The 181,064-nt window shown below is 61.7% G+C and carries 155 protein-coding genes and 1 tRNA gene (1 of these 156 only partly in view); 54 read left to right on the forward strand and 102 right to left on the reverse strand.

The window, feature by feature from the left end; genetic code table 11:
- A protein-coding gene (dxs, locus tag EEQ99_RS12480; protein WP_097542842.1) for a 1-deoxy-D-xylulose-5-phosphate synthase crosses the window boundary here: on the forward strand, positions 1-200 show its end. Its footprint begins 1,717 nt before the window's first position; only the last 200 of its 1,917 coding nucleotides appear in the window; its start codon lies beyond the left edge, outside the window; it ends in the stop codon at positions 198-200.
- A 232-nt stretch (positions 201-432) separates the two neighbouring features.
- Here dxs and EEQ99_RS12485 read toward each other — a convergent pair whose 3' ends face one another.
- Together EEQ99_RS12485 and EEQ99_RS12490 are read right to left on the reverse strand one after the other, a co-directional pair.
- Complete coding sequence (locus EEQ99_RS12485) at positions 433-2,370, reverse strand: methyl-accepting chemotaxis protein (protein WP_127430528.1); 1,938 nt, start codon at positions 2,368-2,370, stop codon at positions 433-435.
- Positions 2,371-2,588: 218 nt separating this feature from the next.
- Complete coding sequence (locus tag EEQ99_RS12490) at positions 2,589-3,626, reverse strand: DUF4424 domain-containing protein (protein ID WP_244604796.1); 1,038 nt, start codon at positions 3,624-3,626, stop codon at positions 2,589-2,591.
- Between the two features lie 93 nt (positions 3,627-3,719).
- Here EEQ99_RS12490 and EEQ99_RS12495 point away from each other — a divergent pair, with 93 nt between their 5' ends.
- The 3 genes from EEQ99_RS12495 to EEQ99_RS12505 are packed head-to-tail and all read left to right on the forward strand — an operon-like array spanning position 3,720 to position 6,765.
- Positions 3,720-4,505 carry a TlyA family RNA methyltransferase gene (locus tag EEQ99_RS12495; protein WP_244604797.1) on the forward strand — a complete coding sequence of 262 codons (786 nt, stop codon included), beginning with the start codon at positions 3,720-3,722 and terminating at the stop codon, positions 4,503-4,505.
- Entirely contained in the window at positions 4,502-5,752 is a 1,251-nt protein-coding gene (locus EEQ99_RS12500; protein ID WP_127430529.1) for a class I SAM-dependent RNA methyltransferase, read from the forward strand. Before EEQ99_RS12495 ends, EEQ99_RS12500 begins: the two co-directional genes overlap by 4 nt.
- Before the next feature lie 2 nt (positions 5,753-5,754).
- The gene (locus EEQ99_RS12505; protein ID WP_127430530.1) at positions 5,755-6,765 is read left to right on the forward strand and encodes an MBL fold metallo-hydrolase; all 1,011 of its coding nucleotides are present in this window, start codon (positions 5,755-5,757) and stop codon (positions 6,763-6,765) included.
- 20 nt (positions 6,766-6,785) lie between these two features.
- Here the strand turns inward: EEQ99_RS12505 and EEQ99_RS12510 are convergent, their stop codons facing one another.
- Positions 6,786-7,541: a crotonase/enoyl-CoA hydratase family protein gene (locus EEQ99_RS12510; RefSeq protein WP_063476442.1), complete on the reverse strand. Its 756-nt coding sequence runs from the start codon at positions 7,539-7,541 to the stop codon at positions 6,786-6,788.
- Positions 7,542-7,550: 9 nt separating this feature from the next.
- Entirely contained in the window at positions 7,551-9,329 is a 1,779-nt protein-coding gene (locus EEQ99_RS12515; protein WP_127430531.1) for an acyl-CoA dehydrogenase family protein, read from the reverse strand.
- A 211-nt stretch (positions 9,330-9,540) separates the two neighbouring features.
- On the opposite strand from EEQ99_RS12515, the gene EEQ99_RS12520 reads away from it, so the two are divergent.
- On the forward strand, positions 9,541-10,536 hold the full coding sequence (locus EEQ99_RS12520) for a transporter (RefSeq protein WP_127430532.1): 996 nt from the start codon (positions 9,541-9,543) through the stop codon (positions 10,534-10,536).
- 298 nt (positions 10,537-10,834) lie between these two features.
- On the opposite strand, the gene EEQ99_RS12525 is transcribed toward EEQ99_RS12520, so the two are convergent.
- Positions 10,835-11,305, reverse strand: coding sequence for a BA14K family protein (locus EEQ99_RS12525; protein ID WP_127430533.1), 471 nt, complete (start codon positions 11,303-11,305; stop codon positions 10,835-10,837).
- A gap of 147 nt (positions 11,306-11,452) precedes the next feature.
- Positions 11,453-12,697 carry an aromatic ring-hydroxylating oxygenase subunit alpha gene (locus tag EEQ99_RS12530; protein WP_028756678.1) on the reverse strand — a complete coding sequence of 415 codons (1,245 nt, stop codon included), beginning with the start codon at positions 12,695-12,697 and terminating at the stop codon, positions 11,453-11,455.
- A 430-nt stretch (positions 12,698-13,127) separates the two neighbouring features.
- On the opposite strand from EEQ99_RS12530, the gene EEQ99_RS12540 reads away from it, so the two are divergent.
- The 3 genes from EEQ99_RS12540 to EEQ99_RS12550 all read left to right on the forward strand — a co-directional run bounded on the left by EEQ99_RS12540 (position 13,128) and on the right by EEQ99_RS12550 (position 16,272).
- Complete coding sequence (locus EEQ99_RS12540) at positions 13,128-13,736, forward strand: DUF6656 family protein (RefSeq protein ID WP_028756679.1); 609 nt, start codon at positions 13,128-13,130, stop codon at positions 13,734-13,736.
- A gap of 62 nt (positions 13,737-13,798) precedes the next feature.
- Entirely contained in the window at positions 13,799-14,773 is a 975-nt protein-coding gene (locus EEQ99_RS12545) for an L-threonylcarbamoyladenylate synthase (RefSeq protein ID WP_127430534.1), read from the forward strand.
- Between the two features lie 62 nt (positions 14,774-14,835).
- Positions 14,836-16,272 carry an FAD-binding oxidoreductase gene (locus tag EEQ99_RS12550; protein ID WP_127430535.1) on the forward strand — a complete coding sequence of 479 codons (1,437 nt, stop codon included), beginning with the start codon at positions 14,836-14,838 and terminating at the stop codon, positions 16,270-16,272.
- Between the two features lie 117 nt (positions 16,273-16,389).
- Here the strand turns inward: EEQ99_RS12550 and EEQ99_RS12555 are convergent, their stop codons facing one another.
- Positions 16,390-19,719: a DUF1217 domain-containing protein gene (locus EEQ99_RS12555; protein WP_127430536.1), complete on the reverse strand. Its 3,330-nt coding sequence runs from the start codon at positions 19,717-19,719 to the stop codon at positions 16,390-16,392.
- A 301-nt stretch (positions 19,720-20,020) separates the two neighbouring features.
- Here EEQ99_RS12555 and EEQ99_RS12560 point away from each other — a divergent pair, with 301 nt between their 5' ends.
- Entirely contained in the window at positions 20,021-20,587 is a 567-nt protein-coding gene (locus EEQ99_RS12560) for a DUF6101 family protein (protein WP_028756683.1), read from the forward strand.
- Between the two features lie 95 nt (positions 20,588-20,682).
- Here the strand turns inward: EEQ99_RS12560 and ubiA are convergent, their stop codons facing one another.
- The 5 genes from ubiA to EEQ99_RS12585 form a co-directional block, all read right to left on the reverse strand.
- Complete coding sequence (gene ubiA, locus EEQ99_RS12565) at positions 20,683-21,642, reverse strand: 4-hydroxybenzoate octaprenyltransferase (RefSeq protein ID WP_028756697.1); 960 nt, start codon at positions 21,640-21,642, stop codon at positions 20,683-20,685.
- Between the two features lie 159 nt (positions 21,643-21,801).
- Positions 21,802-22,614, reverse strand: a complete 813-nt coding sequence (locus EEQ99_RS12570; protein WP_028756696.1) for a MipA/OmpV family protein — start codon at positions 22,612-22,614, stop codon at positions 21,802-21,804.
- 111 nt (positions 22,615-22,725) lie between these two features.
- The gene (locus EEQ99_RS12575; RefSeq protein ID WP_028756695.1) at positions 22,726-23,307 is read right to left on the reverse strand and encodes a histidine phosphatase family protein; all 582 of its coding nucleotides are present in this window, start codon (positions 23,305-23,307) and stop codon (positions 22,726-22,728) included.
- Positions 23,308-23,371: 64 nt separating this feature from the next.
- The gene (locus tag EEQ99_RS12580; RefSeq protein ID WP_028756694.1) at positions 23,372-24,631 is read right to left on the reverse strand and encodes a cyclopropane fatty acid synthase; all 1,260 of its coding nucleotides are present in this window, start codon (positions 24,629-24,631) and stop codon (positions 23,372-23,374) included.
- Positions 24,632-24,764: 133 nt separating this feature from the next.
- A complete protein-coding gene (locus tag EEQ99_RS12585; protein WP_097622959.1) occupies positions 24,765-27,074 on the reverse strand; it encodes a Tex family protein in 2,310 nt (769 codons plus the stop codon).
- Positions 27,075-27,303: 229 nt separating this feature from the next.
- Between EEQ99_RS12585 and glyS the strand changes: the two genes are divergently transcribed.
- Positions 27,304-29,418, forward strand: coding sequence for a glycine--tRNA ligase subunit beta (gene glyS, locus EEQ99_RS12590; RefSeq protein WP_127430537.1), 2,115 nt, complete (start codon positions 27,304-27,306; stop codon positions 29,416-29,418).
- 54 nt (positions 29,419-29,472) lie between these two features.
- Entirely contained in the window at positions 29,473-29,961 is a 489-nt protein-coding gene (locus EEQ99_RS12595) for a 2-thiouracil desulfurase family protein (protein ID WP_047613861.1), read from the forward strand.
- Between the two features lie 79 nt (positions 29,962-30,040).
- Here EEQ99_RS12595 and EEQ99_RS12600 read toward each other — a convergent pair whose 3' ends face one another.
- The 10 genes from EEQ99_RS12600 to EEQ99_RS12645 form a co-directional block, all read right to left on the reverse strand.
- Positions 30,041-31,864: a methyl-accepting chemotaxis protein gene (locus EEQ99_RS12600; protein WP_063476435.1), complete on the reverse strand. Its 1,824-nt coding sequence runs from the start codon at positions 31,862-31,864 to the stop codon at positions 30,041-30,043.
- A gap of 432 nt (positions 31,865-32,296) precedes the next feature.
- Entirely contained in the window at positions 32,297-32,758 is a 462-nt protein-coding gene (locus tag EEQ99_RS12605; protein WP_028756689.1) for a plant virulence effector HPE1-like domain-containing protein, read from the reverse strand.
- A gap of 105 nt (positions 32,759-32,863) precedes the next feature.
- Complete coding sequence (gene purD, locus EEQ99_RS12610; RefSeq protein WP_127430538.1) at positions 32,864-34,135, reverse strand: phosphoribosylamine--glycine ligase; 1,272 nt, start codon at positions 34,133-34,135, stop codon at positions 32,864-32,866.
- Positions 34,136-34,199: 64 nt separating this feature from the next.
- Positions 34,200-36,134 (reverse strand): DUF2207 domain-containing protein, encoded by a 1,935-nt coding sequence (locus EEQ99_RS12615; protein ID WP_097622961.1) that lies wholly within the window; start codon positions 36,132-36,134, stop codon positions 34,200-34,202.
- A gap of 37 nt (positions 36,135-36,171) precedes the next feature.
- Positions 36,172-37,434 carry a 3-phosphoshikimate 1-carboxyvinyltransferase gene (locus tag EEQ99_RS12620; protein ID WP_127430539.1) on the reverse strand — a complete coding sequence of 421 codons (1,263 nt, stop codon included), beginning with the start codon at positions 37,432-37,434 and terminating at the stop codon, positions 36,172-36,174.
- Between the two features lie 90 nt (positions 37,435-37,524).
- Complete coding sequence (locus EEQ99_RS12625) at positions 37,525-38,076, reverse strand: LemA family protein (RefSeq protein WP_047613851.1); 552 nt, start codon at positions 38,074-38,076, stop codon at positions 37,525-37,527.
- Positions 38,077-38,138: 62 nt separating this feature from the next.
- Positions 38,139-38,690 (reverse strand): adenylate kinase family protein, encoded by a 552-nt coding sequence (locus tag EEQ99_RS12630; protein ID WP_097622963.1) that lies wholly within the window; start codon positions 38,688-38,690, stop codon positions 38,139-38,141.
- Positions 38,687-39,643, reverse strand: coding sequence for a glycine--tRNA ligase subunit alpha (locus EEQ99_RS12635; RefSeq protein ID WP_028756701.1), 957 nt, complete (start codon positions 39,641-39,643; stop codon positions 38,687-38,689). The genes EEQ99_RS12630 and EEQ99_RS12635 overlap by 4 nt, the downstream gene beginning before the upstream one ends.
- Positions 39,644-39,935: 292 nt before the next feature.
- Positions 39,936-40,127 carry a membrane protein gene (locus EEQ99_RS12640; protein ID WP_047613848.1) on the reverse strand — a complete coding sequence of 64 codons (192 nt, stop codon included), beginning with the start codon at positions 40,125-40,127 and terminating at the stop codon, positions 39,936-39,938.
- An 18-nt stretch (positions 40,128-40,145) separates the two neighbouring features.
- Positions 40,146-41,006, reverse strand: coding sequence for a S49 family peptidase (locus EEQ99_RS12645; RefSeq protein ID WP_047615364.1), 861 nt, complete (start codon positions 41,004-41,006; stop codon positions 40,146-40,148).
- Positions 41,007-41,202: 196 nt separating this feature from the next.
- Between EEQ99_RS12645 and EEQ99_RS12650 the strand changes: the two genes are divergently transcribed.
- The gene (locus tag EEQ99_RS12650; protein ID WP_047613846.1) at positions 41,203-42,543 is read left to right on the forward strand and encodes an Nramp family divalent metal transporter; all 1,341 of its coding nucleotides are present in this window, start codon (positions 41,203-41,205) and stop codon (positions 42,541-42,543) included.
- On the opposite strand, the gene EEQ99_RS12655 is transcribed toward EEQ99_RS12650, so the two are convergent.
- A complete protein-coding gene (locus tag EEQ99_RS12655; protein WP_127430540.1) occupies positions 42,540-43,316 on the reverse strand; it encodes a tRNA1(Val) (adenine(37)-N6)-methyltransferase in 777 nt (258 codons plus the stop codon). The genes EEQ99_RS12650 and EEQ99_RS12655 overlap by 4 nt on opposite strands.
- A 6-nt stretch (positions 43,317-43,322) precedes the next feature.
- Positions 43,323-43,550 (reverse strand): putative signal transducing protein, encoded by a 228-nt coding sequence (locus EEQ99_RS12660; protein WP_024321294.1) that lies wholly within the window; start codon positions 43,548-43,550, stop codon positions 43,323-43,325.
- A 108-nt stretch (positions 43,551-43,658) separates the two neighbouring features.
- Between EEQ99_RS12660 and EEQ99_RS12665 the strand changes: the two genes are divergently transcribed.
- From EEQ99_RS12665 to moaB, 4 genes are all read left to right on the forward strand, one after another.
- The gene (locus EEQ99_RS12665) at positions 43,659-44,675 is read left to right on the forward strand and encodes a polyprenyl synthetase family protein (protein WP_028756705.1); all 1,017 of its coding nucleotides are present in this window, start codon (positions 43,659-43,661) and stop codon (positions 44,673-44,675) included.
- A 133-nt stretch (positions 44,676-44,808) separates the two neighbouring features.
- Entirely contained in the window at positions 44,809-46,644 is a 1,836-nt protein-coding gene (locus EEQ99_RS12670; RefSeq protein WP_063476431.1) for a tetratricopeptide repeat protein, read from the forward strand.
- Positions 46,645-46,656: 12 nt separating this feature from the next.
- A complete protein-coding gene (locus tag EEQ99_RS12675; protein WP_127430541.1) occupies positions 46,657-47,553 on the forward strand; it encodes a 4-(cytidine 5'-diphospho)-2-C-methyl-D-erythritol kinase in 897 nt (298 codons plus the stop codon).
- Entirely contained in the window at positions 47,553-48,104 is a 552-nt protein-coding gene (gene moaB / locus EEQ99_RS12680; protein WP_028756708.1) for a molybdenum cofactor biosynthesis protein B, read from the forward strand. Before EEQ99_RS12675 ends, moaB begins: the two co-directional genes overlap by 1 nt.
- A 22-nt stretch (positions 48,105-48,126) precedes the next feature.
- On the opposite strand, the gene EEQ99_RS12685 is transcribed toward moaB, so the two are convergent.
- Together EEQ99_RS12685 and EEQ99_RS12690 are read right to left on the reverse strand one after the other, a co-directional pair.
- The gene (locus EEQ99_RS12685; RefSeq protein ID WP_028756709.1) at positions 48,127-48,441 is read right to left on the reverse strand and encodes a hypothetical protein; all 315 of its coding nucleotides are present in this window, start codon (positions 48,439-48,441) and stop codon (positions 48,127-48,129) included.
- A gap of 188 nt (positions 48,442-48,629) precedes the next feature.
- On the reverse strand, positions 48,630-49,148 hold the full coding sequence (locus tag EEQ99_RS12690; RefSeq protein ID WP_047613840.1) for a glycosyltransferase family 2 protein: 519 nt from the start codon (positions 49,146-49,148) through the stop codon (positions 48,630-48,632).
- 139 nt (positions 49,149-49,287) lie between these two features.
- Between EEQ99_RS12690 and EEQ99_RS12695 the strand changes: the two genes are divergently transcribed.
- Both EEQ99_RS12695 and EEQ99_RS12700 read left to right on the forward strand, forming a co-directional pair.
- Complete coding sequence (locus EEQ99_RS12695) at positions 49,288-50,445, forward strand: PA0069 family radical SAM protein (RefSeq protein WP_028756711.1); 1,158 nt, start codon at positions 49,288-49,290, stop codon at positions 50,443-50,445.
- A gap of 276 nt (positions 50,446-50,721) precedes the next feature.
- Positions 50,722-51,411, forward strand: coding sequence for a ribonuclease HII (locus EEQ99_RS12700; RefSeq protein ID WP_063476428.1), 690 nt, complete (start codon positions 50,722-50,724; stop codon positions 51,409-51,411).
- Between the two features lie 154 nt (positions 51,412-51,565).
- Here the strand turns inward: EEQ99_RS12700 and EEQ99_RS12705 are convergent, their stop codons facing one another.
- The 11 genes from EEQ99_RS12705 to EEQ99_RS12760 all read right to left on the reverse strand — a co-directional run bounded on the left by EEQ99_RS12705 (position 51,566) and on the right by EEQ99_RS12760 (position 62,875).
- A complete protein-coding gene (locus EEQ99_RS12705; protein WP_028756713.1) occupies positions 51,566-52,057 on the reverse strand; it encodes a F0F1 ATP synthase subunit B in 492 nt (163 codons plus the stop codon).
- Positions 52,058-52,060: 3 nt separating this feature from the next.
- On the reverse strand, positions 52,061-52,684 hold the full coding sequence (locus tag EEQ99_RS12710) for a F0F1 ATP synthase subunit B (protein ID WP_028756714.1): 624 nt from the start codon (positions 52,682-52,684) through the stop codon (positions 52,061-52,063).
- A 77-nt stretch (positions 52,685-52,761) separates the two neighbouring features.
- Positions 52,762-52,989 carry a F0F1 ATP synthase subunit C gene (locus EEQ99_RS12715; RefSeq protein ID WP_003545854.1) on the reverse strand — a complete coding sequence of 76 codons (228 nt, stop codon included), beginning with the start codon at positions 52,987-52,989 and terminating at the stop codon, positions 52,762-52,764.
- Positions 52,990-53,056: 67 nt separating this feature from the next.
- Entirely contained in the window at positions 53,057-53,809 is a 753-nt protein-coding gene (locus tag EEQ99_RS12720) for a F0F1 ATP synthase subunit A (protein ID WP_018245007.1), read from the reverse strand.
- Positions 53,810-53,871: 62 nt separating this feature from the next.
- A complete protein-coding gene (locus tag EEQ99_RS12725) occupies positions 53,872-54,210 on the reverse strand; it encodes an AtpZ/AtpI family protein (RefSeq protein ID WP_028756715.1) in 339 nt (112 codons plus the stop codon).
- A 271-nt stretch (positions 54,211-54,481) separates the two neighbouring features.
- Entirely contained in the window at positions 54,482-55,693 is a 1,212-nt protein-coding gene (locus EEQ99_RS12730; RefSeq protein ID WP_127430542.1) for a cell wall hydrolase, read from the reverse strand.
- A gap of 239 nt (positions 55,694-55,932) precedes the next feature.
- The gene (locus EEQ99_RS12735; protein ID WP_047613836.1) at positions 55,933-57,831 is read right to left on the reverse strand and encodes a potassium transporter Kup; all 1,899 of its coding nucleotides are present in this window, start codon (positions 57,829-57,831) and stop codon (positions 55,933-55,935) included.
- A gap of 18 nt (positions 57,832-57,849) precedes the next feature.
- Positions 57,850-58,827, reverse strand: coding sequence for a magnesium transporter CorA family protein (locus EEQ99_RS12740; protein WP_028756718.1), 978 nt, complete (start codon positions 58,825-58,827; stop codon positions 57,850-57,852).
- A 454-nt stretch (positions 58,828-59,281) separates the two neighbouring features.
- Positions 59,282-60,442 carry an Mrp/NBP35 family ATP-binding protein gene (locus EEQ99_RS12750; protein ID WP_127430543.1) on the reverse strand — a complete coding sequence of 387 codons (1,161 nt, stop codon included), beginning with the start codon at positions 60,440-60,442 and terminating at the stop codon, positions 59,282-59,284.
- Positions 60,443-61,081: 639 nt separating this feature from the next.
- On the reverse strand, positions 61,082-61,816 hold the full coding sequence (locus EEQ99_RS12755) for a LuxR family transcriptional regulator (RefSeq protein WP_047613834.1): 735 nt from the start codon (positions 61,814-61,816) through the stop codon (positions 61,082-61,084).
- A gap of 261 nt (positions 61,817-62,077) precedes the next feature.
- Complete coding sequence (locus EEQ99_RS12760) at positions 62,078-62,875, reverse strand: IclR family transcriptional regulator (protein ID WP_127430544.1); 798 nt, start codon at positions 62,873-62,875, stop codon at positions 62,078-62,080.
- Positions 62,876-62,995: 120 nt separating this feature from the next.
- On the opposite strand from EEQ99_RS12760, the gene EEQ99_RS12765 reads away from it, so the two are divergent.
- The 5 genes from EEQ99_RS12765 (at position 62,996) to EEQ99_RS12785 (ending at position 67,055) form a co-directional block, all read left to right on the forward strand.
- Positions 62,996-63,763: an SDR family NAD(P)-dependent oxidoreductase gene (locus EEQ99_RS12765; RefSeq protein ID WP_174824453.1), complete on the forward strand. Its 768-nt coding sequence runs from the start codon at positions 62,996-62,998 to the stop codon at positions 63,761-63,763.
- On the forward strand, positions 63,763-64,677 hold the full coding sequence (locus EEQ99_RS12770) for a 2-dehydro-3-deoxygalactonokinase (protein ID WP_127430545.1): 915 nt from the start codon (positions 63,763-63,765) through the stop codon (positions 64,675-64,677). Before EEQ99_RS12765 ends, EEQ99_RS12770 begins: the two co-directional genes overlap by 1 nt.
- 12 nt (positions 64,678-64,689) lie before the next feature.
- Positions 64,690-65,331: a 2-dehydro-3-deoxy-6-phosphogalactonate aldolase gene (locus EEQ99_RS12775; protein WP_047613830.1), complete on the forward strand. Its 642-nt coding sequence runs from the start codon at positions 64,690-64,692 to the stop codon at positions 65,329-65,331.
- Positions 65,328-66,215, forward strand: coding sequence for an SMP-30/gluconolactonase/LRE family protein (locus EEQ99_RS12780; RefSeq protein ID WP_097542864.1), 888 nt, complete (start codon positions 65,328-65,330; stop codon positions 66,213-66,215). Before EEQ99_RS12775 ends, EEQ99_RS12780 begins: the two co-directional genes overlap by 4 nt.
- 222 nt (positions 66,216-66,437) lie before the next feature.
- Positions 66,438-67,055, forward strand: coding sequence for a PRC-barrel domain-containing protein (locus EEQ99_RS12785; RefSeq protein ID WP_127430546.1), 618 nt, complete (start codon positions 66,438-66,440; stop codon positions 67,053-67,055).
- Positions 67,056-67,123: 68 nt separating this feature from the next.
- Here EEQ99_RS12785 and EEQ99_RS12790 read toward each other — a convergent pair whose 3' ends face one another.
- Both EEQ99_RS12790 and EEQ99_RS12795 read right to left on the reverse strand, forming a co-directional pair.
- Entirely contained in the window at positions 67,124-68,488 is a 1,365-nt protein-coding gene (locus EEQ99_RS12790; protein ID WP_063476422.1) for a putative bifunctional diguanylate cyclase/phosphodiesterase, read from the reverse strand.
- A gap of 127 nt (positions 68,489-68,615) precedes the next feature.
- Positions 68,616-70,337, reverse strand: coding sequence for a response regulator (locus EEQ99_RS12795; protein WP_063476421.1), 1,722 nt, complete (start codon positions 70,335-70,337; stop codon positions 68,616-68,618).
- A gap of 290 nt (positions 70,338-70,627) precedes the next feature.
- Between EEQ99_RS12795 and mutL the strand changes: the two genes are divergently transcribed.
- Positions 70,628-72,430 carry a DNA mismatch repair endonuclease MutL gene (gene mutL / locus EEQ99_RS12800; protein WP_127430547.1) on the forward strand — a complete coding sequence of 601 codons (1,803 nt, stop codon included), beginning with the start codon at positions 70,628-70,630 and terminating at the stop codon, positions 72,428-72,430.
- Positions 72,431-72,602: 172 nt separating this feature from the next.
- A complete protein-coding gene (locus tag EEQ99_RS12805) occupies positions 72,603-72,833 on the forward strand; it encodes a DUF2093 domain-containing protein (RefSeq protein WP_003545832.1) in 231 nt (76 codons plus the stop codon).
- A 13-nt stretch (positions 72,834-72,846) separates the two neighbouring features.
- Here EEQ99_RS12805 and lpxK read toward each other — a convergent pair whose 3' ends face one another.
- The 6 genes from lpxK to EEQ99_RS12835 all read right to left on the reverse strand — a co-directional run bounded on the left by lpxK (position 72,847) and on the right by EEQ99_RS12835 (position 78,937).
- Positions 72,847-73,923 (reverse strand): tetraacyldisaccharide 4'-kinase, encoded by a 1,077-nt coding sequence (gene lpxK / locus EEQ99_RS12810; protein WP_127430548.1) that lies wholly within the window; start codon positions 73,921-73,923, stop codon positions 72,847-72,849.
- 182 nt (positions 73,924-74,105) lie between these two features.
- Complete coding sequence (locus tag EEQ99_RS12815; RefSeq protein WP_047613816.1) at positions 74,106-74,828, reverse strand: HAD family hydrolase; 723 nt, start codon at positions 74,826-74,828, stop codon at positions 74,106-74,108.
- Positions 74,829-74,837: 9 nt separating this feature from the next.
- Entirely contained in the window at positions 74,838-76,157 is a 1,320-nt protein-coding gene (gene waaA, locus EEQ99_RS12820; RefSeq protein WP_047613814.1) for a lipid IV(A) 3-deoxy-D-manno-octulosonic acid transferase, read from the reverse strand.
- A gap of 236 nt (positions 76,158-76,393) precedes the next feature.
- On the reverse strand, positions 76,394-76,642 hold the full coding sequence (locus tag EEQ99_RS12825; protein WP_047613812.1) for a DUF4170 domain-containing protein: 249 nt from the start codon (positions 76,640-76,642) through the stop codon (positions 76,394-76,396).
- Between the two features lie 62 nt (positions 76,643-76,704).
- Entirely contained in the window at positions 76,705-77,514 is an 810-nt protein-coding gene (locus EEQ99_RS12830) for a 3'(2'),5'-bisphosphate nucleotidase CysQ (protein ID WP_127430549.1), read from the reverse strand.
- A gap of 76 nt (positions 77,515-77,590) precedes the next feature.
- Entirely contained in the window at positions 77,591-78,937 is a 1,347-nt protein-coding gene (locus EEQ99_RS12835; RefSeq protein ID WP_127430550.1) for a TldD/PmbA family protein, read from the reverse strand.
- Positions 78,938-79,056: 119 nt separating this feature from the next.
- On the opposite strand from EEQ99_RS12835, the gene EEQ99_RS12840 reads away from it, so the two are divergent.
- The 3 genes from EEQ99_RS12840 to EEQ99_RS12850 all read left to right on the forward strand — a co-directional run bounded on the left by EEQ99_RS12840 (position 79,057) and on the right by EEQ99_RS12850 (position 81,847).
- Entirely contained in the window at positions 79,057-80,871 is a 1,815-nt protein-coding gene (locus EEQ99_RS12840) for a monovalent cation:proton antiporter-2 (CPA2) family protein (protein WP_127430551.1), read from the forward strand.
- Positions 80,872-80,992: 121 nt separating this feature from the next.
- Entirely contained in the window at positions 80,993-81,364 is a 372-nt protein-coding gene (locus EEQ99_RS12845) for a VOC family protein (RefSeq protein ID WP_127430552.1), read from the forward strand.
- Between the two features lie 3 nt (positions 81,365-81,367).
- Entirely contained in the window at positions 81,368-81,847 is a 480-nt protein-coding gene (locus EEQ99_RS12850; protein ID WP_127430553.1) for an EVE domain-containing protein, read from the forward strand.
- Here EEQ99_RS12850 and EEQ99_RS12855 read toward each other — a convergent pair.
- Genes EEQ99_RS12855 through EEQ99_RS12865 form a run of 3 tightly spaced genes read right to left on the reverse strand, consistent with a single transcriptional unit; the run spans position 81,836 to position 85,296 of the window.
- On the reverse strand, positions 81,836-82,717 hold the full coding sequence (locus EEQ99_RS12855) for a patatin-like phospholipase family protein (RefSeq protein ID WP_047613802.1): 882 nt from the start codon (positions 82,715-82,717) through the stop codon (positions 81,836-81,838). The genes EEQ99_RS12850 and EEQ99_RS12855 overlap by 12 nt on opposite strands.
- Before the next feature lie 13 nt (positions 82,718-82,730).
- Complete coding sequence (gene rsmD / locus EEQ99_RS12860; protein WP_127430554.1) at positions 82,731-83,291, reverse strand: 16S rRNA (guanine(966)-N(2))-methyltransferase RsmD; 561 nt, start codon at positions 83,289-83,291, stop codon at positions 82,731-82,733.
- Positions 83,272-85,296: a pseudouridine synthase gene (locus EEQ99_RS12865; protein ID WP_127430555.1), complete on the reverse strand. Its 2,025-nt coding sequence runs from the start codon at positions 85,294-85,296 to the stop codon at positions 83,272-83,274. Before EEQ99_RS12865 ends, rsmD begins: the two co-directional genes overlap by 20 nt.
- 90 nt (positions 85,297-85,386) lie before the next feature.
- Between EEQ99_RS12865 and EEQ99_RS12870 the strand changes: the two genes are divergently transcribed.
- A complete protein-coding gene (locus EEQ99_RS12870) occupies positions 85,387-85,824 on the forward strand; it encodes a nucleoside deaminase (RefSeq protein ID WP_063476412.1) in 438 nt (145 codons plus the stop codon).
- Positions 85,825-85,873: 49 nt separating this feature from the next.
- Here EEQ99_RS12870 and EEQ99_RS12875 read toward each other — a convergent pair whose 3' ends face one another.
- From EEQ99_RS12875 to EEQ99_RS12890, 4 genes are all read right to left on the reverse strand, one after another.
- On the reverse strand, positions 85,874-86,503 hold the full coding sequence (locus tag EEQ99_RS12875; protein WP_063476411.1) for a hypothetical protein: 630 nt from the start codon (positions 86,501-86,503) through the stop codon (positions 85,874-85,876).
- Between the two features lie 129 nt (positions 86,504-86,632).
- Positions 86,633-89,524, reverse strand: a complete 2,892-nt coding sequence (ileS, locus tag EEQ99_RS12880; RefSeq protein ID WP_127430556.1) for an isoleucine--tRNA ligase — start codon at positions 89,522-89,524, stop codon at positions 86,633-86,635.
- 286 nt (positions 89,525-89,810) lie between these two features.
- The gene (locus EEQ99_RS12885) at positions 89,811-90,794 is read right to left on the reverse strand and encodes a bifunctional riboflavin kinase/FAD synthetase (protein WP_127430610.1); all 984 of its coding nucleotides are present in this window, start codon (positions 90,792-90,794) and stop codon (positions 89,811-89,813) included.
- Between the two features lie 14 nt (positions 90,795-90,808).
- The gene (locus tag EEQ99_RS12890; RefSeq protein WP_047613793.1) at positions 90,809-91,657 is read right to left on the reverse strand and encodes a TIGR01459 family HAD-type hydrolase; all 849 of its coding nucleotides are present in this window, start codon (positions 91,655-91,657) and stop codon (positions 90,809-90,811) included.
- Positions 91,658-92,053: 396 nt separating this feature from the next.
- Between EEQ99_RS12890 and groES the strand changes: the two genes are divergently transcribed.
- The 3 genes from groES to EEQ99_RS12910 all read left to right on the forward strand — a co-directional run bounded on the left by groES (position 92,054) and on the right by EEQ99_RS12910 (position 95,287).
- Positions 92,054-92,350, forward strand: a complete 297-nt coding sequence (gene groES, locus EEQ99_RS12900; RefSeq protein WP_004675403.1) for a co-chaperone GroES — start codon at positions 92,054-92,056, stop codon at positions 92,348-92,350.
- Positions 92,351-92,422: 72 nt separating this feature from the next.
- Positions 92,423-94,060 (forward strand): chaperonin GroEL, encoded by a 1,638-nt coding sequence (groL, locus tag EEQ99_RS12905; RefSeq protein WP_008529514.1) that lies wholly within the window; start codon positions 92,423-92,425, stop codon positions 94,058-94,060.
- Positions 94,061-94,840: 780 nt separating this feature from the next.
- The gene (locus tag EEQ99_RS12910) at positions 94,841-95,287 is read left to right on the forward strand and encodes a hypothetical protein (protein ID WP_127430558.1); all 447 of its coding nucleotides are present in this window, start codon (positions 94,841-94,843) and stop codon (positions 95,285-95,287) included.
- 67 nt (positions 95,288-95,354) lie between these two features.
- On the opposite strand, the gene EEQ99_RS12915 is transcribed toward EEQ99_RS12910, so the two are convergent.
- Positions 95,355-96,065, reverse strand: coding sequence for a glutathione S-transferase family protein (locus tag EEQ99_RS12915; RefSeq protein ID WP_047614411.1), 711 nt, complete (start codon positions 96,063-96,065; stop codon positions 95,355-95,357).
- 211 nt (positions 96,066-96,276) lie between these two features.
- Here EEQ99_RS12915 and EEQ99_RS12920 point away from each other — a divergent pair, with 211 nt between their 5' ends.
- The gene (locus tag EEQ99_RS12920; RefSeq protein WP_047613788.1) at positions 96,277-96,714 is read left to right on the forward strand and encodes a DoxX family protein; all 438 of its coding nucleotides are present in this window, start codon (positions 96,277-96,279) and stop codon (positions 96,712-96,714) included.
- Positions 96,715-96,795: 81 nt separating this feature from the next.
- Here the strand turns inward: EEQ99_RS12920 and hisG are convergent, their stop codons facing one another.
- The 3 genes from hisG to hisS are packed head-to-tail and all read right to left on the reverse strand — an operon-like array spanning position 96,796 to position 100,178.
- A complete protein-coding gene (hisG, locus tag EEQ99_RS12925) occupies positions 96,796-97,491 on the reverse strand; it encodes an ATP phosphoribosyltransferase (protein WP_047613787.1) in 696 nt (231 codons plus the stop codon).
- Complete coding sequence (locus EEQ99_RS12930) at positions 97,488-98,609, reverse strand: ATP phosphoribosyltransferase regulatory subunit (protein ID WP_097595307.1); 1,122 nt, start codon at positions 98,607-98,609, stop codon at positions 97,488-97,490. Before EEQ99_RS12930 ends, hisG begins: the two co-directional genes overlap by 4 nt.
- Before the next feature lie 45 nt (positions 98,610-98,654).
- Entirely contained in the window at positions 98,655-100,178 is a 1,524-nt protein-coding gene (hisS, locus tag EEQ99_RS12935) for a histidine--tRNA ligase (protein WP_097630512.1), read from the reverse strand.
- A 129-nt stretch (positions 100,179-100,307) separates the two neighbouring features.
- On the opposite strand from hisS, the gene EEQ99_RS12940 reads away from it, so the two are divergent.
- The 3 genes from EEQ99_RS12940 to copM all read left to right on the forward strand — a co-directional run bounded on the left by EEQ99_RS12940 (position 100,308) and on the right by copM (position 101,927).
- Positions 100,308-101,069: a hypothetical protein gene (locus EEQ99_RS12940; protein WP_174824452.1), complete on the forward strand. Its 762-nt coding sequence runs from the start codon at positions 100,308-100,310 to the stop codon at positions 101,067-101,069.
- Between the two features lie 57 nt (positions 101,070-101,126).
- Entirely contained in the window at positions 101,127-101,492 is a 366-nt protein-coding gene (locus EEQ99_RS12945; protein ID WP_063476403.1) for a hypothetical protein, read from the forward strand.
- Between the two features lie 75 nt (positions 101,493-101,567).
- Positions 101,568-101,927, forward strand: coding sequence for a CopM family metallochaperone (copM, locus tag EEQ99_RS12950; RefSeq protein WP_097622970.1), 360 nt, complete (start codon positions 101,568-101,570; stop codon positions 101,925-101,927).
- 65 nt (positions 101,928-101,992) lie between these two features.
- On the opposite strand, the gene EEQ99_RS12955 is transcribed toward copM, so the two are convergent.
- The gene (locus EEQ99_RS12955) at positions 101,993-103,042 is read right to left on the reverse strand and encodes an aldo/keto reductase (protein WP_127430559.1); all 1,050 of its coding nucleotides are present in this window, start codon (positions 103,040-103,042) and stop codon (positions 101,993-101,995) included.
- 236 nt (positions 103,043-103,278) lie between these two features.
- Between EEQ99_RS12955 and EEQ99_RS12960 the strand changes: the two genes are divergently transcribed.
- Positions 103,279-103,983, forward strand: a complete 705-nt coding sequence (locus EEQ99_RS12960) for an HAD family hydrolase (RefSeq protein WP_047613781.1) — start codon at positions 103,279-103,281, stop codon at positions 103,981-103,983.
- A gap of 16 nt (positions 103,984-103,999) precedes the next feature.
- Here the strand turns inward: EEQ99_RS12960 and EEQ99_RS12965 are convergent, their stop codons facing one another.
- Together EEQ99_RS12965 and EEQ99_RS12970 are read right to left on the reverse strand one after the other, a co-directional pair.
- On the reverse strand, positions 104,000-104,503 hold the full coding sequence (locus tag EEQ99_RS12965; RefSeq protein WP_047615319.1) for a hypothetical protein: 504 nt from the start codon (positions 104,501-104,503) through the stop codon (positions 104,000-104,002).
- The gene (locus EEQ99_RS12970; protein ID WP_047615316.1) at positions 104,500-105,129 is read right to left on the reverse strand and encodes a DNA-3-methyladenine glycosylase I; all 630 of its coding nucleotides are present in this window, start codon (positions 105,127-105,129) and stop codon (positions 104,500-104,502) included. Before EEQ99_RS12970 ends, EEQ99_RS12965 begins: the two co-directional genes overlap by 4 nt.
- A gap of 249 nt (positions 105,130-105,378) precedes the next feature.
- On the opposite strand from EEQ99_RS12970, the gene EEQ99_RS12975 reads away from it, so the two are divergent.
- From EEQ99_RS12975 to EEQ99_RS12985, 3 genes are all read left to right on the forward strand, one after another.
- Positions 105,379-106,128, forward strand: a complete 750-nt coding sequence (locus tag EEQ99_RS12975) for a L,D-transpeptidase (RefSeq protein WP_127430560.1) — start codon at positions 105,379-105,381, stop codon at positions 106,126-106,128.
- Between the two features lie 136 nt (positions 106,129-106,264).
- Positions 106,265-106,957 carry a L,D-transpeptidase gene (locus EEQ99_RS12980; protein ID WP_047613777.1) on the forward strand — a complete coding sequence of 231 codons (693 nt, stop codon included), beginning with the start codon at positions 106,265-106,267 and terminating at the stop codon, positions 106,955-106,957.
- Between the two features lie 123 nt (positions 106,958-107,080).
- Positions 107,081-107,755, forward strand: a complete 675-nt coding sequence (locus EEQ99_RS12985; protein ID WP_047613776.1) for an outer membrane protein — start codon at positions 107,081-107,083, stop codon at positions 107,753-107,755.
- Between the two features lie 142 nt (positions 107,756-107,897).
- On the opposite strand, the gene EEQ99_RS12990 is transcribed toward EEQ99_RS12985, so the two are convergent.
- The 4 genes from EEQ99_RS12990 to EEQ99_RS13005 all read right to left on the reverse strand — a co-directional run bounded on the left by EEQ99_RS12990 (position 107,898) and on the right by EEQ99_RS13005 (position 112,445).
- Positions 107,898-108,338 carry a hypothetical protein gene (locus tag EEQ99_RS12990; protein ID WP_127430561.1) on the reverse strand — a complete coding sequence of 147 codons (441 nt, stop codon included), beginning with the start codon at positions 108,336-108,338 and terminating at the stop codon, positions 107,898-107,900.
- Between the two features lie 107 nt (positions 108,339-108,445).
- A complete protein-coding gene (glcF, locus tag EEQ99_RS12995; RefSeq protein WP_127430562.1) occupies positions 108,446-109,756 on the reverse strand; it encodes a glycolate oxidase subunit GlcF in 1,311 nt (436 codons plus the stop codon).
- Between the two features lie 53 nt (positions 109,757-109,809).
- Positions 109,810-111,009: a glycolate oxidase subunit GlcE gene (gene glcE / locus EEQ99_RS13000; protein WP_127430563.1), complete on the reverse strand. Its 1,200-nt coding sequence runs from the start codon at positions 111,007-111,009 to the stop codon at positions 109,810-109,812.
- A complete protein-coding gene (locus EEQ99_RS13005) occupies positions 111,006-112,445 on the reverse strand; it encodes an FAD-linked oxidase C-terminal domain-containing protein (protein WP_127430564.1) in 1,440 nt (479 codons plus the stop codon). The genes glcE and EEQ99_RS13005 overlap by 4 nt, the downstream gene beginning before the upstream one ends.
- A 147-nt stretch (positions 112,446-112,592) precedes the next feature.
- Here EEQ99_RS13005 and EEQ99_RS13010 point away from each other — a divergent pair, with 147 nt between their 5' ends.
- Positions 112,593-113,489 (forward strand): LysR family transcriptional regulator, encoded by an 897-nt coding sequence (locus EEQ99_RS13010; protein WP_127430565.1) that lies wholly within the window; start codon positions 112,593-112,595, stop codon positions 113,487-113,489.
- Positions 113,490-113,502: 13 nt separating this feature from the next.
- Here EEQ99_RS13010 and EEQ99_RS13015 read toward each other — a convergent pair whose 3' ends face one another.
- Positions 113,503-114,354, reverse strand: coding sequence for a LysR family transcriptional regulator (locus tag EEQ99_RS13015; protein WP_047613770.1), 852 nt, complete (start codon positions 114,352-114,354; stop codon positions 113,503-113,505).
- Positions 114,355-114,497: 143 nt separating this feature from the next.
- On the opposite strand from EEQ99_RS13015, the gene EEQ99_RS13020 reads away from it, so the two are divergent.
- Positions 114,498-115,493: a zinc-dependent alcohol dehydrogenase family protein gene (locus EEQ99_RS13020; RefSeq protein ID WP_127430566.1), complete on the forward strand. Its 996-nt coding sequence runs from the start codon at positions 114,498-114,500 to the stop codon at positions 115,491-115,493.
- Positions 115,494-115,507: 14 nt separating this feature from the next.
- Here EEQ99_RS13020 and EEQ99_RS13025 read toward each other — a convergent pair whose 3' ends face one another.
- Positions 115,508-116,665, reverse strand: coding sequence for an adenosylhomocysteinase (locus EEQ99_RS13025; RefSeq protein ID WP_127430567.1), 1,158 nt, complete (start codon positions 116,663-116,665; stop codon positions 115,508-115,510).
- Positions 116,666-116,763: 98 nt separating this feature from the next.
- Positions 116,764-117,642 carry a LysR substrate-binding domain-containing protein gene (locus tag EEQ99_RS13030; protein ID WP_127430568.1) on the reverse strand — a complete coding sequence of 293 codons (879 nt, stop codon included), beginning with the start codon at positions 117,640-117,642 and terminating at the stop codon, positions 116,764-116,766.
- Between the two features lie 264 nt (positions 117,643-117,906).
- Between EEQ99_RS13030 and EEQ99_RS13035 the strand changes: the two genes are divergently transcribed.
- The 4 genes from EEQ99_RS13035 to EEQ99_RS13050 all read left to right on the forward strand — a co-directional run bounded on the left by EEQ99_RS13035 (position 117,907) and on the right by EEQ99_RS13050 (position 122,288).
- Entirely contained in the window at positions 117,907-118,455 is a 549-nt protein-coding gene (locus tag EEQ99_RS13035) for an NUDIX hydrolase (RefSeq protein WP_127430569.1), read from the forward strand.
- Positions 118,456-118,517: 62 nt separating this feature from the next.
- Positions 118,518-120,014, forward strand: a complete 1,497-nt coding sequence (locus EEQ99_RS13040) for an inorganic phosphate transporter (RefSeq protein WP_127430570.1) — start codon at positions 118,518-118,520, stop codon at positions 120,012-120,014.
- Positions 120,015-120,030: 16 nt separating this feature from the next.
- Positions 120,031-120,768 (forward strand): 16S rRNA (uracil(1498)-N(3))-methyltransferase, encoded by a 738-nt coding sequence (locus EEQ99_RS13045; protein ID WP_127430571.1) that lies wholly within the window; start codon positions 120,031-120,033, stop codon positions 120,766-120,768.
- Between the two features lie 146 nt (positions 120,769-120,914).
- Positions 120,915-122,288 (forward strand): glutamate--cysteine ligase, encoded by a 1,374-nt coding sequence (locus EEQ99_RS13050; RefSeq protein WP_028757086.1) that lies wholly within the window; start codon positions 120,915-120,917, stop codon positions 122,286-122,288.
- 31 nt (positions 122,289-122,319) lie between these two features.
- Here EEQ99_RS13050 and EEQ99_RS13055 read toward each other — a convergent pair whose 3' ends face one another.
- Entirely contained in the window at positions 122,320-123,204 is an 885-nt protein-coding gene (locus EEQ99_RS13055) for a hypothetical protein (protein WP_047615307.1), read from the reverse strand.
- A 230-nt stretch (positions 123,205-123,434) separates the two neighbouring features.
- On the opposite strand from EEQ99_RS13055, the gene EEQ99_RS13060 reads away from it, so the two are divergent.
- A complete protein-coding gene (locus tag EEQ99_RS13060) occupies positions 123,435-124,298 on the forward strand; it encodes a DUF937 domain-containing protein (RefSeq protein ID WP_127430572.1) in 864 nt (287 codons plus the stop codon).
- Between the two features lie 90 nt (positions 124,299-124,388).
- Here EEQ99_RS13060 and EEQ99_RS13065 read toward each other — a convergent pair whose 3' ends face one another.
- The gene (locus tag EEQ99_RS13065) at positions 124,389-124,688 is read right to left on the reverse strand and encodes a YjiS-like domain-containing protein (protein WP_028757089.1); all 300 of its coding nucleotides are present in this window, start codon (positions 124,686-124,688) and stop codon (positions 124,389-124,391) included.
- 256 nt (positions 124,689-124,944) lie between these two features.
- On the opposite strand from EEQ99_RS13065, the gene EEQ99_RS13070 reads away from it, so the two are divergent.
- Complete coding sequence (locus tag EEQ99_RS13070) at positions 124,945-125,901, forward strand: LysR substrate-binding domain-containing protein (RefSeq protein ID WP_003588350.1); 957 nt, start codon at positions 124,945-124,947, stop codon at positions 125,899-125,901.
- A 6-nt stretch (positions 125,902-125,907) separates the two neighbouring features.
- Here the strand turns inward: EEQ99_RS13070 and EEQ99_RS13075 are convergent, their stop codons facing one another.
- From EEQ99_RS13075 to EEQ99_RS13085, 3 genes are all read right to left on the reverse strand, one after another.
- Positions 125,908-126,549, reverse strand: a complete 642-nt coding sequence (locus tag EEQ99_RS13075; RefSeq protein WP_047614404.1) for a TetR/AcrR family transcriptional regulator — start codon at positions 126,547-126,549, stop codon at positions 125,908-125,910.
- A gap of 202 nt (positions 126,550-126,751) precedes the next feature.
- The gene (locus EEQ99_RS13080) at positions 126,752-127,168 is read right to left on the reverse strand and encodes an MAPEG family protein (RefSeq protein ID WP_047614402.1); all 417 of its coding nucleotides are present in this window, start codon (positions 127,166-127,168) and stop codon (positions 126,752-126,754) included.
- A 117-nt stretch (positions 127,169-127,285) separates the two neighbouring features.
- Complete coding sequence (locus EEQ99_RS13085; RefSeq protein WP_127430573.1) at positions 127,286-128,041, reverse strand: SDR family oxidoreductase; 756 nt, start codon at positions 128,039-128,041, stop codon at positions 127,286-127,288.
- Positions 128,042-128,133: 92 nt separating this feature from the next.
- On the opposite strand from EEQ99_RS13085, the gene EEQ99_RS13090 reads away from it, so the two are divergent.
- Positions 128,134-129,051 carry a LysR family transcriptional regulator gene (locus EEQ99_RS13090; RefSeq protein WP_028757095.1) on the forward strand — a complete coding sequence of 306 codons (918 nt, stop codon included), beginning with the start codon at positions 128,134-128,136 and terminating at the stop codon, positions 129,049-129,051.
- Positions 129,052-129,059: 8 nt separating this feature from the next.
- Here the strand turns inward: EEQ99_RS13090 and EEQ99_RS13095 are convergent, their stop codons facing one another.
- The 3 genes from EEQ99_RS13095 to EEQ99_RS13105 all read right to left on the reverse strand — a co-directional run bounded on the left by EEQ99_RS13095 (position 129,060) and on the right by EEQ99_RS13105 (position 132,396).
- Positions 129,060-129,614, reverse strand: a complete 555-nt coding sequence (locus EEQ99_RS13095; protein WP_127430574.1) for a hypothetical protein — start codon at positions 129,612-129,614, stop codon at positions 129,060-129,062.
- A gap of 2 nt (positions 129,615-129,616) precedes the next feature.
- Entirely contained in the window at positions 129,617-131,101 is a 1,485-nt protein-coding gene (guaB, locus tag EEQ99_RS13100) for an IMP dehydrogenase (protein WP_047613763.1), read from the reverse strand.
- A 302-nt stretch (positions 131,102-131,403) separates the two neighbouring features.
- Positions 131,404-132,396 (reverse strand): MBL fold metallo-hydrolase, encoded by a 993-nt coding sequence (locus EEQ99_RS13105; protein WP_028757700.1) that lies wholly within the window; start codon positions 132,394-132,396, stop codon positions 131,404-131,406.
- A gap of 251 nt (positions 132,397-132,647) precedes the next feature.
- Between EEQ99_RS13105 and EEQ99_RS13110 the strand changes: the two genes are divergently transcribed.
- On the forward strand, positions 132,648-134,072 hold the full coding sequence (locus EEQ99_RS13110; protein WP_063476385.1) for a DHA2 family efflux MFS transporter permease subunit: 1,425 nt from the start codon (positions 132,648-132,650) through the stop codon (positions 134,070-134,072).
- Between the two features lie 110 nt (positions 134,073-134,182).
- Here EEQ99_RS13110 and EEQ99_RS13115 read toward each other — a convergent pair whose 3' ends face one another.
- The 3 genes from EEQ99_RS13115 to EEQ99_RS13125 are packed head-to-tail and all read right to left on the reverse strand — an operon-like array spanning position 134,183 to position 136,916.
- Entirely contained in the window at positions 134,183-134,566 is a 384-nt protein-coding gene (locus tag EEQ99_RS13115; protein WP_063476384.1) for a VOC family protein, read from the reverse strand.
- A gap of 56 nt (positions 134,567-134,622) precedes the next feature.
- Positions 134,623-135,342, reverse strand: a complete 720-nt coding sequence (locus tag EEQ99_RS13120; RefSeq protein ID WP_047613760.1) for an RlmE family RNA methyltransferase — start codon at positions 135,340-135,342, stop codon at positions 134,623-134,625.
- Positions 135,343-135,350: 8 nt separating this feature from the next.
- Positions 135,351-136,916, reverse strand: a complete 1,566-nt coding sequence (locus tag EEQ99_RS13125; protein ID WP_047614400.1) for a Ppx/GppA phosphatase family protein — start codon at positions 136,914-136,916, stop codon at positions 135,351-135,353.
- A 244-nt stretch (positions 136,917-137,160) separates the two neighbouring features.
- Here EEQ99_RS13125 and EEQ99_RS13130 point away from each other — a divergent pair.
- Both EEQ99_RS13130 and EEQ99_RS13135 read left to right on the forward strand, forming a co-directional pair.
- Positions 137,161-137,234, forward strand: a tRNA-Gln gene (locus tag EEQ99_RS13130).
- Between the two features lie 134 nt (positions 137,235-137,368).
- Positions 137,369-139,489, forward strand: a complete 2,121-nt coding sequence (locus tag EEQ99_RS13135) for a site-specific integrase (RefSeq protein ID WP_244604798.1) — start codon at positions 137,369-137,371, stop codon at positions 139,487-139,489.
- A gap of 21 nt (positions 139,490-139,510) precedes the next feature.
- Here the strand turns inward: EEQ99_RS13135 and EEQ99_RS13140 are convergent, their stop codons facing one another.
- Both EEQ99_RS13140 and EEQ99_RS13145 read right to left on the reverse strand, forming a co-directional pair.
- Positions 139,511-141,835 (reverse strand): hypothetical protein, encoded by a 2,325-nt coding sequence (locus EEQ99_RS13140; RefSeq protein ID WP_127430575.1) that lies wholly within the window; start codon positions 141,833-141,835, stop codon positions 139,511-139,513.
- Between the two features lie 225 nt (positions 141,836-142,060).
- Positions 142,061-142,372 carry a hypothetical protein gene (locus EEQ99_RS13145; protein ID WP_105381569.1) on the reverse strand — a complete coding sequence of 104 codons (312 nt, stop codon included), beginning with the start codon at positions 142,370-142,372 and terminating at the stop codon, positions 142,061-142,063.
- A gap of 36 nt (positions 142,373-142,408) precedes the next feature.
- Here EEQ99_RS13145 and EEQ99_RS13150 point away from each other — a divergent pair, with 36 nt between their 5' ends.
- Entirely contained in the window at positions 142,409-142,777 is a 369-nt protein-coding gene (locus tag EEQ99_RS13150; RefSeq protein ID WP_127430576.1) for a hypothetical protein, read from the forward strand.
- On the opposite strand, the gene EEQ99_RS13155 is transcribed toward EEQ99_RS13150, so the two are convergent.
- From EEQ99_RS13155 to EEQ99_RS13175, 5 genes are all read right to left on the reverse strand, one after another.
- Complete coding sequence (locus EEQ99_RS13155) at positions 142,774-143,697, reverse strand: DUF429 domain-containing protein (protein ID WP_127430577.1); 924 nt, start codon at positions 143,695-143,697, stop codon at positions 142,774-142,776. The genes EEQ99_RS13150 and EEQ99_RS13155 overlap by 4 nt on opposite strands.
- Positions 143,698-143,723: 26 nt before the next feature.
- Positions 143,724-144,539, reverse strand: coding sequence for an ATP-dependent metallopeptidase FtsH/Yme1/Tma family protein (locus EEQ99_RS13160; RefSeq protein ID WP_127430578.1), 816 nt, complete (start codon positions 144,537-144,539; stop codon positions 143,724-143,726).
- Entirely contained in the window at positions 144,536-146,401 is a 1,866-nt protein-coding gene (locus EEQ99_RS13165) for an AAA family ATPase (protein WP_127430579.1), read from the reverse strand. Before EEQ99_RS13165 ends, EEQ99_RS13160 begins: the two co-directional genes overlap by 4 nt.
- 482 nt (positions 146,402-146,883) lie before the next feature.
- Entirely contained in the window at positions 146,884-148,041 is a 1,158-nt protein-coding gene (locus EEQ99_RS13170; protein ID WP_244604799.1) for a hypothetical protein, read from the reverse strand.
- Between the two features lie 302 nt (positions 148,042-148,343).
- Positions 148,344-149,522, reverse strand: coding sequence for a hypothetical protein (locus EEQ99_RS13175; protein ID WP_127430581.1), 1,179 nt, complete (start codon positions 149,520-149,522; stop codon positions 148,344-148,346).
- Between the two features lie 310 nt (positions 149,523-149,832).
- On the opposite strand from EEQ99_RS13175, the gene EEQ99_RS13180 reads away from it, so the two are divergent.
- On the forward strand, positions 149,833-150,768 hold the full coding sequence (locus EEQ99_RS13180; RefSeq protein ID WP_127430582.1) for an HNH endonuclease: 936 nt from the start codon (positions 149,833-149,835) through the stop codon (positions 150,766-150,768).
- A 34-nt stretch (positions 150,769-150,802) separates the two neighbouring features.
- On the opposite strand, the gene EEQ99_RS13185 is transcribed toward EEQ99_RS13180, so the two are convergent.
- From EEQ99_RS13185 to EEQ99_RS13270, 18 genes are all read right to left on the reverse strand, one after another.
- Complete coding sequence (locus EEQ99_RS13185) at positions 150,803-151,729, reverse strand: restriction endonuclease (protein ID WP_127430583.1); 927 nt, start codon at positions 151,727-151,729, stop codon at positions 150,803-150,805.
- A complete protein-coding gene (locus EEQ99_RS13190; protein ID WP_127430584.1) occupies positions 151,716-154,778 on the reverse strand; it encodes a type I restriction endonuclease subunit R in 3,063 nt (1,020 codons plus the stop codon). Before EEQ99_RS13190 ends, EEQ99_RS13185 begins: the two co-directional genes overlap by 14 nt.
- Before the next feature lie 11 nt (positions 154,779-154,789).
- Positions 154,790-155,398: a retron system putative HNH endonuclease gene (locus tag EEQ99_RS13195; RefSeq protein ID WP_127430585.1), complete on the reverse strand. Its 609-nt coding sequence runs from the start codon at positions 155,396-155,398 to the stop codon at positions 154,790-154,792.
- 2 nt (positions 155,399-155,400) lie between these two features.
- Entirely contained in the window at positions 155,401-156,648 is a 1,248-nt protein-coding gene (locus EEQ99_RS13200; RefSeq protein ID WP_127430586.1) for an AAA family ATPase, read from the reverse strand.
- Positions 156,645-157,880 carry a restriction endonuclease subunit S domain-containing protein gene (locus tag EEQ99_RS13205; protein ID WP_127430587.1) on the reverse strand — a complete coding sequence of 412 codons (1,236 nt, stop codon included), beginning with the start codon at positions 157,878-157,880 and terminating at the stop codon, positions 156,645-156,647. Before EEQ99_RS13205 ends, EEQ99_RS13200 begins: the two co-directional genes overlap by 4 nt.
- Positions 157,877-159,880, reverse strand: coding sequence for a type I restriction-modification system subunit M (locus EEQ99_RS13210; protein ID WP_127430588.1), 2,004 nt, complete (start codon positions 159,878-159,880; stop codon positions 157,877-157,879). Before EEQ99_RS13210 ends, EEQ99_RS13205 begins: the two co-directional genes overlap by 4 nt.
- A gap of 617 nt (positions 159,881-160,497) precedes the next feature.
- Positions 160,498-165,789 carry a sacsin N-terminal ATP-binding-like domain-containing protein gene (locus EEQ99_RS13215; protein WP_127430589.1) on the reverse strand — a complete coding sequence of 1,764 codons (5,292 nt, stop codon included), beginning with the start codon at positions 165,787-165,789 and terminating at the stop codon, positions 160,498-160,500.
- Positions 165,790-166,047: 258 nt separating this feature from the next.
- Positions 166,048-167,898: an ATP-dependent nuclease gene (locus tag EEQ99_RS13220; RefSeq protein WP_164735931.1), complete on the reverse strand. Its 1,851-nt coding sequence runs from the start codon at positions 167,896-167,898 to the stop codon at positions 166,048-166,050.
- A gap of 645 nt (positions 167,899-168,543) precedes the next feature.
- Positions 168,544-169,182 (reverse strand): hypothetical protein, encoded by a 639-nt coding sequence (locus EEQ99_RS13225; RefSeq protein WP_127430591.1) that lies wholly within the window; start codon positions 169,180-169,182, stop codon positions 168,544-168,546.
- A gap of 53 nt (positions 169,183-169,235) precedes the next feature.
- Positions 169,236-170,174, reverse strand: coding sequence for a hypothetical protein (locus tag EEQ99_RS13230; RefSeq protein WP_127430592.1), 939 nt, complete (start codon positions 170,172-170,174; stop codon positions 169,236-169,238).
- Between the two features lie 463 nt (positions 170,175-170,637).
- Complete coding sequence (locus EEQ99_RS13235; protein ID WP_127430593.1) at positions 170,638-172,434, reverse strand: AAA family ATPase; 1,797 nt, start codon at positions 172,432-172,434, stop codon at positions 170,638-170,640.
- A gap of 149 nt (positions 172,435-172,583) precedes the next feature.
- Positions 172,584-173,114: a hypothetical protein gene (locus tag EEQ99_RS13240; RefSeq protein WP_127430594.1), complete on the reverse strand. Its 531-nt coding sequence runs from the start codon at positions 173,112-173,114 to the stop codon at positions 172,584-172,586.
- 325 nt (positions 173,115-173,439) lie between these two features.
- Positions 173,440-174,027, reverse strand: coding sequence for a tyrosine-type recombinase/integrase (locus EEQ99_RS13245; protein ID WP_127430595.1), 588 nt, complete (start codon positions 174,025-174,027; stop codon positions 173,440-173,442).
- 199 nt (positions 174,028-174,226) lie between these two features.
- Positions 174,227-175,357 carry an SAVED domain-containing protein gene (locus EEQ99_RS13250; protein ID WP_127430596.1) on the reverse strand — a complete coding sequence of 377 codons (1,131 nt, stop codon included), beginning with the start codon at positions 175,355-175,357 and terminating at the stop codon, positions 174,227-174,229.
- 36 nt (positions 175,358-175,393) lie between these two features.
- The gene (locus EEQ99_RS13255; protein WP_127430597.1) at positions 175,394-175,885 is read right to left on the reverse strand and encodes a M67 family metallopeptidase; all 492 of its coding nucleotides are present in this window, start codon (positions 175,883-175,885) and stop codon (positions 175,394-175,396) included.
- Entirely contained in the window at positions 175,866-177,584 is a 1,719-nt protein-coding gene (locus EEQ99_RS13260) for a ThiF family adenylyltransferase (protein WP_127430598.1), read from the reverse strand. Before EEQ99_RS13260 ends, EEQ99_RS13255 begins: the two co-directional genes overlap by 20 nt.
- The gene (locus EEQ99_RS13265; RefSeq protein WP_127430599.1) at positions 177,581-178,795 is read right to left on the reverse strand and encodes a nucleotidyltransferase domain-containing protein; all 1,215 of its coding nucleotides are present in this window, start codon (positions 178,793-178,795) and stop codon (positions 177,581-177,583) included. The genes EEQ99_RS13260 and EEQ99_RS13265 overlap by 4 nt, the downstream gene beginning before the upstream one ends.
- A 600-nt stretch (positions 178,796-179,395) precedes the next feature.
- Positions 179,396-180,793 carry a hypothetical protein gene (locus EEQ99_RS13270; RefSeq protein ID WP_127430600.1) on the reverse strand — a complete coding sequence of 466 codons (1,398 nt, stop codon included), beginning with the start codon at positions 180,791-180,793 and terminating at the stop codon, positions 179,396-179,398.
- Between the last annotated feature and the right edge of the window lie 271 nt (positions 180,794-181,064).

Raw genomic sequence — 181,064 nt, forward strand, 5'->3', positions numbered from 1 at the left:
GCCATGTGATGCACTTCCTCGCCAACGAAGGCCTGCTCGACAACGGCCTGAAACTGCGCTCGCTCGTCATGCCCGACATCTGGATGGAACAGGCCAAGCCCGAAGCGATGAACGCCCATGCGGGCCTCGACCGCGCCGGCATCGTCTCGACGGTGTTCAAGGCGCTGGGGCGCGGTGTTGCGGTTGGGGTTGCTGGGTAGCCGAGGCTATGTGAGGGCGTGCCGTGTGGCCCCCTCAAACGCCCTACGGGCACCTTCTCCCCGAGGGGAGAAGAGGGAATCGAAACGTCGCCGCAAAACTCTTCTCCCCTCGGGGAGAAGGTGCCGGCAGGCGGATGAGGGGGCCGCCAAGCAGGTCATCTCAATAGAAAAAGGCGGCGCATCACTGCACCGCCCCCCTTTGTTCAACGTGCCTTTCCGAAGAAAGCGCTTCTCAGAACTCCGTCCACTCTTCCTGAACGGTAGCCGCGGCACTCGCCTGCCTGCCGCCGAAGGCCTTGGCGACGGTGCGGGTGAGAGCGTGGGCCGGAGAGGCGACCGGGCGGGCGTTTGCGCCGGCAACGGTTGCCCGCGGCGCCGGGGCTGCCTCGCCGAGCTTGAACTGGCGCAGCAGCTCGTCGAGGGCGTTTGCCTCCTGGGCGAGCGCATGGCTTGCCGCGGTCTGCTCCTCGACCATGGCGGCATTCTGCTGCGTGCCCTGGTCCATGTTGTTGACGGCGGTGTTGATCTCCTGCAGGCCGATCGACTGTTCGCGGGTGGCGGTGACGATGGCGTTGACGTGGTGGTTGATCTCCTGCACCTCGGAAACGATCGCTTCCAGCGCCTTGCCGGTCTCGCCGACGAGCGAGACGCCGGCGACGACCTGTTCGCCCGAGGTGGTGATCAAAGCCTTGATCTCCTTGGCGGCCTTGGCCGAACGCTGGGCGAGTTCGCGCACTTCCTGGGCGACGACGGCAAAGCCCTTGCCGGCATCGCCGGCGCGCGCTGCCTCGACGCCTGCGTTCAGAGCCAAGAGGTTGGTCTGGAAGGCGATGTCGTCGATGACGCCGATGATATTGGAGATTTCGCCCGAGGACTTCTCGATCTGCTGCATGGCGGAGACCGCCTTGCGGACGACTTCACCGGATTTTTCGGCGCCGAGGCGGGTGCGCTCGACGAGATTGCCGACATCCTCGGCGCGCTTGGCGCTGTCGCGCACGGTCGTCGTCACTTCCTCGAGCGCTGCGGCGGTCTCTTCGACGGCGGCAGCCTGCTGCTCGGTGCGGTGGGCGAGATCGTCGGCAGCCGAGCGGATTTCGCCGGCGCCGGCATTGATCGCCGAGGCGTTGCGGCCGACCGACTGCAGAGCGGCCTGCAGCTTCTCGACGGCCTGGTTGAAGTCATTGCGCAGGCTGTCATATTGCGCGGCGAACGGCGTCTGGATACGACCGGCCATATCACCATTGGCAAGCTCGGCAAGGCCGCCCGCCAGAGCGTCGATGGCATGGCGGAGCTCGCCTTCCTCGCGCGCCTTCTGCTCGTCGTTTGCCCGGCGCTGGCGCTCGGCGTCATCGCGCATCCGGTCGGTCTCGCCGGCAAGGCGCAGCTTCTCGATGGCAGCCTGCTTGAAGACCAGCACCGACTGGGCCATGCGGCCGATTTCGTCGCCGCGCTCGACCGCCGGAACCTCGATGTCGTTCTGACCGCCGGCAAGGCGATCCATGGCCGCGGTCATGCCGACGACCGGGCGGACGATGGTGCGCGACATCAGCCAGGCGAGCACGGCAGCGGCCAGCGAGGCGAGGATGCCGCCGGCAAGCAGCGTCGTCTTCAGATCGCGGTTGGCATCAGCGCGGACCGCGGCGAGCGCATTCGACTTTTCACGGGCGCTGGCCTTAATCTTGGCGGAGGCCTGGCGGAAGCCGTCGAGCTGGCCCTTGGTGGCGTTGACGCCGATCTTGACGACCTCTTCGATCGGCATGTCGGTTTCCTTGCGCGCCTTGGTCTGCGGCTCGGCGAGTTCATGGAAATAGAGGTCGGCGGCCTTCTGCATGCCGTCGATCATCTCGACCAGCTGCGGCTCATCAGCCGCCGTCTGCTTGGCAGCGGCAATCGCCTTCAGCATGCGCTCGCGATTGGCGAAGACATCGCCATAGGTGCTGTCACTGCGGAAAAGGATGAAGCCGCGCAGATTGACGGCCTGTTCGAGCATCGCCTGCAGCGCATCGTCGATCTGGTTGACGAGCAGCTCGGACTTTTCCTGCTCGGCGGAAGCGGCCGCCGACGCCATCGCCTTGGAATAAACGAAAGCGGAAACGGCGACGAAGATGAGAATGAGGGCTGCGAACGTGGCCGCAAGCTTACCGTTCAAGGATATGTTTTTGGCGGACATCGGTGATTTCTCCTGACGACAGTCGACGCGGCGAAAGGCGGGTGGCGCGAAAAGCGCAACCGCAGGGACTTCTGAACCTGAGAACATGATTGGCGATAGGACGCCGGCGCCGTCATGGCACGAAACAGTTCGGACGAACCGCTGCAATCAAGCCAAACCTATGCGGACGGGCTTTAAATTTGTTTAAATTTGTGCGCTGCGGCGGTCGGGGCCGATGATTATTGTGCCGCCTCCGGCGGATTGAGGATCAGGATGTCGAAATCCTTCGCGGGATCGAAATCCTCAGCCGTCATCCGGAAGGTCGTCGGACCGATCTTCTGCACGTTGCTGCCGCAGAAGCTGATGAGGCTGGCGGGCTTGCCCTTGTCGATCGTCAGCTGGAAGCGCCGGATCGGCCCCGCCCAGTTGGCGCCGGTCGACAGCACATAGGAGATCCAGCTTTCGGTATAGTTCGCCCCTCCGGCCTCGGCTTCCCTGGCCCGCTGCTGGGCAACCCTGACGAAATCTCCGTCCAGACAGTATTTGCGGGAATATTCCTCGAAGCGTTCGCCCTTCGGTTCGCCATTTTCAAAAAAGCTGATGGCGACGGTGCCGCCGACGGCCGGCTTGTAACGATGCTCGACGCTGACCTTCTTCTTCGCCGGAAAGGTAGTGCGCCACCAATAGGTCGAGCGCAGCGTCCAGAGCGGCACGAGATCGCCCCCGGCATCGCCCGCACCCATGGAATAGATCAGGCCGCGGGCGATCCAGTCCTTGCGGACCGCTTCGGGAAGCTTGGCGAGCGCCTCGGCGGTCTTCTGGCTGTAGGGCAGGACAGGAATGCCGTGTTTGGCGAACTCGTCGGTGACGTCGATGCCGAGCGAGACGACGCGCTGCTGCAGTTTGGCGCTGATCGGCCTGCCATCCTGCACGGTGGAAAAATGCAGGAAATTGTCGCTGTCATAATCTGATATGGCGGAGATGTTGTCGATCTGGCCCGTGATGTCAGGCATCGGGAAGGCGACCAGGCTTTCGACATCCTTGTCGGAGCTGTTCTCGAAGACATAGTCGACCCGCACTTCCGAAGCGGAGATGAAAAGATCCTCTTGCGCCATGCTGACATCGTCGGATTGGGCGAAGATCAGCCCGCCGGTCTTGACCTCGGCCATCGTATCGTTCGCAAATGCGGGCGATGCTATCCCCGCCGCGACAAGCCCCGCAGCGATAGGCCCCACCGCGACGGGCCCCACGACAGGCAGAGTGAAGAGCTTCAGCATAAAACACCCCCGTGTCTGCGGCCCGCCCCGCGATCGCCGCGGCAGGATTATCGCCGAAAGCTTTTGAGGGTCAATGACGCTCTTGGGAACAAAATGCTTGCAACCGGCGGCTTTGCCGGTCATTCACAGCCGATGTCCGATCAAAACAGTCAACGTCTCGACCAGCTTCTCGTCTCCCGCGGCCTTTTCGCCAGCCGCTCGCGCGCCCGCGACGCCGTCCAGCGCGGCACCGTCAGGATCGGCGGCCAGGTGGTAACCAAAGCCGGCGCGCTGTTCGGCGAGCATGCCGTCATCGAGATCGACGATCCGGCGCAGGACTATGTCTCGCGCGCCGCGCTGAAGCTTGCCGCCGCGCTCGAGCATTTCCGGCTCGATCCCGCTGGTCATCACTGTCTCGATATCGGCGCTTCCACCGGCGGCTTCACCGAAGTGCTGCTGCAAAGGGGCGCCGTCCATGTCACCGCGATCGATGTCGGCCATGGGCAGATGCATCCGCGCATATCAGGCGACCCGCGCGTGACCAGCAAGGAAGGCCTCAACGCCCGCAACCTGACGGCAGATGATATCGGCCATCCCGCCACCTTCATCGTTTCCGACGTCTCCTTCATCTCGCTGAAGCTGGCGCTGGCGCCGGCGCTGGAGATCGCCGAGCCGGGTGCTATCGCCGTGCTGCTGGTCAAGCCGCAGTTCGAGGCCGGGCGCGAGGCGATCGGCAAGGGCGGACTGCTGAAGGATCCCGCCTCGGCGCCCGCCGTCGCTGCCGAACTGCAGCGCTGGTTCATCGAGGACATGGGCTGGAACAGCCTCGGCCTCATCCCCTCCCCGATTTCCGGCGGCGACGGCAATCAGGAATTCCTTCTGGCAGGATTGAAACCGTGAGCACCGAAACCGTCACGATCGAAAAACTCGGCGCCCAGGGCGACGGCATCGCCAGCAATGCCGGCGGACCTGTCTATGTACCCTTCTCCCTGCCCGGGGAAACGGTGGCGATCGCCCGCGTCAAGAGCCAGGGCACGATCATGTCGATCACCACGCCCTCGCCCGACCGGCAGGAGCCGCCCTGCCGGCATTTCGGCCCGGATGGCCTCAACGGCACCTGCGGCGGCTGCACGCTGCAGCACCTGGCAGATGCCCCCTACCGCGCCTTCAAGCGCCAGCTGGTCATCGACGCGCTGAAATCGAAAGGGCTGACACCCGAGGTCGGCGAGATCGTTCCGGCCCGCCCTGGCGAACGGCGGCGCGTGGTGTTTGCGGCACGCAAGACCGAGAAGGACATGCTGATCGGCTTCAACCAGGCCGAAAGCCATCATATCGTCGCGATCGAGGAGTGTCCGATCTCGTCGGCAGGGATCATCGCCCGGCTGCCGGCGATCAGGGCGATTGCCGCATCGCTGGCGACCAATGCCGAGCCCTTCCGGATCTCCGTGCTCGAAACGCTTTCCGGCCTCGATATCTCGGTCGACGAGGTGAAGAAACTCTCCGACCCGCAGCGGCGCAAGGCGGTGGAGACGGTGCTCAGCCTGCGCGGCATCGCCCGCGTTTCGCTGAACGGCGAAATCCTCATCGAGCCGTCGAAGCCGCTGGTCGATTTCGGCGGCATCCAGGTTGCGCCGCCGCCGGGCGGTTTCACCCAGGCAACGAAGCCGGCGGAACAGGCGATGGCGCAGCTGGTGCTCGCTCATGTCGGCAAGGCGAAACGGATCGCCGATCTGTTTGCCGGCGCCGGCACGTTTTCGCTGCAGCTGGCGCGGATCGGCCGCGTGCATGCCGTCGAAGCCGAGGCAAAGGCGCTCGCAGCCCTTGATCACGCCGCCCGCAATACGCAGGGGCTGAAGCCGGTCAGCGTCGAAAAGCGCGATCTCTTCCGCCGTCCCCTGATGACGCAGGAGTTCAAGCCCTTTGACGCCGTCGTCTTCGATCCGCCGCGCGCCGGCGCCGAGTTCCAGTGCAAGGAGCTTGCCCGCTCAGGCGTGAAGAAGATCGCGGCCGTCAGCTGCAATCCGCTGACGCTGGCGCGCGACCTCGCGATCCTCGTCGAGGGCGGCTACCGGATCACTGGCGTAACGCCGATCGACCAGTTCCTCTGGACCTCGCATGTCGAGGTGGTGGCGACACTGGAGAAATAGGCGTGCCTGTCGGAAAGACCAAAAGGCGCAACCCCTACTATAACGGCCCGGTGTCCGATCATTTCGACGGCGCGCATTTCTTCAATCCCGACGGCATCGAGCCCCTTGGTTTCCGCGATCTGCTGCGCTGGCAATTCGGCGGTGGCCGTCAGCGTTGGCCGCAATCGGTCCCAAGTCCGTACCCGGCGGCCAAGCCGGTTCCATGCGTGGACGGCGAGGATCTAAGGGTGACCATGGTTGGTCATGCAACACTGCTCGTGCAGGTCGCCGGGCTCAATATCCTCACCGACCCGGTGTGGTCGGAACGCGCAAGTCCCTTCGCTTTTGCTGGGCCCAAGCGCGTCGTCCCACCAGGCATCGCGTTCGATGATTTGCCGCCAATCGATCTCGTGCTGGTATCGCACAATCACTATGATCATCTCGATATCGCAACGCTCAGGCGGTTGGCTGCGAAGCATCGGCCGCGTGTCGTGACGCCACTCGGCAATGACACGATCATTCGCCGTGCCGTGCCCGATATACAGACGACATCGATGGACTGGGGCGAGCGCATTTCCCACGCCGGAATAAGCATTGATGCAGAGCCGGCACACCATTGGTCCGCGCGCGGAACCGCCGATCGCCGGATGGCACTCTGGGCGTCGTTCGTTTTGTCGACTCCAGCCGGAAAAATTTATCACGTCGGAGATACGGGCTTTCACCACGGCATCAATTACAAAGCGGCACAGCGGAAACATGGCGGCTTTCGCTTGGCCATTTTACCCTTCGGCGCATATGAGCCGCGCTGGTTCATGAAAGGGCAGCACCAGAATCCGCAGGAGGCGGTGATCGGGATGAAGTTGGCAAATGCGGCCTATGTGGCCGGGCATCACTTCGCCACGTTCCAACTGACAAATGAATCGGTCGACGCGCCGGCAAGAGCGTTGCAAGACGCAATGAGCGAGCATGATATTCCCCCGGAACGGTTTCGGCCGCTCAGGGCCGGCGAAGTATTCAACGTGCCGGCTGCCTGAGAAACGATGTCAGGCGACGCTTAGCGGCGCATGAAGGCTTCGAAGGCCGCCCGGGCCTCGGCGCTTTTCAGCCGCGCGGAGAAATAGCGGGCCTCTTCGTCAATCCGGGCGATGATCTCGCCACGATCGCCGCGAATAAGATCGCGGGCGATGCGCAACGCCTCCGGCGGCTTGGCCGCGAGTTTGGCAGCCAGGCCAAGCGTCAGTGAATCGACCTCGCCTGGCTCGACAACCTTCCAGACCAGACCGGCTTGCCTTGCCTCCTCGGCCGAAAATGCTTCCCCGGCGGCCAGCATGGCGAAGGCGCGCTGATGTCCCATCAGCCGCGGCGCGACGAGGCTGGAACCGGCCTCCGGCACCAGCGCCAGATCGACGAAGGGCGTGCGGAACTGGCTGCGGCTGGAGGCGACGGTCAGGTCGCAATGGAGATGGATCGTCGTGCCGATGCCTACCGCCAGACCATCGACGCCGGAAACGACGGGTTTTTCGGCATTCACCAGCGCATAGAGGAAATCGAGGATCTCCTGCTCCAGGCCGCGGCCGCCCATTGCGGCAGCGAGAAAATCGTTCAGGTCGTTGCCGGCCGAGAAGCAGCCTTCGGTGCCGAGCAAGGCGGTGGCGCGGATGCCGGGATCGGCATTGGCCGCATTCAACGCATCGGCCATGATGCGGTACATGGGGCGGGTGATGGCGTTCTTCTTTTCCGGCCGGTTGAAGCGGATGGACTGGACGCCGGGATAGGCGGAAGGCTGCTCGACGATGATGTGGTCGGTCATGAGGTCTCCTCAGGCAAGCAGGATGCGGGCGGCGGCAAGGCTTGCCGCGCCATTGACGACCCGGTCGCGAAGGGCTGCGGTCTCGGCGAGCAGGTTTTCGGCAGAGAAGCGGCAGAGCGCGATGCGGCCCTCGCCTGCACCATCGGCGGCCTCGGCGAGAGCGCCCTTGGCGAGGTAACCGCCGGTCAGCACGAGGCCGAAGAGGCGCTGATAGGGCGTCGCGCCCGAGAGCGCCTCGGCGGCTCTCTCCTCGGCAAGCGCCTTCATCAGCCAGGCGGTCGTCTGTTCGAGATCGACGATCGCGGCATCGAGCCTTACGGCAGTCTCGCCGAAACCATCGAGATTGGAGCCGCGGACGCTATCGGCGATCTGCTGAAGTTCGGCGACGAAGCCCTTCACCTGCTCGCCGCCGGAGAGCGGCAGCTTGCGGGTGACGAGGTCGATCGCCTGGATGCCGTTGGTGCCCTCATAGATCGGGGCGATGCGGGCATCGCGGAGATACCGCGCCGCGCCTGTCTCCTCGATGAAGCCCATGCCGCCATGCACCTGAATGCCGAGTGAGGCGACGTCGACGCCGGCATCGGTCGAAAAGGATTTGGCGATCGGCGTCAGCAAAGCGGCGCGCTCCTGCCAGTGGCGACGATCGTCACTGGCGCGATGGGACATGTCGATCGCGTGAGCGCAGGCATAGGAGATGGCGCGTGCCCCTTGGGTCAGCGCCTTCATGGTCAGAAGCATGCGGGCGACATCGGGATGGTCGACGATCGGGCTCATGCCGGCGCTGGTTGAACCCGGCGCCCTGCCCTGGGTGCGTTCCCTGGCATAGGCGACAGCCTTCTGGGTGGCGGCCTCCGAGATCGCCACGCCCTGCATGCCGACGGCAAGGCGGGCATTGTTCATCATCGTGAACATGCAGGCCAGTCCCTTGTTCTCCTCGCCGACCAACCATCCGACAGCGCCTTTTTCACTGCCGAATTTTCCGTCGCCGTAGATCATCGTGCAGGTCGGCGAACCATGGATGCCGAGCTTGTGCTCAAGCGAATGGCAGAAGAGATCGTTGCGGGGCCCAAGCGATCCGTCGTCGTTGACCAGGAATTTCGGCACCAGGAAGAGCGAGATGCCGCGCGTGCCGGCCGGCGCGTCCGGCAACCGGGCCAGCACCAGATGGATGATGTTGTCGGCTGCGTCATGTTCGCCCCAGGTGATGAAGATCTTCTGGCCGAACAGACGGTAGCTGCCGTCATCGCGGCGTTCGGCGCGGGCTTTCAGCACGCCGAGATCGGAGCCGGCATGCGGCTCGGTCAGGTTCATGGTGCCGGTCCATTCGCCTGACACCATCTTCTCCAGATATTTGTCTTTCAGCGCAGCGCTGCCATGGGTGCTGACCGCCTCGATGGCGCCCATCGTCAGCGTCGGGGCGAGCGCAAAGGCCATGGAGCCGGAGTTCCACATTTCCAGCGCCGCGACATTCAGCATATGCGGCAGCGCCTGGCCGCCAAACGCCTCGGGGGCGGTCAGTCCGTTCCAGCCGCCGGCGATCCAATTGCGATAGAGATCGCGCCAGCCATCCGGCAGCCGGACTTCGCCGCCCTCCAGACGGGCGCCCTGGCGGTCTCCGATGTCGGCGAGAGGCGCCACTTCCTCTGTGGCAAAACGTCCCGCCTCGGCCAGGATGGCGTCGACGAGATCCTCGCCGAGATCACCGAGCAGCCCTTGTGACATCGCCTCGCCCATGCCCGCTACGTGCTTCAACGTGAACGCGATTTCCTCGACGGGCGCCTTGTACATGCTCTTTTCCTCCGCAGACGGCCTCGCACCCCAGCAAAGCCCCTCCGAGGCAAGGGCTAATTGATTTTTACGTAAACGTCAATTTCGATTTCTTTGGCTGCCATGTGATAGTTTGCCTGAACATGGCGCTTGGCTCTTGCACCCTTGCGCAAATGAACGTCATGAAGACACTTTAAAGAACGATATCGCCTTCGCAAAGGATCGGCGACCAATGGATACATTGCCCGTCACCATACCCGGTTTCGTCTGGGCCTATCGTTTCTCGCCCGACCAAAAGACCGCGGTGCGACTGAACAATAGTGCGACGGTGGCGGAACTGACCGCCGACAACTGTTTCTACTGGCTGCACCTCAACCTTGTCGACGCCCGGGTGCCGGCCTTGCTCGAAACCCTGGACGGGCTGACGGAGGATGCGAAATCGGCGCTGACGACGCGGGATACGCATGCGGCCATCACCGTCGACGAGCAGATGCTCTATGGCACGCTCGTCGATTGCCAGCGCGATTTCGCCCAGGACACCAACAATCTCGGCTGGCTGCATTTCGCCATGTCCGATCGCTTCATCATCACCACGCGGCTGCAGCCGCTGCGCAGCGTCGAACGGGCGCGGGCGCTGATCGAGAAGAACCCGGGCAAATTTTCGCGGCCGGTCGATCTGTTCGAACTGCTGGTGATCGAATTCCAGCGCACGCTGATTACGATCGTCATCGAACTCACCGAAGAGCTGAACCAGATCGAGGATATCGTCTACGACAACGCGCCGCGCGACGAACGCCGGCGCTTAGCGCCGGTGCGGCGAACCGTGGTCAGGCTGCATCGGCATCTGCGCACAGTGCTGGCGCTGATGCGCCGTGCGGCGGCGGCCGACGACGACGAGATGCCCTTCGGCTTCGACGATGTGGCGCGGCGCCTGACCAGCCGGCTGGAAACGGTCGACCACGATATCTATGCGCTGCAGGACCGGGCGCGCCTGCTGCACGAAGAAATCGATTCGAAGCAATCCTCCGAAACCAATCGCCACCTCTATCTGCTGTCGATCATGACGGCCTTCCTGCTGCCGCCGACCCTGGTGACCGGTTTCTTCGGCATGAACACCGCCAACCTGCCCTTCGCCGTCGGCGACTACGGCACCGAATACGCCGTCGCCCTCATTGTCGCGTCTATTGCTTTTGCCTGGTGGCTGCTGCGGCGGGTGGATATTCTTTGAGGCGGAAGCGTTTGGCGTAACTGGCGGGGGCAGCTTCGGTTCGCTCCTATCCATCACACGTCGCGGAACTTGCCACAGAGTTCGCCCCACCCTCCGTCATCCTCGGGCCTCACCCGAGGATCCATGTGGGCCTCCATCAGCAGCGGGCATGGATCCTCGGCTCAAGGCCGAGGATGACGGAGGATGGGGGAACGCTCCAGCCAAACTCGCCGCCGATGCAGCGAATGGCGCGGTGGTACGACTACCACATCACACCGCATTGACACGGAGCGATCGAAAGCGCGGCGCGCTTCCTGCCTCAATACGGCGAATAGCACTGCTGGCGCGGGCCGTTATAGGGCTGGAACGTATTGTCGTAGGCGCGATAGGACCGGTAGCGGTTGGCGCACCAGGCGACATGGCTTGAACCCATGCGGGGCGCGGGCTCGACGTAACGCGGCTGGGCGACGATGGCGCCGCCGATGACTGCGCCGGCGCCGAAGGCGGCGAGCGGATACCAGTAGCCGTTATAATGGCGATAGCCCGGGCGATAATAGGAATATCCGCGATAGCCGCCGTAGTAGCCGGGCCGGTAATAGGCGCCGGGGCGATAGCCGGGCCGGTAATAATCGCGGCGATAATAACGGCGGTACTGGACGTCCTCGACCGCCGAGGATTTCTCCACCTGCGGAGCGGTCGGCATCTGGATGGCCTGCGACGGCGCAAAGCCCGTCAGAACGACGGCGGCGGCCAGAACTGCGGTTGCGATGTTGTTTCTTAGCCCGATCATTGTTTTCTCCCATTCAACAGCGAGCACCGCCTGCCCAGCAACGCTTTCGCGCCTGAATGGTTCCAAAAGCCGCCGGGACCGGCAGCTTTCCTTTTAGAGAATCCGAACTGAACCGGAGATTAACCGCCCGGCTCAGCCAGTGTGCGTTCAGGCAACGGCCGAGATTTTCGCCTGGTCGCCCTGCAGACGGTTCACCATGAAGTTCGAATACCATTCGAGGAACTGCATGACGCCGCCTTCATGCAGGGACGAATAGGGGCCGGGCTCATAGGCGGGCGAGTGAATGCCGAAGGCGTTTTCCTCGACGATCCGGCGATCCTGGTCGTTGGTCTCGGTCCAGACGTGGGTCAGTTCCTCGAGATTGTAATCCACGCCTTCGACGGCGTCCTTGTGGACGAGCCACTTGGTCGTCACCGCTGTCTCGTTGGCGCTGAGCGGCAGCACGCGGAAGGAGATGGCGTGGTCACCGAGCAGGTGGTTCCAGGTCGTCGGGTAGTGGAAGAGCAGCATGGTGCCGATATGGCTGATCGAGATATCGTCGGCGAGCGGGCGCTTGACGGCGCGCTTGCCCGACATGGTGTAGCTTTCGGCATCTTCGATCAGCGGCATGCGGGCGGTGCGGAACTGGCCGTCCGGCGAAATCTGGAACTTGCTCGGCAGGCCGGCAGCCTCGCAGCGCGCCCAATGGCCGGCGATCTCCGGATCGTCGGCGCCGCCATCCGTGCCGGTGACACTCGGGGCTTCGGGATAGGTGCGGCAGAGTTCGGGATGATTGGCGGCGCAGTGATAGCACTCGCGGTTGTTTTCCCAGACGAGCTTCCAGTTGCCCTTCTCGATGATCGTGCTCTGGAAGGCGACCTTGCTCTCGCTGATCCGGTGCGGCGCGACATAGGGTTCGATCTTGTCGCGCACCGGCTGGAAATCAGGGGCGGTGTTGGCAAGGCAGATGAAGACATAGCCTGCGACGACCTCGCAATGGACGGGTTTCAGATTGAAGCCGGTCTTGTCGAAATCATCGCCCATGTGGCGGGCGAAGGCGAGCTTGCCTTCGAGATCATAGGTCCACTGATGGTAGGGGCAGACGAGCCGCACGGAGGAGCCGTGCTCCTTGGTGCAGACGCGCGAGCCACGATGGCGACAGCTGTTGTGGAAGGCGCGGATGACATTGTCTTTGCCGCGGACGATGACGACGGGATAGCTGCCGATCTGGACGGTGAAATAGGCGCCCGGCTTCGGCAGTTCGCAATCATGGCCGATGAACAGCCAGTCGCGATAATAGATCATCTCCATGTCGAGCTGGAAATAATCCTCGTCTATGTAGAACGGCTGTTCGAGGCTGAAGCCCTCACGGCGGCTCTTGAGCTGACGCAAAACGTTGCTGCGAATATCCATCTTCATGTCCTCGTGCACCCGGTTGCCACCCTCGAACAGAGGGCTGGCGGAAGCGCGCCCGCTTCCTTCTCCTTCGGGAGAATTGTTCATGGCGCCATTTAATCACCGAGCATGGTTGCCGCTTGGTTGTAATGCGACATCGGCTTCGAAATTGACGACAGGATGCGGCAAGGCTTGAAGCGGCTCATCCCGGTCGATCACATCGTCCGACTCTCATTGTCCGACTCTCCGGGCAATTATCCTCAATTGCGACATGGCGTAAAGAGCCGTCACGCAAGAGGTCGGCTGCCTGACATCGATCGCCGTCGCGTTTGCGACATCTGCCGGCGCCTGCCGGTCAGCCGGCCGGCCACCGGGTCATTTTTAACATCGCCTTAAGCATACCGTCCTATCCTTCTAACGATTACCGACCGACCGAAGAACGCGAACCATGGCCAAACTCCGTTATTTCGACGCGAAAGATGCGAGCAGATCGCAGGAGCCGCAGCTGATTGCCGCGCATTCCGAATTCCTGCGCACCGGCCGCATCCCCCGCGACCGGCGCCACTGGCTGGCAGAGGAAAAGCGCTATCTCACCCATGATGAGGTCGCCGCAAAGACCGCGCGCAAGCTGCAGGTGGCCGGCGAGAAGACGCATCAGCACATCAACGGCTTTCACCACTCGATCCAGTTTCCGAAGATGATCTTCCACCGGACGCTGGAGGACAGCCCGCATCTCGGCTATTGCCACGTCACCGCCTCGCGGACGAAATTCGCCCATTACGAGGACGTGAGCTGGGCTTTCTACATCGCCAATTTCTATTCCGACATCGGCGAGAACGACAATTTCTTCGAGCGCATCGATGTCGGCTATTCCCGCATGTATTTCGCCGTCGCCATCAAACCGGGCGAGAACTCCACGGAAAAGATGACCATCGACCGGTCGGTGCGCGGCAACGGCTTGCTCTTCCGCACCCATGATCCGCAGGCAGCGATCCGCAACATCCTCCTGCTCGGCGCCCGCAACGAACAGCTGCGCGAAATCATCCGGCAGCTATAAGGCGATTGATCGCCGCCGACGGAAAGCCTAATGACTGCCGGGGCTAATTTATCGGGCAGGACATGGCGCGCATAATCGACATAAAGGCAGACAGGCAGGCAGCGATCGAAGCGGCCTCAGCCGCTCTTGCCGACGGCTTTGCCATCGCCATCCCGACCGAGACCGTCTACGGCCTTGCAGCCGACGCCACCAATCCTGTCGCCATCACCCGCATCTACGAGACAAAGGGACGGCCGCGTTTCAACCCGCTGATCTGCCATATGGCCGATCTGGCGATGGCCGAAAAACATGCCGAATTCGACCCGCTCTCGCGGGCGCTCGCTGCGGCCTTCTGGCCCGGGCCGCTGACGCTGGTGCTGCCCCTGAAGCCTGATAGTCCGATCCATTCGCTGGCGACCGCCGGGCTCGACAGCGTCGGCGTCCGTGTGCCGGAAGGGTTTGCCGGCGCGTTGATCGCCGCCTTCGGACGGCCGCTCGCAGCGCCCAGCGCCAATACGTCGGGCGGGATCAGCGCCACGAGTGCCGCCCATGTCGACGCCGATCTCGGCTCGCGGATCCCGTTGATCCTCGATGCGGGCCCAAGTGCCGTCGGCGTCGAATCGACGATCGTCAAGGCAGAGGGCGGCTGGCTGCGGCTGCTTCGACCGGGTGGACTGGCGGCGCGCGAGATCGAGCGCGTCGCGGGCCAACCGCTGCTGCGTGCGAAAACGGCCTCGGCGGCAATCGAGGCGCCAGGCATGCTCGCCTCGCACTACGCGCCGGGCGCTTCCGTGCGCCTCAATGCGACGGCGGTGGAACCCGGTGAAGCGCTGATCGCCTTCGGCAGCGCGGCGGTCTCCGGCGCCAACGGCGCGCGGATCGTGCTTGACCTCAGCCCGCGCGGCGATCTCGCCGAGGCGGCGGCCAATCTTTTCGACTACATGAAGCGGGCCGATGCCACCGGAGCATCGAGCATCGCCTTTTCGCCGATTCCCGAAGAGGGGCTCGGCGAAGCGATCAACGACCGCCTGCAGCGGGCAGCCGCACCCCGCGACTGAAAGACTTGGATTGGCCCGGACGATCGCTTTGCGGTCGCCTTGAGAATGGAGGATCGAGCCCGATGAGCAGCCCCAGCATTTCCACCGAACTGCTCGACCGCTTCGTCGCCATCGTCGGCGAAAAATACGCGCTTCGCGGCGAGGCCGACCTGGCGCCGCATCTGATCGAAAACCGCGGGCTCTATCGCGGCTCCTCCCCTCTCCTCCTGAAGCCCGGCTCGGTGGAGGAAGTCTCTGATATCATGAAGCTTGCGACCGCGACCGGAACGGCGATCGTGCCGCAGACCGGCAATACCGGCCTCGTCGGCGGCCAGACGCCGCGTGCCGGCAAGTGCGATATCATCCTGTCGCTCGATCGCATGAACAGGATCCGCGATGTCGATCCGGTGGCGAATGTGCTGGTCGCCGATGGCGGCGCCATCCTGGCCGAGGTGCAGAAGGCAGCCGAGGCGCATGGGCGGCTGTTTCCGCTGTCGCTCGGCTCCGAGGGCTCCTGCCGCATCGGCGGCAATCTATCCACCAATGCCGGCGGCACGGCCGTGCTTGCCTATGGCAATATGCGCCAGCTCTGCCTCGGCCTCGAAGTGGTGCTGCCAACCGGCGAAATCTGGGACGGCTTGCGCCGCCTGAAGAAGGACAATACCGGCTACGATCTGCGCGATCTCTTCATCGGCGCCGAAGGCACGCTCGGCATCATCACCGGCGCCGTGCTGAAGCTCTTCCCGCAGCCGCTCGGCCATCAGGTGGCATTTGCCGGCCTGAATTCGGTCGAGGATGCGCTTGCCCTCTTCAACCTGGCCTCCAGCCTCTGTGGCACCTCGCTCACCGGTTTCGAGCTGATGCCGCGTTTCGGCGTCGAGATCACCACGCGCCATATCGACGGCGTGCGCGATCCGCTGGATGCCGCCTATCCCTGGTACGTGCTGATCGACATTTCGACCTCGGACTCGGCCGAGACGGCGGAGCGGATGATGAACGGCGTGCTGGAACAGGGGTTTGGGGCCGGGCTGGTGCTGGATGCCGCAATCGCCGCCTCCGTGGCGCAGCAGAAGGCGATCTGGCACATGCGCGAGAGCATGTCGGATGCCCAGAAGCCGGAAGGCGGGTCGATCAAGCACGATGTCTCCGTGCCGGTGTCGAGGATCCCGCATTTCATGGCCGAGGCCGCAGAAGCGGTGATGGCGGCGATGCCGGGCGCCCGCATCTGCGCCTTCGGCCATATGGGCGACGGCAATATCCATTACAATATTTCCCAGCCGGTCGGCGCCGACAAGGCCGCCTTCATCGCCCGCTGGCGCGAAATGAACCATATCGTGCATGGGCTGGTGCTCGCTCATGGCGGCTCGATCTCGGCCGAGCACGGCATCGGTCAGCTGAAGCGCGACGAACTGGCGGCAATCCGCCCAGTGATCGAAATCGAGCTGATGCGCCGCATCAAGCGCGCCTTCGACCCGGCCAATATCATGAACCCGGACAAGGTCGTCAGCCTCGAGCCGTGAGGTCGGCGAGACCGGCCCTCATCCGGTTGCCGCCATCGACCGGGGTCGACCCCGGTAAGGTTAGGGTGAGGGGCAGCCATTTGCGCCACTGCCCGCTTTCCTGAAATTACCTTAGATTTACTGCGTGCCGCCGCCGGTCAGGATCTGCAGTGCCGGCGACTGCTGGGTGGCGTTCTGGACGTCGTACATCGCGGTGAACCGCCGCAGCAGCTTGTCGACCTTCTTCGGATCCTGGAGATCCTCGAGCTTGACGAAGCGGTTGATGAGATCGGCCTGCTTGGTGACGTCCATGCCCGAGATCTGCGACGGCAGGCTGTAGGCCGTGGTGATGACCTGATAGAGCGCCTTGTCGCCGAGGATCGAATAGATCGAGGTGATGCTCGGGGCCTTGCGGCTGAAATAGAGCGCCAGGCGAACGCCGTCGTTGGATTCGCCCTCCTGGGTTTCCATCGTCTGCTGGACATAGAGCTCCTGGGTGTGCTCCTCGGCCGCCTTGTTCTGGATGGTGCCCATCTTGGCACGGGTCAGATTGCCGTCCTTGTCGAAGTTGAAGGCGGCGACGATGTCCTTGAAACGGGCATCGGCGGTGGCGTTGAGATAGCTCTTCTTGTCGTCGGGATCGGAGGTGAAGATCTTCTTCAGCGTCGCCTTGTCGTAGTCCTTCGGGTCAAGATTGTTCGCTTTCAGCACCAGGTCGGTCAGGCGGCTGTCGTCGAGGAAATCGTCGAGCGACTTCACCTTCGCCATGCCCTTGGCGAAATAGTCGACCTCAGCCGTCGCGTCCTTCGCCGCCTTGTCCTTCACCGGACCGTCCTTCATCAGCATGGTGATATGCGATCTGTAGTCGGTGGCGTATTTGGCCATGGTCGCGTCGGGCAGTGCCTGGAAGGGTGATGCCGCCTTGCCGTCGGGGCCAAAATTGAAGGCGCGGGCAAGGTTGGTGATGCGTTCATCCTTGAGCGAGGCGACATAGCCATTCGGGTCGTAGGCATCGCTCGTCAGGATCTTGCGCATCATCGAGCGCGAGACCTCCTGGTCGGTCAGACCGAAGGCCTGCAGCGCCACATGGAAGAGATCCGGCAGGTTGTCGTTGCCCTTGCTGAAATCAGCCGACGAATTGCTGCGCAGGAAATCATTGACGCTGGTGACGTCGGAGAAATTCAGCAGGCTGCTGCTGTCGGCCATAAGCTTCTGGTAGTTGGATAGGACCTCGTCGATCGCCTCGTCGCGTTCGTCGTCGTAGCGCGCCGCATAATTGTCGTTGGTGGTCTGCGCCTGATCGGCCGTCTGGGCCGAGGTGGCGACGGGAAGCGAGCCGTCGGCAGCGAAATTGAAGTCGGCATTGAGATCGGCATGGCCGGCTGCGGCAGCGGCCGTCGCATCGGTCAGGATGCTCTTCAGATCGGCGTCCGAAATATTGAACGGCAGATTGTAGGTGCTCTTCAGGAAATTGGTGATGGCGCTGTCGGCAAGCAGCTCATCGACATTGCTGATCGTCGACATCCTGGCGGAATAATCATCCGTGCGCGCCGAGGCGGCAAATTTCGTGCTGCTGATCTGGGACGCCGTCTGCGCAGCCATGCCGTCCTCGAGCGTGCCGTCCGCCTTGAAATTGAAGGCGGCGGCAACGTCGGCATAGGTGCCGGTGCCGCTCTGATCGGTCAGGATAGCGCGAAGAGCGACATCGTTGACCGTCGACGGGATGCCGTAGGCGTTGCGCACGAAATTGTTCAGCTTCTGGTCGGTCAGCAACTGGTCGACGTTCGAGATGCCGGCGATGGTCGACTGGTAGTAGACTGCCGCATTGTCGGCCTTGCTGGTGGTGCTGGCGCTTTGCGTCGCCGTCTGCGAGGCGTAAAGGGTCGCGATCGAACCGTCCGATTTGAAATTGAAGAGGTCGTGAACGTCGCTGTAGCCCTGGGCGCTAGCAGCCGTGCGGTCGACCAGGAAAGTCCTCAACGTCGCGTCGGAGACGCTGTCTGCGATCTGCATGCTGTTTCTGAGATAGCTGACCGAAACCGCATCCGACATGATGTCGTCGACATTGGTGACGCTGCCGATCATGCTGTTGAAGTGCGCTGCATTCGCCGCCGACTTGTCGGTGGTCGATTTCCGCTGCGCCGCAGTCTGGATCACGGAACCGTTGATCGAGCCGTCCGCCTGGAAGTTGAAGTCGGCATTGAGATCGGCATGGCCCTGGGCCGCGGCATAGGTGGAATCGGTCAGGATGTTCTTCAGGTCGGCATTGCTGAAACTCGTGCCGAGACCGTAGGCATCCTTGATGTAGCGCGCCAGCACACTATCGGCCAGCAGGGCGTCGACATTGGTGATGCTGCTCGACTGCGATGTGACGGAATAATAGTTGGTCGTGCTCGATGCGGCCGCCTTCAGACTGTTTGACTGATCGACCGACTGGACGCGCGCCGTGCTCGAGGCCGACCCGTCAGCCTTGAAGTTGAAAGCATTGTAGACATTGGTAAAGCCCATCAGCTGTGCATAACTGGGATCGGTCAGCACCGTGCGCAGCGCGGCCGCGGTGAAGTCGGCGCCCATGCTGTAGGCCGTCGTGATGTAGGAAGTCAGGCGCTTGTCGGCGACCAGATCGTCGACATTGGTGATCGTGCCGATCTTCGCCGTGTAATAGGCCTTGTTGTAGTCCGCCGCCGTCTGACCGACGTAATAGACATCCGAGCCGACCGAATTGTCGATGATGACGGATTGGGAATTCAGGGTGTAGGACTCGATGACCGAGGCCTTTTGCGCGGCGGTCTGCGCCGTGCCGTTGACGGTGCCGTCGGCATTGAAGCTGAACTGGGCGGCAAGCGCCTTGTACTTGTCGCCGCCTTGGGTGTTGACGACGCTCGTGGGGTCGCTGAGATCGCTCGTCAGCACCTGCCGCAGAAAAGTCGTCGACGCGTAGGTCGGATCGATGTTGAAGGTCTTCAGCACATAGGTGCGCAGCCGGGTGTTGTTAACAAGGTCGTCGACGCTCTGCACGCTATCGATATTGTTGCTGTAATAGGTGCTCTCGGCGGCCGCGGCCTTGTCGGCATCGATGAAGGACTGCTTGTAGAGGCCGATCAGGTCGTCTTCCTGTGCGTCCGTCTGCACATCCTTGGCCGGCGCGTTGAAATTGAAGGCGGCGGCGAACTCGCGGTAACGCGTATCGGAAAGCTTGTTGGCGTAGCTGTCGGGGTCGGTGAGATCGCTTTCGAGCACCTTCTTCATGAAGGCCTTGGCATAGGTCATGTCCTCGAGACCATAGGCCTTCATCGCATAGCTGTAGAGCTTGTAGTCGCCGAGGAAGTCGTCGACGTTTTCGACCTTGTTGATATTGTCGGCGTAGTACTGAGCATCCTTCTTGACCGTCGCCTGCGACGCAACCTTGTTGAGGCTGGACGTCATATCCCGCGACAGGATCGTATATGCGAGGGAAGCCGAGATCATGAAAAGCGCCCTTTTCACCCAAAATTTCTAAAAGAACGACGAACTGCTGGTGAGCACATTTTGCCATGGAAAGCTTACCTGAGGCTTACTTCTGGATGCATCGTTTCAGGACATCGCACCGTTCACCTTCCGGAAACCTTGCCGGATTCGGTTTTGATAACCATCAGAGGAGGCAAAGTTTTCTTAACCGCAATTTTTAAGCTGTACGGAAGGGCGGGTGCCTATTGTCGGCCATAGAGGACGAAAAGTCCCAAGGAGAAGACCGGAAATCGGCTCTCAGGTAAGACAAGGGTAGAATGAAATGAACAATCCCGTTATGAAGCCCGCTTGGGCTGGCACGACGTTACGCCTCGATCCGTCCCGCTTTCCCCAGCAGGTCAGCTATGCCATCCATGATTGTTCGGATGACGTCAGTATCACGATAGACGAACGCGGCGCGGTCCTGCGCAAGGTCCTGCCCTCCAGCGGCCTGCCGCTCTCGATTGCGCTGCCGAAGCGCGTCTTCCAGGGTGTCGCCGCCCGCGCCATCGACCATGGCGACGGCGAAGTCACCGTAACGCTCGAGCTCCACCACGCCGATCCGGAGCTCTGCATTCCGCTGCTCGTCGCCCATGATCTCAGCGACATCGCCGCCGACTGGCGCAACTGGTCCGAAGCCTTCCGCATCCCGATGCTGATGGTCGAAGCCGACGGCGTCGCGCGTCCGCTCGAAGAGCATATCGGCGCCTTGCGCACCAGCGACATCAAGCCCCGCCGCCGTCATTCCTACTTCGCCAATCGCCGCCCGCGCTTCCTCGTGCGCCGCACCACCGGCCGGCTGGGTGTCGCGATGAAGATCGAAGGTAAGGAAATCATCGCCCGCAACTGAACAAAAACGCGACAATTCCATTCGGGAACGTCGCTTCGGAACCATTTTGAAACCCGGCGCCCGCGCCGGGTTTATCGTTTCATGCATCGTCCCATTCAGGGAATGGCGAAGAGCAGCGAGACGAAGAGGCCGAAGAAGATGATCAGGCCGACGCGGTTGTTCGATTTGAAGAGCGCCAGGCATTGCGCGGCATCGTCGATATCGAGCCGGACGATCTGCCAGGCGAACATGCCGGCGGCGCCGAGCAAAGCCAGAAACGCGATGAGATTGGCGTCGGCGAGCAGAAAAGCGATGAACATCAGCACCAGCGTCAGCCCATAAAGGCCGATCAGCCATTGCCGCGTCCTGTCGCCGAACAGCCGCGCGGTGGAGCGGACGCCGATCAGCTCGTCATCCTCCTTATCTTGATGCGCATAGATCGTGTCGTAACCGATCGTCCAGGCGACGGAGGCGGCATAAAGCAGGACGGCAGCGAAGGAGAGACCGCCGAAAATGCCGGCCCAGCCCATCAATGCGCCCCAGGAAAAGGCAAGTCCCAGGTAGAATTGCGGCCAGTCGGTGAAACGTTTGGCGAAGGGATAAAGCGCCACGATGCCAAGCGAGAGCACGCCGAGAAAGACGGTAAACCAGTTGAACTGCAAGAGCACGAAGAGGCCGACCAGCGCCTGCAGGCCGATGAAGATCTTCGCCCGGCGGCGGGTGACGCGGCCGGAGGGGAGCGGACGCGACCGCGTGCGCGCCACTTCCATGTCGATCTCGTGGTCGACGAGATCATTATAGGTGCAGCCGGCGCCGCGCATGGCGACCGCGCCGATGAAATAGAGAAACAGGTGAGACACCAGCACGCTGCCGGAATAGATCCCCTCGCCGATCGCCGCATTGGCGGCAAGGGTCGCCGACCAGAAGCACGGCCACATCAAGAGCTGCCAGCCGATCGGGCGATCCCAGCGCGCAAGCTGCGCATAGGGCCAGAGCCATGCCGGCAGGATCCGGTAGACCCAGTTATCGGAAGGTGCGTCGGAAACGCGGTCGTGGAAGTCGCCAGTATCGTGCATGCCGCTCATCTAGCGGCGGGCCGCCGATCCGGTCAAGAAGCGATCATTGCGCTGCTGCTCGCCATTCCCTCGACCGGAATCGATCCGGGGGTGAAATCATGCGGCGATTCAAAGCGTTACGGCGTCGTTGCGCGCCTGAACGACGCGCAGTGCCGTCCCTCACTGCAGAGAGAAATTGAACTTGTAGGTCGCTGAAACGCCGATCAGCAGCTGGTTCTTCGAGCCGCGTTCGCGCACGAGGCTGCTGTCGGCGGCGGGACCGGCCAGCCGCTTATATTCGAGGAAGGAACTTGCCTGGAGGTTTTCCGTCGCCTTCCAGGTGAGCGCCGTGCCGGCGCCATAGGACTGGATGCCCGACGAGGGCTTATAGGGATCAAGCCCGCTTGCCGCCGCCTGCCTGGCGTTGACGCCGTAATAGGCGTCGTAATAGCCGCTGGTGGCGAAGGTCGCGCGCGGGCCGCCTGATAGCTGCAGGTCGGGCGCGATATCGGTGAAGGCGTCGACGGCGAGATCGGCGACGACGCCGTCATGCGCGCGGATGCCCTGGCGGACTTCGGCACGGGCGCGCAGGAAATCGGTCGGGTAGACTTCGACAAAACCACCGGCTTCGGCGCCCCATTTGACCTTCTTCATGCCCTTCAGCTCGTTGCCGTCGCCGTCATCGCGCGACGGGACGAACCTGCCGACGATACCGGCGCGGAAGGCGCCCTTGTCGATGAGGGCGAAGGAAGGATTGTCGTTGCGCGAGGAAAAGCGCGGCCCGGCGCCCTGGCGGCCGACCGAGATCAGCGGGCTGAATTTGAATTCATTATGCGACGAGCCTTCGAATTTCGGCGCGGAGAAGCCGGCAACGCCGACGCTCAGATACCAGTCGCCGGACCAGAAGTGCTGGCCGCTTTCCTGCGCGGCTGCCGAACCAAAAGAAAAAAGGGCAATGGCCAAAGAGATCGATACGACTGATCGATGAAACACGTCCGCACTCCAGAAAACGCAAAACAAAAGCCGCGGAGGCGGCGCTCACTTCATTTATCCGGATCTCGTTACCCCAATGTTAACCACGGCAACGAGGGAGGCGATCGTACACTAGCGCTGGTTCCAGCGGCGGATGACCGGTTCCGTCAGGTCGTGCTCATAGCCGAGCACGCTGATGCTGGTCGTATCGAGAGAGAAATACGCCCCACCTTCCGGCGGCAGGCCGAGCCAGCGGGCGGCGAGCACGCGCAGGAAATGCGAGCTCGAGAAGATCAGGATGGTGCTTGCCGCTTCGCGAAGCGCATGGATGACGGCGTCTGCGCGGGCGCCGACATCGGCGGCGAATTCGCCATTCGGGCAACCGTCGCGAAACAGTTGCCAGCCGGGGCGGTCGGCAAGGATCGCCTTGGTCGTGATGCCTTCATAGGCGCCGTAGTCCCATTCGGCGAGTTCCTCCTTGATCACCGCGCCCGAGCCGAATCCGGCGAGCATGCAGGTCTTGCGGGCCCGCGCGGACGGGCTCGACCAGACTGCGGAGAAGGAGAGGCCCGCCAGCCGGCCGGCGAGTTTGCGGGCAGCCTCCTCGCCATTCGCCGTCAGGGGAATATCGCTGCGTCCGGTATGGCGCCCGGACAGGCTCCATTCGGTTTCACCGTGGCGGACCAGGTAGATCTCGGGAAACGCACTGCTCATCCGCACGTCCTTTCATGATAGCCGGTCCCTCGACGAAGGTCCTGCGGGCCTCGGCACTTCGGGATCAGAACGCCACCTTCTCAAGCGGCGCACGCCTCGCCTCGAATTCCTTCAGCTTGGCCTCGTTGCGCGCGATGTAACTGCGGTTGTCGGGAACGGCGAACTGGTTCTTGGCGAGCTGGATCTGCAGAATGAAGAGCTCGTCCCAGCGGAAACCCATTTCGGAACCCGCCAGGTAGAATTCCCACATGCGGAAGAACTGCTCGTCGTAAAGCGCCACCGCTTCGGCCTTGCGCGCCACGAAACGCTCGCGCCAATGGCGCAGCGTATAGGCATAATGCATCGGCAGGATTTCGATATCCTTGACCAGCAGCCCGGCCTTTTCGAGCGGCGGCACCACCTCGCCGACCGAAGGGATGTAGCCGCCCGGGAAGATATATTTCTCGATGAAGGCATTGGTGCCGAAGCTCGGCTTCGGGCGGGCGATCGAATGCAGCACCATGACGCCGTTATCGTCGAGGAGATCTGATACCTTGCGGAAGAAATTGCCGTAATTGCCGATGCCGACATGTTCGAACATGCCGACCGAGACGATGCGGTCGAACTTCCTGCCCGTCATGGTGCGGTAGTCCTGCAGCTCGAAACGCACGCGATCGGAAAGACCGCGCTTTTCGGCGCGGGCGCGCGAGACCTTGAGCTGTTCTTCGCTCAGCGTAATGCCGGTGAAATCGGCGCCTTCGGTCGCCTCGGTCAGATACATGCCCATGCCGCCCCAGCCGGAGCCGATCTCCAGGATGCGCTGGTTCGGTTCAAGCAGAAGCTTGGCGGCGATATGGCGTTTCTTGGCGAGTTGCGCCTCGTCGAGACCGATGCCCGGCGGCTCGAAATAAGCGCAGGAATATTGCCAGTCCTCGTCGAGGAAAAGATCGAAGAGCTTGGCCGACAGGTCGTAGTGATGGGCGACGTTGTGCTTGTTGCGATTGACCGGCACGCGGCTCTTCAGCTGCTGCCAGGCGATGCGGCCGAGGAGCAGTGCCGCCATCTTGAAATCGAAGATTTCGTTGGTGGTGTTCTGTTTCACCAGCGACAGGAAATCGTAGATGTTGCCCTGTTCGAGAATGAACCGGCCTTGCATGTACATTTCGCCGAGCTTCATGGTCGGGTCGCGCCGGATGGCGTCCTCGGCCTCCTGATCGGCAAGGCGGGCGACAACGGTTTCACCCGTGCCGTCGCCGATAGTGTGGGTCTCGCCATTGGCAAGGGTAAGCTTCAATGAACCCTTGCGGATGATTTGCTGGACGATCGAAAGGAAAGCCGACGCCATGGACGCCTCGCAAATGTGACAGGATGGTCACATCAACTTAGTAGCTCTCATTCGCCTTACAAGCGCCGGATTTAGCACTCCCTTCAGAACGCTGCCAAACTGTTGCATTTTTGCCGAAACACCGGCTAAACCCTTATTTTCTCTTCATGGCTTCGGCAAGCGCCGCGCCGAAGGCGCCCTGGCTCTCCGGCTTGGCAGGCGCCGGCCGGCGCTCGTTCTGCGGCCGGGAGCCCTGGTTGCCGCGAGAATCACCACGCGGCGGCGGTGCGGCAGAACCGTCATCGCGTTTCATCGACAGAGCGATGCGCTTGCGCTTCGGGTCGACTTCGACGACCCGCACCTTGACGACATCGCCCGCCTTGACGACCTCGTGGGGATCCTTGACGAAGCGATCGGCAAGCTGGGACACATGCACCAGACCATCCTGGTGCACGCCGATATCGACGAAGGCGCCGAAGGCGGCGACATTGGTCACCGTGCCTTCCAGCACCATGCCGGGCTTCAGGTCGGAAATTTCGTTGACGCCCTCGGCAAAGGTCGCGGTCTTGAAGCTCGGACGAGGGTCTCGGCCGGGTTTTTCCAGCTCGGCGATGATGTCTTTGACCGTCGGCAGACCGAATTTCTCATCGATGAACTGGCGCGGATCGACCGATTTCAACACGGCGCTGTCGCCCATCAGCGCACGCAGGTCGCGGCCACAGGCGGCGACGATCTTCTTGGCGACGCCATAGGCCTCCGGGTGCACCGAGGAGGAATCAAGCGGCTCCTTGCCGTTGGGAATGCGCAGGAAACCGGCGCATTGCTCGAAGGTGCGGCCGCCGAGGCGGGCGACCTTCAGGAGATCCTTTCGCGTCTCGAAACGGCCTTCGCTGTCGCGGTGGCGAACGATGGCATCGGCGATCGACGGGCCGAGGCCGGAAACGCGCGACAGCAGCGGTGCAGACGCGGTGTTGAGATCGACACCGACGGCGTTCACCGCATCTTCCACCACGGCATCGAGCGAACGTGACAGCTTCTGCTGGTCGACGTCGTGCTGATACTGGCCGACGCCGATCGACTTCGGCTCGATCTTGACGAGTTCGGCCAGCGGATCCTGCAGGCGCCGCGCGATGGAGACGGCGCCGCGCAGCGACACGTCGAGATCGGGAAACTCGGCCGCCGCGGTCGCCGAGGCGGAATAGACCGAGGCGCCGGCTTCCGAGACGATGACCTTGGTCGGCTTCGGCGCCGGCAACTCGGCCAGCATATCGGCCACCAGCTTTTCCGTTTCGCGGCTGCCGGTGCCGTTGCCGATCGAGATCAGTTCGACATTGTGCTTGCGGATCAGCGATGCGAGCTCGATCTGGGCGCCGCGCACGTCGTTCCTCGGCTGGAAGGGATAGACGGTCGATGTCGCCACCACCTTGCCGGTGCCGTCGACGACGGCGACCTTGACGCCAGTGCGGATGCCGGGATCGAGGCCCATCGTCGCGCGCGAGCCGGCAGGTGCGGCCAAAAGCAGATCCTTGAGATTGCGGGCGAAGACATGGATCGCCTCCTCTTCGGCCCTTTCGCGCAGTTCGCGCATCAGGTCGAGGGACAGCGACATGGAGAGCTTGACGCGCCAGGTCCAGCTTGCGACCTCCATCAGCCAGCGATCGCCGGGGCGGGTCGCACCGATCTCGTAGGCGGCCGCGATCATGCGTTCGACCGGCTTGTTCGGAGAAGCGGTCTCGGCGTCGGCCTCGATCGTCAGCGTCAGCACCTCCTCGTTCCAGCCGCGCAGCATGGCAAGCGCGCGGTGTCCCGGCGCGGTCGCCCAGCGTTCGGAATGGTCGAAATAATCGGAAAACTTCTCGCCCGACGCCTGCTTGCCGTCGACCACCCTGGCCTTCAGCAGCGAGGCCTGGCGCATATGAGCGCGCAATCTGCCGAGCAGGTCGGCATTTTCGGCAATGCCTTCGGCGATGATGTCGCGCGCGCCTTCGAGCGCCGTCTTCACATCCGCCACGTCGGCGGTGACGAAGCCTTCGGCCAGGACCGCCGGCTCGCTGGTGCGCTCAGTGAGGATTGCCTCGGCAAGCGGGCCGAGGCCGCGTTCGCGGGCGATTTCGGCGCGAGTTCGGCGCTTTGGCTTATAGGGCAGATAGAGATCCTCGAGCTCGGCCTTGGTTTCGGCGCCTGAGACCTTGGCCATCAGCTCGTCGGTCATCTTGCCCTGGCCGGTGATCGATTCGACGATCGCGTCGCGCCGGGCTTCGAGTTCGCGCAGATAGACCAGCCGCTCGGCGAGATTGCGCAGCTGCGTATCGTCGAGCCCGCCCGTCACTTCCTTGCGGTAGCGGGCGATGAAGGGCACGGTGGCGCCTTCGTCGAGCAGCTCGATGGCGGCTTTGGCCTGGTCGGGCCGGGCGTTGATTTCGGCGGAGATGCGGGCTGCGAGGAAACGGAGGTCTGCGGCCATGGGGTTCCTGGGGATTTCCTGTTTCGACTGAGGTGGCGGGACCATAGCGGCGAAAAGCGGCAAGGCAATGTTGGAGTTATCAGGCAGACGCCGATCCACAGGATAAGCATGCCGGAAAGACGGCGATTTTGCGGTTGTGCAGATGCGCCATTCTTTGCTAGCAGAAGCAACGTTTTGACCCGGCGCCCACGCCATCCCTCCCCGGTCGTGGGAGGCAAGGAAATTCGACATGCCAAACCTTCTTCTCGAACTCCGCTCCGAAGAGATTCCGGCCCGCATGCAGCGCAAGGCTGCTGGCGACCTGAAGAAGCTCGTCACCGATGCGCTTGTCGAAGCGGGCCTGTCCTACGAGGGCGCGCGCGAATACTGGACGCCGCGGCGACTGGCGCTCGACATTCACGGCCTGACGGCACGCTCGGCCGATGTGCGCGAGGAGCGCAAGGGACCGCGCACCGACGCCAACGAGAAGGCGATCGAAGGTTTTCTGCGCGGCGCCGGCCTTTCCTCGGTCTCCGAGGCGCAGGTGGTAAGCGATCCGAAGAAGGGCGATTTCTACGTCGCGGTCATTTCCAAGCCCGGCCGCGCGACCGAAGAGATCGTCACCGATATCATGCCTGGCATCATCCGCGATTTTCCCTGGCCGAAATCGATGCGCTGGGGCAAGGCTTCCTCCAAGCCCGGCGCGCTGCGCTGGGTGCGGCCGCTGCAATCGATCGTCTGCACCTTCGGCCCGGAGCATGAAGAAACCACCGTCATCCCCCTCGAGATCGACGGCATCACCGCTTCCAACATCACCTATGGCCATCGTTTCCATGCGCCCGAGGCGATCACCGTCCGGCGCTTCGACGATTATGCGGCGCACCTGGAAAAGGCCAAGGTCATCCTCGATGCCGAACGCCGCAAGGACATTATCCTGCACGACGCCCGCGACATCGCCTTTGCCAACGGGCTGGAGCTGGTGGAAGACGAAGGCCTGCTGGAGGAAGTCTCCGGCCTCGTCGAATGGCCGCAGGTGCTGATGGGCAGCTTCGAGGAGGATTATCTCTCGATCCCCTCGGAAATCATCCGGCTGACGATCAAGACCAACCAGAAGTGTTTTGTCACCCGCAAACAGGGTGAAGAGACGCTTTCTAACAAGTTCATCCTCGTCTCCAATATCCAGGCAAGCGACGGCGGCAAGGAAATCGTTCACGGCAACGGCAAGGTCGTGCGGGCCCGGCTTTCGGATGCGCTGCATTTCTGGAAACGCGATCAGGGCAATTTGCCGGATCTCGAAACGCTCTCAGCTTCGGCGGCAAAGTTCGGCCTCGACATCAAGAAGCCGCTCGACCAGCGCATGGCCAAGCTCGATGCGCTTGACGTGACCTTCCATGCCAAGCTCGGCACACAGGGCGCGCGTGTCGCCCGCATCCGCGCGCTCGCCAAGCAATTGGCCGACATCACCGGCGCCGACCCGGCTCTCGTCGATCGCGCCGCCGTGCTGGCCAAGGCCGATCTGCGCACCGAAGCCGTCGGCGAATTCCCGGAACTGCAGGGCTTGATGGGCCGCAAATATGCGGCGCTGCAGGGCGAGGATGCCTCCGTTGCCGCCGCGATCGAGGACCATTACAAGCCGCAGGGCCCGTCGGACCGCGTGCCGGAGGACAGAGTGGCGATCACGGTCGCGCTTGCCGACAAGCTCGATACGCTGATCGGCTTCTGGGCGATCGATGAAAAGCCGACCGGTTCGAAGGACCCGTTCGCGCTGCGGCGGGCGGCCCTCGGCGTCGTCAGGATCCTCTTGGAGCGAAGGATCCGCCTGCCGCTGCTGGCGACGACGAAGGATATCGATCTCCTCTCCTTCTTCCACGACCGTCTCAAGGTCTATCTGCGCGATCAGGGCGCCCGTCACGATCTCATCGATGCCGTGCTGACTTCAGATGCCGACGACCTGTTGATGGTGGCGCGCCGCGTCGAAGCGCTGACGGCCTTCATCACCTCGGAAGACGGCAAGAACCTGCTTGCCGGCACCAAGCGCGCGACGCAACTGCTCGCCGCCGAGGAAAAGAAGGGCACTGTGATTGCCGATGGCGTGTCGCCGGCGCTTCTGACGCTCGATGCCGAGAAAGAGCTGTTCGCCGCAATATCAGGCGCCTCGAAGGATGCCTCGGACGCGGTCGCCCGGGAAGATTTCCGCTCGGCGATGGAAGCGCTTTCCAAGCTGCGTGGTCCGGTCGACCGCTTCTTCGAAGACGTGCTCGTCAACGACGAGGACGCCGCCATCCGCGCCAACCGTCTCGCCCTGCTGCGGCTAATCCGCGAGGCGACCGGAACGGTTGCGGATTTCTCGAAGATTTCGGGGTGATGTTCTGCTTCGGCCGGATGGCGTTGCCGCCATTACGGCGCTATTCAAGCAGACATGCAAAGCAAGATTCTCGTCAGCGCCTGTCTCATGGGGCACGCCGTCCGCTATGACGGGCGGGCGAAGCCGTTGCTTCATCCGGTGATCGAGACATGGCGGGCCGAGGGCCGGCTGGTGACGATCTGTCCGGAGATGTCGGCGGGCATGACGGTGCCGCGGTCGCCGGCGGAGATCGCAGAGGCCGCAACCGGCGAAGAGGTGCTGGCCGGCAAGGCGCGGGTTGTCGAACTGACGGGCGCCGATGTGACGGAAGAGTTCCTGCTGGCGGCAGAAAATGCCGTGGCGCTCGCCAGGCAGGCCGGCTGCCGTTATGCGCTGCTCATCGACGGCAGTCCGTCCTGCGGATCCGGTTTCATCTATGACGGCACCTTTTCCGGCCGCAAGCAGGCCGGCAACGGCGTGACGGCGGCAGCGCTGAAAGCTGAGGGGATCGAGGTGTTTTCCGATCGAGAGATCGAACGGCTGATCGAACGTATCGCGCAATGAGCTTCAAACGGCACGGCCGCCGGAGAACCGACGGCCGCTAAGAATTTGGTGATGAAAAGGCTTGTTGCCTCCGCGCCGTTTAAGCGGCGCGGCGACCTTGATGCATGGCCGGGGCAGCGCTTTCGCCACTGACGCGGAAGCCGCGGATGAGGTCGATCAGCTCGTCGGTGTCGCTGGCGAGCGTCTCGGCCGATGCCGTGGTCTCTTCGGCCATGGCGGCATTCTGCTGGGTGGCGGCATCGAGCTGGTTCATCGACGACGAGATCGAACGCAGCGTCGTGTCCTGTTCGGAAGCGCTGTGGGCGATCTTGGCGACGATCTCGTTGGCGGCCTTGATCTGGTCGGAGATGCGCTTCAGCGCCTCGCCGGCCTCGCCGACCAGACGGACGCCATGGTCGACCTGGCTGGAGGAGCGGGCGATCTGGTCCTTGATCTCTTTGGCGGCCGCGGCGGAACGCTGGGCAAGTTCGCGCACTTCCTGGGCGACGACCGCAAAACCCTTGCCGGATTCACCGGCACGCGCGGCCTCGACGCCGGCATTCAGCGCCAAGAGGTTGGTCTGGAAGGCGATCTCGTCGATGACGCCGATGATCTTGGTAATCTCCGACGACGACTTCTCGATGCCGCTCATCGCTTCGATCGCCTGGGTGACGATCGCGTCGCTATGGTTGGCTTCGGTGCTGACCGAGTGGACCCGCTTGCTCGCCTCATGGGCGCCATCGGCCGTCTGACGGACGGCAACGGTAAGTTCGTCGAGGGCAGCGGAGGTTTCTTCCAGGCTGGCCGCCTGGCGCTCGGTGCGCTGCGACAGCTCGTTGGAGGCGCGGCGGATCTCTTCCTTGCTGGTGCCGATATCGGTGCCCTTGGCGCTGACCTTGGCCATGGCAGCTTCGAGATGCGACAGCGCATCATTGAAGTTGTCGCGCAGGGCGGCGTATTTCTGGCCGAGATCGGCGCAGCGCACGGTGAGGTCGCCACGGGCGATCATCTCCAGCGCCTGGCCGATGGTCGCCACCACACGCGCCTGGAGCGCTGCCTCATCCTGCTGCTGGCGCTGATTGTTCTCGCGCTCGCTTTCCAGCGCCAGCTGCTGGGCCGCCTCGCGATCCGACATCGCATGGCGCTCCCTGATCTTTTCCTGCAGCGACTGCGTCGCCTTGGCCATCATGCCGACTTCATTGTTCATGCCGATATGCGGGATGGCGATGGAAACGTCCTCTTCGGCGACGGCCTTCAGGGCGGCATGGACGTTGTTGAGAGGTCCCGATATGCCGCGGATGACGAGGTAGGCGGCCGCCATGGCGAGGAAGAACAGAACGATGCTGCCGGAGAGCGCGGTCAGGATCGTGCTGTTTATCTGCGCATCGAGATCGTCCATGTAGACGCCGGTGACGACGACGATTTTCCAGGGTTCGAAGGCCTGTCCATAGGCGGTCTTGCGATAATCGCCGACGGGTTGGCCCGGTTTGACCGTGGAATAATATTCGACGAGACCGCCGCCCTGCTGCCCGAGCTTGACCAGCTCATCGCGATAGAGCTTGCCCTTGCTGTCCGGCTGGCCCTTGTTGATCTGCCCGACTTTCGACGCATCGTAGTGGAACACCATCTGGACGTCGTAGCTATAACCGAAGAAATAGCCGTCCGGATCGTATTTCATCCCGTTGACGGTGGCATAGGCCTGCTTCTGGGCCTCCTCCAGCGTCATTTCGCCCGCGGTTACCTTGGCCTGGTAAAGCTTGAGAACGGAGACCGCCGACTGAACCTCGGCGCGGAGCATGTCATAGCGCTCCTTGTAGATCGCATCGACCGAAGAGCGGATCTGCAGGGAGGTGGCGATCGCAAAGGCGATCATCAGGCCGACGACCAGCAATATGAGCTGCTTCGATATCTTCAAATTTTTCATGACGCCTCGCAACGGGAATGAATGGCTGCATTCCGGTGCGGTTTTCTACCGCCTGTGCGAGCGCGCCGAAAAAGAGAGCGCGTCTACCGCTGCTAAAACAAACATGCTGCGACCGGGTAAGTAACAATTGATGCTTACCCTATAAAAAAGCTTTAATTTTATTGGACGCGGCGCGAACTTCCCTCAAAATCAGGGGGTAGAGTTACAAGGCAGACGCCGGATTTTCATCCGCCGGCCCAATATCATGTCGAACTCTCAGCTTGCCCGGCGCATCAAAACAGGAATGCACCCCCGCTGCTCATCGAGGGTGCATTCGGTCCACCAGTGGTGGACCCCCAAACGATCGAAACCTTGATCAGGTGGGGCAGGGAAGTTTTTGCCTTTACGCAATTCCGGACGGAAAACCGCTTCGCACTTTTCCTGGAAGTTGCTCTAAAAGCGCAGTTCGAATTCGGAAACGTTGAGGGCTGCCGGTTGTTCCGCCATGCCGGCGGCAACAGGCTTGGCGTCGCCGCCGATGACGGCGGCGGTCGTTGCGCTCATGTCGATGCCGTCGGCCGGCGGGGCGGAGGGTGCTGCGGCAAGCATCGCTTCCGGGGTCGCCTTGCTGACGAAGACGACGGGCGAGCCGCCCATCCAGCCTTCGGTGCGATAGATCTTTTTTTCGCCGCCGACGTCGCGGATTTCACTCGCCTGGAGGACGCCGGGCTTCAGCTCCGGCACCGTGTAGTCCTTCTTGCTCACTTCGGCCTGGAGCGGCGGACAATTGGCACAGCTTTCGGTGACGATGCTGCCGTCAGCGCGCGGCGCGGTCTTGCCGACCACCTCTATCGAGGACGCCATCGCAGAACCTGCCATCAGCAGGATTGCCGCACCGAGGAAAATCTGACGCATCAACGCACCTCCGTCTCACTATGGGAGCGGTATAGCGCAGCTTTGTTTCCATCCCGTCAGGGGAAAGGGTAAAAATTTAAAGAATGCGGTCGTTTACACCGTATCTCAGGCTTTTTCGCGCTCGATCGCCCGCCAGCCGATGTCGCGCCGGCAGAAGCCGTTTTCCCAGGTCACCCTGTCGAGCAGCGCATAGGCGCGGTCCTTGGCCTCGGCAACCGTGCCGCCGGTGGCGGTGACGTTCAGCACGCGGCCGCCGGTCGCAACCAGCGCGCCGTCCTTCAGAGCCGTGCCGGCATGAAACACCTTCTCGCCCTTACCTGCATCCGGCAGGGAGAGGATCGGCGTGTTCTTCTCGTAAGCGGCCGGATAACCCTTGGAGGCCATGACCACCGTCAGCGCCGGATCGTCGCTCCATTCGGCCTTGACCTGGTCGAGCGTGCCGTTGGCGGTGGCAAGCAGCAGCGGCAGCAGATCGCTCTTCAGCCGCATCATCATCACCTGGCATTCGGGATCGCCGAAGCGGACATTGTATTCGATCAGCTCCGGTCCCTTCCGGGTGATCATTAGCCCGGCGAAAAACACGCCCGAGAAGGGATGACCGCTCTCGGCCATGCCGCGCATCGTCGGCTCGATGATCTCCTTCATGGTGCGCTCGACCATCTCCGCGGTCATCACAGGCGCCGGCGAATAGGCGCCCATGCCGCCGGTATTGACGCCGATATCGCCCTCGCCCACCCGTTTGTGATCTTGGGCGGTTGCAAGTGGCAGCGCATGTTTGCCATCGCAGAGGCAGAAGAAGCTCGCCTCCTCGCCGTCGAGATAGGCTTCGACGACCACTTCGGCGCCGGCAGCGCCGAAGGCGCCTTCGAAACAGTCGTCGACCGCGGCCAGGGCTTCATCCAGCGTCATCGCGACCGTCACGCCCTTGCCGGCGGCAAGGCCATCGGCCTTGACGACGATCGGCGCGCCCTGGGCGCGGATATAGGCTTTGGCCTTCGGCGCATTGTTGAAACGCTGATAGGCGCCTGTGGGAATGCCGTAGCGGGCACAGATATCCTTGGTGAAGCCCTTGGAGCCCTCGAGCTGGGCCGCAGCGGCGGACGGACCGAAAACCACAAGGCCATCGGCACGCAAGCGGTCGGCGAGGCCGGCAACCAGCGGCGCCTCCGGGCCGACGACGACGAAATCGATCGCCTTGTCCTTGCAGAAGGCCGCGACCGCTTCATGATCCGCGATGTCGATGGGCACGAGGACGGCGTGTTCGCCGATGCCGGGATTGCCGGGTGCGGCGTAGAATTCGGTCATCAACGGCGATTGCGCCAGCTTCCAGGCGAGCGCATGCTCGCGTCCGCCCGATCCGATCAACAGAACCTTCATGCGCGACCCTTTCCTTTTGCCCCTGGCGGTTAAGGGCCAAGGGCCCAAAGGTCAAGCGGGAAAGCTACCAGCCCCCGCCTCCACCGCCTCCTCCACCGCCGCCCGACGAACCGCCGCCGGAAAAACCGGAGGATGAGCTGGATGGCGGCGGTGCCGGAATCGTCGAAGCGATGGTCGAGGCCATCGACGAGGAAAAGCCGCCGATACGATCGGAAAAGCTGCCGCTGTTGAAATTGCCGGAATACCAGGCGGGCGCATAGGTGGCAGCCGCACCGGCAGCGGCTGCCGCAAGCCAGGTTTCGAAGGTGCGCGACCAGGGCTTTTCGACGCCGAGCGCCACCGCATAGGGCAGCAGCGTCTCGAAATGCTGCGGCGACATTTCCGGCGCGCCTGCCGTGTTCATCCGGTCTTTCTCGGCCAGCGTCAGATATTGGCGCAAGCCGTCTATGCCATCCATCATCTTGGCGCCGAGCGGGGTCGGCGCGCCCATGATGAAGAAATAGAGGATGTTGAGCAGTACTATGCCGCCGACGGCAAACAGCATCGGCGTTTCATGCAGTTCCACCAGCGACGAGGCAAGCGCCAGGACCACGGTCGCCAGGATGCTGATGCCGACGAAAACGCCGATCGCCGTGGCAATGATGGCGATGATCTTGCCGAACAGCGACCTGCCGCGATGCAGCGACCGCATGAAGCCGGCGACGAACACCGCGACAAAGACCGAGATGGCGATCGGGATCAGCATCAGCGCGATGGTGTCGGGCTGCAGCGACCCAAAGACGAACAGCGCCACCAGGGCGGCGGCGCTGAGCGCAATGCCGCCCGTGGTATAACCGAGGTTGGAATTGTAATATTTGCCGCGGTGCTCTTTCTCGATCGCCGAGCGGAAAGCCTGGCCGACGGACTTCACCCGCTCGCCATTGGCCTTGTCGATCGTCAGCGTCTTGCCGGCGCCGCCAGCGGCCTTCAGCAGTTCGATCTCGCCGGCCTGGAATTTCTCTTTGCCGAGCGCCTTGCCGGTGCCGCGGATGACAATCGAATTCTTCAGATCTTCGAGCTTGACGTAACCGCGAACCGCAAGATTGAGGGCGGTGGCGGAAAGGGCGGTCCAGCCCTCGCCGGAAAAGCCCTTATTGTCGATGTAGTTGACCAGTGCCGGCGAGATACCATCAGGCGCGTCCCAGCGGGGCACGACGACACCGCGGGCAGGATCGCGACCGACCTTCAGCCATGATCTGAGATAATAGGCGAAAACCAGGATCAGCCCACCGAAGCCGATGAAATAATCACGGTTGTCCTTTAGCCACCATGTGCTTTCCATATCCGTGCTCGGCGGATCGATCGAGCCCTTCGGCATCTTGATCGCGAAGGTCAGGCCTTCGTTAGGACCGAGAGGCGCGGTGGTGGAAAAAACGATGCCGGCGCCGGTTTCGCTGGCGCGGGCGTTCTTTCCAGTTGCGCCCTGCCGGCCGGTGAAGAAGGTCGTCTCGGTGGCAGTGACACCCGGTGGCAGCGTCACCGTCGCCGTCGCCGAGCGGATCGGGAAGATCCAGCCATTGCCGGTGACGTTCCAATAGAGTTCGTCATGATCGTCGAAATAACGGATCTGCCGGTTGGTCCTGTAGGTAAAGGCATATCGATGACGGCCCGGTGTCACCGTCACATCGGCAGAACCGGCATAGATGCGGATGCCGCCCGATATCGATTCAGTGTGCCAGGGCTCATCCGCGCCATCGCGCTGGACCGACACCATATCGAAATCGACGCTGCGGCGACGGCCCGAGGCATCGGTGAAATAGAGCGGAAAATCGCGGAAGATGCCGTGATTGATCCGGTCGCCCTCGGCGTTGACGGTGACCGTTTCCGTCACCGTCATCGCGCCGCTCTTTTCCAGCACGATGTCGGAGGCAAAATTGTCGATCACCTCGGCGGCAAAGGCCGCCGGGGCGGCGAGCATCAACAGCAGTGCAAAGCAAAATCCGAAAAACCGACGCCCCATCCCTGTCTCTCCGTCGGCAGCCTCGGCTGCGTTTTCGTCAATCCTTGTCCCGATATGTCACGCCGAGTGCCGCCAGTGTCCGCCAATAGGCAGGGAAAGTCTTGCCGACGCAATCGGGATCGAGAATGGTGATGCCGTCGATCTTCAGCCCGGCGAGCGCGAAACTCATGGCGATACGGTGATCGGCAAAGGTATCGATCTCGGCCGGCAGCGTTTGACCGGCGAGAGCAGGATCGGAATGAACGATCAGATCGTCGCCCTCCTCGACAGCCAGACCTTCGCGGATATTGTTGAGCCCCGTGGACAGGGCCCGAATGCGGTCGCATTCCTTGACGCGCAGATTGGCGATGCCGACGAAGCGAACCGGCGTCTCGTTGAAGGCGGCAAGCACGGCAAGCGTCGGAACGGCATCCTGCATCTGCGAGCCGTCGATCTCTGCCGGCAGGTGCGGGAATGTGGCGATGACGTCATAGGCGCGGGCATCCGGCTGCGAGAAGGTATCGGAGGGAACACCGAGATCGATCGCGCCGTCGGTCAGAACCTCGGCGGCCCAGAGATAGGTCGCAGCCGAGGCATCGGGCTCGACGATGAAGTCGGCGGCGCAGTAGCCGGTCGGCTCGACGCGCCAGGTCACCGGACTGGTCTTGTCGACCTTGGCGCCGAAGGCCTTCATCGCCGCGGTGGTCAGATCGATATAGCCGAGCGCGCCGATATCCTCGCCGACGAGTTCGATGTCGACGGGCCGGTCACCACCGGCCGCCATCATCAGCAGCGCCGAGACATACTGGCTGGACAGGCCGCCATCGATACGGATGCGGTCGGCCTGGAAGCGGCCGGTGCCCTTGACCGTGACCGGCGGGCAGCCGGTTTCGGCGCTCACGTCGATGCCGAGCGTGCGCATCGCCTCGACCAGCGGGCCGATCGGGCGCTTGCGCATATGTTCGTCGCCGTCGACGATGACGGTGCCGTCGACCAGAGCCGCCGCCGCCGTCAGGAAGCGTGTCGCGGTGCCGGCATTGCCGAGGAAGAGCGGCGCCTTCGGCGGCTGCAGCCTGCCGCTGCCGGTGACGACGAAGGTGGTATCATCGGGCTCGTCGATCGAAACCCCCATCCCACGCAGCGCTTCGGCCATATACCGCGTATCGTCGCTCTTCAGCGCGCCCGTCAGCCGGCTGGTGCCCTTGGCAAGGCCGGCGAGCAGAAGCGCGCGATTGGTGATCGACTTGGAGCCCGGTGGCATGGCGCGGCCCGAAAGCGGCTTGCCCGGCGGGATGATCGTGAGTTTGGCTGTGCGTGTCATGCTGTTCTTCCGTCCATAAGGCGACCATTACCGGCCGCAAATCTGCCCTTGCTCTTAATCGCTTTCTTGCAAAGGCAAAATGCCGGATCGTCAGAATTTCACGCTGGGGACGGCGCGATCGGCCTCATTGGTGATTTCGAAATAGTCCCGCTTGGCAAAACCGAACTGGCCGGCGACCAGATTGGACGGGAAGCTTTCGACCTTGACGTTCAGGTCGCGGGCCGCGCCATTGTAATAACGGCGCGCCATCTGCAACTCGCCTTCCATGGTTTCCAGCGAAGCCTGCAGCTCGGCAAAGTTCTGGTTGGCCTTGAGATCGGGATAGGCTTCGGCGAGCGCGATGAGCCGACCGAGCGCCTGGCCGAGCAGCCCTTCCGCCTGGGCCCTGCCCGCGACATCGCCCGATGGCACGGCCTGCGCCTTGTTGCGGAGCTCAACCACCTCTTCGAGTGTCGACTTTTCATGGGCGGCATAACCCTTGACCGTCTCGATCAGGTTCGGGATCAGGTCGGCGCGACGCTTGAGCTGGACGTCGATGCCCGACCAGGCCTCTTCCGCCATCTGCCGCGCACGAACCAGGCCGTTGTAGATGAAGACGAGATAGAGCGCGACCAGAACGATGACGCCAAGCGCAATATACATCGCGAATCCCCCCGCAGCGAAGTAATGTCGGGGCGGAGACTACGCGGGTTTGCCGGCTGCCGTCAAACGCCGATATCGGCGAGGATCCGGGCCGTCGTCTGCTCCGGTGAAAAGCCCGTCGTGTCGATTTCGACGGTGCGTTCAGCCAGCCCACGCAGCAGTTTATGGTTTGCCCGCAGCCGTTGTAACGTCGCCGTATCCGTCAGCTTGAGCGCCTCAGCCCGGCCGGGAGCAACAAGACGCCTGGCATTCTCCTCCGGGGCGCAATCGAACAGGATCGCCACGAGATCGGCGCCTCTCGCGGCGGCCGGATCGCTGTACCAGGAGAAGGTCGCAGCGTCATCTGCGTCGTCCGATAGAGCATCGGTAAAGACGAAGCTTTCGGCAGGGTCCGCGCGCGCGGCATGGTCGAAAAACGCGTGGCGAATCTGCCCTCTCAGCGAGGCGTGCAGCGGATCGCTGCGGGAGAACAGAGCCTCGGCAGGATTGAGCAGTGTATGGTTGTCGATGAGCCGCGCGCCGAGCCTTTTTGCCAGCAAGCGACCGACAGTCAGCTTTCCAGTGCCCGGCCAGCCGTTGATATGGATGATACGGCCGACAGGGTTTTGCGTCACGCCGCCTCTTTGGCCAGATTGACGCCGCCGGCGTCGGTCAGCAGGAAGGCTTCGCCGCAGGCCTTGGCAAGGGTGCGCACCCGCAGGATGTAGCTCTGACGCTCGGTGACCGAGATGACGCCGCGGGCGTCGAGCAGGTTGAAGACGTGGCTGGCCTTGATGCACTGGTCATAGGCCGGGAAGACGCATTTGTGCAGGCGCTGGTTGGCGTTATCCCCCGGCGCGCCGGCATCGAGCAGCGCCCGGCATTCCTTCTCGGCGTCGACGAAGTGGCGATGCAGCATCTCGGTATTGGCGAATTCGAAATTATGGCGCGAATATTCCTGCTCGGCCTGCAGGAAGACATCGCCATAGCTGATCTTTTCGTCGCCTTCGCGGCCGTTGAAGTTCAGGTCGTAGACATTGTCGACGCCCTGGACATACATGGCGAGGCGTTCGAGACCATAGGTCAGTTCGCCTGCGACCGGCGAGCATTCGATGCCGCAGACCTGCTGGAAATAGGTAAACTGCGAGACTTCCATGCCATCGCACCAGCATTCCCAGCCGAGGCCCCAGGCGCCGAGCGTCGGGCTTTCCCAGTCGTCCTCGACAAAACGGATGTCATGCAGCAGCGGATCGAGGCCGATCGCCGCCAGCGAGCCGAGATAGAGTTCCTGCAGATTGGGCGGGTTCGGCTTCAGGATGACCTGGTACTGATAATAATGCTGCAGCCGGTTCGGGTTCTCGCCATAGCGCCCGTCGGACGGGCGCCGCGACGGCTGCACGTAAGCCGCCTTCCACGGCTTGGGGCCGAGGGCGCGCAACGTTGTGGCAGGGTGGAAGGTGCCGGCGCCGACTTCCATGTCGTAGGGCTGCAGCACCGCGCAACCCTTGTCCGCCCAGTAGCTATGCAGGGTCAGGATCAGCGCCTGGAAGGAGCGCTTCGGGTTCATATGGTCTGGGATAGCTGACATCGAACGGCACCGATTGCTTGGGAATTATCGGCGCGACAGGTGCCATGGAGGGCGACGGGGGTCAAGACTTTTACAGCGGTGGAGAGACGGCTGCGGCGATATGGAAGAGGAATTCGGTTACCGCTCACCCTAACCCTCTCCCCGCTCGCGGATCGAGGGGACGTGCCAAACGCTGCGGCGAGATTGAGGCTGCCGGTGCGGCATATTTCCCTTCTCCTCGCGAGCGGGGCGAAGGTGCCGACAGGCGGATGAGGGGCAAGCGCCGGGTGAGAGGCCGGTACAGTCGGGCCCCTTATTCTCCCTCGCGCTTCAGCCGGTATTCGCCCGTCGCCGGGTCCTTGACCAGCGTGCCGATCGCGCCGGTCTGACGCTCCTTTTCAGCTTGGCGCGATTTTTCGGCGAGCTTGCGGGCATCGGAGACGAAGCGGCGGTAGAGCCACCAGGCTGAGAAAACCAGGATGAGGATGGTAATTAACTGCGGCATGCCCCTCTCTTGCTCCCTTCAAAGCCCGAAACGGCTCCACAATGCTCTCTCTTCCGCCGCTTCGACAAGCCCTGTTGCGAGACCGGATGCAGCCCCTTCGAGCGAGACGGGCGATACGCCGGGAATCCGGCGGCCGAACAGGCCGCGGCCGGCGGTGACGAGCTCCAGCTTGGTCTTCTGGCCGTAGCGCCGCTTCAATTCCTGGCGCATGTCGCCGAGGCCATCGATGAGGCCGAGTTCGAGGCCGCGCGTGCCGCTCCAGAACAGGCCCGAGAAGACCGCCGCATCGTCCTGCAGCTTGCCGGCGCGACGCTCGCGCACCATCGAGATGAAGACCTGGTGGATTTCGAGCTGCAGGCTCTTCAGATACTCGATATCCTTTTCCTTTTCCGGCTGGAACGGATCGAGGATCACCTTGTTTTCGCCCGCCGTATAGACGCGGCGCTCGACGCCGATCTTCTTCAACAGTTCGGGAAAGCCGAACCCGCCGGAGACGACGCCGATCGAGCCGACGATGGAGGTGGCATCGGCAATGATCTCGTCGCCGGCCAGTGCGATCATGTAACCGCCGGAGGCGGCGACATCCTCGACGAAGACCAGAACCTTCTTCTGCTTCTCGCGGGCGAGCTCGCGAATGCGGGTGAAGATCAGCCGCGACTGCACGGGCGAGCCGCCCGGCGAATTGATGGAGATGGCGACTGCCGGCGCGTCCTTCATGGCGAAGGCCTTTTCCAGGACCGGGGAGACATTGGCGAGATTGAGGGTTGGCCGGAACTGGCCGCCGCCGCTGATGATCGCCCCCTGCAGCCGGACGACCGGGATGGTGATGCCGTCCTTGCGGAACCGTTTCGGCAGCAGCTTTCTCAAGAATCCGGCCATTTCCCATCCTTTGCTTCAGGTCGCACGCTCGCAATTTACGATCGGCATCCATGTATGCGCTGGAACGCCAAACGCAATGGCCGCGTTCCTGAAAACATCGGCCCGAGGCATCGGGATTGATTTTCTTGTTGCGAATGAATTGCATTATCATTCTAATCCGTCATAGTGCACCGACGCTAAAACAGGTGGAAATCGCATGGACGTCCTCAATCCGAATGCAAAGAGCGGCTGGCGGCACGAACGCGGCGAGGCGTCGCTGTCCGATGTCTACCGCACCGTCGGAACCGGGCGTCACAGCTCGATGTGGCGAAGGGCGGCAGCCTTTGCCGGGCCCGGCTATATGGTCGCCGTCGGCTACATGGACCCCGGCAACTGGGCGACCTCGCTCGCCGGCGGCTCGAAATTCGGCTATGCGCTGCTCACCGTCGCGCTGCTTTCCAACCTGATGGCGATCGTGCTGCAATCGCTCTGCGCCCGCCTGGCGATCGCCTCCGGCCGCGATCTTGCGCAGGCTTGCCGCGACGCTTTTCCGAAATATGTCTCGGTGCCGCTCTGGGCCTTTGCCGAAATCGCCATCATCGCCACCGATATCGCCGAGGTGATCGGCACGGCGATCGGCCTCAACCTGTTGATGGGCATCCCGCTCGAACTCGGCGTGCTGATCACCGCGCTCGACGTCTTCGTGATCCTCTTCCTGCAGAAGCTCGGCTTCCGCTGGGTGGAAGCCTTCATCATCGCGCTGCTCGGCGTCATCGCGATCTGCTTCGGCGTGCAGATATTGCTTGCCGACCCGCAATGGGGCGCCGTCCTCACCGGCTTCTTCCCGACAACGGAGATCGTCACCAATCCCGAGATGCTCTACCTGGCGCTCGGCATTCTCGGCGCCACCGTCATGCCGCACAATCTCTACCTCCACTCCGGCATCGTGCAGACGCGGGCCTATGGCCATACTATCCCTGAGAAGAAGGAGGCGCTGACCTTTGCGACGATCGACTCGACGGTCGCATTGTGCTTCGCGTTGCTGATCAACGCCTCGATCCTGATCCTGGCGGCTGCCGCCTTCAACGCGCATGGGAAGACCGACGTCGTCGAACTCGGCGAGGCGCATTCGCTGTTGTCGCCGCTGCTCGGCCTCGCCATCGCGCCGACGCTGTTCGGCATCGCGCTTCTCTGCTGCGGCCTCAATTCGACGGTGACGGCAACGCTTGCCGGTCAGATCGTCATGGAAGGCTTCCTGAAGATCCGGCTGAAGCCATGGGTGCGCCGGCTGATCACCCGGGCCATCGCCATCGTGCCGGCGGCAATCGTCACCATCTGGTATGGCGATCAAGGCACGGCCGAGCTTTTGATCCTGACGCAGGTGGTGCTCAGCCTGCAGCTTTCCTTCGCCGTCTTCCCGCTTGTGATGTTCACCGCCAGCAAGGCCAAGATGGGCGAGTTGGTGGCGCCGCGCTGGCTGAGCGGCATCGCCTATGTGATCGCGGTCGTCATCGCCGGATTGAACGTCAAGCTGCTCTTCGACTTCGTCACCGGCTAAATTCTGGTGTAAGCCGCCCGGCCATTGTTGAAATCATCGACGAGAGGGGAGAACTTGTGGCTCCCCTCTTCGTGCATGATCAGAGGCGCGCGCAGCGACAGCCGCGCCCGCGATCCCTTGATTGCGGTCACCAGGATACGGACCGCATTTTCACCCGGACGCGGGTGGATGGCTGTCAATTCGAGGCCGCCGAAGCGACGGCCGCAGGCGAGGATGATTTCGGCGATCGACTGGGGCCTGGCGATCAGCGACAATTGGCCGCCGGGGATCATGATGGCGCCGGCCGTGCGGATCCAGCTTTCGAACAGGCCGTCGGTCATCGCATGGGCTTCGGCCTTCAGCGCATCCGGCGTGCGTCGGTCGCCGGCATCATTGAAGGGGGGGTTCATGATGACGTGGTGGAAGCTCTCATCGGTAAGGCCGGCATCGTTGCGCGCCTTGGCGGTCAGGGTCACATCGGCCTCGACGACGCTGACGCGGCCTGCGACATGGGCATTGCCGGGCAAGAGGATGCTGCGGCGGGCATAATCGGCCATCTCGGCCGAGCGCTCGAAGAGCACCACCTCTGCATCGGCAAGCCGCGAAGCGACGGCAAGGCCGGCGGCACCGGCGCCGGCGCCGAGATCGGCAACCCTGACCGGGCGATCGTCGGCGACGAGAGCCGCAAGCAGCATCGCATCCATGCCGGCGCGATGGCCCCTGCCCTTTGGCTGCACCACATGGAAGGCGCCGCGGTGGAAGGCATCGATGGTGTCAGTGGTTTCGCCTGCCATCGGAGCTCACTTCCGCTCGCGCAGCTCGCCGCCGAGACCGGCATCGATGAGGATGCGGCGCGCCTGATCGGCCATCTCCTCGTCCACCAGCAGGCGGCGCGACAGCATGCCGAGCGAGCCCTCCAGCACGCTCATGCCCTGATCGGCGATGAAGCAGTGAATTCCGGCATCCTTCATCAAACTCTCGGCATAGGAGAGAAGAACGGGGTCGTTGGCGCGGATAAGCTCATGCATTTGCCGTCGTTTTCCTTCCAATTTCGCTCAGCGCGACAATTCACCCCTTGCCGCGTCCATCGCCCCTTTCTATTGTCAGGTGCAATTAATGAATAGGAGTCCGGGTCGTTGGGCGTGGTCATACCGCTTGAAGAAAGCAAAAACAAACTGGCATCCATAAAGCCGCTGGTCGATCTCACCAGGGCGGATATGGAGCGAGTAAACCAGCTCATTCTGTCCAAGGCCGGCTCCGACGTGCAGATGATCCCCGAAGTGGCGAACCATCTGATCTCATCCGGCGGCAAGCGGCTGCGGCCGATGCTGACGCTGGCTTCCGCCTCGCTGTTCGACTACAGGGGCGAAAACCACGTCAAGCTCGCCACATCGGTCGAGTTCATGCACACGGCGACGCTGCTGCATGACGACGTCGTCGACGAGAGCGATCTGCGCCGCGGCAAATCGACGGCACGGATGATCTGGGGCAACCAGGCAAGCGTGCTGGTCGGCGACTTCCTGCTCGGCCAAGCCTTCCGCATGATGGTCGATGTCGGCTCGCTCGATGCGCTCGACGTCCTGTCCTCGGCCGCCTGCGTGATCGCCGAAGGTGAAGTGCTGCAGCTTTCCGTCGCCAAGAACATGGAGACGACGGAAGACGATTATCTCTCCGTCATCCGCGCCAAGACGGCCGCTCTCTTTGCTGCCGCCGCCGAAGTCGGGCCGATCGTCGCCGAGGCCGGCCGGTCCGGCCGCAACGCCCTGAAATCCTATGGCATGAATCTCGGGCTCGCCTTCCAGCTCGTCGACGACGCGCTCGACTATGGCGGCAAGGCTGCCGATCTCGGCAAGAATGTCGGCGACGATTTCCGCGAGGGCAAGATCACTCTGCCGGTCATTCTCGCCTATCGCCGCGGCACCGAGGACGAGCGCGCCTTCTGGCGCGATGCGATCGAAGCCGGCAACAGCACCGACGCCAACCTCGAAAAAGCGCTGGGGCTGATCACCAAATATGGCACGCTGAGCGACACGATCGGCCGCGCGATCCATTACGGCACGATCGCACGGGATGCGCTTGCGCCGCTTCCCGATACCGTCTGGAAATCCTCCCTGATGGAAGTGATCGACTTCTGCATCGAGCGCGTCAATTGATCAATCGTCCTTGATCGCAGGCTGATTTTCTTGCAGCGCCGCTTCAAAAAAGCCATCCTGTTATGAATCAGTGATCGCAACTTGTTTTGCGGCCGGCCCCATTGCCGGGACGCTGTCGAAGAAAGGTTTCCTAATGCGGCAGAGATTTGCCATCCGTCTTCTTACGAGCGCAGCGCTGGCCGCTGTCCTTTCGCTGGGCGGCGTCGGCGGCGTCAACGCCGAGGATGCGGCCAAGACGGGCGATGCCGCAAAGACCGACAGTTTCTTCGATGCCGATAGCGTCACCAGTTTCTCCGGCGCCTTCCTCGCCGCCCGCACGGCCGATGTCGATCATGACTACGAAACCGCGATCGAACTCTACAAGAAGGCGCTGCAGATCGAACCCGGCAATCCCGAGATTCGCCAGCGGCTGATGATCTCGCTGCTGCTCAATGGCGACATCAAGGAGGGCGTCAAATATGCCAACGACCTGAAGGGCGATCCTTCCGTCGAGCGCATCACCACGATCGTGCGCGGCATGGATGCCGTGCGCCGCGACGACTACAAGACCGCCGAGGCCATCCTGAAGTATAAGGGGCCGAACGATCTCGACCGGATGATGAACGACCTGCTGCTTGCCTGGGCCCGCGTCGGCGCCGGCCGCGGCAAGGAAGCGCTCACCATGGTCGAGAAGATGAAGGGACCGGACTGGTTCCGCATCTTCCAGAATTACAATGCCGGGGCGATCGCCATCGCCACCGGCGATGTGAAGTCCGCCCGCAAGCATCTGAACGATGCCGTGCTCGACAAGGAAGGCGGTGCGACGGCGCCCGACACCTTCATGCGCGCGGTGATGGCGCTTGCCCGCCTCGAAGCAACGCAGGGCAATAAGCAGAAGGCGCTCGACGCCGTTTCCGTCGGTGACAACCTGCTGCCGAATTATGCGCCGCTGAACGCGCTGCGCGACAGCATCGAAAAGGACGAGAAGCAGGAACAGCAGGTCAAGACAGCCGAAGAAGGGGCTGCCGGCGTGCTGTTTTCGGTCGGCGGCGCACTGAACCGCGACGGCGCCGAGGACATCGTTTCGCTTTACCTGCAGACGGCCAATGCGCTCGATCCGAACAGCGCCGATACGCTGGTGCTGCTCGGCGGCATCGCCGAGAAGCAGAACCAGATGGACCGCGCCATCGCGCTCTACAAGAAAGTGCCGGAGAATTCGCCGATGCGGCGCATCTCCGAGCTGCAGCTCGGCCTTGCCCTTGCCCAGGGCGGCAAGGTGGAGGAGGCGCGCAAGCACCTGCAGGCGCTGATCACCTCCGACCCGAAGGACATCCGCAGCTACCTCGCCTATGGCAGCGTGCTCTCCGATGCCAAGGACTACGAGGCGATGGCCGCCAATTACGACAAGGCCGTCGAAGCGATCGGCCCCATTCCCGGCCGCGCCAACTGGAGCGTCTTCTTCCAGCGCGGCATTGCCTATGAACGGCTGAAGAAGTGGGACCAGGCGGAGCCGAATTTCCGCAAGGCGTTGGAGCTCAACCCCGACCAGCCGCAGGTGCTGAACTATCTCGGCTATTCCTGGATCGACATGAACCGTAACCTCGACGAAGGTCTCGGGATGATCAAGAAGGCCGTCGATCTTCGCCCTGACGACGGTTACATCATCGATTCGCTCGGCTGGGCCTATTTCCGCCTCAACCGCTTCGACGATGCCGTCGACGAGCTGGAGCGGGCTGCCCAGATCAAGGCCGGCGACGCGACGATCAACGACCATCTCGGCGATGCCTATTGGCGCGTCGGGCGCAAGCTCGAAGCCGTCTACCAGTGGAACCGGGCGCTCAGCTCCGAGCCTGAGGCTGCCGAGATCCCGAAGATCAAGGACAAGGTCGCCAACGGCCTGCCTCCCGTCAGCGACGATGCCAAGGCGGCCGACAAGAAGCAGCCGGATCCGGCCCCCGTCACGCCGCCGCCGGTCGACAAGAAATCCTGACGGGCGGGACGCATGCCTGAAGAGGGCCTGGCCGACGCTTTCGGCGTCACCGAAGAGGCGCGCGCGAAGATCAACCTGGCCCTGCATGTGACGGGCCAGCGGCCGGACGGTTATCATCTGCTCGATATGCTGGTGACCTTCGCAGAGCATGGCGACCGGCTGGGTTTCCTGCCCGCACAGGCCGACGCCTTCACCCTGTCAGGCCGTTTCGGCGGCGCGCTTGCCGAAGATGGCGGCACCAACCTCGTGCTGAGGGCGCGTGATCTCCTGCGCGAGACGGTCGGAGCCCTCGCCTTCCCTGTGCATATCCATCTCCAGAAGAATTTGCCGATCGCCTCCGGCATCGGCGGCGGCTCGGCCGACGCAGCTGCGACCTTGCGGGGGCTGATGCGCCTCTGGGGCACGAGGTTGCCCGAGGACGCGCTTGCTATGCTGGCGCTGAAGCTCGGCGCCGACGTGCCGATGTGCATGGAAAGCCGGCCGCTGATTGCCCGCGGCATTGGCGAAAAGATCGAACCGGTGCCCGATCTGCCGGCCTTTGCCATGGTGCTTGCCAATCCGCTGAAGGGCGTGTCGACGCCCGAAGTTTTCCGCCGGTTGGCGACAAAGGACAATCCGGCCTTGAGCCTGGCTCCGCGCGTGCCCAACACTGCCGACTGGCTCGCGGCGATCGGTGCCGCCCGCAACGATCTGGAACCGCCGGCGCGTGAGCTTGTGGCGGAGATATCGGCGATCTCGGCGATGCTGCAGGCCAGCGGCGCGCTGTTGACCCGCATGTCCGGTTCCGGCGCCACCTGCTTCGGCATCTTTGCCACTATGACCGCCGCCGAAGATGCGGCGGCGGCTCTTCACGACGCGCGGCCCGACTGGTATTTCCAGGCGACGGAAACGGTTTCGGGAGGCATGTGATGGCAGCTCTGGACGAAAAGCGGCCCTTCATCGCGGTCGGTATTGCGGTTCTCACGATCTCGGACACGCGCACGCCGGAGACGGACAAGTCAGGCGACACGCTGGCGGCGCGGATCACCGAAGCGGGCCACCGGCTGGTCGACCGTGGCATCGTGCCCGATGATCGGACGGAGATTGCCTCCCGGGTAAAGGCCTGGATTGACAGCAAAGACATAGACGTCGTCATCACCACGGGTGGTACCGGCTTTACCGGCCGCGACGTGACGCCCGAGGCGCTGGAGCCTTTGTTCGAAAAGCGGATGGACGGCTTTTCCGCCATCTTCCACCGGATCTCCTACGAGAAGATCGGCACGGCGACGATCCAATCGCGCGCCACGGCAGGCGTTGCCAATGCCACCTTCATCTTCGCGCTGCCGGGTTCGCCCGGCGCCTGCCGGGATGCCTGGGACGGCATTCTGAAAGGCCAACTCGACTACCGCAGCGTGCCGTGCAATTTCGTCGAGATCATGCCGCGGCTGGACGAGCACCTGAAACGCGGCGCGACGAAGTAGACTGCCTGCAAGAGCGGCATTCCTATGTGGCCAGGCCCGGCAGGACGGGCATGGTATCCCAGCTATCACCCGACAGCAGAATGCAGCTTACGCCGTGAACATCCGTGACGATGAGGGTCCAGGTGCCGCTTTCGGCGGCATAGACCTCAAGAATGGCGTTCTGGTTGATCAGTCCGACTGCCGTGAGCTTTTCGGCGAAGTTCTTGTCCAGGAAATTGACGATTTCGGGTCGGCCTGCGCAACTGCGCATCATCTGCGATGCTGCCGAATGCGGATGCGCGATCACCAATATCGGCAATATGACGGCCAGCAGGCCGTAGATCATACCGCGTGTCATGACGCACCTCCTTTCGCCGGGAACCCGGCAGAAGAGGAGATTGTCGCTGACCTGTTCTGCCGTTCACCGGCATTCCATGGCCATTCCGTTGCGAAGCGCGGCGCTTCGACGGCGCCATGTTTGAATTATAGCGCGAAATCCTATTGGGCGCCATCTTTTGCCCGAGCCGTGGGAGGGAATCGCGGCAGCTACCGTGCGGCGCGGGCGACCCAGGACGGAATGAGCTCGCTCGCCAGCCGCCGCGGTTTCTGGCCCTTGACGAATTCGGCAAGCCGCATGCCGCTTTTGGCGGTGGCGAGTGCCAGCTTTTTCGGCACCAGGAAACCGAGTTCCAGCGGCGGTACGGCCCGGCCGACACGCTGGAAGAACGGGCGACGATAGCCCCTCGACGCAGTGAAGCGCGCCGGCAGCTTGTTCAGCGCCACATATTCGGCGATCTCATCGATCCAGCCCGCCTGCGGTCTGGCGCCCGGCTCGACGAAGAGCAGCCATTCGCCGCGCGCCGAGCGGACGATGTCCTTGATATCCCATTGCGAATGGAAGCGGCAGCCGGCAGCGTCGGCCACCCGTGAGGTGCCGTCGCGAGAGCCGTGATCGAGCACGATCACATCGCTCACCAGCCCCTCCACTGCGCCTGCCACCAAGACCGATAAAGTCTGCGCCAGTTCAGATTCCTGATCCTGACATTCGAGAACAACCGTCAACATTGACTGTTTATAATGCGCCGCACAAATTTTTGCCAGCGCCGTTTTCCTCATTTTGTTCTTGCATTGTTCTCATTTTGCCGATAGGAATTTAATCAGCAAAACGGGCGGAGGCGATGGCTTTCCGCCACGGGAGAATCCGATGAGAGAGCAGTCCCTGGCAGGGCAGGCCGCATTCGCGCCTGCCAATACGGCAGATATTGCCGATGCGATGATCGTTTCCTCGGGTCTAAGGGTCGAGGTCGATCGGCGGCGCGGGCGTGGGGCGGGATTGAACCCGACGGGGCGGTTCGAAGCGCTGCAGCGGGAGACCTTCGACGATGGCTGGCAGACATGGGAAGAACTGCCGCCGTTCAAGACGGAAGTGCAGGTCGAGAAGCCGCGCACGGCCATCACCCGCAACGAATCGCCGGATATTTCCTTCGACCGTTCGATCAATCCCTATCGCGGCTGCGAACATGGCTGCATCTATTGTTTCGCCCGGCCGACGCACGCCTATATGGGGCTTTCCGCAGGGCTCGATTTCGAGACGAAGCTGTTTGCCAAGCCCGATGCGGCAAAGTTGCTGGAGCGGGAGCTCGCCAAACCCGGCTACAAGGTGCGGGTGATCGCCATCGGCACCAATACCGACCCCTATCAGCCGATCGAAAAGGAATGGCGCATCATGCGCGGCATCCTCGAGGTCTTGAACAAGGCAAACCATCCAGTCTCGATCGTCACCAAATCGGCGATGATCCTGCGTGATCTCGACATTCTGCGGGAGATGGCAAGCAAGAACCTGGTGCGCGTCGGCATCTCCGTGACCACGCTGGATCGCAAGCTTGCCCGGACGATGGAGCCGCGGGCCGCAACACCGCCGCGGCGGCTGGAGACGATCCACACCCTTGCCGAAGCTGGCATCCAGACGGCTGTGATGGCCGCCCCGCTGATCCCGGCGCTGAACGATCACGAGTTGGAGCGCATTCTCGAATCGGCCAAGGCTGCCGGCGCCGCCGAGGCGAGCTATGTCATCCTCAGGCTGCCGCTCGAGGTCAGCCCGCTGTTTCGTGATTGGCTGCTGCAACATTACCCCGATCGTTACCGGCATGTGATGTCGCTGGTGCGCTCGATGCGCGGCGGCAAGGATTACGATGCCGAATTCGGCAAGCGCATGAAGGGCGCCGGTCCCTATGCCTGGCAGATCGCCAGGCGATTTGAGATGGCAGCCCGGCGTTTCGGCCTGACGCGACGCAGCGTGCCGCTGCGCGACGACCTGTTCGTGCCGCCCGACGGCAGCGGCGTCCAGCTGTCGCTTCTTTGACCTTTTGTTTTACGCAGTTCAGGCAAACCGCTTCGCGCTTTGCCGGGAACTGCTCTCTGGCCTTTACGCAATTCCGAACGGAAAACCGCTTCGCACTTTTCCTGGAATTGCTTGTAGCTTGCGCATCGGCTTCTCGATAGAACCGCCCTGTCTTCGAGCCCCGAGCGCAATTCCCGCGGATGGCCTTGACCGCCACCATCCGCCGGACCGGTCCCCGGCCGCCGCCCTGATCCGGGGACTTGCGGGAAATCGGGTTGGCGTGCGAGGTTCAGCCGCATGAAACCTCGCACGCCACCCGATTCTCCCCTGCTTTTCGACACGGCTCCGCTCGTGCCGGATTTCAAACTCGAGCTCAAAGCCCGCAGGGCCGGCCACTGGCCGGTTGCCGGCGCCGACGAGGCAGGCCGCGGGCCGCTGGCCGGGCCTGTGGTCGCCGCTGCCGTCATCCTCGATCCCAAACGCATCCCCGAGGGTCTGAACGATTCCAAGCAGCTTTCGGCGCAACGGCGCGAGGAACTGTTCGCGCAGATTCTGGCGACCGCGACCGTCTCCATCGCCTCCTCCAGCTCGACGCGCATCGACGAGACCGATATCCGCAAGGCTAGCCTCGACGCCATGCGCCGCGCCATCTGCAGCCTCGCCATTCCGGCAAGCTACGTGCTGACCGACGGGCTCGACGTGCCGCCCGGCCTCGATTGCCCCGGACAGGCGGTGGTCAAGGGCGATGCCCGCTCGGTCTCGATCGCCGCGGCCTCGATCGTCGCCAAGGTGACGCGCGACCGGATGATGGCACGCGCGCATCATGTGTTTCCGGATTACGGCTTTGCCGCGCATGTGGGCTACGGCACCGCACAGCACCGCGCCGGCATCGAAAAACACGGCCCCTGCTCCCTGCACCGGATGAGCTTCCGGCCGTTGCGCAAGGTCGAGGATGGTCCCGAGATGGATCAGCTTATTTCCGAGTAGGAACGGAGAGGTCGCGGCATGGTCCCTTCGCCCCGTTTACGGCGGTCCGAAGGATGGGACGAGACCAGCGGCTCGCCCCAGCACAAGGCCGAGTCATCAACAAAGAAAAGGCCGGGACATGCCCGGCCTTCGCTCTCAATCTTTTCGATACAGCTCAGTTGAGCCGCGTCTTGACCTGGCTGACGGCATTGCCGAAGAGCTCGGACTGAACCTTGGCATCGGCCTGCTTGGCAAGCACGGTTTCGGCGGCCGCGATTGCGAGATCGACGGCAGCGGAACGCACCGCCTTCATCGCCTCGGCCTCGGCCTGCTTGATCTTCTGCTCGGAAAGCGCCGTGCGGTTGGCGACGAATTCTTCCGTCTTCTTCTTCGCCTCAGTGGTCAGCATTTCGGCTTCGCGCTCAGCGGCGGCAACGATGTGGGCCGCTTCGGCTTCCGCTTCCTTGCGCTTGCGCTGGTATTCGGCGAGCAGGTGCTGGGCCTCTTCGCGCAGACGCTTGGCTTCGGCCAATTCGTTGCGGATCTGGTCGGCGCGGTCGTCGAGCGACCGTGCCATCATGCCCGGAACCTTCAGGTAAACGACCAGCGCCAGGAAGAGGACGAGGCCGACAAAGGCGAAGAAAGTTGCGTCAAAGGCAAATTCCATCGATCAAGCCTCCTTCTTGGCAGCTGCGACGGCAGCAGCGACATCGGCCTTGGCGACGGTGCCGCCGATCAACTGATCGACCACGGCAGCCGCGGTTTCCTCGGCAATGGTGCCGACGTCGGCGAAGGCCTTGGCCTTGATCTCGCCAATACGAACTTCGGCAGCCTTGATCTTTTCCGACAGGCTCGCCTCGACAGCGCGGCGATCCTCTTCGGCTTTGGCCTTGGCGGCGTCGCGTGCGGCAGAGCCGATCGCGTTGGACTTGGCGCGCGCAGCGGCCAGTTCACCTTCATAGGTCCGGACGGCGGCGTCGGCTTCCGCCTTCAGGCGGCCTGCTTCTTCCAGATCCTGGGAAATGCGCGTGTGACGCTGATCGAGGATGGCCCCGATGCGCGGCGCGATGACCTTTTGCATGAGCAAATAGAAGACGCCGAACGTGATCACCAGCCAGAGCAGCTGGGATGCGAAGGTCGTCGAATCGAAAGGCGGGAAAGGGCCGCGGGCGTGTTCGCCTTCGGCAACACCAGTCTCGGTATGGACCTCGCCTGCGGCCGGAGCGGCATGCGCATCCGTACCCGTCGCTGCCGCCGGTGCTTCCTCAGCGTAAGCCGGGGTCACAAAAAACATGCTCACCTCCAGGTGGACTGCAAATGCAAAGGATCACGGCTTGCGGTCGCAGGCCGTGATCCATCTATTCGCCGATATCAGACGGCGAAGAGGAGGAGGAGAGCGACGAGCAGCGAGAAGATGCCCAGAGCTTCCGTAACGGCGAAGCCGAATACCAGACGGCCGAACTGGCTGTCAGCGGCAGACGGATTGCGCAGTGCGCCGGAGAGGTAGCTGCCGAAGATATTGCCGAGGCCGAGAGCCGTACCGGCCATACCAAAGCAAGCCAGGCCTGCACCGATGTACTTTGCTGCTTCCGCTTCCATGTTGAACTCCTTTGAAATGGTTGTTGCGGCGAATGACTGACGCCCTTTGACGTCGATGTCGTTATCCTTAGTGCCCGCCCGGATGGATTGCGTCGTTGAGGTACATGCAAGTCAGCACCGCAAAGACGTAAGCCTGGAGGAAGGCGACGAGGAACTCGAGACCGGTCAGGGCGACGGTCATGATGAGGGGAAGAACGGCTCCGCCGACACCGACAGCACCGAGGGCTCCAAGCGAGGCGACGAAGCCTGCGAACACCTTCAGCGTGATGTGACCGGCGAGCATGTTCGCAAAAAGACGAACAGAGAGTGAAATCGGACGGGACAGGAACGAAATGATTTCGATCGTGACAACAAGCGGCAGCAGAACGCCCGGTACGCCCGACGGCACGAAGACATTCAGGAAGTGGAAGCCGTGCTTATAGAAGCCGTAGACGAGAACCGTGCCGATAACCAGGAGCGCGAGCGCGAAGGTGACGATGATCTGGCTGGTGACCGTGAAGAAATACGGGAACATGCCGAGCAGGTTCGCCGTCAGGACGAAGGTGAAGAGCGAAAAGACCAGCGGGAAGAACTTCATTCCCTGCTTGCCCGCGCCTTCCTTCAGCATGTTGGCGATGAACTCATAGGACATTTCCGCGACCGACTGCGAACGACCCGGCACGATGGCGCGGTTCGAGGTCGCGAAATAGAGGAAGCCTACGGCAACGGCAGCAGAAGCGGCCATGAAGAGCGATGCATTGGTGAACGAAAAATCAATTCCGCCGATTTCGATCGGCACAATCTTCTGGATCAGGAACTGATGAGTCGGATCGTTAGACACCGCTTGTTCTCTCTCTTTGGCCCGCAGAACGCGGGGTCATTGCACTGGACCGGAACCGGTCCTTATTTCTTGTCGCCCTTGTCGTCCAGGGGATGGGCCACCACCCCCGCAGAACGCAGCACGTTCAGAACGCCGGCACAAAATCCGAGAAGCAGAAGAACAATCAAACCCCAAGGCGCCGTGCCAACAAAACGGTCGAGGAGATAGCCAAGCAGAGCACCGACGACGATTGCGGAAATGAACTCGCTGGAAAGCTTCATCGCCTGGGCATAACCTTTGCGGCTTACCTCGGCGCGGGCTTCCCTAGCCTCGTCTTCTCCCGTCTCGACGCCCTTGGTCGCGAGTTTCGCTCCCAATTGCGCACGGCGCTTTTCAAGACTTTCCTCGCGGTCGTCCGCCATGGATCTCTCCTCGTCTGCCCGTCGCCCGCACTCCCGCTACCCCGGTCATTCGGACCCCGGACACGAAGGTTGAGACCCTTCCGGCCCGTTCTGAAGTCGCGCGCAACATAGTTTTAGGGATTGGTATAGTCAAGGCGTAGACAGCTTCTGTCCAGCGAGAAAATAAATTTGTCAAATCAAAGAGATAGGCCAATTTAAGGCCGATCGCTTAAATTCGATGGAAAGAATCCGCTTTAAAGCCCGGCAAATCGCCTTGCCCAGGCGATTTATCTCAGCTCCAGCCGCCGCCATAGGTGCGATAGAAGACGTGAAGACCGATGCGACCGACCTTTTCCATGGTCCTTGCCCATTTCGGCCTGACATAGACGGCATGGTAGTGCGTCGCCGAGCCCACTTGCGGCAGCCAGATCTTGCCTGCCGTCACCGCCATCGCCACATCGCGGGCGACTCGCCAATGATATTCCGAGTTCACCCTGTCCTTGATGGCGTCGCAGGCGAAGGAAAACTGGCAGCGGTTGCGCCAATCCTCGTTCTGATAGACGACGCCGCAGATGGTCTTGGGATAGGAAGGATTGCGGACGCGATTGAGGATGACCTGGGCGACGGCCGCCTGGCCCTTCACCGATTCCCCCCGCGCCTCGAAATAGATGCCGGAGGCAAGGCATTGCTGTTCGCGGGCGGAAAAGACGCTCGGCGCCAGCACGCTTGCGGCCCAGGCATGATCGCGCGGGCCAATCTCCGGAACGAAGCGGCCGCTATCCTGCTCGGTCAGGATGGAATCGAACGGCGACTGGCGGGAATAGTCGGGTGCCGGCGGTGCATAGGCGGTGGCGAGCACATCGGCCTTGTTGCTGGTGACGAGGCTTGCGAGCATTGCCGGCACGCCATTGTCGGTCACGACAGGCTGCTTCTTATAGAAAGAAGTGGCGATCTCGATTTCCTTGCCCTGGATTTTCGGCTTGACGAAGGCCGACCTGTCCTTGAGGTCGAAGCTCGGGGTGAAGAGCATCTTGGTGCGCTCGAGAATGGAGCCGGCGGAAAAGTCCTTCGGCGGCTGCATCTTCTCGACGGCAACGACACGGCCCTTCTTGGTGGAGCGGTTGACGCGATCTTCGTCCGGCGTGTCCTCGTGACCCTTGTCTTTGGCGGTAAAGGCGACCTTGCGACCATCGGGCAGCACCATGCCGGCGCCGGCGGAAATCGAACCGGTCACCATCGGCTCGGCGAAAGCGAGTTCGGCCTGGTGGATCGAGCCGGCCGGCGAATTGGTCAGCACCATGCGCCAGTTCTCGCCTTGATGATCGAGGCCGGCCAGCATGGCGGCGAGATCGGCATGGGATGCGACGCTCGGGAAAATCAGCCAGCCGGCAAGACCGAAGATGACCGGAGACACCCAGTTCTCGGGAAAAAGACGCAGCTTGCTACGGGAAGGGCTCTTTCGACGCAACACGAACTCCGGGCATGGAACGCGGGAACATTCCATTAAAAATCCCGCATTAACCTTGACGTCCGGTTAACGGACCGTGCCGGAATGTGACTGTGAGCACGTTTGGATGTTCTAATGCGTTGGAAAAGTCCCCTCCCCGCAGGGGCGGGGGACTAGCCGACCACGATCGCTTTGCCCGCGATCATCTCGTCGTTTGCCGAGCTGGAGTTTTGGGAGATGCGGAGCAACAGGTTAAGCCCCTCCCCCCTCGTGGGGCGGGGTCTTTGCCCCCCGTGTCAAATAATGACGTGCGAGCCCAGTTCCACCACGCGGTTGGCCGGCAGGCGGAAGTAGTCCGAGGGGTTGGCGGCGGCATTGGCGAGCGCGATGTAGAGCCGGTCCTGCCAGTAGGGCATGCCCGACTTGGCGTCCGGCACCAGCTTGCGGCGGCCGAGATAGAAGGAGGTCGACATGATGTCGAACTTCAGCCCGGTCTTGCGCAGCGTCGCCAAGGCCTGCGAGACGTTCTGCGATTCCATGAAGCCGAAGAGCAGTTCGACGCGGGAGAAGCGCGGAGAAATCTGCTCGACCTTATAGCGGTCCTGGCTCGGCACACGCGGCTTGTTGACCGTGCGGATCGTCAGGATGACGTTGCGGTCGTGAAGCACATGATTGTGCTTGAGATTGTGCAGCAGGGCGGCGGGGGCTGATTCCGGATCGCTGGTCAGGAAGATCGCGGTGCCCGGCACCTGGGCCGGCGAATGTTCGCTCTTGCGCTCGATCGAGCTGACGAAGGAGGCAAGCGGGATATCGGTGTGGCGGGTCTTTTCCATCAGGATCGCGGTGCCGCGGCGCCAGGTCCACATGACGACGGTAAAGGCGGTGGCGATCATGATCGGGATGTAGCCGCCGTCATGGATCTTCAAGAGGTTGGCGCCGAGGAAGATCAATTCGAGCACGACCAGCGGCGCGAGCGCGATCACCGCAACCGGCAGCGACCAGTTCCAGCGGGCGCGGACGAATTCGAAGGCCATGATCGAGGTCACGACCATGGCGCCGGTAACGGAGATGCCGTAGGCGGTCGCCAGCGCGTCCGACGTCTTGAAACTCAGGACCAGGAAGATGACGCCGATGAACAGCACGGCATTGACCGAAGGCACGAAGATCTGCCCGGTATTGGTTTCCGAGGTGAAGAGAATTTCCATGCGCGGCAGAAAGCCGAGGTTGATGCCCTGGCGCACCATCGAGAAAGCGCCTGTGATGACCGCCTGGCTGGCGATGATCGTCGCGGCGGTCGCCAGGATGACGACCGGCAACAGCGCCCATTTCGGGTACATCAGGTAGAAGGGATCGGACATCGTCGCCGGATTGCCGAGGACGAGCGCGCCCTGCCCGAGATAATTCAGCGTCAGCGCCGGGAAGACCAGCAGGAACCAGGCCCACTGGATCGGGCGGCGGCCGAAATGGCCGAGATCGGCATAGAGCGCCTCGGCGCCCGTCACCGTCAGGAAGACGGCGCCGAGCACGACGACGCCGTAGAAGCCTTCATGCAGCAGGAAGCTGACCGCATAATAAGGATTGAAGGCGGCAAGAATGCCGTAATCATCCGAGATATGGGAAATGCCGGCGGCAGCCATGACGAGGAACCAGACGGCGGTAATCGGCCCGAAGAACCTCGCAACGGCGCCGGTGCCGCGCGATTGCACGACGAAGAGCAGCGCCAGGATCACCACCGAGATCGGCACGATATATTCCGCAAGGCTGGGGGTGACGAGCTTCAGACCCTCGACGGCCGACAGCACGGATAGAGCCGGCGTGATCATCGCATCGCCGAGGAAGAGGGCAGCCCCCATCAGGCCGAGCAGCATCAGGATGGCGGTATGGCCGTTGGCGGTCTTCATCAGAAGGGCGAGCAGCGACAGCGTGCCGCCCTCGCCGTCATTGTCGGCGCGCAGCAGGAAGAGCACATATTTGATGGTGACGATGATCGTCAGCGCCCAGATCATCAGCGAAATCAGGCTGATGACCTCGAAACGGGTGACGCCGTCATGGGCCACCGGCTTCAGCGCCTCACGAAAGGCATAGAGCGGACTGGTGCCGATATCGCCGTAGACGACGCCGACGGAACCCAGCGCCAGATAGAACAGCTTTCGCGGCGTCATATGGGATTCGTTCGGATGGCTCTCTTCGGACATGAAGTTGCAACAGGCTCCTCAGAGCCAGCCTTTCCAGCGGAAAAAGAAAAAGGGGATGACGGCTGAGATCACCATCAGGGCCAGCGAATAGGGATAACCCGCGACCCAGGTCAGCTCCGGCATGACCTGAAAATTCATGCCATAGATGGAGGCGACCAATGTCGGCGGCAAGAACACCACCGAGGCAATCGAGAAAATCTTGATGATCGAGTTCTGCTCGATGTTGATCAGCCCGAGCGAGGCGTCGAGCAGGAAAGTGATGTTGGCGGCGACGAAGGAAGCATGCTCCGACAGCGACTGGATATCGCGCGAAACGGTGCGGCAGAGCTCCTTTGTCTCGCGATCCTGCTGGATTGCCGGGATCGTGTGAAAGAAGGTCAGCAGGCGGGACAGCGAACCGAGGCTGTCGCGCACCTTGCTGATCATCCGGTGATGGCCGGCGATATCCCTGAGCTTCTCCTCGAGATAGTTCGAAGGTTTGCGCACCTTCCTTGCCCGATCACCGAAGACATGCATCGACAGGATGTCGATGCGCGAGACGGAGATCTCGAGGATCTCGGCGGTGCGGTCGACGATCGTCTCCAGCAGCTTGGCGAGAAGGGCAGCGCCACTGCGCCAGTTTTCCGGCAGCCGGTGAAGGGCGGCAATGAACAGCGCAAAGGATTTGGGATGGGCATAACGGATGGTGACCAGGCGGTTTCCGGCCAGGATGAAGGCGACATCGGTCAGCGTCGGCGCGTCGGTATCAGCCTTCCAGAGCAGCGAAGCGGTCATGAAGACGGCGTCGTTTTCGACATAGAGCCGGGCGGAAGGCTCGATATCCTTGAGATCATCGCGGGTCGGGACCTCGATGCCGAGAATCTTCTCGACATAGAGCTCCTCGTCGCGGGTCGGCTCGATCATGTCGATCCACACGACATCCTCGGGAAAGGATGCGGCATGCGACAGATCGCGGATCTCGACCGACCTGCAATTGGAACAGTAAGCGGTGATCACCGGCAGCCTCTCCGATGCTCACGGCGCTTCGCGGCCAATGCACTTTTCATCGAAAGCCTTTCCATGCGATCGCCAGCGCGGCAGCGCGACGGTCGCTTGTCCTCGGTCGAAGCGGAAGCGGATCAAGAAAGTTCATACGACTCCGGCTGCATCCGACCTCAAAGGCCGGCATGCGCATTGTGCTCCACCGCATCGCAGTTACCAATCCTTCGATCGACAAGACAACTCCGAACTCGCAGGCGGGCCACATCCTTCGGAATGAAGACGGCCGTCATTGAGCATCTGCAGCAAACGCCATCATGGCGCCGCGGCATATGAAGCAAAGCCATGAAATAATCAAGACATCTTCCGTGAAGCGCGGCTTTTCACCACGTTTCACCCACAATTTGGGGTATTCGCGACGGTGATTCGGCACCCGAAAGCGCATCGCATCGAATTTAAATCATGCAATGCATTATTCGAAGACGATCGCCGGCGCCGGGCGCTGCGGCTGGCCGCCGAGCTGCTCCCAGACCTTGGCGGCGATGCCGCGATAGATGCCGGCGACGACGCCGTTCGGCTCGGAGGCGACGAGCGGCGTGCCGGCGTCGGAGGTCTCGCGGATGTTCATCGTCAACGGCACTTCACCGAGGAAGGGCACGCCGATACGTTCGGCCTCCTTGCGGGCGCCGCCATGGCCGAAGATGTCGTAGCGGGTGCCGGTGTCCGGGGCGATAAAATAGCTCATATTCTCGACGATGCCGAGCACCGGCACTTCGACCTTGCGGAACATGTTGAGGCCCTTGCGGGCATCGATCAGCGCGAGATCCTGCGGCGTCGAGACGATGACGGCGCCGGCAAGCGGCACCTGCTGGGCCATGGTCAGCTGCGCGTCGCCGGTGCCGGGCGGCATGTCGACGACGAGCACGTCGAGCTCACCCCAGGCGACTTCACGCAGCATCTGCAGCAGCGCCGACTGGACCATCGGCCCGCGCCAGATCATCGCCGTCTCCTCGTCGACGAGGAAGCCCATCGACATGACCTTGAGGCCATAATTCTCCATGGGATTGATGATGCGGCCGTCGATCTGTGTCGGGCGGCCGGATATCTTCAAGAGCCGCGGCATCGAGGGACCATAGATGTCGGCATCGAGAATGCCGACGCGAAGACCGTTGGCCAGCAGCCCGAGCGCCAGGTTGACGGCGGTGGTCGACTTGCCGACCCCACCCTTGCCCGAGGCGACGGCGATGATGGCGCCGATGCCCGGCACACCGATCTTGCCGGCGCGCGGCAGCTGTTGCGGCGCATGCGCATGGTGATCGTGGCCGGCATGACCGTGCGGCGGGTTGGGCGCAGGGCGGGCAGCGGGAGCAGCAGTGGCGGCCTTCTTGTCCGCGGTCAGGGCGACGAGGGCGCCCTTGACGCCGGGCATTTCCTTGATGACGCGCTCGGCGGCGAGCCGCATCGGCTCCAGCTCCTGGGCGCGATCGGCCGGAACGGTGATGGAGAAATAAACCTTGCCGTCGGAGATGAAGACGTCGGAGACCATGCCGAGCTCGACAATATCGTGCTCGAGATCCGGTCCGCGCACGGTCTTCAGCGTTTCGAGAACCTGTTCCTTGGTGACGTCGGTCATTCCACCCTCATTGCTGCTTCTTGCAGACGGCAGCGCCGCGCGTCTTTCAAGACGCGCAAGGAACGCTGTCGCACTTTGAATTGCATGACGTCAGCCTAAATCCATGCCGATTTAAGGCTGACATCATGCAGTAGAGATAGTGGAGACGGAGGCCTTCGCCAAACAAAATCATCGGCAGGACAATCGATGGCCGACGCGCCCAAAGGGGCGGGAGAATTGTCAATCCGTTGCGGCCATCAAGTCCGCCGGGCTTTCGCCCTGATGGCCGCAACGGTCTCCCCGAGAACCGGCGCAATGCGGGGCGAACTAGAGCAAGCCGGAAAAAAGGCCAGCAAAAAATGCCGAAGACAGGCCAGGTCACCAGCAGCTGCGAAAGAAGCGGTGCCAAAACGCAACAACCGCCGCCGACACCGAAGGGCCGGGAGAAAGCGGCATCGGCGTCGGGCAGCGGTGTGTCGGCCGCGCCATTTCCTGGCGCTGGCTCAGTCCCCTCTGGACCTTTGACAAAAGAGAAGCAGAAAGCGTGCCAGATGAAAAATCGGCGAAAAACAGCGCCAAAGCGCCTGCGGCAGGCACTCAGCGGGATAGATATGCCTAAGCGCTGGGCGGCTGCGAAAGCACGCGGTTGTTTTTTGCAACTTATTTGATCAGGCCGATGCGCAGCGCCTTGGCGACCGCCTGGGTGCGATTAACTGTGTCGAGCTTCTTGGTGGCGCGGTTGAGGTAGTGATTGACCGTGTGCTCGGACAGCGTGAGGATTTCGGCGATTTCGGCGCTGGTCTTGCCGGCCGCCGTCCAGTTGAGGCAATCGATCTCGCGGTCGGTCAGCGTGTCGGTGATGCGCGTATCGAGGTTGCGGATCTCGGCGAGCCTGTCGAAGACATGGATGGCGATATAGCAGAGTTCGCGCATCTCGGCCGGGCTGAAGGGTTCGCGGTCGCCGGCGAAAGAGACGGCGCCGCGCAGGCCGGAGGGCTCATGCGTCGGAAAATAGGCGCCGCGCATCATCTTGAAACGCTCGAACAGGGAGACGACGAGGATGGACTTGCCGTCGTCCCGCGACCAGTTCTGGCGCGACATGTCGTAGAAGAAGGGTCGCGCCGATGTTCTCAAGCGCCTCAGAACCGGGCTGTTCACCATCAGGCCTTCCTGGTCGTAAAGCGCCAGAAGCTCGGCCGGCCAACTGGTGATGACCGTGCTGCCCTGAAGATCGAAGGAAGTGACGGGCGGCAGGTTGAGAACCATGAAGGCCCGGCTGCGATAGGCTTCGGTCACACGCTTCATGAAACGGAAAATATCGAACTGGGTCTTCAGTCCGGCTATTTCCTGAACATGATCGTCTTCTTCCGGGGATGCTTGCGACAAGGGTGCCATCACATTTCTTCATCTTCGGCACAGCGGCCGGCAAACCGTTTGCGAAACCTGCCCGCCATGGGTGTTTCGATTGCATAGGGAATGATGATCGCCTGGGATCACATGGGATCGGCTTTGGCGTTTAGCGTTCGGCCGTTGAATGGTTGTAGATTTCGCTGACCGTTCTAGTTGTGGTGATTCGCCAGCAAATCTCAATATCGCGCTCACCATAAGCATGCTCTGCGATCGCGTCCAGCGGCGGGCGGACTGCGATTTTTTCCGTCAGCGGCGCGGCCCCAGACGGACGCGCATGCCTTCCATGATCCTCCCAGCTGCCAGCTGAACCGGAACGGCCCATTGGCGCAGAAGTTCCATCGACAGGCGATAGGCCGGGCCGGTGATCGAAACGCCCCCAATAAAAGTCCGATCCTCCGACCAGACGGGTGCGGCAACGCAACGGATGCCGGCCTCGTGCTCCTCACGGTCGAAGGCAAAGCCCTGATCGGCAATTTCGCGGATTTCTTCCAGCAGCGTTTCGGCCGAGACATGGGTCGATGCGGTAAAGCTGGTGAAGCTCAGGCCGGCGATGAGATCGCCGAGGCTCTCGGCCGGCAGCAGCGACAGGGCCGCCTTGCCGACGCCGGTGCAGTAACAGGGCGAGGCATTGCCGATCTGCGAATACATGCGCACCGGCTGCCTGCCTTCGACCTTGTCGAGATAGATGATCGACTGGCCTCTCAGAACACCGAGATGCACCGTCTCGCCGGTCGCCTGCTGCAGATCGGCGAGGTGCGGCTCGGCAATCAGGCGAAATTCGTTGCGCGCCCAGCTGCGCGCGGCGAAATCGAGCAGGCGCAGGCCCGGCGCATAACGGCCGTCGCCATCGAGTTCGAGCAGGCCTTCCTCCACCAGGTGACTCAGCTGGCGATGCAGCGTGCCACGCGGCTGGCCGGCAAGAGCCAGGATATCGGTGAAACGCAGCGGCGCATCGGCATGGGTGACGAGATCGAGCAGAACCATCAGTTTGCCGAGCGTGCCGGTTTCGCGTGACTGTGCTGGCCCGTCGCCGTTTGAATTCATCGCCTCACTCACCCTTGACAGAAAGGCCAGTGTAATTCGATAATTCCATATAGTCAAATTAAGTTCCAAATAATGGAATAGCGATAAGATCGGGAGGCGCCGCTGACGATGACAGTGACCATGATGCCAACAGCACAATTTCCCGAGTTCAAGGACCGAGCCGTGCTCGTGACCGGCGGCGGATCGGGCATCGGCGCTGCGATCGTCGAAGGTTTCGCGCGCCAGGGCGCCAAGGTGTCGTTCATCGATATCGCCGAGACCGCAGGCCGCGAGCTCGCCGAAAGGCTGTCGCGCGAGACGGCGCATCCGGTTTCCTTTCACCATGCCGACCTGCGCGACATCGAGGCGATCCGACGCACGGTCGATACCGTCGTTGCGCGGTCCGGACCGATCCGCGTGCTGGTCAACAATGCCGCCTGGGACGACCGCCATGAATTCGACGCGGTGACCGAAGCCTATTGGGACAACAACCAGGCGGTCAACCTCAGGCATGTGTTCTTTACCTCGCAGGCAGTCGTGCCGTCGATGCGGACGGCCGGCGGCGGGGCGATCATCAATATGTCGTCGATCGCCTTCAAGCTGAACATGGGCGGCTTTCCCGCCTATGCGGCGGCGAAGGCTGCGGTCGTCGGGCTGACGAAGAGCATGGCGGGCAGGCTCGGGCCGGAGAATATCCGCGTCAACTGCATCCTGCCCGGCATGGTCGTCACCGAGCGGCAGATGCAGCTCTGGCTGACCGAGGAGAGCATTGCGAGTTCGGTCGAGGACCAGTGCCTGAAAGTCGCCCTCAAGCCCGATGCGATCGTCGGTCCCTGCCTGTTTCTTGCATCCGACTGCGCGGCGGCGATGACCGCCCAGTCCCTGATTGTCGATGGAGGCGTTCTGTAATGGCAAATCCCGCTTATGTCGCGGTGGACTGGGGCACCAGCAGCTTCCGGCTCTGGCTGATCGACCGGGACGGCACCGTCCGTGCCGAACGCCGCAGCGGCGAAGGTATGACGAGCGCCGCAAAGACCGGCTTTTCCACCGTGCTTGCCAGCCATCTCGCTGCCATCGAAGCGCCGGAAAACCTGCCGGTGATCGTCTGCGGCATGGCCGGCGCCAGGCAAGGCTGGGTCGAGGCCGGTTATATCGACGTGCCGGCGCCGCTCGCCGCGATCCTCACCGGGGCGGTCTCCGTGCCCGGCGAAAGCCGCGACATCCGCATCCTGCCGGGCCTTGCCCAGCGGGATATCGCCACACCCGACGTCATGCGCGGCGAGGAAACCCAGCTGCTCGGCGCGCTCGGCCGCGCAAGCTCCGGAGCGCAGGCGGTCTGCATGCCCGGCACGCATTCGAAATGGGTGCATGTGACGGACGGCAAAGTTACCGGCTTTTCGACCTTCATGACCGGCGAGCTTTTCGACGTCATCAGCAAACACACGATCCTGTCGCATGCGGTTGCGGGGGCGGAAGAGCAGCCGGCGGATGCGGCGGCCTTCGAGGCGGCGGTCTCGGCGGCTTTCGCGCGCCCGGCCCTTGCCTCCAACCTGCTGTTCACGGCCCGCTCGGGCCAGCTCCTGCACGGCATTTCAGCCGCTGCCGCGCAAGCCCGGCTTTCCGGCACGCTGATCGGCCTCGAAATCGCCGGGGCACTGCAGGATGCGGCCAACTCAGACATCACCCTCGTTGCCTCCGGGCGCCTGCAGGCGCTCTATGAACAGGCTTTCAAAACCCTCTCCCTTGCCTTCACCGCCATCGACGCCGACGCCGCCGTGCGCCGCGGGCTTTCGGCTGCCGCCGAAGCCATCTGGCCGAATTAGAAAGCTGACACAATGACCCGTATCCCCTTCCCCGACATGAAGCGTCCGCTGATCGCCATCCTTCGCGGCATCAGGCCTGAAGAGACCGAAAGCGTCGTCGGCGCCTTGATCGAAAACGGCCTGACGGCGATCGAGATCCCACTCAACTCGCCCGAACCGTTCAAATCCATCGAGATCGCCGCGAAGATGGCGCCGGCACACGTGCTGATCGGCGCCGGCACTGTGCTGACGGTCGAGGCGGTCGACAGCCTGCATGCTGCCGGCGGCAAGCTGCTTGTCACGCCGAATGTCGAGCCTGAGGTAATCATCCGGGCGCGCGGATACGGCATGGTGACGATGCCGGGTGTCTTTACCCCGACCGAGGCGCTGGCGGCAGCACGCGCCGGCGCCACCGGTCTCAAATTCTTTCCGGCAAGCGTGCTTGGTCCTTCCGGCATCACGGCGATCCGGGCCATCCTGCCGCCGGAACTCACGATTGCCGCCGTCGGCGGCGTATCGGACAAGAACTTCGGCGATTATACCAAGGCCGGCATCTTCGCCTTCGGCCTCGGCACCAGCATCTACAAACCCGGAATGACCGCGTCAGAGGTTGCCGAGCGCGCCAAGGCGACCATTTACGCCTATGATGCAGCCATTGGGAGCGTGAGCGTATGACCGATATTTATGAGTTCGAGGGCAAAACCCTTTGCAACACCAATTCCGTCCTCGGCGAAGGCCCGACCTATGATCCGGACAGCAATACCGTCTGGTGGTTCAACATCCTGGGCAAGGAACTGCATGAGCTCAATCTTTCGACAGGCGCGAAAAAGGTGCATCCGCTGCCTGTGATGGCGAGCGTACTTGCCCGCATCGACGCCGGACGGCAGCTGATCGCGACGGAGGAAGGGCTTTTCGTGCGCGACGTGGCCAGCGGCAACCTCACCTTCTACGCCGCGCTCGAAAACGACAGGCCGGAAAACCGTTCGAACGACGGCCGCACCCATCCTTCCGGTGCACTCTGGATCGGCACGATGAGCAAGCGGGCGGAAAACCAGGCCGGCGCCATCTATCATGTCGCCAGCGGCAAGGTGACGAAGATCTTCAACGGCATCAGCATCCCGAATTCAATCTGCTTCTCGCCGGACGGCACGGTCGGCTATTATACGGATTCCCGCATCAACCGGCTGATGCGGGTCATGGTCGATCCGCAGACCGGCCTGCCCTCGGGCGAACCGATCGTGCTCGTCGACAGCATGAACGAGCCCGGCGACATCGACGGCTCGGTGGTCGATGCCGATGGTTATATCTGGAATGCACGCTGGGGTGCGGGGGTCGTCGACCGCTACAATCCCGATGGCCTGCGCATCTCCCGCTACAAGGTTCCTGCCGTCCAGCCCTCCTGCCCCGCCTTCATCGGCGTCAATGCCGACCGGCTGGCGGTCACCACCGCCTGGGAAGGGCTGGATGAAAATGCCCGTTCGGCCCAGCCGAGCGCCGGCGCGCTTCTGGAACTCGGCATCGAGGTCAAAGGCGCGTTCGATCCGGTCTATGTGATCTGAATCCGGCTTTGCCAACGACCTCCAGAGGCGCTCCCGACCGGGGCGCCTTTTCTCGTTTTTGCAGCAGTTCTTCGATAAATGTTCCGTGAGAATCGAGAAATTTTCCGTGTTTTCAACCGGAACCAATCGGCCCACCAGTCATTTTCCCTTCGAACCGGCGCGGCAATCACACAGATATTGCCGGGTCAGCGATCACTCTAGGGAACTGAAGGTAGGTTCGAAATGACACGCAAACTCTTGACGACCGTTGCCGCTGGCGCGCTGTTTGCCACGGCTTTCGCACCGGCGGCATTCTCACAGACGGCCGCGCAGCCGGCGGATCCCGCCGCTCCGACCCAAGCGGCGCCTGCCGATCCGGCAGCCCCGAAGCCGCCGATCACTCCTGACGTCACCAAGCCCGCAGGCGATGCCGCACAGGCTCCCGCCCCGGCCGCGACGACAGACACGGCTCAGGCCGGCTATATCACCGAACAGGCTCCTGATCAGATCAGCGCCAATACTTATATCGGCCAGTCGGTCTATAACGGCAACAATGAAAGTATCGGCAGCGTCAACGACCTGATCATGAAGAAGGATGGCGGCTTGGTTGCCGCGATCGTTGGCGTCGGCGGCTTCCTCGGTATCGGCGAAAAGAACGTCGCCGTGCCGATGGACAAGATCACCGTCGCCCAGAACACCCAGGACGGCAGCGTCAAACTGACGACAAGCGAAACGGCTGAATCGCTGAAGGCCGCACCTGAGTTCAAGACGCTGGCCATGCAGTCGGCTGAAAAGGCACCGGCCACCGGTACCGCCCTGCCGACCGACGCCACGTCAACAGGCTCGACCACGGCCAAGTAGACCGGGGTCAAGTAAACCACGCGCGGTAGTATAGCGTAGGCGATGGCGCTCCTAGGGGCGCCATCGCTTTATGCGCTGACCCGCTCCACCATGGTCGGATCGTAATAGTTCTCGTGCAGGAAGCGCAGCGTGGCGATACCGTCGGCCGGACGGCCGAAGTGATAGCCCTGGCCCATGCCGCAGCCGAGCGTGCGCAGCTTAACCGCCTCGGCATAATCCTCGATCCCTTCCGCCACGACCTCCAGCTCCAGACCCTCGCACATGGTCAGGATCGCCTTGATGATATGTTCGGAGGCGCGGTCGGAATTGATGCGTGAGACGAAGGCCCGGTCGATCTTGATCTTGTCGAAGATGAAGTCGCGCAGGCGCCCGAGGCTCGACTGGCCGGTGCCGAAATCGTCGAGAGAGATGCGCACGCCGGCGGCGCGCAGATCGGCGATGATGCGATGGGCGGTATCGGCCGAGCTCATCACCGCGGTCTCGGTGATCTCCAGCTCCAGGCGATGGGGATCGAAGCCGACGCGGCCGAGGATCGACAGGATGCTGCCGCTGGTGCCCGGATCCATCAGCTGAGCCGAGGAGAGATTGAACGACAGGAAGAGGTCGCGTGGCCAGGAAAGGGCGGCTTCGGCGGCTTTGCGCAGCAGTGCTTCCGACAGCGCGTCGATGAAGCCGCGCTCTTCGGCGAGCGGCACGAAGACGCCGGGCGGGACGAAGCCGAGATCGGGATCGTTCCAGCGGGCGAGCGCCTCGAAACCGACGACCTGGTTGTTGGACAGCGAGACGATCGGCTGGAAATGCACATCGATCGCATCGGAGATGATGGCGTTTCTGAGCGCCTGCTCCAGCTGCGTCGCGCGCTTCATCTCCTGGGCGATCTCGCGCGAGTAGACGGTGATCTGGCCGCGACCGCGGCGCTTGGAACGGTAGAGGGCGGTTTCGGCGCTCTTCAGCAGTTCATCGCAATCCTCTCCGGCGAAGGGATAGATGGAGAAGCCGAGGGAAGCGGAGAGACGGACGTTGCGGTCACCGAGGTCATAGGGAGCCGACAGAACCTCGCGGATCATCTGACCGAATTTCTCGGCACTCGCCCGCTCGAAAATCAGCGGCAGCACGAAAGCGAATTCGTCACCATCATGACGGGTGACCAATGCACCATCGGGAATACAAGCCTTGAGGCGGTGGGCGACCTGGCAAAGGATTTCATCGCCGGCTGCCGAGCCGAAGAGATCGTTGATCGGTTTGAAACTGTCGAGATTGGCGATGCCGATGGTGAAGGGGGCCGGGTCGCTGGCACGCTCGGAAGAGATCTGCAAGACCTTGTCGCGCATGCGATTGCGGTTTCCCAATCCGGTCAGCGGATCGGTATAGGCCATCGCCTGAAGCTCGTTCTGACCGACGGTCAAGAAGGCTATGTCCGCCGATTTTATCATCCAAACCCGAGCTTTCCTCCGGAGCCATGCAAAGAATGACCGGCATGTCTTAACAATTCGATAGTAAATCATCGGCTTCTGCCGCCTGAACCGCCCCAAAATTTAGGGAATTGACGGGGCTCTCCGCCTAGCCTCGCGCCCGCACGGCCTCATCCATCAGGTACTTCTGAAATACGGTCTCCAGCATGTCGGGGCTGACGGGTTTCATGATGACGTCGTCCATGCCTGATTTGACGCATTCGGCGCGGTCGCGCTCGAAGGCCTGGGTGAGCACGCCGATGATCGGGGTGCGGGCTCCGCCACCGGTTTCCTCCATCTGCCGGATGAGACGCGCTGCCTCGAAGCCGTTGAAGCCCGGCAGGGAAATATCCATCAGTACGATCTGCGGCCGGTGTTCGGCCCACATCCGCACGACCTCGTCGCCGGTCGCCGCGATCATATGGCTGTAGCCCAGGCCTTCGAGGATCTGCGAAAAAACGATCTGGTTGATATCATTGTCCTCGGCCACGAGAACCTGCAGGCCGACCACGTCGTCGGAGATGCTGATTTCCCAATCCGTATCCGAACCGGCAGCACTGCGGCTGTTGCGATTGAAATGGCGGGCGATCTGGAAGGTGAGCTCGTTGGCGATCTGGAAACCGTCCATGACCAGCGCCGGGATGCCGTATTGCTCGGCGAGTTCGAGGCAGCGCATGCCCATCTGATTGTCGATGATCAGGAGATCGAGCGAGATGCCGGAGGAGGTGGCGATTTCCAGGAAGCGCTCCTCTTCGTCCTCGCCGCGGACCGAGCAGGATTCGAAGCCGTATTTCGACAGGGTCCGCAGCGCGGCGGTCTCGGCGGCGAGGTCGGCCGTGACGACGAGGACCTTGCGGCCCGAGAAATTCTCCGGAACGATCGCTTCCATTGCCGCCGGTTCGCGGCGCTCGACGGCGCTCGGCACCGGCACATAGGCCCGGCGATAGCTTTGATTGCTTGACGTGGTGATCGCCGAGGCCCGGCCGAACTCGTCGAGATCGGCGCCGTCGCGCGGCAGGTCCTGCGTGGTCGACACCAGGAAATAGCGGCCGGGCTTGCCGATACGGTGCTTGCGGCTGACGATGTCGCGCTCGATGCCGTCGCGGGAGATCTGTCGTTGGCGCGAGACCGACATTTCGCCGGTCTCCAGCACATGACGATCGCTTTCCTCAAAGCGCTTGGCGATCTCCGGTGAGAAGAGATCGCCACTCTTGCGCCCGAGCACCTCGTCGGCGGTCGTCTGATATTTTTCGCAGAAGGCGAGATTGACGGCCACATAGGTGAGATTGCGGTCCTTGACGAAGAGCGGGAACGGCAGATTGTCGAGAATGTCCTCGGTCAGCTGTACGCGCTCCAGATCCGAACGCCATTGCTCCTCGCGCTTCTTGTCCTCGGAAATGTCGGAGATGATGGTAACGCCGTAACCGCCCGGCAGCCTGCGCTTGACGAAGCGGACCCAGCTGTCGGCGCCATGGCGCTCGACGGATTCGAAGCGCTCGCGCCAATGCGAGGCGATTTTCTGCGACAGCCAGTCCTCGCGGCTGAGCGAGCCGCCCTGCTTCGCAGCATATTGCTGACGAATGCCGGTGTCATACATCGCCCCGAGGAAATCGCGAAGCCGGGTGCCCGGCTTCAGCATCTCCGGCGGTAGCGGGAAGAACTCCAGCGTCTGGCGGCTTGCAAAGATCAGATGGTCGTTTTTGTCGTAGATGATGAAAGCTGCGGAAAGGCTGTCGCACACCACATCGAATAGCGCCGTCTGCAGATCGGCCTCGACGGAGGTCCCATCGATTTCTGATGATGTGTCCGCCTTTTCGAAGCCGGCACTCATGCTATTGCGTCCCACATCTGTTCGATTTCGCAGCTTCCGGAGGTATATGAATAGAAATGCCATTTTTATGTTAAAACCGGCTTAACAATACAGCGCCGCGCGTCTTTTCCAGCCGCGCAGAGGACGCTGTAACACTTTGAACTGCTGCATAATTTCATCCTTAGATCGGTTCCGATTTGAGGATGAAATCATGCAGCGGCGCCCCCGATCTTGAGGGAGGCCCCGATCAAGCCTAGGGAAAGCTTGCGCCAACCCCTTCCCTCCAGCCCGCGAATCCCCGAAAATAGCCCATGGCCATCAGACAGCTCTCCGAAACGCTCATCAACCAGATTGCCGCCGGCGAAGTCATCGAACGGCCGGCGAGCGCTGCCAAGGAACTGATCGAAAACGCGCTCGACGCGGGCGCGACCCGCATCGAGATCGCCACATCAGGCGGCGGCAAGGCGCTGCTGCGCGTCAGCGACAACGGCTCGGGCATGGACGCGGCCGATCTGGAACTGGCGGTCAGGCGCCACTGCACCTCGAAGATATCGGAGACGCTCGAGGACATCCGCACACTCGGCTTCCGCGGCGAGGCGCTGCCCTCGATCGGCTCTGTCGCCAAGCTTAGCATCGCCAGCCGCAGGCGCGACAGCGCCGGCGGCCACGAGATCGCTGTCGCCGGCGGCAAAATCGCGCATATCAGGCCGGCCGCCGCCAATCCCGGCACGATCGTCGAAGTGCGCGACCTGTTCTTCGCCACACCGGCCCGGCTCAAATTCCTGAAGACGGAGAAGGCCGAGGCCGGCGCCATCACCGAGATCGTCAAGCGCATGGCGATCGCCTTTCCCGCCGTACGCTTCGTGCTGTCGGGCTCGGACCGCACGACGCTGGAATTTCCGGCGACCGGCGACGATCACCTGGCGCGCATGGCGCAGGTGCTCGGCAAGGAATTCCGCGACAACGCCATTGCGCTCGACGCCGTGCGCGAGGAGATTTCGCTCACCGGTTTTGCCGGCGTGCCGACCTTCAATCGCGGCAATTCCGCCCATCAGTACGCCTTCGTCAATGGTCGACCGGTGCAGGATAAGCTGATCCTCTCGGCGATCCGCGGCGCCTATGCAGAGACGATCCCTTCCGGACGCCATCCGGTGGCGGTGCTGTCGATCACACTCGATCCCGCTCTTGTCGACGTCAACGTGCATCCGGCAAAATCCGACGTGCGGTTCCGCGACCCGGGTCTGGTGCGCGGCCTGATCGTCGGCGCCATCCGTGAGGCCTTGGCCCGCGACGGCAGTCGGGCGGCAACGACCGGGGCGAGCGACATGCTGCGCTCCTTCCGCCCCGGCTTCCAGCCGCAGGCGCAGCGGCCGCAGGCGCCATGGTCGGCCGAGACCTCGCCCTTCCGGCCTTATCAGCCGGCAACGGGTCTCAGCGAACGGCCGCAGGCGTCCTTCGACGGGCTGTCGATGCCGACGGCGCGGGCCGAGCCGCAGTTTTCGCCGCAGCCGGCTGCCCCCGAAGCAACCGCGCGCTATCCGCTCGGCGCGGCGCGGGCGCAGATCCACGCAAATTACATCGTCGCCCAGACCGAGGACGGGCTGGTGATCGTCGACCAGCATGCCGCGCACGAGCGGCTGGTCTTCGAGGCGATGCGCAAGGCGCTGCATTCGAAGCGGCTCGCTTCGCAGGTGCTGCTCATCCCCGAGATCATCGACATTCCGGAAGAGGATTGCGACCGGCTGATGCAGCATGCGGCGGAGCTTTCCGAACTCGGCCTGGCGATCGAGCGTTTCGGCCCCGGGGCGATCGCCGTGCGCGAGACGCCGGCGATGCTCGGCGAGGTCGATGCGCATGGCCTGATCCGCCAGCTTGCCGATGAGATCGCCGAATGGGATACGGCGTCGGGCCTGTCGGCCAAGCTCGAATATGTGGCGGCGACCATGGCCTGCCACGGATCGGTGCGCTCCGGACGGCGGCTGCGGCCGGAGGAAATGAACGCGCTGCTGCGGGAAATGGAAGTGACGCCCGGCTCCGGCCAGTGCAATCACGGCCGGCCGACCTATATCGAATTGAAGCTCAGCGATATCGAGCGGCTTTTCGGCAGAAGCTAAAAAAGCTGGAAAAGCAGCCCTTTCGAGAGTATGGCAGACTAAAGCGTGTCGCGAATCTTTCAGATTCGCTTGCCTCGCTTTAGATCTTTGGTGTTCCGCATGTCGTGATCGCAAAACCGCGGCACACTTTTGCGCGACATGCTCTAATGACAGACTGCAGGGAACGGAGCGCATGAATTTGTTCGAAGGGCACGGAAACCGCGAGGCGAAGATCCGGTATCTCGATGGCGATTTCCAGATTCTCTCGCCCGGCTCCTATGTCGTCTGCGCGATGACGGGGAAACAGATCCCGCTCGACGAGTTGCGCTACTGGAGCGTCGCCCGGCAGGAGCCCTATGCCGACGTGATCTCGGCCATCGATGCCGACAAACGCGCCGGCGTGCTGCCGAACCAACGGCGTTAAGCCCTCTATCACTTTAAAACTGCGGCTCAGCTTTTCCTGGATTGCCCTGGCTGGCAGGCTTCATTTCCCGCAGGCGCCGCTCGCGACAGGCGATGATCGCCCGGTCGATGATGAGACTGGGCGCGAGGTGATCGTCGAACACCATGTCGATCTCGATCACCCGGCTCTTTTCGGCGAGCCGTGCTGCCTTGCCAGGATGGCCGGAGAGGCGGACGAAATCCTTGGAGGTGGTGACGATCAGAAGGCCCTGGTGCTCGGCGGTCGTCAGGATGTCGTCGATCTCTTCCTCGGTCAGGTGCTCGTGGTCGCCGAAGGATTTGGCGACCGTGATTTCGGCGCCGCGTGATTCCACTGTGCGGAAGAATTTCGAAGGATCAGCGATGCCGGCGAAGGCGAGCACCTTCGTGCCGGCGAGCGTATTGTCGCCCCGCACTTTCAGCGATGCGGTGAAATAGGGCTTTGCCGCCCGCGCCGCCATGCGGACGATCCTGTCGGCCGCATTGCCTCCGCCGACCTTCAGCAGCGCCGTCGCATGACGCAGCTGCTGGCGGATCGGCGCTCGCACAGGGCCGCCCGGCACGATATGGCCGTTGCCGAGGCCGCGGGTCGCATCGATGACGAGCAGGGCATAGTCGATCGCCAGCCGGGCGCTCTGGAACCCGTCATCCATGATGATGAGTTCGGCGCCCTCCGCCACCAGGCGCGCAGCACCCTCGACACGCCTTCGGGAAATCACCGTCAGCGCCTCCTGGGCAAGCAGCAACGGCTCGTCGCCGACGGCAACCGCCCGGTGATGATCAGGATCGACGACGGTGGTTACATCGAGCGAACCGCCGTAACCCCTGCTGAGAAAACCGGGCTTCAGCCCCTTCGCCTTGGCGGCACGGGCGATCGTCAGCGCCGTCGGCGTCTTGCCGGCGCCGCCGACGGTGAAATTGCCGACGCAGATGACCGGAACCGGAACGGAGGCGCGGCGCGCATGGGCCATGCGGTGGCCGGCGATGCGGCCATAGAGAAAAGAAAGCGGCAGCAGCAGCCAGGCTCGCCAATCGGCTTTCCTCCACCAGAACGGCGGCGCTTCGGATATCATCTTGCCGTCCCGCTCCCCTGCCGGCCTTGTTCTCACGCCATTCCTGGGAAAGTCGCTGCGCGCTTTTCCCGGCAAAACCGCTGTGCACTTTTGCTGGAATTGCTCCAGCCGCAGCCGGTCCCCTGCTTTTCGATCGGCTGGATTGAGAAGCCAAAACCTGAAAAAATGCAAGCCCTTACCGGTCAGGCCGGCTGCAGGTCCGGCAAAAGCGTCTCGATGGCGGTGATATCGTCGAGCACGTGATGGGCGGCGGCGGCAAGCGAATCCCGCGAACCGGTGCCGGTCAGCACCGCGATCCTCAGCCCCGTCCCGGCATTCAGGCCCATGTGCAGATCGTGATTGTTGTCGCCGACCATGGCGACCTCTTCAGGCGAAAGACCGGTCGCGGCGCAGAAGCCGAGCACCATGCCCGGCTCCGGCTTGACGCCGAAACCGCTGTCATAGCCGGCGACGTAGTCGATATAGCGGGCAAAACCGAAGCGCTCCGCCGTCTGGCGGATTGACCGCTCATTGTCGCTGGAGGCGACGCCGAGCTTGAAGCCGCGCCGATGCAGCCGGGAAAAGAAGCCGGCAAGGTCGGTTACCGGCACGGAAAATTCGGCGGCGCTGGAAAAGAGCGCGTCGAGGCGCACCGTCAGTTCGCCGACATCGACCATCGAGCCGGCGGCAACGAGGCCCTCGGCGATCTGGCGGGTATTGCCGGCGGCAAGCAGGCTGTCGGGAACGATATGACCGGTCACCGGATCCATGCCGCAGGCGGCAAGCAGCCGGTCGGCGAGAAGCGGATCCCCTTCGGCGGCGATGCGAGCCAGCTCGCGGTTTACCGGCAGCCAGCTCTCGTCATAGTCGAGCAGCGTGCCGTCCTTGTCGAAAAGAATGCCTTTGATGGGGGCGGCTGCCGACATCTTCGTTCCTCAGAGCTGGGCCACGGCCTTGGGCAGCAGCCGCGCCTTCACCGTCAACGGGTTGATATAGGGCTCCAGCCCCTTCACTGTCGCCGTCAGCGCACCGCGCATCTCGTGCACGGCGGTGATGCCGGCCTCGATCATATTGCGGCGGGCTTCGTCGTTGATCAGCAGGTAGTGCACGCCCTTGGCCAGCATTTCGGTATCGCGCACCATGCGGGCGCTGCCGCTGCGGGCAAGCTTCTGATAGGCATCGCGGAAGTTCTGCACATGGCCGCCGGAAAGAATGGCGCAGCCGAGCATGGCAGGCTCCAGCGGATTCTGGCCGCCTTCGGCAAAGAGCGAGCGGCCGACGAAAGCGATTTCCGTCAGTCGCAAATAGAGGCCCATTTCGCCGATCGTATCGCCGAGGAAGATATCGACATCGGCGGACAAGACGTCGTCGCGGGTGCGGCGGGCGACCTTCAGCCCCTGCTTGACCAGAGCCGCCTCGATCTCGTCGCTGCGCTCGGGATGACGCGGCACGATGATCGTCAATTGATGATCACGCTCCTTGAGCGCCCGATGAACGATGGCGGCGGCATTCTCCTCGCCGTCGAAGGTCGAGATCGCCGCCCATGTCTTGCGGTCGCCGATCTGCTTCTTATAGCGGGCCAGGACGGCGCTGTCATAAGGCGGTGCGTCGGTATCGACCTTCAGATTGCCCGAGGTGATGACCGGGACAGCGCCGAGATCGCGAAAACGTTCGGCATCGACATCCGACTGGGCAATGACGAGGGCAAGATTCTCGAACAAGGCTTCGGCGATCGCCGGGCGGCGGCGCCAGCGGGCAAAGGAGCGATCCGACATGCGGGCATTGATCAGGATCTGCGGAATGCGGCGGCGGCCAAGCTCCAGCACTGTTGCCGGCCAGATCTCGGATTCGGCGATGATGGCGCAGTCGGGCTGCCAATAATCGAGGAAGCGGCTGACGGAGGGTTTCAGGTCGAGCGGCACATATTGATGGATCGCCTCCTGGCCGAGGCGCTCGGCGGCGAGCTTGGCGGAGGTGATGGTGCCGGTCGTCAGGATGACGTGGATATCGCGGCGGCGGATTTCACGGATCAGCGGGATGACGGCGTTGGTTTCCCCGACACTTGCGGCATGGAACCAGACGAGCGGACCCTGCGGCCGGTTGGCGCTCGGATAACCGAAGCGCTCCAGGCGGCGCGCCCGGTCTTCCTTACCCTTGGCGGTGCGGTAGGTGATATAGAGGCCGACGACCGGAGAGGCCACGGTTCCCGCCAGACGGTATGCGCTCAGACCGAACCGCGCCATCCGGGAGCTCATTGCGCCAGCCTCCGATCAAAACCGATCGACATCACACCCATTCCCTAATTATCGTTGCGGCCGCAATGGCCGATCAATTTGTTCAGAATGCGTCAAACAATCCGGATCGACCAATCCGGATCGACGGCGCCCGATGCACGAAAGCCCGTTCGACGAGCGGTCGCGCCGGCGGCACATCCCGAGGTGCCCGGCCGAAGCTCCTGGCCGAGGTCCCTGACTCAGCTTCGTGGCCGAGGTCAGTTACCCTTGGCCTTTTCCTGCGGATCGAGCAAACGATGCATGTGGACGATGAAGTAGCGCATATGCGCATTGTCGACCGTCTGCTGCGCCTTCGACTTCCAGGCCGTCAGCGCCGTGGCATAATCCGGGAAAATGCCGACGATATCGAGACCCTTCAGATCACGGAACTGGACGTCATCGAGGCTTTCCAGTTCGCCGCCAAAAACGAGATGCAAAAGCTGCTTCTTGTCACCGGATTCAGTCATTTTTTCTTCTCTTTCTGCCTATTCTCCTCCGCCATCCCATCTGCGGGATTTTGACGGAAACGTCAACTGTCTCGTCGTCCTGCAAAGGCCGCGAGGAATTCGCCGAGGCGGGGCGCCGGACCTGCACAGAGGACCTTGTGGGTGACTTCGACGCTGTTGTAGACGACCGCCCGGCCTTCAAGATCGACGAGACCGCCGCCGGCGCAGGCGAGGATCAGATCGGCGGCGGCAAGGTCCCAATCATGTGAATTGCCCTTGACGACGGTGCCTTCGAGACGACCGTCCGCCACCATGGCAATGCGATAGGCGAGCGAGGGGATGTATTTCTCCCGCGTCACCCGCTCCTGGAACTCCGGCGGCAAGGTCTTCAGCAAGTCTTCGCCGATCGCTAGACGGCTCATTTCCTCCGGGCCGGCGACAGAGACGGTGAAGGGCACGCCGTTCTTCAGCGCCACGCCGCCCTCGACCGCCTCATAGAGCTCTTCGAGCGCCGGGGCATAGAGCACGCCGGCGACCGGCCGGCCGCGATGAACCACCGCGACGCTGACGCACCAGACCTTCTGGCCGCCGAGGAAGGCGCGCGTGCCGTCGATCGGATCGATGATGAACAAGGTCTCGCGTGAGAGACGGTCGGCATCGTCGTCGGTTTCCTCAGACAGCCAGCCATAATCCGGCCGGGCCTTGCGCAGAATGGTCTCGAGCGTCTTGTTGGCGGCGAAATCGGCGGCGCTGACGGGCGAGCGGTCGTCATTCTTCCACCAGACTTCCGGAGACTGGTTGAAGAAGCCGAAAGCGACGGCACCCGCCTCCTTCGCAGCATCGACGATCAGCGTGAGATCGCTCTGCCAGCGGGCTTTCTCCATGTCGCTCATCAGATCAATCCGTTTCTGAACTATCATTGGAGCATGATGTCGTCCGAAAACCGCGCACACTTTTCGGCATCATGCTCTAGCGCCCTGCAAGCGTCATGCCCTCGATGGCAAAGGTGGGGGCCGCGACGCCGAACTTGCGATCGATGTCGTTTGCCGGCGTCAGGCGCATGAACATGTCCTTGAGGTTCGAGGCGATCGTCACCTCGGAAACCGGGAAAGTCAGTTCGCCGTTCTCGATCCAGAAGCCGGTGGCGCCGCGGCTGTATTCGCCGGTGATCATGTTGACGCCGTGGCCGATCAATTCGGTGACATAAAAACCGTTGCCGACGCTGCGGATCAGCTCTTCCGGCGAGATGTCGCCGGGTTCCAAGGCAAGGTTGCTGGAGGAAGGCGAGACTGATGTGCCGCCGCGCACGCCGCGGCCGTTGGTCGTAAGACCCAATTCACGCGCCGTCGAGGTCGAAAGGAACCAGTGTTTCAACACGCCGTCCTCGATCATGACAAGCCGCTCGCCGGACACGCCCTCGCCGTCGAAGGGCCGCGAGGAAGGCCCACGCACGATCAAGGGATCGTCGGTGATCGACAGGCCTGACTTCAACACCTGCTGACCCATCCTGTCGCGCAGGAAGCTCGATTTGCGGGCGACGGCAGCACCATTGATCGCACCGGCGATATGGCCGACGAAGCCGCGGGCGACACGCGGGTCGAAGATGACGGTGACGTCTTTGCCGGTCGGCACCTGACGCGGATTGATCCGCTTGATCACCCGCTCGCCGGCCCGACGGCCGATTTCGGCGGGATCGTCGAGCTCGGCGTAATAAAGGCGGCTGTCGTAATCATAGTCGCGCTCCATGCCAGTGCCTTCGCCGGCGATGACGCTGACGGAATGGCCGAAACGCGAGGCCATGTAACTGCCCTCGAAACCGTGCGAAGTGGCAAGAACGAGGCCGCCCATGCCGGCCGACGCACCGGCGCCGGAGGAATTGGTGACGCCCTTGACCGCAAGGGCTGCGGCTTCGGCGGCAAGAGCCGCCTCGCGCAGCAGTTCGGAGGAGACCTCGGTGGTGTCGAGCAATTGCAGGTCGGGATAGGCTTTCGACAGGCTCGCCTCATCCGCCAGGCAGGCGAAGGGATCTTCCGGCGAAACCTTGGCCATGGCGACGGCGCGCTCGGCCAGCGCCTGGAGATCGAAGCCCGGATTGGCCGAAACGCTGGCGACGCGCTTGCCGATGAAGACGCGCAGGGAAAAGTCGTCGCTTTCGGAAGATTCCGTGCCCTCGACGTTGCCGAGGCGGACGCTCACCGATTGCGAGCGCGACCGGACGACGACGGCGTCGGCGGCATCGGCCCCTGCCTTCCTTGCCAGATCGATCAGTTGACTTGCGCGGGAAAGAAGTGTCGAGGAATCAATTTCAGAGGACATGATTTGGCCTTTCCTTCGGCTTCCATTTATTGTGCACTCTCCCATGCATCAAGGCCGCCGCCACCGATTCTTTATCGGGGCTGCTTGCTCGCTTCCCGCCGTTGAAAGAAATTGCCAGCATGTCAGCGCCCAATGCCCTTTTTTCCGAAACGATCCTGCTGCTCGGCGGAGCCGTGGTCGCCGCGCCGATCTTCAAGAAGCTTGGGCTCGGCACGGTGCTCGGCTATCTCGCCGCCGGCATCGTCATCGGCCCTGTCTTCCACGGGATCACCGATGGCGAACAGATCCTCGCCGTCGCCGAGCTCGGCGTCGTCTTCCTGCTTTTCATCATCGGACTGGAGCTGAAACCCTCGCGCCTCTGGCAGATGCGGCGTGACATTTTCGGCCTCGGCACGGCGCAGGTGGTGGTAAGCGGGCTGGCGCTGACCGCGCTGGCGTGGCTTTCAGGCGTTCTCGACTGGCGCGGCAGCATCGTTGCCGGATTTGGCCTGGCGCTGTCTTCGACGGCCTTTGCCATGCAGATCCTCGAAGGTGACGGCGACGTCAATACGCGATACGGGCAGCGCTCCTTCTCCATGCTTCTGTTCCAGGATCTGGCGATCGTGCCGCTCTTGGCGCTGATCACCATTCTCGACGGCGGTGGCAAAGGCAGCAACGCGCCGCTCCTGGATTTCACCGTGGCCGTCGGCGCGGTCGCGGCGATGATCGTTGCGGGGCGCTACCTGCTGACGCCGCTCTTTCAGATCATCGCCCGGACCGGCGCGCGCGAGGCAATGATCGCCGCTGCGCTCTTCGTCGTCATGGGATCGGCGAGCCTGATGCAGCTTGCCGGACTTTCTATGGCGATGGGCGCCTTCCTGTCCGGCGTGATGCTGGCCGAATCCTCCTACCGGCACGAGTTGGAGGCGGATATCGAGCCGTTCCGCGGCGTGCTGCTCGCCATCTTCTTCATCGCCGTCGGCCTGTCGCTGCAGCTCGACGTTCTCTTCGATAACGGGCTCTTCGTCATCGTCGCCGTGCCGATCGTCATGGCCGTCAAGGCGTTCATCATCTACGGGCTCTGCCGGGTCTCGGGCTCGCCACACGACGATGCGATCCGCATCGCCTTCCTGCTGCCGCAGGGCGGCGAATTCGGTTTCGTGCTGTTCACCGCCGCGGGTACGACCGGACTGATGTCGACCAGCACGGCATCGCTGCTGGTCGCGATCGTGACGCTGTCGATGGCGCTGACGCCGATCGGGGCGGCGCTTTCGAAGCGGCTGCTCAACGGCGACGAACGGGAGGAGCTGGACGAGGATTTCGAGGGCGCGGGCGCCGACGTGCTGATGGTCGGCTTCTCGCGTTTCGGCCAGATCGCCGCCCAGATCCTGCTTGCCGGCGGACGCAGCGTCACCGTCATCGAATTTTCGGCCGACCGCATCCGCCAGGCCTCCTCCTTCGGCTTCCGCATCTATTTCGGCGACGGCACCCGCAAGGACGTGCTGCGCGCGGCCGGCATCGACCGGGCAAAGATCGTGCTCGTCTGCACCCAGAAGAAGGAAGTCACCGACAAGGTGGTCGAGCTGGTGCAGGCGGATTATCCGCACACAAGGCTCTATGTGCGCTCCTACGACCGCATCCATTCCATCGAACTGCGCAACAAGGGCGTCGATTACGAGCTGCGTGAAACGCTGGAATCCGGCCTGCTCTTCGGGCGGCGGACGCTGGAGGCGCTCGGCGTTTCCGAGGTCGACGCCTACGAAATCGGCGAGGATATCCGCAAGCGCGACGAGGCCCGCCTGGCGCTGCAGGTTTCCGAAGGGCTGCAGGCCGGGCGCGACATGCTGTTTTCCCACCCGGTCCGTCCCGAACCGCTGGTCAAGCCGAAGCGCGCCGTCGATCCCTTCGAGGATGATCTGCTGGCGGGCACCGCGGATGCGACGGCGGACGCATAAATCCACTCCGGGACGTGCGAAGCTTGAGCGGATTGAACGGTGGCAGAGGCGAATGCTACTGCCAGAATCTGTCAGCATGTCTCTGTAGACGATCCTCCTGACCCAAACAGGAGGCTCACCAATGATCGACAGCAACAGCATTCTACTTTTCGTAGCCGACGTGCCAAAAAGCGCCGGCTTTTATGGCCAACTGCTCGGGCAGGATCCAGTTGAGTTCAGCCCGACCTTCGCCATGTTCATCCTGCCTTCGGGTCTGGCCCTGGGACTCTGGGGCAGAGCGGGCGTGGAGCCGGCGCCGGCTGCAACGGGCGGCGGCTGCGATGTCGGCTTCAAGGTCGCGACAGCTGATAAGGTCGATACGCTTCACGCCGAATGGCAAGTCAAGGGCGCGACCATGCTCTTGCCGCCGACCAACCTGGATTTCGGCCGCACCTTTGTTGCAGCCGACCCCGACGGGCATCGCCTGCGCGTCTACAACGTTGCGGAGGACTGAAACATGTCCCGCAGCTGGATCGCTGTCGCATCAGCAAATCATGTCCGCATCGGCCGCGAAGCCGGGTTCATGCAGGTCTGTCATGGCAAGGCCGCACCGCTAAAGCGAAGCGCGCCTGGCGACCGGGTGATCTATTATTCGCCGACCGAAGCATTTGGCTGCAAGGATCGCCTGCAGGCGTTCACGGCAATTGGCGTGGTCGAGGAGACGGCGGCATATCAGGTGGACGTTGACCCCGGTTTCCGCCCCTGGAGGCGCGATGTCGCCTGGTGGCGGGCCGTGGAAACACCGATCCGGCCGTTGCTCGGCCGACTGTCTTTCACAAGCGACCGGGGAGGCTGGGGCTATCGATTGCGCTTTGGTCTCTTCGAAATCGACAATGACGATGCCGAACTCATAGCCGAAGCGATGCTCACTGAACCGCGTATGCATGTCGACCGGAAACAAGCAAAGGTTCCCGTGCAGTGCACTTTAGCGCTTTAGCCGCGCTTCGATCTCGCGGTCGAGGGCGAACTTGAGGTCGTCCTTGACGCCGACGGACATGGCGAGGACTTCGCGGGCCTTGAGGAAATCCATGACGCCGGTGCGGCCGACCGTCGGGCGCAGGAAGATATGCGGCGCGCGGAGCTTCAGTTTCAGCGTGATCGCCGTCTGCATCATCAGCTGGCCGGAACCGAAGATGCTTTCCATGCGGTTCGGAATATGGGTGCCATCGCCTTCCGGCGCGCCGACGACATCGATGCCGATGACGATGTCGGCAAGATCCATCAGGCATTCATAGGGCACGGGATTGCTGATGCCGCCGTCGATCATCACGCGGTCGCGCAGGCGCACCGGCATGAAGACGGCGGGAATGGCGGAAGAGGCGGCGAGCGCCGGGAACAGCTCGCCCTGTTCGATGATCACCTCGCACTGCCCGTAATAATCGGTGGTGATCACCTTCATCGGCACCAGCAGGTTCTCGAAACGGGCCGGCAGCTCGGATGGCAGGAAGGCCTTGAGGATCCGCTCCAGATTGAACTGGCCGATGCGGACGCCCTTGGCCACCGCATCGCGCACCGTCGCCGGCCTCAGGCCCCAGATGCGGGCGATGACGGCCGTCTTGTTGCCGACGGTCGCCAGCGCATGTTCGCGGATTTCAGCGCCGGACATGCCGGCCGCCATGCCGGCGCCCATGATCGCGCCCATCGAGGAACCCGATATCGCCACCGGGCGGATACCGAGTTCATCCAGCGTCTCGATGATGTGGATATGGGAAAGCCCGCGCGCGCCGCCGCCGCCGAAGGCAACCGCAACCGTCGGCAAATCGCTGATCGCAGGCAGTTTCGGACTGATGATCTCTGCCTGCTGCACGCCCCGCCCCCGCTTATTGCGGCTGATGTCGGAAGAAATGCACCCTCGTATCGCCAAAGATGCGGTTTTCGAGGAAAACATAGGAAGGGTGGACGGAAACGACAATATCGGCGCGTTCTTCGAGCACCGCAATCGCGCCCGGCCGCAGCCAACCGCCCTCGGCCGCCGCCGCCATCGCCTTTTCGCCGAGCCCCTTGCCGTAGGGCGGGTCGGCAAAGAGCATGTCGAAGGGCTCGAGATTGCCGACGCTGCCGAGATCGGTCGCATCCCGGCGCAGGATGCGGGTGCGGCCGTGCAGGCCGAGCGCATCGATGTTCTCCCAGAGCAACGCCCGGCCCTCGACGCTGTTTTCGACGAAGAGCGCGTGGCGACAGCCGCGCGAAACGGCTTCGAGGCCGACAGCGCCGGTTCCGGCAAAAAGGTCGAGGATCCGGGTGCCGTCGACACATTCCGGATAGGCATGGCTCAATATATTGAACAGGCTCTCGCGCGTCCGGTCGGCAGTCGGCCGGATATCGTTGGATTTTGGCACGGCGAGAGGCCGTCCGCGAAACTCACCGCCGACGATCCGCACCGCGCGTCATTCCCTTTCCTCTCGCACCACCTTTGGACGGCCCGCCCGCAGGCCTGTCGCCGCCCGGCCTGTCACTGCTCGACTTGGCGCCTTTCGGCTTGCCGGAAAAATTCTTGGCCCCGCCGGGCTTGCCGGCAAAACCCTTGCCGCGCGGCTTGTCACCCGAAGGCCTGGCACTCGACGGCTTGTCGCCAAACGATCTTTCACCGCGCGGACGCTCCGAGCGGCCCTCGCCGGCAAAGCTTCTGGCTGCCCGCGGACGTTCGTCACTATCCGCACGCGGCTTGCGATCCCCACGTGGCTTGTCGCCGAAGGGACGATCGCCACGCGAGGGACGGTCACCGAAGGGCCGCTCGCCGCGCGGACGCTCAGAACGGGCCTCACCGGTGGAGGCTCTGGCAGCCCGAGGACGCTCGTCGCCGTCGGCACGCGGCCTGCGATCACCGCGCGGTTTGTCGCCGAAGGGGCGATCCCCACGCGAGGGACGGTCACCGAAAGGCCGGTCGCCGCGCGGACGCTCCGAGCGGCCTTCGCCGGCGGAGCTTCTGGTGCGCGGACGTTCGTCACCCGCTTCGCGCGGGCGGCGCTCGCCGCGCGCCGGGCGGTCGCCAAAACCGCGATCTTCACGGGCGGGGCGGTCCCCGAAGGAACGCTTGCGGCCGGAACCTTCAGCCTCATCCTTGCGGCGGGGCTGCTCGCTCGAACGGATCCATTCGCCATCCTCTTCGCGCACACGGTTCACCTGCGTGCGCGGGCGGTCCTCGATGCGGTCGAAAGCGTTCTTTGCCGGCGCCTGCTCGCCGCGCTTGCGCGCCGTTTGTGCATTCTTGGCGGCTTTTGCCGCGGCCTTTTCGCCGAGCGGCCGGGCGCCCGGCGCCATCCAGACATTGGCGCTGCGGCGCTGGCCGAGCGGCTGGGGACGCTTCGGCTTGTCGTCGTCCCTGCGGCCGCTGTCGCGGCGATCGTCATCCCTGCGCCCACCGCCGTGGCGGTCGTCGCGCTTGGTGTCGAGGCGGCTCAGCGCCCGTTCGCGCTTGTCCTCGTCGCGGCGCGGTCGCTCGCGCTTTTCCGGCACTGCAGGCTCTGCCTCTTCCTCGGCAGCGACAGCTGGCGCATTGTAGATCGGCGCGTCGAAATTCGCCTTGGCTTCTTCGATGAGCCGCGGGCCGAGCTGGTCGCGCAGCGTGCGGCCGCGCACTTCGACGACATGGCCTTCCGGCAAGTCGCCGAGCTGGAACGGGCCATAGGAAATACGGATCAGGCGGTTGACGTCGAGGCCGAGCGCGCCGAGCACGTTCTTGATTTCGCGGTTCTTGCCTTCGCGAAGGCCCATGGTGATCCAGACGTTCGAGCCTTGGGTGCGGTCGAGCGTCGCCTCGATCGAGCCATAGAGCACACCGTCGACGGCGATGCCGTCCTTCAGCTTGTCGAGCGCGTCCTGATCGATCTCGCCATGGGCGCGGACGCGGTAGCGCCGCAACCAGCCGGTCGCCGGCAGTTCCAGCGCGCGGGCAAGACCGCCGTCATTGGTCAGCAAGAGCAGGCCTTCGGTATTGATGTCGAGACGGCCGATCGACATGACGCGCGGCAATTCTTCCGGCAGGTTGTCGAAGACGGTCGGCCGGCCTTCCGGATCGGCATTGGTGGTCACGAGGCCAGCCGGCTTATGATAGAGCCAGAGCCTGGTGCGCTCGATGCCGCGGATCGGCACGCCGTCGACCTCGATGCGGTCGGCGAGCGTGACGTTGACGACGGGGGTTTCGAGAACCCTGCCGTTCAGCGTTACCCGGCCTTCCATGATCATGCGTTCGATGTCGCGGCGGGAGGCGACGCCGGCGCGCGCCATCACCTTGGAAATGCGTTCGGCCTTGGCCTCGCCATCGGCCTCGGCGGCGATCGCCGCCTTTGCCGGCTTGCCACCGCCCGGCTTGGCGCCGGTCTTCGGCTCGGTGTCCCGTGAAAACGGCTTTGCGCCCGGGCGTTTTGGCTTGTCTTTGGGTGTCATTTGTTGTTTGCCTGCCTTTTGGGCCTGTCTATCAGGTCACGCATCTGCGGTTAAGTGGAAATTCGTGCGATCGTGAAGACAAATCGTTTCATGGAGATGGCGCTTGAAGAAGCGCGCGCCGCCGGAGAACGCGGCGAGGTACCGATCGGCGCCGTCGTCGTTGTCGACGACATTGCCGTGTCACGCTCGGGAAACCGCACGCGCGAGCTCAATGACGTGACCGCGCATGCCGAAATCGCCGCAATCCGGCTCGCCTGCGAAGCGCTTGGGCAGGAACGTCTTGTCGGCGCCGATCTCTATGTGACGCTCGAGCCTTGCACCATGTGCGCGGCAGCCATCTCGTTTGCGCGTATCCGCAGGCTCTATTACGGCGCCGAGGATCCGAAGGGCGGCGCCGTCGACAATGGCGTGCGATTCTATGTGCAGCCGACCTGCCACCACGCCCCGGAGGTCTATTCCGGCTTCAACGAGGTGCAATCGGCCGAGATCTTGCGGAGATTCTTTTCGCAACGGAGAGAGGCGCCGTAATCAGCGGCGTCTGTGCGCGGCGCCGTCATTCCTGTCGGCGCCGAAAAAGCTATTGCAGGAGGTTCCACCACTGCTTGCCGGTGTTGGCGACCGCTGCATCCTTCTTGCGCTTCTTCTGCTTCTTGAGCTCTGGCTCGCCGAGATCATCGAGCTTTGCCGGATCGTCGACAGTGCGGTAACCGGGCGGCGGATCGGATATATAGCGGCGCTGATCGACATAGGAGCCCTTCTGCAGGGCGCGGGCTTCACGATAGGCCTTGGTCTGGGCTTCCGTCGTGCGCCGGCCGCCTTCGATCGCCGAGCTGGCGAGAGGCGAGCGGTAATTCGGATTGTCCGAGTTCGCGTCGGCCTCGGAAACGAGGCGGGCGCGGGTCTCCTCCGGCGATTCAAGCCATTGCGGATTGTCCTTGTTGGCGACCGTCGGCTGCGGCGCAACCAGGCTTTCCTTCTGCGCCTCGGCCGGCAGCACCAGCGTCGGACGCGGCGTGTACTTGACGCCCTTGTTCTTCGGGTCCGGTCCGGTCAACGACACGGACTGGCCGAGATCGTCGGTCAGCTGTTCCATGGCGGTCTTGTCGGTGCCGTAGGTCGGGCTGCTGGCGCAACCGGACACCATCGAGCATCCCGCCATGACGACAGACAGGCAGGCGCCCATACGGAACCAATGCGATGTTAACATGAAAACCCTTCCACCCCGGTGCAATCGTCGCCCAACCGGACAACCGTCCCCCTGACGCAAAAATCCGGCCATTTTCAGGCAGCTTTTACCGGATGAACCGCGAAAGCGCAATTCACCCGGTAATATTCTTCACGCGAGCGCGGCGAGTTCGCGAAGGGCGGCGGCGTCGCGGGCCGAGACATCGGGATATTCAGGATCGGAACCGACATCCCGGGTGATGCGCCAGGAGCGGGCGCATTTTTCACCCTCGGCCAGCTTCGGCACGACGCTGACCTCAGGCACCTCGGCAAGGCGGAAGGCATCCGCCGGGCCTTCGCCGGTCTTGATCTCGATCGCCGAGGTGATGCATACTTCGGTGAAGTCCTGGCCTTCGAGCGCCTTCAACAGGTCCGGATCGGCGATGTGGACGACGGGAGCCGCTTCCAGCGAGGAGCCGATGCGCTTGTCCTTGCGCTCGATTTCCAGCGCGCCGGTCACAACCGAACGCACCGCGCGGATCTTCTTCCACTTCTCGGCCAGGGCATCGTTGCGCCATTCCTTGGCGACCGGGGCAAACTGCTCCAGATGCACTGAAACGGCGGACGGGTTGCGCGACAGCCAGGCCTCCTCGGTGGTGAAGGGCAGCATCGGAGCGAGCCAGGTCACCATGCAATCGAAGATCTGCCGGATGACATGCAGGCTGGCGCGCCGGCGCAGGCTCGACGGCGCGTCGCAATAAAGCGCATCCTTGCGGACATCGAAATAGAAGGCCGAAAGCTCGACATTGGCGAAATCGATCAGCGCCCGGGCGATCTTCTTGAAGTCGAAGCTGTCATAGTTCTCGCGCACCAGCTCGTCGAGTTCGGCAAGCCGATGCAGCATCAGCTGCTCCAGCTCCGGCAGATCGGCGAGCGCGATCTCCTCGCCCTTGTCGTGGGCGAGCGTGCCGAGCATCCAGCGGATGGTGTTGCGCAGCTTGCGATAGGCGTCGACATTGGTCTGGATGATCGTCTTGCCGACGCGCAGGTCGTCGGCATAATCCGAGGTCATCACCCAGAGGCGCAGGATATCGGCGCCGGCATCCTTCATCACTTCCTGGGGTGCGGTGACGTTGCCCTTCGACTTCGACATCTTCTCGCCCTTCTCGTCCATGGTGAAACCATGGGTGAGGACGGCGTTGTAAGGCGCACGGCCGCGGGTGGCGGCCGATTCCAAGAGCGACGAATGGAACCAGCCGCGATGCTGGTCGGAACCTTCGAGATAAAGGTCGGCCGGCCACTTCAGGTCCGGGCGGTCCTCGAGCGTGAAGGTGTGCGTCGAGCCGGAATCGAACCAGACGTCGAGGATATCCATGACCTGCTTCCAGCGGGAATGGTCGTGGTCATTGCCGAGGAAGCGTTCCTTGGCGCCTTCGGCAAACCAGGCGTCGGCGCCCTCATGTTCGAAGGCTTCGAGGATGCGGGCGTTGACGGCGTCATCGACCAGGACCTCGCCATGCTCGTCGGCAAAGACGGCGATCGGCACGCCCCAGGCGCGCTGACGCGAGAGCACCCAGTCCGGGCGACCTTCGATCATGGCGCGCAGGCGGTTCTGGCCGGCGGCGGGCACGAAACGGGTGTCGTCGATCGCGCTCAGCGCGCGCGACCGCAGCGTCGTGCCGTCGGCAAGGGTCTTGTCCATATAGACGAACCATTGCGGTGTGTTGCGGAAGATCACCGGCTTCTTCGAACGCCAGGAATGCGGATACTGGTGCTTCAGCCGGCCGCGGGCAAAGAGCGCGCCGCGGGCGATCAGCTCCTTGATGACGCGGTCATTGGCATCGCCCTTCTTGCCGTTGTCGTCGATGACGCGGGCGCCTTCGAAGCCGGGGGCATCCGATGTGTAGAAGCCGCCATCGTCGACCGGGAACGGGATCTTGGTCTCGATGCCGCGCGCCTCGAGCGTGCGGACAGCCGACATCCAGGCATCGAAGTCCTCGCGGCCGTGGCTGGGTGCGGTGTGCACGAAGCCGGTGCCGGCATCGTCGGTGACGTGATCGCCATCGAGTAGCGGCACATGGAATTCATAGCCGCCGTCGAGACCCTTGAAGGGATGGGCGCAGGACATCGCTGCGAAGTCGGCCGCAGAGACATCGCTCAAGCGCTTGTACTGCAACTTGGCCTTGGCGAAGGATTCTTCGGCCAGCTTATCGGCAAAGATCAGCCTTTCGCCGGGACGCGGACCAAAGTCGTTCTCGGCGGCCGTCACTTCGTAAAGGCCATAAGAGACGCGCGCGGAAAAGGAGACCGCGCGGTTGCCGGGGATCGTCCAGGGCGTGGTCGTCCAGATGACCACGAACGCGTCCTTGAGCGCGGCCGGGCCTTCGACGACCGGGAATTTCACCCAGATCGTGTCGCTCTCATAATCCTGGTATTCGACCTCGGCCTCGGCCAGCGCCGTGCGCTCGACGACCGACCACATGATCGGCTTGGAACCGCGATAGAGTTGGCCGCTCGCGGCGATCTTCAGAAGCTCGCCGGCGATGCGCGATTCCGCGTGGAAATTCATCGTCGTATAGGGATTGTCGAAGTCGCCCTCGATGCCGAGACGCTTGAACTCTTCCGCCTGGACCTTGATCCAGCCGGTGGCGAACTCACGGCATTCCCGGCGGAATTCGTTGACCGGGACCTCGTCCTTGTTCTTGCCCTTCTCGCGGTACTTCTCCTCGATCTTCCATTCGATCGGCAGGCCGTGGCAATCCCAGCCAGGCACGTAATTGGCGTCGTAGCCGCGCATCTGGAATGAGCGGTTGATGACGTCCTTGAGGATCTTGTTCAGCGCGTGGCCGATATGGATGTTGCCATTGGCATAGGGCGGGCCGTCGTGAAGGACGAACTTCTCGCGGCCGGCGGCAGAAGCGCGCAGCTTCTTGTAGAGACCCATCTCCTGCCAGCGCTTGACGAGTTCGGGCTCCTTCTGCGGCAGGCCGGCGCGCATGGGGAAATCGGTCTCGGGCAAATAGAGGGTCTTCGAATAGTCGATCTTTTCGGCTGTGTCGGTCATGTCTGACAATCGTTTTCTGGCAGCCCAGGAAGGGCGCAACGGGCGTGAAATAGCTGGTGACGGCAGCGCTCGTATCCAAGCGCCAAAAACCCGGACCTTCCGGCCGCTTAGCGCGCGCGGAAGGCCGGGCCGATAATTCGCATCGTCATTGCCAGCCAAAATTTCATCATCGCGCCGGTTCATAGGCGTTTTTGCCGGGAAAAGGAAGAGAAGAATTCGCGGCCTGCAGTCGGCATCAGCGGCTGGAATCGCCGGTGCCCCAGCGACAGCCGCGCTCAAGGCGACCTCAGGAAAAGCACAGTTCCCCATCAAGCGCACTGAGCGGCTTGACGCCCGCAAGCAGCGCCCTCGCCTCTTCTTCGTCGCGCTTGATCTGGGCGACGAGCGGATCGAGGCCGTCGAATTTCAGTTCGGGTCTGAGATAGCCGAAGAAGGAGACGGAGCAGAGCTGGCCGTAGAGATCACCGCTGAAATCGAAAAGATAGGTTTCGAGCAGCGGTGCGCCATTTTCCGTCACCGTCGGGCGGCGGCCGTAACTGGCGACGGCATCGTGGAGCGTGCCGTCTTCGAGGCGGAAACGGACGGCATAGATGCCGGCGGCAAGATCGACCTCGGGTGGCAGGCGCATATTGGCTGTGGGGAAACCGAGCTGCCGGCCGAGCTTTTCGCCGTCGATTACCTCGGCTTCGACCGTATAACGGTAACCGAGCATGCCGGCGACTTCGCTGACATTGCCCTCCTTCAGCAGCGCGCGGATATGGCTCGACGAGACAACATCGGCGTTTTCATCGCGAAAGGCATCGATCAGGGTGACGCCGAAGCCGTAGGTATGGCCGGCATTCATCAGGAAGGCGGGGCCGCCCTCGCGGCCGCGGCCGAAATGGAAATCGAAGCCGGTGACGACTTCGGAGGCGCCGAGCCAATCTTTCAGGATCGAATGGATGAAATCATCGGCCGAGCGCTGCGAGAATTCGTAGTCGAAGGGATATTCGATGACGGCGCTGAACCCCAGCGCTTCCAGGATGCGGGCCTTCAGCGGCGCCGGCGTCAGGCGGAAGACCGGCGTCTGCGGCCGGAAGACCGTGCGCGGATGCGGCTCGAAGGTCAGTACCAAAGCGGGGATACCGCGGGCCTTGGAGATTTCGAGCGCGCGATTGAGCACCGACTGATGGCCGCGATGCACACCGTCGAAATTGCCGATGGCAATGACGCCGCCCTTCAGATGGGCGGGCAAGGGTTCGCGGGTTTCATTGCGGTGGAAGACGGTCATCGGCTGGCTTCTCTTCATGCAAGGCGGGGCATCCACCACTTCGGCGCGGCGTTTTCCCGTTCGAGATAGGCGTGGAGGATCGCCTCGTCGGTCTCGCCGTTCAAGGTGTATTCCTTGGCGTGGATACCGCCGCTGATGTAGAGAAGGTCGAGGCCGTAATTCAAGGCGCCGCGCACATCGGTCGGCATGCCGTCGCCGATTGCCAGCACGCGCTCGACCGGGAAATCGCCGCGAAGCTCGCGGGCAGCGGCCAGCGTCGCCTCGTAGATCGGCTGGTGCGGCTTGCCGGCGATGCGGGTGCTGCCGCCAAGCTGCTCGTAATAGGCGGCCATGGCGCCGGCGCAGGGGATCATGCGATGGCCGCGCTCGACGATGAGGTCGGGATTGGCGCAGATCATCGGCACGTCGCGGGCTTTGAACTCAAGAAGCATGTCGGTGTAATCCTCCGGCTTCTCCGTCTCGTCGTCGAAAAAGCCGGTGCAGACCAGCGATTGCGCTTCGCCCGCCGGCCGGCGCTCGACGCCAATGCCTTCAAGTAGCGCTTTGTCGCGCTCGGGGCCGAGCAGAAAGACCGTCTTCGGCCCTTCGGAGATCAGCCGGCGCGTGACGTCGCCCGAGGTAACGATCCGGTCATAGGCGCTGTCGGGAACGCCGATCTGGCGCAACTGCTCGACCACCTGCCAGGAAAGGCGCGGCGAATTGGTGATGAGGACGACGGCGGCGCCGCTTGCGCGGGCCGCTTCAAGGGCGGCAGCCGCCTTCGGAAACGGATCGACGCCATTATGAACGACGCCCCAGACATCGCAGAGCACCACATCATAGTGACCTGTTATGTTAGAGAAGTTTTCTATCCGCTTGGCCATTCCGATTTCCCGATTTGCTTTGGTCACGGTGACATTGCAAAGGCGCAAGGCGATGGCAAGGCATTTTCTTCGCTGCCGGGCCAATGCGAAGATCGCGACCGGCAATCCGACGGCGCGGATGGGCAAAAGGTTTTGCCGACCCCATCCCGAAGCGGCAGATCGTCAAGGGCGGACGGACTTCGGCAAAGCCCGGTCGCGCCATGGTTTCGCCTGCAATCTCCGACTATTCTCCGGTCTCTTCACAATTCCGGCACAAAAATTCGTGATTGCTCTCATTGACTCCTTTCGGAGCCATCCCTAAATGCTCGTCGCTAGCACTCACCGCAAGGGAGTGCTAACACCTATCCATGTGGGCCGCTCCGGTCCGCGAATGTCATTCGATCGAGGGATTAGACAATGGCAAGCACCAATTTCCGTCCGCTTCACGACCGCGTCGTCGTTCGTCGCGTCGAGTCCGAAGAAAAGACCAAGGGCGGCATCATCATTCCCGATACCGCCAAGGAAAAGCCGCAGGAAGGCGAAATCGTCGCCGTCGGTTCCGGCGCTCGTGACGAGTCCGGCAAGGTCGTTGCACTCGACGTCAAGGCTGGCGACCGCGTTCTGTTCGGCAAGTGGTCCGGCACCGAAGTCAAGATCAACGGCGAAGACCTTCTGATCATGAAGGAAGCCGACATCATGGGCATCATCGGCTGATCGGCCGACCTGCTTTCCCGAAATGGCTGACGGGCCTTTTGCCCGAACAACTCGAATTCAGGAGTCACAAACATGGCAGCTAAAGAAATCAAGTTTGGCCGCACCGCGCGCGAAAAGATGCTGCGCGGCGTCGACATTCTCGCCGATGCAGTCAAGGTCACGCTCGGCCCGAAGGGTCGTAACGTCATCATCGACAAGTCCTTCGGCGCACCGCGCATCACCAAGGACGGCGTTTCCGTCGCCAAGGAAATCGAACTCGAAGACAAGTTCGAAAACATGGGCGCCCAGATGGTCCGCGAAGTTGCTTCGAAGACCAACGACATTGCCGGCGACGGCACCACGACCGCAACCGTTCTTGCCCAGGCGATCGTTCGCGAAGGCGCCAAGGCCGTTGCTGCCGGCATGAACCCGATGGACCTGAAGCGCGGCATCGATCTCGCCGTCGCCGAAGTCGTCAAGGATCTCCAGGCCAAGGCCAAGAAGATCAACACCTCGGAAGAAGTCGCCCAGGTCGGCACGATCTCCGCCAATGGCGAACGTCAGGTCGGTCTCGACATTGCCGAGGCCATGCAGAAGGTCGGCAACGAAGGCGTCATCACCGTTGAAGAAGCCAAGACCGCCGAAACCGAACTCGAAGTCGTCGAAGGCATGCAGTTCGACCGCGGCTACCTCAGCCCCTACTTCGTGACCAACCCGGAAAAGATGATCGCCGACCTCGAAGACGTCTTCATTCTGCTCCACGAGAAGAAGCTGTCGAACCTGCAGTCGATGCTGCCGGTTCTCGAAGCCGTCGTCCAGACCGGCAAGCCGCTCCTTATCATCGCTGAAGACGTCGAAGGCGAAGCTCTTGCAACGCTCGTCGTCAACAAGCTGCGCGGCGGCCTGAAGATCGCTGCCGTCAAGGCGCCTGGCTTCGGCGACCGCCGCAAGGCCATGCTCGAAGACATCGCCATCCTGACCGGCGGCACCGTCATCTCCGAAGACCTCGGCATCAAGCTCGAATCCGTCACGCTCGACATGCTTGGCCGTGCCAAGAAGGTGTCGATCTCCAAGGAAAACACCACGATCGTCGACGGTTCGGGCGCCAAGTCCGACATCGAAGGCCGTGTTGCCCAGATCAAGGCGCAGATCGAAGAAACCACCTCCGACTACGACCGCGAGAAGCTGCAGGAACGTCTTGCCAAGCTCGCCGGCGGCGTTGCCGTCATCCGCGTCGGCGGCTCGACGGAAGTCGAAGTGAAGGAAAAGAAGGATCGCATCGACGACGCTCTCAACGCGACGCGCGCTGCCGTTCAGGAAGGCATCGTACCGGGCGGCGGCGTTGCCCTGCTGCGTTCTTCCGTCAAGATCACCTCCAAGGGTATCAACGACGACCAGGAAGCCGGCATCAACATCGTTCGCCGTGCTCTGCAGGCTCCGGCTCGCCAGATCGCTGAAAACGCTGGCGACGAAGCTTCGATCGTCATCGGCAAGATCCTCGACAAGGATCAGGACAACTGGGGTTACAACGCCCAGACCGGCGAATATGGCGACATGATCGGCATGGGCATCATCGACCCGGTCAAGGTCGTTCGCACCGCCCTGCAGGATGCAGCTTCCGTTGCATCGCTGCTGATCACCACCGAAGCCATGATCGCCGAGCTGCCGAAGAAGGACGCTCCGGCTATGCCGGGCGGCATGGGCGGCATGGGCGGTATGGACATGATGTGATAGGCCAACGGCCTTTCACAGCATCGTTCATGAAACCGCCCATCATCTAAGATGGTTCAGCGCGTCAAACGCGCTGAACTGGCGGTATGGACATGATGTGATAGGCGAAAGCCTGCACTGACACCATTCCGGCATCCGGAACAGGAAGGGCGGCCCTCGGGTCGCCCTTTTCGTTTCCCTTACGGCACCGCCGATGTCTTTTCAGCCGCTTCCGATTTCAGGAATGATGCAGCGGCGATTCGACCACGCGGCACGCCCGATTCAGCTGATCAACCCATCTAACCAGCCGTCTATTGCCCGCCCCCGGGCCGAAGCTTGCGTGAAGCTTGCGTCGCTGCACCTTTGCAGTATGCCGACATCGGTGCGAGATCGCGGCGTTGCCGTGCCGTTTCCGGCCTCCGCATCAGGTGAAAACGCTTCCAATGCCCTCGAAGATGATCCTCCACCGCCGATTCTCCTGAAATGTCCCGGAAGCGCGGCCTCACGAGAAATGATCCCGATCCGAATACCCCTTAAAAAGCCGTTGCCGTTTGGCCAAAAGCTCCTATAAATCCGCGCTGCAATTAAAGTGCGCCCGGCGATAATTTTTCGCTAATAGACGAGGTCGGAGCGCGAAACGGCGATACGCGAATGTTCGGCTTCAACGGCTCCGCTTCCGGAGGCCGTGAACGCGGTGGCGATTGCCGGATGGGCGGACATCATGTCCGCAGCGACATGATCCTGTTTCTTTGTGTTTGCCGAACGTGCGGCGGAGAAGCCGCATGCGAACGGGAGAACGCCTTGTTTAAGATCGCCAAAGCCAATGCAGCCCTGCCCCTGATGCCCGGCTCGCTTGAGGACACCAATCAAAATCACGAGATGCTGGCGCAGTTTTCCATCTCCGAAAGCTGGATCGGAGATTTGTCGAGTGGCATGCTCCGCCTCGGCGAATGGAGCGGCATGCTGCATGGCCTCTCCGCACAAGAATGCGGGCTGTTAAGCCTGATCCGCTGCTACGATACCAAAGACCGCAGCCACATATTGGAGCTGTTCGAACAGGCGGCGACGCTCAATTCCTCCTTCTGTTTTTCGACGACGATCATCATGCCGAATGGCTTCCGCCAGCCGCTGTTCTGCATGGGCGAGTCGAACGGGCTCGAAGAGAAATACAGCGGCAGCATGTCCGGCGTCTTCATCTTCCCGCGCTTCAAGCTTGAAGGCGCAAGGCAGATCACAAGCCGCCGATAAAAACCGCCAGCGCAAAGAAAAGGCCGCTCTCAAGGGCGGCCTTCGGCATTTCCGGTCGGCCTCTCCGTTATTCCGGCTTGACGGGTATGTTGAGGCCCTTCGCACTTGCCGGACGGGCGATGCAGCGCTCCAGCCAATCCGAGACGGCGGGGAATTTCGCATATTCCAGAACCTCGCGGCCGCCATAGAAGATATCGGCGCCGCGAACCCAGGTGAAGGTGGTGATGTCGGCGATCGTATAGAGATCGCCCATGATCCACTGGCGGCCCTTCAGCCGGTCTTCGAGCACGCCGAGCAGACGTTTGGACTCGTCGCGATAACGCTCCACCGGGTAGGAATTGTTGGCGACCTTGTCGGCGGCGAATTTGTAGAAATGCCCGAACTGGCCGAACATCGGACCGATGCCCGCCATCTGGAAAAACACCCATTGGATGGTTTCGTAGCGGCCGGCAGCATCGGCAGGGATGAGCTTGCCGGTTTTTTCCGCGAGATAAAGCAGGATGGCGCCGGATTCGAAAAGGCCGATCGGCTTCCCGTCCGGGCCATTCGGATCGATGATCGCCGGGATGCGGCCGTTCGGGTTGAGAGATTCGAATTCCGGCGACTTCTGCTCGTTGGCGGCGAAGGAAACATAATGCGGCTCGTAGGCGAGACCGAGTTCTTCGAGGGCGACGGAAACCTTCACCCCGTTCGGCGTCTGCAGCGAATAGAGCTGGATGATGTCGGGATTTTTCGCCGGCCAGCGCGTGGTGATCGGAAATGCGGAAAGATCTGCCATCGGAATCTCCATGTTGGGCACCGACCATAAAAGACCGGGCTCGGTAAAGGCAAGCAGCGGCGACCAGGAGATCGTTCCATATTGTTGAACGATCTGTCCGCTTCCGTTTATCTTTCCACAACGAAGGAAAAGAGCGACATAGAAGCATCCGAGGTCCAACCGGTGCCGGGGCACCAAGATCTCCAGAGCCAATCAAACGGAGACAACGTCCATGTCGAACAACGTCATCATCCTGATCGCCCGTATCCTTCTTTCCTTCATGTTCATCTTCGCCGGCTTCGGCAAGCTGACCGATCCGGCATCGACCGCCGGCATGATCGCCGGCGCCGGCCTGCCGGCTTCCACCGCGCTCACCTATCTCGCCGGCCTGTTCGAGCTTGCAACCGGCCTTGCCGTGCTCGTCGGCTTCCAGGTCCGCATCGTCGGCTGGCTGCTTGCCGTCTTCTGCGTCTTTACCGGCTTCGTCTTCCACTTCTCGCCGATCAACGTTCCTGATTTCCCGGCCGCCGCTAACGCCTGGCTGAGCGGCCTGAACTTCGTCAACTTCATGAAGAACATCACGCTCGCCGGCGCCTATATCATGCTCGCCACCAATGGCGCAGGCGCCTACTCGCTCGACGCCCGCCGCGGCGCCTACGCAACGGCCTGACACCAGCAGACATCCTCCCAGAAACAGAAAACCCGCCGTCATCCGACGGCGGGTTTTTCTTGTGCCGTTATGTAGCCGAGATCAGAGGGCAGCGCGCACCGCATCGATGATCGCCTGCACCGCCGGTTCGTCGGCATGGCTCTCCTTGCGGGCGCGCACGAGGCAGGCCTGCGAATGCAGGATGACGCCGTCCTGGAGCACCTTCAGGTGGTTGGCGCGCAATGTCGAGCCGGTGGAGGTGATATCGACGATGATGTCAGCCGAGCCTGCGGCGGGAGCGCCCTCGGTGGCCCCCAGGCTTTCGACGATGCGATAAAGCTGGATGCCGTGCTGGCTCGAAAAGAACTGCTGGGTCAGCCGCCAGTATTTGGTGGCGATAGCAAGCCGCCTGGAGTGGCGGGCGCGGAAATCGGCGGCGACATCGACGAGATCGGCCATGGTGTCGACATCCAGCCAGATCTCCGGCACGGCGACGACGACATCGGCATGGCCGAAACCGAGCCGGGCGCAGAATTCGACGCGCTTGTCGATCTCGGCAAAACCCTCCCGCATCAGATCCTCGCCGGTGACGCCGAAATCGACGCTGCCGTTGCCGATTTCGCGAGAGATTTCGGAAGCCGACAGGAAGGCGACTTCCACATCGTCCCAGCCTTCGACGCGGCCGCGATAGGAGCGGTCGTTACCAACAGCCGAGATCGGCATGCCGGCACGCTCGAAGATCGCCGAAGCGTCGTCCTTCATCCGGCCCTTGGAAGGAAGCGCAATGGTGATGGTCATGCGGCTGCCCTTTCGGTTTCGATACGGTCGAGCCAGAAGGAGAAGCCGACGGCAGGAATGCGGTCCGTGGCGCCGAGGAAGGTCAGCAGCCGATCGAAGCGACCGCCGCCGGCGAGCACCGCGCTCGAGCCTTCCACCGTCACCTCGAAGACGAGGCCGGTGTAATAATCGAGCGGCCGTCCGAAGGCGGCGCGGTAGTCGAGGCAGGAAAGATCGACGCCGGCATTGGCAAGGGCTGCGACCCGGCCATTGAAGCGGGCGAGCGCGTTGCCGAGTTTCAGGCCGGCAGCATCGGCGAAACCGGCAAGGGCCGCGGACGCGTTGATGAGCGGCACGTCGAGCGACAGGAACTCTTCCAGCACCTGGAAGGCCGCATCGTCGAGGCGGGTTTCGGAGAGGATCAGCTTTTCCTTGAGGCGCCGGGCGATCTCCAGGGGCGAGCGGCTGGCATTCGTCGAATAGCCGGTCTTCTGCATCTCCCGCTCGAGATGGACGACCAGCGCCTGCTCGTCGCCGGATGCGACCAGCCTGGCAATATCGTCGTCCAGGCCGGTGACGAATTGCGGGCTGACGAGGCTGGCCAGCAGCGCTTCCAGCTGCGTCATGTTGCCGAAGGCATGGATCAGGCGCTTCTGCCAGCCGAGCGGCAGGCCGAGCGCCTGGACGACGGCCTCGAACACTGCCTGGTCGCCCAATGTCACCGACAGTCGCCGGCCCGGCAGCAGGCGAGCGAGGATGCCGGTGGCATCGCCGATGGCGCGGGCGTCGGCGTTTGACAGGTCGATATCGCCGAGATCCTCGATGCCGGCCTGATAGAATTCGTTGGCGCCGTCGCGGCGCTGGCGGAAAACCTCGCCGAGATAGGCATAACGCTTCGGCGTACCGGTCGCCGTCTCGATGTGGCGCAGACAGACAGGAATGGTGAATTCGGGACGCAGGCAGAGGCTGGCGCCGGTTTCACTCTCCGTCATGAAGATGCGGCGGCGCAGATCCTCACCGGCGATGTCCAGGAAAGGTTCAGCCGGCTGAATGACAGGCGTATCGATGCGCTCGGCGTTGCGCGCGGTAAATTCGGCCAGCAGGTCGTTGCAGAATTCGGGGAGGTTGATCAGGGGCATGCCGAGCTCCAAATAGTAGGCGAAGGGCGTGCCTGAAGGTACGCCTCAGACATTCGATGCTGCCCTCTTCCGATCCTCAGCCTGCGCAGCAAGGATTTCCTTCACCTTGGCCACAAGGTCGGCTTCCGGCACCGTCTCCTGCGCCACGCGTGCTTCGCGCCAGCTGGCATTGTCTTCGATCTCGCCGGAAAGCCGCTTGCCTTCGATCAGATCCTTGATCTGCACGACGCCTTCGGCGCGCTCGTCGCCGCCCTGGATGATGGCGACGGGGCAGCCGCGGCGGTCGGCATATTTCAGCTGATTGCCGAACTTCTTCCAGTTGCCCTGGAACATCTCGGCGCGGATGCCGGCGGCGCGCAGTTCCTGGGTCATGCGCTGGTAGCGGCCCATCGCTTCGACATCGCCGTCCATCACGGTCACCAGCACCGGCTCGATGACTTCGCTGGCGCCGAGCTTGCCGAGGTTCTTCAGCGCCGTCATCAGGCGGGAGACGCCGATCGAAAAGCCTGTCGCCGGAACCGGCTGGCCCATGAAGCGGGAGACGAGGCCATCATAACGGCCGCCGCCGCCGACCGAGCCGAAGACGACCTTTTCGCCCTTTTCATTGGTGACGTCGAAGCTGAGTTCGGCCTCATAAACCGGGCCGGTATAATATTCGAGGCCACGCACGACCGAGGGATCGATCTTGATCCGGTCGGCTTGATAGCCGGCGCTGGTGACGAGCGCTGCGATGAAATTCAGCTCCTCGACGCCTTCGCCACCCCTCGAGGTTCCCGCAACGAGTTCGGCGAGACGTTGTGCGCTTTCGGCATAATCCTTGATGCCGACGAAAAACAGGACCTTGTCGATCTGCTCCTGATCAAGCCCGGCGCCCTTGGTGAAATCGCCGGATTCATCCTTGCGGCCGGGGCCGAGCAGCAATGCCACGCCTTCCGGACCGAACTTGTCGAGCTTGTCGATGGCGCGCAGCACGTTGAGCCGCTGGCCGGCCTTGTCGTCGCCGCCGAGGCCGATCGCCTCGAGCACGCCGTCCAGAACCTTGCGGTTGTTGACGCGGATGACATAGTCACCGCGCTTGATGCCGAGGGCCTCAAGCGTGTCGGCCATCATCATGCACATTTCGGCATCGGCCTGAACACCCGGCGCGCCGACCGTATCGGCATCGAACTGCATGAACTGGCGGAAGCGGCCGGGGCCCGGCTTCTCGTTGCGGAAGACGTAACCGGCGCGATAGGTGCGGTAGGGCAGCTGGATCTCGTTGAAATTCTCGGCGACATGACGGGCGAGCGGCGCCGTCAGGTCGTAACGCAGCGACATCCATTGCTCGTCGTCATCCTGCAGGGAGAAGACACCCTCGTTCGGCCGGTCGCTGTCGGGCAGGAATTTGCCGAGCGCATCGGTATATTCGAACAGCGGCGTTTCGAGCGGATCGAAACCATAATGCTCATAGACTTCCCGGATCTTTGCCGTCATCTCGTTGACGGCGCGGATGTCGGCGGCCGTGCGGTCGACGAAGCCGCGCGGCAGGCGGGCCTTGAGCTTTTGCGGTTTCTTCTGCTTGTCGTTCATTTCCGGGAATTCCGCTGACTGTGACAGTGGCGGTTTCCTAACCGATCGGGCGGGGAGCGGCAAGGGCGAAGGGTCTTGATGCCGCAGGGAGAATCGATTGAACCGGAGGCATTCATCAGAAATGCGGATATGCTCATGATCGCTGAAGCGCTTCTCTATACCGCGACCTTGCCGCTGACCGGCAAGCCGCATCGAAAGTTTATCCGCTATTCCGTCAATCTGTGGTCGCGGGCCGGGCGCTGTGCGGCGGATTGGGCCGAACATGAGGAGAAGAGCCGGACTGCGATCCGCGCGGCTGCGGCCGGTCTCAGGCAGAAGCGGACCGCCGTCGTGCTCGGTTCCGGTCTGTTGCGGGACGTGCCGATCGAGGAATTGGCGCGCGATTTCGATACCGTCGTGCTGGTCGATCTCGTTCATCTCGCCTCGGTGCGGCTGTGGCTGTCGGCCAAGGGCTACCGCAATGTCCGGCTGATCGAGCGCGACCTCTCCGGCTATGACGACCTTGCCGCCGGCCGGCAGCCCGAACCGCTCGGCTTCCTCAGGAGCGTGCCCTATCTCGATCTGGTGGTTTCGGCCAACCTCTTGTCGCAGATCGGTCGCGGCGTGAAACGGCGCTCGGACGCCGAGACCGGGCGAATGCCTGAAGACACGGTGGAAAGGCTGATCGCGGCGCATCTGACCGGGCTTTCGGGCCTCTCCTGCCGCAGTTGCCTGGTGACCGACATCGCCTATGCCGTCATCGACCGCAACGGCAGGACGCATGAGGAGGCAGACCTGCTGCATGGCGTATTGCCGCCGCCGGCAAAAGCGACCTGGACATGGCCGGTGGCGCCGCTCGGCGAAGAGAGCAAGGATTACCGGATCGAGCACAAGGTCATTGCCAGCTGGTGATCAGGATGTGATCGCCGGTCGGCTTGGCTTGCATCAGTCATTCGCCTATAAAACAGCATGCGCATGCTCGCCCTCATCGCGATGTTTCTCGGCTGGCTGGTCTACAGCGCCATGTCCGCATGGGCAGGCTGTCCGACCTGCGCATCGATGAATGCACCGGTTGCCGTCGAAACCGGCATGCATCACGAAATGCACGGCATGGCTATGTCCGAGGCGGCGGGCAAGACTGAGCCCTCGAAAGGCCCCTGCGCCGGCGGCAATTCCGCGCATATGCCGCTTTGCGCCGCCTGCCTGCTGTTGCCACCGGCGGTGATGGTCACTGATGGCGGAAAGCCGACCTTCAGCTATCCCGCCCCGGCGCCTGCCCACGCCCTCGACGACGAAAAGCCGACACCGCAGTCGCCGCCTCCGCGATTGTCCTGACACCATAGCAATCCATGCCAATCGGGTGGCTCAGCCGCCCGGCAAACCTATTGTCAGACAGAGGAAGGAACTCTCATGTCTTTGAAAATCATCGCCCTCACCGCCATGCTCGCCATCATTGCCGCTCCCGTCCTTGCCGAAGACAAACCGATGGATATGAGCAAGCCGATGGGCAATCACGATGCGGCAAGCCACGCCTTCAGCGAGGCCAATGCCAAGATGCACAAGGATATGATGATCGAATATAGCGGCGATGCCGATGCGGATTTCGTCCGCGGCATGATCCCGCACCATCAGGGCGCGATCGATATGGCCAGGATCGAGCTTCAATATGGAAAAAATCCCGATATCCGCAAGCTCGCCGAAGCCGTCATCAAGGCGCAGGAAGCCGAGATCGCTCAGATGACCGCCTGGCTCAAGGCCCACGGCAAATAGTCGATCGTGGATGAAAAGGGGAACGCCGGGATGTCAGGCGTTCCCCAAGACTTATGTTGGCGAGGTCAGTCCTTCGGCTCGAAATCGGCCGGCCGGCGGCCGGCGCCCTGTCGTGCCAGCATCCAGCCGGGATATTCCGGCGCAAGCGCGCTCACCTCGTCGAGCTTCTTCATATCGTCTTCATCGAGCTTCAGCTTGACGGCGGCAAGGTTCTGGTCGAGCTGATCGACCCGCTTGGCGCCGATGATGACTGTTGTGACGAAGGGCTTGGCGAGGATATAGGCGAGCGCCACGGTGGCGACGCTGACGCTGTGCTTTTCGGCGACTTCGCGCATGACGGCGACGCAGGCCCAGGCCTTGTCCTTGTCGACCGGCGGGAAATCAAAACTGGCGCGGCGGCCCTCGCCGTTGCCGGGCGCGCCGGGACCATACTTGCCGGAGAGCAGTCCGCCGGCGAGCGGCGACCAGACCATCAGGCCGAGCTTCTCCTCCTGCATCATCGGCACGATGTCGCGTTCGAGGTCACGGCCGGCGATGGAATAATAGGCCTGCACGGTTTCGAAACGGGCAAAGCCGCGGCGTTCGGACAGGCCGAGCGCCTTGGAGATGCGCCAGGCCTGCCAGTTGGAGACGCCGATGTAGCGCACCAGGCCGCGGGAGACGAGATCGTCGAAGGCGCGCAGCGTCTCGTCGATCGGCGTCACCGTATCGGTCGCGTGGATCTGATAGAGGTCGATGTGATCGGTCTGCAGGCGCTCGAGGCTCGCCTCGACGGAATCCATGATGTGGCCGCGCGAGGCGCCGCGGTCGTTCGGCTTGTCGCCCATCACACCATAGACCTTGGTGGCGATGACGACGTCCTTGCGGGGGACGTCGAGGTTCTTCAGCGCCTGGCCGAGCAGCCTTTCGGACTCGCCGGCCGAATAGACATCGGCCGTGTCGATGAAATTGACGCCCGAAGCAAGCGAGCGTTCGACGATCCGGTCGGCGGCATTCTGGTCGACATCGGCGATGGCGCCCCACATGCTGCCTTGCTTGGCTTCACCGAAGGTCATGGTGCCCAAGCAGATTTCCGAGACGAAAAGTCCCGTATTTCCGAGCTGGTTGTAACGCATGGTGGAAAAATTCCTTTGTGTCTGCCGCAAGAGGGCTTGCGAACCGCTGAACTTCATTTTTTGATTATTGGCCTGCGCGCGACAGGCACAGCCGTGGCTGGCTGCAGGGTGAGGCAAAGTGCATTTAGTGCGGCAGCGGCGCTTTTCAACGCTGCGCCCAACCGTGCCGAAGATGACGCCCTTGTCTCGACACAGGCAGCCGATAGATTGCCGGCCATATTTTAAGAGGTGCGCATATGACGACGCGACCACTGACGACGATCGGCTTCGATGCCGACGATACACTCTGGCAAAACGAACAATATTACCGACTGACGGAAGCGCATTTCACCAGGCTTCTTGCCGATTTCGCCGAAGGACCGAAGATTTCCGAGCGGCTGCTGGAGGCCGAGAAACGCAATCTTCGCCATTATGGCTTCGGCATCAAGGGTTTCACGCTGTCGATGATCGAGACGGCGATCGAGATCACCGAGGGCAAGGTTCCCTCGGGCGTGATCGCCAAGATCCTCGATATCGGCCGCGAGCTCCTCTCCCATCCGGTCGAGACCATGCCGCATGTGCGCGATACGCTGGAGGGGCTTGCCGGCAAGTACCTGCTTGTCATGATCACCAAGGGCGATCTCTTCGATCAGGAACGCAAGCTTGCCCAATCCGGGCTCGGCGATTTCTTCGATGCCGTCGAGATCGTCTCCGACAAGACCGCCGTCACCTATCGGCGCATCTTCGCCAAGGTCGGCGACGGGCCGGAGCGGGCGATGATGGTCGGCAATTCGCTGAAATCGGACATCGTGCCGGCAATCGCCGCCGGCAGCTACGGCGTCTTCGTGCCGCACGAGCTCACCTGGGTGCTGGAACATGTCGATGAACCGAAAGAAGCGCCGCGTTTCCGCAAGATCGGCCATCTCGGGGAATTGCGCGAACTGATCGACCGGCTCGGCTAAACCGGACTTACAGCCCCTATTGCTTGGCAGGCGCCTTCGGAAACAGCGACGGGCGTTCGGGCTCGGCCGGCGGTTGCGGCGGTTGCGGGGCGGCCGCCAAGGGCTCGATCAGGATGCTGAAGGGAGCGCCGAGGCCGCGGCGCGGCGAGACCTTGGAATAATAGGGACGCAGCAGCCAGGTGGCGTCTTCCTTGACCGTCGTCTCGAAGCTCATGCCATCCTCGTCGGTGCCGAAGAAGGCCTCGTCATCCGGCTTCGACAGGTCGAAGATCGCCAGGAAGGCAAATTTGCTCTTGGTGGAAAAACTGACCTTCACGTGCTGGCCGGTGCGCACCGGCAGCGTATAGACATGGCTATTGCCGAACTTCGTCCAGCCCTTCAGCTGCATGGTGACGGCCGGGAATTGCAGCTTCTCCAGCTTCTCGCCGGGATCGAGCTGCGGTGTCTGCGCCATGGCGGAGACCGGCAGGAAAAACAGGGCAGCGGCTGTTATCAATATTCTCACGGACAGATCTTTCATGGACGGACCAGGGCGCTGCGCATCGCCTCGACCTCGGGCCGGCAGAAGCAGCCTTCCAGATGATCGTTGACGAGACCCATCGCCTGCATGAAAGCATAAACTGTGGTCGGGCCGACAAAGGTCCAGCCGCGTTTCTTCAGATCCTTCGAAATGATGACCGATGTCGGCGTCGTCGGATTGGCGACGATATGCTCGCGGTCGACCACAACAGGCCGCTCGTTATGTCCGGGTTCGTAGCGCCAGAAATAACGGGCGAGCGAGCCGAACTCGTCCCTGAGGGCGATCGCGCGCTTGGCATTGTTGATGGTCGAGACGATCTTGCCGCGATGGCGGATGATGCCGGCATCGCCAAGGCAGCGAGCGACATCCTCGTCGCCGAAGAGAGCGACCTTGTCGAAATCGAAGCCTGAAAAGGCGGCGCGGAAATTCTCGCGCTTGCGCAGGATCGTCAGCCAGGAAAGGCCGGACTGGAAGCCTTCGAGGCAGATCTTCTCGAAGAGGCGGATGTCGTCAGTGACGGGGCGGCCCCACTCCTCGTCATGATAGCGGAGATAGTCGGGCAGATTGGCGTGCCAGTGGCAGCGGCTCCTGCCGTCCTCGCCGATGATGATGCCTGTCGCGCTCATGATCCTTCATTCTGCGGGGGTCCGCTTCGTTCTCCGCTGATGATTCCGGCTTTACCATTTGCAAACCGTCTTTCCAAACCGAACGGTAACCCTGACGAAAAGTTTATCCGGTCGGTCGGCTTTTCATGAATCGATCTTTACCATTCGCTGGCGGATAGGGTGGCAGCGTCTTTGCGGGCGGAACATGTCCGCCCGGGCGGAGAAGTAGTCCCGCCAGCCATTTTCGGTCATTTGTAGAGAGTTCGTCCGATGATGAAACAGCTTGTTCTTGCCGCAGCCCTCTTCGGCATCGTCTCCACGGCCGCCCTTGCAGACGACCGCTACGCCACCCGTCCGCCGGTCGTGCTCAGCCCGGATCTGACGGCGCCCTGGATCAACCAGCTCGGCGGCGGCGCGGTTCGTCCCGTCGTCTATCAGCGGCCGGTCATCCGGCAGCCGCAGCGCGGAATCTTCCAGCGCCGCGCGCTGCGCCAGGCGCCGCAGGCCGCACCGCAGACCGTTTCGGCGATCAATCCCGGCATCCCGTCGATCCGCCGTCCGATCGAGCCGCAATTCCTGCCGCAGATGGTCGATTACGATACCACGGAAAAGCCCGGCACGATCGTCATCGATACCAACAACCGCTTCCTCTATCTGGTGATGGAAGGCGGCAAGGCAAGGCGCTACGGCGTCGGCGTCGGCAAGCCCGGCTTCGAATGGGCCGGCGCCCACAAGATCACCCGCAAAACGGAATGGCCGGACTGGACGCCGCCTTCCGAAATGATCAGCCGCGAAGCCGCCAAGGGCCATTACCTGCCGGCGCGCATGGACGGCGGCCCGGAAAACCCGCTCGGCGCCCGCGCCATGTATCTCGGCTCGACGCTTTACCGCATCCACGGCACCAACGCGCCCTGGTCGATCGGCAGTGCCGTCTCCTCGGGCTGCATCCGCCTGCGCAACGAAGACGTCGTCGATCTCTATGACCGCGTCAGCGTCGGAACCCGCGTCATCGTCATGTAACGACCGGGCAAATACCTGGGGAGCCGTAGAGAATAGCCGGCTCCCTTCTCCAAAAGAGCTTTATCCGGCCACGCCGATCTTGAATCGGGGAGAAGTTCATGTAGCTTCGAGCGAATTTGCTTGAGGGGAATCGATCATGATCAAATTGATGCCGGGTCTGGCTGCCGCCGGACTTGTCCTGTCCTTGATGTCCACATCCGCCTTTGCTGCACCCGCCGGCTCCGCGCCGGACAATACACGAGCCCCGGCGCAGATCGTGCGCGTGGCGCAGATGCCGAAATACGTGAAGCCGCAGTTCAAGCGCAAGAAAGTGCGCCTGGTGACGACGGAAGCGGCCGGCACCGTCATCATCGATACAAACAACAAATATCTCTATCTCGTCGAAGGCAACAACCGCGCCACCCGCTACGGCATCGGCGTCGGCCGCGACGGCTTCGGCTGGTCGGGGATCGTCAAGATCGGCCGCAAGGCCGAATGGCCGAGTTGGACGCCGCCGGCCGAGATGCGCCGCCGCGAAGCCGCCAAGGGCCACATCATCCCTGCTTTCCAGGAAGGCGGCGAGGACAATCCGCTCGGCGCCCGCGCCATGTATCTCTACCAGGGCGGCCGCGACACGATCTTCCGCATCCACGGCACCAACCAGCCCTGGACGATCGGCCTCAACATGTCTTCCGGCTGCATCCGGATGATGAACGAGGATGTGACGCACCTCTACGACCGCGCGCCTGTCGGCACCAAGGTGATCGTCATCGGCCCCGGCAACCGGCAGGGCAAGGTGGCTTTCGAGGACCGAGGCATCGACGTGCTGCGCACGATGTTTGGCGGCTGAGCAACACTGACGAAAAAAACGAAAGGCGCATTTCGACGCGCCTTTTGTTTTGCTTAGACTTTGCGGCCGAAAGCTGGCACACCTGCCTAAGAGTCGACATATTTGCAATATCGGGGCTATTCAATGACATATGCGCTGCGTTCCTCCGCTTCGCTACTTGCGGGCATCGCGTTTTTGACAATCTGTTCAGCAGTTTCCGCCTCGGCGGAAGATCTGCAATTCTCTGTCTATGGCGGTTATCAGACCGCACCGCACAGCGGCGTCGATCTCTCCGACGGCACGCATTTCACCGCCGGCTGGGAAGGCAAGTCCTTCGGCAGCCCGCCTTATTACGGCGGCCGCGTCACCTGGTGGCTCGAGAACTTCAACAAGCCGAACTGGGGTATTTCGCTCGATTATACCCATGACAAGGTCTATGCCGACGACGATACGCTGGCCAAGACCGGCTGGTCGCACTTCGAATTCACCGACGGCCTGAACTTGCTCACGGTGAACGGCCTCTACCGCTTCCAGGATCCGACCCGCCGCTGGACGCCCTATCTCGGCGCCGGTATCGGCGTGAACATTCCGCATGTCGAAGTGATTCGCCCCGAGGGCAAGACCTGGGCATATGAATTCGGCGGCGTGACGCTGCAGGCCCAGGCCGGCGTCGACTTCAAGGTGACCGAGCGCTGGTCGACCTTCGTCGAATACAAGGGCACCTATTCGCGCATCGACGTGCCGATCGACAACGGCGTGGACCTGAAGACCAACATCTTCACGAATGCCGTCAACGTCGGCGTTTCATTCCACTGGTAAGAACAAATTTCGGCTGCGACGTGAGAGCGGTTCAGCGCATAAAAGCGCAAAACCGCTCTAACCTTTTATCGTTACGCAATTCCCAGGCAAAACCGCCTTGCGCGTTGCCTGGGAAAACCGCTTCGTACTTCCTGAAATTGCTCTATTTCGTGCCGCAGCTGACCTTGCCCTGGACGGCATAGGGCTTTTCACCGCCTGCGATCGTCAGGGAATAGGTGCCGCTGAAATTTGCCGACGGCTTGCCGCGTTCGCCGGCAACCACGACGAGATCCAGCGTTGCTCCGCCGGTGGCGTCATCACCACCGTCGAGAACCTCCAGGAGCAGTTCGCCGTCACGCGACCAGTGATTGGTCAGATGCTGCGATTCGAAAACACGTTTTCCGAATACCGTCGATTGCGCCTGGTCCTTGACCACAAGTGCACCGCGGAAATGGTTGAGCTTGTGGCCGGCATCGCTTTCGAAACCGCTTTCGAGCGTGAAACGCGCTTCCTTGTCGTCGGCGGAACAGAACAAACGACTGTCGGCATGGGCGGCGCCTGCCGCTCCGAGCAGTCCCGCAAGCACGATCATTCCCCGCCACATCGCCCAACCTCCCGAGACCGGCCCGACGGGCCTGCTGCATATGCAGCAATTTAAAGTGCTACAGCGTCCTTTGCGCATCTGAAAAGACGCGCGGCGCTGTAGTAGCTTCAGCCTAGCGGCAAACCTGTTAATTTTTCCGGCACAGCGCCGCCATAAGCCCAATCGAGCAGTTCGACCGTATGCAGGATCGGCATGCCGGTGCCGGTGGCGATCTGGGTGATGCAGCCGATATTGCCGGTGGCAATGATATCGGCCTTGGTGGCCTCGATGTTTTTGACCTTGCGTGCCTTCAGCGCAGCCGAGATCTCCGGTTGCATGATGTTATAGGTGCCGGCAGAGCCGCAGCAGAGATGACCTTCCGCCGGATCGCGCACCGTAAAGCCGGCCGCTTTCAGCAATTGCTTCGGCGCGAGCGTGATGCGCTGGCCGTGCTGCATGGAACAGGCGGAATGATAGGCGACCGTGATGCCCTTCGGCATGTGGGCCGGCAGCTCGAGAGTGGCGAGATATTCGGTGATATCCTTGGCGAGCGCCGAGACCCTGACCGCCTTTGCGGCATAGGCGGGATCGAGGCGCAGCATGTGGCCGTAATCCTTGATCGTCGTGCCACAGCCAGAGGCGGTGATGATGATCGCGTCGAGGCCCTGCCCGTCGATCTCGCGTGTCCAGACATCGACATTGGCGCGCGCGCTCGCAAGCGCCTGTTCGGCGCGGCCCATGTGATGGACCAGCGAGCCGCAGCAGACCTCGCCCTCCGGCAGTACGACCTCGACGCCGAGCCGCGTCAGCAGCCGGATCGCCGCCGCGTTGATGCCGGGATCGAGCACCGGCTGGGCGCAGCCGGAAAGGATCGCCACCCGGCCGCGCCGTTCCGCCTCGGGCAAGTAGCTGCCGGGTTTTGCGAAGGCTGAAGCTGCAGGCACGCGGCGCGGCGCAAGCGCCAGCATGGCGGCGAAAGGTTTCAGTGCGCCACTCCGCATCAGGCCGGCGAAGGGCCGGCCGAGACGGGCGAGATTGAGCGCCAGGCGGAAACGGCCGGGATAGGGCAGCACGGCGGCAAGGATGGCGCGCGTCAGCCGGTTCATCAACGGGCGCTTATAGGTCTTTTCGATATGGGCGCGGGCGTGATCGACCAGGTGCATGTAATCGACGCCGGAGGGGCAGGTGGTGACGCAGGCAAGGCAGGAGAGACAGCGGTCGATATGGGTGACGACCTCGGCATCGGCGGGGCGGCCGTTTTCCAGCATGTCCTTGATCAGGTAGATGCGGCCGCGCGGGCTGTCGAGCTCGTTGCCGAGCGTCACATAGGTGGGACAGGTGGCGGTACAGAAACCGCAATGGACACATTTGCGCAGAATCTGCTCGGATTCGGCGACAGCGGGATCGAGCAGCTGGCTCGGGGTGAAGTTGGTTTGCATTTAGAGGGACCTCCGCTTTTGGAGGATATCGGGGGTTGTGCTCATCTTCTCCCTCACCCCATCTTCCCCGGATTGAATATGCCGGCCGGATCGAATTTCTCCTTCACCCGCCGTGACAGCATCGCCACCGCCTCAGGCTCGGGGTGGAAGGCCGCGGTGACTGCCCTCGCCTCGGCCGATGCGCGGATCAGCGTCGCATGGCCACCACCGAGCGCCTTGATGAAGCGGCGGACCAGCTCGGCTTCAGGACCGGCCTCCATGCGCATCCAGACAAGACCGCCCTGCCAGTCATAGAAAGCGTCGACGCCGGCCTCGAGGCGCAGCGCGGCGACCAGCTGATGGCCGGTGCCGGGGGCGACCGAGACGCGCCAGACCGGCCGCGCGGTGCCGTCGGCATAGGGCAGCACGTCGCGGATTTCCTGCCAGAGCCTGCGGCTGTCGGGCTGCTCCAGCCTGGTGACCGTGGCGAAGGCCGACATTGCCGCGACAAGCTTTTCAATGCGCACGTCGACCGAACCGGCCAGGCCCTCAATGCGCAGAACCGTCGCCTCGCCCTCGGGCAATGTGCCGGCGAGGAATTTCCAGGTCACCGTCAACGGCAGATGGGCGGCACCCGAGACTTCGACCGGCAGCGCCATCGCCGCCGCCATGGCGTTGGCCGCCTCGGCATCGTTGAGGCCTGATAGAACCACCGTCTGTTCCGTCTTCGGGCGCGGCGGCACGCGGAAAGTGACTTCGGTGAGGAAAGCCAGCGTGCCATGCGAGCCGGCCACCAGCTTGACGAGATCGAGGCCGGTGACATTCTTCATCACCCGGCCGCCGGCCTTGATGATCTCGCCCTTGCCATTGACGAAGCGCACACCGAGCAGGCTGTCGCGGGCGGCACCCGTGATGAGCCGGCGCGGGCCGGAGACATTGGCGGCAAACACGCCGCCGATGGTCGGCTCGCCGGATGTCCCCATCACAGGGCGATGATCCATCGGCTCGAAGGCGAGCATCTGGCCGCTCTCAGACAGCGCCGCCTCGACCTCGGCGAGCGGCGTGCCCGCTCGAACGGTCATGACCATTTCGCCGGGATTATAGGCGACGATGCCGGAAAGCCCGGTCGAGCGCAGCCGGTCTTCGGCGACAACGGCATTGCCGAAGCCCGAGCGGCTATCGCCGCCGCAAATCGCGAGCGGCTGGCCGCTTTCCGCGTGGGCGCGGACGATTGCCGCCGCCTCTTCCTCACTCGTCGGCATCAGATCGATCATGCGGCGGGGCGCCCTTCGAGCGGAAAGACCTTCGACGGGTTGAGGAGCCAGCCGGGATCGAAGGCGGCGCGCGCCGCCATCTGCTGGGCAAGGTCAGCCTCGGAATATTGGTGGCGCATCAGGTCGCGCTTCTCGATGCCGACGCCATGTTCGCCGGTCAGGCAGCCGCCGGCATCGACGCAGAGCTTCAGGATGTCGTTGCCGGCGGCTTCCGCGCGAGCGGCATCCTCGGGATCGTTGGCGTTGAAGAGGATCAGCGGGTGCATATTGCCGTCGCCGGCGTGGAAGACATTGGCGACACGCAGGCCATAGTGATCGACGATTTCGGCGGTCCGCTTCAGCACATGGGAAAGCTGGCTGAGCGGCACCGTGCCGTCCATGCAGATGTAGTCGGCGATGCGGCCGGTGGCGCCGAAGGCGGATTTGCGGCCCTTCCAGATCAATGCCGCCTCGGTCGCCGACTGGCATTCGCGCACGGTCTTCACCGCGTGCCGGCGGGCGATCTCGACGATGTCCTTCAGCGTGGCGTCCATCTCCGCTTCCGACCCTTCGACCTCGACGATCAAAAGCGCGCCGACATCGAGGGGATAACCGGCATGGGCGAAGGCCTCGCAGATCTCGATTGCCGGCTTGTCCATGAATTCGATCGCAACCGGGACGATGCCGGCGGCGATGACATCGGCAACGCAGGCGCCGGCCTCCTCCGAGCTTTCGAAACCGAAGAGCACCGGGCGGGCGCCTTCCGGCTTGGCGATCAGCCGCACCGTCGCCTCGGTGACGATGCCGAGCTGGCCTTCGTGGCCGCAGACGAGGCCGAGCAGATCATACCCCGCCGCATCCATCGCCTTGCCGCCGAGTTCGATCACCGTGCCGTCGACCAGCACCATCCTGACGCCGAGCAGGTTGTTGGTGGTGACGCCATATTTCAGGCAGTGGGCGCCGCCGGAATTCATGCCGATATTGCCGCCGATGGTGCAGGCAAGCTGCGAACTTGGATCGGGCGCATAGAAAAAGCCGTCCGCGGAGACGGATTCGGAGATGTTGAGATTGGTGACGCCGGCCTGGACCACGGCGACGCGGTTCGGCAGATCGATTTCGAGGATGCTGTTCATCTTCGACAGGCCGAGCACAACCGCATCCTCCTGCGGAATGGCGCCGCCGGAAAGCGAGGTGCCGGCGCCGCGCGGCACGACCGGAATGCCGTAGCGGTGGCAATAGCGCATGACGGCCGAAACCTCGGCTGTCGTGCGCGGCAGGGCCACGGCGAGCGGCAGACGACGGTAGGAGACGAAGGCGTCGGTCTCGAACGGCACCAGCTCGCGCGCCTCATGCACCAGGCATTCCGGCGGCAGAAGATCGGTCAGATCGGCGACGATCTGGGCTCTGCGCGCCAGGACATCGGCGCGGGGGCTGAGAAACGAAATGGCGTCGGACATGGCGTTCTCCCTGGCCCTGACGACGGGAAGAGGGTAGCGGAACCGGCCGCGAACCTCCCTGCCGCCGATAGACCGGCTTAGCACTTTCCCGAAAGTGGCGCAAATGCTAAGCACTTATGCCAAAAGGGGAAAAAGTCGCAAAACCTTATGACCAATCTGGGTGATCTCGAAATCTTTGCCAAGGTCGTTTCGACAGGCAGCATGTCTCTCGCCGGGCGCGCGCTCGGCTTTTCCCCGGCCGTCGTCTCCAAGCGGATCAAGCGGCTGGAGGACCGACTCGGCACCCGGCTTCTGCAACGCACGACGCGGCAGATCTCGCTGACGGAAGCCGGACAGGGTTTCTACGACCGCGTCCTCGGCATTCTCGCCGGGCTTGAGGAAGCGGAATTCTATATCTCCGGCCGCTCGGCGCAGATGCACGGCACGCTGAAGATCTCGGCGCCGACCTCCTTCGGGCGCATGCATATCGCGCCGTATCTGAAGGATTTCATGGAGGCGCATCCGGAGCTTGCGATCAACCTGGTGCTGACGGACGAATTCAGCGACATCGTCGGCGGCGGCTTCGATCTGGCGATCCGCATCGCCGAACTCACCGATTCGAGCCTCGTCGCCCGAAGGCTGGCGCCGGTGCGCCGGCTGCTCTGCGCCTCGCCGGATTACCTGGCGGCGCATGGCGCGCCTCAGCATATCGACGAACTGAAACACCACCGCTGCCTGCCGGCGCACAATAACGACACCTGGCGGCTGAACGGACCGGACGGAGCGCTGAATCTCAGGCCGGAAGGCATGCTGATCACCAATTCCAGCGAGGTGATCCGCGAGGCTGTCATCGCCGGTCTCGGAATCGCGCTGCGCTCCACCTGGGATATCGGCGAAGAGCTCAAGGCCGGCCGGCTGGTGCAGGTGCTGCCGGCCTATGAAGGCTCGCACAATGTCGCGCTGTCGGCCGTCTATCCCAGCCGGCAGTTCCTGCCGGCCAAGGTGCGGCTGTTCATCGATTATCTGGCAGAGCTTTATGGCCCCGTCCCCTATTGGGAGCGTTGATGGCAGTGCCGGTTCAGCGCGCCAGCCTCTCGATGACGAGGTCCAGCAGGGCGCGCAGCCGCGCCAGCCGCTTCATGTCGCGGTGATAGCCGACCCAGGTGTCGCGGCCGGGTGGCGGTTCACCGAGATCGACCAGTTCGACGACCGCAAGGGAATCGCCGAGCGGCCGCGGCAGAACGGCGAGCCCGGCACCGTTGGCACAGAGCGCTGCCTGCACGTCGCGGCTGTTGCTGCGCATGACGGTATCGGCCCGCGGCAACAGGCGCTGCAGCCAGCCGACATCCGGCATGTCGCTGAAAGCCTCGTCCATGGTGATGAGGCGGGCGCCCGTGCCATCGCCAGCTTCGGGGTGCGGTGCGCCGCGTCTGATGTAAAGGCCGTATTCGATATGGATCAGCTTGCGCGATATGACCTCCGCCTCCGTGAAAGGCCGGATGCGGAAGACGAGGTCGGCTTCGCGTCGCGACAGGTTGAGAAGCCGGCTGTCGGTCAGCAATTCGATCTCTACCTTCGGATGGACTTGCGAGAATTCCGCCAGTACCGGCGAAAGCACATGTGCGCCGAACCAATCGGATGAGGACAGCCTGAGAAAACCATCGAGCTGGCGACTGCCGCCGGCAAGGACGCGCTCCATGGCGAGCGCCTCCTCTTCGATGCGTTCAGCGCCGGCGAACACGGCGGTGCCCTCGTCGGTCAGCACGAAGCCATCCGTCGTGCGCTGAAAAAGCGTCTGGCCGAGCGAGGCTTCAAGAGCACGCAGCCGCCTGCCCATCGTCGGCTGCGTCAGCCCGAGGCTGCGGGCTGCTGCCCCCAGCGTGCCGAACCGCGCGATCGCCAGAAACAGCTTGAGGTCGCTCCATTCCATCGCCCGCATCCGTCAAAACAAAAATGCATGGATTTCAGTCATTATCTTTCATTTTCATTCGCGCTTCAATGCACCATCTTCTCCCAGCACAAGCCATTGCCGACGCCCCAGCAGACGCCGCGCTGCGAACGAAGGAGAGTTCCATGCCTGTCCAATCAACGATGAAAGCACTGCTGGCGGAGACGCCGAATTCGCCGCTGCGGATCGCCGATATTGCAAAATCGTCGCTCGGCGAGGGCCAGGTTCTGGTGCGCATCAAGGCAAGCGGCGTCAACCCGCTCGACCTCAAGATCCGGGCCGGTAATGCGGTCCATGCCCGCCATCCGCTTCCCGCCATACTCGGCATCGATATGGCCGGCATCGTCGAAGAGATCGGAATTGGCGTCAGTGGTTTCCGCCGCGGCGACGCGGTCTACGGCATGACCGGCGGGGTCGGCGGCATTCAGGGATCGCTTGCCGAATTTGCAGCCGTCGACGCCGCGCTGCTGGCGCCAAAGCCACAGAATCTGTCGATGCGCGAGGCAGCCGCCCTGCCGCTCATCTCGATCACCGCCTGGGAAGGGCTTGTCGACCGCGCCGGGGTCAAGGCCGGCCAGAAGGTTCTCGTACTCGGCGGCGGCGGTGTCGGCCATATCGTCGCGCAGATCGCCAAGGCTGCCGGAACCGAGGTCTATGTGGTCGACGGCGCTTCGAAAGCGGATTATCTCGCCGGCCTTGGCGCAACACCGATCGATCGTGACGTGGAAACGGTGGAAACCTATGTCGCAAGACACACCGGCGGCAAGGGTTTCGATCTGGTCTACGATACGGTCGGCGGCCAGGGGCTCGATACGGCATTCCATGCCGTCAGCCGGTTCGGCCATGTCGTGAGCTGTCTTGGCTGGGGAAGCCACGCGCTGGCGCCGCTCTCCTTCAAGGCCGCCACCTATTCCGGCGTCTTCACGCTGCTGCCGCTTCTGATCGGCGAGGGACGCGCCCATCACGGTCAGATCATGCGGGAGATGACGAAGCTCGTCGAAGCCGGCAAGGTGATGCCCAAGCTCGACAGGCGCCGCTTCACCCTTGCCGGTGCCGATGAGGCGCATCGGCTGATCGAAAGCCGGCAGGCGGATGGAAAGCTCGTCGTCGAGATCGACTAACCTCGACGAGAGAATTAGCGCGCCAGATCGAGATAGGCGTTCGCCACCATCGCATCGATATCGCGGGGTACGCGGACGACGCAGGATTGGGAACCGGCCTCTCCCCTGGCGATGCGTTCCAGGCAACGGACCTGGAGCGTGAAGCCGAGATCCATCGATTCGACCGTATTGCCGAGCGGCCGCGGACCGGCGAGATTGGCCATGTGACCGCCGCCGAGTACATGGAAGCAACGGCCGTCGGCGAGATGGAAGGTCTCGATATGGTCGGCCTCGTAGCGATCGATGCCGGTGACATCGGGATGGCGGCGAAGGGCCTCGACATCGATCTCATGCGGGAAATGGCCGCCATTCATCAGGATCGCGCCGTCCTTGACGAGCGGCAGGTCGGCTGCCGTCACGATCCCGGCAAAACCGGTGACGGTGATGATGATGTCGGCCGAACGGATCGCCTGGTCGCGCAACGGCGTGACGAAACCGTCGAGATGGGCTTCGAGCGTCGTCACCGGATCGATGTCGACGACGCTGACGGTTGAAAAGGCATTGCGGAAACAGGCGGCCGTGCCCTTGCCGCAGGCGCCGTAGCCGAAGACGGTCACGCGTTTGCCGTTGGTGGAGCGGTTGGTGAAACGCAGGTAGCTTTCGAACAGGCTCTGGCCAACGGCATGCCTGTTTTCGGCGAACTGCTTGATCGGGCTGTCGTTGATGACGAGGATCGGCATCTCCAGCCGCTCGCGCAGCGGCAACAGACGGGTGCGCCCCGAAGTGGTCTCCTCGGTGCCGCCCAGGAGATTGGCATAGGGCTTTTCCGCCGCGATGGCGAAGAGATCGCCGCCATTGTCGAGCAGCAGATCTGGCTTCTCGGCGATGACCGCTTCGAGGCTCTGATGATGGGCGGCGGGATCGGTCGTCTGCGTGGCAAAGACGGTGATGCCTTGTGAACGCAGGAACTCGACCGTCGACGGCTGGGTACTGTTGAGATTGCCGGTGCAGACGAGACGCGCGCCACCGGCGCGCAGCGTCATCAACAGCGCCACCGTCTTCGGCTCGAGATGGATGCCGGTACCGATCGACAGACCCTCGAAAGGACGCGTCCGCTCGAATTCGGCGGCCGTCGCCGTGAGCAGCCGGCAGCTGCCGCCGATCCAATCGATACGGGTTGCGGTCTTTTCCATCATCTCTTTCCTATTTGCGCCTTGGTGCTGTTTTTAGCGGAGCAACAGGGCTGCGAATATGGAAGTAATTCTGGCGAAGGGGCAGAAAATCTGCCCTTTCAGCCCGACGTCCCGCAACGAAGCAGCCAGCCGGACAAAGCCCCAAAGGCCGGCCGTTTCGCATCCGGCGTGCGGCAGCAGAAGCTGTAGCCCGACGGGCGGGAGATGAAGCCGTAGGGCGCCACTAGATGGCGGCGTTCGAGATCGTCTTCGATCGAAGCACGCGGCGCAAGCGCGATGCCAAGCCCTGAGCGGGCAGCCCCCAGCGCCAGCAGCAGATCCTCGAATTCCTGGACGCGGGAAAAGACGACCGGCCGCGTGCCGCTTTCGGCGAACCATTCGTCCCAGAGCTTCGGAACGCTGCGGCTGGCGAGCATCGTCAGTGCACCCATCGCTGCAGGGTCCTTGGATAGTGTCGCGGCGAGCGAAGGTGTGGAGACCGGGCCGAATTCGTCCTCCATGAATCGCAGAGCGGTGATCCCCGGGGCCGGCCGGTATTCACCGCCCATGATCACAGCGTCCAACTCCGGGTGCATCTGCAGCGGTTCGACCACGGTCATCGGCACGATCTCGACCGCCGTATCGCCGACACTTGCCTGCATATCCGCGACGCGCGGCATCAGCCACCAGACCGCGAAGGCGGAGGGCACGCCGAGCCGAATGCGATTCTGCTCGGCGCCTTCGAGCTCCAAAACGGCGCGCTGCAGGATGTCGAAAGCTATGCCCGCTGCGGCGGCGAAAGCGCTCGCCTGCACCGTCGGAACCAGCCGGCGGCCGTCACGCGTGAAGAGCTTGCGGCCGAGGTGATTCTCCAACGTGGCGATCTGCTGACGCACGGCGCCACGCACCACATTCAGCTCTTCGGCAGCTTTCAGAATGCTGCCGTGACGGCAGACGGCCTCGAAGGCGCGGACGGCGTTGAGAGGGGGTAGACGCATGATTACCACATTCGAAAATCATAGTGCATCACTTGATCTTGCCATTGAACGAAAGGCAAGATCACGCCATATTGTACAGCTGTGCAATGTGACGCATTCGAGACAGGGCGTGACGGATTCTCCGAACCTGTCCTACCTCGATTTTCCCTATGAACGACGATCAAATGGCGTTTCGAATCGTCATGCCATTTTGGATTGCGTAAGCTTTCCGTGATATACGTATATGAGTGATTCCTAACGACGACTGTGAAGGTGACCCGACAATTGACTCTTTTCGCCCGACTGGCTTCCGATGTGCAACTGATGTTCCGGCGCCCGCCGCGACAGCAATATGGTGCGCTCTGCTACCGGGTTAAGAAGAAGAGCGGCGAGGTCGAGGTGCTGTTGATGACGAGTCGCGACACCGGCCGCTGGGTCATTCCCAAGGGTTGGCCGATGACGCGCAAATGCGCCCATGAGGTCGCGATGCAGGAGGCCTTCGAGGAAGCCGGCGTGCGCGGCGTGGTCGAGCCGGAGACGCTTGGCGCCTATACCTATCCCAAAGTGCTGCGCGATGGGGTGCAGGTGGTCTGCAAGGTGCAGGTCTATGCGCTCGAAGTCACCAATATGATGAAGAACTTCAAGGAAAAAGGCGAGCGCCGCATCGAATGGGTCTCGTTCGACGAGGCGGCCGGGCGGGTGCGCGAACCGGAGCTCCGTCACCTCTTCCTTGCTTTCAAGAAAAAGATGACCGACAGGCTTTCGGCCAACGCGGCAACGCAAATTTCAACGGACAACCAAATTTCGGCGGCCAAGCAAATTCCGGCGGAATGATTCCTGCCATCTTGCACTGCTAGAAAAGCAGCGTAGAAGCAGATTCATTCTCAGGAACAAGAATGGCGCCACGTCCCGCAGTCCTCACGAAACGCACGCTCGACAAGGACCTCGACAAGATCACCCATGCCGAGGACGTGGCGAAGCATGTTTTGCGGCGGCTGGTGGCGCCCGGTCTCGGACTGATCTTTCTCGGTCTGGCCATGCTTTTTGCCGGCGTCTACGTGTTCGACCGGCCGGGAGCGATGCTGGTGGTGGCGGCGGCGGCGCTTGCCGGCTACATGGCAATGAACATCGGCGCCAATGATGTGACCAACAATGTCGGTGCCGCGGTCGGCGCGCGCGCCATGACGATGGGCCAGGCCCTGGTCATCGCGGCGATTTTTGAGATCCTTGGCGCCACCATCGCCGGCGGCGAGGTCGTCAAGACAATTTCCTCGAACTTAGTCGACGCCGTCCAGGTGCCGCCGGCAATACTCGGCTGGATCATGATGGCGGCACTGATGGCGGCGGCCCTCTGGATCAATCTCGCGACGTGGATGAATGCGCCGGTTTCCACCACCCATGCGATCGTCGGGGCAGTGATCGGAGCCGGCATCTCAGCCGTCGGGCCGGAACCGGTGAACTGGCAGGTGATGCTGGAAATCACTTCGAGCTGGATCACCTCGCCGCTGATCGGGGGTCTGATCGCAGCCGGGCTGCTATATCTCGTCAAGACGCTGATCATCTATAGCGACGATAAGGTCGCGGCGGCCAAGCGCTGGGTGCCGGTGCTGGTCGCGGTGATGGCCGGCGGTTTCATGGCCTATATGGTGCTGCAGCTGTCGCCCACCGGCAAATATCAATCTTACACCATCATCCTCATCGGGATCGGCATCGGGCTGGTGAGCTGGCTTGCCGCCCGGCCGCTCGTTCTCGCCCAGGCGCGGGATCTCGAAAACCGCAACAGCTCGCTGCGGGTGCTGTTCCGGTTGCCGCTGATCGGCTCTGCGGCGCTGCTGTCCTTCGCGCACGGGGCCAACGACGTTTCGAATGCGGTCGGGCCACTGTCGGCGATCGTCCATTCGGTCGGCGTCGGCGGCGACGCCATCGGCCATCCGCCGCTCTGGGTGATGCTGATCGGCGCCTTCGGCATCTCGGTCGGCCTGCTGCTCTTCGGGCCGCGCCTCATCCGCCTTGTCGGCGAGGAGATCACCAAGCTCAATCCGATGCGGGCCTATTGCGTCGCGCTGTCGACCGCCTTCACCGTCATCGTCGCCTCCTGGCTCGGTCTGCCGGTCAGCACCACGCATATCGCCGTCGGCTCGGTCTTCGGCGTCGGATTCTTCCGCGAATGGTACACGCGTCATTCGAAGCGCCGCATCGCCTATATCAGGCGCAAGGCCGAGAGCTTTGATATCGACGAGCCGGAGGAGCCGAACATTCACGAGACGCGGCGGCGCTATCTCGTGCGACGGTCGCATTTCATGACGATCGTCGCTGCCTGGATCGTCACCGTGCCGGTTTCGGGGGCGCTTGCGGCAATGATTTATTGGGCTATGTTCGCGCTCTTCGTGTGAAACCCCGAGTTTTCGAATGCGCGCCAATTTCCGTATGCAACGGCTTTTCGTCGACGCGCCGCTTTCCCGCGGCGCCGTCCTCGAGGCAAATACCGACCAGTTCAACTATCTCGCCAATGTGCTGAGGATGGAGGAAGGGGCGGAGATCCTGCTCTTCAACGGCCGCGACGGCGAGTGGAAGGCGACCCTCACTTTTCCTACGCGCAAACGCATCCTCTTGACGGCAACCGAAGAGACCCGGCCGCAGCCGCAGCCTTGCGACCTGCATTATCTCTTTGCGCCGCTCAAGGTCGGCCGCATGGATTATCTCGTGCAGAAGGCTGTGGAAATGGGAGCCGGCCTGCTGCAGCCGGTCATGACCCAGCACGTCCAGGGCAAGATCACCAATCTCGACAAGCTGCGCGCCAATGTCGTCGAGGCGGCGGAACAATGCGGCATTCTCGGCATCCCCGATGTAACCGAGCCGGTGAGGCTTCTCGACCTGCTCGACCGCTGGCCGAGCGAGCGTCGCATCATCTATTGCGACGAGGGCGACGCCGGGCAGAACCCGCTGCCGGTGCTGTCGGCGATCCGGGAAAAGCATCTTGCTCTGCTCGTCGGGCCGGAAGGCGGCTTTTCGGAAGAGGAACGGGCGCGGCTTCGAAGCCTCGATTTCGTCACCGCCATTCCGCTCGGACCGCGCATCCTCAGGGCCGATACGGCGGCCGTTGCGGCGCTGGCGGTGGTCCAGGCGGCGATCGGCGACTGGAATTAGGGCGAAAACGGGTTGACATAGAAATCGCTGCTATTTTTTTGATGCGTCGTTGAAACAATTTCACTTGCAACATGGGTGGCTTGGGTCCTAATCAGCCTTCCAACTGCCCGGCCCCCTGGGCGCCTTTTTGAATACAGGTATCCCGCATGGCCCGCGACACTACCGACCAGACACCGCTCTCTTCGGTCCAGGATCTGACCGATTACATTGCCGCCGGCAACAAGCCGCGGGAGCGCTTCCGGATCGGCACCGAACACGAGAAGTTCGCCTTCTTCCGCGCCGACAACAGTCCGGTTCCCTATTTCGGCGATGCCAGTATTTCGGCCCTTTTGACCGGCTTGCAGAAGAAAAGCGGCTGGGAGCCGATCACCGACGGCGGCAACATCATCGGCCTTGCCGAGCAGAACGGCATGGGCGCGATCTCGATCGAGCCCGGCGGCCAGTTCGAACTCTCCGGCGCACCGCTGGAGACGATCCACGAGACCTGCAAGGAATCGAACCAGCATCTGGCGACGCTGCGGGAAATCGCCGAGCCGATGGGCATCCGCTTCCTCGGCATCGGCGGCAGTCCGAAATGGACCTATGCGGAAACCCCGCAAATGCCGAAATCACGCTACGAGATCATGACCCGCTATATGCCGAAGGTCGGCACCCAGGGTCTCGACATGATGTACCGCACCTGCACGATCCAGGTGAATCTCGATTTCTCCTCGGAAGCCGACATGCGCAAAAAGATGCGCGTCTCGATGAAGCTGCAGTCACTGGCGACCGCCCTCTTCGCATCTTCGCCCTTCACTGAAGGCAAGCCGAACGGGCTGCTTTCCTGGCGCGGCGATATCTGGCGCGATGTCGATAACCAACGCGCCGGCCTGCTCGACTTCACCTTCCGCGACGATTTCGGCTTCCGCGATTATGCCGAATGGGCGCTCGACGCGCCGATGTATTTCATCGTCCGCGACGGCCACTATCACGACTGTACCCATGTCACCTTCCGCCAGTTCATGAACGGCGCGTTGAAGGGCGAGGTCGCCGATCCGGCGCCGACGATGGGGGACTGGACGAACCATCTTTCGACACTCTTCCCCGACGTGCGGCTGAAGCGTTTCCTGGAAATGCGCGGCGCCGACGGCGGCCCCTGGCGGCGCATCTGTGCGCTGCCGGCCTTCTGGGTCGGCCTGCTCTACGACGATACGGCCCTTGAGGCCGCCGACGAACTGACGAAGGATTGGAGCTTTGCCGAGATCAGCGCCCTGCGCAATGCCGTTCCCGCCGAAGGCTTGAAGGCGCAATTCCGCGGCCATCCGCTCTTCGACATGGCGCGCGAGGTGATCGGCATTTCAAAGGCCGGCCTCAAGGCGCGCGGCAAGCTCAACGGCGAAGGCCAGGACGAGACCATCTTCCTTGCGCCGCTCGACGAAGTGCTCGCCAAGAAAGCAACGCTCGCCGAGGATCTGCTGTCGCTCTATCACGGCCGCTGGAACGGTTCCGTGGAACCCGTCTTCGAGGACTATCAGTACTAAGGCGAGACTGATTCAAGGAATTCAAGTTGGTTCACGGCGCCTTCGCGCGCTTCCTGGCTTCGCGCGATCGTGCCGTACGGCGAGCCGGTCTCAGTTCATCGATCGTCGGCAGCCACCACTCGGCGTCCTCAACCGGAGGAACTTTCGCCGGCCAGGTGCGGACGAGTTCTTCGAGTGTGGGAACCCGCCAATGTCCCCAGACGTGATCTTCGGTTACGCCGGGATAGAAGTCCGCAACGACGTCCGGTTCGACCAGTTCGCCTGAGATGTCGGTAAAGACGACGATTCCATAGGCGGTGGCCACCGGACGTCCGATCGGCGGCAAGTCATCGCTCTGAAGCGGGTAACGATGACGCTTGCGTTCCGCGGAGCGGCGCTTGCTGCGTATATCCAGTTCGGTCCCCTTGCGCTCCTCGGCGCGACGCCGTCTCTCCTCCGGTTCGTTTCTGCGCGCCGCAGCCTCGATATCAGGCCACCGGCGTCGGAGTTCCTCATAGGACCGGAAGGGAACGTGCCATATTCTGAGATCACCGTCCCACCGTGAGAACGGCACCTCGCGCAGTTCGTCAACGACAGTTTTCGAATAGGGTGTGCGAATTCGGAAACCTGCCTTGCCGAATTCGAGATAGGCACTGTCGATCGGATCGAAGACGAAGGCGTCGCGTCCCTTCGCATCGGCGTGGGCGTCGGCTTCGGCCTCCATCTCGGCAAGCCATCGTCCGATGCGGCTGGACGCCGTCCGGCCGGGAACAAACCAGGCCTTGCGGGCATCGCTCCAGCGGGCACGGGGAAAGCGTCTTCGGAATTGCTCGACGGTCATCCTGTCATAGGGAAAGGAAATATCCGCGCCGGGCTTTTCACCGTCTTCACCGGGCGGCGCGTCGTCGTGACCAGCGGGGGATTTCGTCTCGGCCATAGAAGGAAACGCCGGCGCGCAGGGATCGGTTTCGGTGAGGATAGCATATATCCCGACCAACTTGCCGTCGTTGTGGCCGCTTTTGCCTCATCAGCTCCGTTCGTTGGCGCCTCGGCCGCATGCTCCAGCAAAATTCCTCCCTAAGTTCTTATGGCAAAAAGCCGTTTGCACATTACCATTTCCGGATATAGTGACGTGACACGCGTCACGACTCGGGGAAAGGGACCTCCATGCTGCCACTCTTCGACATGATGATGCAGGCGCAGAACGGCGCGGCGATGGAAGCGATCGCCCGGCAGTTCAACCTCGCGCAGGAACAGGCGACGAAGGCGATGGCGGCGCTGATGCCGGCCTTTTCCGCCGGGCTGAAGCGCAGCACCAGCAACCCTTACGATTTCGTCGGGCTGATGCAGGCGGTCTCCTCCGGCAACTATGGGCGATATTTCGAGGATATGAGCCGGGCCTTCACGCCGGAAGGAATTTCCGACGGCAACAACATCCTTGCCCAGCTTTTCGGTTCGAAGGAAGTTTCGCGCGCGGTCGCCGCCCAGGCCGCACAGATGACCGGCATCGGCCAGGATATTTACAAGCGGATGCTGCCGGTGCTGGCCGACACGCTGATGGGCGGGCTCTTCAAGCAGACGACCGGACAGATGGCCTCGCCGGTCAACCCCTTCGTCAACACAGCGATGGGCGAGACCATCCAGAAATGGCTTGAGAGTACCGGCTTCGCGCCGAAGCCGGCCCCGGAGCCCAGCATCTTCGACAATCCCTTCACGCAGGCAATGCAGCAGATGTTTTCGGTGCCGAAGCCTGCGCCAACGCCGACGCCGAACCCCTTCCTCGACAATCCCTTCGCCAAGGCCTTCCAGGAGATGATGGGCGGGCTCGGCCAGCAGCCGGCGGCCCCGACCAAGACCAAGACCAAGACCAAGACGCCGGAGGCGTCGAAGGAAGAGGCGAAGGTCAATGCCGACAGCTATACCCAGATGCTGAACGCCATGTTCGACAGTGGACTGGAAGTGCAGAAGAGCTACCAGAAGAACCTGGAGGCGATCTTCGAAACCTATCGGCCGAAGCCCTCCTCCGAATAAAAAAACCCGGAGATGGCTTGGGAAAGCCTATCACCGGGTCAAGCGGCAGGGCTATTGGCTATCACCCTGCGGGGAAACTCGACGCTCCTACTATTCGTAGGAGCGCAAAAGAGACGACAGGCGCCAGCGATTGCGCGCCGAACGCGTCAGATGTTCCGACGGGTCCTCGAAAAAGGTCGACGCCAGGAACGCGGAGGTCAGATCGGCCCGGGTAAGGCCGATATCCCTCAGCTGCGTGTCGTTCAGATCATGCAGCGCGTTGATCTCCATGCGATTGCGGAACACGCGAAAGAGAGAGGCCAACGGTGCGAGGCCTGCCGCCAGACGCTGGAAAAACGTCGGGGTCGGCTTGCCGCAGTCGAGTTCGAGTGTCCGGTCTGTCATGCGCATTGAACTCTCCTTTCTGTACAGTGCCGCACGTCTTTTAGACGCATGAAGGGCGCTGTAACGTTTTAGATCGGCGCGCAACGCAACCCACCCCTCCCGCGAGGTCGTGCGGGAAGGAGCAAGCTGAATTCCGCTTGGACAGGCAGGGTGTCTGTCCTTCACTTTGCTTTGATTTGCATCCCGAAGATGCCAAAGACCTATTGATCAGTCCAACGAATGTTTCTAATGATTATCATCAGCTATCTTTATGGGTGAAACCATGTCCGCACCTCTTGATCTCGACCAACTGCAGACTTTCATCGCCATCGTCGATTCCGGCAGCTTCACCAAGGCGGCCGACAGGGTCTACAAGACCCAATCGGCCGTCTCCATGCAGATGCGCCGCCTCGAAGAGCGCATTGGCAAGCAGCTGTTCATCAAGGATGGGCGCGGCAACCGGCTGACGGTCGAGGGTGAAAAGCTGCTCAACTATGCCCGGCGCATCATCCGCCTCAACAATGAGGCGATCGCCGCCTTCGACGACAACAGGCTGGAGGGGACGCTGCGGATCGGCACGCCGGACGATTATGCCGACCGCTACATGCCCGAAATCATCGGCCGCTTCGCCAAGACGCATCCGAATGTCGAACTCTACATCGTCTGCGAGCCTTCGGTGGATCTCGCCGAGCGCATGCACAAAGGCGAGCTCGACATCGCCCTCGTCACCCACAATCCGCGCGAGCGCATGTCCGATGTGGTGAGAACCGAGCCGCTCTGCTGGGTGGGCTCGGCCAACCATCCGATCCGCGACGACGCGCCGGTGCCGCTTGCCGTCGGCCGGCGCGACTGCCAGTGGCGCCAGCTCGCCTGCTCGGCGCTCGATGCTGTGGGACGCGAGCACCAGATCCTGTTCACCAGTTGGTCCTGCACCGTCGTTGCCGCTGCCGTGCTTGCCGGCATGGCGGTTTCGGTCATGCCGGAATCGGCATTGCGAACAGGCATGAAAGTACTGAGCCAGGCCGACGGTTTTCCGGCGCTGCCGCCGGTGCAAATCGGCATCATGAAGCGGCCGGGCGTTTCGCTCTCACTGATGAACGCGATCACGGCGCATATCACCGCCTGCCTCGACAACATCACCCCTGCCGTCGTCGACGATACTCTCGAGGCCGATGTCAAATCCGCCCAGGCACGCCTTTATCCGCGGCTGAAGGCCGCCAATATGGTGCCGAGCTGGTAAGCCGACTCAAGCAGCGGCAGGCACGCTCGTGGTGAAAAGGGAGGCGCGGATGACGCGCTTCCATTGGTCGAGCATGCGCCGCGCCAACTCCTTGTCGCTGACGGCGGCAAGCCGGATGACGGCGCCGATCAGGTGGCTGAACAGGTAAGTGCGCGCGTACATATCCTCGTCGCAAAGGTCGGGAGTGAGATCGCGCACGGCGTCATGGAAGATACCGGCGACGCGGCCGCTATGCTCGATGTTCAGCTGCAGCAGATCCTGATCGGTCTCCGTTCCCATCCAGACGCCGAGATAAACGGGATCGTCATGGTAGGAATCGTAATACCAGTCGATGATGGCGCAGACGCGGTCGAGCGCCTGGTCGAGCGACCTGACGTCGGCAAACATCGCCGCCGTCTTCGCCTGGATCGCCGAAGCGTGCTGGTCGAACAGGGCTTTGACGATCGCCGCCTTCTCGGGAAAATACTGGTAAACCGAACCGATCGGCACTTTGGCGGCGACGGCGAGTTCCGTCATCCGCATGGCGCTGACGCCCTTTTCGGCAATGATCCTGGCGGCCGCGGCAAGAATGAGATCCAGCCTCTGGATGCTGCGTTCCTGCTTCGGCTTCCTGCGCAAGCCGATCCGATCCATGCTTTCCGCGCCCATGTCGTTCCCATTTTTATTGTTCGCGGCGGAAGGCATGACATGCAGGGTGTTCATCGGCGGTAAATGGAAATGCTCGCATTTTAACGGTTGGGAAAAGCCCGTGACGATCACGATTCCAGGATGTGATTTTACCCATCGCAACCGGTACCGATACGGTGTCAGCCGCGTGACCGGTCAGTGACGGACGAGGCGCACGCGCGCCTCAGCTCATCGCCATCCATGCGGCGAGCCATACCCACATGGCGGCGAGTATGATGTAACCTGCGGCGAAGATCGGGCTGCGGTAGCGCATATCGTTGCTGGTGACGTGAATGGCGGCATGGGCGTAGCGCAGGGCGACGAAGGCCCAGGCGAGGACGACAGAGATGAGATTGTCGGCCTCGGTGATATAGAGAAGAATTGAGCAGGCGTAGAACAGCACGGGCAGTTCGAACTGATTGGCGAGGCAGTTCTTGACGATGAGGCTTTCGGCCGGCTCGCCGCGATTTTCGCGATAATCCGATTTGGCGATGCTGCCGGCGCGGACCATTTTCGCGCGCCGCATGCCGAGCAGCGCATAAAGACCGTAGACCAGGGTCACATGGGCGAGGAGTGGCCAGAAGATTTGATAGCCGGTCATATGTTGCCGTTTCCTTTCCGCTTCTGCTTCCGCTTTCAACGCGAGCATTAGTCGAAAGACGATCGGGATACCAGCGTCGGCGGCCCGCCATCCAACATTGGGGGCCGCCGGATTTCGTCACACCTGCGCGGCGCCGCCGTCGGCGAAGAGTTCGATACCGGTGACGAAGCTCGAATCGTCGGAAGCGAGGAAGAGTGCGGCGGCAGCGATCTCTTCGGCGCGGCCGACGCGCCCCATTGGCACCTGGGTTGCGAGATAATCGAGCAAGCCCTGCTGTTGCGCCTCATTTTTGCCGGCGAGTTCGACGAGACCAGTTGTCTTTGTAGGACCGGGGCTCAGCGTATTGATACGAATGCCGCGATCCTTGAGATCAAGGATCCAGTTGCGAGCAAAGCTTCGTAACGCGGCCTTCGAGGCGGCGTAAACACTGAAGGCGGGTGTGCCGGTCGAGCCCGCCGTCGATCCCGTCAGGATAACCGATGAGCCCGGACCGAGCAGCGGCAAAGCCTTCTGCACGGTGAAAAGAACACCTTTCACATTTCTGTCGAACGTGTCGTCATACTGCTCTTCGGTAATTTCGCCGAGCGCCAGCATCGAACCACCGCCAGCATTGACGAACAGCACATCTATCCGGCCGGCTTCGGCTTTCACGCGTTCATAGAGCCGATCAAGGTCTGCAAGCTCTGCCGAGTCCGCCTGGATGCCGACAACCTTACCCCCTATTTCCGCAACCGCCGCGTCGAGCATGTCCTTGCGCCGGCCGGTCACGAAAAGCTGGGCGCCTTCGGCGGCGAAACGCTTGGCAGTGGCAAGGCCAATGCCCGATGTCGCGCCGGTAATCACTGCGATCTTTCCACTCAATCTCTGTGTCATTGTCGTCTCCTGTTGTTCGACCGAGACTGAGATATGGACGCGGGAAACGTTTCAAAATAGAAAGAAATGAAAGCTATCGTTACAGGAATGAAATGACGAACTTTCCGGATTTCGAAGGCCTGGCCATGTTCGCCAAGGTGGCCGAAGAGCGTTCTTTCGCTCGCGCCGCTAGGACGCTCGGTGTATCGGTGCCTACCGTTTCGCGGGCCGTCAGCCGGCTGGAGGAGAGACTTGGCGCACGGCTTTTCAACCGCACCTCGCGGCAACTGGCGCTGACCGATTTCGGCTTGCGATTGGTCGACCGTGCCTCGCGGCTCTATGCGGAGGCAGAGGCTGCGGAAAATGCAGCGCGCGAGCTGTCCAGCCGACCGCGAGGGCTTATCCGGCTTGCCGCGCCGATGGCCTTCGGCACACGCTGGCTGGCGCCGATCCTGCCCGATTTTTTCGACCTCTATCCCGATATTTCTATCGACCTGCATATGAGCGACGCCGTCGTCGACCTGGTGGGAGACGGATTCGATGCTGCCCTGAGAATTGCCGTTCTGCCGGATTCCTCATTGGTCGCCCGGAGGCTGGCAGCGGTCGCTCCCTTCATTCTCGCTGCACCTGCGTACCTCGATCGATACGGCACGCCGCGACATCCGCGCGAGCTTAAGGCCGATCATTGTCTAGGATACGCCTATCGGCCGCGCCAGGACGTCTGGCGCTTTCGCAATAAGGCAGGCGAAGAGGAAGTTGTCGTGCCGGCCGGTCCGTTGCGCTCCACCAATTCGCAAGCCTTGATTCCAATGGCGTTGCACGGCCTTGGGGTTGTAGAGCTGCCGGAATTCATGGCGCACGAATATCTCGCCGATGGCAGGTTGAAAGCGATCCTACCCGACTGGACGCTGCCGAGCGGAGCGCTCTATTTCGTCACGCCCTCTGCCCGGGCTCGACCTGCGAAGGTGGAGGTGCTCTCGGATTTCATGGTGGCGCGGCTTTCAAATCCGACGTGGCGGTGGACAGGCTGATGGCACCCTCAATCTTCACGCGGCGCAAGCCAGCGGCCGATGGCAAGCCGGACAATGAGGATGAAGCAGATGGCGAGGCTTGCGAATTTCAGCCGCGTCATCCACGGCAGCAGCTGCGTTGCAAGCGTTGAGGGCGCACCATTACCGAAGGCGATGAGGCTCGAGATGTTCTCGCCATAATCGGCGATGCCGTAGATGAACGGCAGCAGATAAATCGCCCTGCCGACAGGCGGATGCACCGATCGGCCAAACCACGCACCGGCAGGACCGAGCTTGAGGAAGGCGAGGAACAGCAGCGCCGTCAGCAGTGCCGGAAAGATCAGCTCCGGCCCGAAATACATGGCGCGCAGCAACCTGGTCGCCGTCTCGTTCTCATCGAGCAGCTTTTGCATGTGGAAGACCGCCGACTCATCGTAACCGGCGAAATAGGTATCGAGCACCGCCTGCCTGGTTTCGTGCTTGAACGGAACGACGAAACCGAAGGTTGTCCAGGCGAGCACGGCAAGGCAGAGGGCTGCGAGCAGCGCGACGATCCAGAGAGGAATCCCGCTGCCCGCCTTCATGATCAGAGGCCGGCGCCCGGATAGTTCGGGCTCTCGCGGGTGATCGTCACGTCATGGGCATGGCTTTCGCGAAGACCGGCACCGGAGATGCGCACGAAGGTGGCCCGCTCCTGGAAATCCTTGAGGTCCTTGCCGCCGACATAACCCATGGCCGCCTTGAGGCCACCGGCGAGCTGGTGGATGACGCCCGAGACCGGCCCCTTGTAAGGCACCTGGCCCTCAATGCCCTCCGGCACGAGCTTCAGCGTGTCGCGCACCTCGGCCTGGAAGTAGCGGTCGGCCGAGCCGCGGGCCATGGCGCCGACGGAGCCCATGCCGCGATAGGCCTTGAAGGAGCGTCCCTGGTAGAGATAGACCTCGCCCGGGCTCTCATCGGTGCCGGCCAGCAGCGAGCCGATCATGACGGCGGAAGCGCCGGCGGCGATCGCCTTGGCCAGATCGCCGGAGAACTTGATGCCGCCATCGGCGATGACGGGCACGTCCTGATCATTCGCGGCCTGCACCGCCGACATGATGGCGGCGAGCTGCGGCACGCCGACGCCGGCGACGATGCGCGTCGTGCAGATCGAACCCGGACCGATACCGACCTTGACCGCATCCGCTCCGGCATCGATCAGCGCCCTGGTGCCGTCATAAGTGGCGACGTTGCCGGCCATGATGCGCACCGAGTTGGAAAGCTTCTTGACCCGGGTGACGGCATCGAGGACGCGTTGCGAATGACCATGGGCGGTGTCGACGACCAGAAGATCGACGCCGGCCTCGATCAGCCGTTCGGCGCGCTCGAAGCCGTCATCGCCGACGCTGATGGCGGCCGCAGCCCGAAGTCTGCCCTGCGCATCCTTGGAAGCGTTCGGGTTCAACTGCGACTTCTCGATATCCTTGACGGTGATGAGGCCGACGCAGCGGCCTTCGGCATCGACCACCAGCAGCTTCTCGATGCGATGCGAATGCAGCAGGCGCTTGGCCTCCTGCTGATCGACGTTTTCCTTGACGGTGACCAGTTTGTCCTTGGTCATCAGTTCATGGATCTTCTGTTCCTGATCGGTAGCGAAGCGGACGTCGCGGTTGGTCAGGATGCCGACGAGGCGGCCGGACTTCTCCACGACAGGAATGCCGGAAATGCTGTAGGATTTCATCAGCCCGAGTGCATCGGCAAGCGTGGCATCGGGGCCGATCGTCACCGGATTGACGACCATGCCGCTTTCAAACTTCTTCACTTGCCGGACCTGCTCGGCCTGCTCGATCGGCGTCAGGTTGCGGTGAATGACGCCGAGGCCGCCGGCCTGGGCCATGGCGATCGCCAGGCGGCTCTCGGTGACCGTATCCATGGCGGATGAGATGATCGGGATGTTGAGTTCGAAATCCCGAGCGATGCGCGTGGAGATATTCGTCTGGCCGGGCATGACCTCAGAATGTCCCGGCTGCAGCAGCACGTCGTCAAAGGTAAGCGCGTCCGCGCCGGTTGCCGTTTCTATGATGCGTGCCATGGCCAAATTCCTTCATTTAAGAAAAATGCAACCCGGCCCGGAAACGAATCGTCCGCCCCGGCGGTGTGCATGAGTTGCTTGGAAGTTGGCGAGGGCTGGTAACACGTCTATGACAGGAAGGAAATAGCAAAAAGCCCGACGCGTCCGCCGGGCTCGTCATGGGTGCCATGCGTCTAAAGCGCATCGCGATCTTTCAGATTCGCTGCTCGCGCTTCAGAACCTTCTTCCTACGCATTCCCGAGAAAGTCGCTTCGCGTTTTTCCCGGCAAAACCGCTGCGCACTTTGCTGGAATTGCTCCGGATCAGATGTCGAACTGATAGGTCTTCGGCACGAAGCGATAACCGCCATCCTGCCTCTCGACGAAGCCGACCGCCGGGAACGGCATGTGGTAGCCGAGGAAGGCGATCTTGTCGGTCGCGATCATCTCGAAAACCTTGCGGCGCGTAGCCGCCGCCTGCGCCTTGTCCATGTCGAAGCGCACCTCCCAATCCGGCCGCAGCAGCGACAGGATATAATGATTGGCCGTATCGCCGGTCAGCACCAGGCGCTTGCCCTCGGATTCGACGTGGAACACCATGTGCCCCGGCGAGTGGCCGGCCGCCAGCATCGCCGTCATGCCGGGCGCGACGCTATCGCCGTCCTTGATGAAGGTGGTCTTTTCGGCGAGCGGTGCGACATTGGCGAGCACCGCCTTGTGACTGCCTTCGGTCGGCGTGCCCTCGCGTGCCTTGTCCGACCAGAAATCATATTCCGCCTGGCCGACGACATAGCGGGCATTCTTGAAGGCAGCCGTGCCGTTTTCCATCAGGCCGCCGATATGATCGCCGTGCAGATGGGTCAGCGCCACCAGCGTGACGTCGTCGGCCGAATATCCTGCCGCTTTCAGGCCTTCGGTCAGTTGGCCGGCGCCGCGAGCGCGGCCGGCAGCGCCGAAGCCGGTATCGACGAGGATGACATCCGAACCGGTATCGATGAGAGCCGGCGTGTAGAAGCTCATGAACCTGTCGACCGGCAGGAAGTTTGCGGTCAGCAACGCCTGGACCGTTTCGGGGTTCTGATTGGTGCCGAAGGTTTCATAGGGCTTTTCGACGATGCTGGTGCCGTCACGGACCACGGTGAACTTATAGGAACCGAGCTTGAATTGATTGATCTCGGGCAAAAGCGTTCCATCCATATGATTGCTTTCTCCAGTTGCGGCCGCTTCGGCCCTCTCTTTGAAAATTGCCGGCGCCGCGAGCATGCCAAAGCCTGCGGCAAAAAGGGTGCGCCGCTTTATTCCCGATGAAATTGCCATATGTCCATCCTCTTATGACGTGCGATGCGTCACCGCACGGCCCGCGGTGTCGATCCCAGCCGGATTTCTTGCTCCGGCCAAGTAAACATATGTCAATCTTGACTGCCGACGTTGATGCGCAAGTCGTCTCACGCAGACGTGAAGCGAACGCGTCAACGACCCGGATTTGGGGATTGGCACGGCTGGGAACTGGGACTAAACAGCACTGGCCTTCCCAGCTTCAATCCGCTGCCCCATCAAGGCTCCCGCCTATGAATCGTATCGTCCCGCTGATCCTCGCCGTCGCCCTCTTCATGGAACAGATGGATTCGACTGTCATTGCGACGGCGCTGCCGGCGATCGCTAGTGATTTGCATGTCGGGCCGATCACGCTGAAGCTGGCGCTGACCTCCTACATGGTGGCGCTTGCGGTGTTCATCCCGGTGAGCGGCTGGATGGCCGACCGGTTCGGCGCCAAGAAGATCTTCCGGCTTGCCATATCAGTCTTCGTCATCGGCTCGATCTTCTGCGCCATCTCCTCCAACCTCGTCGAATTCGTTTTCGCCCGCTTCCTGCAGGGCATGGGCGGCGCGATGATGACCCCGGTCGGTCGCCTGGTGCTGGTGCGCACGACGAAGCGCAGCGATCTGGTCTCGGCCATGGCGCTGCTCACCATCCCGGCGCTCGTCGGCCCGCTCACCGGACCGCCGCTCGGCGGCTTCATCACCACCTATTTCAGCTGGCACTGGATCTTCCTGATCAACGTGCCGGTCGGCATCATCGGCATCTGGCTGGCGACGATCTTCCTGCCGGAAGTGGAGGCGACGGCGCCGCCGAAGCTGGATTTCACCGGTTTCGTGCTCACCTCGCTTTCGGCCGCGGGCGTCGTCTTCGGCCTGTCGGTGGTGAGCCTGCCGGCCCTGCCCCCGATTATCGGCGTCACCGCCACTCTAATCGGCCTTGCCTGCGGCTTTCTCTATGTGCGCCACGCCAAGCGCCATCCGGCCCCGATCCTCAACCTCAACCTGTTCAAGAACCCGACCTTCCGGGCCTCCACCTTGGGCGGCACGCTGTTTCGCATCTGCGTCGGCGCCATGCCCTTCCTGACGCCGCTGATGCTGCAGCTCGGATTCGGGCTGACGCCGTTCCAATCCGGCCTCATCACCTTTGTGGGAGCCATCGGGGCGATCACCACCAAATTCATGGCGAAGCGCGTCTTCGCCGCCGCCGGCTTCCGCACGACGCTGCTTGCCGCCGCCATGGTGACGACGCTGGTGACTGTCGTCACCGGCCTGTTCACGCCGTCGACACCGCACCTCGTCATCATCGGCGTGCTGCTACTCGGCGGCTTCTCCCGCTCCTTCATGTTCACCGGCGTCAATGCGCTCGCCTTCGCCGACATCAATGATGCCGAAGCCAGCCAGGCGACCTCGATGAGCTCGGTGATGCAGCAGATCAGCCTGGCGCTCGGCGTCGCGGTCGCCGCCGCGATCCTGGAGAGCTCGATCTATATCAGCGGCGAGGAATTGCAGGTCGCCGATTTCCACCTCGCCTTCTACATCATCGCCGGACTGACTGTTATTGCGACCATTCCCTTCATCCGGATGGACCGCAATGCCGGCGCGCTCGTTTCCGGCCACCGCTCGAAGACGATGGCGGTAGCAACTGTTGAAGCCGAGCAGCACGCGGTGAAATAAGGCAGCCTAAAGCGTGTCGCGATCATTCAGATTCGCTTGCCACGCTTTAGATCTTTAGTTTTTCGCATGTCTATAGCGCAAAACCGCTGCACACTTTTGCGCGACATGCTCTATTCGGGGCTTTCGCAGACGGCACAGAGCTTGTTGCCGTCGAGATCGCGCACATAGGCGGCATAGAAATGGGCATGGTAGGAGCGCAGGCCCGGCCCGCCCTCATCGACGGCGCCCGCCGCAATCGCCGCCGCATGGAAAGCATCGACATCCGCCCGGCGCTCGGCCGCAAAGGCCACCATGACGCCATTGCCCGACGTCGCCCGACGGTGATTGAAGGGCGTCACCACCCAGAAGCGGCAGCGCGTATCGCCATCGGCGGCATAGCCGATTTCCTCCTCCGAACCGCGCTGGCGGCGATAACCGAGCACGGGCAGCACGGCATCATAAAAATGCCCTGCGCGATAAAGGTCGTTGGTTCCGAGCGTGACGTAAAGAAGCATGGGGATCAGCGGTTCCAATCTTAGGGCCGCATCATCGGACAGGACCGGCCCTGAGATCAAGCTTGCTCTGCTTCACCTTCCGCCTTGCGCCCCTTGAAGCCCTTGGCGAGCAGGAACATCTCGACCGATTCGGCGCGCGACGAGTTCGGCTTGACATGCACGACCTGGCGGAAGTTCTGCTTCAGCATGGCGAGCAGCTCACGCTCGGTGCCGCCCTGGAAGGTCTTGGTCAGGAAGTGCCCGCCTTCCTGAAGCACCTCGACGGCGAAATGGGCCGCCACTTCGCAGAGATGCATGGTGCGCAGATGATCGGTGCGGTGATGGCCGGTGGTGGGTGCGGCCATGTCCGATATGACGAGATCGGGTGTGCCGCCGACCGCCTCCAGCAGCTTTTCCGGCGCAGTGGGATCGAGAAAGTCGAGCTGCAGGATCTTGACGCCGGGCAGCTGGGTCATTTCGAGGAAATCGATCGCGGCCACACGGATGTCCTCGTCCGTCGAGCCGGTAACCTTGGCGGCAATCTGCGACCAACTGCCCGGTGCAGCGCCGAGATCGATGATACGCCTGGCGCCGCGCAGGATATGGTGTTTCTCGTCGATCTCCAGCAGCTTGAAGGCGGCACGGGCGCGATAACCTTCGAGCTGGGCGCGCTGCACATAGGGATCGTTGATATGGCGCTCCAGCCATTGGCGCGAGGAGGCCTTCATCTTCTTGTTCTTGACGCGCTGGCCGAGCTTGCGGCCGGTGCGGTTTCCCGCGATCGGTGCCTTGGTCATGCCTTCCTCTATCTCGCTCTCTGGCCGCGTCGGTTGCGGTGGCGCCGCCAAACGCCGTCATCGGCCATCATGTCTGTCAGCAGGCCTTCCCTCAAGCCGCGATCGGCAACGCGCATGCGCGGGCTCGGCCAGCGGCGGCGGATCGCCTCGAGGATGGCGCAGCCGGCCAGCACCAGATCGGCCCGATCCGGCCCGATGCAGGGATTGGCGGCGCGGCTTTCGAAATCCCAGGAGAGAAGCTTTGCCTGCATGGCGGAAACCTCGTCATCGGACAGCCAGATGCCATCGACCTTGCGCCGGTCATAACGCGGCAGGTCGAGATGGACGCCGGCAAGCGTCGTCACCGTGCCCGATGTGCCGATCAGGTGGAAGTCGCCGGTCTGGGCGACCTCGATCTCCGGGCAATCGAAGCCTCCGAGCATGCCTTCGACTTCGCGCACCATGCCCTCGAAAGCCTCCGGCGTGACGTCGTGCCCGCCATGGCGCTCCGACAGCGTCACCACGCCGACCGGCAGCGAGGTCCAGTGGGTGATGTGGTTGGCGAGGCGGCTGAAGCGATTGTCGCCGATGCGGATGACGGCGATCTCCGACGAGCCGCCGCCGATATCGAACAGCACGACGGAGCGCGTTTCGCGACCGACCAGCGAGGAGCAGCCGGAGACGGCAAGCCGCGCTTCGGTTTCGCGATCGATGATCTCGAGCGTCAGGCCGGTTTCGGCAACGACCCGGCTGAGGAATTCCTCACCGTTGACCGCCTGGCGGCAGGCTTCGGTGGCGATCAGCCGCATGCGGCGGATCTCCCGGTTCCTGAGCTTGGAGGCGCAGATCCGCAGCGCCTCGATCGCCCGCTCCATCGCCTCATCGGAGAGACGGCCGCTTGCCGCAAGGCCTTCGCCGAGGCGCACGATGCGGGAAAAGGCATCGACGACGCGGAACTGACCCGGGCGGGTCGGCTGGGCAATGAGGAGACGGCAATTGTTGGTGCCGAGATCGAGAGCGGCATAGAGTTCTTCCGGCCAGGCATGGTCGCCGGCCTGGCGATCCCCCTGAAAACCGGGATTGACAGGGCCATCCTGGCGGCCCTTGCGGTTGGCGGCCGCGCCGTTCTGCGTTTCGCGCGGAACCGATATGCGCGCCGTCTCTTCCACGCGGCTTTCCTGTTGCGGAGCACTGGAAGGCTTTGCCGATGTCAGCGGCCGGCCCTGCAGACCGCGCTTGCCGCGATGCTTGCGGCGATTGCGCCGGCTCGGCGCCGAATCACCGTCGGACCGGGCGGCATGCTCTGCCGCTGCGGCCTGTTCCATCACAGGAGGTTGGGGTGAACCGTTCTGCGCAACACCATGGCCGCCACGACGGCGGCGCTTGCGCTTGCGGGCCGGATTGCCGGCTGCATCTTCCATCGGGCGCGCAGGCTGTCCGGCACCGCCGGAATGCTCATGCGAAGCGGGATGAGCAGCGTTGCGGGATTGCCCGCCACGTTTGCCCTTGCGGCGCCTGGACTTCTTGCCGTCCTTGCGCCCTGCCGCCGACGCCCCGTCTAATTGCGGCTTGGCGCCGCCTTCGGGGTCTTCCACGTTCTTTTTCCATCGCGCCGCGCAAGTCCCTGAGGTATGCAGCAGGCGCTCATTCGATTTTTGCGTTGCCGCAAGAATATCAGCGCCCGCCGAAATCGCCAAATTCTTTTTTGGACAGGGGATTTGCGGCTGGTTTCACGTCCTCCGCACGGCACCGAATTTTTTCAAAACGGGTATTTGCAATCCGCCCGCTTTTGGTTATAAGCGCCGCACAGCAGCCAAGCCATGCTTCGGCGGCAACTGCTGGGGAATAGTTCAATGGTAGAACGACGGACTCTGACTCCGTTAATCTTGGTTCGAGTCCAGGTTCCCCAGCCAATTCTCCCTAAATGCCCTTAATTCCTTGATTTTCCAGTCGTGCCGGATATCGTTTTGGCATCATTGGCGACCTGATGCCCAGAACTGTAGCCCACAGGTGATGCCCACGCGAAATATGCGCGGCGGCAGCGCCGGTGGCAGGCAAGGGCAAGTTCCTCATGGCGGTCCGCCACGACGTCGAGAATCTCACCCGCCGCGGCAATATCTTCTATTGGCGTGCGCGCGTCCCAAGCGCCTTCGGGCAGTGCCGACCAGGCAGCCGGCTTTCACTGAGCCTTCACTGTTCTGATCATAAGAAAGCGCAGGCGATCGGCCGCAAGCTCAACATGCTGGTTGCCGAACTGAAGTTGAAGCAGAAGGAACCCATGTCCAAGGCGCAGCTCCAAAAGCTTTGCGAACACGAACGAGACATGATGCTCATGCATCTTGAAGATGTCTCGATCGTGGCGCGGCGCTATGGCCGGCCCGCCGACATTTCAGAGCTGGAAATGGATCTGGAAAATGGATGGGCCTATCGACTGCTCGGTTTGTTCGGCATCACCCATCACCTGACGCTGAAGGACGATTGCCGCGGCTTAGCCTACCTCAGGCAAAACGGGGTTCCCGCCTCCCATATCTTCGCGATCGGCTCCAATTATTTCGAACTGCTTCACGAGGCCAACACGCGCGGCTTCAAGGCAGGCATTCGAAGATTGATGCACCTCTTCGAAATCAGTCCAAACCCGCTGAACGAGGAAAAGGCCATGAAGGCCTATTTCAGTGGGCGGGCGGAAGGCCTTTTCGACGTCGCGGAACGGCATCCCCTCGCCGATCGTGATCTGAGCGAACTCACGGGCGGTCCGGCTTCGACACCACAGCCTGCCTTTATCGAAGTCGTCGCACCCTTGAAAGCGACGCCGCCATTATTGGAGATCGCAGTTCCCGCTGATTATGTTGTTGAGGTCGAGCCCTCTGCGCCCGCAGTGCCGCCGGTGACGACGCTCGATCTCACCCCCTCGCCGCGTGTCGCTGTCAGTGAGCCAATTGAAGCAAAGACGCGCCCCGTCATTCCCCTCGCCGATTTCGAAGCTGCGTGCGAAGAGCTCGTCAAGAACATGAACGACGCTTGGGATGAGACGACCGCACGTGACGCACGCGCAGCAGTTCGCATCTTCAAGGGCGTGCTCGAAGAACACGGAGTTGAACACACCGGGCAGATTACCCAATACCATATCGGCGTGTTTCGCCAGCACCTCAACGATATTCCTGTTAACTGGGGAAAAAGCGCCAGGATGAGGGCGATGTCGGCACCCGAGCTTCGCGCTGAGGGCGAGATGCTGCGCGAGCGGGCCAAGGCGGAGGGCAAAAAAGCGACCGTCGGCCTCAAGGCAGCCACCATCCGCAAACACTTCGGAAACTTGGACCATTTTCTGACGTATGTCCAAGGCCACGGGTTCGAACTTGACGATTGGACCTTCCGGGGCTTGAGACCGAAAAAGCCGAAGGCCGGGATTATTCGCCAACAACAGCACAAGCCGAAGCCCGACGAAATCAAACCGATTTTCTCAAGCCCGATCTACACCGGCTCGCTGAACCATGATCGAGGCCGCAAGAAGCCCGGACCGCACGTCTTTCATGACGCGGCCTATTTCCTACCCGTTATGTTTTCCTATCTCGGTGCGCGCAGAGCCGAGTTCGCAGGGCTTGCATTGGACGACGTCGCGGAAGACGATGGCGGCCTGGTGCTGATCCTGCGGACGAACAAGTTCCGGCGGCTCAAGACTGTGCAATCAGAGCGGTTATTGCCAGTCCCGGACGAGCTGGTTCGCTTGGGCTTCCTGGACTATTGTGCATCGCTCCAGGAGCTGGGCTATGAGGCCGTGTTCCCTGAACTGTTCTCCGACAAGACCATGAATGATCCGGGTGACCGCTTCTATGACGTCTTCCTCCCGATCATGAAACAGTGCCTCGGAGACAAGATGTGGGATCGCGCCTTGCACGCGTTCCGCCACGGCATGGCAGATACGCTGAAGCAAGCTGGCGTGTCTCCAGAGGTCATCGATGATATTTCCGGACGCCTGAGCGAGGGAAGTGAAACCAACACCCGCTACACCAACCCCGCTGGTCTGCCGTTGATGCGCGATGCTCTTAGCAAGTATCCAATCATCACCGCCGGCATCGAACCGAAGCCGATCAAACTGCTGCCATGGATCGAAAAGGGGCTGCCACCTCCGTGGGCGCGCGAAGCAAAGAACGAGGCGAGACGCCGGAAATAATTTCCGACGCCTCCTTCCGCGTCAGGCGGCTTCCCAGACCTGATTGAGGATGCGGGCTGCAAGTGCGGCCTTGTCCTGAGGCAAGAAGCGCCCGTAATGCTTGGCGACCATTTCGGCGGTGTCCTGGATGGCGTAGCTCGCCTGCTCATAGGAGCCAGTCTGCTTTAGGATGTGGGTCGCCAGCACGTCACGGACATTATGAGGACCGTGCGGGAGCAGCCCCTTGATCGCGCCTCGTCCGGTATAGGGGTTGTAGATGCCGTAGCGCTGAATGGTGTGACGCCAGGCCTCGTAGAAACTGGTTGTGTCATAGGCCGCGTTTGTGCTGGTCGTCTTGACAGTCTTGACGAAGAACGTGCCGGGATCCGCGGCCGACCGCAAGAGCACAGAGCGGTGCCGATCGACATAAGCGTCGATGTACTTGTAGAGATCCAGGAGGTCCGGAAGCACGAGCCGAAACGGCTTGTCGCCAAAGAAGGACGAGTGTACGTTCTTGAAGGCGACAGCAGGAATGAAGACCTCCCAGCCACCTTCCCGATCACTCCACCGGATTTCGCCCCGCTTCATCTTTTCCAGCGCGCGTTCCGAGCGCGGCATCGAGCCTTTCGGATTGAGCATCAGTTGCCTGAGGTTCTTCTGGCGAAGCCCAAGGTGCAAACCAAGCCTCAGCATCAGAAATGATCGCACCGCTTCGGCGGCCGGCCGAGGATAACGATGTTCATCCGGCATCAGGCGGATGATCTCCTCGGTGATCTTGCGATACTCGCCGACGGGGCTTGCCGCCTCAAGGACCGGCATGATCGGCTCGAACGGATCGCGATGAACACGAGCGATCCTTTGGATTTCCTTGACGCGGTGGGCAGCATGCTTGTGAAAGTCGTCGCAGGCACCGTGCCAGTCCGCATTCGCATAGTCGATCTCATTCTGCGAAACGAGGCCGGCGATCGGTTGAACCCGCGCAAGAAGCTCCGGATGCTGCCGAAGCCATCCGGTCCCCTCTTTGGTGATCGCCAAGGCGATCCGCAACATGTCGACTTCCCAAGCAGTGAAGAAGCCGCGGCGCGTCTCCCGCCACTGCAGATACCAATCCCAGACGCCGGGGAAAATGAGGAGCCCGAACGTCAACTGCCGGACCGGCACCCCGTAGCCCTTCACCTCTCCATCTCTCGATGCTGTAAGGGCACCGAACATCAGCCCGAGATGCTCGATCTTCTGCGAGGCGGTTTCTTCACCCCAGACCCCGTTTCGCTGAAAGCCGACCGACGTCAGAGCTGACGTCTTGAAGCGCACCAAGTCGGCCATTTCCATTGCAAGTGACGGCGGCGCTTCTATCACGCCTGACAGCAAGTCAGGATCCTCGACCCAGGTCTGCTCATAGTTCGCAGGAACGACGATTTTCCCGTCGCGTGGCGCCCGCCCACCATAGGAGACGCCGGGGAAGCGGATGGCGTAACGCTGCTTGGCGGCGGCTGCTTGGTATTTCCGGTAGTCCGTCGTGCCGCTGATAATAACCCGCCGTACCCAATCGATGATTTCCTCTCTCTTCTGGAAGGACAGCGTGTTGAAATCCTCAGGGAGATGCCAGGCGATGCGACGCCGTTCGGCAGGCTCTATGCCGGACAGCTCAAACCCTGACGCCGATCGTGAAGGGTGTGGAAGCTTGGCTTTGAAGTAGCCAGCAGGAAGCCGGTACCGTCGCTCGATTCGTGACAAGATCTCGAAACTCTCGATACTCCGCGGCACTTTCCGGCCTTCGATCCAGCTTAAAAGCGTATTCTTGTCGGTGACGTCATCTGGACCAATGATGCCGCGATAAAGCGTCCAGTAGGTTTCGCCATGGCGCCGGAGCTGGAGCTGTAACGCTTCGGAAAAGTCCGTCGGATCTTCCCTGACGTCGAACAACGGTTCTGGGAATTCGAGACCTGTGCGTGGACTTGCTGCTGTAGCGCCCGATGCTGGTTTGGGCTGGTTCTGGGGTGGGCGAGCTCGTCGGGGACTTGTGGGCACCGCCTTCGTCCTCAGCGTCTTTCGTGTTCGAGGGACTTCGGGGTCCGCTGCCGTGGCTAAGAGGCGCATGTCCCGGATCCAGCGACCAATGGCGTCAAAGGCTGGATCGATCTTACGCGCATTGCCCGCGAGCAGATTGGTGTCCAGGCCGCAGGCTGCCGCGACAACGTGCCAGTCTGTCCTGCCACTGGTTCTTGGCGCCGGTCTCCTCGTCTGAATGAGCGTGTGCAAATACCACTTCAGCCGGGGAAGTTCGTCGTCCTTGAAAAGCGGCGCCAGCCGCAGTTGGCAGAAGGCATTGATCTTTCGTTGAAAAGCTTTGGCAGAAAATTGGTTCATTTCCGTTCACGTAGCTGTTGTTGGTCGTCCCGCAGAAGCGGGGCACGCGAGCTATGCGAATGAAGTTAACCTCCGGTAACCGGGGGTTACCGGAGGTGAAATGCTTCATAAAAACGATTCAGTTGCAAACGCCGTTTCACGAAGTAACGGGGGGACGAAGTCCCTAATGATAACGCCGTTTGCACAAATAGTTGGTGATCAGGCAGAGCAGAGGGCCGGAAATCGTCAGCCCCGCAGGTGAGGCTTACTTCGAAAGGGCTGGTCGTCGCGGGCATAGCGATCGACGAGATCATCGAAAACCTCGTCCGCTGCCCGCTCGTCAAAGCCTTGGTCAACGAGAACCCCGACAACGGCGTCGCCCAGCTCCTCTATCCAGTCCTGCCGTCCCTGGTCGAGATAGCTGGTGATCGTCCAAAACAGCATCGCTCGCGCGACGTCGTCGCGATCCGGGCGCCGCTCGGCCCGATGCCGGTCTCTCAGCCGCTGCTGCCGTTCCCTCTGCTTGGCGTTCCGCTCCTCTAAGGTCTGTCGCGCCATGGTTATCTTCCCCCTGTTTTCGTTGATGGCACTCTTATGCTCAAGGGACCGGCGGCACGGCGCAAGGCGTTTGTCGCCGAAACGGAATCATTGTGTTTTGAATCGGAATTTTCGAGTTTGGAATCGAATGAGCGCAATTTGTTTCAGGTTGCGGGCACGTCGAGGCAGGTTGCCGGCAATCCCGCGGCTATGTTGACGCCGCCGGATGCACGATGTCCGACCCTTTCGATAGGACGTGAATCGGAAATATCGAAAAACGAAACGTTTGCCCAGAGTTTGGAAACGTTGCCCTCGACTTTCGAATCGTTCGCCCGGAAGTTCGAATCGAATGAGCGCAATTTGTTTCGAATTGCGAGCAACCTGCATCAAATCATCTTGCCGTGGATCAACGTGTGGGAGACTTAAGCCTGCTGACCGAGGATCCAACCCTCCCACGTTTTGACATCATCAGCTTCCGGTACCCCTTCGCCCCGGCGGCCATCGACGACGTCGATCATGCCGAGCAGGCCGACCGCGGCGTCGAACCGGTCCTCACCGTCCTTGCCGTTTCCGAAGCCCTCGCTGATCAGACTTTGGAGTTCGCTCCCGTCGACATGTGGCCTGTTCTCCAGCCACCGCATCAAATGACTTGCCACGGACCGACGTCCGTCTTGCTGTCGCTTACTCCAAACAGGGCGTCGGGGAATTCCAAGCTGCCCATAGACCTCACCGGGATAGGTCTCGGCGACTACGGTGGCGCCCGGCATCATCAGGTCATGGAGCGTTCCGTCGAACGGCCAAAGCGATAGCTCCTCCAAGTTTGGCAGGATAATCTCACGCCAGCCGGCTAGTGCGGCCTTACCGACTTGATTGCCGCCGAGCGTCCAGAACAACATGCAGGCGTCGCCGCGATCCGGCGTCGCCCGCTCGCAGCGGCGCAGAAGATCCTTGGCCGTCAGCCCCAAGGCGTCGAAAAGGTGCTGCCGCTGCGTGCCCCCAGGCCGCATCGGATAGAATGGTCGGTCGATGGTGATTTGGTCGCGCTCTTCCGCGACGTCGAACCATCGCGAAAAGCGTGCTTCCCCGAACGACCGCAAACTGGAACGGAAGTCGGGTGTCCCCAGAACTCTGCCGTAGGCGGCTGGAAGACCGATCGGGAAGTCGAAACCCATCAGCACCCCGGCGTCTGGCGACCGCTGTCGCAGCCGATGTGTGAGGTTCCGCGTGTCGCCGACAGGCTCCGGCGCCGACGGCACCCATGTCTCGCCCTGGCGGACCGCCACGCACATCCACCGCTTCTTGGCTTCGATGCTCCAGTCGCAATGTGCGATAACCGTTACAGACATTCCGTCCTCCAGACCTCGCTCAGGATTTACGAGGCGGCGACCAGGATGTCCATGACCGCCTGACCATCGAGCGCCTGGGCGTCGAAGAGCGCGCGCACCAATCGGTCGAAGTCTCGCCGGTTCTCGATGATGACGTCCGTCGCCCGTGCCTGCGCGAACTCGAGTCGGCGATGCACGCGCTCTGCCAGCTCGGCGTCGCGACTGAGGATCGTGGTGGGATTCTTGTGCTCGAGATAGAGCAGCGGATGGCGGCCACCAAAACCCAGCGCCTGCTCCATATCGACAGCAATGCGGGTCGCGCGCGCCAAGTCGCTCTGCTCGGCGCCGCCGGAACCAGCCGATACAGTCCTGAGCACGATGAGTTCAGCCGCACGGCCAGCCATCAGCATTGCCAGTAGCCGCTCATACCAAGCTTCGGTATCAGGTGCGTTGGTCGCAAAGGTCACTGCATTGTGGCCGCCGTCCTTGGCGTCGATCGTCAGCCCCTTGATCGACCCGAGCCGCAGAGCGTGATGAACGACCGCATGACCGGACTCGTGGATGGCGAAGCGCCATAGGACATCATACGGGACCGGCGGGCGGTGACCGCGAATGCCGGCTTCGACATCGGCATAGGTGAGGCGACGCTTTTCTCGGCGAGCTTTCAATCGCGCTTCGCGGACGATCCGTTCGATGTCGGCGCCAGTCAGGCCCATTGCTCGTGTTGCCAGACGCCGGAGCGTCTCAGCCACCGGGCTGTCACCGGTGATCGCCTCTGGCCGCTCGATATCACGCTCGTTGCCATGCTCTAGGATAATCTCGATCTCGTCCGAGGAGTTATCGATCTTCATGTTGCCTGTCATGGCTGACCTCTAACCTGACCGTTTGGCGCCGTGATGGCGTCGAGGTCGTTCCCCAGGTGATGGGCGAGAATGCCTGCGAGGGTCGGAATGTCGGGGCGCGGGATCTCGATGTGCGTTTCCAGCCGCCCCGAGCGACGGATCGCCTCATCGATCTCTTCCGGCCGGTTCGTCGCACCCACGACGATGACGCCGTCAGTTTTCAGGGCGCCGTCGAGAAGCTCCAACAGCTTGTTGACGCAGGCATTCCAATAGTCGGCGTAGGGTCGCGACGCCGAGGCGCGCTGGCCAATGCCGTCGATCTCGTCGATGAACAGGATGCACGGCGCTTGGCGCCGGGCCTCCGCAAAAGTATCAGCCATCCTGTCCAGCACATCATGCAGATACTCGCCCTGTAGCCATGTCGAGACAGAGGTGACGACCAGTGGCACCTGCAACGAGTTACAAAGCGCCCGTGCAAAAGTTGTCTTGCCTGTCCCCGGCGGTCCGGAGAGAAGCAGCTTCGTGCTCATCTGCGACCAGACGAGTTCACCGCCGAGATAATCGGCAAGATCGGTTTTCAAGCCGAGCGCCCATTCCGTCGCAGCACCATAGCCCGTCAGCGTCTCAACCCGCAGCACGGGTGTCGCGGTCGACGAGGGTTTATCACCGGCTGGCTCCGGCTTGATCACCTCGGCCCCCGTCGGCTTCGCCTTCGATTTGCGTTTGTCTCTGCCCTTCAACGACGAGGTCGACGATGCGCGACCGTCCGACCCGTCGCCATCCCCCGAGTTCTCTCCCCTGCGCTCGCTCGGGCTTTGCGTGATGAGACGCCGCGACGCGCCCGCCTTTTCTCCGTCGTTCCCATCTTTCTTATCGTCGCGGTTCAGGGCCGCGAGCCCGGCAAGCGCATCAAAGCTGGCGAGGATCGGGCGTCCTGGCCGAATGGCGATAGCCAGATCGTCGAGCGTTAGCGCACCGGCATCGAGTTTCGCAATGCTGCTGTCAAAATGCATGACCGCATCACTGCCATAAGTGGCTTCCAGCAGATCGGTGATCAGCAGACGATCGATCTCGGCGCCCGTCAGCCTGATATCGCAGGTGAGATCGATCTGCTCGGGAACGCCAGTGTGCGTCTCCGACACGGCAAGCACAGGCGTACCGTCCGCCAGAGCTCGCAGCAACTGTCCGCGCAGCGCTGCGCGGCTCGGACGGTTCGTCTCACCAGCCGCGACCTGCAGGAAGACGCGTTTGGTCTCGCTCTCCACCCACTTCCATAGATCGTCAGTGAAAGCAAAATCCGCCGCCACGCCGGTGCAAGGTCCGTACGGCACGATGCCGGTGTCTTCGATGAGCTGCGACAAGGCCCGCTCGAAGCCATCGGCGAGGACAGCTACGGAGAAGACGGGTGCGGGCTGCCGCAGGATCGCGACCAAATCGCGCAGTGTGACGCCGGATTGTTTCAATGCCGCTGCAAGCAGTAGCAGGGTGGCCATATGTTTGACGCTCGGCTTGTAGCCAGCCTCGGTAACAACACGGACCGCGTAGGGATGTGCGGCCGTGTCAGCAGCCTCAATGTTTGCCGGATGCCGCCTGAGGTGATCTGGCCACCCCGGCAGGGCCGGGACGAGAACGGGACGACCGTTTCCGTCCAGCGGCGCCTTGATCAGAAAGCCTGGGAGATGATCCCGCATCCACTGCCGGTCCTGCTTCAGGTCGCCATTGAGATGGGAGGGATCGAACTCGGGATTGAAGCGGCTGACCACATGACCGTCGACGATGGCGGTGCTCATCGTCAGCAGGCCGTTGCGGACCGCGAGCCGACGGACGGCACGGCGTTCGACATGGGCCAAGCGCCGTAGCAGGAAGGAAGACAGTCGATCCATCAACGACCCTCCCTCTTGACTGGGTGAACGGAAACAATTTCCGAAGGCACGCCCTGACGAGCGGCTGTCCGACGATTGGCGCCTGCCCTCCTGTCGAGGCAGTCGAGAACTAGCCGGCAGGTTGGCTCGCCGAACCGTGCATGGTGGCGCAGCCGGTCGAGCAGGACGGACGGAATGGCGCGCGTTTTCGATGACCCCTGCCGGGCAAACGCAAGAGCGAGGCCGATGATCAGAGCTGGGTCGTCCTGCGGACGCGGAGCCACAAGAGGCTGATTGAGTTTAGAAGCTCTCGAGCCGCCCCGCTTGAGGCGGGCAGATGTCGATGGTGTTTGGGCGGACATGATGTTTGCGGACATGCAGGATCTCCTAGCCGGTCCGGCTTCAGCGGACGGCTTCTTTTCAAGGATGATGGGAACGGCAAGAGGCCGCCGCGGCGTCACGCGCCGCAGCCATAGCCTCCTTCAAGCAAAGGCGGGCTCGCCTCAGGCGTCGAGCAGGCGCCGCGCAAAGCCAATGCGGATGTGCGCCGGCGGCCAGGTGACTGGGTCATCTGCCAATGCCTCCGGATCCTCGCGACCATCGTCATCATCATCGAAGCTCGGATCTTCACAGGAACCGCAACCGCATCCGGGTCCGTGTTCGTCGCGGTCTGCGGTCTCCTCGCACATCATCACGCGCGGAATTGCCCGCAGCACACCGAACCGACGCGCGGATGTCGACGTCATGTGCAAAATCGATTCGGAAGCCGCGGCCGACGGCACCGTTGGCGTCTCCGGGAGACCGAGTGCACGGCGCGCCTCGACCTCGAGAAGCTGTTGGACACGACGCCCGAAGCGCAGCCGCAGTTCCGCCATGCAAGCCGCGGCGCCATCGATCTCGAGAAGATCATCGATTTCCGAGAGCGCCCAGACGCCCGCAGCACGATCGCTCGGGCGGCTGGCGCCGTCGATGATCGCGACACCGACCGTCTCGACCATCAGCCGCTTCTGTGTTTTGTAGAGCCAGTCCGGCAAGATCATCGCCGACGCCAACATCCGGAGCTTCAGCTCTTCGAGCCGGCTGGTGTCGCCGTAGGAGGCGAGCGAGCGTTTGAGGTCCAGCACGAAGGCGGCCCGCTTCACGCGGTTCACGATGATCAGGTCAGGTGTGTAACTACCCTTGGCCGGCGCCTCGCAATCAAGCCGCACGCGCTCGAGCTGGCGCCAGTCATTGCCGGTAACCGCTTCGATCGCGGCCTTCACCAGTGGCAGTTTGATCGACTGCATCAGCACGACCAGATCCGGATTGGTCTTGGCCAGCCGCTCGACGGCCTGCTCCAGCAGCTTGCCTTCACGGAAACTCACTGCCCTGACCAGCGAAGCGACGGCGACATAGTGGCCGAGAATCTCGTCCTCGACCGGCTCGCCTTCCGAGATGGCGCCGATGGCTTTGTCGATCAGCGCGTCGAAGTCGGCCTCGACGTCCGGGTACCGCACCAGATGCGGGTGGCGACGCAGCACCGGCGGTTCTGCCCGAACAGCAAAGTGCTCACCAAAATGGCGGCGCGACGCCGAGCCGGCGGCAAAAGACATGGTGGAGGATGCCGCAGTGGCAGCGCGCAGAACTTCCCCGGCTGGGGTGTTGGCAGTATGAATGGTCATAGCCCGATTCCTTTTCGTAGAAGGCTTGAGGGTCAGGCCCTTGTCGGTGTTACCAGCACCGGCTTGGGCCGCTTGCTCCATCTTGTGGAGCCACCCAGTCCTGACAGGACCCGGACCGGATCTCAAGGACCCGATCGGCGAAAAGAGAACAGATCCCGAACGCGGTTAACGGCGGGCTCACATCCGAATTCTGTCCGCGCGCGATAGTAAACGACCGGTGAAGCGCGATCAGGTTGCGCTGAGCATGGCTCCGAACGCACAGCCGGAATCAAGAAAGGGGCCCGAGAGCCCCTTTCTTATGTTCAGTCCGCCGACGTCTCGGCGGGTTTGCGCGTGAGCGCCTTCGGCTTCCTAAGTCCGGACAGCCCTTCGGTCGAACCGAAAGAAAGGACGTTGGAACCGATGGCCTCAGATGCTCCACCACTCCGGGTGAACATCGCCGGCGGCACGTAGTCCTCGAGCGTCTCATCCTCGTCCTCGGACGGATCGAGGCTTGGGGCGTCAACCCGCACGACGCCACCCAGCGCCTCCAACCCACTGCGCATCACCTTGTCGAGCGAGTTCGAGGCAACGGCGGCCTCAAGCGGCCATTCAGGCTGCTTCGTTCGAGAGGTTGCCCAATCGAGGAGCGGCAGCACCGACTGGCTGAGCCAGATTTCCAACTCCTTGGCCTCAGGCCAGGCCTCTCGCTTGCCGAGCTTGTCCAATGTCGAGAAGACCTTGTACCAGCGGCTGTTGGCGGGGAGTTCGCTCTCGGAAAGCTTGCGGACGTCGACGTCGCCGGGCGCATCCAGCAGCAAAACATTGCCGAGGCTACGTTTCGCTGCTCGAGCCAACGGCTCCAACACTGGAACCAGTGCTGCCTTCTGCAGCCGCTTTCCCTGGGGCTTGCTCTGCAAAGTGTCCTCCACCGTCTTGGCAAGCGCTGACGCACTATCAACGAAGGCGGCAACACCACTTTTCGACTTGAGATCGATCAGTGCCCTCAGCCCAGAAAGACCCCCGATGTCAGCAAGCTCAGTGCTTGTGACCTCTTTGAACGATGGGTCGGCACCGTCCGCTAGCAGAGCTTTCACTTCGCTCACTCGAATGCCCTCATGCTCTTCGGCATGAGCCAAGGCAGCTTCGATCTTTTCTTCCGGCGCGGACGCCAGATGAAAAAGAACCGTGGGGCTGACGGCCAGCTCGACCGCACGAGTTCGGTACGGAGCGAGATTGCGAGCAACAGACCGATAGTTGCGCGCGGTCTTCGAGGAGATGTCGCATCGCTGCGATACCCATTTCTCGAAAGTACCCGGCTCAACGAGTGCGGACGCCTGCTCCAGCAGGTCGCCTAGCTCGAACGCCTGCTCCGTGGAGCGCCGTCCCAAAGCCTGGATGTTGGAGGCTGTCGTTTCCAACGCTCTCTTGCTCTGCGCGCCGATGTTGAGCGCGTCGTAGTCAAAGCGGCCGGATGCCGCTTCGTTCGTCTTCTTCGTCATGTCAAAGATCCTTGCGTGTTGCAAAAGTATCAACTGCACCTGCGCAATTGATAGATCAATTATCCGCTGTATTGAAAAGTAAAACAAGACGTATCAAAAGTTGTCTATCAAACTTTTACTTAGGTATATGAGGACATTTCATGATTTAATACTTAAACTACTTGATTTTTAGCGCATTATAATTTTTCTTACTTATACTTCGCCAAAGTAAATTAAACACAACCAAAGGGCGCGCCACCTTGCGCGCCCTTGCATGTTCTCGAAGACATGTCGACCTGGTAACACCAAGACGATTCATAGAGGTACAACGATGTCAAAAGCGGTCCTGACGACAAAAGTCGATCCGACCTACGACGATCTTCCGGAGCAGCGGTACCATTTTCCGCGCACCTATCTGCGTCAGGTCGAGGCCGCGCGGGGAGACTGGATCGTCTACTATGAGCCACGGCGGCCGAGCGGCGATCTGATGAAAACGGGCGGCAAGCAGGCATATTTCGCAACAGCCAGGATCACCGACATCATCCAGGATCCGTCGAAGGCCGACCACTTCTATGCGCTGATCGACGACTTCCTTCCCTTCGATCATGCCGTACCCTTCAAGGACGCGGACCACTATTATGAGGGCGGCCTTCGCAAGGAGGACGGCTCTACGAACAAGGGCGCCTTCGGGCGCGCCGTCCGCAACATCTCAGATGAAGAATACGACCTGATCCTCGCCGCTGGCTTCGCACATGTACTGGGCAAGCGGGATCGGGAACGCCCGGCGCCCGATCCGGCTGAGGAGGCAAGCATCGGGTTGGGTGACAATCCACAGATGCCCTACGAGGTCGACAGCATCGACCGACGGATCGTCTCTCAGGTGGTGCAGCGACCCTTTCGCGACAGGGCGTTTTCCGTGGCGATCAAGGCGGCCTATCAGGACACCTGCGCTGTCACGGGCCTCAAGCTGATAAACGGCGGTGGGCGATCGGAGGTTCAGGCGGCACACATCCGCCCTGTGGCTGACCGCGGGCCGGACAGTGTTCGCAACGGCCTCGCACTTTCGGGAACCGTGCACTGGATGTTTGATCGCGGTCTGATTTCGGTCGATGACGATTACAGCCTGTTGATCGCAGTTGGCGGCGTGCCGGATACCATCACGCGGCTCATCAATCCGGAGCGGCGTCTGCTTGTGCCGGCACGCCCCGACGAGCGGCCACATTCGCAGTTCCTGCAATATCACCGCGAGAAGGTGTTCAAGGGTTGAGGTTGCGGAAATTATTTCCGCCCAGACCCATTCCTCATTCTTCGCCGAAGAAATCCTCGTCCAGCCGCTTGAACTCGACGATACGATAACTGCGGACGCCTACGCCGTGCTCGATCATTAGATCAGTCAGTTCTTGCCCATCGATCAAGATAACCCGCTGAGACAGATGCTTGACGTAATCACGCGCAGGCTGGCTGAAGGTGGAGGTGGTGACGAAGACGCCCTTGGCGGCGCCGAGGCCGACGAGGCTGCCGACGAAGCCGTTCACATCAGGGCGGCCGACGGGGCTGCCGGGGGCATACCGCTTGGCCTGAACATAGATGCGGTCCAGTCCGAGGCGATCTTCGTTGACGATGCCGTCGACACCGCCGTCACCGGAGCGACCGAGCTGTGCTGCAGCATCCTTGTGGCTGCCGCCATAGCCCATGGCAACCAGGAGATCAACGATAAGCTGCTCGAAGAAGGCGGGACTGTTGGAGAGAATGCGCTGTAGCAATTCATCGCGCAGGGCCGCCTGCATGGCCGCGTAAGCAGCATCGATCTGCTCTTCCGGCGTCGTCGGGGCAGAGGTGTCTTGGACGGGTTTGGCAGGATTGCCATTCTCTTCTGCTGCCGCGCCTTCGTTTTTGTAGAATTCGCGGAACTCAGGCTCCTGCATCAGAAGGGCCACGTCGATGCGTTCCGGCGAGGTCGCCAGCAGCGCCTCACCCTTGTCGGTTGCAACAAAGCGACCGCGTGCGGGCGAGGAAATCAGCCCGGCCTTGCTCATATAGAACTTGGCCCAGTGTATGCGATTGTGCAGAAGGCGCTGGCGGCCGCTCGGGAGTAGCTCGTCGCGCTCAGCCTGACTGATGCCGAGGTCATCCGCGATGCGTTCAGAGACATCCGCTACTCGGGTTTCACCTTCGGCGGCGAGGCGCAGAGTCGGGAGCATCAGTGACTGATAGTCAGGAACCGGCATTGTAGCCCTCATTGCCTGGAACTGAACGCGCGACAGGTAAACGCAACTTTTGATATGCCTCGGACGAAAGCCATCCGAGCACGACCTTCTGGAATGACTTGTCGTTCATGAACCGAGCGAAAATCTCCTCATTCTGATCCATGCGTTCAACGAAGAGTGCTTCAAGCAAGTTCTTGAATACGAGCTCGAACTTTTCGCCGGGATTGACTGCCGCCGCCTGCTTCAGCGCCGCGTCCGAAATGGCGGCTTCGACGATCTGGTCGAAAAATAGTTGGTCTGCCTGATTGAAATCAGTGCCGAACCGATCGTTTACAACATCAATGAGCCGCGACAAAGCAAGTGCTTCCTCACGAAGCGCGCCGGATCCCACTTCCGAGGGGCCATCAAGCCGATTGGCCTCTCCACTACTCAGACTGATCGAACCTTCGCTGATCTTCTGCAGGCGGTAATACTCTAGCCGCACCTCGTCGTCGAACTGGTAAGACGGCCCAGCGCCGCGCTTCGGCAGTTTCGTTGAGAGGTGACGCAGGAACACATACAGTCGTTCCAAGTCCGTGTCCTGATACGGAATTATCTGGCTGAGGAAACCATAGAGGCTGCAGAAGGCCCACAGCTTTCCTCGCCATAGCTCGGCCTCGTCTGAGCTCTTATCCAGTAGCTCTTTAAAGCGGGATACTGGAACATCAAGCGCTGCGTTCATCAACTGATGATCGTTCGGGCTTTGGCGCTGACGCGGCTTGAAGTAGACGGCGCTGAAGCGTTCGAGGTCGGCATCAACATAGATGCCATCGGCATCGAGCTCGCTCTTGATCTCATACATTCGAGCCGGGTCAACGTCCTCACCAACCTCAGCGCCCTCGAAGTAGGTCTTAAATGCCTCGCGAATTTCATCTCGCTCGTTGACGAAATCGAGAACAAAGGTGTCCTCTTTCAGAGGATGGATACGATTCAGCCGAGATAGCGTCTGAACCGCCTGAATTCCCGCAAGCCTCCGGTCTACATACATGGTGTGCAGCAAGGGTTGATCGAACCCCGTCTGGTACTTCTCTGCAACGAGCAGCACCTGATATTCCTGGGTGGCGAACAGCTCTGGCAGTTCCTTTTCCCGCACACCGAGGTTCATGCCCTCCTCAGTGTAAGTGACGTTCTTCATTTTGTCGTCCGTGACAACACCAGAGAAGGCAACGAGCGACTTTATGGAGTAGCCCTTCTCTTTGATGTAGCGATCGAAGCTCTGCTTGTAGCGGACAGCTTCGAGTCGAGAGCCAGTGACCACCATCGCCTTGGCCCGACCACCGATCTTATGCTGGGTCGCTGCATGGAAGTGCTCGATCATGACCTCAGTCTTCTGGGCGATGTTGTGAGGATGCAGCTTTAGAAAACGGGCAAGCGCGCGGGCAGCCTTCTTCCGCTCGACGTTCGGATCGTCCTCGCTCGCCTTAAGGAGCCGAAAATAGGTAGCGTACGTGGTGTAGTGCTTTAAAACGTCGAGGATGAAACCTTCCTCGATTGCCTGCCGCATCGTATAGCGATGGGCTGGCTTGCCATCGCGTCCGAAAACCTTGAAGGTCTTGTGCTTCGGCGTTGCGGTGAAGGCAAAGAAGCTAAGGTTCGCCTGCCGCCCACGCTTCGCCATAGATCGGTACAGCTCTTCGACATCCTCTTCATCGTTCTCAGCCATGTACTTTACTGCTTCTTCGCGAAGGCCCTGGCCGCCAAGTACCTCCTTCAGATCGGTCGCCGTTTCACCGCCCTGCGAACTGTGCGCCTCATCTATGATCACGGCGCAGTGCCGGGACTTCAGCGTGCCACCACCGGCTTCGCCGCGCTCTTCCGCCATCTTCGCAAGCTGGCGCGAGACGAAGGGAAATTTCTGCAACGTTGTGATGATGATCGGCACGGCGCTTTCCAGCGCTTCCGCAAGTTGGCGCGAACTCTCGTCGATCTTCTGAACGACACCATGCTTGTGCTCGAACTGGTAAATTGTGTCCTGCAACTGCTTGTCCAGCACCACGCGATCGGTGATCACGATGACGCTGTCAAAAACTCGGTTGTTCTTGTCGTCATGCAGGGAAGCCAGCCGATGTGTGAGCCAACCAATGGTGTTGCTCTTGCCGCTGCCGGCTGAATGCTCGATCAGATAGTTGTTACCTACGCCTTCACGCTGCGCCTGCTCCACCAACGAGCGTACCGCTTCGAGCTGGTGGTAGCGCGGAAAGATCATCGTTTCCTTCTTGACCCTTCGCCCTTGGTCGTCGCGCTTCTCCTCGACCTGGAGATGGATAAAGCGCGCGAGGAGATCGAGAAGGCTGTCTCGCTGCAGCACCTCCTCCCACAGATAGGCCGTGCGATAGCTTCGCCCCTTGGGATCGGGCGGATTTCCGGCACCACCGCTGTTGCCCTTGTTGAAGGGCAGGAAATGGGTGGCTGCTCCCGCAAGCCGCGTCGCCATGAACACCGTGTCCGTGTCGGCCGCAAAGTGGACCAGCATACGCCGCTTGAATTCGAAGATCGGCTCGCGTGGGTCGCGATCATGTCGGTACTGGTGCAGGGCGTGGTCGACCGTTTGTCCGGTCATCGGGTTCTTGAGTTCGACCGAAACAACCGGAATGCCGTTCACGCTCAGCGCGACGTCCAAGGACTTTTCAGAATTTTCCGAGAAATGGAGTTGCCGCGTGATCCCGACGCGGTTGGCGGCGTATCGGGCTTCCAAATCCGGATTTAGTCCATGCGCCGCCTTGAAGAAGGCGACGCGCAGAGTCTTGCCGTAGCACTTGAATCCGTGCCGCAAGGTGGACAGAGAACCCTCTCGATCCATCCACTTTGTTAGGTCCGTGAGGACTTGCGCGCCGGTCTTTTCCCCGTGGAGTGCCTCCAGAGCCCTCCATTCCTTCGGCTGTGTGTCGCGGATGAAGGATAAGATTGTCTCTGGGAATATAGCGCGAGCGCGGTCGAACCTCGACGCAGGTTCGAGCACGGCACCGTTCGCGAGCATCGTGGCTTCGATGACGGTTTCGAACGCGCCTTCTGAATGCCGAGCGTAGTTCATGCCGTTCTACCTCACAGCTTCTGCCGAAGAAACCAGATCGCGACTGGACTGAACGGCTGATACTCTGCCGCGTTGATGCGGTAACTGATCTGTTGTTGGACCTTTTGCCGGGCGTCTGGTGTCGAACGCCACCACTGCAGTACGGAATCCAGTACCGCCTTCCGACTGCTCTTCAAGTAACTTAGATTCAAACCTAAAGTGTCGTTCAATTGCATGTTGAATTCTTCGTCAGGGCTTAAAATCGTCCCGTCGACCAGATACTTCAGCCTTGCTTCAATGGCATGAGCGGTATCTGCCGGATTCCACCTGAGATCGCGATTGGCCTTTTTGGTGTCGCAGTGCTGATCGGTCGGCGATCTCCCATCCCCGCCAAGACACGCGCCGAGCAGGTTTGCGTAGACAAGTTGCCGCTCGGGATAGCTCGCCTGGCTTTGCCAGTGTTCGATCTTCATCGCAGTCGATTCCGCCCGAACGCGCCCGGTGCAGTAACAGCACAGGCCCTTTTGCTCGCCGACCAGCGCTGTGCGTAGGTCGTCTTTTTGAGCGTAGTTGTCGTAGTCGCTATGCGCCTGAGCCCGGTGGTACGTAAGACTGTTCGGTTCGGCGCCTTTGGTGATCATCCTCACGCATCCCCCTCCATGAAATCGAGAAGGGTCATTGCGCGCGTAATCTCCGGGTCGCCCTCACCGATATCTGCAGAAAGCTGTTTTATTTCAGCCCTTGCAGCGTCCGCTTTTCCATCGCCTATGAGCTGCGCGATTTTTGCTATCTTGTCCTCCACGCCTGCATTCCGCGATTTGGTGTCCATTACCTCTTCTAGGACACGGCTTGAATCGATCCCGAATGAGCGCGCTGGCGAAGAAACTTGACCGTCCTTGATGAGCAGGATCCTGTCGTGAGCCACTTCGCCAATCACCTGCGGCGAATGAGTGGTGGCAATAAATTGGCAGCCACGGAACGTCTCGGTCAGAAGAGGAACGATCTGGCGCTGCCAAAGCGGGTGCATGTGCATATCAATTTCATCGATCAGAACGATTCCGACGCCGTCTCTGACTGGATCGTCTAAAACTGGATTGGCTTGCGATAGGCGGCGAGCAAGGTCGAGTGCCAACGCAAGCACGCCCCTCTCACCCTCGGAGAGATACCGCACATCAAGTTCAATACCGTCCTTCGATATCAGAAGCCGTGGCTTGTCCGCGCCGTTGGTCGCTCGCAGCCCCTTGCAAGTCGGCAAGAAACGGGCTGCTGCAGATTTCAGGGCCTCAAGATGGGATCCTGCCCGCGGCAGTTCTTCCGCCAACGCTTCTTGCGCCAGCATCCAGGACGCCATGTCACGGAGGTGGAGCGGCCGGACATCGGAAAGCGCATCGGCAAATGCCGTAGCTTGGCCTCCGCGGCTCCGACCAATCTTGATCTGCTCATCCGTGGGGTGAGACCTGCGCGTACCAAAGTAGACCGCAATGGGTTGATTGCCTGAAGAATCGGCTTTCGGCCAGTGCGGGGGTGACAGCTCTTCTCTTTCAGGCGTGTCTAGCGTCGCGTTCCGAACAGACCCCTCTTCGTCCAGAATAAACTGCTCTCTCGGCTTGTGCAGGAGTAGGTTTCGTTGCCCTTCGGGGAAGTTGAGCTCCAGATCGATGGTTAGCGAAGCGCTTACCTGCCGGATATCCTCGGCGGCGAATGCCAGAGGCGTTGAGCGGCTCGCCGTGAACTTAGGCAAAACCCGAGACAGTGAGACCCGCAGAGCCTCGAGGACGCTGCTCTTGCCGACGCCATTTACACCCACCAGTAACGTGAGGTGCGGATCGAATTCGAATGTCGCATGGTCGAAGCCGCGAAGCCCGGCAACGCTGAGCCGTCTGATCTTCATGCCACCTCCGGGATTTCCATCTGACCTGTCACTGCGGCTGCGATGAGGGCTGCACGGCGCTCTTTCAGCAGCGCGACGGAGTTCCCGGTCGCGGCGCGGAGGCGGTCGAGCTTGGCGCTCTCGGTGGTAATGTGCTGAACAATCTGTTGCTGTTCATCGAGCGGCGGTAGCGGCATGAAGATGTCTCGGAAACCATCCCAGTAGAGACGCAGCCTATCCCAAGTGATGCCTTGAGAGTTGCGTCCGCATTCGGCGCTGAACGACGCCGTCCGAAAGAGCTGACTGGCATAGTCTGGAAGAAGCTCCTCCTTCGCCCAGGCGACGGTGTAGTCTGGGCTCACGAGGCCATCGACGGGTGCAACGCCAACTGCGCCTTGCCACATCCGCATCTTGTTGAAGGCAATGTCTCCCTGTCGAGCGACCTTGTACGTATTGAAGTCTGATGCCGTGCCTTCGATCTTGTCGCTCGAAAACTCACGGACGACGACGCCCGCATTGATGGAAACTTCAAGCAAGGGCAGATCGGGTTCGTTGCGCTCATCACGTTGGCAAAACAGGGTGGCAACCCGGCGGACCTCCCAGTGCGCAGGGATATCGCCGAGCCAGTGGATGCCGGATGGGCGCAGAGGTGCGGTAGGGTTAAGGCCCCGCATTACGGCCTCGGCCACGATGGCGCGCCGCTTCTCGGCCATGAGATCAAGCAGCCGATGCTTGGCAGCAATCAGGGCGTCGATGTCCGCGGTTTCACGGTCAAGGAAGTCCGCAATACCCTCCTGCGTCGATGGAGTGGGAAATGGTATCGGCACATTTCCAATGAATGCCCAATCGGCACGCGGCATCTTTGAGCCAAAGGTTGATCCATCAACGGCGTCGATAAACTCCCGAGAGAGCATAACGTAGAGGCCGAACCGAGCATTGAGCCTCTCAGGCTTAAGGGGAAGCAACTCAGTCGAGCACCTTCCATCAAAGCTGGCAATCCACGCCTTCGCCAAGTATGGCCTCAGCTTACCAAAAAGTATGTCGCCCGCTTGAAAAACTGCAGAAAGCGACTCGCCGCCAACAGTCGTAGATGGATCATCTTCCGCCCCGCTGGCAGAAGTGATGAGTCGTCCTGTGCCGCTCTCGATGTTCTCAAGGCCGACATAAGGCAACTCGCTGTCAGCGCCCTCCGTTCGGTTACGTCGCAGGTCGACAGCATATTTCAGGCGCAGTCTTGAATAAGCGTTGGTCACTCCGTCACCTCCTGCAAGAGCCGCAGGATTTCGTTCTCCGCCTTCTTGAGGTCCGCGTCGATGTCGACCAACCTGCGGGGCGGCGTGAACTGATAGAAGTGGCGGTTGAAGTTGATCTCGTAGCCGACCTTGTCCTTGCTCCGGTCCATCCAAGCATCCGGCACATGCGGCAGAACCTCGCGCGTGAAATAAGCGTCCATATCCTCTTTCAAAGGCACGTTCTCGAAGTCACGCAGGTCGGGGTCGGCTTCGAAGCCCTTGCCTTCCCTGACCTTCTCGGCATCCGCATCCTTCTCGGTGAACACATTGCGGAACAGCTTCACCTCGGCCGTGCGCCAGCGGGAATCGCGCTTTTTCAACAGCTTTTCGATGCTACCCCAGACCTTGTTCCAGTCCAGTTCCGGCTCACGGCCTAGCGCTTGGTCGATCACCTGAATGTCGTCGAGGAGGTGCGGTGCCGCATCGAGGAACCGGGCCTTGTCCTCGACCGTCATCCGGTAGCGCAGCCGCAGCGGACGTTCGACGGTGACGCGGGTATAGCCGAAGCCAGCATTGTCGAAGATTTTGGACTTGGCGTTCTGGGCGTAACCGCCGTAGAGCCGAACAATCTCGGCGATCTGATCGGGTTCGTCCGGACGATCTTCCCCTTCCGGCGCCTTGCCCGCACCGATCTTGCGGCGCTTGTCGCCCTGGCTGCGGTTCATAGGCATCCAGATGTCGCGCGCGTCGACCAATTGGATAGTTCCCTTGCGATAGCCGGGCTTGTTGTTGGTGACGATCCAGATGTAGGTGCCGATCCCGGTGTTGTAGAACATCTGCTCCGGCAGGGCGACGATGGCCTCCAGCATGTCGTGTTCGATGATCCACTTGCGGATGTTGCTCTCGCCACCGCCAGCACCGCCGGTGAAAAGGGGGGAGCCCGAGAACACGATGGCAGCACGCGAGCCATACTTCTGCGATTTGGGATCGACGACTTCGAACTTCGAGATCATGTGCTGCAGGAACAGCAGTGAGCCGTCGTTCACGCGCGGTAGGCCTGCGCTCCACGGGCTGTCCTGCGGGGCCTTCTCGTGCCGACGGACGATTTCCTTCTGCTGCTTCTTCCAGTCCACGCCGAAGGGCGGATTGGCGATGAAGTAGTCGAAGGTCTGCCCCTCGAACTTGTCGTCGATGAAACTGTCGCCGTACTGGACGTTCTCTCCGCCACCGTTGTGATCGACCTGCTTCATGAGCATGTCCGATGCAGCCGTTGCGAAGGCACGCTTGTTGTAGTCTTGACCGTAGACGTAGAGCTTCGCTTCCTTGTGATGATCGCGCATGTACCGCTGCGCTTCGGCAAGCATGCCCCCCGTGCCGCATGCCGGATCGAGCATGCGCATCACGGTTCCCGGCTTGCTGAGCACGTCGTCGGCGTCCATGAAGAGCAGATCAACCATGAGGTGGATCACCTCGCGGGGCGTGAAGTGATCGCCTGCGGTCTCGTTGGCCAGTTCGTTGAAGCGTCGAATGAGGTTTTCGAATACGAGGCCCATCTGATCGTTCTTCACCCGGTCAGGATGAAGGTCGACCTTCGAGAACTCTTTCAGCACGAGGTAGAGGATATTCGCCTCTTCCATCTTTTCGATTTCGTTGGTGAATTCGAAATAGTCGAAGATCCTGCGAACATTCGCCGAAAAGCCGCTGATATAGGATTGAAGATGGCCGACAAGACCCGAGGTGTCTCCGATCATCGTTTCGAACGTCATCGGCGAACGGTTGTGGAAGCGGTGCCCAGACGCTTTATTCAGAATTCGGTCAAGGGCATCATCTTCCAGCTTCCCGCCTTTGCGTCGCTCAAACTCCGCCAGAACGCGATCCTTGGTGTCCGCCAATACGCAATCAAAGCGACGGAGAACGACGAGCGGCAGCATGACGCGCTCATACTGCGGCGGGCGATAGGGTCCACGCAGGAGGTCAGCGATCTGCCATATCAGGTTGGCCAAATCCGAGTGGCTTGCCATGCTATGCCACCTTGCTATTGAAAAACTTGTTCATTCATCCATTCCACGTTCGGCCCAATCGCCTGCATTTAGCGACGAACTAGATACACAAAGCCTTGCTTCAAGCTGATAAAAACTCTCTCTCCCTATCAATGGCATGAGTAGCGGCGCCGCTACCGGCACGCAATGGGAGCACTTGAATTCACCATGGTGGTAGCGCGAGGGCAATAGGGAGGGAACGTTGCTGGGGCATCGTGTCGGCGACGTCCAAGGATAGCACGTGGGTAGTCGAAAACAGCAGCCCAAGCTGGTCGGCGGCTCCAATCGTGAGCATGCCAAAGGTTTCCACAGCAGCGCTTTGCCGGTGTTCTCGCTCATGGTCATGACAATGTGTTCCATCCCCCATTTTCCCGAGCGCAAGCGTGGCCGGTACAGCGAATGAGAAAGACGAAGCCTCCCTAAAGAATTCTGTGGTGATTGCTATCGAAGTATGCCGGCGCTGCTTTCGAAGTTTCTTAGCGTCCCCTGAGATTGGCACCTAAAAGCGCCTCGGATAGACACGTTGAGGTAGGCAAAGAGGCCGGTTCAAGCCATGAAGCGGGACGGCTGATACTAGCGCCTCTTAATTGAGTCACACCTCACTGCCGCTCGAAGCGATAGCGCACGGAACCGCCCCGCACCACCTGGAACCGATCGCGAGTGATCGGGGCCGCCGGGTTCGACAGCGGCAGCACGCGCCATTGGGCGGGATCAAACACGAATGGGACGTATAGGATACGGTAGCGCCGCTTCCGCTCGAGGCTCGCACTGCCTGCGACTTCGAGTTCGCGGGCAGTAAGTTCGAACTCTCCGCCAGCGTCCATTGCCGACTTCACCTCGTAGAGCCATTCGTTCCGCTCGGTGACGACCCGAAAATCATAACCAAGACTATCGTCGCCAGCGGAACCAGTGCAGAAAGAGATTCGGTTGGACGAGACCCAGCAGGCATCCGACATTTCTCTGGGATGCCGCCTACGCAGATATTCGCGAGCGAGCCATTCACTTGCAATGCCCATCGCCGTCTTCACCGCTTCCGGCGGCTGGGTCCGCCACGACTGACCTCCGCCTCCGCCAGTGCCTCCGCGTCCGGGCGTCCCTGGTACGCGCTGTTCTTGCACGCGCAGTCGCGGCGCGCGGCTGCGCGTGAGCCAGTCATCCCCTTTTTCGATCTCAGCCGCGGCAAGTGCCTCAAACCGCCGTACGAAATCTCCAGCGCCCGCGTCGAGATCCTCACCGGCGAACGGGATCGTGCGACGCGCGACTTCGACTTTCCGCTTCGCCTCGCGCGCCTCGATCGCATCGCGTTGCAGATCATCGGGAGTAAGCCCAAGCTGCGTGAGATTGATGGAGAGCGGCATACCGGCCGGCCAAGCTGCTACGCGTGCGTACAATTTCGGGAGCCGTGCCGAGTCGAGCTTCTCGAAGTCAAGCAAGCCGGCCTCGTCTAGCGTGCGGACTAGCGATTGCGGATCGGCCGCTTCAATCGACGCCGGTACCGCCGTCCCGCTCTTGCGGCACCAAGCGCGTGCCAACCCCGCGAGGTCCGGATGATAGGCGAGTACCAGCTTGCGGTTGTCGGCGGCGACACGTTCAAGCAGTGGAAGGTCGATCTTTGGGTCGTCTGGACCCAGAAACTCTGTAGCGGTGGCTTCCGCGCGTGCGGCCACGACCTCGCGGCTGAGCGCTTCGAGGACCCGAAGCCACGCCGGATCGAATGTTACGAAGTCGAGGCGCCGCGCGGCCACATAGGGTGCGAGGTCCTCGCCCGCGGCCCATACGCTGGCAAAACGGCGACGGACTCGATCAAGCAGCCTCGGTTTGAGTTCGCCGAGATACACCTCGAACATGCGCCGGAAGTCGTTCTCGTCGTTGAGCGGCGGATAGCCCAGCGACGCGAGCGTCTCGGCATAGGCCGTGAACTCGAACCCCATCGCCCGGCGGATGAGCCCTTGATTGTCGGTATCCTCAACTGCGGCAAGCGATCGCTCAGCTATCGTCTCATCGAATTGCTCGGTAATCCATGCACGCAGGTTCAGCGACGGACCGACCCGATCGTAAAGGTATTCGAGGTCTGCGGCGCGTTCTAGCCCCCCGAGGTGTGCGACGACGGGAAGCAAGGCGCGCACGCGCCATTCGACGCCGCCGCGGGTCGCCGCGAAATGATCGCGGATGATGCTCTCGTCGCGCTTGATTGCACGTGCATAATGCGCATCGGTCGGTCTCCCGTCGCCGCCGAAACCCGCCCGCTCCAGACGTTCTAGCATGGTTTCTAGCGTGTTCCGCCGCACTCCCATTAATTTGGTAATGGCCGGCGCCGCCTCGCAGAGCAGATCGAGCCCTATCACGGTGTCCGCGACTAGCACGAGGGTCGGCAACTTGAGATGAGCGACGGGCTGAGCACGTTCGTCGCCGCGCGCGTGCGCGAGCTCGCCATCGATCATCAGCGCGAAACTGGCACAACGCCGGAGCCGGATCTGACGAAGGCGGCGCTCTAGCTCCTCGGGCGGAATGGTCCGCAATTCGAGGGGATCGCCCAGATATTCGTGCGCGAGCACGGCAGCATCAACGAGCCAGGCGAGCGCGTCAGCGACAAGCGACGGGTCGTTTGATTGAGGTTCGAAGTTCTCGCCATCCACGATGAGTCGCACGTCGCTTGAGTCTGCAACCTGCACCCGAAAGCCACCCATGGCCTGGATGAGTTCGGCGATCGCTGCACCGTCATTCTCGCCAATGTCGAGCACCGCTTCTCCGCGATCGGCCAGAGCTCGTGCCGCGAAGCCCTGCCGTTCGCTGGTGATATGGACGACCGGCGGATCGGTCGGGTCCGGACGACAGAGTTCAAGACTCCCCACGCGTTCGACGACCAATGAAAGCGTTGCAGGCAATGCACCCTTACCTTCCGCGACGTCGCTCCAGGCACGGCGCAACTGGTCACGCAGATCGCGGCGCTCAGCGGCGGAGAGGTCTTCGAGACTATCCGCGAGTGATGCCAGGCGTGCAGCCGCGTTGTCGCGGCTCGACCAGTCGCGCAGACCGATGTGTTGGCCGAACAGAATCGCGGGTAAAGCCGCGCGGGCGCCGACTTCGGATTGGAAGCGCGGAACGAAACGCGGCGGCGGCTGGCGGGCAGTGGTCGTCGACCAGCTCGCCGCGGGCGTCGCGAAGACGATGTCGTCCTGTTTAGTGCTCGCGACCCAGGGTGCGGTCCCGAGAAACACCGCCAGCGGCGTCGGCAGCGCGACCCTGTTGTTATGACGATGGTGCACGATCGAGAATTGGAAATATTTGTCGCCATGTTCGCGCAGGAAGATGACGATAAGATCGGACAGGGCGGCGCGGGCGTCTATGGACAGCTCTGCATGTTCAGTCTGACCCGGCAGCCGCCAGATTTCACCGGACAGATCGTACTCAGTGTTAGGATTCTGGAAAGAGGTCGATCCGACCCTGGCAACCCACGCACTGTCGAAGCCCTGCTTCGCCGAGACGGTGGAGAGGATAGCCTTCCAATAGCCGGTGGGCGTCCCACGGCGCCGGATATCGCTAGCGAGCGGAGGCAGGCCATCGCGCGCTCCGAGCAGGGCGAGAAAGCGGGCCCAGTCTTCGCGCCGATCGTCCGCGGCTGCCCGCTGCAAATCGCCGAAGCCGACGAGCAGACGGTCACGCGCCCGAGCGCAATCCGGCGAGACGACGGCTGCCTCGACGAGGTATTGTTCGACCGTACGGCCCAGAGATGTCCAGGCACCCGAGAACAGAGCGAACCGTGCCCGGCTCCACCCGCCGAGGGTCGGCACAGACAGGTCGGCCGCACGCAGAGCTTCCTCGATCTGTTTTCCGCCCCCACCGCGCCACACCTTGAACGACCAGAGTAGGGCTTCCTGACGCTGGAGATCGCTGGCTTTCGGTTCGAGAGCGCCCTTCAGCGCGAGGAGCACGTCGAGTGGATCGTAACCCCTGAGCAGTCCGGCTTTCTCGAATGCGCGCTGGGTCATCTCGGTCAGTGCGATCGCGTCGCTCAGGAACCGGAATTTGCGCTTTAACGATGCGGGCGGGCTGGGTGGACCTTCGCTGCGTCGGCCCCGCCCGCCCTTAGCCCGGACGAATACCGGCGGCATGCCGTCGCGGCCCTTGGCCGTTGCTGCAAGTAGCTTACCGTCGGCATCGACCAATATCTTCCGGCCCTCAAGTGACGACAGTGGTATAGCGGCCGCGTCAAACACTTTGTGAACGTCGTCTAAAAATGTCTTCCAGCGCGTCGGTGAGGCCCGGCGCGTTCGGGCAAGCCAGTTGGCCACCGCCTCGGTCCAACCGCACAGCTCCTCTTGGGACAGGGCCAGAGGCGAACTTACCGAAGCGGCGAGCGCCTTGATACGCGACACGCGATCGGCGCCGAGCGTATCAGCAACGATATCCGCCTCGGCAACCTCCGCGAGCCGCCTCGTCGTCATCTGCCCTGTCTTGACCTCGGGCCAGACATGAAGTGTTTTGAAGCTTGCCCAGTTCGACGCACCGCCCGGAACGACGGGCCAGATCGCTGTTTCGTCAAGTGGACGTTCAAAATTTCGGAAGGCGGCAATCAACTTGGGAATGTGTGGCCACATCCAGGCAGCGAGATCGACGACGGCTGTCGGCGGCAATTCGAGGCTGCGGTCGACAATTTCGGTTGCAGCTATCGCGCAGGCGGTGGCTGCCGCCTCGAGCAAGTGCTTGTTGAGCGGCAGACTCGGCTTCATGGAGCGGCGATCGATGTCTGCGAAGAAAGGCGCATCAATATGGCCAGCTAGCGGCGACGTCGCGCTCTCAATCATTGGCAGAAAATTGTAGAGACGACCCGCCGCTCCTCTCCCGACGAGCGGTACTGCGACCGATACGACCGCCTCACCCTGCCATTCGAGCCACCGTTTCAGCGTCGGGGCAGCCGGCAAGCTCGCGCGGATGGCATCGAGCAGGGGTTCCTTGGGCAGCACCGAGCGCGCGATCAGATAAGTGCTACCGTCGACCGTGACCTTCGCGAGCGAACAAGCATTGGATGCAATTTCGGCAATCGGTTCTATCGAGCGGATCGATCGCCGGTGCAAGACGGACGCGCCTTCGCGTGCGATCTCCACATCCAACGCCGCAAGCCGATCGAGAAACAGGAGCACGGGTGCCGTAGGATCAAGTAACTCGTTCACTTGTCGTTCGGCGAGAGCGACGGCATCCATAGACCTCAGCGGCAGCGAGACCACTGTTGCGAAGCCGGCGGCAGCCAGAGCATCGAGAGCATCGAGTCGCTCTGACACTGGCTTGGGAACTAGATACCGCGGTACAGTGGCGGCCACGTAGCGCGCGTCCTCGGGGCTTGCGCCAATCGTCGAAAGATCAGCCTCAATCTCTTCCTGGGTCGCAAACCGGAAGCAATAGCCGTCGAAGCGGCCGCGCGATCCCGCTGGAGAACTCGAGAATATCCGAACCTCGTCGGTCAACGCCTCGACGCTTCGAAACCCGAGCCCCTTATTGCCGATCACTTCCCCAATACGTTTGTCGCTGGTACCGATATTAATGACCGCATCGAGGTTTGATCTGGTAAAGGCTTGACCGCGGTTAGCGACGAGCAACTCGCCGCGATCCTCAGCCGAAATCAGGAGTCGGACGGCAATCTCTCCAGTGCCGTTGACCGTATTTGCTGGGTGCGCGTCATGCCCGTTTTGAACTAGCTCTAAAAGGACGCGATCACCATATTGGGTCCCAATGACCTCGTTGAGATTCTTCAGGCTTTCATAGACCTTGATTTTGCGCCGGCGCCCTTCGAGCGCAAATTCGAGCTGCGACGTCGCAATGCCCGCGATTTCGTGAGCGAAGTCAGACGGCATGAGATCGCGATCTGCGTGTCGAGGCGCATCGCTGTCAGCCATGATCAACAAGAATTGCTCCTCCCCTAGCTTTTTGTCTCTGCTTTACAAAATTGTCGCCGTTCATCCCCGGACGAGAGGGATAGCACGTAAAAGAGGAAAGCAAACCGTCCGTGAGGACTCGAGAAGTCTATCCCTTTGAAATTCTGTCAAACTCATAGAGAGGTGTATGTTTTCGAAGGACCCGAACGTGTGACCGTCGGATTTCGGATAGTGTTGGGCGCCACCAGAGCGTCCTAACTGGAGGCGCAAAGCCGCTCGTCAATCAGCTACGCCGAGGAACGAAAGCGCGTCTCTCAACAGGGGCTCGAAATTTGCAAGTGTGGTCTTACAATTCGCGTCTTCCTGCTTGCACACTCGTTCGGCCGTTGAGATCTTGTGTTCATTAGCGAAGTCGAACTTGACCAAATACGCCCAAGTAGGATCCAGGGTTTCCTCAAAGGTAGTTTCGCCGAGCAAAATTTGGTCAACGAGGTCTGGTGGGCAGACTTTCGCCAACGCCCGCCTCTCCAATTTCCCCCTCTTCTCTGCCTCCCGCCAGACATCCGGAGGATAGAGCACTTCGAGTGACGCGTAGACCTCGAAATGAGCCGCGCGGGCGGCTTGCAAGTTCGCTGGCGGTGGGTAGACAAAACACTTTGCCGACTTGACGTTATCAGGTTGCTTGTTGAACGCTGCCTTTGCCTGGCCGGCGTCCCCATCAACAATGCCGACTGCTTTGGGACGCTCGGGGTGATGCTTGTGCTGGGATCGCCATCCGACCAGCATGTCGATGACGTAGGTGTGACCCGCACCATCCCGTTTCGTTTCGAAGCGGACCTGCTCAACCGCTTTGGGGAAAAAGAGTTCAAGAGCCCGAGCCAGCACGATACGATCGCTCTCGCCTTCAACAAAGATGCGAGGGCAATTTACCTCTGCCAGTTGGGCGGCAATGGCCTTCGTCTCCTCCTGCTGCCGGACCTGTGCAACCATTTCCGCAATACGGGGCGCAAGCATGGCGAGCGTACCCAAGCTCTCATCGATTCCCTCTACTCCGGTCTTGGTCATCGTACCGTCCGTGTCGGTGGCACGCGTTACAAAATGAAGCGCGATCTCATTTTCTTGCTGGCCCAGATCATAAAATGCAGGCGAATGGGTGGTTAGGAGTATCTGTGCGGTGCCCGCCTTGGCCAATTGGTGGAGTTCGTCCGCTAGCTGGACGGCACTTCCAATCTCCAGGTTGTTCTCAGGCTCTTCATAGGCCCAGATGCTGCTAATTGGAGGGCCACCTCTCTTTTGCAGTGCCGCTTTCTTTTCCGCCATGAAGCGCAGAATCAGTGGGATATGTCTCGCCTTTACCCCGTCGCCCCGATTGTTCAGGGAGACCGATTTCTCTCCGCTGAGGAAGTCAAGTCTTTCGAAAATGTGATAGAGGTCCCTAGGCAGCGCCAGCTTCGTGTCGAAGCCAAGAGACGCCGAGATGCTCGTTGTCAACTCGTTGAGGTGATCGCCAATCGATTGTTCGAACGCGGTACTGGACTCATGGAAGGTGCGGGCAGCGACTTCCGAGATGATGCCGTAGATCCGACCCCGCAAGTCATCGAAGTACTCCGAATCCTTTATAGCCGGCACGTACTCGAACTCGATCTTACGAAGTAGCGCGTGGACGTTCGATTTTTCTGGAATCTTGACGTCTTCTCGGATCTCCTGACCCCGCCTGCCCTTCGAAATGCGTTGACCGTAGTAGTCATACTCCTCACTCCAGAGCCCGTCCTCGCGCCAACGCTTGGTCCAAATAATCACCTGACCGTTGGTCGCATGGTAGCTTTCCGGCAGCGCAATCTCGATACGAACAAGCACCTCCCTCGCCTTACGCGCTCGCACCGGGGCGTAAAAATTATAGTCTTCTGCGAATGCAAACTCGACACCTGGATTGGTCTGATCATTGAAGAAAAGGTTCAGGGCTCGAAGGATGTTTGATTTACCGCAGTCATTTCGGCCAACGAAAATAGCCAACTGCGAAAGATCGGCGTCTACAGATCTAATCGACCTGAAGTTTTCAATATGTATTGATCTAAGTGTTGCTGCCACTGATTCCCCCCCGACCTCACCACCCTGAATAAAGGCGTTCACGCGAATCGCCCCTCGACCACTTAATCAGGGGTAGAACATAGCCTAAGGCACGCCAAGTCGTTCCGGCGTTCGCAGCGCTTAACATGAATGTCCGGGCTTTCGCAGCTAAGGCGTTCATGGTGTTTCTATGAATAAGCGATGGCGGTTTGGAGGTGCGATCTCAAAGGACCTGAACAGCAGGAATGACGGCGCAAGCTGCCGGGCGCTTTGTGCCCGCATCACCGCAAATTTGAGGTCCGAAAGCGGAAATAATTGCCGCTCGCCGTCCTGTTGACTGATGCCCAAAGCCAGGGCACAAGGGTGGCATCCACGGTCGCTCGCGATGGGAAAACAGAGGGATTTCAAGGCTTGTCAGCGATGCCTTTGAAATTATGTGAGAATCCAGGCCTCCCAGGAAAGTCGTCTTTGACCAATTTTTCGATTTAAATTGGCGACCATCTCCCGCACCGAAAAGTGGCGTCTTCTCAATAAGTTGGGCGATCTCGGCCGCAGTTTCTTCGGCTATCCGTCGCGTTCGAAGACGGCCAGGAAAACTGGCTGGGGACCCGCGATTAGTGACTGCAATGGGGCCGACGGCAGACTGTCTGCTGCTGGAGCACGCAACGCAATACCGGACATGGGGCCCTTCGGGGTTTTTGTTTGGGCTTAATAGAGCCCGGCAGATCTCAATACCAAGGTGGGCGTCAGGCGAATTGGCGCATTCATGATTTCGCGATAAAGCCGAGCATAAGCGCTCCCTCCATCACTGCCGCCGAAGCCCATGGTGATCGGAATCTTGAGTTCCTCCACCTTGTCTATAACGGCGCGTCGTCTCACCCTCTGGAACGCGTCGATCAGCGGCATCACAAGGTTCGGATCAACGTCGCCTGTTGACGCTGCTCTCTCCAACACATTCAGAGCGGCGCCAATCTCTCGCTTCGATGCCATATGCTTTTCGAACTCTTGCGCGCGCTCCACCTTGTCCGCCGCAGCCTGCAAATGAATCTGAATGAGTGGCGTGGCTTCAAAGACCCTGCCTCGCTTCAGGTTGTTGTGGGCGGCGCACGTAGGCATCCAATTGGCGTACGAATTCAGGTCAAACGTCGGAGGAAGTCCGTATAATTTCAGAACATCTGCAAGTCTTCGTGGCTCACTGAGAAGAAACTCAGGGATAATGTGGTCAACTTGCATCGACAGCAGGTCGATAGGATGGCCGTCGATATAGCATGTCTCGCCATGGACGGAAAAAACCACCCAGCGCTCATAGCAGTGAATCTTCTCTTCTTGTATTGCATTGGTCCCCACGCGTCTCACCCCTGCCCAACGTTCAAGACAATCGACGGCGTTTGAGTAACTTGCTAGTGCCTGTTGAGTATGAATTGTGGCTCGTGGCCCGGCCTGTGTCGCGTCCGTTTGAGCTTCTTCTCAAACAAATCGGCGGCGTTTTTGACCTGTCTGAGTGTGAAGACAACCGGCCGCCCGATGAAAAAACGCCTTCCGTATTTATGGATGAGGCTGGAATTCGGCTTCAGGTTTTCCCTAACCCATCGGCGATACGCTTTCATTTCGCTCGCAGGCAATCCCTGCTTTCTCGCAAAAGTTAGGGCTCTCTCACGCCGTACGCGGAGGAACTGGCCCTTAGTTGTCTTAAGCACGTAATTCACCAGTACTTCGAACAGGTACTTTTCGGCCAGCCAAAGCCGCGGTGAATCCTGCCAGACTTCTTCACAGGCTGTTGCTAGGTCTTGGACCTCAAACACCCGCTTGTAGAACCGCATTGCCCGTTCTTCGATATCGCCGGCAGCGATTTCCCGATCAGAACCGACTAGCGCGTAAAATGGCGTGGGCTTGTTGAAATCCAAATCTTTCAAAATATGAAATCCGAAGCACGCCAAGGAAATTACGCAAAGACTGTTGCTCGTGGCCACGTTGATCTCGCGGAATAGCTCGACCATGTGCGGCCAAGGCGCGTTCTCACCGCTTGCCACGACGTGGAGGCCATCGTCAGCGTGACCGTGCATATCTAAGTGAATGATCGGACGGAACGAACTTTCTGCCTTCTCGCGAAGCGTGTCGAGGAATGCATAAAGGTCATCTCGAGACTTCGGCTCGAAGCGAGTGGTGCCGATTCCAAGCTTATCCAGATGTGGTTCGAGGTCTTCGAGGATACGGTCTGTGACACCCTTCTCTGCTTCTCGCAGGGAGGTAATCCAAACCAAACTGTTAACCCGCACCTCGGTTTCCTCAGCGTCAGGGATATCTTCACCGTCAACCGCGCTCATGGTCACCACGTCCATCCAATCCCGCCTTTCACCGAGGCCGAAGTAATAGCCCAGTATAGTACCCAATGGTAGGCGTTCTGGACCGCTGCTTGGTCTCGACTCTCTACCAGATACGCGACATCCTGAACGAAGGGGGCATGAAGGGAAAACGTGGTCGACTTCGATCCGCGCAAGCGTAGGAAACGGAAAATGGCGCGCAATGCCCTTAGTCCCTCTGCGCTGCAGCAGCGGTTACGGCCGTGGTTGCTCTTCGTGCCGCTCGCTGCCGTTGTCCTTGGCGGCGCCTATGGTTGGGCCACTGTAGCGCCGAACGACACGATCAGCACCTCATTCTCGATCTGCGGCGCTGCAGCTCGCAACACCTGCGTGGTAGACGGCGACACGTTCTGGCTTCAGGGCGTGAAATGGCACATAGCGGTCAGACGCTTCAGAGCTGCCTGTCGCAGGCAGCAAGCGCACGAAGCTATGCGTCACGGCTTCAACGTTCTTGGATCGCTTTCATCAACACGGCTAGTTCGACAGGGATCATCCGGCATCTCCGCAGGCATTTGATCAGACGGCGCGGGTTGAGATGCTGCGGGCCGAGAAACGCTCTCTGGACAACACGAAGCAAATCATGACCACGGTGATCGATAACCCACCGCGGATGGAACAGTTTGTGTCCGGCAGTGTAGGTGACCTCGAGCTTCCCCTGTCCCGCAATGGAGGGTTCGGAAGCTTCTACCGCCGCAGTGACCGTATCCACGATGGCCTGCAGGGTTTCTTCCGGCTGCGTCCGTAGCAAATGCTCGTCTCCCGACATCAGGTTGATGCCGGGAAGTTTCGGTGCTTGGTTCTCCTCCATCAGCAAGGCATAGACTACAAGCGGATCAAGGAGATAGTTCTCGAAACTGTACCGGCCGATCGGGAAAATCCTGTCCGTGCCAGGTGCACCACCATCCCTGTCAATGATGCCGCAGAACATGCGATCCAAGGGCTCTCCGTCAAGCTTTCCGACCCATTTGGCGACGACAGTCGAGCCTCCGGAAATCTTCGATGCGTTCACTCCAATGGAAACGGGGAGAAACGCGAGCGCTGGCGAAGGGGGCAGAGCCATCGGGTCGCGGGTTGGTCCGCTTGCTGAAAGGAGCTCCTGGATTGCGGTGTAGAATTCTACGTCGTCCTCATCCTCGACGAAGCAGAATTTTGTGGTCTTCGTTACGGTGACTAGGCCAGCGGTCAGGATTGAGATTATGTCCGAGCGCGAGCTGACTGGCTTGATGACTGATGAGCCCCTCTCGAGCTCGAACACGGCATCAATAGGCGCGAGCGCGACGGTAGATGGGGAATGAGAAGTCATGATCACCCTGACACCATACTTCTTCACCAGCGTCTCGGAAATGACGTCGAGGAATTGGGTTGTCATGGAGGGATGCAGATGCGCGTCGGGTTCGTCCAGTAGAAGAAGCTTGGGAAAGATTCCCTCCTTGCCAGCCGTGAACAGCCAGAGGACAAGTTGCAGAAGAACTTTTTCACCCGAGGAGAGGTCGATAGCCCTTATCGTGGCTCCAGTCTGGGTGTCTCGCAGTTTCAATTCATATTGCGATAGAATCGGAGTCTCCTCTGGAGACACCACGACGAATGGGAACCCGGCGACCTTCAGAGTGTCGTTCACTACGCTCCACGGCGCAGGACCGAGCGGTTTTCCAACTCGATCAACTCCTGGCGTCCCCTGTTCAAGTGCCTCCAAAGCTTTGAGCCTATAGGCGACAAACAGGTGGTTGATGCCACTCGTGATATCAATGTCATCTATCGCAAACTCGAAATCGTCCGGAAAGATTTCTGCGATAACTTCAGTGGTTAGCTGATGAGGAGAGATAGATCCAAGGCGCTTCAGTACCTTACCTACCTTTATCGCACCGTCGATTTGCTGCCGATTCCCTCGCACGTTCTGGGGTTGCGCTAAAGTTACAAATTGGTTGCGTACGTTCGGTATCTCGGCAACGGAGGACGGAACGCCACCGGAAAATTTTCCTGAACTCGGCACATAGGCGATCTCGTCCGCTCCATACGTCACCCCGGCAGTGCTCACGATAACCGGCAGCGGATCGTCAGTCCCAGGTCTGTATTGGGCTCCACTGAAGTGATAGGCGAGCAGTTCTAATATCTGGGTCTTGCCGGAGCCGTTACGCCCCGTGAGGATCGCAAAGCCCGGAACTTTGTCCCATACGATATTGCTGATTGACTTGTATCTACCGCCAGCTCGCGGAGAAACGGCTATTGAGAATTCCGACATGACATTACCCACTTGCGGCTCCCGAATCATTGTCCTGAAGTGAGATCACTGCGCACATTGCAGGATTTATCAATGACCGGTGTTGGCGCGAACTAGCCGCCTGCCTCGATCGCTTAGATGACCATTTTTGGAATCTGGCTACAGTCGTTTTACGCCCGAAATGACGGCGCAATTTCGTCATGCCGCGCCGAAAATATATCGCGCCCCCGGGCCACGCTTAACGCGCGGGAGGCGTGAAAAAGAATGCACCAGCCAACTTCCTCAAGCACACCCAGCATTCCGCCGTAGTATTCACTTGCCTGCGCCTCGGAGTAATGACCGACCGAGTCCGAGAAATCGACCCCCTGTGCCTCAAGGTCACGGGCAAGTGCAAGCGCGTCGGCCAATGTTACCCGGTGTGCGAAGATATGCGCGAAATCACCACGGAAGTCGTTGAACCGATCAAAGGCTGCACGGTCGGCGCTGCTGATCAGGCCCTGCTTCTCCAGGACTTCAGTTTTGGCCGGGAAATGGAGCTTGTAGATCTTGTCGTCAGCGCGAAACGTAAGGAGGATCTGGATCAGCAACGCCTCGAGTGCGAGGTGTATCTTCATAGCCAGAGCAATAACGTCCGGATCATCACCTAGGATTTGCCCGGCAATGATGTCGTCCAGTTCGACGTCGCGGCTCGGTTTGCGCATGACGACGGTCCCCCTCAAATTGCCTCAGTTGAGATCCGCGTCCGCAGCTCTCCGTCATAGTTTAAGCATCGCAAGCCGGATTTCCTGGATCATGGTTCTCGATCCGACGGTTGCCGGCAGACTTGCTCGAATGAACTCTAATGTGCATGTCGCGGCTTCCTAACGCTACCCTGAAACATTCAGGCGGCAGCGTAGCCAACGTCGGCTTTCAGAATGAAACAATTGCGTTCGAACGACTGAAACGAAGGCGCAGAGCAGATTGAATCTTTGTGAAGGATTTCCGGGGAAAGGGGGTGGCCCCACAACCTGCAGGGCCACCCCCCTCTCAGATTTCAGTCCGCTCGGCCAGTTCTAGTGCGTCCTCAATGTCGACGCCGAGATATCTGACCGTATTCTCGATCTTTGTATGGCCAAGCAGGATCTGGATCGCTCGAAGGTTGCCGGTGGCCTTATAGATCATGGCAGCCTTCGTTCGCCGCAGGGAATGCGTTCCGTAATCCTCCCGACGAAGCCCAATCGCGGTCACCCATTCATCGACCAGTCGAGCGTACTGCCGAGTGCTGAGATGATCGGTGTGGTCGACGCGACTGGGAAAGGCATAGTCATCGACTGTTCCTCCCCGTCGTTGAAGCCAGGCGAGCAGACTAGCTCTGACCTCGGTCGTAATTTCGAACTGCACGGGTCGTCCAGTCTTTTGCTGGACGACCATCGCGCGAGTTCGAATATCGTGGCCCGTGACGAGTGTCCCAATTTTCAGTTTTACCAAATCGCAGCCGCGGAGCTTGCTGTCGATGGCAAGGTCGAAAAGCGCTCGATCTCGCATCCTTCCTTCACGGTCGAGGAAGAAGCGGACTGCCCAGATCTGGCGCTGCTTCAAAGGCTTCTTGACGCCAACTTGCTTGCCGCGTTCCAAGCCGGTCGACCCAGTGCGCCAGGATCATATTGTGAGATACCCATTTCAGTTCTCCTATGGCCATCCTTGGCCACCGGGAGAACGCGCACCTTCTAGTTAGATGACGGGGCCGAATGCAGACTAGCGGCTTATAGGAGCCGAATGACGAAAAGCGGACGTGCAAGCTTAGGTAGGAGGATGCCAGGATAGCCGCTGTATCCTATCCGATGGCGATCGTTGGGACGAATGCCTGCGCAGTACGGTTTTGGTCGTAGATCTTCATCGTGAGGTCAGCCTTCGGCATCCAGACGCGTCCCGTCTCCACCGCCGCGGACGCTGGCAACGCCGGGAAAACATGCAGCATCACGCCTTCCCCGTGATAGGCCTTGATTCGGTCGAACAGGTTCCGCACCAATTTCTTGTAGGCGGCGAGGTCATCCTTCCTTCGCATGATGTCGTTGCCAGATTGCTCGCAGGTGATCGACCAGATTGCGGTATACTCACCCAATACCGATGTGATGCGCTCGTCGTTTACCGTGGCACTCAGGGCGAGCTTCAACGCGACCGGCACGTCCTTCCTGCCACTATATTCGTTGACCTTGTAGGCGATGTGCGGCTGGTCAGGTAGCCACTTCCAAGTGTCCGGTTCGCGGTGCTTCTGATGCACGGAGACCGGTACCACGTCGCCGAGGAGCGTCCCGAGACGGATGAGCAACGGCTGCGGAGCCAAAGCGAAGACGCTTAACTGGCGGATTTCCCGTTGCTCGATCCGCTCCTTGATTTTCCGGGCGAAGGCCATCTCCAGGTTCCGGTCCTGTCCGGCCCAGTACGCCTCCTCGTGGTCCTTCAATTCGGAGCCAATGAGTTCGATGTCAATCGTACGAAAATCCGCCGGATGGTGATCAGGTGGCATCGCGGCAAAGATCGCTCGTGTCGTGATAACCGCGTCGCGTTGACCGATGTCCGCCGCGAACCTAACGACATGGGAGACGCGGTCGACATCCATATCGGTGACGATCTCAATACGGTCCTCATGTTCGGCCTTCATAGTCAGAAGGGCGGTTTCGTCGTAGTCGGCCACATGGTCCACGTCGATCGCCTTATGGTGGACCGGGCACATAAGCATCAGGTTGTCGATGTCTTGAGCAAGCTGCGGCGATCTCACCACATCGCCCCGAGGGCCGCCTACCTCGTCGGCGACGATGTGGGCGATGTAGCCGTACTTGCCCGTCTTTTTGCCCGTGATGAGATCACCGATAAGAAGCTTGTTGCATCCTCGGAACTGGCACCGCCCCGCAGCCTTCGCCCAGAGGGCGTTTGCAACCTTTGCCGGGATAGCTGTCTTAGACATGTCGCTCCTTCAAATGCCGCACCAAGGCGACTCCTTTCAAATGAATCTTTTCTTCGCTCGTGGGATCGGGTCGTCGATCATCTCGACGCGTTGCGGGTGTTGGCCACGCATGAACAGGTACGTTCCAACCTGCAGCATAACGAACATCCGCAGCCGGACAATCATCAAGACCGAGAAGTCGATGTTGCCGACGTCTTCGACCATCGCCTGCATGGTCCTAATGTCGGTGATGCTCGGGTCCACCGGGAAGCTCGGATGGGAATGCCATTCCCCTAAGTAGTTAAAACGACCGAAGTCGTTGCCATTCCTCTCGAAGAATGCTTCCAGTGCCTGGGCGTGCAGTTCCGGGCGGCGCTCAAAGTAGGCGCTCTCACCGCCGTTTGGGTCAACGGTAACGTCCACGACACGAAATCGCCCTTGGTCGTCCAATTGCTCAGCGAGCAGCAAGCCGCCGGTTTCCCGGCGTCCAGACAGGGCTAGTTGCGTGCAGATTTTCTTGCGGACGGCGCTAGGCAGTGTGATCTGCATCTTCGGCCTGTCTAGGGAAAAGAAGGGTCACTAGCTCTTTCAGCTTCACCTCGTCGGGCGACGATCCCGCGTCCCAACCTTCGTTGCCTGTATAGCTGATAGGGTGGGTATCGAACGGGGCGGCGAATATCCAGCCCTCACGGAGGCCGACCGCATACGCGGGAGCAGGGAACTGGCTCCCGCCACCCCGCAACGTATCAATCGCGAGACGCGCCAGGTGGCCGGCCATCACGGAAACGTCGGCATCGTCCGCGATCAACGGCGGCTGGTCCGCCCGCATTACGCCGTATTCCAACTGGCGGGAGGGCACCTCCCACTCGACGCCCTTGTCTTCGCACCACTTCAGGATCTGGCGGCGGGCCACGTCTGGGGACGGATCGTGATCTGGTCGAGACCGGGCAATGATGCCGCCGATCCCGCCCCCGAAGACCTCGCCCCACACCATCGGTCTGCTCTTGAATCTCGCGGCGGCCGATGCAAGGCCGAAAACGGTGGCGTCCGCCGTGGCGTCGATGATTAGGTCACAATTGGCCAGCGTCTCGAGCGCGGTAGCGGTCCATTCGGAACTCTCCTGGCCGCCGAGGTTCACGATCTGCACCGTGACCTTTGCGTCTGGGGCTATTTCGAGCAGTCTGGCCCGCAAAGCTTTGGCCTTGTGTACCCCGACGCCGCGCCAATCCAGTTCGTTCCTCACCAGGTTGCCGGGAGAGAGGATGTCGTCGTCGAACAGTTCGAGCTTCTGGGCTCCTGAACGTACGAGCGTCGCTGCTATCCTCGACCCAAGTGAACCGCATCCGATAAGGCCGATCCGCTTGTCGGCCAGCGCCGCGTTCGCGGTAGGTAGTCGCTGTTGGTCGGCGTCGACGACAAACGTAGAGTATCCGTAATCCTGAACTCCACCATCCGCCTTACGATACACCATCGCCAACCAAGCGGTCGTGTCATCCACCAGCAGATAATTGGCAGGCGGCGACTCCGGATAGTCGGTCGTAACGCCCGCAGCCTTAAGCGCGATCTCGAGGGACTTCACGGTTATCGGCCCCGGAAACTTCAGCCCTCGGGGGACGCGGATGGCGGCACCTTTGTAGTTGGCCGCCCTCGACACCGGCTTGCTCCGATGCCAGATCCGAGCCCCATCAGGTCCCAGGGCAGTCAAATGAGCCACGGCGGCTTCGCCGTAATAGTGTTCGTCGATCTCGATAGGCTCCACCTGGCCGTCGTCCATGGCCTGGATCAGGCGCAACGGTTCTTCGGGTATGACCAGCCTGAGATAAGTCCCGCGAAGACGCTGTCCTTCGGATACGACATGAGCTGAGAGAACCCCTTGGCCCGACAGCTCAGCGCTCTCTCCGACCAGGAGCCGACGGGCGCTTTCGATCATCATGGCGCCCGTCCAATCGAGCTGCCAGTTGTCGGGTCGATACTCCAGGCAAAGTTCGCCCGATAGACCGTATTGATGTCCCGACAGACGTTCGCCGTCTCCGTTGAAGACCAGCGGCGGGATAGAGGGAAAGAAGTCCGGGTAGTGCATGACGAGGCGCCACCTGGATTCGCCTTCGACAATGTCGAAATCCAGTAGCAACCTAAGGCTGTCGAGGCGCCACCGTACGTTATGGAGCCAGTCTGCGGCCTGCTCGAGGCGAGAGACCTTCAGACGTTCCGATAAGCCCCGGCCCGGATCCGAAATCCACCAGCTCATATGCCGCCGAACCCTGCCGGTTTGCCCGGAACGCGCCGCTCCGCGGGAAAGGTCGGTGTAGCAGCCGCTGTAGCGGATGCTGCCGTGGCGGTGCGCAGGAGCGATGAAGCCGGCTTCGGTTCGGCACGGTCCCTGGCCCTTTCGGCAAGGCTACGACCGATGCGGGGGGCAACGGAGTCCGTGATCATCTGGCGGCTGCTGACCTGGGCTGCATAGAAGAAGTCGCGCCGGGCTGCTTGCAGCCATTCGTAAAATGCAGCACGACGCTCGGGATGCTCTGCCCACTTGTCGGCAAAGTTCTCAAGCGGGTCAGACGGGTTGGGAATATATGACCGAACGCCATCGAAGACGATGAACCGGTCCATCTTGGTCAAAATGGAGACCAGGGCCTGGCCGATAGTTTCCTCACCATCATATGCGTGCGCGGACAGGGTCGTCAGAATCACCGAGATGGGTTTGACACCCTTGCGGTCCGCGAACATCTGATCGCGGTGGCGCTTCAGGATCATGATTGCTTGTTGCAGCGGGGTGACCACCCGGTATTCGGGAATGCTCTCAATGCTGGCCTGGGCTGCTTCGGCGAGCTTCCGGCGCTTGCGAGAGAAGGCGACGGCCATCCGCGAGCGGAACCATGCGGCATAACCCTTCGGGTTGGATCGGGGCCAGTCGGTGGTGGGCTGATAGAAGATGGGGTGCTTGTTGTCGGTGATGGCGATGGCGGTGTCGGCCCACTGCGCGTCCAGGCCGCGGGACTCCAGCAACAACCGCATGGATGTGCCGTTCGGTAGCGCCGGCGCGATATCCATGTGGAACTGCGCGCCATCGGCATATTCGAGCGTCCAGCAACGACGGCCTTCCCCGAGTGGCTTCACCATTGCCTGTGCTATCCGATAAGCCTCGATCTCGACCCGAAGCAGTTCCTTGAGCGTGTACTGGGTCAACTGGTCTTTCTTGAGAGCGGCCAGTTCGCAAACCGAGTCGATATCATACTGGCCGTTTTCGTCCTCGGGCTTGATGACCGTGCCCAGCCGGAACGAACCCTGCGAATACACTTGGGGGTCGTACTGTTTCACCGTTGAAGCATCGCGATGCAGCCACTTGCCCAGCGACTTGTACCGGGCGACCGCCTGCTCGTACCTGGTGGGCGAGATCGTTAGCTCGTCCGCCAATGCCTCGAGGTAGCCCTCGGCTTCCTTGGTAATCGTAACCATCGCGCCCTCATCCTGCTGACCCTTTGATGAGCACGACCATCGGCGCTCGCGCCAGAAGGCGCATGTCGTCCGACAGCTCGGATGGCTATGTCCCGAAGCCGGACCGAGTGCGTCGCAACCGACGAGCCTGAATGAATAATGCCCCACGGCGATTTACCGCATACTAACCATTAGACTGGTGCCAGCAGTCGTCAAGGTGCATTCTGCGGCGACTCGCACATGGGTTGAGCACGTAACGAAATCGCCAAGCACAGCAAGAACACACACGTGCGGTTGGGGTAAGCGGGTCCGCACTTGATCGTTACGCCGAACGCGACGCAAGTCTCCTTCGGGCATTCCTAATTGAGGCGGATTTGAGATGGGCCGAATGGTAGCCGCACCGATTAGGCCTGACTTTCCGGCCTCTACGAAACCGAGGCGGGGGCACCAAACTGATGTCCGCTCCAGGTAGCTAAGGGGGCATGGGGGCGCGAAGCGGCCATCCGCGCGGCGACCGCAGGAGGTGAAACTTAGCCCGAATGCGGAAATTATTTCCGCTTGACGGCGAACGCGACCAACTATCCCCTGTTTGGTGTGCTCCGCCAAGCCAGGATGTCCGAACTATCGGGTAACTCGAACCATGACCTGTTCTGGCACCTCTCGCGCCCCAACGACCGGGCCATTCAGATCCACCACTCCGCCTGCTCCGGTATCTTCCGGTGGATCATCACGCTTGACGGCATATGTAACCGCCCTACCGCTACTCAGGACCTGTTTGATGAGCTTTTCCACGCTCTGAGACTGCGGGACCGTTGTGCCGATCCACGAATTTGCAACCAAAGACACGAAGTCGCTAGTTTGAAAGCGGCGACCAGCGTTTGTGTAGGTCAGCACATTGCCTCCTTTTGGTCCCTTCAAAGCCCCTGCCACCGCAAGCCGGTGCCACAGGGACCGCGGGATATACATACCGTTGAAAAGGCCACGGTCATCGGGGTTGAAGGCAATCTTGGGGCAAAACTTCATGTAGAAGGGATCATTGTGAAGGCGGAAGCTGTCTGCGCCCTGATCATCGACGATCTTCTCAAGCTCAGCCGCCATCTTGTCCATTCGCTGCAACTCTATACTGAATTGGTCCCCGGCCTGCCACCGGAATTCAAATTCTTTCTTCCCCGTCGTCATAGCCTTGTATTGGACCATCACGAAGGATCTGTACTTCTCGTTGTAGTAGATCAGGTCTGCCCCAGTCTGTTCTTCGAGCGGCTCGCGATTAGCCATAAGAACCGTCAATCGAACCGAGGGATCACTTTCTGACACGAAGGTCCGGACCGCTAACTGAGATACGCCATCGAAAGCCTTAAAACCGGGTACATTGGAATGATCGACCAGAAGCATCCCATCTTCGCGCACGGAAGCCTCCGGAAGCCCCTCCAAGAACGAGGTTGGCTTATCGGCCGGCGGCTCCCAATCCAAAAGTTGACCGGTCTGGATATCGGCGATTTTCAGTGCGGTACCCAATGCTTCTTTCTGGAGCGCCAGTATCGTTCGCTCTTGCTCCGAAAGCCGGGACAGTCTCTGACGCCTGCTCTCGGAATATCGCTTCAGCCTGTCACTTAGCGACCTGTCCTGCTCCAAGACGCGGACGACTTCAGCGAATGCCGAGGGCGTAAGCATGCCGCCATTCTCTATCGCCCGCTCGACATATCCTCGTGTGCGGCCGTCTACCTGGGAAATGAGTTGATCGAACGAAACAGGTCGCTTCAATTCAAACAGCGAACTGATGTTCAACCGAACTAACCCAGTGCCCGCAGATGCACCTTTCCGTCCCTCAGCCAAATGAGTGATCGCCCCAGCATCAAATGAGGCCAGCACAACCAACGGCGAATTCTTGCTGTGAGAAAACTTATCAACGGGCTCGGCGGCCCGCTGTTGCCCCCAGGAATCAGGTTCTTGCGCTGCCTTAAGCAGTACGTCCCGCCTGTCTGGCGCGACGTGAAGTATGTATCCCCCAGCCTTGCCCATAGAATTCCTTTCGTAGACGCGACGGCGCACAATAGGTTCTTTTGCGACGCCTGCAAACTGTGCAGTTCTTGCGTGGGGGTCATTGCAATCTGATCAGCAATGTCCGCTTCCAGGCTCGTGCAGGAGCGCGTTCAATGTCTGATGTGGTTTAGGGTTTCGGGTGCCGTCAGGCGTACGAAAGCCTCTCATGCAGGAACCCGCGGTCCGCACACTCCGGTCTATGGGGTTTTGTGTTTCAGGGCGGCCCAGGGGCACTCAATCACAGCAGCGT

Origin of the sequence: Rhizobium anhuiense (assembly GCF_003985145.1) — a bacterium.
In the GTDB taxonomy this organism is placed as follows: Bacteria; Pseudomonadota; Alphaproteobacteria; order Rhizobiales; family Rhizobiaceae; genus Rhizobium; species Rhizobium anhuiense.

Bases quoted from the DNA above. Each gene is read 5' to 3' on its own strand.
- EEQ99_RS12485 (WP_127430528.1), bottom strand. From the start codon at position 2,370: ATGTCCGCCAAAAACATATCCTTGAACGGTAAGCTTGCGGCCACGTTC.
- EEQ99_RS12490 (WP_244604796.1), bottom strand. From the start codon at position 3,626: ATGCTGAAGCTCTTCACTCTGCCTGTCGTGGGGCCCGTCGCGGTGGGG.
- EEQ99_RS12495 (WP_244604797.1), top strand. From the start codon at position 3,720: ATGCTTGCAACCGGCGGCTTTGCCGGTCATTCACAGCCGATGTCCGAT.
- EEQ99_RS12510 (WP_063476442.1), bottom strand. From the start codon at position 7,541: ATGACCGACCACATCATCGTCGAGCAGCCTTCCGCCTATCCCGGCGTC.
- EEQ99_RS12515 (WP_127430531.1), bottom strand. From the start codon at position 9,329: ATGTACAAGGCGCCCGTCGAGGAAATCGCGTTCACGTTGAAGCACGTA.
- EEQ99_RS12520 (WP_127430532.1), top strand. From the start codon at position 9,541: ATGGATACATTGCCCGTCACCATACCCGGTTTCGTCTGGGCCTATCGT.
- EEQ99_RS12525 (WP_127430533.1), bottom strand. From the start codon at position 11,305: ATGATCGGGCTAAGAAACAACATCGCAACCGCAGTTCTGGCCGCCGCC.
- EEQ99_RS12530 (WP_028756678.1), bottom strand. From the start codon at position 12,697: ATGGATATTCGCAGCAACGTTTTGCGTCAGCTCAAGAGCCGCCGTGAG.
- EEQ99_RS12540 (WP_028756679.1), top strand. From the start codon at position 13,128: ATGGCCAAACTCCGTTATTTCGACGCGAAAGATGCGAGCAGATCGCAG.
- EEQ99_RS12545 (WP_127430534.1), top strand. From the start codon at position 13,799: ATGGCGCGCATAATCGACATAAAGGCAGACAGGCAGGCAGCGATCGAA.
- EEQ99_RS12550 (WP_127430535.1), top strand. From the start codon at position 14,836: ATGAGCAGCCCCAGCATTTCCACCGAACTGCTCGACCGCTTCGTCGCC.
- EEQ99_RS12555 (WP_127430536.1), bottom strand. From the start codon at position 19,719: ATGATCTCGGCTTCCCTCGCATATACGATCCTGTCGCGGGATATGACG.
- EEQ99_RS12560 (WP_028756683.1), top strand. From the start codon at position 20,021: ATGAACAATCCCGTTATGAAGCCCGCTTGGGCTGGCACGACGTTACGC.
- ubiA (WP_028756697.1), bottom strand. From the start codon at position 21,642: ATGCACGATACTGGCGACTTCCACGACCGCGTTTCCGACGCACCTTCC.
- EEQ99_RS12575 (WP_028756695.1), bottom strand. From the start codon at position 23,307: ATGAGCAGTGCGTTTCCCGAGATCTACCTGGTCCGCCACGGTGAAACC.
- EEQ99_RS12580 (WP_028756694.1), bottom strand. From the start codon at position 24,631: ATGGCGTCGGCTTTCCTTTCGATCGTCCAGCAAATCATCCGCAAGGGT.
- EEQ99_RS12585 (WP_097622959.1), bottom strand. From the start codon at position 27,074: ATGGCCGCAGACCTCCGTTTCCTCGCAGCCCGCATCTCCGCCGAAATC.
- glyS (WP_127430537.1), top strand. From the start codon at position 27,304: ATGCCAAACCTTCTTCTCGAACTCCGCTCCGAAGAGATTCCGGCCCGC.
- EEQ99_RS12595 (WP_047613861.1), top strand. From the start codon at position 29,473: ATGCAAAGCAAGATTCTCGTCAGCGCCTGTCTCATGGGGCACGCCGTC.
- EEQ99_RS12600 (WP_063476435.1), bottom strand. From the start codon at position 31,864: ATGAAAAATTTGAAGATATCGAAGCAGCTCATATTGCTGGTCGTCGGC.
- EEQ99_RS12605 (WP_028756689.1), bottom strand. From the start codon at position 32,758: ATGCGTCAGATTTTCCTCGGTGCGGCAATCCTGCTGATGGCAGGTTCT.
- purD (WP_127430538.1), bottom strand. From the start codon at position 34,135: ATGAAGGTTCTGTTGATCGGATCGGGCGGACGCGAGCATGCGCTCGCC.
- EEQ99_RS12615 (WP_097622961.1), bottom strand. From the start codon at position 36,134: ATGGGGCGTCGGTTTTTCGGATTTTGCTTTGCACTGCTGTTGATGCTC.
- EEQ99_RS12620 (WP_127430539.1), bottom strand. From the start codon at position 37,434: ATGACACGCACAGCCAAACTCACGATCATCCCGCCGGGCAAGCCGCTT.
- EEQ99_RS12625 (WP_047613851.1), bottom strand. From the start codon at position 38,076: ATGTATATTGCGCTTGGCGTCATCGTTCTGGTCGCGCTCTATCTCGTC.
- EEQ99_RS12635 (WP_028756701.1), bottom strand. From the start codon at position 39,643: ATGTCAGCTATCCCAGACCATATGAACCCGAAGCGCTCCTTCCAGGCG.
- EEQ99_RS12640 (WP_047613848.1), bottom strand. From the start codon at position 40,127: ATGCCGCAGTTAATTACCATCCTCATCCTGGTTTTCTCAGCCTGGTGG.
- EEQ99_RS12645 (WP_047615364.1), bottom strand. From the start codon at position 41,006: ATGGCCGGATTCTTGAGAAAGCTGCTGCCGAAACGGTTCCGCAAGGAC.
- EEQ99_RS12650 (WP_047613846.1), top strand. From the start codon at position 41,203: ATGGACGTCCTCAATCCGAATGCAAAGAGCGGCTGGCGGCACGAACGC.
- EEQ99_RS12655 (WP_127430540.1), bottom strand. From the start codon at position 43,316: ATGGCAGGCGAAACCACTGACACCATCGATGCCTTCCACCGCGGCGCC.
- EEQ99_RS12660 (WP_024321294.1), bottom strand. From the start codon at position 43,550: ATGCATGAGCTTATCCGCGCCAACGACCCCGTTCTTCTCTCCTATGCC.
- EEQ99_RS12670 (WP_063476431.1), top strand. From the start codon at position 44,809: ATGCGGCAGAGATTTGCCATCCGTCTTCTTACGAGCGCAGCGCTGGCC.
- EEQ99_RS12675 (WP_127430541.1), top strand. From the start codon at position 46,657: ATGCCTGAAGAGGGCCTGGCCGACGCTTTCGGCGTCACCGAAGAGGCG.
- moaB (WP_028756708.1), top strand. From the start codon at position 47,553: ATGGCAGCTCTGGACGAAAAGCGGCCCTTCATCGCGGTCGGTATTGCG.
- EEQ99_RS12685 (WP_028756709.1), bottom strand. From the start codon at position 48,441: ATGACACGCGGTATGATCTACGGCCTGCTGGCCGTCATATTGCCGATA.
- EEQ99_RS12690 (WP_047613840.1), bottom strand. From the start codon at position 49,148: ATGTTGACGGTTGTTCTCGAATGTCAGGATCAGGAATCTGAACTGGCG.
- EEQ99_RS12695 (WP_028756711.1), top strand. From the start codon at position 49,288: ATGAGAGAGCAGTCCCTGGCAGGGCAGGCCGCATTCGCGCCTGCCAAT.
- EEQ99_RS12700 (WP_063476428.1), top strand. From the start codon at position 50,722: ATGAAACCTCGCACGCCACCCGATTCTCCCCTGCTTTTCGACACGGCT.
- EEQ99_RS12705 (WP_028756713.1), bottom strand. From the start codon at position 52,057: ATGGAATTTGCCTTTGACGCAACTTTCTTCGCCTTTGTCGGCCTCGTC.
- EEQ99_RS12710 (WP_028756714.1), bottom strand. From the start codon at position 52,684: ATGTTTTTTGTGACCCCGGCTTACGCTGAGGAAGCACCGGCGGCAGCG.
- EEQ99_RS12715 (WP_003545854.1), bottom strand. From the start codon at position 52,989: ATGGAAGCGGAAGCAGCAAAGTACATCGGTGCAGGCCTGGCTTGCTTT.
- EEQ99_RS12725 (WP_028756715.1), bottom strand. From the start codon at position 54,210: ATGGCGGACGACCGCGAGGAAAGTCTTGAAAAGCGCCGTGCGCAATTG.
- EEQ99_RS12730 (WP_127430542.1), bottom strand. From the start codon at position 55,693: ATGGAATGTTCCCGCGTTCCATGCCCGGAGTTCGTGTTGCGTCGAAAG.
- EEQ99_RS12735 (WP_047613836.1), bottom strand. From the start codon at position 57,831: ATGTCCGAAGAGAGCCATCCGAACGAATCCCATATGACGCCGCGAAAG.
- EEQ99_RS12750 (WP_127430543.1), bottom strand. From the start codon at position 60,442: ATGACCGACGTCACCAAGGAACAGGTTCTCGAAACGCTGAAGACCGTG.
- EEQ99_RS12755 (WP_047613834.1), bottom strand. From the start codon at position 61,816: ATGGCACCCTTGTCGCAAGCATCCCCGGAAGAAGACGATCATGTTCAG.
- EEQ99_RS12760 (WP_127430544.1), bottom strand. From the start codon at position 62,875: ATGAATTCAAACGGCGACGGGCCAGCACAGTCACGCGAAACCGGCACG.
- EEQ99_RS12765 (WP_174824453.1), top strand. From the start codon at position 62,996: ATGATGCCAACAGCACAATTTCCCGAGTTCAAGGACCGAGCCGTGCTC.
- EEQ99_RS12770 (WP_127430545.1), top strand. From the start codon at position 63,763: ATGGCAAATCCCGCTTATGTCGCGGTGGACTGGGGCACCAGCAGCTTC.
- EEQ99_RS12775 (WP_047613830.1), top strand. From the start codon at position 64,690: ATGACCCGTATCCCCTTCCCCGACATGAAGCGTCCGCTGATCGCCATC.
- EEQ99_RS12780 (WP_097542864.1), top strand. From the start codon at position 65,328: ATGACCGATATTTATGAGTTCGAGGGCAAAACCCTTTGCAACACCAAT.
- EEQ99_RS12785 (WP_127430546.1), top strand. From the start codon at position 66,438: ATGACACGCAAACTCTTGACGACCGTTGCCGCTGGCGCGCTGTTTGCC.
- EEQ99_RS12790 (WP_063476422.1), bottom strand. From the start codon at position 68,488: ATGATAAAATCGGCGGACATAGCCTTCTTGACCGTCGGTCAGAACGAG.
- EEQ99_RS12795 (WP_063476421.1), bottom strand. From the start codon at position 70,337: ATGAGTGCCGGCTTCGAAAAGGCGGACACATCATCAGAAATCGATGGG.
- mutL (WP_127430547.1), top strand. From the start codon at position 70,628: ATGGCCATCAGACAGCTCTCCGAAACGCTCATCAACCAGATTGCCGCC.
- EEQ99_RS12805 (WP_003545832.1), top strand. From the start codon at position 72,603: ATGAATTTGTTCGAAGGGCACGGAAACCGCGAGGCGAAGATCCGGTAT.
- lpxK (WP_127430548.1), bottom strand. From the start codon at position 73,923: ATGATATCCGAAGCGCCGCCGTTCTGGTGGAGGAAAGCCGATTGGCGA.
- EEQ99_RS12815 (WP_047613816.1), bottom strand. From the start codon at position 74,828: ATGTCGGCAGCCGCCCCCATCAAAGGCATTCTTTTCGACAAGGACGGC.
- waaA (WP_047613814.1), bottom strand. From the start codon at position 76,157: ATGAGCTCCCGGATGGCGCGGTTCGGTCTGAGCGCATACCGTCTGGCG.
- EEQ99_RS12825 (WP_047613812.1), bottom strand. From the start codon at position 76,642: ATGACTGAATCCGGTGACAAGAAGCAGCTTTTGCATCTCGTTTTTGGC.
- EEQ99_RS12830 (WP_127430549.1), bottom strand. From the start codon at position 77,514: ATGAGCGACATGGAGAAAGCCCGCTGGCAGAGCGATCTCACGCTGATC.
- EEQ99_RS12835 (WP_127430550.1), bottom strand. From the start codon at position 78,937: ATGTCCTCTGAAATTGATTCCTCGACACTTCTTTCCCGCGCAAGTCAA.
- EEQ99_RS12840 (WP_127430551.1), top strand. From the start codon at position 79,057: ATGTCAGCGCCCAATGCCCTTTTTTCCGAAACGATCCTGCTGCTCGGC.
- EEQ99_RS12845 (WP_127430552.1), top strand. From the start codon at position 80,993: ATGATCGACAGCAACAGCATTCTACTTTTCGTAGCCGACGTGCCAAAA.
- EEQ99_RS12850 (WP_127430553.1), top strand. From the start codon at position 81,368: ATGTCCCGCAGCTGGATCGCTGTCGCATCAGCAAATCATGTCCGCATC.
- EEQ99_RS12865 (WP_127430555.1), bottom strand. From the start codon at position 85,296: ATGACACCCAAAGACAAGCCAAAACGCCCGGGCGCAAAGCCGTTTTCA.
- EEQ99_RS12870 (WP_063476412.1), top strand. From the start codon at position 85,387: ATGGAGATGGCGCTTGAAGAAGCGCGCGCCGCCGGAGAACGCGGCGAG.
- EEQ99_RS12875 (WP_063476411.1), bottom strand. From the start codon at position 86,503: ATGTTAACATCGCATTGGTTCCGTATGGGCGCCTGCCTGTCTGTCGTC.
- ileS (WP_127430556.1), bottom strand. From the start codon at position 89,524: ATGACCGACACAGCCGAAAAGATCGACTATTCGAAGACCCTCTATTTG.
- EEQ99_RS12885 (WP_127430610.1), bottom strand. From the start codon at position 90,794: ATGACCGTCTTCCACCGCAATGAAACCCGCGAACCCTTGCCCGCCCAT.
- EEQ99_RS12890 (WP_047613793.1), bottom strand. From the start codon at position 91,657: ATGGCCAAGCGGATAGAAAACTTCTCTAACATAACAGGTCACTATGAT.
- groES (WP_004675403.1), top strand. From the start codon at position 92,054: ATGGCAAGCACCAATTTCCGTCCGCTTCACGACCGCGTCGTCGTTCGT.
- groL (WP_008529514.1), top strand. From the start codon at position 92,423: ATGGCAGCTAAAGAAATCAAGTTTGGCCGCACCGCGCGCGAAAAGATG.
- EEQ99_RS12915 (WP_047614411.1), bottom strand. From the start codon at position 96,065: ATGGCAGATCTTTCCGCATTTCCGATCACCACGCGCTGGCCGGCGAAA.
- EEQ99_RS12920 (WP_047613788.1), top strand. From the start codon at position 96,277: ATGTCGAACAACGTCATCATCCTGATCGCCCGTATCCTTCTTTCCTTC.
- hisG (WP_047613787.1), bottom strand. From the start codon at position 97,491: ATGACCATCACCATTGCGCTTCCTTCCAAGGGCCGGATGAAGGACGAC.
- EEQ99_RS12930 (WP_097595307.1), bottom strand. From the start codon at position 98,609: ATGCCCCTGATCAACCTCCCCGAATTCTGCAACGACCTGCTGGCCGAA.
- hisS (WP_097630512.1), bottom strand. From the start codon at position 100,178: ATGAACGACAAGCAGAAGAAACCGCAAAAGCTCAAGGCCCGCCTGCCG.
- EEQ99_RS12940 (WP_174824452.1), top strand. From the start codon at position 100,308: ATGCTCATGATCGCTGAAGCGCTTCTCTATACCGCGACCTTGCCGCTG.
- EEQ99_RS12945 (WP_063476403.1), top strand. From the start codon at position 101,127: ATGCGCATGCTCGCCCTCATCGCGATGTTTCTCGGCTGGCTGGTCTAC.
- copM (WP_097622970.1), top strand. From the start codon at position 101,568: ATGTCTTTGAAAATCATCGCCCTCACCGCCATGCTCGCCATCATTGCC.
- EEQ99_RS12955 (WP_127430559.1), bottom strand. From the start codon at position 103,042: ATGCGTTACAACCAGCTCGGAAATACGGGACTTTTCGTCTCGGAAATC.
- EEQ99_RS12960 (WP_047613781.1), top strand. From the start codon at position 103,279: ATGACGACGCGACCACTGACGACGATCGGCTTCGATGCCGACGATACA.
- EEQ99_RS12965 (WP_047615319.1), bottom strand. From the start codon at position 104,503: ATGAAAGATCTGTCCGTGAGAATATTGATAACAGCCGCTGCCCTGTTT.
- EEQ99_RS12970 (WP_047615316.1), bottom strand. From the start codon at position 105,129: ATGAGCGCGACAGGCATCATCATCGGCGAGGACGGCAGGAGCCGCTGC.
- EEQ99_RS12975 (WP_127430560.1), top strand. From the start codon at position 105,379: ATGATGAAACAGCTTGTTCTTGCCGCAGCCCTCTTCGGCATCGTCTCC.
- EEQ99_RS12980 (WP_047613777.1), top strand. From the start codon at position 106,265: ATGATCAAATTGATGCCGGGTCTGGCTGCCGCCGGACTTGTCCTGTCC.
- EEQ99_RS12985 (WP_047613776.1), top strand. From the start codon at position 107,081: ATGACATATGCGCTGCGTTCCTCCGCTTCGCTACTTGCGGGCATCGCG.
- EEQ99_RS12990 (WP_127430561.1), bottom strand. From the start codon at position 108,338: ATGTGGCGGGGAATGATCGTGCTTGCGGGACTGCTCGGAGCGGCAGGC.
- glcF (WP_127430562.1), bottom strand. From the start codon at position 109,756: ATGCAAACCAACTTCACCCCGAGCCAGCTGCTCGATCCCGCTGTCGCC.
- glcE (WP_127430563.1), bottom strand. From the start codon at position 111,009: ATGATCGATCTGATGCCGACGAGTGAGGAAGAGGCGGCGGCAATCGTC.
- EEQ99_RS13005 (WP_127430564.1), bottom strand. From the start codon at position 112,445: ATGTCCGACGCCATTTCGTTTCTCAGCCCCCGCGCCGATGTCCTGGCG.
- EEQ99_RS13010 (WP_127430565.1), top strand. From the start codon at position 112,593: ATGACCAATCTGGGTGATCTCGAAATCTTTGCCAAGGTCGTTTCGACA.
- EEQ99_RS13015 (WP_047613770.1), bottom strand. From the start codon at position 114,354: ATGGAATGGAGCGACCTCAAGCTGTTTCTGGCGATCGCGCGGTTCGGC.
- EEQ99_RS13020 (WP_127430566.1), top strand. From the start codon at position 114,498: ATGCCTGTCCAATCAACGATGAAAGCACTGCTGGCGGAGACGCCGAAT.
- EEQ99_RS13025 (WP_127430567.1), bottom strand. From the start codon at position 116,665: ATGGAAAAGACCGCAACCCGTATCGATTGGATCGGCGGCAGCTGCCGG.
- EEQ99_RS13030 (WP_127430568.1), bottom strand. From the start codon at position 117,642: ATGCGTCTACCCCCTCTCAACGCCGTCCGCGCCTTCGAGGCCGTCTGC.
- EEQ99_RS13040 (WP_127430570.1), top strand. From the start codon at position 118,518: ATGGCGCCACGTCCCGCAGTCCTCACGAAACGCACGCTCGACAAGGAC.
- EEQ99_RS13045 (WP_127430571.1), top strand. From the start codon at position 120,031: ATGCGCGCCAATTTCCGTATGCAACGGCTTTTCGTCGACGCGCCGCTT.
- EEQ99_RS13050 (WP_028757086.1), top strand. From the start codon at position 120,915: ATGGCCCGCGACACTACCGACCAGACACCGCTCTCTTCGGTCCAGGAT.
- EEQ99_RS13055 (WP_047615307.1), bottom strand. From the start codon at position 123,204: ATGGCCGAGACGAAATCCCCCGCTGGTCACGACGACGCGCCGCCCGGT.
- EEQ99_RS13060 (WP_127430572.1), top strand. From the start codon at position 123,435: ATGCTGCCACTCTTCGACATGATGATGCAGGCGCAGAACGGCGCGGCG.
- EEQ99_RS13065 (WP_028757089.1), bottom strand. From the start codon at position 124,688: ATGCGCATGACAGACCGGACACTCGAACTCGACTGCGGCAAGCCGACC.
- EEQ99_RS13070 (WP_003588350.1), top strand. From the start codon at position 124,945: ATGTCCGCACCTCTTGATCTCGACCAACTGCAGACTTTCATCGCCATC.
- EEQ99_RS13075 (WP_047614404.1), bottom strand. From the start codon at position 126,549: ATGGGCGCGGAAAGCATGGATCGGATCGGCTTGCGCAGGAAGCCGAAG.
- EEQ99_RS13080 (WP_047614402.1), bottom strand. From the start codon at position 127,168: ATGACCGGCTATCAAATCTTCTGGCCACTCCTCGCCCATGTGACCCTG.
- EEQ99_RS13085 (WP_127430573.1), bottom strand. From the start codon at position 128,041: ATGACACAGAGATTGAGTGGAAAGATCGCAGTGATTACCGGCGCGACA.
- EEQ99_RS13090 (WP_028757095.1), top strand. From the start codon at position 128,134: ATGACGAACTTTCCGGATTTCGAAGGCCTGGCCATGTTCGCCAAGGTG.
- EEQ99_RS13095 (WP_127430574.1), bottom strand. From the start codon at position 129,614: ATGAAGGCGGGCAGCGGGATTCCTCTCTGGATCGTCGCGCTGCTCGCA.
- guaB (WP_047613763.1), bottom strand. From the start codon at position 131,101: ATGGCACGCATCATAGAAACGGCAACCGGCGCGGACGCGCTTACCTTT.
- EEQ99_RS13105 (WP_028757700.1), bottom strand. From the start codon at position 132,396: ATGGCAATTTCATCGGGAATAAAGCGGCGCACCCTTTTTGCCGCAGGC.
- EEQ99_RS13110 (WP_063476385.1), top strand. From the start codon at position 132,648: ATGAATCGTATCGTCCCGCTGATCCTCGCCGTCGCCCTCTTCATGGAA.
- EEQ99_RS13115 (WP_063476384.1), bottom strand. From the start codon at position 134,566: ATGCTTCTTTACGTCACGCTCGGAACCAACGACCTTTATCGCGCAGGG.
- EEQ99_RS13120 (WP_047613760.1), bottom strand. From the start codon at position 135,342: ATGACCAAGGCACCGATCGCGGGAAACCGCACCGGCCGCAAGCTCGGC.
- EEQ99_RS13140 (WP_127430575.1), bottom strand. From the start codon at position 141,835: ATGAACCAATTTTCTGCCAAAGCTTTTCAACGAAAGATCAATGCCTTC.
- EEQ99_RS13145 (WP_105381569.1), bottom strand. From the start codon at position 142,372: ATGGCGCGACAGACCTTAGAGGAGCGGAACGCCAAGCAGAGGGAACGG.
- EEQ99_RS13150 (WP_127430576.1), top strand. From the start codon at position 142,409: ATGCTCAAGGGACCGGCGGCACGGCGCAAGGCGTTTGTCGCCGAAACG.
- EEQ99_RS13155 (WP_127430577.1), bottom strand. From the start codon at position 143,697: ATGTCTGTAACGGTTATCGCACATTGCGACTGGAGCATCGAAGCCAAG.
- EEQ99_RS13160 (WP_127430578.1), bottom strand. From the start codon at position 144,539: ATGACAGGCAACATGAAGATCGATAACTCCTCGGACGAGATCGAGATT.
- EEQ99_RS13165 (WP_127430579.1), bottom strand. From the start codon at position 146,401: ATGGATCGACTGTCTTCCTTCCTGCTACGGCGCTTGGCCCATGTCGAA.
- EEQ99_RS13170 (WP_244604799.1), bottom strand. From the start codon at position 148,041: ATGACCATTCATACTGCCAACACCCCAGCCGGGGAAGTTCTGCGCGCT.
- EEQ99_RS13175 (WP_127430581.1), bottom strand. From the start codon at position 149,522: ATGACGAAGAAGACGAACGAAGCGGCATCCGGCCGCTTTGACTACGAC.
- EEQ99_RS13180 (WP_127430582.1), top strand. From the start codon at position 149,833: ATGTCAAAAGCGGTCCTGACGACAAAAGTCGATCCGACCTACGACGAT.
- EEQ99_RS13185 (WP_127430583.1), bottom strand. From the start codon at position 151,729: ATGCCGGTTCCTGACTATCAGTCACTGATGCTCCCGACTCTGCGCCTC.
- EEQ99_RS13190 (WP_127430584.1), bottom strand. From the start codon at position 154,778: ATGAACTACGCTCGGCATTCAGAAGGCGCGTTCGAAACCGTCATCGAA.
- EEQ99_RS13195 (WP_127430585.1), bottom strand. From the start codon at position 155,398: ATGATCACCAAAGGCGCCGAACCGAACAGTCTTACGTACCACCGGGCT.
- EEQ99_RS13200 (WP_127430586.1), bottom strand. From the start codon at position 156,648: ATGAAGATCAGACGGCTCAGCGTTGCCGGGCTTCGCGGCTTCGACCAT.
- EEQ99_RS13210 (WP_127430588.1), bottom strand. From the start codon at position 159,880: ATGGCAAGCCACTCGGATTTGGCCAACCTGATATGGCAGATCGCTGAC.
- EEQ99_RS13215 (WP_127430589.1), bottom strand. From the start codon at position 165,789: ATGGCTGACAGCGATGCGCCTCGACACGCAGATCGCGATCTCATGCCG.
- EEQ99_RS13230 (WP_127430592.1), bottom strand. From the start codon at position 170,174: ATGGACGTGGTGACCATGAGCGCGGTTGACGGTGAAGATATCCCTGAC.
- EEQ99_RS13235 (WP_127430593.1), bottom strand. From the start codon at position 172,434: ATGTCGGAATTCTCAATAGCCGTTTCTCCGCGAGCTGGCGGTAGATAC.
- EEQ99_RS13240 (WP_127430594.1), bottom strand. From the start codon at position 173,114: ATGCGCAAACCGAGCCGCGACGTCGAACTGGACGACATCATTGCCGGG.
- EEQ99_RS13250 (WP_127430596.1), bottom strand. From the start codon at position 175,357: ATGTCTAAGACAGCTATCCCGGCAAAGGTTGCAAACGCCCTCTGGGCG.
- EEQ99_RS13255 (WP_127430597.1), bottom strand. From the start codon at position 175,885: ATGCAGATCACACTGCCTAGCGCCGTCCGCAAGAAAATCTGCACGCAA.
- EEQ99_RS13260 (WP_127430598.1), bottom strand. From the start codon at position 177,584: ATGAGCTGGTGGATTTCGGATCCGGGCCGGGGCTTATCGGAACGTCTG.
- EEQ99_RS13265 (WP_127430599.1), bottom strand. From the start codon at position 178,795: ATGGTTACGATTACCAAGGAAGCCGAGGGCTACCTCGAGGCATTGGCG.
- EEQ99_RS13270 (WP_127430600.1), bottom strand. From the start codon at position 180,793: ATGGGCAAGGCTGGGGGATACATACTTCACGTCGCGCCAGACAGGCGG.